The organism is Arthrobacter sp. D1-17 (assembly GCF_054130535.1).
Genome location: NZ_CP096382.1, coordinates 3,889,597 through 4,117,217, shown reverse-complemented (window position 1 = coordinate 4,117,217; position 227,621 = coordinate 3,889,597). Strand labels below are relative to the sequence as shown.

The 227,621-nt window shown below is 64.6% G+C and carries 205 protein-coding genes, 2 pseudogenes and 2 riboswitches (1 of these 209 running past the window's edge); of the genes and pseudogenes, 121 read left to right on the top strand and 86 right to left on the bottom strand.

The annotated features are described in order from the left end of the window. Both M1E01_RS19015 and M1E01_RS19010 read left to right on the top strand, forming a co-directional pair. On the top strand, positions 1-762 hold the 3' portion of the coding sequence (locus M1E01_RS19015) for an FAD-dependent oxidoreductase (RefSeq protein WP_457973068.1). It extends 534 nt beyond the left edge of the window; 762 of the gene's 1,296 nt are visible here — the last part of the coding sequence; its start codon lies beyond the left edge, outside the window; its stop codon occupies positions 760-762. 23 nt (positions 763-785) lie between these two features. After that, positions 786-1,247, top strand: coding sequence for a flavodoxin domain-containing protein (locus M1E01_RS19010; protein ID WP_457973067.1), 462 nt, complete (start codon positions 786-788; stop codon positions 1,245-1,247). Between the two features lie 682 nt (positions 1,248-1,929). Here M1E01_RS19010 and M1E01_RS19005 read toward each other — a convergent pair. Both M1E01_RS19005 and gabT read right to left on the bottom strand, forming a co-directional pair. Then, positions 1,930-3,453 (bottom strand): aldehyde dehydrogenase, encoded by a 1,524-nt coding sequence (locus M1E01_RS19005; RefSeq protein WP_457973066.1) that lies wholly within the window; start codon positions 3,451-3,453, stop codon positions 1,930-1,932. Between the two features lie 64 nt (positions 3,454-3,517). Beyond that, entirely contained in the window at positions 3,518-4,864 is a 1,347-nt protein-coding gene (gene gabT / locus M1E01_RS19000; protein WP_457973065.1) for a 4-aminobutyrate--2-oxoglutarate transaminase, read from the bottom strand. 171 nt (positions 4,865-5,035) lie between these two features. On the opposite strand from gabT, the gene M1E01_RS18995 reads away from it, so the two are divergent. Beyond that, positions 5,036-5,698 carry a GntR family transcriptional regulator gene (locus M1E01_RS18995; protein WP_457973064.1) on the top strand — a complete coding sequence of 221 codons (663 nt, stop codon included), beginning with the start codon at positions 5,036-5,038 and terminating at the stop codon, positions 5,696-5,698. A 29-nt stretch (positions 5,699-5,727) separates the two neighbouring features. Here M1E01_RS18995 and M1E01_RS18990 read toward each other — a convergent pair whose 3' ends face one another. The 5 genes from M1E01_RS18990 to M1E01_RS18970 form a co-directional block, all read right to left on the bottom strand. Continuing rightward, on the bottom strand, positions 5,728-7,233 hold the full coding sequence (locus M1E01_RS18990) for an aldehyde dehydrogenase family protein (RefSeq protein ID WP_457973063.1): 1,506 nt from the start codon (positions 7,231-7,233) through the stop codon (positions 5,728-5,730). 33 nt (positions 7,234-7,266) lie between these two features. Continuing rightward, positions 7,267-8,526 (bottom strand): cytochrome P450, encoded by a 1,260-nt coding sequence (locus tag M1E01_RS18985; protein WP_457973062.1) that lies wholly within the window; start codon positions 8,524-8,526, stop codon positions 7,267-7,269. 128 nt (positions 8,527-8,654) lie between these two features. Continuing rightward, the gene (locus M1E01_RS18980) at positions 8,655-9,380 is read right to left on the bottom strand and encodes a gamma-glutamyl-gamma-aminobutyrate hydrolase family protein (RefSeq protein WP_457973061.1); all 726 of its coding nucleotides are present in this window, start codon (positions 9,378-9,380) and stop codon (positions 8,655-8,657) included. 94 nt (positions 9,381-9,474) lie between these two features. Continuing rightward, complete coding sequence (locus M1E01_RS18975; protein WP_457973060.1) at positions 9,475-10,188, bottom strand: type 1 glutamine amidotransferase; 714 nt, start codon at positions 10,186-10,188, stop codon at positions 9,475-9,477. Beyond that, positions 10,188-11,531, bottom strand: a complete 1,344-nt coding sequence (locus M1E01_RS18970) for a glutamine synthetase family protein (protein WP_457973059.1) — start codon at positions 11,529-11,531, stop codon at positions 10,188-10,190. The genes M1E01_RS18975 and M1E01_RS18970 overlap by 1 nt, the downstream gene beginning before the upstream one ends. A 97-nt stretch (positions 11,532-11,628) precedes the next feature. Here M1E01_RS18970 and M1E01_RS18965 point away from each other — a divergent pair, with 97 nt between their 5' ends. From M1E01_RS18965 to M1E01_RS18955, 3 genes are all read left to right on the top strand, one after another. After that, complete coding sequence (locus M1E01_RS18965; RefSeq protein WP_457973058.1) at positions 11,629-12,594, top strand: alcohol dehydrogenase catalytic domain-containing protein; 966 nt, start codon at positions 11,629-11,631, stop codon at positions 12,592-12,594. Between the two features lie 64 nt (positions 12,595-12,658). Then, entirely contained in the window at positions 12,659-14,182 is a 1,524-nt protein-coding gene (locus M1E01_RS18960) for an APC family permease (RefSeq protein ID WP_457973057.1), read from the top strand. Positions 14,183-14,898: 716 nt separating this feature from the next. After that, on the top strand, positions 14,899-15,390 hold the full coding sequence (locus M1E01_RS18955) for a kinase/pyrophosphorylase (RefSeq protein ID WP_457973056.1): 492 nt from the start codon (positions 14,899-14,901) through the stop codon (positions 15,388-15,390). Positions 15,391-16,288: 898 nt separating this feature from the next. Here M1E01_RS18955 and M1E01_RS18950 read toward each other — a convergent pair. Then, entirely contained in the window at positions 16,289-17,254 is a 966-nt protein-coding gene (locus M1E01_RS18950) for a 3-hydroxyacyl-CoA dehydrogenase family protein (RefSeq protein ID WP_457973055.1), read from the bottom strand. On the opposite strand from M1E01_RS18950, the gene M1E01_RS18945 reads away from it, so the two are divergent. Next, positions 17,253-17,444 carry a hypothetical protein gene (locus M1E01_RS18945; RefSeq protein WP_457973054.1) on the top strand — a complete coding sequence of 64 codons (192 nt, stop codon included), beginning with the start codon at positions 17,253-17,255 and terminating at the stop codon, positions 17,442-17,444. The genes M1E01_RS18950 and M1E01_RS18945 overlap by 2 nt on opposite strands. Here M1E01_RS18945 and M1E01_RS18940 read toward each other — a convergent pair. Both M1E01_RS18940 and M1E01_RS18935 read right to left on the bottom strand, forming a co-directional pair. Further along, positions 17,441-18,418, bottom strand: coding sequence for an NAD(P)H-quinone oxidoreductase (locus M1E01_RS18940; RefSeq protein WP_457973053.1), 978 nt, complete (start codon positions 18,416-18,418; stop codon positions 17,441-17,443). The two genes, M1E01_RS18945 and M1E01_RS18940, sit on opposite strands and share 4 nt — an antisense overlap. 81 nt (positions 18,419-18,499) lie before the next feature. After that, a complete protein-coding gene (locus M1E01_RS18935) occupies positions 18,500-19,198 on the bottom strand; it encodes an SDR family NAD(P)-dependent oxidoreductase (protein WP_457973052.1) in 699 nt (232 codons plus the stop codon). Positions 19,199-19,509: 311 nt separating this feature from the next. Between M1E01_RS18935 and M1E01_RS18930 the strand changes: the two genes are divergently transcribed. From M1E01_RS18930 to M1E01_RS18915, 4 genes are all read left to right on the top strand, one after another. Beyond that, positions 19,510-20,496: a tripartite tricarboxylate transporter substrate binding protein gene (locus M1E01_RS18930; protein WP_457973051.1), complete on the top strand. Its 987-nt coding sequence runs from the start codon at positions 19,510-19,512 to the stop codon at positions 20,494-20,496. A gap of 26 nt (positions 20,497-20,522) precedes the next feature. Beyond that, entirely contained in the window at positions 20,523-21,041 is a 519-nt protein-coding gene (locus tag M1E01_RS18925) for a tripartite tricarboxylate transporter TctB family protein (protein ID WP_457973050.1), read from the top strand. A 1-nt stretch (position 21,042) separates the two neighbouring features. Beyond that, the gene (locus tag M1E01_RS18920) at positions 21,043-22,569 is read left to right on the top strand and encodes a tripartite tricarboxylate transporter permease (RefSeq protein WP_457973049.1); all 1,527 of its coding nucleotides are present in this window, start codon (positions 21,043-21,045) and stop codon (positions 22,567-22,569) included. Positions 22,570-22,634: 65 nt separating this feature from the next. Next, positions 22,635-24,065, top strand: coding sequence for an MmgE/PrpD family protein (locus M1E01_RS18915; protein ID WP_457973048.1), 1,431 nt, complete (start codon positions 22,635-22,637; stop codon positions 24,063-24,065). Between the two features lie 13 nt (positions 24,066-24,078). On the opposite strand, the gene M1E01_RS18910 is transcribed toward M1E01_RS18915, so the two are convergent. Beyond that, a complete protein-coding gene (locus tag M1E01_RS18910; RefSeq protein ID WP_457973047.1) occupies positions 24,079-25,035 on the bottom strand; it encodes an NADP-dependent oxidoreductase in 957 nt (318 codons plus the stop codon). Between the two features lie 138 nt (positions 25,036-25,173). Between M1E01_RS18910 and M1E01_RS18905 the strand changes: the two genes are divergently transcribed. The 5 genes from M1E01_RS18905 to M1E01_RS18885 all read left to right on the top strand — a co-directional run bounded on the left by M1E01_RS18905 (position 25,174) and on the right by M1E01_RS18885 (position 30,919). Then, positions 25,174-26,028, top strand: a complete 855-nt coding sequence (locus tag M1E01_RS18905) for an alpha/beta fold hydrolase (protein WP_457973046.1) — start codon at positions 25,174-25,176, stop codon at positions 26,026-26,028. A 28-nt stretch (positions 26,029-26,056) separates the two neighbouring features. Further along, positions 26,057-27,607, top strand: a complete 1,551-nt coding sequence (locus M1E01_RS18900; RefSeq protein WP_457973045.1) for a flavin-containing monooxygenase — start codon at positions 26,057-26,059, stop codon at positions 27,605-27,607. Positions 27,608-27,609: 2 nt separating this feature from the next. Continuing rightward, positions 27,610-28,683, top strand: a complete 1,074-nt coding sequence (locus tag M1E01_RS18895) for an Ldh family oxidoreductase (RefSeq protein WP_457973044.1) — start codon at positions 27,610-27,612, stop codon at positions 28,681-28,683. Positions 28,684-28,747: 64 nt separating this feature from the next. Next, a complete protein-coding gene (locus tag M1E01_RS18890) occupies positions 28,748-29,431 on the top strand; it encodes a TetR/AcrR family transcriptional regulator (RefSeq protein ID WP_457973043.1) in 684 nt (227 codons plus the stop codon). Between the two features lie 54 nt (positions 29,432-29,485). Continuing rightward, positions 29,486-30,919 (top strand): MFS transporter, encoded by a 1,434-nt coding sequence (locus tag M1E01_RS18885; RefSeq protein WP_457973042.1) that lies wholly within the window; start codon positions 29,486-29,488, stop codon positions 30,917-30,919. 417 nt (positions 30,920-31,336) lie between these two features. Here the strand turns inward: M1E01_RS18885 and M1E01_RS18880 are convergent, their stop codons facing one another. Further along, on the bottom strand, positions 31,337-32,242 hold the full coding sequence (locus tag M1E01_RS18880) for a LysR family transcriptional regulator (RefSeq protein ID WP_457973041.1): 906 nt from the start codon (positions 32,240-32,242) through the stop codon (positions 31,337-31,339). 137 nt (positions 32,243-32,379) lie between these two features. On the opposite strand from M1E01_RS18880, the gene M1E01_RS18875 reads away from it, so the two are divergent. The 3 genes from M1E01_RS18875 (at position 32,380) to M1E01_RS18865 (ending at position 36,599) form a co-directional block, all read left to right on the top strand. Then, positions 32,380-33,540 carry an iron-containing alcohol dehydrogenase gene (locus tag M1E01_RS18875; RefSeq protein WP_457973040.1) on the top strand — a complete coding sequence of 387 codons (1,161 nt, stop codon included), beginning with the start codon at positions 32,380-32,382 and terminating at the stop codon, positions 33,538-33,540. Between the two features lie 121 nt (positions 33,541-33,661). Further along, on the top strand, positions 33,662-35,173 hold the full coding sequence (locus M1E01_RS18870) for a CoA-acylating methylmalonate-semialdehyde dehydrogenase (protein ID WP_457973039.1): 1,512 nt from the start codon (positions 33,662-33,664) through the stop codon (positions 35,171-35,173). A 580-nt stretch (positions 35,174-35,753) separates the two neighbouring features. Next, a complete protein-coding gene (locus M1E01_RS18865) occupies positions 35,754-36,599 on the top strand; it encodes a fumarylacetoacetate hydrolase family protein (protein WP_457973038.1) in 846 nt (281 codons plus the stop codon). Positions 36,600-36,806: 207 nt separating this feature from the next. On the opposite strand, the gene M1E01_RS18860 is transcribed toward M1E01_RS18865, so the two are convergent. From M1E01_RS18860 to M1E01_RS18850, 3 genes are all read right to left on the bottom strand, one after another. Continuing rightward, entirely contained in the window at positions 36,807-37,856 is a 1,050-nt protein-coding gene (locus tag M1E01_RS18860) for a hypothetical protein (protein WP_457973037.1), read from the bottom strand. Positions 37,857-38,144: 288 nt separating this feature from the next. Then, positions 38,145-39,458 carry an Nramp family divalent metal transporter gene (locus M1E01_RS18855; RefSeq protein WP_457973036.1) on the bottom strand — a complete coding sequence of 438 codons (1,314 nt, stop codon included), beginning with the start codon at positions 39,456-39,458 and terminating at the stop codon, positions 38,145-38,147. 114 nt (positions 39,459-39,572) lie between these two features. Further along, on the bottom strand, positions 39,573-40,508 hold the full coding sequence (locus M1E01_RS18850; RefSeq protein ID WP_457973035.1) for a dihydrodipicolinate synthase family protein: 936 nt from the start codon (positions 40,506-40,508) through the stop codon (positions 39,573-39,575). A gap of 162 nt (positions 40,509-40,670) precedes the next feature. Between M1E01_RS18850 and M1E01_RS18845 the strand changes: the two genes are divergently transcribed. Continuing rightward, entirely contained in the window at positions 40,671-41,708 is a 1,038-nt protein-coding gene (locus M1E01_RS18845) for a LacI family DNA-binding transcriptional regulator (RefSeq protein WP_457973034.1), read from the top strand. A gap of 268 nt (positions 41,709-41,976) precedes the next feature. Here the strand turns inward: M1E01_RS18845 and M1E01_RS18840 are convergent, their stop codons facing one another. Continuing rightward, the gene (locus tag M1E01_RS18840; protein ID WP_457973033.1) at positions 41,977-42,120 is read right to left on the bottom strand and encodes a hypothetical protein; all 144 of its coding nucleotides are present in this window, start codon (positions 42,118-42,120) and stop codon (positions 41,977-41,979) included. Positions 42,121-42,742: 622 nt separating this feature from the next. Between M1E01_RS18840 and M1E01_RS18835 the strand changes: the two genes are divergently transcribed. After that, entirely contained in the window at positions 42,743-44,053 is a 1,311-nt protein-coding gene (locus tag M1E01_RS18835; RefSeq protein ID WP_457975020.1) for an Nramp family divalent metal transporter, read from the top strand. A 700-nt stretch (positions 44,054-44,753) separates the two neighbouring features. On the opposite strand, the gene M1E01_RS18830 is transcribed toward M1E01_RS18835, so the two are convergent. Then, entirely contained in the window at positions 44,754-46,091 is a 1,338-nt protein-coding gene (locus tag M1E01_RS18830) for an MFS transporter (protein ID WP_457973032.1), read from the bottom strand. A 235-nt stretch (positions 46,092-46,326) separates the two neighbouring features. On the opposite strand from M1E01_RS18830, the gene M1E01_RS18825 reads away from it, so the two are divergent. The 3 genes from M1E01_RS18825 to M1E01_RS18815 are packed head-to-tail and all read left to right on the top strand — an operon-like array spanning position 46,327 to position 48,030. After that, positions 46,327-46,767, top strand: a complete 441-nt coding sequence (locus M1E01_RS18825) for a hypothetical protein (RefSeq protein WP_457973031.1) — start codon at positions 46,327-46,329, stop codon at positions 46,765-46,767. A 7-nt stretch (positions 46,768-46,774) separates the two neighbouring features. Further along, positions 46,775-47,260, top strand: a complete 486-nt coding sequence (locus M1E01_RS18820) for a hypothetical protein (RefSeq protein WP_457973030.1) — start codon at positions 46,775-46,777, stop codon at positions 47,258-47,260. Beyond that, the gene (locus M1E01_RS18815; protein ID WP_457973029.1) at positions 47,233-48,030 is read left to right on the top strand and encodes an IclR family transcriptional regulator domain-containing protein; all 798 of its coding nucleotides are present in this window, start codon (positions 47,233-47,235) and stop codon (positions 48,028-48,030) included. Before M1E01_RS18820 ends, M1E01_RS18815 begins: the two co-directional genes overlap by 28 nt. 318 nt (positions 48,031-48,348) lie before the next feature. Here M1E01_RS18815 and M1E01_RS18810 read toward each other — a convergent pair whose 3' ends face one another. Both M1E01_RS18810 and M1E01_RS18805 read right to left on the bottom strand, forming a co-directional pair. Beyond that, the gene (locus tag M1E01_RS18810; protein ID WP_457973028.1) at positions 48,349-49,755 is read right to left on the bottom strand and encodes a M20/M25/M40 family metallo-hydrolase; all 1,407 of its coding nucleotides are present in this window, start codon (positions 49,753-49,755) and stop codon (positions 48,349-48,351) included. A gap of 26 nt (positions 49,756-49,781) precedes the next feature. Beyond that, positions 49,782-49,988 (bottom strand): annotated as a pseudogene (locus tag M1E01_RS18805) (cytochrome ubiquinol oxidase subunit I); the annotation flags it as partial. A gap of 558 nt (positions 49,989-50,546) precedes the next feature. Between M1E01_RS18805 and M1E01_RS18800 the strand changes: the two are divergent. From M1E01_RS18800 to M1E01_RS18780, 5 genes are all read left to right on the top strand, one after another. Further along, positions 50,547-51,281 carry a GAF and ANTAR domain-containing protein gene (locus M1E01_RS18800; protein WP_457973027.1) on the top strand — a complete coding sequence of 245 codons (735 nt, stop codon included), beginning with the start codon at positions 50,547-50,549 and terminating at the stop codon, positions 51,279-51,281. Positions 51,282-51,963: 682 nt separating this feature from the next. Then, positions 51,964-52,974 (top strand): extracellular solute-binding protein, encoded by a 1,011-nt coding sequence (locus M1E01_RS18795; RefSeq protein WP_457973026.1) that lies wholly within the window; start codon positions 51,964-51,966, stop codon positions 52,972-52,974. Next, complete coding sequence (locus M1E01_RS18790) at positions 52,971-54,662, top strand: ABC transporter permease (RefSeq protein WP_457973025.1); 1,692 nt, start codon at positions 52,971-52,973, stop codon at positions 54,660-54,662. The genes M1E01_RS18795 and M1E01_RS18790 overlap by 4 nt, the downstream gene beginning before the upstream one ends. Continuing rightward, positions 54,659-55,840, top strand: a complete 1,182-nt coding sequence (locus M1E01_RS18785; protein ID WP_457973024.1) for an ABC transporter ATP-binding protein — start codon at positions 54,659-54,661, stop codon at positions 55,838-55,840. Before M1E01_RS18790 ends, M1E01_RS18785 begins: the two co-directional genes overlap by 4 nt. A gap of 39 nt (positions 55,841-55,879) precedes the next feature. Next, positions 55,880-58,456: an AMP-binding protein gene (locus M1E01_RS18780; protein WP_457973023.1), complete on the top strand. Its 2,577-nt coding sequence runs from the start codon at positions 55,880-55,882 to the stop codon at positions 58,454-58,456. A gap of 97 nt (positions 58,457-58,553) precedes the next feature. Here the strand turns inward: M1E01_RS18780 and M1E01_RS18775 are convergent, their stop codons facing one another. From M1E01_RS18775 to M1E01_RS18765, 3 genes are all read right to left on the bottom strand, one after another. Continuing rightward, the gene (locus M1E01_RS18775) at positions 58,554-61,583 is read right to left on the bottom strand and encodes a glycoside hydrolase family 2 TIM barrel-domain containing protein (RefSeq protein WP_457973022.1); all 3,030 of its coding nucleotides are present in this window, start codon (positions 61,581-61,583) and stop codon (positions 58,554-58,556) included. 92 nt (positions 61,584-61,675) lie between these two features. Further along, a complete protein-coding gene (locus M1E01_RS18770; RefSeq protein WP_457973021.1) occupies positions 61,676-62,683 on the bottom strand; it encodes a LacI family DNA-binding transcriptional regulator in 1,008 nt (335 codons plus the stop codon). A 34-nt stretch (positions 62,684-62,717) separates the two neighbouring features. Continuing rightward, entirely contained in the window at positions 62,718-64,766 is a 2,049-nt protein-coding gene (locus M1E01_RS18765) for an FG-GAP repeat domain-containing protein (protein WP_457973020.1), read from the bottom strand. Positions 64,767-65,051: 285 nt separating this feature from the next. Here M1E01_RS18765 and M1E01_RS18760 point away from each other — a divergent pair, with 285 nt between their 5' ends. The 4 genes from M1E01_RS18760 (at position 65,052) to betT (ending at position 71,627) form a co-directional block, all read left to right on the top strand. Continuing rightward, on the top strand, positions 65,052-65,675 hold the full coding sequence (locus tag M1E01_RS18760) for a TetR/AcrR family transcriptional regulator (RefSeq protein ID WP_457973019.1): 624 nt from the start codon (positions 65,052-65,054) through the stop codon (positions 65,673-65,675). Positions 65,676-65,787: 112 nt separating this feature from the next. Next, positions 65,788-67,314, top strand: a complete 1,527-nt coding sequence (locus M1E01_RS18755; RefSeq protein WP_457973018.1) for an aldehyde dehydrogenase family protein — start codon at positions 65,788-65,790, stop codon at positions 67,312-67,314. Continuing rightward, positions 67,315-68,955, top strand: coding sequence for a GMC family oxidoreductase (locus M1E01_RS18750; RefSeq protein ID WP_457973017.1), 1,641 nt, complete (start codon positions 67,315-67,317; stop codon positions 68,953-68,955). Between the two features lie 539 nt (positions 68,956-69,494). Further along, positions 69,495-71,627: a choline BCCT transporter BetT gene (gene betT / locus M1E01_RS18745; protein WP_457973016.1), complete on the top strand. Its 2,133-nt coding sequence runs from the start codon at positions 69,495-69,497 to the stop codon at positions 71,625-71,627. 511 nt (positions 71,628-72,138) lie between these two features. On the opposite strand, the gene M1E01_RS18740 is transcribed toward betT, so the two are convergent. The 5 genes from M1E01_RS18740 to M1E01_RS18720 all read right to left on the bottom strand — a co-directional run bounded on the left by M1E01_RS18740 (position 72,139) and on the right by M1E01_RS18720 (position 78,187). After that, positions 72,139-73,065, bottom strand: coding sequence for an AEC family transporter (locus M1E01_RS18740; RefSeq protein ID WP_457973015.1), 927 nt, complete (start codon positions 73,063-73,065; stop codon positions 72,139-72,141). A gap of 176 nt (positions 73,066-73,241) precedes the next feature. After that, on the bottom strand, positions 73,242-74,570 hold the full coding sequence (locus tag M1E01_RS18735) for an enolase C-terminal domain-like protein (RefSeq protein WP_457973014.1): 1,329 nt from the start codon (positions 74,568-74,570) through the stop codon (positions 73,242-73,244). After that, positions 74,567-76,195 carry an aldehyde dehydrogenase (NADP(+)) gene (locus M1E01_RS18730; RefSeq protein WP_457973013.1) on the bottom strand — a complete coding sequence of 543 codons (1,629 nt, stop codon included), beginning with the start codon at positions 76,193-76,195 and terminating at the stop codon, positions 74,567-74,569. The genes M1E01_RS18735 and M1E01_RS18730 overlap by 4 nt, the downstream gene beginning before the upstream one ends. 45 nt (positions 76,196-76,240) lie before the next feature. Next, the gene (kdgD, locus tag M1E01_RS18725) at positions 76,241-77,155 is read right to left on the bottom strand and encodes a 5-dehydro-4-deoxyglucarate dehydratase (RefSeq protein ID WP_457975019.1); all 915 of its coding nucleotides are present in this window, start codon (positions 77,153-77,155) and stop codon (positions 76,241-76,243) included. Positions 77,156-77,302: 147 nt separating this feature from the next. After that, the gene (locus M1E01_RS18720) at positions 77,303-78,187 is read right to left on the bottom strand and encodes a LysR family transcriptional regulator (RefSeq protein WP_457973012.1); all 885 of its coding nucleotides are present in this window, start codon (positions 78,185-78,187) and stop codon (positions 77,303-77,305) included. A gap of 148 nt (positions 78,188-78,335) precedes the next feature. On the opposite strand from M1E01_RS18720, the gene M1E01_RS18715 reads away from it, so the two are divergent. Genes M1E01_RS18715 through M1E01_RS18700 form a run of 4 tightly spaced genes read left to right on the top strand, consistent with a single transcriptional unit; the run spans position 78,336 to position 81,900 of the window. Next, positions 78,336-79,337 carry a Bug family tripartite tricarboxylate transporter substrate binding protein gene (locus M1E01_RS18715; RefSeq protein ID WP_457973011.1) on the top strand — a complete coding sequence of 334 codons (1,002 nt, stop codon included), beginning with the start codon at positions 78,336-78,338 and terminating at the stop codon, positions 79,335-79,337. Between the two features lie 5 nt (positions 79,338-79,342). After that, positions 79,343-79,957, top strand: a complete 615-nt coding sequence (locus M1E01_RS18710) for a tripartite tricarboxylate transporter TctB family protein (RefSeq protein WP_457973010.1) — start codon at positions 79,343-79,345, stop codon at positions 79,955-79,957. Positions 79,958-79,966: 9 nt separating this feature from the next. Continuing rightward, a complete protein-coding gene (locus M1E01_RS18705) occupies positions 79,967-81,499 on the top strand; it encodes a tripartite tricarboxylate transporter permease (RefSeq protein ID WP_457973009.1) in 1,533 nt (510 codons plus the stop codon). Then, a complete protein-coding gene (locus M1E01_RS18700; protein ID WP_457973008.1) occupies positions 81,496-81,900 on the top strand; it encodes a universal stress protein in 405 nt (134 codons plus the stop codon). The genes M1E01_RS18705 and M1E01_RS18700 overlap by 4 nt, the downstream gene beginning before the upstream one ends. Before the next feature lie 819 nt (positions 81,901-82,719). On the opposite strand, the gene M1E01_RS18695 is transcribed toward M1E01_RS18700, so the two are convergent. Continuing rightward, positions 82,720-83,406 carry a GntR family transcriptional regulator gene (locus M1E01_RS18695; RefSeq protein ID WP_457973007.1) on the bottom strand — a complete coding sequence of 229 codons (687 nt, stop codon included), beginning with the start codon at positions 83,404-83,406 and terminating at the stop codon, positions 82,720-82,722. Between the two features lie 169 nt (positions 83,407-83,575). Between M1E01_RS18695 and M1E01_RS18690 the strand changes: the two genes are divergently transcribed. Further along, complete coding sequence (locus tag M1E01_RS18690) at positions 83,576-84,808, top strand: glycerate kinase (protein ID WP_457973006.1); 1,233 nt, start codon at positions 83,576-83,578, stop codon at positions 84,806-84,808. 42 nt (positions 84,809-84,850) lie between these two features. Here the strand turns inward: M1E01_RS18690 and M1E01_RS18685 are convergent, their stop codons facing one another. Then, positions 84,851-85,072, bottom strand: coding sequence for a hypothetical protein (locus M1E01_RS18685; RefSeq protein WP_457973005.1), 222 nt, complete (start codon positions 85,070-85,072; stop codon positions 84,851-84,853). Positions 85,073-85,375: 303 nt separating this feature from the next. Here M1E01_RS18685 and M1E01_RS18680 point away from each other — a divergent pair, with 303 nt between their 5' ends. Continuing rightward, positions 85,376-85,594 carry a DUF2188 domain-containing protein gene (locus tag M1E01_RS18680; RefSeq protein WP_457973004.1) on the top strand — a complete coding sequence of 73 codons (219 nt, stop codon included), beginning with the start codon at positions 85,376-85,378 and terminating at the stop codon, positions 85,592-85,594. Positions 85,595-85,780: 186 nt separating this feature from the next. Here M1E01_RS18680 and M1E01_RS18675 read toward each other — a convergent pair whose 3' ends face one another. The 7 genes from M1E01_RS18675 to M1E01_RS18645 all read right to left on the bottom strand — a co-directional run bounded on the left by M1E01_RS18675 (position 85,781) and on the right by M1E01_RS18645 (position 93,610). Then, entirely contained in the window at positions 85,781-87,232 is a 1,452-nt protein-coding gene (locus tag M1E01_RS18675) for an ABC transporter ATP-binding protein (RefSeq protein ID WP_457973003.1), read from the bottom strand. Then, positions 87,229-88,053 (bottom strand): ABC transporter permease, encoded by an 825-nt coding sequence (locus M1E01_RS18670; RefSeq protein WP_457973002.1) that lies wholly within the window; start codon positions 88,051-88,053, stop codon positions 87,229-87,231. Before M1E01_RS18670 ends, M1E01_RS18675 begins: the two co-directional genes overlap by 4 nt. Further along, entirely contained in the window at positions 88,050-89,042 is a 993-nt protein-coding gene (locus M1E01_RS18665; protein ID WP_457973001.1) for an ABC transporter permease, read from the bottom strand. Before M1E01_RS18665 ends, M1E01_RS18670 begins: the two co-directional genes overlap by 4 nt. A 6-nt stretch (positions 89,043-89,048) precedes the next feature. Next, positions 89,049-90,566 (bottom strand): ABC transporter substrate-binding protein, encoded by a 1,518-nt coding sequence (locus M1E01_RS18660; RefSeq protein WP_457973000.1) that lies wholly within the window; start codon positions 90,564-90,566, stop codon positions 89,049-89,051. A gap of 320 nt (positions 90,567-90,886) precedes the next feature. Then, positions 90,887-91,795 (bottom strand): metal ABC transporter permease, encoded by a 909-nt coding sequence (locus M1E01_RS18655; RefSeq protein WP_457972999.1) that lies wholly within the window; start codon positions 91,793-91,795, stop codon positions 90,887-90,889. A 5-nt stretch (positions 91,796-91,800) separates the two neighbouring features. After that, positions 91,801-92,547 carry a metal ABC transporter ATP-binding protein gene (locus tag M1E01_RS18650; protein WP_457972998.1) on the bottom strand — a complete coding sequence of 249 codons (747 nt, stop codon included), beginning with the start codon at positions 92,545-92,547 and terminating at the stop codon, positions 91,801-91,803. Positions 92,548-92,593: 46 nt separating this feature from the next. Beyond that, positions 92,594-93,610 carry a metal ABC transporter substrate-binding protein gene (locus M1E01_RS18645; RefSeq protein ID WP_457972997.1) on the bottom strand — a complete coding sequence of 339 codons (1,017 nt, stop codon included), beginning with the start codon at positions 93,608-93,610 and terminating at the stop codon, positions 92,594-92,596. A gap of 95 nt (positions 93,611-93,705) precedes the next feature. On the opposite strand from M1E01_RS18645, the gene M1E01_RS18640 reads away from it, so the two are divergent. The 3 genes from M1E01_RS18640 (at position 93,706) to M1E01_RS18630 (ending at position 95,555) form a co-directional block, all read left to right on the top strand. Continuing rightward, complete coding sequence (locus tag M1E01_RS18640) at positions 93,706-94,833, top strand: GTP-binding protein (RefSeq protein WP_457972996.1); 1,128 nt, start codon at positions 93,706-93,708, stop codon at positions 94,831-94,833. Continuing rightward, the gene (ykgO, locus tag M1E01_RS18635) at positions 94,830-94,952 is read left to right on the top strand and encodes a type B 50S ribosomal protein L36 (RefSeq protein ID WP_011693081.1); all 123 of its coding nucleotides are present in this window, start codon (positions 94,830-94,832) and stop codon (positions 94,950-94,952) included. Before M1E01_RS18640 ends, ykgO begins: the two co-directional genes overlap by 4 nt. Before the next feature lie 198 nt (positions 94,953-95,150). Continuing rightward, positions 95,151-95,555: an SHOCT domain-containing protein gene (locus M1E01_RS18630; RefSeq protein WP_457972995.1), complete on the top strand. Its 405-nt coding sequence runs from the start codon at positions 95,151-95,153 to the stop codon at positions 95,553-95,555. Between the two features lie 89 nt (positions 95,556-95,644). Here M1E01_RS18630 and M1E01_RS18625 read toward each other — a convergent pair whose 3' ends face one another. After that, positions 95,645-96,217 (bottom strand): MOSC domain-containing protein, encoded by a 573-nt coding sequence (locus M1E01_RS18625; protein WP_457972994.1) that lies wholly within the window; start codon positions 96,215-96,217, stop codon positions 95,645-95,647. A gap of 56 nt (positions 96,218-96,273) precedes the next feature. On the opposite strand from M1E01_RS18625, the gene M1E01_RS18620 reads away from it, so the two are divergent. After that, positions 96,274-96,612, top strand: a complete 339-nt coding sequence (locus M1E01_RS18620) for a hypothetical protein (RefSeq protein WP_457972993.1) — start codon at positions 96,274-96,276, stop codon at positions 96,610-96,612. A gap of 100 nt (positions 96,613-96,712) precedes the next feature. Here the strand turns inward: M1E01_RS18620 and M1E01_RS18615 are convergent, their stop codons facing one another. From M1E01_RS18615 to M1E01_RS18605, 3 genes are all read right to left on the bottom strand, one after another. Further along, the gene (locus M1E01_RS18615) at positions 96,713-97,984 is read right to left on the bottom strand and encodes an RNA polymerase sigma factor (protein ID WP_457972992.1); all 1,272 of its coding nucleotides are present in this window, start codon (positions 97,982-97,984) and stop codon (positions 96,713-96,715) included. Between the two features lie 45 nt (positions 97,985-98,029). After that, positions 98,030-98,458, bottom strand: a complete 429-nt coding sequence (locus M1E01_RS18610; protein ID WP_457972991.1) for a YciI family protein — start codon at positions 98,456-98,458, stop codon at positions 98,030-98,032. A 106-nt stretch (positions 98,459-98,564) separates the two neighbouring features. Beyond that, positions 98,565-99,665, bottom strand: coding sequence for a LacI family DNA-binding transcriptional regulator (locus M1E01_RS18605; protein ID WP_457972990.1), 1,101 nt, complete (start codon positions 99,663-99,665; stop codon positions 98,565-98,567). A gap of 186 nt (positions 99,666-99,851) precedes the next feature. Between M1E01_RS18605 and M1E01_RS18600 the strand changes: the two genes are divergently transcribed. The 5 genes from M1E01_RS18600 to M1E01_RS18580 all read left to right on the top strand — a co-directional run bounded on the left by M1E01_RS18600 (position 99,852) and on the right by M1E01_RS18580 (position 104,662). Further along, positions 99,852-100,712 (top strand): ABC transporter substrate-binding protein, encoded by an 861-nt coding sequence (locus tag M1E01_RS18600; RefSeq protein WP_457972989.1) that lies wholly within the window; start codon positions 99,852-99,854, stop codon positions 100,710-100,712. Positions 100,713-100,855: 143 nt separating this feature from the next. Then, positions 100,856-101,644, top strand: a complete 789-nt coding sequence (locus M1E01_RS18595; RefSeq protein ID WP_457972988.1) for an amino acid ABC transporter permease — start codon at positions 100,856-100,858, stop codon at positions 101,642-101,644. Then, positions 101,641-102,450, top strand: coding sequence for an amino acid ABC transporter ATP-binding protein (locus tag M1E01_RS18590; RefSeq protein ID WP_457972987.1), 810 nt, complete (start codon positions 101,641-101,643; stop codon positions 102,448-102,450). The genes M1E01_RS18595 and M1E01_RS18590 overlap by 4 nt, the downstream gene beginning before the upstream one ends. Further along, a complete protein-coding gene (locus tag M1E01_RS18585; protein ID WP_457972986.1) occupies positions 102,450-103,493 on the top strand; it encodes a Gfo/Idh/MocA family protein in 1,044 nt (347 codons plus the stop codon). The genes M1E01_RS18590 and M1E01_RS18585 overlap by 1 nt, the downstream gene beginning before the upstream one ends. 50 nt (positions 103,494-103,543) lie before the next feature. Then, on the top strand, positions 103,544-104,662 hold the full coding sequence (locus M1E01_RS18580; protein ID WP_457972985.1) for an NAD(P)/FAD-dependent oxidoreductase: 1,119 nt from the start codon (positions 103,544-103,546) through the stop codon (positions 104,660-104,662). 343 nt (positions 104,663-105,005) lie between these two features. Here M1E01_RS18580 and M1E01_RS18575 read toward each other — a convergent pair whose 3' ends face one another. From M1E01_RS18575 to M1E01_RS18560, 4 genes are all read right to left on the bottom strand, one after another. After that, the gene (locus M1E01_RS18575) at positions 105,006-107,198 is read right to left on the bottom strand and encodes an alpha-galactosidase (RefSeq protein WP_457972984.1); all 2,193 of its coding nucleotides are present in this window, start codon (positions 107,196-107,198) and stop codon (positions 105,006-105,008) included. Positions 107,199-107,366: 168 nt separating this feature from the next. Then, entirely contained in the window at positions 107,367-108,707 is a 1,341-nt protein-coding gene (locus M1E01_RS18570) for an ABC transporter substrate-binding protein (RefSeq protein ID WP_457972983.1), read from the bottom strand. Positions 108,708-108,753: 46 nt separating this feature from the next. Beyond that, positions 108,754-109,680 (bottom strand): carbohydrate ABC transporter permease, encoded by a 927-nt coding sequence (locus M1E01_RS18565; RefSeq protein WP_457972982.1) that lies wholly within the window; start codon positions 109,678-109,680, stop codon positions 108,754-108,756. Positions 109,681-109,690: 10 nt separating this feature from the next. Continuing rightward, entirely contained in the window at positions 109,691-110,632 is a 942-nt protein-coding gene (locus tag M1E01_RS18560; RefSeq protein ID WP_457975018.1) for a carbohydrate ABC transporter permease, read from the bottom strand. Between the two features lie 211 nt (positions 110,633-110,843). Here M1E01_RS18560 and M1E01_RS18555 point away from each other — a divergent pair, with 211 nt between their 5' ends. Together M1E01_RS18555 and M1E01_RS18550 are read left to right on the top strand one after the other, a co-directional pair. Then, on the top strand, positions 110,844-112,046 hold the full coding sequence (locus M1E01_RS18555; RefSeq protein WP_457972981.1) for a Gfo/Idh/MocA family protein: 1,203 nt from the start codon (positions 110,844-110,846) through the stop codon (positions 112,044-112,046). A 14-nt stretch (positions 112,047-112,060) separates the two neighbouring features. Beyond that, positions 112,061-113,095 (top strand): LacI family DNA-binding transcriptional regulator, encoded by a 1,035-nt coding sequence (locus tag M1E01_RS18550; RefSeq protein ID WP_457972980.1) that lies wholly within the window; start codon positions 112,061-112,063, stop codon positions 113,093-113,095. A gap of 57 nt (positions 113,096-113,152) precedes the next feature. Here M1E01_RS18550 and M1E01_RS18545 read toward each other — a convergent pair whose 3' ends face one another. Continuing rightward, the gene (locus tag M1E01_RS18545; protein WP_457972979.1) at positions 113,153-114,037 is read right to left on the bottom strand and encodes a helix-turn-helix transcriptional regulator; all 885 of its coding nucleotides are present in this window, start codon (positions 114,035-114,037) and stop codon (positions 113,153-113,155) included. A 130-nt stretch (positions 114,038-114,167) separates the two neighbouring features. On the opposite strand from M1E01_RS18545, the gene M1E01_RS18540 reads away from it, so the two are divergent. Both M1E01_RS18540 and M1E01_RS18535 read left to right on the top strand, forming a co-directional pair. Then, entirely contained in the window at positions 114,168-115,208 is a 1,041-nt protein-coding gene (locus M1E01_RS18540; protein WP_457972978.1) for an NAD(P)-dependent alcohol dehydrogenase, read from the top strand. Between the two features lie 119 nt (positions 115,209-115,327). Beyond that, a complete protein-coding gene (locus M1E01_RS18535; protein ID WP_457972977.1) occupies positions 115,328-116,260 on the top strand; it encodes a hypothetical protein in 933 nt (310 codons plus the stop codon). A gap of 423 nt (positions 116,261-116,683) precedes the next feature. On the opposite strand, the gene M1E01_RS18530 is transcribed toward M1E01_RS18535, so the two are convergent. Continuing rightward, positions 116,684-117,427 carry a TetR/AcrR family transcriptional regulator gene (locus tag M1E01_RS18530; protein ID WP_457972976.1) on the bottom strand — a complete coding sequence of 248 codons (744 nt, stop codon included), beginning with the start codon at positions 117,425-117,427 and terminating at the stop codon, positions 116,684-116,686. A gap of 142 nt (positions 117,428-117,569) precedes the next feature. Here M1E01_RS18530 and M1E01_RS18525 point away from each other — a divergent pair, with 142 nt between their 5' ends. Next, positions 117,570-119,006 (top strand): flavin monoamine oxidase family protein, encoded by a 1,437-nt coding sequence (locus tag M1E01_RS18525; protein WP_457972975.1) that lies wholly within the window; start codon positions 117,570-117,572, stop codon positions 119,004-119,006. 146 nt (positions 119,007-119,152) lie between these two features. Further along, on the top strand, positions 119,153-119,635 hold the full coding sequence (locus M1E01_RS18520; protein ID WP_457972974.1) for a pyridoxamine 5'-phosphate oxidase family protein: 483 nt from the start codon (positions 119,153-119,155) through the stop codon (positions 119,633-119,635). A gap of 110 nt (positions 119,636-119,745) precedes the next feature. Here M1E01_RS18520 and M1E01_RS18515 read toward each other — a convergent pair whose 3' ends face one another. The 11 genes from M1E01_RS18515 to M1E01_RS18465 all read right to left on the bottom strand — a co-directional run bounded on the left by M1E01_RS18515 (position 119,746) and on the right by M1E01_RS18465 (position 129,987). Then, entirely contained in the window at positions 119,746-119,925 is a 180-nt protein-coding gene (locus tag M1E01_RS18515; protein ID WP_457972973.1) for a hypothetical protein, read from the bottom strand. An 82-nt stretch (positions 119,926-120,007) separates the two neighbouring features. Continuing rightward, positions 120,008-120,253: a CDGSH iron-sulfur domain-containing protein gene (locus M1E01_RS18510; protein ID WP_457972972.1), complete on the bottom strand. Its 246-nt coding sequence runs from the start codon at positions 120,251-120,253 to the stop codon at positions 120,008-120,010. Between the two features lie 6 nt (positions 120,254-120,259). Further along, entirely contained in the window at positions 120,260-121,291 is a 1,032-nt protein-coding gene (locus M1E01_RS18505) for a glycosyltransferase (RefSeq protein ID WP_457972971.1), read from the bottom strand. Further along, the gene (locus tag M1E01_RS18500; protein WP_457972970.1) at positions 121,288-122,346 is read right to left on the bottom strand and encodes an iron-containing redox enzyme family protein; all 1,059 of its coding nucleotides are present in this window, start codon (positions 122,344-122,346) and stop codon (positions 121,288-121,290) included. The genes M1E01_RS18505 and M1E01_RS18500 overlap by 4 nt, the downstream gene beginning before the upstream one ends. Before the next feature lie 223 nt (positions 122,347-122,569). Then, the gene (locus M1E01_RS18495) at positions 122,570-123,496 is read right to left on the bottom strand and encodes a F510_1955 family glycosylhydrolase (RefSeq protein WP_457972969.1); all 927 of its coding nucleotides are present in this window, start codon (positions 123,494-123,496) and stop codon (positions 122,570-122,572) included. Between the two features lie 92 nt (positions 123,497-123,588). After that, a complete protein-coding gene (locus M1E01_RS18490) occupies positions 123,589-124,230 on the bottom strand; it encodes a DUF305 domain-containing protein (RefSeq protein WP_457972968.1) in 642 nt (213 codons plus the stop codon). Between the two features lie 188 nt (positions 124,231-124,418). Then, positions 124,419-124,913 (bottom strand): hypothetical protein, encoded by a 495-nt coding sequence (locus M1E01_RS18485; RefSeq protein ID WP_457972967.1) that lies wholly within the window; start codon positions 124,911-124,913, stop codon positions 124,419-124,421. A gap of 320 nt (positions 124,914-125,233) precedes the next feature. Beyond that, entirely contained in the window at positions 125,234-125,614 is a 381-nt protein-coding gene (locus M1E01_RS18480; RefSeq protein WP_457972966.1) for a universal stress protein, read from the bottom strand. A gap of 43 nt (positions 125,615-125,657) precedes the next feature. Beyond that, positions 125,658-127,628, bottom strand: coding sequence for a tripartite tricarboxylate transporter permease (locus M1E01_RS18475; RefSeq protein WP_309108962.1), 1,971 nt, complete (start codon positions 127,626-127,628; stop codon positions 125,658-125,660). 8 nt (positions 127,629-127,636) lie between these two features. Further along, positions 127,637-128,830 carry a Bug family tripartite tricarboxylate transporter substrate binding protein gene (locus tag M1E01_RS18470; protein WP_457972965.1) on the bottom strand — a complete coding sequence of 398 codons (1,194 nt, stop codon included), beginning with the start codon at positions 128,828-128,830 and terminating at the stop codon, positions 127,637-127,639. Positions 128,831-128,907: 77 nt separating this feature from the next. Next, on the bottom strand, positions 128,908-129,987 hold the full coding sequence (locus M1E01_RS18465; RefSeq protein ID WP_457972964.1) for a PrpF domain-containing protein: 1,080 nt from the start codon (positions 129,985-129,987) through the stop codon (positions 128,908-128,910). Positions 129,988-130,263: 276 nt separating this feature from the next. Here M1E01_RS18465 and M1E01_RS18460 point away from each other — a divergent pair, with 276 nt between their 5' ends. From M1E01_RS18460 to M1E01_RS18450, 3 genes are all read left to right on the top strand, one after another. Beyond that, complete coding sequence (locus M1E01_RS18460) at positions 130,264-131,178, top strand: LysR substrate-binding domain-containing protein (RefSeq protein ID WP_457972963.1); 915 nt, start codon at positions 130,264-130,266, stop codon at positions 131,176-131,178. 65 nt (positions 131,179-131,243) lie between these two features. After that, complete coding sequence (locus M1E01_RS18455) at positions 131,244-132,434, top strand: MFS transporter (protein WP_457972962.1); 1,191 nt, start codon at positions 131,244-131,246, stop codon at positions 132,432-132,434. Positions 132,435-132,547: 113 nt separating this feature from the next. Further along, positions 132,548-134,335 (top strand): DUF222 domain-containing protein, encoded by a 1,788-nt coding sequence (locus tag M1E01_RS18450; RefSeq protein ID WP_457972961.1) that lies wholly within the window; start codon positions 132,548-132,550, stop codon positions 134,333-134,335. A 45-nt stretch (positions 134,336-134,380) separates the two neighbouring features. On the opposite strand, the gene M1E01_RS18445 is transcribed toward M1E01_RS18450, so the two are convergent. Both M1E01_RS18445 and M1E01_RS18440 read right to left on the bottom strand, forming a co-directional pair. Then, positions 134,381-135,286, bottom strand: a complete 906-nt coding sequence (locus tag M1E01_RS18445) for a trypsin-like serine protease (protein WP_457972960.1) — start codon at positions 135,284-135,286, stop codon at positions 134,381-134,383. Positions 135,287-135,392: 106 nt separating this feature from the next. Further along, entirely contained in the window at positions 135,393-136,061 is a 669-nt protein-coding gene (locus tag M1E01_RS18440; protein WP_457972959.1) for a hypothetical protein, read from the bottom strand. Positions 136,062-136,254: 193 nt separating this feature from the next. Here M1E01_RS18440 and M1E01_RS18435 point away from each other — a divergent pair, with 193 nt between their 5' ends. The 4 genes from M1E01_RS18435 (at position 136,255) to M1E01_RS18420 (ending at position 140,179) form a co-directional block, all read left to right on the top strand. Continuing rightward, entirely contained in the window at positions 136,255-136,680 is a 426-nt protein-coding gene (locus M1E01_RS18435; RefSeq protein ID WP_457972958.1) for a VOC family protein, read from the top strand. Between the two features lie 118 nt (positions 136,681-136,798). Then, entirely contained in the window at positions 136,799-137,839 is a 1,041-nt protein-coding gene (locus M1E01_RS18430) for a PHP domain-containing protein (RefSeq protein ID WP_457972957.1), read from the top strand. A 132-nt stretch (positions 137,840-137,971) separates the two neighbouring features. Beyond that, the gene (locus M1E01_RS18425; protein ID WP_457972956.1) at positions 137,972-139,351 is read left to right on the top strand and encodes an MFS transporter; all 1,380 of its coding nucleotides are present in this window, start codon (positions 137,972-137,974) and stop codon (positions 139,349-139,351) included. A gap of 51 nt (positions 139,352-139,402) precedes the next feature. Next, a complete protein-coding gene (locus M1E01_RS18420; protein ID WP_457972955.1) occupies positions 139,403-140,179 on the top strand; it encodes an SDR family NAD(P)-dependent oxidoreductase in 777 nt (258 codons plus the stop codon). A gap of 45 nt (positions 140,180-140,224) precedes the next feature. Here the strand turns inward: M1E01_RS18420 and M1E01_RS18415 are convergent, their stop codons facing one another. After that, positions 140,225-140,629 carry a DUF5997 family protein gene (locus tag M1E01_RS18415; protein WP_457972954.1) on the bottom strand — a complete coding sequence of 135 codons (405 nt, stop codon included), beginning with the start codon at positions 140,627-140,629 and terminating at the stop codon, positions 140,225-140,227. A gap of 89 nt (positions 140,630-140,718) precedes the next feature. On the opposite strand from M1E01_RS18415, the gene M1E01_RS18410 reads away from it, so the two are divergent. Further along, positions 140,719-141,459 (top strand): substrate-binding domain-containing protein, encoded by a 741-nt coding sequence (locus M1E01_RS18410; RefSeq protein ID WP_457972953.1) that lies wholly within the window; start codon positions 140,719-140,721, stop codon positions 141,457-141,459. A gap of 150 nt (positions 141,460-141,609) precedes the next feature. Further along, the gene (locus tag M1E01_RS18405) at positions 141,610-142,311 is read left to right on the top strand and encodes a LacI family DNA-binding transcriptional regulator (RefSeq protein ID WP_457972952.1); all 702 of its coding nucleotides are present in this window, start codon (positions 141,610-141,612) and stop codon (positions 142,309-142,311) included. Positions 142,312-142,411: 100 nt separating this feature from the next. Here the strand turns inward: M1E01_RS18405 and M1E01_RS18400 are convergent, their stop codons facing one another. Continuing rightward, positions 142,412-142,774: a hypothetical protein gene (locus M1E01_RS18400; RefSeq protein WP_457972951.1), complete on the bottom strand. Its 363-nt coding sequence runs from the start codon at positions 142,772-142,774 to the stop codon at positions 142,412-142,414. Between the two features lie 149 nt (positions 142,775-142,923). Next, the gene (locus M1E01_RS18395; protein WP_457972950.1) at positions 142,924-143,511 is read right to left on the bottom strand and encodes a GNAT family N-acetyltransferase; all 588 of its coding nucleotides are present in this window, start codon (positions 143,509-143,511) and stop codon (positions 142,924-142,926) included. Between the two features lie 738 nt (positions 143,512-144,249). Between M1E01_RS18395 and M1E01_RS18390 the strand changes: the two genes are divergently transcribed. Further along, on the top strand, positions 144,250-144,552 hold the full coding sequence (locus M1E01_RS18390; protein ID WP_400478177.1) for a DUF4193 domain-containing protein: 303 nt from the start codon (positions 144,250-144,252) through the stop codon (positions 144,550-144,552). Between the two features lie 58 nt (positions 144,553-144,610). Continuing rightward, positions 144,611-145,345, top strand: a complete 735-nt coding sequence (locus M1E01_RS18385; protein WP_457972949.1) for a lytic transglycosylase domain-containing protein — start codon at positions 144,611-144,613, stop codon at positions 145,343-145,345. Between the two features lie 43 nt (positions 145,346-145,388). On the opposite strand, the gene M1E01_RS18380 is transcribed toward M1E01_RS18385, so the two are convergent. Next, complete coding sequence (locus M1E01_RS18380; protein WP_457972948.1) at positions 145,389-145,982, bottom strand: histidine phosphatase family protein; 594 nt, start codon at positions 145,980-145,982, stop codon at positions 145,389-145,391. Between the two features lie 59 nt (positions 145,983-146,041). Then, positions 146,042-147,079 (bottom strand): LacI family DNA-binding transcriptional regulator, encoded by a 1,038-nt coding sequence (locus M1E01_RS18375; protein ID WP_457972947.1) that lies wholly within the window; start codon positions 147,077-147,079, stop codon positions 146,042-146,044. Positions 147,080-147,341: 262 nt separating this feature from the next. Here M1E01_RS18375 and M1E01_RS18370 point away from each other — a divergent pair, with 262 nt between their 5' ends. The 11 genes from M1E01_RS18370 (at position 147,342) to M1E01_RS18320 (ending at position 159,676) form a co-directional block, all read left to right on the top strand. After that, positions 147,342-148,661 (top strand): extracellular solute-binding protein, encoded by a 1,320-nt coding sequence (locus tag M1E01_RS18370; RefSeq protein WP_457972946.1) that lies wholly within the window; start codon positions 147,342-147,344, stop codon positions 148,659-148,661. A gap of 11 nt (positions 148,662-148,672) precedes the next feature. Further along, positions 148,673-149,566, top strand: coding sequence for a carbohydrate ABC transporter permease (locus M1E01_RS18365; protein ID WP_457972945.1), 894 nt, complete (start codon positions 148,673-148,675; stop codon positions 149,564-149,566). Between the two features lies 1 nt (position 149,567). Next, positions 149,568-150,467, top strand: a complete 900-nt coding sequence (locus M1E01_RS18360; RefSeq protein ID WP_457972944.1) for a carbohydrate ABC transporter permease — start codon at positions 149,568-149,570, stop codon at positions 150,465-150,467. Positions 150,468-150,507: 40 nt separating this feature from the next. Next, complete coding sequence (locus M1E01_RS18355) at positions 150,508-151,731, top strand: Gfo/Idh/MocA family protein (protein ID WP_457972943.1); 1,224 nt, start codon at positions 150,508-150,510, stop codon at positions 151,729-151,731. Next, entirely contained in the window at positions 151,728-152,732 is a 1,005-nt protein-coding gene (locus M1E01_RS18350) for a sugar phosphate isomerase/epimerase family protein (RefSeq protein ID WP_457972942.1), read from the top strand. Before M1E01_RS18355 ends, M1E01_RS18350 begins: the two co-directional genes overlap by 4 nt. A gap of 29 nt (positions 152,733-152,761) precedes the next feature. After that, the gene (locus M1E01_RS18345) at positions 152,762-153,463 is read left to right on the top strand and encodes a ThuA domain-containing protein (protein ID WP_457972941.1); all 702 of its coding nucleotides are present in this window, start codon (positions 152,762-152,764) and stop codon (positions 153,461-153,463) included. Then, positions 153,448-154,587 (top strand): Gfo/Idh/MocA family protein, encoded by a 1,140-nt coding sequence (locus M1E01_RS18340; protein WP_457972940.1) that lies wholly within the window; start codon positions 153,448-153,450, stop codon positions 154,585-154,587. The genes M1E01_RS18345 and M1E01_RS18340 overlap by 16 nt, the downstream gene beginning before the upstream one ends. A gap of 76 nt (positions 154,588-154,663) precedes the next feature. Beyond that, entirely contained in the window at positions 154,664-155,851 is a 1,188-nt protein-coding gene (gene xylA, locus M1E01_RS18335) for a xylose isomerase (protein ID WP_457972939.1), read from the top strand. 87 nt (positions 155,852-155,938) lie between these two features. Then, positions 155,939-157,408 carry a xylulokinase gene (gene xylB, locus M1E01_RS18330; protein ID WP_457972938.1) on the top strand — a complete coding sequence of 490 codons (1,470 nt, stop codon included), beginning with the start codon at positions 155,939-155,941 and terminating at the stop codon, positions 157,406-157,408. Between the two features lie 21 nt (positions 157,409-157,429). Continuing rightward, complete coding sequence (locus M1E01_RS18325) at positions 157,430-158,395, top strand: aldose 1-epimerase family protein (protein ID WP_457972937.1); 966 nt, start codon at positions 157,430-157,432, stop codon at positions 158,393-158,395. Between the two features lie 72 nt (positions 158,396-158,467). Next, entirely contained in the window at positions 158,468-159,676 is a 1,209-nt protein-coding gene (locus M1E01_RS18320) for a multidrug effflux MFS transporter (protein ID WP_457972936.1), read from the top strand. A 95-nt stretch (positions 159,677-159,771) separates the two neighbouring features. On the opposite strand, the gene bsaP is transcribed toward M1E01_RS18320, so the two are convergent. From bsaP to M1E01_RS18300, 4 genes are all read right to left on the bottom strand, one after another. Continuing rightward, positions 159,772-160,017 carry a biotin synthase auxiliary protein BsaP gene (gene bsaP / locus M1E01_RS18315; protein WP_457972935.1) on the bottom strand — a complete coding sequence of 82 codons (246 nt, stop codon included), beginning with the start codon at positions 160,015-160,017 and terminating at the stop codon, positions 159,772-159,774. Further along, positions 160,014-161,039 carry a biotin synthase BioB gene (bioB, locus tag M1E01_RS18310; protein WP_457972934.1) on the bottom strand — a complete coding sequence of 342 codons (1,026 nt, stop codon included), beginning with the start codon at positions 161,037-161,039 and terminating at the stop codon, positions 160,014-160,016. The genes bsaP and bioB overlap by 4 nt, the downstream gene beginning before the upstream one ends. Positions 161,040-161,269: 230 nt before the next feature. After that, positions 161,270-162,100: an NlpC/P60 family protein gene (locus M1E01_RS18305; RefSeq protein ID WP_457972933.1), complete on the bottom strand. Its 831-nt coding sequence runs from the start codon at positions 162,098-162,100 to the stop codon at positions 161,270-161,272. A gap of 3 nt (positions 162,101-162,103) precedes the next feature. Beyond that, positions 162,104-162,270, bottom strand: a riboswitch (cyclic di-AMP (ydaO/yuaA leader). Positions 162,271-162,446: 176 nt separating this feature from the next. Continuing rightward, entirely contained in the window at positions 162,447-163,553 is a 1,107-nt protein-coding gene (locus M1E01_RS18300; RefSeq protein ID WP_457972932.1) for a GTP pyrophosphokinase, read from the bottom strand. A gap of 248 nt (positions 163,554-163,801) precedes the next feature. Here M1E01_RS18300 and M1E01_RS18295 point away from each other — a divergent pair, with 248 nt between their 5' ends. The 6 genes from M1E01_RS18295 to M1E01_RS18270 all read left to right on the top strand — a co-directional run bounded on the left by M1E01_RS18295 (position 163,802) and on the right by M1E01_RS18270 (position 169,183). Further along, entirely contained in the window at positions 163,802-164,632 is an 831-nt protein-coding gene (locus M1E01_RS18295) for an alpha/beta hydrolase (protein ID WP_457975017.1), read from the top strand. A 189-nt stretch (positions 164,633-164,821) separates the two neighbouring features. Next, on the top strand, positions 164,822-165,910 hold the full coding sequence (locus tag M1E01_RS18290) for a ferredoxin reductase (RefSeq protein ID WP_457972931.1): 1,089 nt from the start codon (positions 164,822-164,824) through the stop codon (positions 165,908-165,910). A gap of 14 nt (positions 165,911-165,924) precedes the next feature. Beyond that, complete coding sequence (locus tag M1E01_RS18285) at positions 165,925-167,106, top strand: fatty acid desaturase family protein (RefSeq protein ID WP_457972930.1); 1,182 nt, start codon at positions 165,925-165,927, stop codon at positions 167,104-167,106. A gap of 132 nt (positions 167,107-167,238) precedes the next feature. Further along, positions 167,239-168,204 (top strand): carbohydrate kinase family protein, encoded by a 966-nt coding sequence (locus M1E01_RS18280; protein WP_457972929.1) that lies wholly within the window; start codon positions 167,239-167,241, stop codon positions 168,202-168,204. Positions 168,205-168,213: 9 nt separating this feature from the next. Continuing rightward, positions 168,214-168,744 carry a YbhB/YbcL family Raf kinase inhibitor-like protein gene (locus M1E01_RS18275; RefSeq protein WP_457972928.1) on the top strand — a complete coding sequence of 177 codons (531 nt, stop codon included), beginning with the start codon at positions 168,214-168,216 and terminating at the stop codon, positions 168,742-168,744. Positions 168,745-168,859: 115 nt separating this feature from the next. Beyond that, positions 168,860-169,183 (top strand): PepSY domain-containing protein, encoded by a 324-nt coding sequence (locus tag M1E01_RS18270; RefSeq protein ID WP_457972927.1) that lies wholly within the window; start codon positions 168,860-168,862, stop codon positions 169,181-169,183. A gap of 193 nt (positions 169,184-169,376) precedes the next feature. Here the strand turns inward: M1E01_RS18270 and M1E01_RS18265 are convergent, their stop codons facing one another. The 4 genes from M1E01_RS18265 to M1E01_RS18250 all read right to left on the bottom strand — a co-directional run bounded on the left by M1E01_RS18265 (position 169,377) and on the right by M1E01_RS18250 (position 174,101). After that, on the bottom strand, positions 169,377-169,991 hold the full coding sequence (locus tag M1E01_RS18265; RefSeq protein ID WP_457972926.1) for a DUF6919 domain-containing protein: 615 nt from the start codon (positions 169,989-169,991) through the stop codon (positions 169,377-169,379). Positions 169,992-170,364: 373 nt separating this feature from the next. Next, on the bottom strand, positions 170,365-171,954 hold the full coding sequence (locus tag M1E01_RS18260) for an FG-GAP-like repeat-containing protein (protein ID WP_457972925.1): 1,590 nt from the start codon (positions 171,952-171,954) through the stop codon (positions 170,365-170,367). 288 nt (positions 171,955-172,242) lie between these two features. Beyond that, positions 172,243-173,241: a LacI family DNA-binding transcriptional regulator gene (locus tag M1E01_RS18255; protein ID WP_457972924.1), complete on the bottom strand. Its 999-nt coding sequence runs from the start codon at positions 173,239-173,241 to the stop codon at positions 172,243-172,245. Between the two features lie 83 nt (positions 173,242-173,324). Then, on the bottom strand, positions 173,325-174,101 hold the full coding sequence (locus M1E01_RS18250; protein ID WP_457972923.1) for an MFS transporter: 777 nt from the start codon (positions 174,099-174,101) through the stop codon (positions 173,325-173,327). Between the two features lie 66 nt (positions 174,102-174,167). On the opposite strand from M1E01_RS18250, the gene M1E01_RS18245 reads away from it, so the two are divergent. Next, positions 174,168-174,947 carry a 3-hydroxyacyl-CoA dehydrogenase family protein gene (locus M1E01_RS18245; RefSeq protein WP_457972922.1) on the top strand — a complete coding sequence of 260 codons (780 nt, stop codon included), beginning with the start codon at positions 174,168-174,170 and terminating at the stop codon, positions 174,945-174,947. A gap of 23 nt (positions 174,948-174,970) precedes the next feature. Here M1E01_RS18245 and M1E01_RS18240 read toward each other — a convergent pair whose 3' ends face one another. Beyond that, complete coding sequence (locus M1E01_RS18240) at positions 174,971-176,026, bottom strand: LCP family protein (RefSeq protein WP_457972921.1); 1,056 nt, start codon at positions 176,024-176,026, stop codon at positions 174,971-174,973. Positions 176,027-176,235: 209 nt separating this feature from the next. On the opposite strand from M1E01_RS18240, the gene M1E01_RS18235 reads away from it, so the two are divergent. The 3 genes from M1E01_RS18235 to M1E01_RS18225 all read left to right on the top strand — a co-directional run bounded on the left by M1E01_RS18235 (position 176,236) and on the right by M1E01_RS18225 (position 178,505). After that, positions 176,236-176,760, top strand: coding sequence for a COG4315 family predicted lipoprotein (locus tag M1E01_RS18235; RefSeq protein ID WP_457972920.1), 525 nt, complete (start codon positions 176,236-176,238; stop codon positions 176,758-176,760). A gap of 119 nt (positions 176,761-176,879) precedes the next feature. After that, positions 176,880-177,698: an HAD family hydrolase gene (locus M1E01_RS18230; RefSeq protein WP_457972919.1), complete on the top strand. Its 819-nt coding sequence runs from the start codon at positions 176,880-176,882 to the stop codon at positions 177,696-177,698. Between the two features lie 6 nt (positions 177,699-177,704). Next, positions 177,705-178,505: a glycerophosphodiester phosphodiesterase gene (locus tag M1E01_RS18225; protein WP_457972918.1), complete on the top strand. Its 801-nt coding sequence runs from the start codon at positions 177,705-177,707 to the stop codon at positions 178,503-178,505. Positions 178,506-178,554: 49 nt separating this feature from the next. Here the strand turns inward: M1E01_RS18225 and M1E01_RS18220 are convergent, their stop codons facing one another. Continuing rightward, on the bottom strand, positions 178,555-179,025 hold the full coding sequence (locus tag M1E01_RS18220; protein ID WP_457972917.1) for a hypothetical protein: 471 nt from the start codon (positions 179,023-179,025) through the stop codon (positions 178,555-178,557). Between the two features lie 175 nt (positions 179,026-179,200). On the opposite strand from M1E01_RS18220, the gene M1E01_RS18215 reads away from it, so the two are divergent. From M1E01_RS18215 to M1E01_RS18205, 3 genes are all read left to right on the top strand, one after another. Further along, positions 179,201-179,440 (top strand): DUF6480 family protein, encoded by a 240-nt coding sequence (locus M1E01_RS18215; protein WP_457975016.1) that lies wholly within the window; start codon positions 179,201-179,203, stop codon positions 179,438-179,440. A 128-nt stretch (positions 179,441-179,568) separates the two neighbouring features. Then, positions 179,569-181,395: a thiamine pyrophosphate-requiring protein gene (locus tag M1E01_RS18210; protein WP_457972916.1), complete on the top strand. Its 1,827-nt coding sequence runs from the start codon at positions 179,569-179,571 to the stop codon at positions 181,393-181,395. A gap of 116 nt (positions 181,396-181,511) precedes the next feature. Continuing rightward, positions 181,512-182,633, top strand: coding sequence for a glycerate kinase (locus tag M1E01_RS18205; protein WP_457972915.1), 1,122 nt, complete (start codon positions 181,512-181,514; stop codon positions 182,631-182,633). Between the two features lie 19 nt (positions 182,634-182,652). On the opposite strand, the gene M1E01_RS18200 is transcribed toward M1E01_RS18205, so the two are convergent. Beyond that, positions 182,653-183,174, bottom strand: coding sequence for a DUF6328 family protein (locus M1E01_RS18200; RefSeq protein ID WP_457972914.1), 522 nt, complete (start codon positions 183,172-183,174; stop codon positions 182,653-182,655). Positions 183,175-183,429: 255 nt separating this feature from the next. Between M1E01_RS18200 and M1E01_RS18195 the strand changes: the two genes are divergently transcribed. Both M1E01_RS18195 and M1E01_RS18190 read left to right on the top strand, forming a co-directional pair. After that, positions 183,430-184,329, top strand: coding sequence for an SDR family oxidoreductase (locus M1E01_RS18195; protein WP_457972913.1), 900 nt, complete (start codon positions 183,430-183,432; stop codon positions 184,327-184,329). Between the two features lie 62 nt (positions 184,330-184,391). Then, entirely contained in the window at positions 184,392-184,943 is a 552-nt protein-coding gene (locus M1E01_RS18190) for a hypothetical protein (protein WP_457972912.1), read from the top strand. A 187-nt stretch (positions 184,944-185,130) separates the two neighbouring features. On the opposite strand, the gene M1E01_RS18185 is transcribed toward M1E01_RS18190, so the two are convergent. Further along, positions 185,131-186,483: a uracil-xanthine permease family protein gene (locus M1E01_RS18185; RefSeq protein ID WP_457972911.1), complete on the bottom strand. Its 1,353-nt coding sequence runs from the start codon at positions 186,481-186,483 to the stop codon at positions 185,131-185,133. A gap of 219 nt (positions 186,484-186,702) precedes the next feature. On the opposite strand from M1E01_RS18185, the gene M1E01_RS18180 reads away from it, so the two are divergent. Beyond that, positions 186,703-187,308 (top strand): malonic semialdehyde reductase, encoded by a 606-nt coding sequence (locus M1E01_RS18180; RefSeq protein WP_457972910.1) that lies wholly within the window; start codon positions 186,703-186,705, stop codon positions 187,306-187,308. 232 nt (positions 187,309-187,540) lie between these two features. On the opposite strand, the gene pgm is transcribed toward M1E01_RS18180, so the two are convergent. Further along, entirely contained in the window at positions 187,541-189,202 is a 1,662-nt protein-coding gene (pgm, locus tag M1E01_RS18175) for a phosphoglucomutase (alpha-D-glucose-1,6-bisphosphate-dependent) (RefSeq protein WP_457972909.1), read from the bottom strand. A gap of 187 nt (positions 189,203-189,389) precedes the next feature. On the opposite strand from pgm, the gene M1E01_RS18170 reads away from it, so the two are divergent. Further along, positions 189,390-189,887 carry a DUF4190 domain-containing protein gene (locus tag M1E01_RS18170; protein WP_457972908.1) on the top strand — a complete coding sequence of 166 codons (498 nt, stop codon included), beginning with the start codon at positions 189,390-189,392 and terminating at the stop codon, positions 189,885-189,887. Positions 189,888-189,932: 45 nt separating this feature from the next. Here the strand turns inward: M1E01_RS18170 and M1E01_RS18165 are convergent, their stop codons facing one another. Further along, positions 189,933-191,363, bottom strand: a complete 1,431-nt coding sequence (locus tag M1E01_RS18165) for an amidase (RefSeq protein WP_457972907.1) — start codon at positions 191,361-191,363, stop codon at positions 189,933-189,935. Between the two features lie 114 nt (positions 191,364-191,477). Between M1E01_RS18165 and M1E01_RS18160 the strand changes: the two genes are divergently transcribed. From M1E01_RS18160 to M1E01_RS18150, 3 genes are all read left to right on the top strand, one after another. After that, positions 191,478-191,804 (top strand): rhodanese-like domain-containing protein, encoded by a 327-nt coding sequence (locus M1E01_RS18160; protein ID WP_457972906.1) that lies wholly within the window; start codon positions 191,478-191,480, stop codon positions 191,802-191,804. Beyond that, positions 191,801-192,778 carry a prephenate dehydratase gene (pheA, locus tag M1E01_RS18155; RefSeq protein ID WP_457972905.1) on the top strand — a complete coding sequence of 326 codons (978 nt, stop codon included), beginning with the start codon at positions 191,801-191,803 and terminating at the stop codon, positions 192,776-192,778. Before M1E01_RS18160 ends, pheA begins: the two co-directional genes overlap by 4 nt. A gap of 92 nt (positions 192,779-192,870) precedes the next feature. Beyond that, complete coding sequence (locus M1E01_RS18150; protein WP_457972904.1) at positions 192,871-193,089, top strand: hypothetical protein; 219 nt, start codon at positions 192,871-192,873, stop codon at positions 193,087-193,089. Here the strand turns inward: M1E01_RS18150 and M1E01_RS18145 are convergent. Beyond that, positions 193,086-194,168 carry a diacylglycerol/lipid kinase family protein gene (locus M1E01_RS18145; RefSeq protein ID WP_457972903.1) on the bottom strand — a complete coding sequence of 361 codons (1,083 nt, stop codon included), beginning with the start codon at positions 194,166-194,168 and terminating at the stop codon, positions 193,086-193,088. The two genes, M1E01_RS18150 and M1E01_RS18145, sit on opposite strands and share 4 nt — an antisense overlap. A gap of 67 nt (positions 194,169-194,235) precedes the next feature. On the opposite strand from M1E01_RS18145, the gene serS reads away from it, so the two are divergent. Next, entirely contained in the window at positions 194,236-195,516 is a 1,281-nt protein-coding gene (gene serS, locus M1E01_RS18140; RefSeq protein ID WP_457972902.1) for a serine--tRNA ligase, read from the top strand. 82 nt (positions 195,517-195,598) lie between these two features. Continuing rightward, on the top strand, positions 195,599-196,444 hold the full coding sequence (locus tag M1E01_RS18135) for an HAD family hydrolase (RefSeq protein WP_457972901.1): 846 nt from the start codon (positions 195,599-195,601) through the stop codon (positions 196,442-196,444). A 44-nt stretch (positions 196,445-196,488) separates the two neighbouring features. Here M1E01_RS18135 and M1E01_RS18130 read toward each other — a convergent pair whose 3' ends face one another. The 3 genes from M1E01_RS18130 to M1E01_RS18120 all read right to left on the bottom strand — a co-directional run bounded on the left by M1E01_RS18130 (position 196,489) and on the right by M1E01_RS18120 (position 199,120). Continuing rightward, positions 196,489-197,088, bottom strand: a complete 600-nt coding sequence (locus M1E01_RS18130) for a hypothetical protein (RefSeq protein ID WP_457972900.1) — start codon at positions 197,086-197,088, stop codon at positions 196,489-196,491. A 203-nt stretch (positions 197,089-197,291) separates the two neighbouring features. Then, complete coding sequence (locus M1E01_RS18125; protein ID WP_457972899.1) at positions 197,292-198,194, bottom strand: LysM peptidoglycan-binding domain-containing protein; 903 nt, start codon at positions 198,192-198,194, stop codon at positions 197,292-197,294. Positions 198,195-198,196: 2 nt separating this feature from the next. Continuing rightward, positions 198,197-198,370: riboswitch (cyclic di-AMP (ydaO/yuaA leader) on the bottom strand. Positions 198,371-198,631: 261 nt separating this feature from the next. Then, complete coding sequence (locus M1E01_RS18120) at positions 198,632-199,120, bottom strand: inorganic diphosphatase (RefSeq protein ID WP_076799190.1); 489 nt, start codon at positions 199,118-199,120, stop codon at positions 198,632-198,634. 185 nt (positions 199,121-199,305) lie between these two features. Between M1E01_RS18120 and dacB the strand changes: the two genes are divergently transcribed. The 15 genes from dacB to M1E01_RS18045 all read left to right on the top strand — a co-directional run bounded on the left by dacB (position 199,306) and on the right by M1E01_RS18045 (position 215,345). Next, entirely contained in the window at positions 199,306-200,856 is a 1,551-nt protein-coding gene (dacB, locus tag M1E01_RS18115) for a D-alanyl-D-alanine carboxypeptidase/D-alanyl-D-alanine endopeptidase (RefSeq protein ID WP_457972898.1), read from the top strand. Between the two features lie 154 nt (positions 200,857-201,010). Further along, positions 201,011-202,141 (top strand): zinc-dependent metalloprotease, encoded by a 1,131-nt coding sequence (locus M1E01_RS18110; RefSeq protein ID WP_457972897.1) that lies wholly within the window; start codon positions 201,011-201,013, stop codon positions 202,139-202,141. Positions 202,142-202,314: 173 nt separating this feature from the next. Then, the gene (tilS, locus tag M1E01_RS18105; RefSeq protein WP_457972896.1) at positions 202,315-203,403 is read left to right on the top strand and encodes a tRNA lysidine(34) synthetase TilS; all 1,089 of its coding nucleotides are present in this window, start codon (positions 202,315-202,317) and stop codon (positions 203,401-203,403) included. 43 nt (positions 203,404-203,446) lie between these two features. Then, positions 203,447-203,998 carry a hypoxanthine phosphoribosyltransferase gene (gene hpt / locus M1E01_RS18100; protein ID WP_457972895.1) on the top strand — a complete coding sequence of 184 codons (552 nt, stop codon included), beginning with the start codon at positions 203,447-203,449 and terminating at the stop codon, positions 203,996-203,998. A 607-nt stretch (positions 203,999-204,605) separates the two neighbouring features. Further along, positions 204,606-206,672: an ATP-dependent zinc metalloprotease FtsH gene (ftsH, locus tag M1E01_RS18095; RefSeq protein ID WP_457972894.1), complete on the top strand. Its 2,067-nt coding sequence runs from the start codon at positions 204,606-204,608 to the stop codon at positions 206,670-206,672. Between the two features lie 10 nt (positions 206,673-206,682). After that, on the top strand, positions 206,683-207,318 hold the full coding sequence (gene folE, locus M1E01_RS18090) for a GTP cyclohydrolase I FolE (protein ID WP_457972893.1): 636 nt from the start codon (positions 206,683-206,685) through the stop codon (positions 207,316-207,318). A gap of 10 nt (positions 207,319-207,328) precedes the next feature. Continuing rightward, complete coding sequence (folP, locus tag M1E01_RS18085; protein ID WP_457972892.1) at positions 207,329-208,249, top strand: dihydropteroate synthase; 921 nt, start codon at positions 207,329-207,331, stop codon at positions 208,247-208,249. A 25-nt stretch (positions 208,250-208,274) separates the two neighbouring features. Then, positions 208,275-208,634, top strand: coding sequence for a dihydroneopterin aldolase (gene folB / locus M1E01_RS18080; RefSeq protein ID WP_457972891.1), 360 nt, complete (start codon positions 208,275-208,277; stop codon positions 208,632-208,634). Further along, positions 208,631-209,185, top strand: a complete 555-nt coding sequence (gene folK, locus M1E01_RS18075; protein WP_457972890.1) for a 2-amino-4-hydroxy-6-hydroxymethyldihydropteridine diphosphokinase — start codon at positions 208,631-208,633, stop codon at positions 209,183-209,185. The genes folB and folK overlap by 4 nt, the downstream gene beginning before the upstream one ends. Beyond that, on the top strand, positions 209,182-209,709 hold the full coding sequence (locus tag M1E01_RS18070) for a DUF3180 domain-containing protein (protein WP_457972889.1): 528 nt from the start codon (positions 209,182-209,184) through the stop codon (positions 209,707-209,709). Before folK ends, M1E01_RS18070 begins: the two co-directional genes overlap by 4 nt. Then, the gene (locus tag M1E01_RS18065; protein WP_457972888.1) at positions 209,690-210,202 is read left to right on the top strand and encodes a PH domain-containing protein; all 513 of its coding nucleotides are present in this window, start codon (positions 209,690-209,692) and stop codon (positions 210,200-210,202) included. The genes M1E01_RS18070 and M1E01_RS18065 overlap by 20 nt, the downstream gene beginning before the upstream one ends. Positions 210,203-210,279: 77 nt before the next feature. After that, positions 210,280-211,815, top strand: a complete 1,536-nt coding sequence (locus M1E01_RS18060; RefSeq protein ID WP_457975015.1) for a PH domain-containing protein — start codon at positions 210,280-210,282, stop codon at positions 211,813-211,815. Next, a complete protein-coding gene (locus tag M1E01_RS18055; protein WP_457972887.1) occupies positions 211,808-212,764 on the top strand; it encodes a Rossmann-like and DUF2520 domain-containing protein in 957 nt (318 codons plus the stop codon). The genes M1E01_RS18060 and M1E01_RS18055 overlap by 8 nt, the downstream gene beginning before the upstream one ends. Further along, entirely contained in the window at positions 212,765-213,694 is a 930-nt protein-coding gene (locus M1E01_RS18050) for a 4-phosphopantoate--beta-alanine ligase (RefSeq protein ID WP_457972886.1), read from the top strand. 127 nt (positions 213,695-213,821) lie between these two features. Then, complete coding sequence (locus M1E01_RS18045) at positions 213,822-215,345, top strand: MDR family MFS transporter (protein ID WP_457972885.1); 1,524 nt, start codon at positions 213,822-213,824, stop codon at positions 215,343-215,345. Positions 215,346-215,457: 112 nt separating this feature from the next. On the opposite strand, the gene M1E01_RS18040 is transcribed toward M1E01_RS18045, so the two are convergent. Both M1E01_RS18040 and M1E01_RS18035 read right to left on the bottom strand, forming a co-directional pair. Then, positions 215,458-216,294 (bottom strand): alpha/beta fold hydrolase, encoded by an 837-nt coding sequence (locus M1E01_RS18040; protein ID WP_457972884.1) that lies wholly within the window; start codon positions 216,292-216,294, stop codon positions 215,458-215,460. A 75-nt stretch (positions 216,295-216,369) separates the two neighbouring features. Continuing rightward, the gene (locus M1E01_RS18035; protein ID WP_457972883.1) at positions 216,370-217,308 is read right to left on the bottom strand and encodes an alpha/beta fold hydrolase; all 939 of its coding nucleotides are present in this window, start codon (positions 217,306-217,308) and stop codon (positions 216,370-216,372) included. Between the two features lie 114 nt (positions 217,309-217,422). On the opposite strand from M1E01_RS18035, the gene lysS reads away from it, so the two are divergent. The 8 genes and pseudogenes from lysS (at position 217,423) to dhaM (ending at position 225,834) form a co-directional block, all read left to right on the top strand. Continuing rightward, positions 217,423-218,961, top strand: a complete 1,539-nt coding sequence (lysS, locus tag M1E01_RS18030) for a lysine--tRNA ligase (protein ID WP_457975014.1) — start codon at positions 217,423-217,425, stop codon at positions 218,959-218,961. Positions 218,962-218,963: 2 nt separating this feature from the next. Then, a pseudogene (locus tag M1E01_RS18025) lies at positions 218,964-219,146 on the top strand (hypothetical protein); the annotation flags it as partial. A gap of 288 nt (positions 219,147-219,434) precedes the next feature. Beyond that, positions 219,435-219,761, top strand: a complete 327-nt coding sequence (locus M1E01_RS18020) for a histone-like nucleoid-structuring protein Lsr2 (protein ID WP_457972882.1) — start codon at positions 219,435-219,437, stop codon at positions 219,759-219,761. 485 nt (positions 219,762-220,246) lie between these two features. After that, a complete protein-coding gene (locus M1E01_RS18015; protein WP_457972881.1) occupies positions 220,247-222,739 on the top strand; it encodes an ATP-dependent Clp protease ATP-binding subunit in 2,493 nt (830 codons plus the stop codon). A gap of 108 nt (positions 222,740-222,847) precedes the next feature. Then, positions 222,848-223,357, top strand: coding sequence for an amino-acid N-acetyltransferase (locus M1E01_RS18010; protein ID WP_457972880.1), 510 nt, complete (start codon positions 222,848-222,850; stop codon positions 223,355-223,357). Between the two features lie 163 nt (positions 223,358-223,520). Next, complete coding sequence (gene dhaK / locus M1E01_RS18005; protein ID WP_457972879.1) at positions 223,521-224,522, top strand: dihydroxyacetone kinase subunit DhaK; 1,002 nt, start codon at positions 223,521-223,523, stop codon at positions 224,520-224,522. After that, entirely contained in the window at positions 224,522-225,151 is a 630-nt protein-coding gene (gene dhaL / locus M1E01_RS18000; protein ID WP_457972878.1) for a dihydroxyacetone kinase subunit DhaL, read from the top strand. Before dhaK ends, dhaL begins: the two co-directional genes overlap by 1 nt. After that, complete coding sequence (dhaM, locus tag M1E01_RS17995; RefSeq protein WP_457972877.1) at positions 225,148-225,834, top strand: dihydroxyacetone kinase phosphoryl donor subunit DhaM; 687 nt, start codon at positions 225,148-225,150, stop codon at positions 225,832-225,834. Before dhaL ends, dhaM begins: the two co-directional genes overlap by 4 nt. A gap of 10 nt (positions 225,835-225,844) precedes the next feature. Here dhaM and M1E01_RS17990 read toward each other — a convergent pair whose 3' ends face one another. Both M1E01_RS17990 and M1E01_RS17985 read right to left on the bottom strand, forming a co-directional pair. Next, positions 225,845-226,354 (bottom strand): hypothetical protein, encoded by a 510-nt coding sequence (locus M1E01_RS17990; protein WP_457972876.1) that lies wholly within the window; start codon positions 226,352-226,354, stop codon positions 225,845-225,847. A 153-nt stretch (positions 226,355-226,507) separates the two neighbouring features. Beyond that, positions 226,508-227,326: an A/G-specific adenine glycosylase gene (locus tag M1E01_RS17985; protein ID WP_457975013.1), complete on the bottom strand. Its 819-nt coding sequence runs from the start codon at positions 227,324-227,326 to the stop codon at positions 226,508-226,510. Positions 227,327-227,621: the final 295 nt, after the last annotated feature.

The window sequence follows — 227,621 nt, the reverse complement described above, 5'->3', positions numbered from 1 at the left end:
GCAGCATACATTCAGGCTCCCGTGAGCCACATCGACCTCATCTGCCGGTCGACCGTCACACACGCTCCCTCTGATCCCGTCATGCTCGCTGAGCTCGGACGCGTAAAGGGCGTGAAATTCTCCTGCGCAGACCCGATTGAAGTAGCGGACGACGCTCCGCGTACCGCCGTCGCGAGGGCCAAAGCCATTGAGGAGCTCCTCCACGTCGATCCGGGAAACGAGGCCCGTGTCGAGGTGGCTTTGCACTTTGGGTGGGCCCCGGTGAGCATCAACGGGGACGGGCACGTCCAGAACCTGGAACTGCGGTCCCTCAATGATGACCGGCCGAACATACTTCTGGACACAGACTCTGTCGTTACAGCCATTGGTTTCGATTTCGACGCCGGCGACTGGCACGGTCTCGGTGCCCTCAAGGCCAACCTAGAAAGCGGGATGCTGGATTACGGACTGTACCGCACAGGCTGGATCAAGCGCGGTTCCCGTGGAACGATCGCCGAAAACAGGTCCTGTGCAAAGGCCGTAGCTGAAGAGATCGTCGCTGGCGTCGGTTCGCTCCAGCACCAGCCGAAGCCGGGATACGCCGGCCTGCCCGAAGAGGTCCGGGCCAAGGCTGTGGATTATTCGGCGTGGAAGCGCGTGGACGCCGCCGAGACCGATGCCGCCGCTGCCGATCGGTCCCGCCGAAAGATCCCCAGCCATGAACAGATGGTCGCCATCGCACACAACAAACTCGTTCAAACCGCCGCCCCCGGCACCAACTAACCTCAGGCATCAAACAGGAGACAATGATGAAGATCCAAGTTCTTTTCGGGACGGAATCCGGCAATGCAGAGATTGCGGCCGAAGACCTCGCTGAATCGATCAGGAACGACAGCCAGGAAGTCCACGTGCACGACCTGTCCGCGTTCTCAATCTCTGAACTGCAGCATGACACCATGTACGTATTTCTGTGCTCCACCTACGGTGAAGGGGACCTGCCCAACACGGCACTGCCGTTCTACGCAGACCTTTCCGTCGTCCGCCCCGACCTGACCGGCGTACGGTACGCCATGTTCGGCCTTGGCGATACGTTCTACACGGAAACCTACGGACAGGGCGCCACGAAGCTCGACGACAAGCTCTCGGAGCTGGGGGCTGAGCGGGTAGGAGAAATTGGCCGCTACGACGCCTCGTCCTGGGAGCCGGTGGGCGAAGCCGCTGTAGCCTGGTTCGCCGGCGTGCTCGATGGGGTAGCCGCTGCCCGCTAGATGAAACTTCCGTGATGACCCGGATCCGACGAAAGCTGTCGGATCCGGGTCATTTCCGTTTTCAACCCCGTCACCCATTGGCCGCAACCACGGATACAGTCTCTGGGCAGCAGGGAGCACACTACCTCTGCCCTCAGGGCACTAACACTTGTGGAACGGGTCTTATGAGCCCCGGCACGGGCTTGGCCGGGATTCATCGTGGCCCGTTGTCTGGTTCGTCGTAACCCTGGACCGGATTGATCGGGCCACAAGTAGCAGGCGTCGTTACCTTAACCCCTTGCCTCAGGACCTGTGGCCTCCCCTTACCAGGTGCACCCGACAGGGCGGATCTGCCGCGGGGCTGGTCACATCACCGCGGGCCTTGGGGACTGGGCAGCCCAGGGGCATTGCGGGACTGCAAGGGCTCCTTTGTGCCCCTGGCCTACCTGGGGTTTGCTTTCCTCGGCGCCCCTGTACTTTCGGCGCCCCAGTCTGTAGGGTCCCGTTGCCTGGTCTTTCGGCTCGCACCCGCAGGGAAACGAGCCCTGCCTTGAAACCGGACAGCCGCCTTGGGGACGGGCTTCGGGATCTGGGGGCTTCACGTGCTCTGGGTGCGTCTTGTCGTGTGCTGGTAACTTGCGGTTAAGCCTGGGCAGCAAAAAGGTCCCCGGGAGGACTCCCGGGGACCTTTCTGCTGTAAGACCTATTTGATGATGAAGGGGTTTGACGTGTCCGGTGCTGTGGAGATCCAGACGGACTTGACCTGAAGGTATTCCTTGATGGCGTCGATTCCGCTTTCCCGGCCGAGGCCGCTGCGCTTGTATCCGCCGAAGGGGGACGTGAAGCTGACGGCGCGGTAGGTGTTGACCCATACTGTGCCGGCCTGCAGGTTTTCCGACATACGCACCGCCCTGCCGATGTCGCGTGTCCAGACTCCGGCGGCCAGGCCGTAGTTGATGTCGTTAGCGATAGCCAGGGCGTCGTCTTCGTCCTCGAACGGGATGACGGCCAGGACGGGCCCGAAGACTTCTTCCTGGGCGATGCGCATCTCGTTGCGGACGTTGGTAAAGATCGTTGGCTGGACGAACTGCCCGCCGGATGCGCCTTCCCCGGTGTAGCCCGCGCCTCCGAGGACGCACTTTGCCCCCTCGCGCTGGGCGATATCGATGTAGTCGAGCACCTTCTCGAACTGCAGCCGGGTCGTTATCGGTCCGACGTGCGTGCCGGGCAGCATGGGGTCACCGATATTGGCTTGTTCGGCCAGCGCCACAACCCGCTGGACGAACTCGTCGTGAATGGAGCGCTGGACCAGCAGGCGTGATCCGGCGATGCAGGTCTGGCCGGTTGCGGCGAAGATCCCGGAAATTACACCGGTGGCGGCGGCGTCCAGGTCGGCGTCCTCGAAAACGATATTCGGGGACTTGCCGCCCAATTCGAGGGAGACGTGCTTGAACTGGCTCGCGGCGTTCTCGTAGATCTTCTGCCCGGCCATCTCGGAACCTGTGAAAGCCACCTTGGCGATGTCCGGATGGCTGACGAGCGGGGCGCCCACCTCCTGGCCGAAACCGGTGACGGTGTTGACGACGCCGGGCGGGAACCCTGCCTCCTCAAAAAGCTTCATGAATTCCAGGGTCGAGGTCGAGGTGAACTCCGAGGGCTTGATGACGACCGTGTTGCCTGCTGCCAGAGCCGCCGGCAGTTTCCATGCCAGCAGGAGCAAAGGAGAGTTCCAGGGCGTGATCATTGCGATCGGCCCGAGGGGCTCAAGCCGGGTGTAGTTGAGGATGTTCGGTTTGTCACTGGGGATGACTGCACCCTCGATCTTGTCTGCCAGGCCGCCGTAGTAGCGGTACCACCCGGCCATGTACCGGGTTTGGGCGGACATTTCGGCGTACAGCTTGCCGTTGTCGCTTACCTCAATCCGGGCAAGGTGGGCGCTGTTGGCCTCGATGAGATCGGCAAGATCCATGAGAAGCTTGCCGCGGTACTGGGGCTTGGTCCTGCCCCAGCTCTTGAACGCCTCTGTGGCCGCAGCTACTGCGCGGGCTACGTCTGCGGGGCCGCCGTGAGCAACTTTGGCCCAGACTTCTCCGGTGTACGGGTTAACGGTGTCGAAGTACTCGCCGTTTTCGGGGGGCGTAAAGGTGCCTCCGATGTAGTGGTCGTAGTGCGTCAGCCCGTCGCGGTCCTCGGGGCGTGTGACCAGATCACTGCTTTGTGCTGTCATCGCTGTTTCATCCTTTGCTGAGCGGAGTGACCAGCCTGTGGTGTCCGCTGATTCCTGGGGTGGTTCATAAACGGGCCAGTCCCTCCACGACGACTCCGATGCCTTCCTCAAGCAGCTGATTGTCAATCGACAGCGGGGGGAGGAACCGGATGACATTGCCGTAGGTGCCGCAGGCGAGGAGGATGACTCCGTTTTCGTGGGCGTGCTTCACGACAAGTGCAGTCAGTGCCGGATCCGGGTTCAGGGTCTCCGGGTCGACGAGCTCGATGGCGAACATCGCTCCGCGTCCGCGCACCTGGCCGATGCGGGGATCTGTTTCCTGCAGTTCGGTGAAGCGGCGGGTGAGGATGGTCCCGATCTGCTGTGCGCGGTCGAGGAGTCCGTCCTCCTCGTAGGCTTCCAGAGCCGCGAGGGCTGCGGCGCAGGCGATGGGGTTGCCGCTGTAGGTGCCTCCAAGGCCCCCAACCTGGGCGGCGTCCATCAGCTCCGCCCGTCCCGTCAGTGCCGACAGGGGTAATCCCCCGGCGATGCCCTTGGCCATGGTGATGAGGTCAGGGGCAACTCCTTCATGGTCAACGGCGAACCATTTGCCCGTACGGGCGAAGCCGGACTGAATCTCGTCGGCGATGAAGACAATGCCGTTGCGTTCTGTCCATTCCTTCAGGGTCGACAGGAAGCCCTCTGCGGGAACGATGAAGCCGCCCTCGCCCTGAATCGGCTCAATGATGATGCCTGCCACGGATTCGGCCCCGAGCTCGTTTTCGATTTGTTCGATCGTCTGGCGGGCAGCTTCGGGCCCGGTGAGGCCACCGTCACGGTAGGGGTAGGAGGCTGGAACCCGGTAGATTTCCGGGGCGAACGGGCCGAAACCCTGCTTGTAGGGCGCGCTCTTTGCGGTGAGGGCCATGGCAAGGTTTGTGCGGCCATGGAAGGAGTGCTCGAAGGCCACGATGGCCTGGCGGCCGGTCGCGCGCCGGGCGACCTTGACGGCGTTCTCCACGGCCTCCGAACCTGAGTTGAAGAGGGCGGTGCGCTTGGCGAAGCTTCCAGGCGTGATCTCGTTCAGCTTCTCCGCCACGGCAATGTAGCTCTCGTAGGGCACCACGGTGAAGGCCGTGTGCGTGAATCGATCCAGCTGATCACGAACTGCGCGGACCACACGGGGATTGGAGTTGCCGACGCTGGTAACGGCGATACCCGAGCCCAGGTCAATGAACGAGTTGCCGTCCACGTCCAGGAGCGTTCCGCCGCCTGCTGCATCGGCGATGATGGGCAGGGTGTGGCCAACGGACCGGGCGACTGCGGATGCCTTGCGCTCAAGAATTTCGCGCGAGCGGGGGCCCGGGATCTCAGTGATGATCCTGCGCTCCTGGGTGAGCTCAGGGCCGCCGACGGTGATCTGTGCGGTCATGGGGCCGCCTCCTTCGTGAGTTTGGTCTTCCTGGGTGGTTCGTGACGCTTCTTCGGTCCGACCCGGATAAGAGAAAGGATTTCAAATGAATGAATAAGGTATACGGTATACGCAAATCCGATGTAAGCCAATAGCCGGTAGGCTGGGAAAAACAGAAAGTGGCGGGACACCATGAAGAAGATTGAGTTCGCTCGGGAGACGCTTGCTGATGCCGCGTATGCGCAGATTGCCGAGGGCATCCTGACACATGATCTGGGTCCCGGCGCCAGGCTGCTGATGGATGATCTGGCAGCGCAAATGGGCATCAGCCGGACACCCGTGCGGGAAGCCTTGCATCGTCTTGAGATGGAGCGCGTGATCGAACCCGGCGGTCGCCGTGGCTACATTGTTCGTAAGCTCACTGATGTCGAGCTGGATAAGCAGTATGCTGCCCGGGGAGCCATTGAGCCGTTCGCTCTTGCGGAGGTTGCACGCCTGGGCGGCGCGGCCGCTCAGTACGTGAGGTCCACGTACGAGGAGCTGGTATCGGCCCCGCAGACCACGGCCATGGAGGTCTTCCTGGTCAACAAGGCCATTCACCGCTGCACTGTGGAGGCTCTGGACAACGAGTACCTCCTGAGCATGTTCGATGTCATCTGGCAGACGGCCATGGCCACCCACGTGTGGGCCGATATCCTGGAAAGCCGTACTGCTGTTGACTTCCCGGAGATGCACCGGCCCATCGTGGAGGCTGCCGAGTCCGGGGACCCCGAGCTGGCGCGCAAGGTCGCTTTCGAGCACATCCATGCCGGCCGCGGACTGCACGTGGACCACGGCGAACAGCCCGCCCCCTAGAAGGGGCGGGCTGCACCGCACCGCGTGGTTCAGGCGGACATGTCGATCATGACTGCCTTGGACCGGGTGTAGGACAGTACGCTCTCGCGGCCAAGTTCACGGCTGTTGCCGGACTTGCTGTAGCCCCCGAAGCTCTGGGCGGGATCGAGCCGGCCGTGCGTGTTCACCCATACCGTTCCGGCCTTAAGTGCCTTGCTCATGCGCAGTGCTCTGGCGACGTCACGGGTCCATACGGCGGCCGCCAGGTCGTATGCTGAATCGTTCGCGAGCCTGATGGCTTCCTCTTCTGTGCGGAAACGAAGCACGGAAAGTACCGGTCCGAAAACCTCTTCCTGGGCGATGCGCATGTCATTGCGGACGTCAGTGAAGATGGTCGGCTCAACGAAGTATCCTGCCTGGTCCAGGGCGCGCCCTCCAACGCTGAGGCGTGCCCCTTCGGAACGTGCGATGTCGATGTACTCCTGGACTGAGACGTATTGGTCCTTGGAGACCAGTGGGCCCACTTCTGTGTCCGGACGGAGCGGGTCACCGATTCGCAGGGCCTGGGTTTCGCGGGACAGCGCTTCGACGAGTTCGTCGTAGACGTCCTCGTGGACAAACATTCTGGTGGGGGCGACACATACCTGGCCGGCGTTTTCCCACATGGCTTCGGCGGAGCCTTTGGCGGCGGCCTGGATGTCGGCGTCAGGGAAGACGATGTTGGCGCTCTTTCCGCCCAGCTCCACGCTGACCTTCTTCATCTGCCGGCTGCCCGCCTCGAGTATGCGCCGGCCAACGGGAGTGGACCCGGTAAAGGAGATCTTTACGACGTCGGGGTGGTCAACGATCGCCTGTCCCACCGTGCGCCCGGGCCCGGTGACGACGTTGAGCACTCCCGGGGGCAGGCCCACCTGGCGGGCGAGATCGGCCAAAAGCAACGTTGAGTAGCTGCTGACCTCGGCGGGTTTGATGACCATCGTGTTGCCGCCTGCCAGAGCGGGGCCGATCTTGTGCGAGGCCATTACGAGCGGGAAGTTCCAGGGCGTGATGGCGCCGCAGACACCCAGAGGCTCTATTTGGGTCATGCCGAAATAGGGCTGCCGGACGGGGTTGATGGAGCCCTCGAGCTTCGTGGGCCAGCCGCCGTAGTACCGGAAGACGGCCGCCACGCCTCCGACGTCGTCAAGTGCCTGGGAGATCGGTTTGCCCATATCCAGTGTTTCCAGTTCGGCAAGCTGCTCACGGTTGGCATCGACCGCGTCAGCCAGATCGAACAGGTACTGGGCGCGGGTGGCAGGGCTCGCTGTGCCCCAGTCACTGGAGGACAGGGCGGCGCTGGCGGCGGCAACGGCGGAGTCGACGTCCTCTGCTGAGCCGGAAGCGATGGAACCAAGAACGTTCTCGGTGGCGGGGTTGATGGACTGGAACGTGGCCCCCGATTTGGCTTCCCGCTCCGTGTCGGTGCCGATCCGAAGCCCTTGGGTCCGTTGGATGAAGGCTTGGGTGGCAAGTGAAACCTCATGCGAGGTTTCCGAAATCACTGCGTCGTATGTCATGGCTTTCCCTTGTCTGGCATGTAAGTGGTGGAATCAGGCGGCGTACGTCAGACGGACCGGCAGTTCCTTGATGCCGTGCGTGAGGTTGGAGCGAAGCCGGTGCACGGGTCCGTCAATTTCGATGGTTTCTACCCGCTTGGCCAGTTCGCGGAAAACAATCTGCAGTTCCAGGCGCGCCAGGCTGTTGCCCAGGCAGATGTGGGGGCCGCCGCCACCGAAGGCCACGTGGGGATTGGGCTTGCGCGCAATATCAAAGGAGTAGGGTGCGTCGAAGACGGTTTCGTCCCGGTTCGCGGACGCGTACCAGATGAGGACCTTGTCTCCAGCCTTGATCGGTGTTTCGCCGATTTTGGTGTCAACCAGCGCGGTCCGGCGGAAGTGGTGGATGGGTGTAGCCCAGCGGAGCACTTCCTCCACGGCAGTGTTCAGCAGGGAAGGGTCTTCCTTGAGCCGGCGGAACTGGTCGGGGTTCTGGGCGAAGGCCAGGAGGCCATGGGACAGGGCCATGCGCGTTGTCTCGTTGCCGGCCACCACCAGGAGGGAGAAGAAGTTATCAAGCTCGCGGGTGGTGAGCTTGCGTCCGTTGATGTTTCCGGTCATGAGCAGTGAAAACACGTCATGACCCAGGTTCCCGTTCCTGCGGTCACGCAGGGCATCTGCATACTTCCAAATGTCCCTTCCTGCGGGGCTGGAGAACGGGTAGCCGCTGTTTTCCTTGACGCTTTCGGGGGAGTCAGCGGTGCGGGGAGCGTGGTCAGGGTCAGCTCCGGCAATCATTTCGTCGCCAAGTGCCTTGAGGTAGGCACGGTCCTCGGTCGGGACCCCCAGCAGCTCGCCAAGAACGATCATGGGGATGACGGCAGCGACGTCGGCTACCCAGTCGAAGCTGGGTCGGGTGAATGCCTGGTCCAGCGTCTTTTCCACCAGTTCCTCGACGAAGCCGACCCATTCCTTGTGGACGGTGCCGGGGGTGAAACGGGCGGAAAGGACGCGCCTCATTGCTGTGTGCAGCGGCGGATCCGTGTCGATGAGGGTCTGCCGTGCCAGCAGGTCATCATGTTCGATGTCTTCTCGCGTGGTTCCACCGGTCTCGGACGAGAACTGCTGGAAGTTCCGCGTAACAGCGACGACGTCCGAATAGCGGGTGACGGACCAGTAGCCAGGGCCGTCTTCTTCCTCAACCCAGCGGACCGGGTCTTCCCGCCTGGCCTGATCGAAGTACTCGTAGGGCACTCCGTCCTCGAAAGCGAGGTCTGATAGAGCGTCGTGGGTGTGCACGTGGGTTTGGCTCATAATCTGTCTCCTTGGTAGTGCTGGCTAGTCCGACCACGGCCGCCCATCTAGCGTATACCGTATACGAAATGCTGGTGGTGGTCGTTCCGCCTCGGCAACCTTTTGTGATGTTGGTTTGGGTCCCGGGACTAATCCACGGGGATGTTTGCGATGAATTCCTTGAGGAGCGCCTGTTGGGCAAGGTCGGAAGCGACCGTGTCCTCGGGGTGCCACTGCACCCCGTGGATCCAGAATTCCGCGTCCTGGAGTTCCAGTGCTTCAACTGTGCCGTCTTCAGCCCAGGCAGTGGCTACCAGCCCTTTGCCGAGATTCCTCACCGCCTGGTGGTGGTAGCAGGAAACCCGAGGGTTTCGGGCGATGGATGGAATCAGAGAACTGTTGGCGTCCAGGGTGATTGTGTGGATCTGATTCATGTGGGGAGTGGGAAGGTGTTGTTCCAGATCGCCGCCCAGGGACACGTTCAAAATCTGCATTCCTCGGCAGACGGCAAGAGTGGGAACCTTGTTTTCCACGACGTACCGGGCAACGGCGAGATCAAATGCGTCCTGCAGGTCATCCCCGGCGTCGGATTCGGCGTGGGTTTCCTGGCCGTAGCGCCAGGCGGACATATCGGCACCGCCGGGAAGCAGTACAGCATCGGCGAAAGCCAGCCGCTGCGCGACTTCTTCATAGAGTGTGTCCTCCGGCGTTCCCGGCTCCGCGACCGGAAGTATGGTGACCGGCTCGCCGCCGGCGTCATATACACCCTTGATGAGTGCATGGGCGTTGACCACTGCCTTGTATCTCAGTGCGGAGGCGCTGTCGGAGAATCTGCCGGGTAGGGCGATGAGGGGTCTGCGACGTGGTGTCTGCACTTTCCCGTCCATTCAAAATCTGGATGCTTAGCGCACCTGTTAATAGCTGTCTGTTCGGTCCGTCAGCCTGAAGGCGGGCATCCGGGACCAGGAGTCACGGCGAGTTCAGAAACCAGTCCAGCAGCTCCTTGGTGTTGCGTTCTGCGGCGGGCTCGTGCGCGGCCCATTGGCGTCGGAAGTCTTCGATGGAGAGGACGCCCTCCAACTCGTGGCCGCCGATTCTGATCCATTCCTCCATGAGTTCCCCATCGGCCTCCGGGTGGAACTGCACCCCGATGGACCTACCGGTGCGGAAGACCTGCGGGGCGACGTCGGTGGTGGCCAGCACCTCAACGTGTTCGGGGAGTTCGACTTTGTCGCTGTGCCAGGAGAACCACGGCCCGGACGGGATCGGACAGGTGTGGCCGGGTTCAAAGGTGATCAGTCCTGCTTCCATCCTGTCGGCGCGGACAGTACGGCCGCCTACGCTTTCGGCCAGCAGTTGGGCGCCGAAGCAAATGCCCAGGTACGGGGTGCCGTGCTGGTGCAGCATTGCGATGTACTGGATTTCTCGGGTGAGCCAGTCATCGGTGATCTCGTAGATGTGGCCGAAGGAGCCGAAGGCGATGACGGCATCAAATTCCGCGGGGTGCGGAAAGTTGGCGTTGATTGTCCGGGTGCCGTCGGGGCCGGTGGAGAACACTTCGTGGGTTTTGATGATGTGGCCGGCGTCCAGCAGGGCTTGGCCTACGATGCCGGTGTCGGTGGAGGACGTTTGTTCGTGCGTGATGAGCAGGACGGTCTTTGCCCTGGAGTCCGTTCCTTCCATCAGAGGACGTCGTGGTAGCGGTTGAACTCCCAGTCGGTGACGTGGGCAGCGAACGCAGCCAGCTCAACCCTCTGCATCGCCGTGTACGTGTCCACGAAGATCTCACCGAATGCGGCCTTGGCGAACGGACTGCCGGCGAAGGTGTTTACCGCATCAGACAAGGTGGGAGCTACCCTGCGGAGGCTGGGGTCCTTATGGGGATCACCCGTGGACATGGGCTGCAGCGGCAGGTCATTCTTCAGGCCATCCAGGCCGGCCTGAAGGTAGCCCTGGGCGACCAGGTATGGGTTTGCGTCCGCAGCTGCCCAGCGCACTTCAAGGCGCGTTCCCGGTCCGGCGTCTGTGACGCAGCGGACGCCCACCAGGCGGTTGTCCAGGCCCCAGCACACCTGGGTGGGGGAGAAGGAGTAATCCACAATGCGCTTGTAGTCATTCACGGTGGGAAGCGCGATCGCCTGCAGGTCCAGCTGGTGCGTGACAAGCCCACTGAGGTAGCGGCGCATGACGTCCGAGTGCACCGGGTCCGTGGTGTCCTTCGTTGAGAAGACGTTCACTCCGTCGCTGTTCCAGAGACTCTGGTGGACGTGGAGTCCGCTGCCGGCGCCGCCATTGATGGGCTTGGCCATGAACGTGGCGTTCATCCCGTGCTGCCGTGCCACCAGGCGCACGATGTGACGGAAGAGGATTGTGTTATCCAGCATGGTGAGGGCGTCGCCGTATTTCAGGTTGATCTCCACCTGGGACTGGCCGTATTCGACGTTGCTGGCCTCAACGGTGATCCCGGAGGCAGTGAGCGCGGCACGGATGGCGCCGATGACCGGTTCCAGTTCGTTTGCGCGGTCCAGGGAGTAGCAGTACGACTTGTCGGAAATGGGCTTCCAGTCGCTGGTGAAGAGATGGAATTCCAGCTCAGTGGCCATGTCCACGCGGTAACCGAGCGCCTCAAACTCCTTGAGCGTGTCTTTTACCATGCCCCGGCCGTCCATCGGGATGCGCTCGTGGGTCTTGGGGTCGCGCATGTCGCACATCACCGTCGCCATGCCGGTCGTCCAGCCTGCGATGCGGAATGTGGAAAGGTCAGGAACGGCGTGCATGTCCGGATATTCACTGTCCTCCGGCGACCACGGCGTGGGGTGGATGTCGCTGCGCATGTCCCAGGAGAAGGCCACGTTCGCGATGGAAAAGCCTGCCCCACTCAGGAACTGCTCCATCGGCAGCATCTTTCCGCGCGGCATCCCCCACGTATCCGTGAAGACGCATTCAACAGTGTGCACGCCGTGCTCCTGCGCGATCCTCGCGCAGTCCTCCAAGCTTGACGGCGGTGTCAAAACGGTGTGGCTCATGATTTCCTCGGTCTCCTACTAGCCAGTGGACTGAACTAACTGTAATCTAAATCACCAGTTAGCGTATCCCGTATACCAAATATGAACGGAAAAACTTGTGAAATCAATAGCCGTCAGCAAGCCGCACGCTCCGCTCGAACTCGTGGAGCGGGAGATCCCGGAGCCGCTCGCCCCGGGGGAGGAAGTGATACGGGTTTTGGCCTGCGGCGTCTGCCACTCTGACCTCCATGTAGCGGACGGTGATTTCGGCGGACCCTATCCGGTGGTTCTGGGACACGAAGTAGTGGGTGAACACCACGAACTGGGACGCGTTCTCCTCTACGCGCCCTGGGGGTGCGGCCAGGCGGAGTGCCGCCAGTGTTCTTCCGGCCTGGAGATGATCTGCCCTAACGGCCGCGAAGCAGGCATCGTCTCCGACGGCGGCTACAGCGAGTACATGCGTGTTCCCAAGCGGGACTACCTCGTTCCCATCGGGGACCTGGATCCGGTGTCCACAGCGCCGCTGGCCTGCGGTGGGCTGACAGCCTTCCGCGCGGTCAAGCGCGTACTGCCCCACCTGCAGGGCATGAACTCAAGGGCGATTGTCATAGGAGCAGGCGGTCTGGGACAGTTCGCCATCCAGTTCCTCAAAACCCTGACGAATGCTGAGCTCACCGTTGTCGACACCTCGGCCGAGAAACTGACCGCCGCCAGCAGCCTGGGCGCCGACGTCACCTGCGGCGCGGACGAGCTCACCGGCAAATATGACGCAGTTATCGACTTCGTCGGAGCTGACGCGACCATGGCCGCTGCTGCATCCAGCATCAACCGGCAGGGCATCATTGTCGTCGTCGGCCTCTGGGGTGGCCGCATCCAATTCGGGGTCGGAGCTGTGCCGAGCGAAGCCGTTCTCACCACGAGCATCTGGGGAAGCCTGGATGAACTCAAGGAACTTCTGGAATTCGCCCAAAACCATCCACTGCAACACTCCGTCGAGCCCATCCCGTTCGAAAAAGCCCAACACGCACACGACCTCCTTCGCGCCGGCAGCATCAAGGGCCGCGCCGTTCTGGTCATGGACTAGGCCCGCTGGCCTCATCCGATACATCCGAGATCACCGCTAAAAGACACAAGGAAGTGGACTAGCTATGTCTTCATCACAAGAAGCTCTGAAGGTTTCCCCGAGACCAGCAGAGGAGGGGTCGAAAAACCAGTTGCACCGGAACTCGATGGGAGTTCCCGGTATCGTTTTCTTCGTGGTGGCAGCCGCCGCTCCCATCGCCGGCATGACCGGCCTCGTCCCAAGCACCATCGTCCTGGGCAACGGAGCGGCCGCCCCCGGAGCGTTCCTTATCGCAGGCATCATGCTGCTGTTCTTCGCCGTCGGCTATGCGACCATGAGCCATCACGTAACCCATGCCGGGGCTTTCTTTGCCTACGTCGGCCGCGGCCTGGGCGCGCCCTGGGGCGTGGCCTCAGCCTTTGTCTCTGTTTTGTCCTACTGCCTGGTCCAAACAGCCATCTACGGATTCCTCGGTGCGACCGTCTCCCAAAAGATGGCATCCCTCGGGCTGGACGTGCCGTGGTGGGTCTGGTGCCTCCTGTGCATCGGGATCGTCCAGGTCTTCGGCATTCTCAACGTTAACCTCGGTGCCAAAGTCCTCGGCGTCCTGCTCACACTGGAGTTGGCGTCGATGATCCTCACCGGCGTTGCGGTCATCCTCCAGGGCGGTGGCCCGGACGGACTGGACTTCGCAGCATCATTCAACCCCGTCAACATCTTCCAAGGTGCACCCGGTATTGCCTTTGCCTTCGCTTTCGCGGCATTCATCGGCTTCGAAGCCACTGCCATCTACGGGGAGGAATCCCGCGACCCCAAACGGACCGTTCCCCGGGCAACGTACGCCGCCGTCATCATCATCACCATGGTCTTTGCCCTGACGTCTTTCGCGATCATCTCCGGCGCCGGCTCCTCGGATATCGTCAACAAGACACTTGAGGTAACAGCCCTAGAAGGGACCCCTCTGGCTGATCCCGCCCAACTGCTCTTCTCGGTGTCAGCCCAATACGTAGGACCTTGGCTGCCGGAAGTCATGAGCTGGTTGCTCATTACGAGCATGTTCGCCGGCGTTCTTGCCTTCCACAACTCCGCGGCGAGATACTTCTACTCCATGGGCCGCTCCGGGCTGCTGCCTTCCGGCCTCGCCGTTACCGGCCGCTATAAGACACCCGTCCGCGCATCCGTGCTTCAGACACTCATCGGCGTGGTGACTATCGTGGCCTTTGCCCTTGCAGGCCTCGACCCGGTTGTGACTCTTTTTTACTGGTTCTCAATCACCGCCATTCTTGGGCTGACCTTCATCCAGGGACTTGTCTGCGTCGCAGTCATCCGTTTCTTCAGGCAAACCCGGGCAGACACCCGCCTCTGGAACACACTGATTGCACCCCTGCTGGGGTTGGTGTCCATCATCGTCGCCGAGTACCTCTTGCTGGCACGTTTCGGCCTGATCAGCGGAACCGCGGGTGCGGACAGCCCGGCATGGGAAATGAACGCCACAGGGTGGGCCCTGGTCGCACTGCCCTTCGGCACATTCCTGATCGCACTGATCTACGGCTTCATCCTGGAGCGTAAGAAGAGCGACGACGAGGTCTTGAAGGAGTTCGTTTCCTGATAATCGGAAACTGCTGCAGCAGTCATCCCGACCCTGGGCGCTTCAGCGCCGTTCCCGTACGCCGAACTCGACGTGCTGGCAGGATGGTTCCCGCGCCAACACTACCCACCTGGCAAGGGGGAGTCAGAGACGTTGCAGGCAGCAGGGGTTGAATTCATTTCCTAAAGGCGTAGCCTCCCAGCGGGGAGGCTACGTCTTTACTCAGTGTTACCAAGCCTGGCCGCAACCGCACCTAAGCCCTTCCGGAGTCGAAAGGAAGATTTTGCACGAAAGAATCAACAGCAGCCGGCAGGTTGGCGACTGGACTTCTGTGGACGGTGCCACAGCGGAAATCGTCAAAGACGGACGAACGCTGGCGCGCGGCATCATTGATGGAGTAACGAACGATGGAGCCATAGTGTGGCTTCAGGAAGACACTGGACGTAGAAGGCTCTACGAACGGTGCGAATCATTTGAAGTCTGGGTGACCCACGACCACCTTGGCCTCAACTACAGGGTTAGCGCAGCGGATACTGCACAGGGGCCACGTCCACCGGCCCGCCCGGCAGGGGTGTTGCGGAGGTGACACATGGGCAGCCTTTGGGAGCCGGCCGTAAGTTGGCTGAGGCGGTCAGAACATTTGATAGAGAGTTCGATGATGACCCAAGACGATCGCCGACCCGTCTATTTCCTTTCGGACGGTACGGGCATCACGGCGGAAACGCCTCGGCAACACCTTGCTGACGCAGTTCTCTGCCAACCATTTTGACCGCATCACGGTTCCCTTCATCACCACAGCCGAACAAGCCACGTCCGTCGTGAAGTCCATCGATGACGCCGCTGCCAAGGGGCCGCAGCCAATCATCTTTTCCACCGCAGTCAGCAACGACATCCGGCAGATCCTCTCGACCTGCAAGGGAATCGTCGTTGATCTGATCGGTACCCATGTGGGGCAGTTGGAGCCGGCAATGGGTATCCCCGCCAGCGGGGAACCGGGGCGGGCGCACGGGCTGGGGAATGCAGCGCGTTACCGATCCAGGACAGGATGGCCGCCGTCGAATACGCCATGGAACACGATGACGGCCAGAGCCTGCGTGCAAAAAGCGCAGGTGATTCTGGTGGCTCCGTCCAGGTGCGGCAAAACGCCCACCACCATGTACTTGGCGCTGCAACACGGCATCTGCAGGGGCGGGAACCGGGGTGAGGTAGCCCGAGAATCATCGAAATAGTCCCAGGAATCCGGGCTTGATAGAAATTGCTTGCGGCAGGGGCCTGGCGAAGTCACCTCTTGCGGCTTTACAGCTGTCTCAGAACAAGACCGAAGCTCCGCTGACAGGCGACATCCACCCTTGCCAGGCGCCCGGACGTCAGGTTGGGGTGTGTTCTAACTATGCGCCCACCTCATCGAGCTGTACTGGTTCATCGGGCCGGACATCCTTGAATGGCAGGACGCTGAGGGCTGGGGGAGTGGGGTAACGGGGCAGCTGGTGGTGACCTGCGTGCTGAATTCCCCGGAAATGAAAGAGCTTCTCAGTGGAATATGCGCGCCTTCGCCGCCGCCCGGCCGGGCACATTGTGCAACAGCCCGTTGCACAATTGCTGTGGGGCCCGGATCAAGGTGCTCCTTGACAAGGCGGAAGCTTCAGAAGAGTGCCCTCGGAACGTCCTTATTCGCGTTCTCCAACAACGCCAGTTCAGACATGCTGGGTTATCAGCCTTGGGAGCTGGTCGGCCAAGACTGCCGCCTCGTCGTCGAGACCGATGCTCGCTCGCTGGCCAGGCAAGCGGTGCAGGCCAGGCGTCACTCTGATCGTCCTGCCCCGGCGGCTCAACTTTGCGCTATCGCAACCGTGACGGTCGACTGTCTGGGTGGAAGCTTCCGGAGTGGCGCGTCTTTCCGCTGACGGAGTGTGCGTAGGGCTACGGCGGAACGAGCGGCCCGGGCCAAAACGCAGGGTTCCGCGTAAGGCGGCAACTCCCAGACAGATGATGAGGGCAGTAACTGCCAGTTGCGTAGTCCTACGCGCCGCAGATTCGATGTCAGCGGGGGAGGACCGCTCTTCCGGTAGTTCCACCGGATGTGCCATAGGAATGGTGGTGGCGGTTTGGCGGTTGTGCCCGAACAGGTTAGAGCCCGGGGGCCTCGCCGAGGTCTGTACGGAGCTGTGACAAGCGTGCATAGGCGTTGTCTCGGTAGGCCAGGAGGGCTGCTTGGTCTGCGGTGTCGATGTTTAGGAAACCGTGCCCTCTTTTCAGCCCTAGGTTTCCGTTCTTAACCGTCGTGGAAAGCGCCTCCGGCGCGGAGAAGCGGTCGCCATATTCTTTTTCGAGGGTGCGGTACGCGGATTCGTAAACGTCGAGTCCGGCCATATCTCCGATGGCGAAGGGGCCGAAGAGGGCGAGGCGGAATCCGAATGTGTTGCTCACAACAGCGTCGATCTGTTCGGGTGTGGCGACGCCGTCGTCAACGATCCGGACTGCTTCCTTGTAGAGGGCGAACTGGAGCCGGTTGGCGACGAATCCTGGCGTGTCTGCCACCCGGGCCGGTGTCTTGCCCAGGCTACGAACGAGCTCCTCGGCGAGGTCAACGATATCGGGGGCGGTGTGCGGGCCGGGTATGAGTTCAACCCCCGGGATGAAGGGGGCAGGATTCATCCAGTGGACGCCGAGGAACCGCTCCGGACCGGCCACCGATAGGGCAAGTTCTCCGATGGGGATGGCGGAGGTGTTAGAGGCGATGACCGCTGTGGGCGGAGCGGCCGCCGAGATCCTGCGGAGGATACCGGCCTTCAATGCGGGTTCTTCGGGAACCGCTTCGGCGATGTAGTCCGCCGCGGCCACGGTTTCTTCTATGCTGTCCGCAGCGGCAAGGTTTCCTTCGATGACCTCGGAGGCCCCTTCCGGAAACAACCCGCGGGCCTCGAACCCCCGTGCCTGTTCAACGAGCCTGAAGCGTGCGCGTTCGGCCGTCTCGCCGTCGACGTCGCCCAGCGCGACTTTGTAGCCGTGCATCGCCAGAACTTGGGCGATTCCCCCGCCCATGTAGCCCGAGCCGACAACGGCCGCGCTTGTAACGGTGTGAATGCTCGTCATGAAGATCCTCCAAGAAAAATGGTTCGTGGCAGTTCGAATGGGCTGGACGGGTTTAGCGGATGATGGTGTAGTTTCCGTCGATGGCCAGGGTGTGGCCGGTGATCATGAAGGCGGGCCGATGGTCACCTCGCCGGCCGGGTCGCGGAGTTTGGACGTCAAACCTCTTCCCGTGACCGTCCAGTACCGCTAGACGGTAAGCAGGACTTTGCCGATATGCGTGCCCGAGTCGAAGTAGCTGTGGGCGTCGGTCACCGCCGAAAGGGGAAAGGTCTTGTTTACGGGCACTTTCACCGTACCTGCAGCCACCAGCGGCCAGACGTGCTCGGCCAAAGCCGTCATGATGGCCGTCTTCTCTTCCACTGGCCTCGGTCGCAGCAGCGTGCCGATCACGCTGGCACGCTTGGTCATCAGTAAGCGGATGTCGAATTCGGTCTTGTTTCCGCCTTGCAGCCCGATGATGACAAGTCGGCCGGAGAAGTTTAGAGCGTCGATATTGCGGGACAGGTACTTTGCACCGACCACGTCGAGAATGACGTCGGCGCCCCGTCCGGCCGTAGCTTTTTTGACCTCGGCCACAAAATCCTGTTCTTTGTAGTTGATCAGGATGTCGGCGCCAAGGTCCGCGGCCGCGTCCAGCTTTTCCTGCGACCCGGCCGTGACGGCTACGTTGCCTCCGAATGCCTTGACCAGCTGAATGGCGGTGGTTCCTATGCCGCTTGCTCCGCCATGGATCAGTACTGTCTCGCCACGAACAAGCCGAGCAGACATAAAGAGGTTGGAATACACGGTGGCCATTGTCTCTGGCAGGGCCGCAGCGCTCACGAGGTCAATGCCGCTCGGCGTTTTCAGCACCTGGCCCGCAGGAACTGCGACGTGCTCCGCATAGCCGCCACCGATGAGCAGTGCTACAACTTCTTCGCCCGCTGAAAACTGTGTCACTCCGTCTCCGAGAGCTGAGATCGTGCCGGACACTTCCAGGCCGAGGATATTGCTGGCACCGGCAGGCAGCTTGTAGTTGCCTTGGCGCTGCAGTGCATCTGCCCGGTTGAGCCCGGCGGCAGCCACGTCGATGAGCACTTCGCCCGGTCCAGGAACAGGAATGGGGACCTCGTCAACTTGAAGTACTTCCGGACCTCCCGGTTTACTTGCGCGCACTGCCCTCATTAAGACCTCCAGTAGGAGCCTGCTGGCCGGATATCGACCTGCAAAGCGTTGTTGTTGTATTTTGAGCCTGGGGAAGGGGCGTCAGATTCCCGAACTGCCCACCGTCTTCCCTCCGCACACATATAGTGTTTGCCCAGTAACAAAACCGGATCGATCGTCGAGGAAATGAACCACACTGTTGGCGATGTCTTTGGGCTCTCCCATCCGCTGGACCGGGATGGAATCGATGATCGCGCGTGTGCCGGGCGCGCCTGGCGGGTTTGCCGCGTCGAACATCGCAGTCCGGATTGGTCCCGGGCCGATTGCATTGACGGTTACGCCGTGTTTGCCTAGTTCCAGGGCCCAGGTTCTGGTTAGCCCCAGCAGTGCAGCCTTCGACGAGGCATATGCTGTTCGGCCCTCCTTCCCCAAGGCCGCCCGGGAAGAAATGTTGACCACGCGTCCGAACCCGCGTTCCTTCATGGCCGGAAGAACAGCTTGCAGGCATTGAATCGCTGATCGCACGTTGACTGACCATGTCAGTTCCAGGTCCTCCGGGCTGACTGTTTCGATGGAAGCAACTCTTATCATCCCGACGTTGTTGACGAGGCGGTGGATCGGTCCGGCATCCAAAGCCTGTTGCAGCGCCGCGGCGGTGGCCTCACTGTTCGACAGGTCGGCTCTCAGGCCCGAGCCCACGCGGTCGATAACGACAGGTTCGTACCCCTCTTCGACACAACGGTCAGCGATTGCTGCCCCGATTCCCGACGCTCCACCTGTGACCAGTACGCGTTCTCTCATGTATTCCGTCCTGACTTCGCTCATGTTGCCCTACAGCACCTTTTCCCAAATGGGACATCGTGAGAGTGCGGTCCGTTTGCAGATTCAGTTAAGCAGAGGGTGGCGGGGATGGCAATGACGGGGTGGGTCCGCACGCCGCCTCCGCCACACTCGCATGGACAGGCCAGGTTTGGGAGCGGTTAGAAACGCAGCAACTGTGACTTGACTTACATCCGATCCGTCCCCTAATCTCAGGTGGACGGAAGTTTTGATAGCGCACTTCTATTAGCCGACGAGTAAGCAACGAAGCTCACACTGCGACTGGAGACCTCATGAATAAGAAAATCGCCCGCACGGCTGGTGTACTTGCCAGCGTTGGAATTATGTCGGTTGTAGTCGTGGGCTGCGGCAATACTGCCGGCGCGCAATCGGGCGGCGGGTATCCGAGCGAGAAGATCCGCTTCATCATTCCTTATGCCGCCGGGGGCCCGACCGATGTTACGGCCCGCGCTCTTGCTCCGTGTCTGGGCAAGGAGCTTGGGCAGTCAGTGGTCGCCGAGAACGTAGCGGGCGGTTCCGGGGCGCTGGGAATGCAGAAGCTGATCGGTTCGAAAGCTGACGGGCACACGGTGGCGATTGTGTCGACCGGAATGACTGTCCTGACGCCGCTGGTCAATGGTCTCGATTATTCGAAGGACGACATCACCCCGATCGGGGTCATTTCCCATGTACCGATGAATCTGGTGGTCGGGAAGGACTCGCCCTACAAGGACGCTGAGGCGTTCATCGCTGCAGCCAAGGCTAATCCTGGCAAGCTCAACGTCGGTGTATCCGGGGCGTCTACACCCCAGGCCGTAGAGCTGCAGCGGCTCGAGGAACAGTATGGAGTGGACATCACGGTCGTTCCCTTCGATGGCAGCGCGGGAGCGACGACAGCACTGTTGGGCGGCCACGCGGATGCGGCTTTCATCAACGATGCCCCCGAGGTCTCTGACCGGATCGAGGACGGTTCGTTTAAGGCGCTTGCTGTCTCCTCTGAAGAGCGGCAGAAGCACCTGCCGGACACTCCCACCCTCGTCGAGCTCGGCTACCCTGACCTGACCCTGGCTGTAACCACGTACGCACTGGCCGGCCCTGCCGGGCTGCCGGAGGAGGCGACATCCAAGCTTGCCGGGAGCTTGGAGACGTGCCTCAAGGACTCTAAAACGGTCGAGATTATCGGGGAACGCTTTGTCCCGGAGAAGTTCGATGACGCCGAAGCTCTCAAGGGGATCCTCGACGAGGGCGCGACCGTTTACAAGACCATGTTGAAGAAGTAAGTCGCGGAAAGGGGATGCAGAGCATCATGACTTCCACAGCAGGGAGCAAGGCGCCACAGGAGGTCACGGTGCTTGCGAAGCCCACCCGCTCGCAATGGCCACGTGTCATTCCGATCATCTTAGTATTGGTCGGTGTTGCCGCGATGGTTGGCGCATACCAGCTGTCATTGGGGGAGCTGAATAATCCGGGAGCCGGCTTGTGGCCCTTCATTGTCGGAGTGTTTCTGACGGTAACGGCGGCCGTTCTCTTCTTTGTCCAGGACCCGTCGGAATGCGAGCAGTGGAACCGCCGCGCCCTGGGAATTGCGGGGGGTTTGGCGAGCCTGGGACTGTTCATCCTACTTTTCCAGATGATCGGTTTCCTCATCCCGGCGTTTCTGATGCTCGCGCTGTGGCTGAAGACTTTTGGTGAGGAACCATGGCGGCTGGCGGTGCCGCTCGCCGTGGCCGGAGCGGTGGTCATGCATTTTCTTTTCGTAGTGGCGTTGGGCGTTCCTTTCCCTAGGGATGTCGTCGTTACACTCTTCTCGGCTTTGGGAGTCTGATATGGACGCGTTGAACAACCTGGCCCTGGGGTTCTCGGTGGCATTTGACCCCATGAACCTGTTGTATGTATTCATCGGCGTGGCATTGGGTACTGCCATCGGCGTCCTGCCCGGACTCGGGCCGACGGCCACAATCGCGCTCCTTCTGCCTGTGACGCTCACCCTTGACCCCACTGCTGCCGTCATCCTGCTGGCCGGCATCTATTACGGTTCCATGTACGGGGGAACAATAACTTCCGTGCTTCTAAGGCTGCCGGGTGAAGCCGCCTCCGTAGTGACGACCTTTGACGGTTATCAGATGGCCAGGCAAGGTCGTGCAGGCCCGGCTCTCGGAATCTCCGCGATTGGTTCGTTCGTCGGCGGTACAGTGTCCGTCATCGGCTTGGTTTTACTGGCTCCGGTGCTTGCCGATGCGGCGCTTGCTTTCGGCCCGCCGGCTTTCGTGGCGCTCATGGTATTGGGGCTCTTCCTCGTGACCTCCCTTGGCACAGGATCCACGATCAAGGCGCTGTGTATGGCTGCGGTGGGGCTCCTGCTTTCAGCCACCGGCCAGGATTTGGTGACGGGCAAGCCTCGTTTCACCTTCGGCCAGACGTCGCTGCTCGACGGACTGGACTTTGTGGCCGTTGCCATGGGTCTGTTCGGTGTTGGTGAGATTCTGTATAACTTGGAGCAGACGGAAAAAGTCCAGGCCTTCACCTCGAAGATCAAAAATATCTGGCCTTCCCGAAAGGATATTAAGGACTCGTCCGGCGCCATTGCACGTGGTTCTGTACTTGGCTTTTTCATCGGAATCCTCCCGGGCGGCGGCGGTGTCCTTTCCTCACTGGCGTCCTATGCCATGGAGAAACGTCGGGCCAAAGATCCCAGCAGGTTCGGGCATGGCGCTATCCAAGGAGTCGCCGGACCCGAAACCGCTAATAATGCCTCCTCGACCTCAGCCTTCATCCCGCTGCTCGTGCTTGGAATCCCATCGAACGTCGTTCTTGCCCTGCTGTTCGGGGCCTTGCTGGTCCACGGCATTACGCCCGGACCACAGATGATGACCAACAACCCCGAGGTTTTCTGGGGCGTTATTGCCTCCATGTTCATCGGCAACCTGATGTTGCTTGCGCTGAACATTCCCTTGGTCGGGGTCTTCGTCCAGATGCTCCGGATCCGTGCCGGCATCCTCGTCACCTTTGCCCTGCTGGTGGTCATGGTCGGCGTATTCTCCATCAGCAACGACCCGTTCGATATGTGGGTGGTGCTCGTGTTCGGCGTGATCGGTTGGCTCATGAAAAAGACCGGGTTTGACCCGGGCCCCCTGGTCCTTGCCTTCGTTCTTGGACCGATCCTGGAGAGCTCCGTGCGGCAGTCGCTCCTGCTCTCTGGGGGCAGTTTTACCATCTTCGTTACGGACCCGATATCACTGACTATCTTCATAGCACTTGGCGCTGGCGTGATTCTGGGATTTGTCGGCAAACGCCGCCGGCGCCTGGCGGCACGGCTTGGTGCCGACAAACAGGAGAAGGTGGCCGCTGAATAGCGGACCCGCCTTCGGGCCGACGGCGCTCAATGAGGATGCCATTCCACACGACAGGGAGTTGTGCCGTGATCGCTGAAGGCAAACCATCTATCATCGCCGGGCTGGCGGAGTATCTTGACGGCCTGTCCTATGAGCAGTTGCCACCGACAGTTGTCGAACAGGCCAAGACCGTTCTCTGCCATAATCTCGTTGTTGCCCTCGGGGCGCGTAACCTCAGCATCCCCGGGCAAGACCGGGTGGCTTGGCCAGATGGTGCGCCCTCCGCGGCGACAGCGACCCGTTTGACCGATGGCGTGCGCGGTCCGAATGAGGCGAGCGTTTACACGAACTCATTGCTTATGGGAGCGCGTGCCCAGCACGATGAGCACCCCGGTTCGGTAAGTCACTTTGGCAGTTGCGTGATACCGCCGCTGTTGGCCGCGGCGGAGAACCGATCCTTGGATGGCCAGGCATTCCTTGTCGCCATGATTGCAGGCTACCAAGTGGGCGCCGCCATCGGCCGGAGTTCGGTAGCGGCTACCACGCGGCGGGGGTTCCGACCCACGGGACTATACGGTCCTTTTGCCGGCGCGGGCGCCGTCGCAAAAGCGCGCGGGGGAGGAGCGGACCAGATCGCCAATGCACTTGCCGTAGCGGCCAGCTCCTCAGCAGGCATCACGCAAATGTGGAAACGCGGAACGGACGAATGGCGTTATCAAACGGCTGCAGCCGCCAGGAACGGATTCAACGCAGCAATGCTCGCAGAGGCCGGAGCGATAGGCGCCCCGGATGCATTGGAAGGAACCGCGGGTTTTTACAGGGCCTTTGCAGATAAAGAATGCGTGGACCGGGAGACGATCCTGGGAGGGTTAAGGAGCTGGGCGGTCAGCGAAGTGATCCTCAAGCCATTCCCCGTTTGCGCAATCAATCAGGCGGCCGTTCAAAGAGTTCTCGAGCTCAAAAGAACCCACGGTTTCTTGGCCGCGGATGTCGTTGAAGTCTTCGTCACCGTGGCCCAGAGCGACAGGAGCTACCCGGGCGTCGATGCCCCAGGCTGTCCGTCCACGCCTACGGCCGCAATGATGAGCATGCAGTTCTCCCTGGGGGTGGCGCTCGTCCACGGAAGCGTCGATGTCAGCCATCTGGCGGATCACGGAGATCCGGTCGTACTGAGGGCTGCCGCAAAAGTTAAATTTGAGACTGGGCCCGAACAAGCGCTGGATGCGAGGCCAGCCCAATGGGCGGATCATCGGGCAGCAGTGCGCATCCGCTTGCTTGACGGCCGCAGCCTCAGTTCGGGCCCTGCCCGTGCAGTCGAGTACGACCGGGGTGGTGTTCTCGACCTGGCCCGCGATGTCCTGCCGGCCTCCGGACTTTCGTGGGAGGCCATGGAGGCCTTGGCGGATTCTGTATTCACCTTGGAGAATCACGCCGACGCGGCACAGCTTTTGGCACTGTGCAGTCCTTCCCGGATGCCGGACGGGACGGGGACCCCATTGCAGGGTTCGTTGTCGTAAAGGCCGGCAAAGGCTACGGCGTCAGGACGATCTTGCCAATCGTGCGTCCGGTCTCGCCCATTTCGTGGGCGGCCCGGGCGTCCTTCAAAGGCAGGACGGCCGAGACGTGGGGGCGGAGCTCTCCCGATTCAACCAGTCGGGCCAGCGCTTTCAGCCCTTCGCGGTCGGGTTCGACGACCACCAAGGTGTATTGGACGCCGGCAGCGGAAGCCGCTGCAGCCGTGGGGCCGTGCCCGCGCGGAATTAAAGAGACGAGAATTCCGCCGGGGCGCAGAGCACCGATGGAGTGCTGTCCGGTTTCGGCGCCTATTGGATCAATGACAATGTCTACCTTGTCCAGGCTTTCTGCGACATCAATTTCGGTGTAGTCCAGCACTTCATCGGCGCCAAGACCGCGCACGAACTCGTGTTTGGATCGTCGGGCAGTGCCGATGACGTAGGCTCCCAACGCTTTCGCACTCTGTACCGCCAGATGCCCCACGCCGCCGGCCGCCGCATGGATGAGGACGCGCTGGCCGGCCTGCACTCCGGCGGCATCAACCAAGGACTGCCAGGCGGTAAGACCGGCCAGGGGAAGCGCAGCAGCGTGGACATGATCCAGGCCGGCGGGTTTGCGGGCGAATTGCCGGGCCGGCCCGGCAACATACTCAGCGTAGGCACCGGCCTGTTGAGGAAATAAGGGCATTCCGAAGACTTCATCGCCGGGACGGAAGAGAACCGAGCCTTCGGCCACGTCCTCAACAACACCGGAGACATCGAACCCCAGGATCGGCGGGTTCTTCCACAGCTTCCTGCCACCGGTAGCGCGGCTCTTCCAATCGGTGGGGTTCACCCCGATCGCTTTGACTCGAACCAGCACTTCGCCCGGCTGCGGCGAGGGCCGGTCCACCTCGACTTCGCGGAGCACTTCGGGCGGCCCCCAACTGGCGGGGCTTACCGCGCGCATTCGTGGCTGGTTTTCTACGCTCATGAAACAACACTCCTTAGGCAGGAACCCATTCTCCAGGTTGTGAGTGGCACCACAACCATGATCTAATGATAGTACACTTCATTGTGAGTACTCTATCAAAATTAGGTAGTTCCGCGACGCGTGGTGAAAGGAAGCAGCGTGAGTTTTTATCCGGGCATAATCGAGGGCACCGTCAGAGCCGACGGCGTCGAGGTCAGGTATTACGACTCTGGCGAGAAGCCCGGAGGTGGGGCGCCCATCGTCCTGCTGCACGGGACAGGAGGAAGTGCAGAAAACAACTTCGCCGCCCTGCTGCCCATGTTGTCGTTCCGGCACCGCGTGATCGCCCTCGATTTCGTCGATGAAATTCCGGAAGGAAACGGGCCGCTGGCCCTGGACCACTTTGTCGGTCAGGCGTCAGCAGTTATCAACAAGCTTTCGCCGGGCAGGCCGGTGACCCTGGTGGGCTATTCCCTTGGAGCTGTCGTCGCCGCTGTGGCGGCAGCTGAACAGCCCGAACTGGTCCGGAACCTTGTTCTGGTCGCGGGGTGGATGAAAACGGACGCGCAGCAGAAGCTGAGGAACACCGTCTGGCAGCAGCTTCACGATTCGGAATCCGAGGCATTGGCCGAGTTCATGCTTCTCACCGCTTTCAGCTCCCGGTTCCTGGCCACACGTCCGCCGGCCGAGCTCCAAAAGCTCATTGCGGGCATTAAGGCCGGGCCCAGCCGGGCACGCAAGATGCGCCTCAACAGAACCGTCGACATATCCGCCAAACTCTCAGCTGTCCGGGCACGGACCCTGGTCATCGGATGCTCCGATGACCAGATGGCACCTATTCGGCACAGCCACGCACTGTTCGGAGCGATTGACGACTCGCGCTTTGTTGAAATTTCCAGTGGGCACGCAGTGGTCCATGAGCGGCCTGCCGAACTTTTCACCCGGATCGACAATTTCGTCCAAGGACATGCTTCCGATGATGCCGGGGCCGTCCTGGCTCCCGTCCACGCTTGAGCCAGAATCACAGAAACGAGGACTACCGATGAAAACGCCTGATACTGCAGTAACCGCCGAAGCCGGCCACCGCCATGAAAATGATCCGTTGAACAGCGTCGATGTGATCATCGTCGGCACCGGTTTCTCCGGTCTTGGCATGGGCATCCAGCTGATTCGTGAAAAAAACCAATCATTCGTCATGCTTGAGCGCGCTGCCGATGTCGGCGGGACATGGCGTGACAACACCTATCCGGGCGCGGCGTGTGACATTCAGTCACATCTATATTCCTACTCCTTTCGCCCTAACCCGGACTGGTCAAGGGTCTACGCCACCCAGCCCGAGATTCTTCAGTATCTGCAGGCTGCCGCCCGCGAGGAAGGACTCATCCCGCATATCCGTTTTGGGGCTGAAGTGCTTGACGCCCGCTGGGACGAGACCCAGGAACGCTGGATCGTCTCCACACCCCGGGGAACCTTTGTCGGCAAGTCTCTGGTCACGGCGTCCGGCCACCTCTCGGATCCAAAGTTCCCTAACATCGACGGAATCGACAGCTTTAAAGGCGAGATCTTCCATTCGGCGCAGTGGGATCACAGTGTCGAGCTGGAGGGCAAACGCATCGGAGTGGTCGGTTCGGGCGCGTCCGCGATCCAGATTGTTCCGGAAATCGCGGAAACCGCCACTCATCTGACCGTCTTTCAGCGCTCCGCTCCCTACGTCATACCCCGCTTGGATTACTTCTATACCGACGCCGAACGCGGAATGTTCCGCAAGTTCCCCCACACAGCGCAGGCGATTCGAGATGAGCTTTTCTGGGGCAACGAGGCACGTTTCCCCCAGCGCAGGGGTGTCCCTGCTTTCATCGACCAGATCACCGAAGTTGCCGACAACCACCGCAAATCACAGGTTACCGACCCGGGCCTGTACAAAAAGCTCACCCCGGACTACGCGATCGGCTGCAAGCGGATCCTGATTTCGAACGATTACTACCCCGCGCTGGGCCGGTCCAACGTCACCTTGGAAACGGACGGAATCAGCCACATCGAAGGGAATGCGGTCATCACCCGCACCGGTGAACGCCACGAGTTGGACGTCCTCATCCTGAGCACCGGCTTCGAGGCAAGTGACCTTCCGATTTCCCACCGGATCTACGGCAAGGCCGGAGCCTTGCTCGCAGACCATTGGAGCAACGGCGGACAGGCCTACGCGTGCACCACGGTCAGCGGCTTTCCGAATCTTTTTGTGATGCTTGGACCGAACACCGGCCTGGGCGCAGGATCGATCATCTACATGGCCGAAACACAGATTTCCTACATAGCTGGGGCCCTAACGTACATGAGGGAGAACTCCGTCTCCTCCCTCGAGGTAACCGCCGAGGCTGAGGAGGAGTACGTGAAAACCATTGATGAACGCGCCCAAGGTACCGTCTGGCTCTCAGGAGGCTGCCAAAGCTGGTACGTTGACCCCCGGAACGGCCGGCTGACCACGCTTTGGCCGGATTTCATGAGCCAGTTCCGGAAGGAAAACGGGACCTTCAAGGATGCCGGCTACATTGTGAAGACCAACCAAGGCCAGCCGATGTTCGCCGGCGGACGATGACCATGTCAGCAGACTTGGTTTCAGTTGAGGAGGCCTGGCTTCGGTCGACAGTCGAGTGCATCTTCGGCTCGCTGGGCTACTCTCCGGCTTCGGCGACAAGCGTCACTGATTCGCTGGTTGAGGCGGACCTCCGCGGTGTCCGGTCCCACGGCACGATGCGTGTGCCTATGTACGTTGAGCGCATCCGGGCCGGCTCAGTCTCTCAGCACGAGCGGGCGGAGGTAGTGCGGGAGCAGGGCGCGGTTTGTGTTCTGGATGCCCGCCACGCCCTTGGTTCGCTGACCTCTGATCAGGCCATGGCGCTAGCCATGGAGAAAGCTGCAGCGTTCGGCGTGGGTGCCGTGTCAGTCAGGCACGGCTTTCACTTCGGTGCCGCATCCCGGTATGTACTGCAGGCAGCAAACGCCGGCTACGTGGGCATAGCCGCTGCAAACACGCGCCCGCTCATGGCCGCCATCGGCGGTGCAGAAGCGGTCGTCGGCAACAATCCGCTGGCAATCGGCGCGCCGAGCGCCGACGGACTCCACCTTGTTCTGGATATGGCCCTCTCAGAAGCAGCGTTCGGCAAGATTAAATCAGCCGAGCAGAATGGGACTCCCATCCCAGAGTCCTGGGCGACAGGGCCGGACGGGTCCGCAACGACGGACCCCTCCGAAGCGATCCGAGGACTCTTGCTTCCCATGGGCGGTCCCAAGGGCTTTGGCCTGGCCATGATGGTGGACGTCCTCACCGGAATGCTCAGCGGTGGCGCCTGGGGTGATACGGTTCAAGGCCTGTATACCGGGCCCGAAAAGCCAAACGACTGTTCCCACTTTTTCCTCGCCCTGAATATCGAGGCTTTCACGGACCCGGACGAGTTCCGCCAGCAGGTGGCCGCCATGGCCGATCGGGTGCGCAGCTCGCGTCGCGCCCCCGGTGTCAGCGCCCTGTTCACTCCAGGAGAGCCTGAATGGAACACCCGGAGCGCGGCAGGAGAAGGCGTGGTTTTCATTGACGCAGCCGTTGTCCACGAGCTCGCAAAGTTGGAGCGATCTCTCGATAAAGCCAGATCCAGTGCTAGGGAGACGATGGCCTGACCCGATGGATTCTGATTTACTTAGGTCAAATGTTTCGGATCAGACTCTCAAGGGGGCAGCGCTCGTGAGCCAAAAGCAAGGTACAGCAGTGATTGGCAAGACGCAGCAGCTGAGCCTTCGGGAACGGTCCAAACTGGGGAAGGCCGAGCGGATCAAGGCGGCTGCCGAGCAGCTCCTCAGTGAACGGAGCATCGAACAAATCACAACCCGGGAGGTCGCAGAGCTTGCGGGCATCGGTGAAGCCACGCTGTTCCGCTACATCGGAAGCAAACGCGAACTCCTGATGATGGTGTACGGGGATCAGATGGACGCCATTCTGACCAAGATCGAGAGGGAGGATGCCGTGCTGGCATCCTCCGGATCCCTGAAGCGTGATGACGGGGAGGCCTACTGCGGCCGTATTTACAGCATCTACCGTGCTCGCTGCGAGTTCTACCGGCGTAATCCTGATAACGCCGCACTCTATATGCGGGAAGGTTTCCAGGTCGGCAGTGTGACCGGAGCGCGGAATATCGCCCAGGGCGACCGGTCGATCCGTATGGTCGGAGCCATCCTTGCCGAAGGCCAAAGCCACGGGGCCCTTATCGCGACTGTCGATCCCTACCTCGTCGCCCAAAACTGCCACGGTATTTTTATCCACGAAATTGACCGCACACCGGTTCGAGGCTTTACGCCAGAGACTATCTGGGACAGGACAAGCGCCCGGTTGTCGGTGCAGTTGTCTCCTCTGATAATTCGTGCAGCCTAAGCCTTGACCGGGTCGCTGACAGCAAATGATGAGTCGTGACCTGCCCCCGAGCCAATGTGGGTCCTTGCAGCGGTCCGGGCCGCCCCGCCGGGTTGGGCCGTGAGCAGGCAAGAGGGCACATGGCGCATAACAAGACCTCTGCGGCTGCTGGCCGATAAACCCACAAAGCTTGCATATTGGGGGCTGCTGGGATGCTCTACGCTGGCCACGTTATCCAGCAACATACTCAACGCGCCTCTGGGAATTATAAGGGCGGAACTTTCCTCCACTGTCGCTGAGATAGTCCTGATGGTCAGCGCCTTCACGGTCGTCTTGACAGTCGCAGTCCCGGTGGCCGGATGGTGCTGCGACCGTTTCGGTAACCGGCGTATGCTGCTGTGGGCTTTCGGGCTGATGGTAGCCGCGGACATCATGGGTTTCATGGCAGACACGGTGGGCATGCTCGTTTCGGTGCGTGCCGTGCAGGGACTGGCCACCAGTTTCATCGCCCCCGGAGTGCAGAAATCACTAATCGTCATCTGGCCTTCGTTGCGCAGACGCTCGCTCGCCTTGTGGGCTTCGGCCTTGGGTGTCGGTCAGGTCTTGGGGCCTCTGGCCGGCGGGGCCATTAGCCAAACGCTAGGGTGGCGGGCCGTGTTCCTCGTCCATTCTGTACTTTGCGCCTTTATGCTGTGCCTGCTCCTTGCGACGTTGCCGGCAGTTATAGACCGGACGGTTCGGACAAATATTGCTGGCCTGTTTTTGCTGGCAGCGGGAGCCACGGGAGTCGTCGTCGGCTTCACGCTGTTTGCCCAGCGGACTCTGTCGACTCCCGCGATAATCAGCGGACTCTTAGGCAGCGTCCTGCTCGTGGGCTTCGTGTGGGTGGCCCGTCAGAAACCGGATGCGCTCATTGACCCTCGCCATCTGATCGATCGCCGTTTTGCCGGGAGTGCAGCCGGAGCAGCGGCGGCGATGTTTGCGATGGGATCTTTCCTTGTAGCCACGCCGTTGTTCCTGTCGGCGCATCTTGACACCCGCCCGGACGTCATCGGCGCCGTGCTGTGTTGCCTTGCGATCGCCATGAGCCTGGGTGGTCCACTGGCGGGCGTTCTGTGCCGCTGGTTGACGATTAATGGAGTAATATTGCTCGGTTTGCTGGCCAACGTGGTCGCTGCAATCGGCATGGGAGCGGTGTATCTGCTGCCAGCACCGGAGACGATCGTCGTGGCTACGACTCTTCTGCTCACCCTTGCAGGCTTTGGGATTTCAGTTGTTCAGAGCATGTCTGCGGAGACGCTTGCGGCCTCGCCTTCGGGAGCCTCCGGCTTAGGGATCGGGATTCACAACATGCTCAAGTTTTCCGGCATGGCCGTTGCCTATGCATGGATCGCAGCTTTTCCGCCCGGGGACAACCCGCTGCTTTCTTTCGCAGGCGTCGCATTCGGGGTCACCAGCGCGTTCGTTTTGGTTTGGTGGACGGGGCGACGGGCCGTTGGCATCCGTTGATCTCCTCCTGCCAGTAAGGCCACCCCGGATAACCTACGTTTGAGTGTCAGTGAGTTAGCTGGGCAATTTTGGCCCCCAACTTTGAACTTTTCTGCTGGAGCCGTAGGGGAATTCAGGGGCGCCCGGTAGGTGAAATGAAGCGGCCATGGTGACGGTCGGACAGGGTCAGCGGAGGCCAGCGGAGTCACGCAGCGGGTCCGTCTTTGGGGGGCTCAGCCCGGCCATCGGCATGGACAGTCGCCACGTGACTCTCTACTCCTGCTGGTTGATCCGCGCTCGGTGAGTCCGGTCTGGGTGTCGTGAACGAAGACATCCGCCGCAAAGATCGGTATCGGCAGGCAGGCGATTCCGGTGCGGCGTTTGCTGCCAGCGCAGCTCCGAAGAGGGCGGAGCTTCGGGCTGGCGGTTCCATAGGTCTTAGCGCCCGGTGGAAGACGTTGCCTCAAGATATGGATGGGCGAGGACCAGCTCCCTGAGTTCCTGATGGGCGGCTCGGATCCTGGCCAGCCGCTGCAGCTCACGCGGCACAGCCAGCCAGTATTTCCTCCGAATAGCTACCGATTCATCTAGGATATGAACGAGCCGGCGATCAGGCTCAGCAATAAAAAAGGGAAGGACTGCAACACCCAGCCCCGCAACTGCAGCCATCCATTGCCCCGTGATGTTGTTCGTTTGGATGGCCGGGCCGACTCCAGGGAGTGCTGCGTCCAGAAATCGCAGCGCAGGAATGTCCAGAAGCGAATCGACGTAGCCAATCACGGAGTGCTCGAGGAGCTCATCCACGGTAGATATGGGTCCGTGACGTTGAAGGTACTGTGTGCTGGCATATAAGCCGAGCGGATACTCTGCCAGTTCGAAAGACTCAACCCCCCGGGTCGTCGGCTGGGTCAGCGAAATCCCGACATCGAATTCCTTTGAGGCCAGCAGATTAAGGCGCGTCGCCGTAACTACTTCCACTTTGAGGTCGGGATACCGTGCTCGTAATCTACCCAGTCCCGGGGTGAGTACAAAAGCCCCGAATCCATCAGGGGCGGCAATCCGCAAGGTGCCAGATAGCCGCCCTGGCGAGGACCCGAGTTCCTCGGCGGCGGCCAGCAGCGATGATTCCACAGCCTCAGCATGGATGGCCAGGCGTTCTCCGGCTTCCGTGAGCTCCCACGCTCCCGGGGAGCGCACGAACAACCTCGCGCCGCTTGCCTTTTCAAGTTGGGTGATGCGGCGACCCACCGTCGTGTGGTCAACGCCCAGTCCACGCGCCGCTGCCACCAGCTTGCCCGTACGTGATACCTCCAAGAAGAAACGCAGGTCATCGGCAGAGATCATCTGGTTATTCTATCGTGCAAAAATGCACAGCGAAAAGCAGTTTTGGTCATTGTCTGGGCGTCCGCGCCATGAGAGGTTGGAAGCAATTCCAATACATACCGCCCTGTGCGAGGGGCGTGATCAAACAAAGGTGTTTCATGGTTGCCAGCATTGCACTTCCCCGCCTCATGCGAGTAGGCGGGGGGGCCATCCACGAGACGGGCTCCCTAGTCAGCGACCTCGGGGGGCACCGTCCGCTTGTAGTCACCGACGCCTATATGGTTGCTTGCGGCGTGGTTGGCATCTTGACCGACACTCTCCGGAAGTCCGGGCTGAGTGTCGCCGTATTCTCCGGAACGGTTCCCGATCCCACCACCGGTTCCCTGAGTGACGGCGTGAGAGCGGTTCAAGAACACCAGGCTGACATCATTATCGGTCTCGGCGGCGGCAGCGCAATCGATACAGCCAAAGCTCTTGGAATTCTGAGCCGGCAAGGTGGCGAAATGCGGGACTACAAGGCACCGAGGAACAACACTGGCCCTGCGCTTCCCGTTGTCGCAATTCCCACCACAGCAGGAAGTGGCTCCGAAGCCACGCAGTTTACGATCATCAGCGACTCGGAGACCAGCGAAAAGATGTTGTGCGCCGGCGCAGCATTCCTGCCTGTTGCTGCTGTTATCGACCACACGCTTACCTTGTCTATGCCCCCCCGGCTGACTGCTGATACAGGCATCGATGCACTGACCCACGCCATTGAAGCCTTTGTCAGCAAGAAGGCCAGTCCCTTCTCAGACGCATTTGCGTTGTCAGCTATCAGGACCATTGGGACGAACCTCAGAAAAGTTTACGAAGACGGCTCGAACCAGGCCGCCCGGGAGGCCATGATGTTGGCCGCCACCCAGGCAGGTATCGCATTTTCCAACTCCAGCGTCGCTTTGGTTCACGGCATGAGCAGGCCGATCGGCGCTCATTTCCATGTGGCACATGGGCTGGCGAACGCCATGCTGTTCCCGGCTGTAACCGAGTTTTCAGTAACTGCCGCGGAGTCACGATACGCCGAATGCGCACGTGCTCTGGGCGTCGCCTCCGCAGCAGCGACTGACAGGGAAGCTTCGGTAGCACTCGTGACCGAACTCCATGCGATCAATGCCGACCTAAACGTTCCCACCCCGGAGGCCTTCGGCATCGACCGGAATGCTTGGGAATCCAAGCTTCCGCTTATGGCCGAACAGGCGCTGTCCTCCGGTTCACCCGCCAACAACCCCGTCATTCCGGACGCACAGCAAATCCAGGACATTTACGCCGGCATCTACGCCTAGCCAATCCCCCATACATCCTCCTCTCGCTCCCGCTGCGGGCGGCAAGAGACAGCTCTACTAATCAGATACTGCATGTGCGGGCGCATGAACGTCCGGTGCTCAAGCCAGGAAGAACGAACCGATGAACACGACGACCGTCACCTCCACCATCAACCACTTCATCAACGGCGCCGAGGCCGCAGGTACAGGCACCGCCTCCAAGCCCGTCTACAACCCGGCCACCGGCCAGATCAGCGCAGAGCTGCGGCTGGCCAACCGCGAGGATCTCGACGCGACCGTCGCCGCGGCCAAGGCCGCGGCACTCACGTGGGGCGACATCTCGCTGGCCAAGCGCACCGCCGTGCTGTTCAAGTTCCGCGAACTCGTCGCTTCCCACGTGGACGAACTCGCCGAACTGATCACGGCCGAGCACGGCAAGGTCCTCTCTGACGCCAAGGGCGAGATCGGCCGCGGCCTGGAGGTCATAGAGTTTGCCTGCGGCATCCCGCAGCTGCTCAAGGGAGAGTACTCGGACCAGGTCTCCACCGGCATCGACGTGTTCTCGTTCCGCGAGCCAATCGGTGTGGTTGCCGGCATCACCCCGTTCAACTTCCCCGTCATGGTGCCGCTGTGGATGGCCCCGATGGCGATCGCCACCGGCAACGCCTTCATCCTCAAGCCTTCCCACCGGGTCCCTTCAGCAGCGATGCTGCTGGCCAGGCTCTGGAAGCAGGCAGGCCTGCCCGACGGCGTGTTCCAGGTCCTGCACGGGGACCGGGAGGTCGTCTCCGGTCTCCTGACCCACCCGGACGTGGACGGCATCTCCTTCGTCGGTTCCACCCCTGTCGCCAAGCACATCATGGAGATCGCCACCGCGCACGGCAAGCGCGTCCAGGCCCTGGGTGGCGCGAAGAACCACGCCATAGTGATGCCCGACGCGGACCTCGACAACGCCGCCGACCACCTCGCCGCCGCCGCCTTCGGTTCCGCCGGGCAGCGCTGCATGGCCATCTCCGTCGCCGTCGCCGTCGGGAACGCCGCCGACCTGCTGGTCAAGAAGGTCCGAGAGCGCGCTCTGGACGTCAAGGTCAAGAACGGCATGGAGCCCGACGCCGACATGGGCCCCGTCATCAGCACTGACTCCCGGCACTTCGTCGTCCGAACCATTACCGAAGCAGAAGCCGCCGGCGCCGCCATGGTGGTGGACGGTCGCGACCTGGTGGTCCCCGGCCATGAGGAAGGCTTCTGGGTTGGTCCCACCGTGCTGGATCACGTCAGGACCGAGATGTCCGCCTACACCGAGGAAATCTTCGGCCCCGTCCTCGTGGTGGTCCGCGTCGCGGACCTGGAGGAGGGCATCAAGCTGATCAACGCCAACCCGTACGGCAACGGCACCGCGATCTTTACCTCCTCCGGTGCCGCGGCGCGGAAGTTCCAGCGCTCCGTCGATGTGGGCATGATCGGCATCAACGTGCCGCTGCCCGTGCCGGTGGCCTACTACTCCTTCGGCGGGTGGAAGGCCTCGCTGTTCGGCGACAAGCACATCTACGGCCCGGAAGGGGTCTCGTTCTACACCCGAGGCAAGGTCATCACCTCACGCTGGCCCGAAGCTGAGCACGCGTCCGGCGCCTCCTACAACTTCCCCTCCAACTAGCTAGGCGCGTGCCCAAGTACAGGGCTCAGCCAGATGATGCAAACGATGAGTGATACTCCCTCTGCTGACCCAGTATGAGCCGCGGGGCGTCTACCGCATTAGAACTCCCTCAGGATAATGCAGTATTTAGATGTTCGGGCTTGAGACAGCCGGTGCCCAATGCACCTGCGTCACCGGCCCCTACACCGCCTGACCGGCAGATGTAGGGGACACGATTCTGCCCTGTCCGGCAGCCAACGTCCCCGATCACTGTCCGGTTCCGTGTTGCCTACGTCCTCCTGCCTGAGCGCTGGCGGCACGGGGGCCTTGCGTCGACGAGGCGGGTACGATGCCTTCGTACCCGCAGGTGCAGATGCTGGGTGCGCTGGTCTGCTGGTGGCAGTAGCCACTAACGTCGCCGTCGGTCCATAGAGCGACAGGGTCGCAGTGGCGGCCGCAGCGGGCGCAGGGGACCGGCCAGCGGTTGGGACTTCTACTTCGCCGGGTTTACTCTCCTTCCTGGGTGACGAGGTGACGTGGAGTTTCGACGACGGTCGCAAGAAAAAGACATATAGATTTCCCTTAACTCAGGAGGACAAACATGGAACTGGCAACGCTTCGAACATCCCGAGGGGTCACGGCGGCTGTACGCCGCGGCGGCCACTGGCTGGCGCTTCCCGCCGAGAACCTCAGCCAGTTCCTGCTTAGCTCCTCCTGGCGGACGGACGCCGAATCAGTGCTCGCGTCGGCGGCTCCTGGAGCCGGCGTCAGCGAAGCCGAAGCGGAACTTGAACTTCCCCTGCCGGCTCCGGGCAAGGTGATCTGTTGCGGCCTGAACTACTCCGACCACATCCTGGAAATGGGGCGCGATCTTCCCCGATACCCGACTCTTTTCGCGAAGTTCGCGGACACCTTGATCGGCCCAGGCCGGGACGTCACGATACCACCGACGGCGCAAGGCGCTCTCGACTGGGAAGCGGAACTCGCCGTGGTCATTGGGACCGAACTGCTGGGTGCCTCAGTGGAGGAGGCACGCGAGGGAATTGCCGGATATACATTGGCGAACGACCTGTCGATGCGCGACTGGCAGAAGCGGACTCTGCAGTGGTTCCAAGGCAAGGCCTGGGACTCCACGACCCCGTTGGGTCCGACACTCATCACAGCTGACGCGGTGGACCCCGAGGACGGTATCGAGATCTCGTGCGAGATCAACGGCGTCCGCCGCCAGCATGGGTCCACAAAAAACCTCGTGTTCAGCGCGGCCGCCCTCGTATCGTACGTTTCCACCTTTACCGTTCTCCGCCCGGGAGACATCATCCTCACGGGTACCCCGGGAGGTGTGGGCATGGGCATGGATCCGGCGCTCTACCTCACCGACGGCGATACAGCCACCGTAAGCGCGCCGGGCCTCGGCGAACTCACCAACGCCATCCGCTTCAGCAAGTAAACCCAAACCTCTCAAGGGAAAAGCGTAAAAATTGGCCGTAGACGTCCTCTGATTTAGGACTTCAGACCGCTAATAAGGTCACTCCCCCGACTTTTTCGCCGCGCCGATAACGGAGATTCCGTCAACCTAACCTTGTGTTGCTGTTATGGAAATAGCAGGTTTGCCGGCGAGGGAGGGCTTCAGGAAGGCTTGGCTTGGCGGTGACTTTCATTTTGGTGCGGGACGCGTACCTGCGTCCGTGCCCTTCCCTGTCGTTGGGATGAATTCCCAGTTGAACGACCCGTTGTCTCGGAGTGTCATCCGCAGGAAGCCGTGGGTGTTGCTGAATCGCTTCACGATGTACGGCGGACTGCTGGTGAAGGAGCGGAGCCCGATACCTCCTGTGGAAACCTGGAACGCTGTCATCCCGTCACTGACGCACCGGTCAGCGTTGTTCACCGGACATGAGCGTTCGTAGTTGTGTTGTGACCCTGACAGGGTCAGACGGACCCGGTGCTTCCACATCACGTCGATCCACGGCTTGTGGTCACGGGCCCGCTTATGTTCTTTCGTGTTCGAGGTGAAGTACGGTTCGTGGTGCACGACGGCCAGGTGTTTACCTGCCGCCTTGGCAGCAGCGAGGTCTTTGTCCAGCCACGTCGTCAGCGCCCGGGCCTCCTCAGGGTTGTACCGCCAGTGCGCGGAGGACAGGAACGCGAAGTGCCATTTCCCGAAGTCCTTCGAGTATGGTTTCCCGTTCCCGATGAACCCACGCTGCTGATTGATCGCAGCCTTCGCCCGAGACCCCGGGCATTGGCCGTTCATGAAGTTGTCGAGGTCTTCGTTCCGGCCGGGTTTCCAGTCGTGGTTGGGCGCGGACACCCAGTACAACTTGGGCTTCGTGCCACCCCACAGCCGCGTCCAGTACTTCACGTAGTCAGCACAGTACGCAACGTCGTACTGGAAGTCCCCGAGCCCCAGGAACGCATCAATTTCGTTCTTCTGCACCAGCCTGGTGATCGCCGCACCGTTCCGACCGGACGGGCCATTCCGTGCGTACGTCCTCGGGCCGTTCATGTCACCGACAGCAGCGATCCGCACCTCCCGCGCAGGTGAAGCGGCCTTCGGTGATGGCGGGGCCGGCGCAGCGAGAGTCTTAATTGGCTGCGGCACTCCCTCAGCGGTGTTCCCACCGCCGCTACCCAGGGACGCGGCCAAAAGCTCAGTGACGGCCAAGAGGAAAGCGGACGTTCCAGCGATAACACGATTGTGGCGCATTGGGGGTGCGCCTCCCTTCGCGGGGGCTGTTTGTACTACTTCAGGCAACTTCGGGGATAGGCCCGTTATGTCGAGTGTAGAACAGCACCGGGCTGACTGCAGGACTCCACATTCTGGTCACCACCCAGGTTACCGATGCCGGTACCGTGCGGTACTTCGTGGTGCGGAACGGGCGCTCTGCGCGCGGCGGCTGTTGGACATAAGAGAGCTTCGAATTACCCGCATCCAAGAAGCCCCCTGCGTGTGCAGGGGGCGCTCCTTGAATGCGGTTCGGTGCCGGGTGGCTGTTCAGCCGAGCAGGGTGGTGATGAGTCTGATGGAGGAGGCGATGATGGCGATGAGGCCGATGGCGCCGAAGAGGTTCTGCCACCATTTGTTGCGGAGCTCTCCCATGATGGAGCGCCTGTTGGCCATGATGACAATCAGGACGCCGAGCATGGGGGCGATGAGTACGGTGAGGGATTGGGCGATGACGATCAGCGCCACGGGTGAGGACTGGAAGGTAAGGGTGATGATCAGGCCGAAGGCTAGGATCGTGCCGGTGATGATGCGGGCGGTAGGTGATCCTGCTTTGGCGCCGCGGCCCAGGCCGTCGGAGAGCATGGTGCCGCCGGCGGTGGCGTTGGCGATCATCGATGAGAAGGCGGCTCCAGAGAGGCCGAGGGCGAAGAGCTTGGCTCCGACGGGGCCTGCCAGAGGTGCGAAGACGGAAGCGAGGGCGTTGATGGTCCCGGCTTCGGCGCCTGTCTTCCCGAGGACTGCGGCGGCGACCATGATGACGAGGGCGGTCATGATGCCGGGCGCGACGATGCCGGGGATGGTGTCGACGAGGGTGATGTCGCGGTAGTCGGCGCGGGTGCGGCGGTGTTCCTTGATGCCGTAGGAGGTGTAGAACGCGGCGTTGATGGAGAAGTTGGTTCCGACGAGGGCGACGATGAGGATTTCGCTTCCGGGCGGAAGTGTCGGGAGCATGCCTTCCATGGAGCGGTACCAGTCGGGTTGGGCGACGACGGTGCTGGCGATGAAGGCCAGGCCCATGAGGACAACGATGACCAGCAGGGCCCTTTCCACGATCCCGTAAACGTTTTTGAAGGCCAGGACGAAGCCGACGGCGGCGGTGCAGACCACTGTCCAGAGGACTGGGGAGCCGCCGAAGACCAGGGACAGGCCCAGGCCGGATCCGACGGCGTTGCCAACGGAGAACATCAGCGTGATGCCAAAGACGCCGAAGCCTGCCAGGACGCCCACCCATTTGCCGAGGTGGTCCTTGATGGAGGTGATCAGTGAGGTGGGTGTGGCGATGCCGAGCCGGACGCTCATGTCGGTGAAGAAGATCATCAGGATGGTGGAGACGGCGATGACCCAGACGAGGCTGTAGTCGAAGCGGCTGCCGGCCTGTACGGCGGTGGTGAGGTTTCCGGGGCCGAATTGCCAGGCTCCGACGACGAACGCCGGCCCCATGAGGGCGAGGTAGCCAAGGAAGGTCCGGCGCTTGGGAGCATCGGTTGTAAGTGAACCGGACGCAGGTGAAGTATGTTCGTTGCCGACCGCATGCCCTGCCTGGACCTTTACTGCGTGGGCGGTCTTGTTGTGCTCGCGCATTGGCGAGTCCTCCTTCTCCAGCTGCCTTGCTGGGGTCCTCTTTGACCGGTGGGAGAGTGAAGTTTTGGGAGGGGTGGCGGGTCGGTGTCGGTCCGCCACCCCTAAATGGGGATGTTACGCAGGTACGGTGACGTTGCCCAGGTTGGCGGACTGCAGGGCCTTCGCGATCTCGTTTCCTGCACCTTCGGCCAGGGGAAGCAGCGGCGGTCGGACGGTGGAGTGCTCGAGGATGCCGCGGGCGATGAGGCCTTCCTTGAGGGCGACGGTGCCTTCCATGTGTGAGCCGCGGTGGTAGACGTTCTTGGTCACGGGCAGGAGGCGGTCGTGGATGGCGCGGGCGGCGGCGTAGTCCTTGGCCTTGCCCGCTGCGATGAGTTCCACCAGCGGCTCGGGGGCGAGTCCGCCGTAGCCGACCAGGGCGCCGTCGACGTCGAACATGGTGTGCAGCAGGTACTCGTCGTGGCAGGTGAGGATCTGCAGGTCCGGGTAGGTTGCACGCAGGACGGGGATTTCGGTGTCCCAGCGCTTCATGTTCCGCACGCCGTTCTTGGTGGCAAACACGCCTTCCATGCCGGCGATCTCCAGCTGGGTGTCCAGGTCGTAGGTTGCCTTGGTGGCATCCGGGTACTGGAAGAGGATCAGCGGCAGGCCACTGGTTTCGTAGATTTCCTGGTACCGGGTCTGCGGGGCACCCTTCTGGTAACCGAAGCGGAGCCAGCCGTGGGAGGGGTAGACCAGACCGGCCTCGGCGCCGGCCTCAACGGCACGCTTGGCTTCCAGTGCGGCGACGGTGTTGCCCTCAGCGGTGATGCCGGCGATGATCGGGATCTCGCCGTTGACGGCGTTCTTGAACTCACGAATGACGAGGGCCTGCTCGTCCTGGGTGAGGAAGGTGCCTTCGCCGGCGTGTCCGAGAACCACGAGGCCCTTGACGCCCTCCACGCTGGCCAGCCAGCCGCCCAAGCGGTGGATCGCGTCGACGTCGACGCTGCCGTCACGGTTGAACGGCGTTACAGGTGCGGGGACAAGCCCGCGAAGATCCATGGTCATTAGAGCTACCTCTGTCTAGTCTTGTCGGTGGTCCCGCTAGGATGGAAACGTTTGCGGGAACGTTTTCATTCTGCGCTGTGTCGTGGCTCACTGTCAAGGGTCTTTTTCGGCAAGGGGGGAAATAGAGTGTCTAGCAAGAGCTTGATGAACAGGAGAACGCCCATGGAACCCGGCAGGTTAGGGACACCCGTCACCCTCAAGGAGGTTGCCGCGGCCAGTGGTGTCAGTGTTTCCACCGCCAGCCGTGCCCTGGATGAGCGGGGAACTGCATCAAAGTCTGCTGCGGCAGCACATGTGAGGAAGATTGCCGAAGAGCTCGGCTACCGCCGGAACTCCTTCGCCTCCAACCTGCGCAGAGGCGAGACCCGGACCCTCGGCGTGCTCGTGCCCCGGCTCAGCGACACCGTCATGGCCCTCATGTTCGAGGAACTGGAACGCGCCGCCTCAGGCCGCGGCTACTTCGCCATGGTCGCCACCAGCGGCGATGACCCCGACGACGAACGCCGGGCAGCCGAAACACTCCTCGACCGCAATGTTGACGGGCTGATCCTCGCCACTGCCCGACTTGACGATGAGCTGCCCCGGCATCTGCGCGAGCGGGGTGTGGCGCACGCGTTGGTGCTGCGTACCGACGGCGTCAGTCCCTCCGCACTTGGCGACGATGAGGTGGGCGGATATTTCGCGGTCAGGCACCTCATTGACCTTGGGCACCGTGATATCGCCGTTGTGACCGGGCCTTCATTCACGTCCACCGGGACAGCCCGCCTCGCTGGCGCCCGAAAAGCCCTGGAAGAAGCAGGCATCAAGCCCCGGGAAGACTGGCTGATAGCCGCCGGGTATGGCATCGAAAGCGGTTTCTCCGCCGCGCAAGATCTATTGGCCAGCAACACCGGAGCACGTCCCAGCGCGGTGTTTGCCGCCAACGACAACCTGGCCATGGGGGTCATCGCGGCCGCCCACCGCCTCGGTATCACCGTAGGAGAAGACCTAGCCCTGGTCGGCTACAACGACATACCCCTCTCGTCCCGCCTTTCAACCCCACTCTCTTCCGTGCGGGTGCCCCTGGACCAGATCGCAAGCAACGCGATCGACCTCATCGTGAACCCCGGCAGGGAACCCAAAATCCGAAAATCCATGCCCACCCTCATGCCCCGCCAATCGAGCGGTAGACCTTTGCACTCCGCACCACACAATTCGTAGGAGGACAGAGCGCATTCGCGACTCGAGGCCGCCGCAGGCGGCCCATGTCTGCCCGATAGGGCGCCGCGCAGCGGACCAAGAGCCGCGCGCTCTACGCCACGCTGGCAGCGGCGGGCTCGATCGCGAGCACGATTGCCACGACCCTGTTGAATGGCCTGGCCGATCGGACCCGTACTCGTTTCGGGCGGAGAAACCCTCGGATCGCGAGCGGTGGAGTCCTGCTCGGACTTGCGGCCACTACGATGCCCCTGAAAGCGACTTTGCCGTCCTAGTCGTCCGCATGGTGGTGTTCCAGATCGGACATGCCGTCGTCCGCCACCGATGACAGGGTCGGGTGTGCCCGAGCCGGACGACTGAAGAAAATCCGCGCCGATGAAGGGCCAGCAGCCGTCCGCCCTGACAATCTAGCCATATGCCGGGTGTCCTCACTCTCGTCCCTAGCAACAGCCCTGCCGGATCAGAAGGGCAGGCGAGTAGCGACCACCGAATGATTTCGGAAGAGCAATGCTGATCATCCAAGTTCGATGACAGTTACTCCCAGTGGCAATGAGGTTGTTGTCCGCGTTGCGGAGGGCTATGGGTTTGGCGTAGGAGCCCCAGTGAGTGAACCCCGGGTTGGGTTTGGTTGCGGCACACTTGGCCGTTTCCTGCCGTGCCCTCCGGACAATTGCCACGCGCAGACAAATGGTGTGGTTACCCGCTGGCCTCTGTGAAACGCTGGACGCTTGGACTACGGACGCGATAGTTCCTACCGGTTCATAGCCCGGCACCTGGGAAAGCGCAATCCCTCATCATGTGCTTCAGCCAGCCGTGCACATCACTGCGGCAACAGTCCAGTGGCTTTCATCCGAACCACCACCGCCCAGGCGCCGAGACCTAAGGAAGTGTTAGTAAATACCGGATTGCCTTGGATGTGGCGGCAGACACACATAGTTTGGCTGGAGTCCTCTTTTACCAGGGGGACCATCAACGTCGAGGAGGAAGCCATGAGCAATGATGCCCTGGGCAGCACACCCCCAAAGAACGAACCGGTGATGAAAGCGAATCAGCAGCTTCCGTCCAGAGTAAGTCACGCTGACCGGATTGACGACGACGGCGGCCGCCCCGCGAAATGGCGCATCATCGGACCCGGCCTGGTGGTCGCAGCAACCGGCGTGGGCGCCGCCGACATGGTGGCAACCCTGGTGGCCGGCTCCCGCTACGGCTACGGCCTGTTTTGGGCCGTCATCGTCGGTGTCGTCCTGAAGATCATTCTCGTTGAAGGGGCCGGGCGGTACACGCTGGCCACCGGAAAGACGATCTTCGAGGGATGGCGCTCCCTCGGCAAATGGACGACCTGGTATTTCGGGCCCTACATCATGATCTGGGGCTTCGTCTACGGAGCCACGGCCATGTCCTCGGCAGCGTTGCCGCTGGCGGCCGTGTTCCCCATTCTGCCGCTGTGGGGATGGGCCATCCTGATGGGCCTGGCCGGTTTCGCGATGGTCTGGTGGGGCAAATACGCCACGTTCGAGAAAATCACAGCGGCCCTGGTGGGCATGATGTTCGTGACCGTGGTGGGCCTTGCCGTCATAGCCGCCCCAAACATTCCGGAGATGCTGACCGGGCTGATCCCGATGATTCCCTCAACCGACGGGGGCATCTTCTACACACTCGCCCTGGCCGGCGGAGTGGGCGGCACCATAACCCTCGCCGCCTACGGATACTGGCTGCGCGAGAAGGGCTGGTACACGCCCAAGTGGATGAAGGTCATGCGGATCGACAACTCGATGGCCTACGTGATGACCGGGATCTTTGTCATAGCCATGCTCATTGTGGGCGCCGAGGTTGTCCGGTCCGCAGGTGTTTCCCTCAGCGCCAGCGACGAAGGGCTGCTGGATCTCTACGATGTGCTGAAGGCGGAGTACGGCGACGTCGTCGGAACCGGGTTCCTCATCGGTTTCTGGGCTGCTTCCTTCTCCTCCATCATCGGCGTCTGGAATGGTGTTTCCCTCATGTTCGCTGACTTCTGGGGCAACATGCGGGGCAAGGAATCAGGACATCCCGACACCCGTGTGGGTGGAAAGTACTTCAAGTTCTACATCCTTTGGCTCACCTTCCCGCCCATGGCCCTCTTTGCCCTGGGCCAGCCCATCGGCCTGATCCTGCTCTATGGTGCCCTGGGCTCGCTGTTCATGCCGTTCCTGGCACTGACCCTGCTCGGCCTGCTCAACGGCAGGCGGATCCCGAAGGCCTGGGCCAACAAACCGCACAGCAACATTGCGCTGGGACTGTGTGCATTGCTGTTCGTTGTCCTTGGCGTCCGGCAGTTCTGGACTTCCCTCTCGCCGCTCTTCGCCGGCTAGGAACGTGCGATTTAGTTCTAGCCCTTTAGATAGAACGCAGGAGTCCGACGGCGGGTCTCCCGCCGTCGGACTCCTGCGTTTTATCGCAGCCCTTCTAGACCGTTGCCTTAAGTCAGCTGACGCGGTGGAGGACAGGCTTGCCATAGTCCTCCGCCTTTCAATGAACTCCTCATGGGGCGTCAATGGTCAGCTATCGCGCTCTACTCAGTTCTAATCGGACTACGACAATTGGGAGCCACACCATAGGCACGTGCTCTAGCCGTGCAGGGTCCGGTATTCGGCTGCGGCTGAAGCGTGCAACGGCACGTCCGCGGTATCAATAAACGTCCCTTGGCTAAGGAACTGAGGGCCCAGGCAACCTTTCGTCAGCCATATATGCGCACTCACGCCCAAATCTTCCGACGACGACGCGGGGGACTAGGGCGAGTTTGAACGGCCCCGGCTGGGGTCAATTCAGGGTTATCCAAACCGGGTAACTGAGGAGAGACGTGCCACCAGTAGTCAGCTGCAATCGAACGGTCGACTAACCGCACCAGCGAGCAAGCAGCCAGGCGCCGTGACCTAGGATCCCGGGAACGTACCGAGTGAACAGGAATGAGATGCGGCTCGGGACTGTTAGGACTCCATCTGCTCCTTTTGGACCTCAGTGGGAGGGGCGGGATTCTCTTGTGCTGTCACCACCGCCCCTCCCCTGTCATGTTCAGCCGACGGGGTTTCCCAGTTCCCGGAGGGGGGTCTTGCTGGTCTCTTTGGCCCATAGCGCGCCGGCGACGGCAAGGACGGAGGAGGCGGCTACGATCCAGGCGGCAGGTCCCCAGTTGGCTTTGTCCGCGCCGACAAGGGCGGTGCCGAGCAGTGGGGTGAAGCCGGCGCAGAGGATGCCGATCTGCAGGCCGATGGCCATGCCGGAGTAGCGGACTTTGACGTTGAAGAGTTCGGAGAACCATGCAGGGTAGATCGCGTTGGACATTGCGTACGTGCCGGCGGTGATCAGAGTGCTGGTGAGGAAGATCATCGGGATGTTGCCGGTGGAAATGACTGAGAAGTACACGAAAATCATGATGCCGGAGCCCAGGACGCCGGCGATGAAGACCGGGCGTCGTCCAAAACGGTCCGACAAGTGCGCCATCAGGGGCTGGGTGGCGATGGCCAGGACGTTGCCGGCGATGCTGACCCAGAGCATGGTGGATGCCGGCACGCCGACGCTGACGGCGTAGGCGAGTCCGAAGGCCTGCATGAAGGTGTTGGTGACGGTCTCGAAGGACATCAGCGCCACCTGGAAGAACTGGGCCGGGTGGGTCTTGAACATCTTTGCGAAGGGGAGTTTCACGAGTTCGCCGTGATCGTGCTTTTCTTCGAAGACTTCCGGTTCGTCCAGTGAGCGGCGGACGAGGTAGGCGACGATCAGCACGAGGATTGAGCCCCAGAAGGGAATCCGCCAGCCCCAGGACAGGCGGTCTGCTTCGCTCATGGCTGCCACGGGCAGGAAGGCGAGGGAGGCCAGGACGATGCCGGCGGAGATGCCGCTCATGGCGAAGCTGGCGAAGAAGCCGCGGCGTCCCGTTGGGGCCTCTTCTGTGGAGAGGGCGGAGGCCCCTGCTGTTTCCGCGCCCGCGGAGAGTCCCTGCATCAGTCGCAGGACCACCAGCAGGGCAGGCGCCCAGTAGCCAGCGGTGTTGAAGTCGGGCAGGACGCCGATGAGGAACGTGGCGGCTCCCATCAGGACCAGGGTCAGCACCAGGGTGTTCTTCCGGCCGATCCTGTCACCGAGGTGCCCGAAGACGACAGCGCCGAAGGGTCGCGCGACGTAGGCGACGCCGAAAGTGGCGAAGGAAGCCAGCAGGGCAACGGTTGGGTCGCCGGCCGGAAAGAAGATCTTCGAGAACACCAGCGACGCAGCGGTGGCGTAAATGAAGAAGTCGTAGTACTCCAGCGCTCCGCCAAGGAATGCGGCCAGCGCCGCTTTCCTGGCGCGTTTGAGCTGCCTTTGCGAGTCTGCCGGCGATTCGGCCTCGGCCCCTGCTGCAATGTTTGTCATTTCTGGTGGTCCTTCCACGCTGAAGGCGGTAGTCGGGTTGAACAATTTGTACGAATAGCGAACAGCTGTGCGTAATGCGTTCAATGCGAGCATACTAGGTGGTGAAGCGGATCACAACGCCTTCCGTTAGGCCTGCTTCGAGATACAAGCCTCCCGTCATCAATGAAAGGCATCCCATGGAAGACCACATTCCGCCATCGCGTCTGTTCTGATTGGCTCCGAGGCCTCCCAAGCGATGTCGCCGGCTTTGTGGTCTCCGGTTCTGCGCCAGCTTGGCAGCAACTGGACTTATGAGGCCTGGGATGTTGCGGCAGGGGCAGTCATGGGCCGAGTGCGCAACCGACTCTTGGAACAGGACGTGGTCGCGGCCAACGTCACCATGCCCCACAAACAATGTGCCGCGGGAACAGCTAACTACGTCACGGAAGACGTCCAGCTCAGCGGTGCCTGCAACTTGTTGGTGCGTCGGGACACCGGCGGCGCTGGATGGGCACAATACCGATATCACTGCCGCTGCAGTCCTTCTGGGCTCCTAATACCAGAGGAATGTTCTGATGATGGGGGCAGGCGGGGCCGCCAGGGCTGCACTAGTAGCCCTCAAAGGAAAAACGGGCAGCGTCACCATCACCGACAGGGATACCCGAGCGTCAGAAGATTTGCTAGGTGTTGCCCGTAGCCTTGGCATGGACGCCCACGGCGTGACGTGGGAACAGGCCCAAACCGATGCTTCGGATGCTTCCCTCATTGTGAATGCCACTCCCATCGGAAAGAACCGTTCCGATCGACCCGTTTGGGGCGACGGCACACTTGCTGACGATGCCGTCGTTTATGACTTTGTCTATGCTGGCCACGTTACTGCGACCATTGCCCGCGCCAGGGAACTGGGAGCGGGCGGCATCGACGGATGGGATCGTCTGCGCGAGCAGGCTGCGGAAATGATTCCCGTACTGGGACTTGACCAGCGGACAGGTTCCCTGCTGAAGGACACCCTGAGCCTCCTGGAACGGGCAGCCCATTCTGGGAACGCGGCCGTGATGCGCTCTGCGACTTCGAGGTATAGGCCGGATATGATCGAGAAGGCTCTGAAACCCGGCACGCCCGCGCCGGCGGGCCACTGCATTCAGAGAGGAACGCAAGGTTCATGGAGGAGCAGCCGCCCTACTTTGTGAAGTCAGTGGAGAAGGCCTTTGATGTCCTGCTCGCCTTTACCCCCGAACAACCGCGACTCACGGTCTCGCAGATCGCATCACAAACGGACATGACTCGGGCATCCGCCCGGCGTTTCCTGATGACCCTCACGGACCTCGGTTACCTTCGAGCGGATGGTTCCACATACGAACTCACGGCGCGCTCCCTTGATGTTGGCAGATCCTTCCTGGCTGGCCTGACCCTGCCTAAGGTGGCCGAACCGCACCTAAGGGCCCTTGCCAAAACCTTGAACGAGACAACAACCCTGTGCATCCTCGACGGTTCGGACGTGGTGTACGTGGCATGCGTGCCGTCCCCGAGGTTGCTTAGCGTCTCGATAACCGTCGGCACCAGATTTCCGGCCTGGGCAACATCCATGGGCAGAGTACTCCTCGGCGGATTGCCGGATCCGGAACTGGAGAAGTATCTTCAGGAGGTGCAGCTGCAGCGGTTCACCGATCGCACGGTGGGCACTGCTGACCAACTCCGGGCCGAGGTGGAAACAGCACGCTCCAAGGGCTGGTCCATGGTTTCGGAGGAGTTGGAGGAGGGCCTGCGCGGAGTAGCAGTTCCCGTGTGGCGCGGCAACGGCATGGTCGCGGCGGCCAACGTCTCCCTACAGACACATCGGACCTCTGCCAAGGCCATCGAAAAGATTGTAGTTCCCAAATTGCAGGAAACGGCTCGAGCGATAGCTCTCGATTTCGGTGGACCCGGCGCTACAGTTCCGCTGTCCAGGCGTAACGCCTGACAGGAAGAAGTGGCGTCAGGAACCTCCAATCCAGGTAACTCAACCCGACAGCTTGGGCATTCGCACTTTGCTAGTCCTCGAGCCAAGATCTCCGAGGGCACAAGCTCTGTCTGAACGGTTTCGAGTAGCCCATGCCGTCAGGCTGGGGCGTAGTTCAACCGGATATTAGGATCCGTCAGCACTACGTGTTCCCGGTGTCGTGAAGTTTGGGATGTTCCGTAAGGCGAGGATTGGACGACGTGTTGGGGCGCCCGTGGCAGGGACTGACGCTCAGTTGCCGCGGGGGCGGGAAGGCGGCTTGGAGCGGCGGATGCGGCGTTACGGGCGGGGAAGATAGGCGAGGCGGCCGAGTTCCTCCCACAGGAACGCAAGAGTCGCTGCCCCGGACTTTAGGAGATCGGCTCGGACGCTTTCGTCGCTGTCGTGCCAGTTGTCTTCCACCAGCCCGGTCCCAAAGAAGACCACCGGGACATCCAATGCGGTGGACAGCAGATCTGCCGGGCCGCCGCCGGCGTTTCCCATCCTTCCAACTTCCGGCACCGCGAAGCCCTTGGCCATTGCTGTTGAGAGGGCATCCACGAGCGGGCTCTCTGGAGTGCGGTAGAACTCCTGGGCGGTCTCGGTGTCCAAGGACAGCTTGTACGCATAGTGGTCGCTGATGGCTTCGTCGACAAAACGACGCACTTGGTCGGCCACATCCTTGACTTTCTGGCCGGCCACGGTGCGGATGCTTAGCTCGGCCGATGCCATGGAGGGGACGGCCGCCCGGGGAACGCCGACCGGATCCCCGGCCTCCAGCGCAATGACCTCAAGCGCGGGACGCTCCCAGAGGCGTTCAAGGACGGTGTAGCTGTTCTCGCCGCCGATGCTGCGTGTATGGGAGCGTTCCAGCCAGTCCTCGGGGTCGTAGGGAAGGGCTGCCAGTTCATCCCGGCGGCGGGCGGAGATTTCCTCGACCTCGTCGTAGAAGCCTGGGAACGTGATGCAGCCCTTTTGATCGTGCAGTTGCGCGAGCAGTCTGCTGAGCTCAAGGGCAGGGTTAGGGGCGGTGCCGGACACGGCGCCGCTGTGAATGTCGGTTAACGGGCCGTAGACCTCGATGCTTACTCCGAGCATGCCCCGGACGCTGGTGCACAGCGCTGGGTGGTCTGCGCGCCACAGCAGGGTGTCGGAGAAGATCACTGCGTCGGCGTCCAGACGGGGCCGGTGGGCCTCCAGAAGGTCCCGCAGTCCCGGCGAGCCGGCCTCTTCCTCCCCCTCGACTAAAAATTTGAGGTTTACTGCCGGCGTGCTGCGCCCCGTGGCCTGGAGGTGAGCGCGGATTCCCCAGATGTGGGCCATCACCTGGCCCTTGGCGTCGGAGCTTCCCCGCCCGTACAGCCTCCCGTCGCGAAACACGGGGTCGAACGGGGCGGTCTCGTCCCAGTTCTCCTGTTTGACGGCGCGGACATCATGGTGGCTGTACACCAAAATGGTGGGCGCGCCGGGGGCAGCCGACCATTCAGCAAAGACCGCGGGCCCTTCTGCCCCCTGCCATATTTCGGTGGTGGGAAACCCGACGTCGCGCAGTTCACCGGCCAACCACTTGGCGGACCGGGTCAGGTGGTGTTTCCGTTCCGGAACCCCGGCAACGGAGGGTATCCGGACCCAATCGCCCAGCCGGTCCAGCAGCGTAGGCAGGTCGGCATCCAGAAAGCGCCGTACGTCGTCATCCTTGTTCATCATGCTCCCGTCGGGTTAGGTCAGATTGGTCACTTATGTGGGCTGAGGTCACGGACATCGTGCGGCCCAATGTCCGCTGCACCGAGCACGTCGGCGCGGCAGGAGTGCATGGGCTGGTGCTCCCGTACCCGGATCTCCGGGTGGTGGGGGTTAAGGGCCGGGCGTTCTGAGCGGATGCGCGGCAGGGAGGCAAAGTTGTGGCGGGGTGGCGGGCAGGAGGTGGCCCATTCGCGGGACGGGCGGACAAGCCCAGCACCACAAGGACGGCGCTCCCGGCGGACAGGAGCACCCCGGCCCCGCCGTGCGCAACCCTTGGCTTATTGTGCATCAGGTGATCCTCCGGACGGCACCGAAGGCCCTCCTGCACGAGCCGTGAAACTAAGGTTACTTAGTAAAGTAGCTTGTTGGAAGGGAACGCCTTCAATTTTTGCAATCACTCGGTAGCAGGACAGGTTTCCTGCTTTGGAACACCTGCCTGTCGGGCGGCTGACGCCGTTGGCGGAGGATGTCGGTTGTGCCCGTCTTCCGGGAGCTAACGATGATCCAGCAGCAAGCTGAAGAGAAGAAGAGGAACAGGCGCAATCGAGAGCATCGCCGGTGCAGGGGATCCGGGATCCGGTGGATACGACTTGGGCAGGCGGGGACATTACCGAAGGGACGACAGTCCGCCCAAAAGGGCCGGCTTTCACATGCTCACCCTGCTGAGCGATTGAACCAGCCCCGGATGCTCGATTCCGTCACACGCCCCGGCCATGGTCTTGGTTGCCGCGGCAGGCATCCCCTACATTAGGGCCATGGACAGCCCGGGGCATGCAAAGGATGTTGAACGGTTGCAGGATCTGGTCGCCGGCATGGACGACATCAAGGAGTTTCTTGATGGGATGACGGCCCTGGGAGCGGCAGCAGTCAGCCGGGCCTCGAGCGCCAGGATTGAATGCGCCGTCACCCTGCGCCGGCGCAAACGCTGCGCGACGATCGCCGGCAGCAGCGATGACGCTATCCTCCTGGACGGCATGGAACAGCGCCTGGGCGAGGGACCATGTGCTGAAGCGGTCAAAACCGGGGAGCCGGTGCTGCTGGCAGATGTGTCAGGTGACGTGCGGTGGCCGCAGTACCGGCAGGAACTGGCGGACCTGGGCTGCCGGAGTGTTCTGGGGGTGCCGCTGGATCTGGGCGAGGACGCCGCTGCCGTGTTGAGCTTTTTCGCCTCCGCCACCGGTGTCTTCACCCAGGAGACGATCGCAGAAGCTGCCGCCTTCGCCAGCGGCGCCGGGCGCGCCCTGCGGCTGGGCATCAGGATCACCGCCGCCGACCTGCGCGCTGGCGACCTTGCCGCGGCCATGGCACGCAGAACCCCTATAGACCTGGCCTGCGGCATCATCATGGCGCAGAGCCGCTGCCCGCAATCCGAGGCCTTCGAAATACTGCGAAAGCTCTCCAGCAACCGCCACCAGAAACTGCATGACGTCGCACAAGCCATCGTTTCCCGGTCCTCAGGAGCAATCGCTACAACACACTTCGAGGCCTAACAACCACTCGCGCTGCCCATGGACCGATTCTCCAGCCAATGGCGGCGAAGAGTCCCTAAGGGACTCATTGGCGCCGAACGGTCAGCGGGGGCCTGCGCATTCTCCTGCCCATGTTCTGTAACGACGGGCAGGACTTCGGCCCGGCAGCGTGCGGCACATCAGGCCAGTCGCCCGCCCGGGCTTGAGGGTCTTCTTCCGGCCTTTGTAGGCATTCGCGCTGCCTCGCCAGCGGAACAGCACCGTACCTGCAGCGCTGGGCAAACGCTGTCTTCGGTCCCGCCGCATTCACCATCTATGTCGTAGTACTCCTCGCCATCTCCACCCTGGTGGCTTGGAGGCTGCCGGAAACCAATGGGAAGAGCCTGACGGAGTAGGTAACCCTGGCCCTGAGCACCTCCAAGATCATCCTGTAGCTCGCCGGGAAAACGGCCTCGCGTCACGGACTTTAGGCCGGCAGAAAAGGCCTCCCTGGCACGTTATTGGGACGCGTGCGAAGGAGCTTCTGCTTGACTGACTCGCGGTGTTCTTGAAATCGTCCTGGGCGTCCTCGGGTTCATGTGCGGCTTCTTCCTTCGACGCGTATTTTCTGCCGGCTCGGGAATTAAGTTAGCCTTGCCTTGCCAAATAACGCGCGGTCGCCGTTCCGCCCCTTTGAGAAGAGCTCCCAGTGCCCCGTCTACGCATGATTACTGCCACCGCAGGCCTTGCAGTCATCGCCTCCGCCTTGGCTGGTTGCGGCGTGGTCGGCGGGCAGCAGCCTGCCGACCTTCAGATCTACTCCGCCCGTCACTATGACCTTGAGGGTGCCTTTGGGCAGTTCACGGAGGAAACCGGCATCTCCGTGGAGTTCATCAGCGGTGGCGACGCCGAGCTCCTCGAGCGACTCAAAGCGGAAGGGGAGGATAGCCCGGCGGATGTATTCATGACCGTGGACGCCGGCAACCTGTGGAACGCCGCGCGCCAGGATGAACTTGCAAGCATCGACTCCTCAGTTCTTAATGACGCGGTGCCCAAGGACCTCCGGGACCCTCAGGGCCGCTGGTACGGCCTTGCCATGAGGGCCCGCACCGTCACCTACAATCCCACCACCGTGGATCCTGAAGAGTTCGACCCCGCGGACACGTATGCGGGCCTGAGCGACGCCAAGTGGAAGGGGCGTCTGTGCATGCGGGACGCCACCTCTTCCTACACGCAGTCCCTGGTGGCCAGCCTGATAGACCTGCACGGCCGGGAGAAAGCCCTGGCAATCGCCAAGGGCTGGGTAGCCAACGGCGTGCAGATCATGAGCAACGACGTCCTGCTGCTTGAAGCCATCGACGCGGGAACCTGCGACGTGGGAATCAACAACCACTACTATCTGGCCCGTACCCTGAAGGAAAAGCCTGACTTCAAGGTGGACCTTTACTGGGCCAGCCAGAAGGGCGCGGGCACGCACGTCAACATCTCCGGCGCCGGTGTCGTGGCTGGCGCGGACAACGCCGGAGACGCGCAGCGGCTCATCGAATGGCTCGCCACCAAAGGGCAGAACCCCTTCGTGGACGCGAACCACGAGTTCCCGGTCAACCCGACCGTGAAACCCGAGCCTGTCATCGCGGACTTCGGCAAGTTCAAACGAATGCCGCTGAACGCCGAAGCCTACGGCGACCTCAACACCGAGGCCGTCGATCTGCTCGCCGAGGCCGGATACAAGTGACCGAAACGGCTGTCCTCGCAGAGGCGGGGAAGGCGAAGCGCCGTCCACTCCGGACGGCCGGTGCCGGCCGCCCGGCATGGTCGGCCCTGGTCCTTGTGGTGGCAGCGGTGGTTGCCACTCCCGTGCTCGCCGTCATCCTCGACGGGCTCGGGAGCCTGGGCGGCACGACCCCGCCGCGGGACCTTGCCGGGATGGTGCTCACGACCCTGCTCCTGATGTTCGGCGTGGCGGCGGGTTCGCTCGTGGTGGGCGGGGGATTGGCGTGGCTTGTCACCGCGTACCGTTTTCCTTTGCGGAATGTCTTCGTCTGGCTGCTGGTCCTGCCCTTGGCCGTGCCCGCCTACATTCTGGGGTTCGTCTTCCTGTCCGTTTTCGACGTCTCCGGGCCGGTGCAGACAGCCCTGCGCGCGACATTTGGTGCCGACGTGTGGGTGCCTGAGGTCCGTTCGCTGCCGGCTGCGATTCTGGTGATGTCGCTGTCCCTGTACCCCTATGTCTACCTCCTGGCGCGCACTGCGCTTCTTGAGCACACGGCCGGCACGTACGATGCGGCCCGAACTCTGGGCGCAGGGCGTGGCCGGGCGCTGCGGCGCGTCCTGCTCCCGCTGGCCCGACCGTCGCTGGCGGCGGGCATGTCCCTGGTGATGATGGAGACGCTGACCGACTTCGCCACGGTGCAGTACTTCAACGTCCAGACCGTTTCCGTGGGCGTGTATCTGGTCTGGAAGGGCACCTTCAATTTCCACGCCGCAACCCAACTGGCGGTTCTGGTGCTGCTGTTCGCCGTCGCAGTGCTGGCGGGCGAGCGGGCGCTGCGGGGCCGTGCCCGCTTCCACCGGCAAGGCGGGCGCGGCCAGGGCCTGCAGCCACAACGGCTTGACGGCGGCCGCGGCTGGGGAGCAGCTGCCCTCTGTACGGCGGCTGTCAGCACCGGCTTCCTGATCCCGGTGCTCCAACTGCTGGGGTGGGCCGTCGCCGGGGCGGTCAAGAGCCCCGGTTTCCTTCAGGACCCGAGGTTCGGCGGGTACATCGTCAACACGCTGCTCGTCGCCGCTGTCACGGCCGCTGCCTGCGTGATCCTCTCCGTAACGGTGGGGCACGGCGTGCGCATCAGTGGAGGCAGGTTTGTCTCCTCTGCAGCGCAGGTGACGACCTTCGGGTATGCAGTCCCGGGCGCGGTGGTGGGGATCGGGGTGCTCATCTCCTTTGCAGCGCTGGATAACGCCCTGGAGGCAGCCGGCGTTCCGGGCGGCACCGGGCTGCTCATCACCGGTTCTGTCCTGGGCATCCTGTACGCCTACGTAATCCGCTTCCTCGCACCGGCCTACCAGGCGGTGGACGCCAGCTTCGCGAAAATCCCGTCAACCCTCACCTTCTCCGCCCTCAGCCTGGGCGCCGCCCCCCGGCGCATCCTGACGCGTGTGCATGTTCCCCTGGCACGGTCCGGGATAGCCGTTGCTCTGATGCTGGTGGCGATTGACGCCGTCAAGGAGCTGCCCATCGTGCTGCTGCTGCGGCCTTTTGGATTTACGACGGCGGCCGTCTGGGTTTACGAGCTTGCCCGCGAGAACTTCTGGGAAAAGGCATCACTGCCGGCGTTGGTGATCGTCGCCGCAGCCGTCCTCCCCGTCCTGGTCCTGGTGCGGCAGGCCCGCGGCAGTGAAACCCGAGGAGAGGCCCCAGCATGACCATACGGGTGGCAAGCGGGCGGCGTCCCGCCGGCAGGGAGAGCGCCCCGGAAGCTTTGGTCTTCGAGGGTGTCAGCAAGTACTACGGCCCCGCCGTGGGCGTGGGCACGCTGGACCTGGCGATTCAGGCCGGCGAGCTGGTGACTCTGATTGGCCCTTCGGGCTGCGGCAAGTCGACAACCCTGCGCCTGGCGGCAGGCCTGGAACGCCCGGACCGGGGCACCATCAGGGTTGCCGGGGACGTGGTGGCGGATAAGCGCCGGTTTGTGCAACCTGAACGGCGCCGCGTGGGCCTGGTGTTCCAGGACTACGCACTGTTCCCGCACATGACCGTGGCCCAGAACGTCGAGTTCGGCCTGGACCGGCTGAACCGCAAGGAACGCCGGGCACGCACCGGGGAGGTACTCGACCTCGTGCGGCTCGCCCACCTCGCCGGGCGGTACCCGCACGAATTGTCCGGCGGCGAACAACAGCGCGTGGCGCTTGCCCGCGCGCTGGCGCCGCGCCCCGCCGTCGTGCTCCTTGATGAACCGTTCTCGAGCCTGGACGAATCCCTGCGCGCCCAGGTGCGCCGGGATACGGTGGCAACGCTGCGTGAGGCCGGCACCACCGGGGTGCTCGTCACCCATGACCAGACCGAGGCCCTCTCCGTGGGCACACGTGTGGTGGTCATGCACGGCGGGGTCATTGAACAGGCGGACACACCGGAGAAGGTCTTCGAGCAGCCGGCCACCCGCTTCGTCGCCTCCTTCATGGGTGACGCCGACTTCCTCCCGGCCCGTGTGCACCGCGCCCTGCTGACCTGCGAGATCGGCGTCGTATCAACCGTCCCCGGCTGGGCCAACAGCGAAGCGGACGTCGACGTGGTGCTGCGGCCCCATGAAGTGGCGCTGCAGCCGGACCCGCGCTCTCCGGCACGCGTGTCCGCCATTGAGTACCACGGCGCCTTCGTGCTGCACTATGTGACGCTGGCCTCCGGACGCACTGTCCGCTCCTGGCAGCCCCACACGGTGCGCCACCCGGTGGGAACGGCGGTCGCTGTGACGGTGGCGGCGGGCACCACGCCCACGCTGCTGCTGGGCGACCGTGCGGTTACGTCTCCACCCCCGGGCAGCGCGCTGCAGCAACCCCTGCCCGCGCCGATCAAGCCGGGCGCCCAGCCCGCCAGTAAAAGTTAGGCCAGTCCCCATGTCCACCAATAAAGCCCGGGTGACGCATTGACCGCGCAGCCAGATCTCGCCCGGGTCGCCTTCGCCGACCTCGCCCGCCACGGCGACCGCCCCGCCGTCCTCACATCAGACGGAGTCCTGACGTACCGGGAGCTTGCATGCCGTGTTGACGACCTTGCCGCCCGGCTGGGGACCGGCCGCCGGCTGGTGGTGCTGGCGGCACGCAATGACCTGGACTCGCTCGTCAGCTATCTCGCGGCCCTGTCAGCGGGGCATGTGCTTTTGCTGGCCCCGGCGGACAAGCCCGAGGCCCTGGCCTCCCTGCTGGGCGCCTACGATCCGGACGTGCTGCTGCGCCCGGGCGACGGCGGCGGGACACCTCTGCTTGAGGAGCGGCGTACCGGGTCCCGGCATGAGCTGCATCCCGAATTGGCGCTGCTCCTGAGCACCTCGGGTTCGACAGGCTCCCCGAAACTGGTGCGGCTCTCGCACACCAACCTCACCGCCAACGCCGAGGCCATTGCCGAGTACCTGCACATCGGACCCGAGGACCGCGCCGCCACCACGTTACCCCTGCACTATTGCTACGGCCTGTCGGTGATCAACAGCCACCTCATCCGCGGGGCAGGGCTGGTACTCACCGACCTTTCGGTGGTGGACCCCTGCTTCTGGGACCTGTTCCGGAACCGGCAGGCCACCTCCTTCGCTGCCGTTCCCTACACCTTCGAGCTTCTCGAACGGGTGGGTTTCGCGGAGGCGGATCTGCCGCACCTGCGTTACGTCACCCAGGCGGGCGGGAGGCTGGCGCCGAAGAACGTCCGTTCCTGGGCGGAGACCGGGCAGCGCCGCGGCTGGGACCTCTTCGTCATGTACGGGGCAACAGAGGCAACGGCACGCATGGCTTACCTGCCACCGGATCTGGCCGCCGACCACCCAGAGACCATCGGCGTCCCGGTGCCGGGCGGAGCCTTCCGCATTGACCCGGTGGAGGACCTGGCGGACGGGGAGCTGGTCTACACCGGCCCCAACGTCATGCTCGGCTACGCCGAGAGCCCGGAGGACCTCGCGCTGGGCCGGAACGTGCACGAACTGCGCACCGGTGACCTCGCGCGCCGGCACCCGAACGGACTGTACGAGGTCGTCGGCCGCCGCAGCCGGTTTGTAAAAATCGTAGGCTTGCGCGTGGACCTCGGCCAGGTGGAGCGCATCTTCGCCGACATGGGGATCAGCGCGGCCGCCGCCGGTTCCGATGACCTCCTTGTGGTTGCCGTCGAGGGCGACCACGACGCCGGAATGCTCACCAAGGTCCTGTCCGGCACCGTCGGGTTGCCCCGCACCGCCGTCGCGGTGCACCCGGTAGAGTCCCTGCCGCGCCTGGCCACCGGCAAGCTGGACTACCCTGCGGTCCGCCGGCTTGCCGTATCTGATTCGGCCGCTGCTCCGACCGTCTCCAGCGCGCCGGCAACGGAGGGGCCGGCCGACATCCGGCGCATCTTCGCAGAGGTCCTGGAATGTTCCCAGGTCGCTGACAATGACACGTTCGTGTCCCTGGACGGCGATTCCCTGTCCTATGTCGCGATTTCCGTGCGGCTGGAACAGGCACTGGGACAGCTGCCACCCGATTGGCACCTCGTACCCGTGAAGGAGCTGGAACGGCGCCGGAAGCCCAAGCGGCTCCGCATCGTGTCCTTCCTGGAGACGTCCATTGTGCTCAGGGCGGCCGCCATCGTGTGCATAGTGGCCACGCACGTTGGACTCTTCACGTTCCAAATCGCCCACCTGCTCTTCGTGGTGGCGGGCTACAACTTCGCGCGGTTCCAGCTGGCCGGCGAGAGAGCACCACGGTTGCGCCGCCAGCTCCGCGGCCTGGCACGGATAGCAGTGCCCTCCATGGCGTTCATCGCTGTCGCCTATCTGCTCACAGACCACTACACCATCGCCAACATCTTCCTGCTCAACGCCATGCTGGGGCCCGAGGAGCTGACGACCCAGTGGCACTTCTGGTTTGTGGAAATGCTCGTCTACGTCCTCCTGGCCGTGACAGCGCTCCTGGCCATTCCCTGGGCCGAGCGCTGTGAGCGACGTGCGCCCTTCTGCTTTGCGCTGGGCCTGGTGGCCCTTGCCTTGCTGAGCCGCTACGACATTGTGGATCCCGGCCTGCCCAAGCCTGCGCCGGTGTTTTGGCTCTTCGCGTTGGGCTGGGCACTGGCACGCGCCCGCACGGGCCTCCAACGCTGGACGGTCTCGATCATCACGCTGCTGACCCTGCCGGGTTTCTTCCACAACACGGTGCGGGAGGCGGCCGTGGCCGCTGGCGTCCTGCTTCTGGTGTGGGTGCCGGCGCTGCCGGTTCCTGCCGTGCTGCGCCGGGCAATCGGCTGGCTGGCCGCAGCTTCGCTGTTCATCTACCTCACCCACTGGTTGGTCTACCCCGTACTGCTTTCGATCAATCCGTTCCTGGCTGTGTTAGCTTCACTCGTACTCGGGGTCGGTTACTGGAGCCTGTGCCGGTGGCTGCCCGGCACAGCAGCAAGCAAAAGGGCCGGATGGCACATCAAGTCGTTGCTTCGCTCACCGGCCGGCCGCCCGCAACAGCCAGAACCAGCCTCCAGGCTCCAAGCGTGACATAGCTGCAGGTCACGTTCAGTTGTCAAGGGGCTTCCTGCCGAACCAGCGCAGACGGGGGCGGCAGCTGCCACAGTGGACACCACCATCCTGTAGCTCAGCCCTTCACGCGCAAGGCCAGGGTAAAGTCAGCCTCCCTGGGCCTCAACCGATACGGTTCGAGGACACCGGGTCCGCAGGCGGCAGTTCCGACCCCTCGCAGGACGTGGTCCACGTACACATAGCTCCTCCCGTCAGCGAGCAGGTCAGGGCGGTGCGGGGCCGCGTCGAGGGTTTCCAGGCTGTAGGGGCGCACAGTAAGGGCAAACGGCTGCCCGGATATATTCAGGGTGCTGCCTTCAAGGTCGAGAGCCGCTGACCTTACCCCGGACCGCGCTCCGCATTCCTGCGGCCGCACGTAGTCCACGTCCATCTCGGCGAGCGGCAGCGCAAACCATCCTCTACGGTTCCCGTGGCCGGTGTCCGGGTAGCTCTGGTGCGGGCCCTGCCCATACCAGCTCACCGACCTGGTTTGGCTGGCCAGCACAAGCTCCAGGCCTATCCGCGCCCACTCCACCTCGAAACCGGCGTTCACCCATGTGCCCTCGGGCCGGACCCGGGTCCTGAGGGCCAGGGATTCGCCGTCGCTGGTCCATGAGTAGTCCACGAGCACCCCGAACTGCTTGCCCGCAGCTCCCATCCGGGTTCGGACGGACAGAATTTCTCCTCCCTCAGGAGCGGTTTCTGCACTGATGCCCAGCAGCCGGGTGTGGAGCCGGTGAAGTCCGGCGTCCTTCCAGTGCATGGCAAGCGGACGCGCGTCTCCCCACTCACTGCCCAGGTCGTTGTCCGTGGGCGGCCACCACAGCGCCAGCCCCATCTTCTCGACCGGGATGCCGCCGATTCGGGTGGGCATGCCGGTGGTCCGGCTGAACACCGCGGGGCCCAGCCGTAGTTCATGATCTAAGGCCGTGACGCGTTCAAACGCGCCCGGAAGGAGAGTCTGGGCCGGTTCATGGACGGCCTGGCCCCAGGCGACCTCATGACCCCGGGCAGCCCAGGGTGAATCAGCGGCAAGAACAGCGCTGACGGTGAGCACTGCGGGCCCCCTGCCGGGCAGCCGTTCGGCAGCCAGCCGGCCGACTTCGGCAGGCAACGGGACAAACGTCTCGGCTTGAGGTGTCAACGGTGCAACGTCCACTGTCCCGGCCTTGAGCGTGACACCGTCGGCCTCCACGCTGTAACGGAAGCTGAACATCGAGGTGTCCGCAAAGTCGTGGCCGTTGCGGAGTCGGAATCCGGACCAGTCCTCCATGACGTGAATGCGGAGCGGCTCGATGACCTTCTTGAAATCGAGGAGCCCGGGGCGGGGTTTGCGGTTTGCGTCGACAAGGCCATCGGTCACGAAGTTCCCGTCGTGGACCTCCTCACCGAAATCCCCACCGTAGGCGAAGTATTCGCTGCCGTCCGCGGAGGAAGCTGTGATACCGTGCTCCAGCCATTCCCAGACGAACCCGCCCATCAGTCGTGGATACCGGTCAAACAGGTCTTGGTATTCGCTCATGCCGCCGGGGCCGTTCCCCATGGCGTGCACGTATTCGCAGAGCACAAACGGCATGGCCCGCCGTCGCGCATCCAGCTCCGCATCCTCCACTGCCGGCTCAATGCCCTGGCCAATCAGCTCGGTTTCCGCCTGGCTTGCGTACATCCGCGAGTACACGTCCACGTAGGCGCAGGACCAGTCGCCTTCATAGTGGATGGGGCGTGACGGGTCGCGGTCCTTTGTCCAGCGCGACATGGCTGCAAGATTCCTCCCGGTGCCTGCCTCGTTACCCAGTGACCACATGATCACGGACGGGTGGTTTTTGTCCCTCTCAACCGTCCGGCGCATCCGGTCCAGCAGTGCTGTCTGCCATTGCGGATCATCACTCGGATTCTGGGCCCAGCCGGCGCTCTCAAAGCCGTGAGTCTCCAGGTCACACTCGAGAACCACGTAGAAACCTAGCCGGTCTGCCAAGGCGAGGAATTCCGGGTGCGGCGGATAGTGCGAGGTACGGATGGCGTTGATGTTGTGCTGCTTCATGAGCCGCAGCTCCGCCTCCACCATGTCCCGCGGCACGACGCGGCCCAGACGGGGATGGTGTTCGTGGCGGTTGACGCCGCGCAAAAGGATGCGCCTGCCGTTGACCTTGAATTGCGCGTCGTCAATGGTGATGCTGCGGAAGCCCAGCCGCAGCGCCACGGACTCGCCAGGCGTGCTGGCGGTCGCGTCGTAAAGCCGCGGGACTTCGGCTGACCATGGTTCCACTCCCGGCATACGCAGCTCCGTGCCGGCGGCCAGTTCCAGGTCCAGCTCCGGAACGCGGACGACGGCGTCAATCGCCTGGCCGTTCCGGCTCACCTCTACCTTGAGGATGCCTTCGCCACTGACATGGTCATACCCGGCGTGGACGAACACGTCATCAATGCCGCCAGCGGGCCGGGCCTGCAACGTGACGTCACGAAAGATGCCGGGCAGCCACCACATGTCCTGGTCCTCCACGTAGCTGGCAGCTGAGAATTGGGCCACCCGGACGGCGAGGGTATTGGTTCCCTCAACCAGAATGCCCGAGACGTCGAATTCATGAGGAAGCCTGCTTCCGCGGGTGGTTCCGAGCTCCACCTCGTTCAGCCACACCGTTCCCGCAGACTCGACGCCGTCAAACCGCAGCAGGGCCTTTGGCAAAAATTCCGGCCCGGCTGTGAAGCTCACCACGTGATCGCCGATGGGGTTTGCCTCGGGAACGTGCGGAGGTTCCACGGCAAAGGGGAACTGGATGTTCGTGTACGCGGGGGAGCCGTGGCCGTGCATGGGCCAGCTGGAGGGGACGGGCAGGGTTTCGAATCCGGCCAAATCCTTCCCCAGCTGCCATCCGTCGGCCGGTGCCGAGCGTACCCCGGCACTCAGGCGGAACCGCCAGTCCCCGTTGAGCGAGAGCCTTGGGGCGTCGCTGGAGAGGTAGGCCCGGGCAGGGAGGGAGCCCCTGCCCGGAGCCACGGAGGACAGCTCCCGCCCGTCCTCAGCGCCGAGCTCGAGACTGCGGGATGTGCCGACGGGGACCGCAGCCGGGGCAAGGCCGGCCGCTGCGGAGCGTGACTGAACTGACATGGATATTCCTTGCTAACGGGGGCTGACGGGGATTCGTGAACGTTCACGTCTGCGGAACAGCTTAGCCCGTCCCGTTTATTTTGAGTAGAGCGTCAGGCCGACTGGCGGACAATCAGTTCGTGCCGGAGGGTCAAAGACGCCTCCGCACTTCCCGCCGGGACAGAGCCGGACAGCAGTCCTTCGAGGAGGTCGACGGCGGTCCTGCCAACCGCGCGAAGGTCCAGGGAGAGCGTGGTCAGCTCGGGAGTTAGCAGCTCTCCCAGGGGTATCCCGTCCATGCCAACCACGGCACAGTCCGCAGGTACGGACTTGCCGGAGTCCTGCAGGGCCTTGAGGGCCCCTGCTGCCATCAGATCGTTGAACGCCAGGAGCCCGTCAATCTGCTCCTGGCGCGATAACAGACCGGCGATGACGTCCCGTGCCGCACGGGCAGTGGGGGCAGCACTGCAGCACTTCAGGTCAACACCGGCTTCGGCCGCCACTGCAGCTACTGCAGCGCCACGGCCGGCAGCGGTGCCGCCCTGGTTCGAGTCCAGATAGGCGATGCTACGGCAGCCACGGGCTGTCAGGTGGTTTAGAGCAAGCCGGGCTGCGTGGGGATAGTCGAACGAAATGGCGCCCGCGGCCTGGCCTGCCGGATGGTCCAGAATTACTACCGGGCGCCGGCCCATGAGGGTTTGCGCACCGTCGGACTGCTCATCCAGATAGCCGATCAAGGCGTCCACCTGGGGCGCCAGCCGCGCGACGGCGTCCAAAGAACTTCCGGTGCCATGACCGTAGTCGTCCACCACCACATTCCAGCTTCGCTGAGTGGCAGCCTCCACCACACTTGAGGCGAATGCGGGGAAGTACGGGTTTGTCAGGTCAGGAACGGCCAGGCCGACGGAGACGTGGGCACCCTGAACCAGGCCTTTCGCGAAACGGCTTGGGGTGTATCCGAGTTCGGCCGCCAACGTCCGGACACGCTCCCGTGTTGCCGGGCTGATACCGGCCATGTCATTCATGGCGCGGGTGACAGTTTGGCGGGAGACGCCGGCGGCGGCTGCAACATCCAGGATGGTGGCACGCTGGCCGAGCGGCTCACGGGATCGGGACGTCATAATCCGCAATTCTAGGCGCGCCCGTCCGAATTGATTACCGGAAGATGCTGTAGGGCCCCCAACCGCCGCTGAGGAGAACGCGGGTTCCCCAGGTTCCATTCCGCATGGGGTAGTAGGCGAGCCTGCCGTCGGTGAGCCGGGCAATCAGCCCATGCGTGCCGGAACCCCGGAATCCTTCGACTTTGGTGACGCTGTTGATGCCGCTCCAGTTCCCGCCGGTTGACGGTCGAGGCCCGGGGTGGAACGTGCCTGTTCCGTTGGAACGGTACAGCAGCATGGCCCCGTCATTGCGCTTAACCAGAAGGTCCTGCGAGCCGTCCCGGTCATAATCGGCCATGGTGATGTACAGGCCGTTCCAGCCGTTACCGATCCTGGTGCGGCTTCCGAGGGTCTTTCCTGTGCGGTTGGGATAGTGCCAGAGAGCACCGGCTGCGTCGTAGGCCACGACGCCTGGATATCTATCAGCTTTGCGCCAGCGGCCCACGGTGACGTGGTAGCCGCCCCATCCGGAGCCGATGACCTGACCCGGGGCGAATCCTCCCGCTGGGTTTCCCTGGTGGTAGCTCAGGCGGCCGTCTTTCCACTGGGCAACCAGGTCGAAAACACCGTCCTGATTCCAGTCAGTGGTGAAGCCGTTTTTCAGCCCGGTCCAGCCCGAACCGATCTTAATCCGGGGCTGCAGGCCGCCCCTGCCGTTGGACCGATAGCTCCACAACACTCCGTCAGCGCCGGCGGCCACGGTGTCAGCAGCCCCGATGGAATTCACGGGAGCCGGGCCGGCGGGTGCGCTGGTGGTGCCGAGCCGGCGGTCGGAGAACCAGTAGCGCTTGGTGACATGGTTGCTGGCCATGACGACGATCCCGGTCGTAGCGTTCACGCTCTGCTTGGAGCTGGTCACATTATTCATATGGGGTGACGCTGCATCTTCAATAACAGCTTTCCCCCGGCCAGAGCCAAAGACCGGGTTATCCATTGACGCTGTTTTTTCGTAGATACTTCCCGCTACTCCCGGGAAGGCGCAGCCCCTGACAGAGGTCGAGGGCGCGGTGTAGAACGCACGGACCAGGTTGTTCGCGGTATCAAGCATGATTTGCGGGCGGCTGACACAATCCCCAGTCCTGGCGATGGTGGTCTGGCTGAAGGAGCCTGTGGCCGGTTTGAACACCACCAGCAGCAACTGGGCCAGCGCCGGATCGGAAGAGCCATCATCGAGGCTCGTCTTCACAGCGGCGAATACCCGGCCGCTGGCATCGGCCTGCAAAGTCTTAATGTTCAGGTGGTCATCCACACGTTTGTTGCCCTTGATGGCCTGTTTCACCTTCCACGATGAGGCGCTTCTCGGACTTTCGTCGTCCTCATGCGTGGCCCACCACGCCGTCCCGGTGGCCTGATCGGTCCACATGATCCCGATTTCGTCGCCGTCATAAGCGACAATTGCGGAAAGGTCATCAGGTGTCGGGCTCGGGTCCTGGGCTGCGGGAACCACAAACGGCCTCCCCCAGCCCGCCCCGCCGGGCAGTGAATGGTTCACATAGACCCTGCTGGTGCTGCCGGAGACCTGGGTCCAAGTGGCCCAGATGGCCCCCTTGGAGTCCTTCGCGATGCTCAGTGACTCGCTGCTGTTGTTCGAGATCGCGACTGGGAAACCACTGCTTAGCGTGTATTTCCCGCCAAAATAGCTGTAGCGGAACAACCTGGCCGGTTGTCCGGACGCAGAATTCCCCGTCGTCACGACATTGTGGGCGATGTACAAGTGCGTTCCGTCCCACAAGGTATCCGATGACGTGCTGGCCCTCGGGTCGGTCCGCACCCCGGTGTCCACCCAGGTGGCCGTGCCCCGGTTTAGGCGGTAAATGCTCCATCCGCTGCCGGTCTTCCACATGCTCGCCCACCACGAACCGTCATTCCACCACAACTTGCTCTGCGGCTTATCCGCCGTCGGAGGGTTCTGCACGCCGGAATATGTGAGGCTCGGAGTTCCGACAGTGGCCGCCTGCGCGGCGCTGTTGACACCCAACAAACCGCCGGCGACGACAAGGGAGAGGACAACAATGTGGCTAAGCCAGCGGACGGTCTTCTTCATCGATAACACCATTCCTAGGCGGCAGTAAAAGCCTCAGCCGGTGTCATCCGGTGCCTCGTTCGGTGCCAATAAGCGCCGGTTCCCGCCGGAAGCCTGCTGGGCGAATGCTGCTCGGAACTCCGTCCGGAGCTACATTATGCCGCCGCTCCCTCGTGGATACCTTGTAAAAACCTTGGGGAAGCAGTTGATGCAGCCCCAACCAAAGTGAGTCCGGGGATTGCACCCCGGCCTTCCCCTGGCTGGCAGCGAGATGCACTCATCGGGGTTTCGCAATAGTCTGACCGGGTGGATACAGGCACCGTGAACTCCGGCGAACAGGTTGACAGGCAGTCGCGCATTCTCGAAGCGGCGCTGGATCTGCTGTCGCGCCATGGGATCTCAGGCGTGAATATGCGTGCCGTGGCGCGCGAAGCCGGCGTTGCACTGGGGCTAGTGAACTACTACTACGAAGACAAGTCCAGCCTGATCCGCGCGGCCCTGCGCCGCATCGACGAGCACGACCTCATGCTGGTCGCGCCGGACCCGACGTCGCCCCCGGACGAACAGCTCCGCGCGGCCCTCCGGCGCGTTGCGGGCCCGGAACTCCTGACCACGCGCTATCTGTCCCTGCGTCTCCACCTTTGGGCTCTCGCTCAGGCCCATGAAGACTTTGCGGTGATTAATGCCGCGGCGTTCGAGCGGTACCTCGATGGGCTTGCAGCGCTGATCGCCAACGCCAAGCCCGAACTTTCCCGCGATGAGTGCAGGGAACGGGCAGCCGACATTGTCGTTGTCCAAAACGGCATGTGGTTGACGGCACTCCTTGGCGTAGACAAGGCATCTATCCAGCGAAACCTCGCCCGGACGGAGCAGATCGCCTTCGCCGGTCCGCGGGAAAGCCAGCAAGGCCCGGGCGCCGCGTCCCTGTAGTCCCTGACTCCCGCCATCCATCCCTCCGTGCGTAGCCTGGACACGCGCGTCATTGAACACATGTTCAACAAAAGCATTGAACACCTGTTCAACATCGGCTAACCTGCATCGTATGACCCACGACACACCAGCTCACCTGTTACTGACCGATGCCGCTTCCACCCTGTTCATCAGCGGCCGGTGGGAGCCGGCCGCGTCCGGTGCGGTACGCAAAATCCACAATCCGGCCGACGGCGAACTGGTCGCCACCGTGTCCGAGGCCGGCCGGGACGACGCGGAGCGCGCCATCGCTGCTGCCCGGGCCGCCTTCGACTCCGGCGTCTGGGCCTCGGTCCCGGCACCAGAGCGAGGCGCCTTCCTTCTCAAGGTCGCCGCTGAACTGCGGGAACGCCGCGAGAAATTCGCCCGCGCCGAATCGCTGGACACCGGAAAGCGGATCGTCGAAAGCCGGATCGACATCGACGACATTGCCGCCTGCTTCGAATATTTCGGCCGGCTCGCCGGGCAGCAGGCGGGCCGCGTTGTCGATGCCGGGGATCCCGCCGTCGTCAGCAAGATCGTCTACGAGCCGGTGGGTGTCTGCGGCCTGATCACGCCGTGGAACTACCCGCTGCTCCAGGCCGCGTGGAAGATCGCGCCCGCCCTGGCCGCCGGCTGCACTTTCGTGCTCAAGCCCTCCGAGCTGACGCCGTCGACCGCCATCCTGGCCATGCAGCTCCTGCAGGACCTGGGCCTGCCGGACGGCGTCGCCAATCTCGTGACGGGCCCCGGCGCGGAGGCGGGTGCACCGCTCTCGGAACATCCCGCCGTCGACCTTGTCTCTTTTACCGGCGGACTGGAGACCGGAAAGCGCATCGCCGCGGCCGCTGCCGGCACCGTGAAGAAGGTGGCGCTGGAACTCGGCGGCAAGAACCCCAACGTGGTGTTCGCCGACGCGGACTTCGACGCCGCCGTCGACAATGCCCTGAACGGGGCATTCGTGCACTCCGGGCAGGTCTGCTCCGCCGGGGCGCGGCTGGTGGTCGAGGAATCGATCGCCGACCGTTTCGTGGACGAGCTGGTCCGCCGCGCGCAGGGCATCTGCCTCGGGGGCCCCTTCGATGAGGCTGCCGAAACCGGGCCGCTGATTTCCGCTGCCCACCGCGAGAAGGTGCACGCCTATGTCCAGCGCGGAGTGGGGGAGGGTGCGCGGCTGCGGTGCGGTGGAGCGCCCCCTGAAGGGGAGAAGTACGACGCCGGTTTCTACTACCAGCCAACCGTCCTGGACCGCGTCTGCAAAGGGATGTCCGTCGTCGAGGACGAAGCCTTCGGCCCGGTGGTGACCGTCGAGACGTTCCGCACCGAGGACGAGGCCGTGGAGATCGCCAACGACACGATTTACGGGCTGGCCGGTGCGGTCTGGACCCAGGACGCCGGCAAGGCACAGCGTGTGGCCGCCCGGCTGCGGCACGGCACCGTCTGGATCAACGACTACCACCCCTACCTTCCGCAGGCCGAGTGGGGCGGCTTCGGCCAGTCAGGAGTCGGACGCGAGCTCGGCCCGACAGGTCTGGCCGAATACCAGGAAGCCAAGCACATCTACCAGAACACCGACCCGCAGGTAACGGGCTGGTTCGCTGACCACGGCAAGGAGAACTAGATGCATACCGACAACGTCGAGAACCTCAACGACCGGGAATTCGACTACATCGTCATCGGCGGCGGATCCGCTGGAGCTGCAGTCGCCGCGCGGCTGAGCGAAGACCCGGCCCTGTCCGTGGCGCTGGTGGAGGCCGGACCCGACGACCGCGGCCTGCCCGAGATCCTGCAGCTGGACCGCTGGATGGAGCTGCTGGAATCCGGCTACGACTGGGACTACCCGGTCGAACCGCAGGAGAACGGCAACTCCTTCATGCGGCACGCCCGTGCCAAGGTCATGGGCGGCTGCTCCAGCCACAACTCGTGCATCGCCTTCTGGGCCCCCCGCGAAGACCTGGACGAGTGGGAGTCCAAGTACGGCGCCACCGGCTGGAACGCAGACGCCGCCTGGCCACTGTACCAGCGGCTGGAAACCAACGAGGACGCCGGCCCGGACGCGCCGCACCACGGCGACTCAGGCCCCGTGCACCTGATGAACGTGCCCCCGGCGGATCCCGCGGGGGTCGCACTCCTGGACGCCTGCGAACAGGCCGGCATACCGCGGGCGAAGTTCAACACCGGCACCACCGTGATCAACGGCGCGAACTTTTTTCAGATCAACCGCCGCGCGGACGGCACGCGTTCCTCCAGCTCGGTCTCCTACATCCACCCGATCATTGAGCGCGCGAACTTCACCCTGCTGACCGGCCTGCGCGCCCGCCAACTGGTGTTTGACGCGGACAAGCGCTGCACGGGCGTCGACGTCGTGGACTCGGCATTCGGCCGGACCCACCGGCTCTCCGCCCGTTGCGAGGTCGTGCTGTCCACCGGCGCCATCGACTCGCCCAAGCTGCTCATGCTTTCCGGCATCGGCCCCGCCGCGCACCTCGCCGGACACGGAATCGACGTCCTCGTCGATTCCCCCGGCGTGGGCGAGCACCTGCAGGACCACCCCGAAGGCGTCGTGCAGTTCGAGGCCAAGCAGCCGATGGTGCAGACGTCGACGCAGTGGTGGGAGATCGGCATCTTCACCCCCACCGAGGAAGGCCTGGACCGCCCGGACCTGATGATGCACTACGGCTCCGTCCCCTTCGACATGAACACGCTGCGCTACGGGTACCCAACCACGGAGAACGGCTTCAGCCTCACCCCGAACGTCACGCACGCGCGCTCCCGCGGCACGGTCCGGCTGCGCAGCCGGGACTTCCGCGACAAGCCCGCGGTCGATCCGCGGTACTTCACCGATCCGGAGGGCCACGACATGCGCGTGATGGTCGCCGGTATCCGCAAGGCCCGCGAAATCGCCGCGCAGCCTGCCATGGCCGAATGGGCCGGGCGCGAGCTCTCGCCTGGTATCGAGGCGCAGACGGATGAGGAACTGCAGGACTACATCCGCAAGACGCACAACACCGTTTACCACCCCGTCGGCACCGTCCGCATGGGGCCGGCGGACGACGACACGTCGCCGCTCGACTCCGAGTTGCGGGTCAAGGGAGTCACCGGCCTGCGCGTCGCCGATGCCTCCGTCATGCCAGAACACGTCACGGTCAATCCCAACATCACCGTCATGATGATCGGGGAGCGCTGCGCGGACCTCATCCGCGCCAGCCGGAGGGGCGAAACAACGACGGCGGAGGCGCAGCTCAGCGTGTCCCTCGCCTGAGCCCCGGCGCGATCCGGCGCTGGTCCGGCGACCCCGGTGGAGGGTGCAGCATGCTCCCTCCACCGGCGCTTTCCGTATCAGCCCGGGTCTACCGCGCGAAGGGAACTATTTTTGAACCATCGTTATCAGAACATCTTGAACACATGTTCAATGTGAACTACTCTCCTCATATGACCTACGCCACACCCAGCGGAGTCGCTTGGCCTCCTCTCAGGGAGGAACCGGCGTAGGCACAGCCAGACTAGGCAAAACACTTGGGGGAAACGGCCGGGGGCCCACAATCGCTGCCCTGCCGTTGATTTCACCCGCGTCCAATGGCGGTCACGGGTAATCACCATCGTGCTTTCTGACTTAGGAGTCCAGATATTGGAACGCAATAAGAGTATTGATTCAAGCGGCATGGACGAGTTCGGCTACATTGATGGCCCACGACGAATGTCCGCGATTGCCACCATCTGCCCGGATCGGGCCTTGCCCCGCGCCATTTCCGCCCGCACGAAACACCGCCATGATGTGCGGTGCACAATGAGAGGGACGACATGAGTCAGGTAGCCGACGCTCCGCCCGTAACACTTACTGGAGGCGGTAACACGACCCCCGCGGCTCGAACCCGCGTCAATTGGACCGTCTTTATCGGATCGGCCACCGGGATCCTCGCGATCGCCATCTGGGCCATCAGCGACGCCGTAGGCGCCGAGGCCCTGATCGGGTCCATGGTTACCTGGGTATCCACCAACATGGGCTGGTACTACTTCCTGATCGTTACCGTCGTGGTGGTGTTCGTCCTGGTCCTCGCCCTGACCCGGGTGGGCAAGACGAAGCTTGGCCCGGACCATTCGAAGCCGCAGTTCAGCATGTTCACCTGGGCGTCAATGCTCTTCGCAGCCGGCATCGGCATCGACCTGATGTTCTTCTCGGTGTCCGAGCCCGTGACCCAGTACCTGGCTCCCCCGCAGGGTGATGGCAGCACCGTCGAGGCCGCCCGTCAGGCCATGGTCCTCACCCTGTTCCACTACGGAATCACGGGCTGGGCCCTGTATGCGCTCATGGGACTGGCCCTGGGCTATTTCGCCTACCGGCACAATCTGCCCCTGAGTATCCGCAGCGCGCTGTACCCCATCTTCGGCAAAAAAATCAACGGTCCGCTCGGCGACGGCGTGGACATCGCAGCCCTCCTCGGGACCATCTTCGGCATCGCCACCTCCCTGGGCATCGGCGTCGTGCAGCTTAACTACGGGCTCAGCCTCATGTTCGGCTTGCCCGAGAACGTCGCCGTGCAGATCGGCCTGATCGTCGTGGCCGTTGTCATGGCCACCGCGTCCGTGCTCTCCGGCGTCGAAAAAGGAATCCGCCGGCTCGCCGAGCTGAACGTGATCCTCGCCCTCGCCCTCATGGTGTTCATCCTCCTGACCGGCAAGACCAACTTCCTGCTGGACGCGATCATCCAGAACACCGGCGACGTGCTCAGCCGGTTCCCGGCCATGACGCTGGATGCCTTCGCCTATGACCGGCCCGGTGACTGGCTGCAGGGCTGGACACTCTTCTTCTGGGCATGGTGGATTGCCTGGGCTCCCTTCGTAGGGCTCTTCCTCGCGCGCATCTCCCGCGGCCGCACCATCCGACAGTTCGTGCTGGGCACCCTCATGGTCCCCTTCGCGTTCATCCTGGTGTTCATCTCGATCTTCGGCAACAGCGCCCTCGACATCGTGATGAACGGTAATGCTGCCTTCGGGGAGACGGCGATGGCCCAGCCGGAGCGGGCGTTCTACGGCCTCCTCGAGCAGTACCCCGCCGCGCCGCTGATCATCGGTGTGGCCACCTTCACCGGACTGCTCTTCTACGTCACCTCCGCCGATTCAGGTGCCCTCGTCATGGCCAACTTCACGAGCCACCTGAAGGACGCCAACGCCGACGGACCCAAGTGGCTGCGCGTCTTCTGGGCCCTGGTGACCGGTCTCCTGACGCTCGCCATGCTGACCGTCGGCGGCGTGACGACGCTGCAGAACGCGACGATCATCATGGGTCTACCGCTCTCGATCCTGCTGCTGTTCATCATGCTAGGCCTCTTCAAGGCGCTGCGCGTGGAAAACTCGCTGGCCGACAGCTACCGCGCGAGCCTGCCGGGAATCATCTCCGGCCACAGCGCAGACGGATCGTCGTCCCGCACGTGGCGGCAGCGCCTCAACCGGGCCATGACCTACCCGGGGCCGAAGCAGGCGGACCGCTTCGTGGACACCGTGGCGCTGCCCGCGTTGCAGGAGGTGTACGACGAGCTCAAGGCGCAGGACGCCAACGTGAGCCTGACGACGGGCATCGTTGAGACCTGCGGCATCCGCCACGTCGACCTGCTGGTGAGGCTCTGCGATGAGCGCCCGTTCAAGTACCAGATCTACCCGGTCCAGTACGACACCCCGTCTTATGCCCCGGGCAATGCCGCGCTCGAACCGAAGTACTACCGGATGGAGGTTTTCTCCCTCGAGGGGAGCCACAGCTATGACCTCGCCGGTTACAGCAAGGAACAGGTCATCACCGATGTACTGGACCACTATGAGACACATCTCGAATTCCTGCACCTGAACCGGGCGGTGCCAGGTACCACGGCCGTCACCGAGGACCAGGCGGCCAAGGACAACTGGGAATCCGACTTCGTGCACCAGGAGGAGACAAAGTGACACGACGTCTCCTCTGCGCAGAAGGGGGACGGCGAGAATGGAGTCACTCACCATCACTCCACTGAGTCCTGCTATATGGACGCCATAGGCGCATAACTCGAGGGAGGCTGCCGTCGCTGAGATGGCAGCCTCCCTCTGCGTTTGCGGCAGAAGTGCGCATACCCTAGGGTCACCCCTGATCCGACGGCCTGTGCCGGACGGGTCGAGGATAGGCTGTCCGGCGTACCCTGGAGCGGCACCGTCAACGATGCGTGACAGTGGCTCCCGGGAGTACGCGGCGAATTTCAGGAGGTTCCCATCAGGGTCCCGGATGTAGGCACTTATCATCCACCCGAGTGCACCCAACTGCTCGCAAGGACCTTCCTCATTTGTGACTCCCGCGTATTGCAGGAAGGTCAGTATCTCTTGAGGTGGCGCGTCAGCCAAGAAGCAGCGGTCACCGCTTCCAAGTGTCGGTGCGCTCAGATGCGCACAAATCCTGGAAAGCCAGATTACTTCGGGATGCACGCGGTTACGGAAGGGAACTCGCCCATGCCACGACAAGCAGCGCGCCGGCGCTGAGCAGGGTGGTACAGAGAATCACGTCCCGGGCCACGCTCATGCCCCGCCCGTATGGGGAGGCGAACAGGAAGACGTTCTGCGCAGTGGGTAGGGCGGCCATGATGACGCTCGCGAGGAGGTGCTGGCCTTCAAGCCCGAAGACGAACCGGCCCAGTGCCCACACGATGAGCGGCATGCCGGCGATTTTGAGGAAAGTGGCAACGAGCGTCTCGGTGCGGCCGTCATCCTTTTGCAGCGGCGCCCGGCCAGCCAGCGACAGCCCGAAGGCCAGCAACACCATGGGCACGGCACCCCCGGCCAGCATATCGATGGGCTTCTGCAGCAGGTCCGGGGCGTGCCAGCCGGTCAGCGCTACGGCGGCGCCAAGGCCGGAGGCGATAATCATGGGATTTGCGAACGGCTGGATCAGTATCCTTTTCCACGAAATTCTGGCGCCGCCGGAAATGCCCAGCACCGTCAGGTAGAAGGGGGCAAGAACCAGGATCTGCACCAGCAGCACTGGTGCCACGTGCTGTGCCGTCCCCACGGCATAGAGGGAGACCGGGATGCCGATGTTGTTGGCGTTGGCATAGCTGCTAGCCATGGCACCAACCGCCGTCTCCGCTACTGGCCTGCGGAAGAACAGGAAACTCAGCAGGCAATATAGAAGCCCCACTATCGCTGCGGACAGCAGCGCCAGCGGGGCATCTGTTCCGAGGGCGGCCCTGATATCGGAGCCCGCCACCACGGTGTAAAGCAGGGCCGGATTGGTGATGTAGAAGGCGGTGCGGGTGAGTGCGTTCTGGACCTCCGGCCCCAGAACGCGGAGCCTGGCAGCGAGGTATCCGACGGCGATGACTGCAGAAACGATAAGTATTCCGGAGACGACGCCGAGCACTGTGCGCCCTTCTTTATCTGTACGTTGTTGCTGTGTGCTGGCTTGATTAGCTGCTCGTTGGGGTTCCGCACGGCCGACTCCTCTTGCAGGGGAGATCCGGCCGTGCGGAAGAGTTAGGGTGCCAGCGAGCACCTTCTACAAAAGAGCGCTACCGAACGGGTATCAGCGAACGCGCATCAACGAACGAGGCACGGCCGCTTCGGATCGAAGGACCAACCCTCGATGTAGTACTGCATGCCGATGCTGTCATCCCGGGCATCCAGCCCGTGCTCCAGGTACAGCTGGTGTGCCTTGTCCAAGGCCTGGCGGTCCAGTTCGATGCCCAGCCCGGCGGCGGCGGGAACTTCGATGGCGCCGCCCTTGATCTGCAGCGGGTTCTTAGTGAGGCCCTGCCCGTCCTGCCAGATCCAGTGCGTGTCCAGCGCGGTGATCTCGCCCGGGGCGGCCGCACCTGTGTGCGTGAACATGGCCAGCGAGATGTCGAAGTGGTTGTTCGAGTGCGAGCCCCAGGTGAGACCGAATTCGTTGCACAGTTGCGCCACCCGTACTGAGCCGTGCATCGTCCAGAAGTGCGGGTCGGCCAGGGGGATGTCCACGGCGTTGCTGCGGACAGCGTGGGCCATCTCCCGCCAGTCCGTGGCGATCATGTTGGTGGCCGTCCGCAGCCCCGTCGCGCGGCGGAACTCGGCCATGACCTCGCGTCCGGAGAAACGGCCTTCGGCCCCGCAGGGATCCTCGGCATAGGCCACCACGCCCTGCATCCGCTTGCCCAGCCGGATGGCCTCCTCGAGCAGCCATCCGCCGTTCGGATCCAGGGTGACCCGCGCGTCGGGGAAGCGTTTGGCCAGCGCCGTGACCACGTCCACTTCGTCGTGGCCGGACAGCACGCCGCCCTTGAGCTTGAAGTCGCTGAAGCCGTAGCGCTGCTGCGCGGCTTCGGCCAGTGCCACGACAGCCTCGGGCGTCATGGCTTCCTGGCGGCGCAGTTCTTCCCAGCGGTCCGACGGCGCGTCCTCCACGAGGTACGGCAGATCAGTGCGCTTGTGGTCGCCCACAAAGAACAGGTAACCGAGCATGGGCACTGACGTGCGCTGCTGCCCGTCGCCCAGCAGTTCGGCCACCGGGACGCCGAGGAACTGGCCGTGGAGGTCCAGCAGTGCGGATTCGACGGCAGTCACTGCGTGGACCGTGGTACGCAGGTCGAAGGTCTGCAGCCCCCGCCCGCCGGCGTCACGGTCGGCGAACTCTGCCGCGATCTCCCTCAGCAGGGAACGGTAGCGGGCCACCGGCTTGCCGGCGATCAGGGCGCCGGCTTCCTCGATCGTGGTGCGGATCTTCTCGCCGCCCGGGACCTCGCCGAGGCCGGTCCTTCCATCGGAGTCGGTCACGATGACCACGTTCCGGGTGAAGAACGGACCGTGGGCACCGCTGAGGTTCATCAGCATGCTGTCGTGGCCTGCGACCGGGACCACTTCCACGCGGGCAACTGTGGGCTGGGCGGTCATGCGTTGACCTCCTCTTTCTGTACTGCAGGGACTACGCCGGCAGGAACGACTTCTCCGTCGATGCGGCGGTTCAGCTGCCACGGATTGGCGTCCTTAAGCGGTGCGGGCAACAGCTCCTGGGGCAGGTTCTGGTACGCGACCGGGCGCAGGAAACGGTTGATGGCCAGCGTACCCACCGATGTCGTGCGGGTATCGGATGTTGCCGGGAACGGGCCACCATGGACCATGGCGTGGCCGACTTCGACGCCGGTGGGCCAGCCGTTCACGATGATGCGACCCACCTTCTGCTCCAGCACCGGAATCAGGCGTGCCGCCGTCGGGTAATCCTCTTCCGTCAGCTGCAGGGACGCGGTGAGCTGCCCCTCAATCCGGTTGGCCGCCTCGACGAGTTCCTCTATGGAGGAGTAGCGGATCACCAGGCTGGCCGCGCCGAAGATCTCCGCATGCAGCACCTCGTTGCTGATGAAGTTGCTGATGTTCGTGCCGAAAATGGCCGGCGCCGGAGCGTTCTCGGTGGGGCCGGGGGTTCCGGTCCCGACGACGGTCACGTTCCCCGCGGCGCTGAGCGCCTCGGTCCCGGAGTTCCAGGAGCCGGCGATGCCCTCGGTCAGCATGGTCTGTCCGGCGCAGGCGGACACAGCGCGTCCGACGGCGGCAGCTAGTTTGTCGCCCGCCTCACCGGCGGGGGCGAAGAGGAGGCCGGGGGACGTGCAGAGCTGGCCGGAGCTGCCGGTGACGGCGGTGATGTACTGCTGTGCCAGCGCATCGATCTGTTCGGGGGAAGCGCTCAGCGCGCCCGGGAAAATGAAGACGGGGTTGAGCGAGGACATCTCGGCGTAGACCGGGATTGGTTCCGGCCGTGCGGCGGCGGTGCGCATCAGGGCAATGCCGGCGCTCTGCGAGCCGGTGAAACCGACGGCCTTGATGGCCGGGTCCGCGACCAGTGCCTGCCCGATGCTGCTGCCCGGACCGTAGATCAGGGAGAAGACACCGGGGTGCAGGCCGGCATCCCTGACGGCCTTGGCAATGGCCTGGCCGACAAGCTCGCTGGTGCCGGGGTGGGCGTTGTGTGCCTTGAAAACCACCGGGCAGCCCGCGGCGAGGGCGGAGGCGGTGTCTCCTCCCGCCGTCGAGAAGGCCAGCGGGAAGTTGCTGGCGCCGAAGACGGCGACAGGGCCCAGCGGAATCTGGCGCTGGCGGATGTCGGCGCGCGGCAGGGGAGAGCGCTCGGGGATGGCCGGGTCAATGCGCACACCGCGGAAGTCGCCCTGGCGCACGACGTTCGCGAACAGGCGCAACTGCCCGGTGGTGCGGGCACGTTCGCCCTGCAGCCGGGCGGCGGGCAGTCCTGTTTCCTGCCTGGCGCGGACAATGAGTTCCTCGCCGATGGCCTCGATGTTGTCCGCGACGCCGTCCAGGAATGCGGCATGGGTTTCGGGGTCAAGCCTGCTGAATGACTCGAAAGCCTCGGCGGCCGCCGACGTGGCGGCCTTGAGCTGGTCCTCGGTGATCAGGGTGTAGGCCGGTTCGAGCTGTTCGTTCGTGGCGGGGTTGTAGGCGAAGGCGTTCTTGCCTTCGCCGGCGACGGGGCGTCCGGCAATCAGTGAGTGCCCTGTGAGGGTCATGATGGTTCCTCCTGGGTAAAGGTGGTTGTGGCGAAACGGCCGCAATTAGGAGACGGTCGCGATGAGCGCCCTGAGGTCGGCCAGGTCCTGCGCCGCCATGTTCTGCAGCGGCGGACGGACACCGCCGGCGGAACGGCCGATGGCGTCGAGGCCGCCCTTGACGATGGAGACGGCGTAGCCCTTCACGCGGTCGCGGATGTCCAGGTAGGGGATGACGAAGTCGTTGAGCTTCTGGTTGACCGCAATGCGGTCGTTGTTGCGGACGTCCTGGTAGAAGTCGAGCGCGAACTGCGGAACGAAGTTGTACATGGCGCTGGAGTAGGTGCTCATGCCCAGCTGCAGCAGCGGCAGCGCGAACGTCTCTGCCGTGGGGAGCCCGCCGAGGTAGAACAGCCGGTCGCCGAGCTTGGCGTACACGCGGGCGTCATGCTCGAGGTCGCCCACTCCGTCCTTGAAGCCGATCAGGTTCTCGTGCTTGTCCGCCAGGGCGGCCACCGTGGTGTCCTTGTAGATGGCGTTGGCGCGATTGTAGATGATGACGCCGAGTGACGTGGCGCTGCACACGGCGCTGACGTGGTCGATCAGGCCTCCCTGGTCGGCTTCCGTCAGGTACGGCGGCAGGAGCAGGATGCCCTCGGCGCCTGCGGCTTCGGCTGCCTGCGCGTTTTCAATGGCCTGGGCGGTGGAGCCGCCCGCAGAGGCAAGGACCGGAACAATGCCGCCCACCTCGTCGACGGCGGCCCGCACCACACGCTCCGACTCGGCCGGAGTCAGGGAGAAACCCTCGCCGGTGCCGCCTGCGGCGAAGAGCCCGGCGACCGGGAAGCTGGCCTGCCACGCCAGGTGCTTGCGATAGTTCTCCTCGTCAAACTGCAGCTGGGCATCGAAGGACGTCACGGGGAATGAGAGCAGCCCGTTCTTGAGTGTGTCGGCAAGTTCCTGGGGCGAGTATCTGGCCACGGTGTGGTCCTCCATGTCGGCGCCGCGTCGGCGCGGCGGGTGGGTTCGTCCCTCTCCACACTAGGCAGACCCGTGATGCCTGTCTAAGTTCATTTTTGTATGCACTGATACCCGGCGAGCATCACTACGCGGCCTTCGTGGCGTTGTTCAGTTCTCCGGGAACTCGAGCGAGTGCAGCAGACGGGACAGCGCGGGGTTGCGGTTGCTGCGGTTCCAGATCGCGTGGAGTTCCACCGGATCCCCGGCGCTGCTTTTGAGGGGCAGGAACTCCACGTCGCGGATGCCCAGCAGGGTCGCCGAGTGCGGGACGAACGCCACGCCGCGCTTGGCGGCAACCAGGGAGACCATGGTGAGGATCTGGCTGACCGTGTGAACCACGTTTGCGTGCTGGATGGGGATCATCCGGATCACGAGGTCGTAGAAGTACTGGGCCTGGGTGGGTGAATGCATGATCAGGGGTTCGTTCCCGAGGTCTTCGTCGGTAATGTCCCGGTCCAGTTCGGCCAGCGGGTGCCCGGACGGGACGGCCAGCACCATGGCCTCGCGGTACAGGAGGTGGGAATCGAAGGTCTCCTTGTCGAACGGCGGCCGTGCAAGGCCGAGGTCCAGTTCGCCGGTCTGCAGGCCCATGATTTGTTCGCCCGTCACGAGTTCCTGGAGGTCGATGTCCACGTCCGGGAGGATCTCAGCGATCTCCTCGAGCAGAGGCCCGAGGATGCTGAAGCCGCTGGCGGCGGTGAAGCCGATCCGCAGGTGGCCGGAGCGCCCTGAGGCAATCCGCCGGGCCGTAGCAGGCGCCCGTTCGGCGAGGGCGATCAGCCGCCGGGCCTCGTCCAGGAAGGCGCGGCCGGCCGGCGTCAGTTCGACCTTCCGGTTGTCCCGCTCCAGCAGTTCCGCGCCCACTGCCTTTTCCAGCTTCTGGATTTGACGGCTAAGCGGGGGCTGCGTCATGTTGAGCCGCTCTGCTGCCCGGCCGAAGTGAAGTTCCTCAGCCACGGCGATGAAGCCTGCCAGTTGGTCGAAAGTGAACATGATGCCTTCCGGGTATTACCTGATGCATATTTGGGCTTAGACATGCATCATAACGGCTACCTACACTCGACAAAGCGGACCGGGCAGTGACCCGGTTCACAACTACTTACAGGGCCCCCCCGCCCCGCAGTGCAAACGAGGAGTTTCAATGACGCGCTTCCCTTCCCGCCGTTCCATTCTCGGAACCGCTTCCGCCGTGGCCCTTCTGGCCCTGACCGCTTGCGGCAACGTTGCCGGCGGCAGCACCGATTCATCGAAGTACCCCAACGGACCCGTAAACCTCACCGTGGGGCAGGCCCCGGGCGGCAGCACGGACCTGATTGCGCGTGCTGTCTCCGAAGGTGCCGCCAAGACCCTCGGTGCCCCAATGCCCGTGGTGAACAAGCCGGGTGCCAATGGTGCCCTGGCCTCCAAGGAAGTTGCAGGCAAGCCCGCCGACGGGCAGAACCTGGTCCTGCTCAACGCCTCCCTGATCACCATCACTCCGCTTGCGGTGACTCCGGACGAGGCCGTGAACATCGACGATTTCGATGTGATCGGCGGCCTGTCCCAGGATGATTACGTCCTGGTGGCCAGCGGGAAGTCGGGTTTCAAGACCATCAAGGATGTCACCGGCGCCGGCCGCAACGTCACGTTCGGCACCACCGGCGTGGGCACCGGAAGCCAGCTCGCCCAGACCGTGCTGTTCAAGCAGGCCAACGTCAAGGGCACCGATGTTCCCTTCGACAGCGGCAAGCCCGCACTGACCGCCGTCCTCGGCAACCAGGTTGAACTGGCCACCATCCAGCTCGGCGAGGCAATGCCGCAGATCAAGGCAGGCAAGGTCGCCCCGCTGCTGGTGTTCTCCGAGGAGCGCAACACCTTCCTGCCTGATACGCCCACCGCCAAGGAGTCGGGCTACGACGTTCCGGTCGCCCAGTACCGGGCGGTCGCAGCACCGAAGGGCACCCCCCAAGAGGTCAAGGACAAGCTCGCCGCAGCTCTCCAGGAGACCTTTAAGTCGGATGCCTACAAGCAGTTCAACGAGCAGAACCTGCTGACGCCGAAGGAAATCTCCGGCGAGGAAGTCGTGGCCCAGTGGAAGGACTACGCCGCAAAGTACAAGTCCCTGGTGGAGAAGTACGACATCAGCCTCAGCGGAACGAAGTGATCCAAGTGCAGGCAACACCCCCAGTGCCCGCCGGAGGGGGCAGCCACGTCGCTGCCCCCTCCGGCGGGGACGCCGCCCTTCCCGGCACCCCCGTTATCGACGGCGGCGCGCTCCCTTCGGGTGATTTGGACGGCTTCACGCCCGAACAGCTGGCCGCGCAGTGGGAAGAGGAAAAACCGCCCGCAGCAGGCCCTTTGGCGAACGCTGCCTCCTCCCTGGTGGTCCTCTGCCTGGGCGTCAGTGCCCTTGTCCTGTCCGTGGTGATGGGACTGGGAACCCCTGCAGCGCCCCAGCCCGGACTCTGGCCATTCCTGATCAGCTGCGTGATGGTGGCGCTGGGGCTTTACCAGCTGATCATCGGGCACCGTAACCGCGATGCCGAGAAGTTCACCCGCATGTCGATGGCGCCCCTGACCGGCCTGGTGACCCTGGCCCTCATGGTGGCGCTGATGCCCGCAGTCGGCTTCGAACTGCCAGCACTGGCACTCTGCATCGTCTGGATGCGGTTCCTGGGCAGCGAAACCTGGCGCTCCACGCTCGTGGTGAGCGCCGCCGTCGTCGGAGCGTTTTACGGGCTGTTTGTCCTGGCGCTCAACACCTCCATCCCCCATCTCTTCTAGGAGACCCCCGTGGATTTTCTGAATCCCGTGCTCAACGGATTTGCGGTTGTCCTGGAGCCCACCAATCTTCTGTACTGCCTGATCGGCGTCGTCATAGGCATGCTGATCGGTGTGCTGCCTGGGCTGGGCCCGGCCGCCACCATTGCCATCCTTCTTCCGCTGACATACAACGTGGAGCCCGTCACCGCCATCATCATGCTGGCCGGCATCTTCTATGGCGCCCAGTACGGCGGCACCATCACCTCTGTGCTGCTCCGCCTGCCCGGTGAGGCTTCCTCCGTGGTCACCGTCTTTGACGGCTACCAGCTGGCAAGGCAAGGCAAGGCCGGCACGGCGCTCGGCCTTGCCTCGATCGGTTCCTTCGTAGGCGGCACCGCGGCCATCATCGGCCTGACCTTCCTGGCCCCGGTGGTAGCCAGCTTCGCGCTCGACTTCGGACCCGCGGAATACTCCGCGCTCGCACTGCTCGGCATCCTTTTGGTGGCGACCATTAGCAGCGGCTCGAAGACCAAGGCCCTTATCGCCGCCGCGCTGGGACTGTTGCTCGCCACGGTAGGGCGCGATGCGTTCACCGGCGAGACCCGTTACACCTTCGGCAGCCTGCAGCTGGCAGACGGCATCGACTTCGTGCCCATCGCCATGGGCATCTTCGGCCTCGGCGAGATCCTCTACAACCTCGAGGAACGCCACCGCGCCGCGAAGGCGCCGTCCAAGGTCGCCAACGTGTGGCCCTCCCGCAGCGACCTGAAGCAGGCGTCCGGCTCTATCGGCCGCGGCTCCATTCTGGGTTTCTTCCTCGGCATCCTGCCGGGCGGCGGCGCCACCATCGCATCCATGGCCTCCTACGCCATGGAGAAGAAGCGGGCCAAGCAGCCCGAACGCTTCGGCAAGGGAGCCCCGGAGGGCGTGGCCGGACCGGAAACGGCAAACAACGCCGCAGCCACCTCTTCATTTATTCCGCTGCTTACCCTCGGCATTCCCGCCAACGCCACCATGGCACTGATGTTCGGCGCACTGCTGATCCAGGGCGTCACCCCCGGCCCCCAGCTGGTGGAGGAAAACCCGGACCTCTTCTGGGGTGTGGTGAACTCGATGTACATCGGGAACATCCTGCTGCTGATCATGAGCCTGCCGCTCGTGGGGCTGTTCGTGAAGATCCTCCGCGTCAGGGCAGCAATCCTCGCCCCGATCACGGCCCTGATCACTCTGCTGGGTGCCTACACGATCAACAACAGCATGTTCGACGTCACCCTCGTTGTGGTCTTCGGCGTGATCGGCTACCTGATGAAGAAGTTCGGCTTCGAGCCCGGTCCGCTCGTCCTGGCCTTCGTGCTCGGTGAACTACTCGAAAGCTCGCTGCGGCGCTCACTGCTCGTATTCGGCGGCGACCCCACGGGCTTCTTCGGGCGTCCGATCTCCGCCACACTGCTCCTCGTGTTCGTCCTGGTGGCCCTGTTGCCGGCGATCAAGACCACGGTGGCCAAGCGCAGGGCGGCTGCCATTCAGGTGCCCGAGACAGAACAGTTGAAGGAGAAGGTATGAGCATCATTGTCGGATTCGTTCCCACGCCGGCCGGTGAGGCGGCCCTGACCGCCGGCATCGCCGAAGCGCAGCTGCGGAAGCAGAACCTGGTGATCGTCAATTCGGCCCGGGAGGGGGCGCTCGTGGACAAGGCTGTTGCGCCGGAGGACGTGCTGGAACGTGCGGCGCGCCGTGCCGCCGACGCCGGCGTCACCGCGTCGGTCATCCAGCCGCCCTACCAGCACGACCTCGCGGACGAATTCCTTGATGTGGCCCGCGAAGCCAACGCCTCCCTCATCGTGATCGGGCTGCGGCACAGGTCGCAGGTGGGCAAGTTCATTCTCGGCAGCCACGCCCAACGGATTCTCATGCAGGCGGACCGCCCCGTGCTCGCCGTCAAGGCCGATGGAGCGCACTTTTGACCGGTCGGCTGGCTAAGTCCTTCCGCTGGCCAGTGCACCTTTCAGCTTGTGGACCTCAGGGCCGGTGCACCTCAGGGCCGGTGCACCTCAGTGCCGGTCGCGGCGGTCTCGGCCCCGGGTCTGCGTGGTGCGCGCCTGCTTTTCCCTGCGTGCGCGAAGAATGCGGCTGAGGATTGCCGGGGCCAGTGCCAAGAGCAGCTTTTTCACGGCGGTACTTCCTATCTTCCGGAGTGATGGTTCTCGAGTGATGACATAGCGGCCGACTCGCCAATTCGGTGGGCTCTGCAGCTTGTGGCCATTGGTTCTCTGTCATCGTTGCTTTCTTTCGAAGGTCAGCTGGTGATTAAGAGCCGGCAATGCCGCGTGAGCAGTAAGCGTGGTACCCACTCCGATAGTAAGCACACTTGCTATTTGCAGCGCAAGAGAAACGCGGAGCCTAAAGGATTACTAAGCGTGCTCGCCTATGGGCCACACAGGCATGACTGTGGAGCGCATCGAAACCCGACGGCATTGACGGCGGCAGGCGCGGATAATCCCCTGCTTACGCGGCACAACAGGGCGAGGGCATGTGCCCTGGCCTGATCTTCGCCCTTCGGTCGAATTTCTACTCTATGACCGTTCGTGAAGTTGCAGGCCACATACTTGTTGGGCAGCGTAGTGGGTCAGAGAAAGTTGAACCTTTGGCTCTGGTGACCCGGCACGGAGCCGACAAGTTCAGTGTGGTGCTCAGTGATACTGTCCCCTTCGGCATTACCCGCGAGCTCCGCGCCTGGTAATCCGTCCCAGAGCCACGCCGCCGCCAAGGGTCTGCGGGTGAGGCTACCCCTCCGTGACTGAATCAAGATCGGCTTCGGACCCTGCTTCCCCGCCGATAGCCGCGACCAGCAGTTCCCGGGGTCTCGCGAGGTGCTCCTCCAGAAACTCCGCCGCAGCACCTCCGTGGCCGGCCTCGATCAGGTCGAGGAGATGCCGGTGTTCCTTGATGATGCGCCCCGGCTGGACAAGGTGCAGGCCCTGAACCTGGGCCATGCAGAGTTTGACCTGCGAGATCAGGGAGTCGTACATCCGGCTGGTTCTCGGGCTCTCCAGGCTGTCTACCAGTGCCATGTGAAACCGCATGTCAGGGTCGATGATGTCCAGGCCCGATCTGCCGCCGAGGCGCTCAAGTTCCTCCTGCGCTGAAAGGGCGCTGGCCGGGACGGACCGGGCTCCGGCGAGCTGCAGGAGCGCCGCCTTTTCGAGCAGAGCCCTTGTCTTGTAGATGTCCCGGACGTCATCCGGGGTGAGTGTGACTATGCGTGCGGTCTTGTTGGATCGCCGTACCAGAAGTGACTCGGATACGAGTTTTTCAATGGCGGCCTTCGCGGTGGGGCGGGCCACCTCATACTCGGCGGCTACTTCCACTTCCTTGAAGGAGGCGTCGGCCGGGTAGTCGCCCCGGAGGATCCGCGATCTGATGTCTGCCGCGATGGCCTCGACAAGGGAAACCGTCATCAGTCTGGTCACCGCATACTCCTCTGTTTTCTCGATTCTAAGGCTGATAGGGAAGCCGGGAGCGCTTGCCAGACATGTACTTTTGCTAGACAAAATTCGATCTGGAGGCTCTAATTGGTTCAAACCACCATTGGTCCCCTGAGCGTCCTCCACGGGACCTCTCGCTCGATGAGGAGACGGCATGCTTGAACAGAGTCTGCGCGAGGTTATTGGCCCGCCGGCCGGCACGTCCGGTAGTGCTGCAGCAGCAGGGGCTCTGAAGACTGCCGGGTCGCCCCTCCGCATCCTGATAGCGCCTGACAAATTCAAGGGATGCCTCACAGCTGCGGATGTTGCCGGCGCCCTCCGGGCGGGAATCGCGTCTGGTGCGGTTGGTCCCAAGCCGCAGGTAACTCTGTTGCCGCTCGCAGACGGCGGGGACGGCAGCGTGGAGGCCGCGCTCTCCGCAGGTTTCCGCTTGGTGGCCATCCTCGTGCAGGGTGCTGACGGGCTCGTCCGCTCTGCCGGGATAGCATTCGACGGGACAACGGCCGTGGTGGAGGTTGCCGGGACCTGCGGGCTGGCAACCCTGCGCGGGCAACTGCGGCCGCTGGATGCCTCCAGCCGTGGCATCGGGGAGGCCATGCTCACCGCGGCGCTTTTGAAGCCCAAGCGTCTGGTGGTGGCCCTCGGCGGCAGCGCCAGTACCGACGGCGGCGCCGGCATGCTTGCCGCACTCGGCGCGCAGTTCAAGGATGCCGACGGCGATCTAGTGGAGCCCAATGGTGGTGAACTGGAACGCATTGCCGACGTCGATCTCAGCAACGTCTTCGACTTCACGGGCATCGAACTTGTCGGCGCCAGTGACGTAACGAATCCGCTCCGTGGGCATGAGGGCGCAGCCCACGTCTTCGGCCCCCAGAAGGGAGCCGATGCAGCAACAGTGGCTCGCCTCGACGCGGGGCTCTCAGCTTTGATCAGGGCCTGCAGGGGCGTTCCCAGCCTCGATCCGGAAAGGCTGGCAGACCGTCCGGGTGCCGGCAGCGCCGGTGGAATCGGCTTCGGACTCCTCCTCCTGGGCGGATCGCTCGTCTCGGGAGCGGACTACTTCCTGGACCTTCTCGGATTCGACGGGCATGTGCAAAAATCCGATCTGCTCATTACAGGCGAAGGGCGCCTTGACGCCCAAACGGCGGACGGGAAGCTTATTTCGGCGGTCTGCGCGCGGGCGGCAGGAACTCCCGTACGGGCGGTCGTGGGAAGCTCTGCCCTAGACGAAGCAGCGGCACAGGAACTGGGCCTGGAAGACGTCATTGCACTCCAGGACCTCAGCGCGCTCGATACGTCAAAGGACCCGGTCGCCGCCACAACCCTGCTTCAGCAGGCCGGCCGGAACGTGATCGATGCGTTCTCTGCACGGCAGCCAGCGGGTTAGCCGTCACCAGGTTTCCAGAACGGCAGACCATTCTTCCGTCTGTTACTGGCGGGGCTCGTCCTTCTGTAACTCGCTGGGCTCGTCGGTCCGGGGAAACTGGTCCCGCTGGAAGGTGATGTAAAGCCACCACAGTGATGGAAGCACCAAAATCCCGGCTACCGCCACTGCGATCGCGTTGGCAGCCAGAACGCTCTGCGTGGCCGCGGCCTCGGCCAGGGCGAGCCAGCGCGAACACGTGGATACTGTCCGATCCCCCAGCTCCACAAGAGGCCGGTAACAGCGAGGGCAGCCGAGACACGCACGGTCAGGAAGCGGCGGCGTCACATCAGCGGCAGGAGGCCAGCCCGGCAACAACCGACAGGACACCGCCCATGAGCCCCGGACAAAGCAGGCTTTCAGTGTGTCCCGCAGGACCTCAGGCGCATGATCGTCGTCCGGCGCCCCCATCCGTTTCTTGAGCAGATCTTGAGCTTGCCCTGCTTCTGTCTTGAGACTCCAGGGTGAGACTGATCACAGGCGGCCGTGCAGCAGAGTCGCGGCCGGCTGATTCTTGGGGAGGGATCTGTTGTGGCTGGCAGCAATGTTGAGACCTACTACGAAGACCTGCTGTGGAAGACCCGGCGGGAGGGGGCCGGGCCGTCGCTCGTGGTGAGCACGAGCCAGTCTGAGGCCCTGGATGCCGGCAGGCGGGCTGCGGTGCGGGACCGTGTGGACCACATTATTCGCGACATTGACGGCAGGCTCCTATGCCGGAACAGCTACAGGGACCTCCCCAACATCCGCTAGCCGGACCTCCTTAGACTGCAGGTGTGTAGAGACAGGCGGGTCTGTCTCTACACACCTGTCCGAAGCGATCCGGTCGCGATGCCGGGGTCCGGGAAGGACTCCGGTAATCCAGTTGAGTTATTTACCGGCGGGTAAGTAGCTTTAGAGGCGGCAGCCTCCGCATATCCCCCATGTGCGGAGGCTGCTTTATTCCGCGGAAACGGGCCGAAGTTCCCGTCCCCGCAAGTTGTTGGCGACACTATCGAGCTGGATACTGCGGTGAGTAACGGCGTCTGCGAGGCTCTGGTCATGGGTCACCAGCATCAGGGCACAGCCGTGGCTGCCCACCTGGTCCATCAGGCAGCTCATTGTTTCCTGCTGCGTGATGAGGTCCAAGCGTGAGGTCGGCTCGTCGGCAAAGACGAGGGCCGGCCGGAGCAGCATGGCCCGAATGATGGCCAGGCGCTGCAGCTCCCCGCCGGACACCTGCCCCGGCATCCGCTCCAGCAGCCCGGGGGCAAGGCGGAGCAAAGCCATCAGTTCGTCGAGGCGGTCGCGGTCCAGCCGATGGCGTCTCATCACGTCGCCGAAGGAGTCTTTCAGGGTGGCGCGGGGAGCGAATGCCAACGTGGGGTCCTGGTAGAGCTTCTGCAGCCGCCCGCCGTCGAGCACGTCCGCATGGGACACCTTCCCGCTGTCCGGCGGCAGCAGGCGCAGCAGAATATTGCCGAGCGTTGTCTTGCCGCTGCCGCTGGGGCCGCTGAGCGCGATCCGTTCCCCCTGCCTTACGGTGACGGAGAGATCGGCAAAGAGTTCTTGCCCGTTGTAGGACTTGCTAAGTCCTTCTCCCGTGATGACCGGCTGTCCTGCCGGCTGGCCAGCTGTCACGCTGGCTGCCCAGGAATAGCCCCAGTTGACCGGTTCGGCGCTAAGCAGCCGTCGGGTGTACGGGTGGCCTGGTTCTGTGAGGACACGTCCGGCTAAGCCCTGTTCAACGACGTGGGCGTCCTTCATCACCAGGACGGTGCCGCCGATGTCGCGGGCAAGGCTTAGGTCATGGGTGATGGTCAGGAGGATGCCGCCGGCCTCGAGGTGGCGTTTGAGTAGCGAGGCCAGCTCCCCGCGGGCGGCCTCGTCCAGGCCCTTCGACGGCTCGTCGGCGATGAGTACCCGGGCATTGCCGATGGTGGCAGCGGCGAACGCGACGCGCTGCGCCATACCGCCAGACAAGGTATGCGGGTAGGCGCGGGACGCGTGGCCCAAGCCAAGCGAGCCGAGCAGCGTCAGGGCAGTCCTGCGCGCGCCCCCCTTATCGGAGGGAAAGGAGCGGGCCCCCTCGGCGACCTGTTCCTGCACCCGCATCGTGGGATCGAGGGACAGCACCGGTTCCTGGGGCAGCAGGGACATGACACTGCCCCACAGCGCCTGCCGGTTGGTCCGGTCAGCCAGGTCGTACGCCTTGTCGTTCACGGTCAGGGATCCCCGCACGGTTAGGTTGGCCGGCAGCGTTCCCATGATCGCGTGGGCCAGCAGCGACTTCCCTGAGCCGCTTTCACCCACGATCGTGACGGCCTGTCCGGGCGCGAAGTGCAGATTTTCGACGTCGACAAGGGTGGTGCCGCCGGAGGTGACGGCGAGGTGGTTGAGGCGCATGGTCATGAGCTGGATTCCTTGCTTCGCAGGGCCAGAAGCCCCATCAGTACAGTGGTGAGGATCAGGACGGGCGCCAGGGACATCCAGGGGGCCTCGTGGTAGTACGGGAAGGCCTCGGTGATCATCAGTCCCAGTTCCGGAGTAGGAGGCTGGATTCCTACTCCCACGAAGCCCAGGGTCGACAGGGCGATAATGGAAGTTCCGACACCGAAGGTGGCCATCGTGGTCAGCAGCGGCCGCAGTTCAGGCCAGAGGTGCCGGCGCAGCATGTGGACCCGGCCCAGTTTGAGCAGTCCCGCGGCCTCGACGGCAGGTCCGGCAAGCACAAGGCCGCTGCGGGCGCGCACCACGCGGAAGTACTCCACCCACTGTGCCAGGGCCAGCCCGACGTAGAGGGTCCACAGGTCGCCATTCGCGACAGCCGAGAACATGAGGACCACCAGTAGGGCCGGCACGGCAATAAATGCCTCTGACAGGCCGTGCAGCAGGGCATCGGCCCATCCTCCGCGCCAGGCCGCAATAATCCCGGCCAAGGTTCCCACCACCAGGGCAGTCGCCACGCACAGCACGGCCATCACCGTCGACAGTTGCGTCGCGTGAGCCAGGCGGGCGATGACGCTCCGGCCCAGATGGTCCCGCCCGAGCGGTTCAGCCAGGCTGGGTGCCTCAAGGAAGCGCGACAGGTCCTGGGCCGAGTGGTCCGGCCAGGCAAGCGGGCCAAGGAGAGCGAACAGCAGGAGAAGGGTGAGGGCAGCAGCGGCAGCGTGTCGGATGCCTTGCCCGGTTGCCGTCTCTACAGGGCGGCGAAGGATGGTTGGCGTCGTCATCGCACTGCCTCCCGGCGGCGGGGGCGGGGATCAAGCGCGAGCGACCCCAGGTCGACCACAGTATTCAGTACGACGACGAGGAGGGCGAGGGCCAGCGCCGCCGCTTGGATCACGGGGATGTCCCGCCAAAAGATGGCATGCACCAGGGCGTGGCCCAGGCCTGGCCAGGCGAAGAGGCTCTCGACGACGACCACGCCTTCGATGAGGATCAGCAGCTGCACGCCGACATACGCAATCAGCGTCACGCCGGTGTTCCTTAGGACGTGCCGAAAGAACACGAGCCGTTCGCCCAGTCCCTTGGTGGCGGCGAAGCGGACATAGTCGGACTGCCGGACCTGCACCACGGCGTCCCTGGTAACCCGGGCAAAAAGCCCGGAAAGTCCGACGGCGAGCGTCGCGGCCGGCAGCACGATGTTGCCGGTTTCCCCGTGTCCTGCAGCGGGCAGGGCGCCGAGTTGGACGGAGAAAACCAGGATGAGCACCAGGCCCAGCAGGAACGGCGGCAGCGCCCTCGCTGCGGAAACCCACAGTGTGGTGAGCCGGTCCAGCAGGCCGCCCGGCCTCGCTGCGGCGAAGGTTCCGACAGTGGCGCCGACAGCCAGCCCGGCAACCAGCGCCGCCACCGCGAGCTGGATGCTGCTTGAGAGATAAAGCCCTACTTCTGTGCGGACGCTGGCCCCGGTGACCAGAGAGGTTCCCAGGTTGAGGGAGAGCAGTTCGCCGAGCCAGTCGAGGAGCTGCTGCCATGCGGGGCGGTCCAGTCCGAGCTCATGGCGGACGGCGTCGGCCGACGCTGCTGTGACCTGGTCGTAGCCGTAACGTCCTGCAGCGATGCGGAAGCCGATGTCGCCCGGCAGGCTTTGAACGATGGCGAAGCAGGCGGTAGAGACGAGCAGCACCACTGTGATGGCCTGGACGGCCCGCTCGCGGAGTACCCGGACGACCGGTCCGGCAGTCCGCTGCGTGGCCGGTGATGTCGAAATCTGCACGCCCGCCTACTTCGCCCAGGTGAGTTCGGTGAGCCGCCAGGAACGTTCCAGCGGATCAAGTTCAAGTCCCCCGACGCGCTTACTCACCACCGCGCTCTGCCGGTACCAGGCGACAGGTATGACAGGCAGGTCGCGCTGCAGGATCTCGCTCACCTGCCGCCGGCCTTCCTTCAGGCCGTCGGGATCACTGCCGCTGGCCATGGTGTTGAGGGTCGATGTGAGCGCCGGGCTGTTCCAGCCCATCGCGCCGTAGTCCCCGCCGCCCGCTCCGAAGTCACCCGCGAGCGTGACCAGTGCATCGGGCACGAGGGCATAGTTGCGGGCGTACAAGCCAAGCTCGAGTGAACCGTCCTGGTGCCCGGCCGGGATTTCGCTGGAGTTGCCCACCTTGACGTTCACGGTAATCCCCAGCTCCTTCAGCTTCGCCTGGATGGCTGTGGCCAGGACCGGCAGTTCGGGACGGTCGGGGAAGGTGCGCAGGGTGACGAAGAACTTTTGGCCGCCGCGCTCGAGCATGCCATCCCTGCCTTCCCGCCAGCCGGCCCTCGCCAGCAGTTCCTTGGCTGCGTCGGGGTCATGGCTTAGGGGCGCCACCGAATCCTGGTGCCATTCCGGGAGCGATGGCGGGAACAGTTGCGTGGCTGCCATCTCTGGATCCCTCAGCAGTGCAGTGGCCATCGACTGCCGGTCCAGCGCCATGCTCAGCGCCTGCCTGACGCGGGTGTCACCGAGAATGTGGTGTTTGGCGTTGACCTTGAGCAGGATGGTGCGGGGCAGGGTGACGTCCTTGATGGTCAGCTTTCCGCCCTGCTTGAGGCGCTGCAGGCTGGTCGGATCCATGCCGAAGACCACGTCGGCCTGGCCGCTTTCGGCCATCAGGGCCCGGCTTTCGGCTCGGCCCACCGCCTGGTAGCTCACTTCCGTAATCGCGGGTTTTTTGCCTTGCCACTGGTCAAAGGCCACGAGATCGACGTCGGCCGGCTGTTCCAGCCGCTTGACCCGGTAGGGGCCGGATCCCACCACTGACGTCACCCTGCGGTCGGAGCTGTAGGAACTCGGTGCCAGGATTTGGGTGCTGGTGTGGGCAAGAACCGCCGGCAGGGGAGCGTAGGGCTGCACCAGATCGACGCGCACAGCTCCGCCGTCTGCTGCGATGGCCTTCACCGGCACTGTGGACAAGGGGGTTCCGGCCTTGGCCTTGGCGGTCTGCAGGGCAGCGGCTACAGCAGCAGCGGTGACGGGCGTGCCGTCATGGAACGAAGCGCCGGCGCGGAGATTGAAGCGCCAGGTGAGTCCTCCGGGGTCTACGTCCCAGCGGGTGGCCAGGCCGGGCTGCAGCGCACCATGGATGTCCGCATCAACGAGGGTTTCCGCCACCTGCAGACGGGTAAAAAAGCCCCCGCCGTTGGACGGGTCCAAGCTGTGAAGCTCGAACTGCCCCACCACCTTCAGCGGCCGCTCCGGGTTGGAGGTGCTGTTTGCACCCTCTCCGGCGCACGCCGCCACCAGCAACAGTGCGGCCACCGACGCTCCCGCTGCACTTATTTTCCGCCACATCATTCTCCGAGCCCTTCTTTGGTCCATTGTTCCCACCGAAGCGTAAATGCAAATGATTATCAATAACAAGTTAGCCAGGACCGCGTGTGCCGGCGCGGCTGAAGGGTGGAGGAGCCTGTGAAGGGCCGCAACCCTGCCGAATCATCGGAAGGCGAGGCTGAGGGCCAGGTTTTCCGGGCAACGAAAAGCCTCCCCGGCTGCGAGCCCGGGGAGGCTTTGGGTGCCGCTGGATTGCGGCGGGATCTAGAAGACGGCGGCGATAAAACGGCCGCGTTCATGAGCCCAGGTCAGGTTCTCGCGGCCACCTGGACATCGTCCTCCGCATCGAGGTGCGGATCCTTGGCCCGTGCCGGACGCCTGAGCAGCGGCCGGAGGACGGCGACTACGGCGTACAGGCCGATGGCAAGGATGACGATAGTCGCACCCGGCGAGAGCTCCTGGAAGTAGGTGATGGACAGGCCGGTGACGCACACAGCGGCACCTATGCCCATCGCCGTCGTCATGGTTGCACGGAACGAACGGGCGCCGAGTTGTGCGATGGCTACCGGCACGATCATCAGGGCAGAGACGAGGAGGACCCCGACGACGCGCATCGACACCGAGACGGTCAGGGCAGCCAGCACGGCCACCATGATGTTCAGCGCGCGGGTGGGGAGGCCGGTGGAACGGGCGAAGTCCTCATCGTGGCACAGGGCGAACAGTGCCGGGCGGAGGCCCAGGCCGATGCCGAGGATAACGAGGGCCAGGCCTGCCGTTAGCCAGACGTCCAGGGTGGTGACGGTGGAAATGGATCCGAACAGATAACCCGTGAGGTTTGCCGCAGTGCCCCCGGCCAGGCCGATCAGCAGGACGCCGCCGGCAATGCCGCCATAGAAGAGCAGCGCGAGGGCGACATCACCGCTGGTCCGGCCCTTCTCCCTGACAATTTCAATGAGTACGGCACCGATGATCGCTGCAATGACGGCGCCCGGTATGGCCAGCAGGTCGTGCGGGGTGAGGCCCGCGGCGCTGCCGGCGAGCCAGCCCATCGCCACGCCGGTCAGCGCCACGTGCCCGATGCCGTCGCCGAGGAGAGCGAGCCGGCGTTGCACGAGGTACGTCCCCATGACAGGCGCCGAGATGCCCACGAGGACGGCAACCACCAGGCCCCGCTGCATGAGCGGGCTGGACAGCATCAACAACAAAGCGTCGAGCATGGACTTCACCATTCCGAACGAAGGTCGGGGACTTTGTGTCCGGGTGGCGGTGTGTCCCCGTGCGCGTGAACGTGGTCATGGTCCGGGTGGTCATGACCGGGGGCCGCTGAGGGCGGTGGACCGTCAAAGACAATCCGGCCGTGGCGCAGCACCACGGCACGGCCGATGAGACCGTGGAGTTCTCCAAGCTCGTGCAGGACGACGAGTATGGTGGTGCCTTTCGTCTGCATCTGCCCGAGGGTGAGGGCCAGCGCTTCCTTGGAGGCCCGGTCGATCCCTGCGAGGGGCTCGTCCAGGATGATCAGGTCGGGGTCCCGGACAAGCGCGCGGGCAATCAGGACGCGCTGCTGCTGGCCTCCGGAGAACACCTGGACGCTGTCGTGGGCCCGGTCCAGCAGGCCCACTTGATCGAGGGCCTCCAGCGATTTCCGGCGGGCACCGCGGCCGGGGCGCAGGCGCCTGCCGTCAAGCAGCCCGGAGGCCACGACTTCGACGGCGGTGGCCGGCACTCCGGAGCTCGGCCCCATCCGCTGGGGTACGTAGCCGACCCGGGACCAGGGTACGGACCGGCGGGCTGCTGTAACGTCCGCACCATAGACTTCTGCATGACCGGAAGTGATCGGCACGATCCCTGTCAGGGCTTTAACCAGCGTTGATTTGCCGGACCCATTGGCCCCAAGCAGGGCAACGACCTCACCGTCCGTGACGGTGAGGTCGATTCCATGCAGTATGGTGCCGGTTTCAACCGACACGGACAGTCCTTGGGTCCGGATCGGCGGCTGGGAACCGGGCACGGGCTTAGGCGCAGCTCAGGGCCGAGCGCAGCGCCCCAAGATTCTTGCGCATGATCTTCTCGTAGTCCGAGCTCTCGTCAGTCAGGCCCTCAAGCGGGTCAAGGACGGCCGTCTTGGCGCCAAGGTCTGCAGCCAGGGTTTGGGCGACCTTGGGGTTGACGAGGGTTTCGGTGAAGATGGTGCTCACTCCTTCATCCTTGACCACCTTGCCGATTTCCGCCAGCCTTGCCGGTGACGGCTCCGTATCCGGCGACAGGCCCGAGATGCCGACTTGCTTCAGCTTGTACTTCTCCGCGAGGTAGCCGTAGGCCTCGTGGGAGACGACCATGGTGCGGGTCTTGCATGTGGCGAGGCCCTGGCTGAAGTCCTTGTCCAGGGTGGTCAGCTTCGTGGCAAGGGCTTCCGCGTTGGCCTTGTAGGTGGCTGCGTTGCCAGGATCGGCCTCACCCAACTGCCCTGCAACGGCACTGGCCGTGTGGGCAAGCCGCTCGGGGTCGAGCCAGAAGTGCAGGTCCTCGCCTGCGTGCGCTTCGCCGGTGTGCCCGGCTTCCTCGCTGTGCGCTGCTTCCGAAGACTCTGCTTCAGAGTGGGCTGCCTCGGTCCCGGACGTGGCACCCTCACTGGCGTGCTCTTCTTCAGAGTGGCCGGCGGGCAGGGCGGCCTCCGCTGACACATCAAGGGCATGGGCGGGGGCTGCCTGCTTGATGGCTTCGTCCACGGCGGGCTGGAAACCCGAAAGGTAAACGACGACCGCAGACTTCTCCACGGCTGCCACGGAGGCGGGGGACAGCTCAAGGTCATGAGGCTCGGTGCCGGGCGGAGTGAGCGATTCGACCTGGACAAGGTCGCCGCCCACCTGCTCCGTGACGTACTGCAGGGGATAGAACGAAGCCATGACCTTCAGGGATTCCCCATCACCGGCAGTGCCCTCAGAGCCGGAAGGGCTGCCGGTTGAGCAGGCCGTCAGGGCAAAAGCGGACAAAAAAGGCACAACAAGCGCGGCGCGTAGATGGGGATTCATGATATCGATTCTCAACTAAATGAGAATCAGTGTCAATTGAGACGGTCGCCGGCTTGGTTTGTATCTGAGAATGATTCTCAACTAGGCTCGGGGATATGAACGTGACTGTTGTTAGTTCCCTGGATGTGTTCAGTCGTCAAAGAGCTTGCGCCGCTCTGGCTGCGGAGGAGGCAGGTTCAAGTGTTGTCTTCCACGACCTGCTGGAAGACGGCGTGGTTATCGGAAGGATTTTCCAGGAAGGGCGGCTCCTTGAGCGGGAAGAGTCCACATTGGAACATGGCTGCCTGAGCTACACGGTCCGCCTCGACGTCGTTCCCGCGGTCGCGAAGATGCTGAGGAAAAATTCCAGGATTGTGCTGGGGCTGCCGGCGGCGGTCTCCGCAACAACAGCGGTCCAGGCCCTTCTGAAAGGCCTCGGGGACGCCCTCACCATTGACTCCGTCGTGCTGGCGTGCGCACCGGACGCCGTTGAGGACCAGGTGTGGGACCACCACACGCTTTTTGAGTCGGGCTTCACTCCTGTACCGGAGGATGAGCGGACGCCGGGGGAGTTCCTGATGGGCGAGTTCGCGTTCAGTGACACGGTCGTGCTGGCCGATCCGGCGCTGGTGCCGGTGGATCCTGTGGCGCGTAACCGCGGCGTCCGGCTCATCCGGGAACTGGCTCCGCACGCTGTGGTGACGGAAAGCGGCGGTGAGGTCCGGACGGGCCGCCACCACCTGGCTGAGGCCACGGCACGTACCGTGCCCGGTTCAGTCCGGCTTCCCGAACAGTCCTCCTTGCCCTTCCGGACGGTTGTCCAGCGACTCGGGCGACCCTTGCACCCGGAACGCTTCCGGCATGCCTTGGCAGCCCTCGCCGAGGGGAGTTGCTGGGTGCGGGGCCGCCTATGGGTCGCCTCAGCACCCGACTGCAGGATTGCCATCCAGGGCATTGGGCCGCGGATCTGGCTGGAAGACACGGGGTCTTGGCGGCTCCGTCAGGATCCGCCTCCCGCCGACGTGCTCAGCGGCCAGAACGCCGGTCCCGAAACGGTTCCAGCTTCCTGTGACCGCGAAACGGTTCTTGCTGTCACAGGCGACGACGTCGACCCGGCCGAGATCGCCGCCCTCCTCAGCGCCTGCGAACTCACCGAAGCCGAGATGGCGGCCGGGCCGGGCGCAATCAACGATCCATTCGGCCTGAAACAGAACGCCGAACCAACTAAAAGGAGCACATCATGAAAGTACGGAACTCCCTGCGCGCGCTGAAAAAAATTCCCGGCGCCCAGATTGTCCGGCGGCGGGGCAGGACCTTTGTCATCAACAAGAAAAATCCGCGCATGAAGGCGCGCCAAGGCTGAGTTCTGGGGGCGGTGCAATTTTCTCGCGGCGGGGCATCACACTCTGCCCCAGTGTGATGCCCAGCGCTCGCCGTCGACCTCTATGAAACGCAGTCCTGTTGCCTTGTTGCGGTTCTTCTTCAGCAAGGCAATAGGATTTTCTGCAACACCTGCGTTTTCCAAGGGGGAGACATCGAAAGTAACGGGAGCCCGGATCCCATGGCGCGGCGCGGCTGGATCTGGCTGATCGTCGCCGGATTCGCTGTTTCCATTGCGGGTATTATCGTTGGCCTGCAGAAGGTTGGCCCCCTTTGCGGCAGCCCGCTGCTTCCGCAAAGCCGTGAAGCCGAGATCTTCGATGCCCTGCGGACAGGGTCGCGGGCGGCGGGTGAGTGCTACCGGAACATCGATGCCGCCTCGGTTCCGACGTGGGTCCTGATCGCGCTGGGCATCGTGGTGGTTTTGATCGGCGTCGTCATCCGCGTTGTCGCCATCAACCGCTTCTCCACACCGGTCCCGTCCGTTGCTGCGCAGTTGGATGAGCTGGCGCGCCGGCACACGCAGGGCCTGATCAGCACGGAGGAGTTCAAAGCCAGGCGGGCTGAGTTGCTCAACGGCCTGTAGTGGCTTACGGCTGTCATTCTCAGCGGTGTGCAGTTGCCAGCGGTGTGCAGTTGCCCGGCGGTTTGCAGCGGAGGTGCCCGCTGCAGCTGCTACGGAAGGCGCGTGGGCCGCAGCACCGCGGGCGTGCCGGCGGCACCCGGTTCCAGGGGCACGGGACTGACCAGCACAGCCGGGCCTCGATGCAGGGCTCCGCTCGAGAGTGACTGGCAACGTATGCCTCCGCATCCGCGCATTGCTTTATGGGCGCCCGGGGCGAGCATCTGGTCCATCCACGCACAGGGATGGGCAGGCCGACCGGCCTTGAGCTGCAGAAGTTCCCCGCGTGATTCCAAGGCGAATTCTTTGCCCAGCAGCGGGGGAAGGTGGGCTCCTCTGAGCACGATGTTCCGCCGCGTGAGCAGCGGGTTGAACGGGCCCGCTCCCAGTTCGGCAGCCATGGCTTCGAGCGCCTCCACAGCGATCAGGGTGACTGCGGCATCCATGTGGGCGGCCTTGCCGAAGAACCTGTCACCCACAATTCCTTTGCCGGCCACCAACTCGACTGAGCCGGCCTCTGCACCCGGGACGTCAGCGGCGCCTTCACGGGCCCGGCCGAAGTAGGCGTGTGTCGGTGACACCAGCAGATGCAGGACCTCGACCTCATACCTGAAGCTTGACGTCATGCCACAAATTATCCTTGTCTGCTTACAATCGACCCTAGTCAACAATTGAGGGAATCATGAAGAAACTCACTACTGCCGTGCTGGCCGCCGGGCTCCTGCTGTCCGCCTCCGCCTGCTCCTCCCCGCAGCTTTCAACTGCGGAAACCTGCGACCGGGTCAGGACTGTCGTGTCCAGCCCCACCGGAAACATGGGCAAGACGGGAATGATCAAGCTTGCCAACCAGATCCGGCCCATCGAGGCCGTGTCCTCGGACGATCTCAAGCCTGCCCTGCGGGCCATCCTGGACTACGCGGACGAATCCGTGAAGGAGCACCCGGACTCCGCAAAGCTCCAGCAGCTGTCGACCGCCTACCAGGATGCCGGCAGCACCTACAGCAAGTTCTGCGCCCAGTAGCTCCGGGCAATAACAAACCAGCGCAGTAAACACAGGGGGACCGGAAGTAAACACAGGGGGACCGGAAAGATTTTGATCCCTCTGTGTTTACCTGTGATCGTCACAACCCCGCCGCCCTGGCTTCCAGGACGGCCCGGGTGCGGCTGTTCCTGGCGAGGCCGGCCGCCGTCGTAAATTCTGCGCGCGCCTCCTTGGCCCGTCCCAGCTGCGCCAGCAGTTCGGCGCGGACGCTGGGCAGCAGGTGACCTCCCCGGAGGGCGCCGTCTGAGACGAGACGGTCCACGATGGCGAGTGCTGCGGCTGGACCCGTGGCCATGGACACGGCCACGGCGCGGTTGAGCTCGACCACGGGGCTTGGTCCCACGCGGCCCAGCACCTCATAGAGCAGGACAATGCGCTGCCAGTCCGTCTCCTCAACGCTGGGGGCAAGCGCGTGGCATTCGGCGATGGCCGCCTGCAGGGCGTAGCTCCGCCTGCCACGCCCCAGGGCCTCCGCAAGCGAATCGGCGCGGGCCAGTGCGATCCGGCCGCGGTGGATCTGGGCCCAGTCCCAGCGGGTACGGTCCTGGTCAGCCAGCAGAACGGGCGTGCCGTCGGCCTTTGTGCGGGCAGCGAAGCGCGACGCCTGGAATTCCATGAGGGCCACGAGTGCGTGAGCCTCGGGTTCGCGGGGGACGAGCCCCGCCAGCACGCGTCCGATCCGCAGTGCCTCGTTGGCGAGGTCCGGGCGGATCCAGCGGTCCCCAGAGGTGGCGGAGTAGCCTTCCGAGAACATGAGATACACGACGCCGAGAACGGCGCCGAGCCGTTCACCCCACTCCTGTGGTTCGGGCACCTCGAACGGGACCCGTGCGGCCGCGAGGGATTTCTTGGCCCGCATGATCCGCTGCTGCACGGTGGCCACCGGGACGAGGAACAGGCGCGCGATCTCCTCCGCCGTAAGGCCGCCCACTACCCTCAGCGTCAAGGCCATCTGGGCCTCGCGTGAGAGGACGGGGTGGCAGGCCGTGAACACCAGCCGGAGCACGTCGTCCTCCAGAGGCTCCCACGCCACGCCGTCCTCATCAGCGAGTGCGTGCGCGATGGTGCGGTACTTCTCCTCGAGCAGCTCCGCCCGCCGCCACGAGTCGATCGCCTTGCGTTTTGCGACGGTGGTAAGCCAGGCGGCCGGGTTCCGGGGGACGCCGGCATCCGGCCACTGGGTCAGGGCATCCGCCACAGCCTCCTGGGCCAGGTCCTCCGCGAGGCCCAAATCCCGAGTCACCCTCGCCAGCGCTGCGACGATGTGCGGTCCATCGATGCGCCAGAGCGCTTCGATGCGCCGCCGCACGGCTGCATCCGGTGCGGCGGCCGCCGCTGCTTCCCCGGTCATCGCTGACCCTCTCCTACTTCTGCCGAACAGCTTCGGGGCAGTGGATCAGGGCTGTCCCAGCTCCTGGCGCCACCCTTCCTCTTTCTGGATGTATTCGTTGTCGGCGAAGTCGGCGAAGTCCTCGGCCTCGGTCACCCGCCGGACCTCCAGCTTCGAACAGGGGCCGAGAGGGCAGCGGCTGGCCCATTCCTTCGCTTCTTCCTTGGACGACACCTGGACGAGCCAGAACCCGTTGAACAGCTCATGCGTCTCGCCGTACGGACCGTCGGTCACCACAGGCGGCTCCTCGGAGAAGTCGACCACGAAGGCGTTGCCCTCCGTCACGTCAGCGAGGCCTTCGCCGCCCAGCATCACACCGGCCTTCATCATGGACTCGTTGTAGGCCCCCATCTTGTTGATGATCTCCTCGAACGGCATCTTCTTCGATGCTTCAAGGGCTTCATCGGTGGAACGCATGATGAACATGTACTTCATTGGATTCTCCTTGCCTGGACGAGGACGCAGTGTGCGTCCTTCTACTATTGCGTCGAACGGAACCGCCCGAAATCGACAACACGGCGAAAAAAGATTCTTCAAGCTCCTAAAGCGCCGGCACCGCGGCGGACTCTTGGGAGTCGACAGGCACAATGCCCACCGACCCGCGCCGCACCAGCGTTGCGGTGAACTCGGGGGCGGTGGCCAGCGGCGGCCGGCCCTCGATCTGCCGGATGAGGGCGCTCGCAGCAGCTGCGCCCATGTCGTACACGGGCTGTGCAATCACCGTGAGGGGCGGAGTGGTGAGTCGCGTCCAGGCCAGGTCGTCATACATCAGGAATGAGACGCCGGCAGGGATCTCAAGGCCCAGTTCCTGGATGGCTTCCACCACGCTGAGGGCTATGAGTCCGTCAGAAGCGACGACGGCGGTCGCCCGGTCCTGCGACTGAAGAACCTCGCGGGTGATGTGCCGGATGGAACCCGCGTCGCCGGCGTTGAGCCTTACGAGGTCGGCGGGGAACGGCACCTCAGCCTCCAGGAAGGCGCGCCGCATGCCCTCCAGCCGGTCCTCGATCTGGGAGGAATCCAGGCGCATTCCCTCGCTGTAGGCAGCATCGGTCTTCAAAGTGGAGATGAAGGCGATCCGCCGGTGCCCTGCGCCGAGGAGATAGAGCGTGGACTCGTAGGAGATCCGTTCCATGTCCACGGCCACGGTGGCGACGTCGAGTCCTCCCGCCGTCCGGTCCAGCAGGACCAGCGGGCGGCCGGAATCCCGGACCCGCTGCAGGTGCCCGGTATCAACGGAGGAGGCCGGCGCGACGATCAGCCCGTCCGCGCGTTTGTCCAGCAACACGCGTACCGCATCCACTTCGGCCGCGGTGTTCTCGTCCGTGTTGATCAGGATGACGTTGTAGCCGCTTTTCTTCGCGACATCCGTGATGCCCCTCGTCGCGAGGCCGAAGTGGGGGTTCTCGATGTCCCCCACCACCACGCCGATGGTGTAGGACTTTCCCGTGTTCATGCTGCGGGCGAGTTCGTTGGGCCGGTAGGCAAGGTCCTCCGCCGCCGCCAGTACCCGTTCACGCACATCCTCGCTGACCGCGCCGTAGTTTCCCAAGGCCCGGGCGGCTTGGGCTTTTGACACCTGGGCAGCTTTTGCGACGTCGGCAACGGTTACGTCGCGCCGCCTGTTTCCTTCACTGCTCATGTTCACCTTTCAAGGGCGCGGTTGACGCCGGTTGTGAGTTCCGCTACATTTCTAGCAATCGATGTGAGTCCGGTCTCAATCGTAGGGACTGAGACCGGACTCAGCAAGAGCATCATCGACTAATTCCTCTGGCGGCCCTGACAGCACCGCCTCCCCTCCCAACGATTGGACAATGCTGTGATCAAAATGAACTTTCGCCCTGCAGCAGTGGCCGCGGCAGCCCTGGCGGCAGTCCTCGCGCTCTCCGGCTGCGGCGGCTCCTCCTCGGCCAACTCCACCAGCACGCAGGAAAACCCTTACGGCCTGATTCAGCCGGGTACCATCCGGGTGGCCAGCCTGGGTGACTCCAAGCCGTACGCCTTCACTGACGCCCAGGGTAACTTCACGGGCTTCGATGTCGAACTCTTCAAGGACGTGGCCCACCGCGCCGGCGTAGACAACGTGGTCTTCACCGGACAGGATTTCTCGGGCCTGCTCTCGGCCGTAGCCAACGGCCAGTTCGACGTCGGCGTAGCCGCCATCGGCATCACGGACAAGCGCAAGGAAACCGTCGACTTCTCCAACGGCTACCTCGCCGGGTACCTGACGGTCATCACCACCAAGACCTCGGGCATCAAGGACGCCGACGGCCTGTCAGGCAAACGCCTGGGTGTGGTCCAGGGAACGCTTCAGGAGGCCTATGCCGTGAAGAACTTCACCTCGGCCAACCTGGTCCGCTTCCCGGACAACAACACCGCCATCGCCGCAGTCAACAGCGGCTCGGCGGACGCACACTTCCTGGATTACGAGGCAGCTAAGGCTTACCAGGAGCAGCACGGCCTGGTCAGCGCCGCGGACATCCCGTCCTTCGACGCCCCGGCAGGGTTCGCCATCGCCAAGGACAAGCCCGCCTTCAAGGAGGCGCTGAACAAGGGCCTCGCGGAAGCGATGGAGGACGGCACCTGGAAGAAGCTGTACCAGAAGTGGTTCCCGGGCTCCCCGATGCCGGAGCAGTACCTGCCCAAGGCAGAGCAGAAGGCAACCCCCGCCCCGACGGCAAGCAAGTAATGCGACGGCAAGTAAGTAATGCGACACCAAACAAGTAAGGCGACGGCAGGCAAGTAAGCGTGACCGATCCGTCAACGGCCCGGGCGGGCCACGCACAGCGGCCCGCCCGGGATCACCGAACAACTAACGTCTGAGAGCAATTTATGGACTGGCTCAACATCATCAGCCGCACCTTCTTCGACATTGACGCGATGATCGAAGTGCTGCCCCAGCTCCTCGGGGTCGGCCTCATGAACACCCTGATCATCTCCATCGCAGCGACCGTCCTGGGCGTGGTGCTGGGCATGGTGGTGGCGGTCATGGGCATTTCCCGGTCGCGGTGGCTGCGGATTCCCGCCCGCATCTACACCGACCTTTTCCGCGGCTTGCCCGCCATCCTCACCATCCTGCTGATCGGCCAGGGCTTCGCCCGGTTCAGCCAGTCCGTCTTCGGACCATCCCCCTACCCTCTGGGCATCATCGCGCTGAGCCTGATCGCCAGCGCCTACATCGGTGAGATCTTCCGCGCCGGCATCCTCAGCGTGGACAAGGGCCAGGGCGAGGCCTGCCGGGCACTGGGCATGAGCTACGCCAAGTCCATGGCCCTGGTCGTGATCCCGCAGGGCATCCGCCGGGTCCTGCCGGCCCTGGTGAACCAGTTCATCGCCATCGTCAAGGACTCCTCACTGGTCTACTTCCTGGGCCTGCTGGTGACCGAACGTGAACTCTTCCGCGTCGGCCAGGACGCCGCCGTCCTCTCCGGCAACCTCTCCCCGTTGGTCATGGCCGGCATCTTCTACCTGATCATCACCGTGCCCCTGACCCATCTGGTCAACTACTTCGACAACAGGTTCCGCACCGGCCGTCGCCGCCCCACCGCGCCCACGTCCGGCCTGAACGAAGTCAAAGAACTCGATGCGGCATCGCCGCTCACCACCGGGAGCAACACATGAGCCTCGCCAGCAGCAGCACCAGCAATCCCACTGCAGACAAGAAACCCTCGGGCAAGAGGGCCGCAGACATTGAGACCTTCCACGGTTCCAGCCTCGAACTGCGGAACCTGACCATGGCCTACGGCGACATGGAGGTCCTCCGCAACGTCAGCCTCACCGTCGCGCCCGGAACCACCACCTGCATCATCGGCCCCTCCGGCTCGGGCAAGTCCACGCTGCTGCGCGGGGTCAACCGGCTGCATGAACCCAAAAGCGGTGACGTGCTGCTGGCCGGCGAAAGCGCCCTGAAAGTCAAGCCAGACACCCTGCGCCGCCGCATCGGCATGGTGTTCCAGCACTTCAACCTCTTCCCGGACCACACCGCACTGGAAAACGTCGCCCTGGCGCTGTGGAGCGTGAAGGGCATGCCCAAGGCCGAGGCCATGGAACGCGCACGCCGCCGGCTCGCCGAAGTGGGACTGGCCGAACGCGCCGACCACCGCCCCCGGGACCTCTCCGGCGGCCAGCAGCAGCGCGTGGCCATCGCCCGGGCCCTCGCGATGGAACCGGAAGTGATGCTCTTCGACGAAGCCACCAGCGCCCTGGACCCCGAACTGGTCAAGGGCGTCCTGAACCTCATGGCCGGACTCGGCCGCCGCGGCATGACCATGCTCGTGGTCACCCACGAAATGGGCTTCGCCCGCAAAGTCGCAGACCAGGTGGTCTTCATGGACGAAGGCGAAGTCGTCGAGTCCGGCACCCCCGCCGACCTCTTCGATAACCCTCAAAGCGAACGCCTCCAGCGCTTCCTCTCCGAGGTGCTGTGATGCGGAAGGTTACAGCGGCTCCCATCCGAACCGCCGTCGTCGGCTTTGGGATCTCGGGCCGGGTTTTCCACGCGCCGCTGATTGCCGCGGATCCCGCCTACTCCTTGGACGTAATCGTCACGGCGGACCCGACACGGGCCGCCGACGCTGCCCGGCTGTACCCGCAGGCGCACATCGTTCCGACGCCGGAGGCGGTGTTCGCACTCGCCGGGGAGCTCGACCTCGTCATCCTCGGCACCCCGCCGCACACGCACTTCGACCTCGCAGCCGCCGCCATTAAGCACGGCCTCCACCTCGTGGTGGACAAGCCCTTCGTGCCGACATCCGTGCAGGGGGAAGAACTGATCGGCCTCGCAGCCGACGGCGGTGTGCAGCTCACGGTGTTCCAAAACCGCCGGTGGGATGCCGACTTCCTGACACTGCAGAAGCTGCTTTCGGAGCAGGCCGTTGGCGAGGTTCGCACCTTTGAATCACGGTTTGAATGGTGGCGGCCCGAGGGCTTCGGGAACTGGCGCGACAGCGTTTCCCTCGCGGAGGGCGGCGGGATCCTGCACGACCTTGGCGCGCACCTGATCGACCAGGCCGTCCAGCTGTTCGGCCCGGTGGCACAGAGCTACGGCGAGACGGCCAACCGCGGATCCCACTCGGGGGCCGCCGACACCGAAGCCTTCGTGTCCTTAGTCCACGAATCCGGCGTCTGCAGCAGGCTCTGGATGAACGGCATGGCGGCCCAGGTGGGCCCGCGCTTCCACGTCCTCGGCTCGGAGGCCGGCTACACCAAGTGGGGCCTGGACGGCCAGGAGCCCGCGCTGGCGGCCGGCGTGACGCCGTCGGATCCCGGCTACGGCGTCGACCCCCAGGAGTCTTGGGGGATTCTGGGAGTGGACGGTTCCGCAACGCCCGTGCCCGCCGAACGTGGCGCCTACCCCGAGTTCTACGTTCGGCTTGCCGCCGCGCTGCGGGGAGAAGGACCCCTTCCCGTTGACGCTGCCGGTCCGCTCGAGGTTCTGAAGGTCATCGAAGGCATCCACGCCCTGGCTTAGTAGCCGCGTCCCCCATCACCCGTCTCCACACTCCATAGAAAGGGAGAACCATGTCCTCCACCGCTACCAAGAACGTCGCCGTCCTCGGCGGCGGCATCCTGGGCGTCTCCACCGCTGTCCACCTGCTGCGCGAAGGCGCGTCGGTCACGCTGCTGACCGAGAGCGGCCTGGCCAGCGAAGCCACCGGACGCTCGCTCTCCTGGCTCAACTCCGCCGGTGAACGGTCCACGCCGTACCACCAGCTCCGCCTTGCTGGCGTGGACCGGTACCGCACGCTTTTCGCCGCGGACCCCAGCCGGGAGTGGCTGCAGTTCGGCGGCGGCCTGATGTGGAACGCCGGCGGGGAGCGGGCCGTCACCGAGGCACGCCACGCCTACGAGAAGTCGGTGGGCTACGACTCCAAGCTCCTGGCCCCCGGGGACATCGCCGCTGTGACGCCGGGCATCGACTCCGCCGCCGTCCCTGAGAACGCCATCTTCAACCCGGGCGAGGGCTGGGTCAGCCTGCCGGACCTCGTGGAATTCCTCATGAAGGAGTTCCATGAGCGCGGCGGCCGCCTCGTTCTGAACGCCGGCAAGGCGTCCGTGGTGGTCGACGGCGGCCGGGCCGTCGGCGTCGAGACAACGGCGGGGGAGACGTACGATGCCGATGCGGTACTGGTGGCATGCGGGGCAGCGACACCCGCCGTCGTTGCTCCTTTGGGAGTGGAGATCCCCAACGGTTCCCCGGTGTCCATGCTGGTGGTGACCAAGCCGGTGGAGCACGACGTCAAGGCCGTGATGAACACGCCCCGCGCAGCCGTGCGCCCCAACCCCGGCAACACCTTTGCCCTGGACCACGACTGGTACGAGGAGCAGATCACCGAGCACGCGGACGGATCCTTCAGCATCCCGGATGAGGTGGTCCAGGAGCTCGCGGATGAAGCGTCAAGGCTCATAGCAGGCAACCCCGAGCTCAAGCCTGCGAGCTGGAAGATGGGCTACAAGCCGATCCCGGGCGACGGCGAACCGGTGCTCGGCGAACTGGGGCAAGTTCCTGGGTGCTTCGTGGCCTTCACCCACTCCGGGGCGACGCTGGGCCTGATCGCCGGCGAGCTGCTCGCGGGGGAGATCCTGACCGGCGACAAGCACCCCATGCTGGCCACGTTCCGTCCGGCCCGATTCTCCTGACCCAACCTGACAGGGTTCCGGCAGGTTTGCCGGTTCCTCCCGTTCCGGGCTCCCCGGAGGGCTGTTGCCTGACAGTCCTCCGGGGATTCGTCGCGCTGGGGTGGTACATCCGATTGCCCTATGATTCAGGCGCCCTGCTTGACCGGCTTCCGTGACACAACATGTGCCAGCGGGCACGTACGGAATGGCGTTGTGTTCGCCGTAGGCGGTGGCCGAGGAGCTGAAGACGATCGAGCGGACGTTGTGTGCCTTCCGTTTGCGTGGGCGAAGACTGCCCCGCCCTGAGGCGCTACGGAGCGCGGGATATTGGGCAGGGCAGTCTTCGTTTTCGGAGTATTGCCTTTTAGAGGGCTGTAAAGCCCAGCAGTAGCGCCTGTTCGGGGTTGAGGATCGGCATGGGCAGGCCTACCTCGGCCAGGAAGCGCCCATTGGCCACCGCCCCGTCCGCCAGCCAGGCCGGCGGCTGGACCTGGGTGAAGGCATGGCCGTAGTCCCCGTTGCGCGGGGCCGGGGAGATGACCTCTACCCGGTAGTTACGGTCCTGCTCAAGCCCCGGGATGGTGATTTTGCCGGGCTGCTCAGCGAAGGCGGTGCGGGTGCTGACCAGGGAGAACAGTGCCGCCGTCGTGCCTGGCTCAGGTGGCGCAGCCGCCACCGTGCCGTGCAGCATCAGCGCCTCGTCTGGAACGTCTGCGCGGACCATCCGACCGCTGTGGATGAGGTTCCGGTGTTCCTTGAACAGTGCGATGAAGCGCTTGAGTTCCTCACGCTCGGCGTCCCTGACTTGCCGGACGTCCCACTCCATGCCGAAGTGTCCGAAGAGGGCTGTAATGGCCCGGAAAGACAGGTCGTGGGTGCGTGCCGTGGTGTGTGAGGTGGTGGGTCCGATGTGCCCGCCAACGAGTTCCGGGGGAACCACAATCCCGGTCCAGCGCTGGATGGTCTGGCGTTCCAAAGCGTCATTGCAGTCCGAGGCCCAGATCCGGTCCGTCCGCTCAAGGATGCCCAGATCCACCCTCGCCCCGCCGGAGGAGCAACTTTCTATTTCGACGCCTGGGTGGGCTTTCCTTAGCTCGTCGAACAGCCGGTAGGCGGCGAGGGTCTGCTCGTGCACGGAGGAGCGGCCGGCGTGGCCGTGCTCCAGCAGGTCCCGGTTCTGGTCCCACTTGAGATAGCTGATGTTGTTTCCGCGCAGGAGGGCGTCAATGCGGTCGTAGATGTACTGCCACGCTTCGGGGTTGACCAGGTCGAGGATGTGTTGGTTGCGCCACTCCAGGGGCAGGCGGCCGCCGTCCTTGTGGGACAGGGCGGATGGACCGGCGATCCAGTCGGGGTGGGCCCGGGCGACGTCGGAGTCGAGGTTTACCATTTCCGGCTCCACCCACAGACCGAACTCCATGCCCCGGGAAGTGACGGCGTCGATCAGCGGTGTGAGCCCGTCTGGCCAGAGGGACTCGTCGACGTACCAGTCACCGAGGCCGGCGTGGTCGTCGCGGCGTCCGCGGAACCAGCCGTCGTCCAGTACGAAGCGTTCGACGCCGAGCTCCGCTGCGGAGTCCGCGAGTTCGATCAGTGTGGACAGGTTGTGGTCGAAGTAGACCGCTTCCCAGGTATTGAGCACCACCGGGCGCGGTTTTCCTGCAGGCAGGCCGGTGGAAGCTGCGGGCAGCACATGGTGGGGGCGGGACCGGAACCAGCTGTAAAAGGCCTCGCTGATGCCGTCCAGGCCGCGGTCGGAGTAGGCGGCAAACAGGGAGGGTGTGGTGTACGTGCCCTGTGGTTCGAGGATGACCTCGGCCGGTCCCAGGAGTTCTGATCCACCGATCATGGTACGGCCGTCGCCAAGGGTGTCGGTGAACTGTTCGTGGTTACCGCTCCAGGCAAGGTGCGTGGCCCAGACCTTTCCGTGGCGGTTGCCGAACCCGGCGGTGCCGGCGGCCAGCAGGAGGGAGGAATCGTGGCCTGTGCGTCCATGGCGGCCCGATCGCACCCACGTACCCTGCTGGATGGCGCGGCGCTGCGGGTGGTTCTCACGGCACCAGCGGCCGGTCAGGTCAAGAAGTTCAACGGCGTCCGGGGCCACCGGGAGGACCGTTGCCAGTTCATCCAGCTGGTAAGGAGTGGTGCCGTCATTGGTGACTGTGTGCCGCAGTTCCAGCAGCCCGCCGTCGTGCAGGGTGAGGGTGGATTCGACGGAAATACTGGCGTCCGGATCGGACTGGCCGATCAGCGCGGTGTTGCCCACGGCGCGAGCTGCAACTGTGCGTAGGCGGGCGGAGAAATCCAGCCCGGAAATCCCGTCGGCGATGCGGTGCCCACGCAAGCCCGGCCGGCCCCGCCAGCTGGAGGACGCCTGGGGCAACAGGCCTGCGGGAACAGTGGCGTCAATAGCGGAGTGGGGGACAGGTTCACCGAGGATGGCGAGGTCCGGCAGGGTGTTGCCGAGGTCCGCGCCCCAATGGATGATCTCGGCCTCCCCGCTGTTGAAGCTGATCACCAGGCTGGTGCCGGCGGAACGGAGGTGGAGGGGATCCATAAGGGAATCTCTTTCGTCGTTGTGCTGCGCGTCGTTGGGACGCGGAATCAAGCTCTGGGGATGAAGGGGGGTGCAGGATGCCGCCGTCGCGAGGAGGAAACGGCGGCACCCGGCGGGTGGCTGCGACCACAAACGCAGCCACGGTTGAGGAGCTATGTGAAGCAGGGCCTACTTGAAGAGGGCATTGACCTGTTCGTTGGCCTGGGTCAGCGAGCTGGCGGGCGCCTTGCCGGAGACAACTGCGTCCATGGCCGGTTCCATGATGCCCTTGACCTTGGCGGTGTTATCCGTGATGGGGTACAGGAACGTCGTTCCGTTCTTGACGTGCTCAGTGAAGGCGGTGACGTCCACGCCCTTGGCCTTGAACGCCTCGGCAGCCTTGTCCGAGGACGTCTTCAGCGCCGGGAAGACCACGGCCTTGGCTGCGACCACGTCCTGGCACTCCGCAGAGGCGAGGTACTCAACCCACTTGATCGACGCGTCCTTTTTCTTCGTTCCGGCCCAGATGGAATCGGCCAGGCCGTTGAACATTGAGGCACGCTTTCCTTCAGGCCCTGCGGGGGTGGGAGCGATGCCCACGTCGATGCCCTTGTACCCGGTGTATTGACCGATCATCCAGGAACCGTGTGCGTTGATGGCGGACTTGCCTGCCGCGAAGGTGTCGGCCATTGCCGCGCCAACGGTGGCCTCGAGTTTGGGCATGTAGCCCTTGTCCGCCAGACCGGCGAACCATTCCATCGAGGCCTGGAACCTGGGGTCGTCGTAGTTGTACTTGGTGCCCCACGGGTTCTTGTCCGTGTGTGACCAGCCGGTGGTGTTGGTGAGGTAGCTCCATTCTGTCTGGCCGGAGGAGTCGCCGCCGCCGTTCAGGCCCAGCCCGTAGACCTTGACGTTGTTCTTGTCGAAGCCGGGCTCGTCGCCGCGCTTGCCGTTCTTGTCAACGGTGAGGTGTGCGATGACTTTTTCGTAGCTGCCTCCGTCTTCCGGGTTCCAGGTGAGATTTTTCATCTGGTCCTCTGTGATGCCGGCGCTGGCCAGCATTGCCTTGTTGTAGAACAGTCCGATGGTGTCCCAGTCCTTGGGCAGGCCGTATCGTTTGCCGTCCTGGCCGACCCAGAGGTCCGTCAGGCCCTCGTTGTAGGCGGACAGGTCAACGCTGTCCTTTTCGACGGCGTCATCGATGGCCAGCAACTGGTTGTTTTCCGCGAGTTCGCCGTAGCGTCCCAAGTGGTTGGTGAAGACGTCGGGGGCGGTGCCGCCGACGAAGCCGTTGGTCAGGGTGGACCAGTAGTCATCCCAGCCGCGCTGGGTGATCTTGACGGTGATGTCCGGGTTGGCCTTGGTAAAGTCGTCGGCGCACTGCTGGTAGGCGGGGAGCTGGTTGGCGTCCCAGAGCCAGTAGCTGATCTCGCCCTTGGCGGCTTCTTCGGAGGAGGAGGATCCGCTGCAGGCGGAGAGGGAGAGGGCCACAGCTGCGGCGACGGCAACGGCGCCGAGGGATTTCTTCATGGTTCTGCTTTCCGTTAGGGGTGGAATGAGAGGGGGTGAACGGGGGTTATTTGATGCCGGAGAAGCCGATGGAGTTGACGATTTTCTTGCCGAAGGCGGCGAAGAGGATCAGCACCGGCAAGGCCGAGATGAGGGTCGCTGCCATGAGCCCGGACCAGTCGGGTGCGCCCTGCGGGGACTGGGACTTGAAGACACCAAGTCCGACCTGCAGAACACGGACGTCCTCCTGGGAGCCGACGAGCAGTGGCCAGAAGTATTCGTTCCACTGCCCGATGAAGGTCAGCAGGGCCAGCGTGGCCAGCGGTGCCGCGGCGTTGGGCAGCACGATCTGGAAGAAGATCCGCAGGTGCTTGGCGCCGTCGAGCATGGCTGCCTCTTCAACTTCACGGGACATGTTCAGGAAGAACTGCCGAAGGAAGAAAATGGCGAACGGGGTCATGAACACGTACGGCAGGACCATGCCGAGCATCGTGTTGAGCAGGTCAAGGTTCTTGATGAGCAGGAAGTTGGGCAGTGCGGTGAAGATCGGCGGGACCAGCATGGTGCCCAGGAACAGGCTGAAGACTGCGTTGCGGCCCTTCCAGCGGAGCCGGGCGAAGGCGTAGGCGGCCATCGCGCTGAAGAAGACAGCGCCTGCGGTGGTGATGGAGGAAAAGATGATCGAGTTGCGCAGGTAGAGCCAGAAGTCAATGGCTGCACCGGAACCGCCTTCGGCGATGGCTTCAGCCGGGCTTTGCAGCCCGAAGACCCGTTTGAAAGCACCGAAAGTGAACTCCGCCGGCAACAGGTTGGTTGCGTTGGCGGCCAGGGCGTTGTTGGTGGACAGTGCCGTGCGCAGGACCCAGAGAAAGGGCAATACTGAGACGGCGATGGCGAGGACCAAAAGGGCCCACGCGCCTGCGCGGCGGGCGTTGAAAGGACGGCGGCGGCGGGTAGCCGACGGCAGCGGCGCGCGGCTGGCAGTTGTGGTCATGCGGGACTCCTTAGTCCAGGTCCGACTCGTTGCCCTTGAGGAACTTCATCTGGATGAAGGCCACCAGGGCGAGGATGAGGAAGAGAATGACGGCGATGGCGGATCCGTAGCCGAAATCCGACTCGGTGAAGGCCCGCTGGTAGATGTAGTACTGGATAACCCGGGTGGCGTTAACCGGCCCACCGCCTGTGGTCACGGCCACGGTGTCGAAGACCTGGAAAGAACCGATCACCGTCACCACCAGAACCAGGACCAGCACCGGACGCAGCAGCGGGATGGTGATCTTGCCGAAGGTCTGCCACGGTGACGCGCCGTCCAGCTTGGCCACCTCATAGACATGGCCGGGTATGGCCTGCAGGCCGGCGAAGATCAGCAGTGCGGTATAGCCCATGTGGCGCCAGGTGTTGATCAGCGCCTGAGTGGGAATGGCCCACTCCTCGCTGCCGAAGAACGCAACCCGGGACATTCCGGTCCACTCAATGAACTGGTTCACCACTCCGATCTGGTAGTCCAGCATCCAGAACCACAGCAACGCGGCGATGACGTTGGACATCAGGTAGGGCAAAAGCAGGGCGCCGCGGACAATCGTTGACTTGGCAACCTGGTGCATCAGGAGAGCAATACCGAGGGCCAGCGCCGTCTGGAGGACGATGTTGAGGAAGACGTACTGCCCGGTGACGGCCAGGGAATTCCAGAACAGCGGATCCTTGGTAATCGCCGTGTAGTTATCCAGGCCGATCCACTCCGGCTCCCCGAGGATGCTGTACTCCGTGAAGCTCAAGTACACGCCGCGGATGGTGGGCACCACGTAGAAGAAGATGAAGCCGATCATGGCCGGAGCGATAAAGAGGAGGGCGATCCTGAGGTCGCCGAGCTGGCGGTAACTGCCGCTGGGCTTCGGAGCGTCGGGTTGGAGCGGGGCGGATCTGACGTGTTTGGCAAGGGTGGTCATCATCGACCCTTTCCTGACTGTGATGGGGGTAACAACTTCGCCTAATCTATACGAGTAGAAAACAAGGTGCAAGCATTTTTCCCGAAACTTCGTGAAGATATAGGTCATCTGCGGTGGTGCGTTGACGCGAGTAGAAACGCATGCAAAACTGCAGGGACAGCATGGCCTTCGGCGCAACAGGCCGGCGGATCCCAGGAAAGGCAATGAAACAATGACGTTTTCCATCGGCGTGGTGGGGGTCGGCCAGTTCGGCAGCCAGTTCGCCCATTTGTTCAATCTCCATCCCGGCGTAGAGGACGTCTTTGCGGTGGACGAACGGCCGGAGCGGGCCACTGAAGCTGTTGAGCGGTTTGGGCTGGCAGGATCGAAGGCGAGCTTTGAAGACCTCCTGGTGTCGGACGTCGAAGCCGTCGCCATCTTTACTCAGCGCTGGACGCACGGGCCGCTGGTCGAGCAGGCGCTCCGGGCTGGTAAGCACGTGTACTCGGCTGTTCCCATGGCAATTTCCGAGGAAGAAATCGCCCGCATCATCGAAGCTGTCCGCGAAACCGGTCTGACCTACATGATGGGGGAGACCAGCTACTACAACCCCGCCACCGTGTATGCCCGCCAGCAGCACGCTGCCGGCAAGTTCGGCCGGATCTTCTACTCCGAGGGCGACTATGTCCACGATATGGATCTGGGCTTCTACGAGGCGTACCAGTACAGCGGCGGAGAAAGCTGGAAGGAAACCGCCAGCTACCCGCCCATGCTCTATCCCACGCATGCTGTTGGCGGGGTCCTTGGTGCCGTCCCTGTCCATGCCGTCAGCGTCAGCTGCATTGGAGTCAAGGATGACCGCAAGGACGGAGTCTTTAACAAGGAGGTCAGTAAGTTCGGCAACGACTTCTCCAATGCGACAGCCCTTTTCGAACTCAACGACGGTGGTGTCATGCGCACCAACGAGATGCGCCGGGTGGGCTACCCTTCCCATATCAGGGAGTCCCGGTTCCGGTTCTTTGGGACGGAAGCCAGCCTTGAACAGCTAGCACATGTCACTGTCTGGCAGGACAAGGTGAACTTCCACGACATTTCCGAGCAGCTGGAAACGCAGCCGAGCATGCCCCTGGATGACCCGTCGCTCACCAACGTTGCGCCGGAACTGAAGAACGCCTTTGTCTCCGGACTCTCGCCGGTCCATGACCCCGAGCGGCTCCCGGAGGAGTTCCGTGGCGCACCGAACGGCCACGAGGGAAGCCATCACTTCCTGGTTGATGACTTCGTAACTGCCGTCAACGCGGGCACCCTGCCTCCGGTCAACGCCTGGGTTGCCGCCAGGTTCACGCTGCCCGGCATCGTGGCTCATGAGTCCGCGCTGCGCGGTGGTGAGCGGCTCCCGATCCGCGACTTTGGCGATGCGCCCCGGTCCCGTTAACTAGCATGTACAACATGACGGCATCAACCACGCAAGCTCCCCGCAGCCCGGTAACCCGTAAGGATGTTGCCAGGTACGCCGGCGTGAGCACCGCCGTCGTCAGCTACGTAGTAAACAAAGGACCGAAGAAAGTCGCCCCGGCCACCGAAGCTAAGGTTCAGGACGCCATCCGCGTCCTGGGCTACCGGCCCAACGCTGCAGCCAGGGCGCTCAAGCTTGGATCCACTGAAACCATCGGACTTGTCATTCCCGACAACGGCAACCCGTTTTTTTCGCTGCTCGCCCATGCTGTGGAGGACGCCGCTGCAGAACTCGGCTATGCGCTGCTCCTGACCAACTCAGACGGAAACCTCGGCAAGGAGCGAAGGAACATCCGCAACCTTGCCGCCCGTCAGGTGGACGGCGTAATCCTATCGAGCGTGCTGATGGAACCTGACCTCGCAGACCTTGAGTCGGCAGACATCCCCGCAGTCCTCCTCAATCACAGTGCCGATGCTCCCGGCTTCAACAGCGTCGGAGTGGACCTGGCAGCAGGCGCACAATCCGCAGTTGAACACCTCATCGGCCACGGACACACCAACATTGCCCTTGCAATGGGAACGAATACAGGGAATTTCCTCGACGGTCGCGAACAGGGCTGGCTGCAGGCCCTCACCAAAGCAGATCTCCCCGAGGGGCCGATCGTCCGCAGCGCCTTCACCCGTGAGGGCGGATACGCCGCCGGTCGACGCCTGCTCGCCTCAGCAAGCCGACCAACTGCAATTTTTGCCAGCTCCGACTTGCAAGCGGTCGGCATCCTCCGGGCACTCCATGAAGCTGGTCGATCGATCCCCGACGACATTGCCCTGGCCTCATTCGATGGGTCGGCAGAGGCGGAGTACAGCTGGCCGCCACTGACCACAGTTAAGCAACCCGCAAAGGCCATGGCAGAAGCCGCTGTCAGCGCCCTTATTGGAGCACGCCGGACCCGTGAGGCCGAACACCTCATCTTTCCAACCGAGTTGCAGGTACGGAGTTCCTGCGGGTGCCAGGAACCCAACCCCAACTAAGCCGTGGCGCTGCCTTGCCGTGGCGGAATCAACCCCGACGGGAGGCCGCCAACATACCTAGCCTCGAAGGGAAGCCTTCGCGGACTCAACGATGTTCTCGGTTGCCGCCCAGGAGGCGAGGAGCTTGAGCGCTTCGTCCGAGGGGCTGCCGGGTACGGCCGGGTAAACAGTTAGGCTGTGCCCGGGGTCCTCCTCCAGTTCGAGGACCTGATAGTTGAGTTCGAGCAGCCCGACCACGGGGTGCCGAAAAACCTTTGTGCCGGCATAGTGGCGCCGGACGTTGTGCGCTGCCCAGCGGGTTCTGAATTCGTCGCTGCGCATGGAGAGCTCGCCCACGAGCTCGGCGATGCCCTTGTCATGCGGGTTGCGGCCGGCTTCACGGCGCAGGATCGCGACGTTGACGTTTGCTGCCCGGTCCCAGTCTGTATAGAAATCGTGCGACCGCGGATCCAGGAAGATAAACCGCGAATGGTTCGCGGGGCGGGCGGTGCTGCGGTACATGTCGGAGTAGAGGGCGTAGCCCAGGGTGTTGGCAGCGAGGATGTCCATCCGGTTGTTCCCGATGAATGCCGGCGCTCCGGTGATTGCGCCTAGAAGGTGCTGCAGCTCGGGGCGCACCCCCGAGGGCACGGCGCCCACGGCACGCTTCCGGCCGGAGGTGTTGGCCGTGCGTGCGAGATCGTAGAGGTGGTCATGTTCCGCACGGTCGAGTTCCAGTGCGCGCGCTATGGCGTCGAGCACACAGTCCGATACGCCGCTGAGGTTGCCGCGTTCCAGGCGGGTGTAATAGTCCACGCTTACCCCGGCAAGACGGGCCACTTCTTCCCTTCGAAGTCCCGGCACACGGCGCCGGCCGCCGTACGGCTCGAGGCCCGCCTGTTCGGGTGTGATGCGGCCACGGCGGGTGGAGAGGAACTGCCGCACCTCGGCTCTGTTATCCATGAGGCCACGTTACGGCGTATCCGGAAAGCGGAGGGAGGGTCTGCCATAACCCGTTTCAGCAGAGCCCTCGCTAACCCTGCCCACTGCCGGTTTGATGGAATCAACCCCTTTCGAAGAGCACAGGAGAACCATGACTACTGTCAAGGCTTACGCATCCCCGTCCGCCACTGAGGACTTGATCCCCACCACCATCGAACGCCGGACCGTGGGCCCGTACGATGTCCTGATCGAGATCAGGTTCGCCGGCATTTGCCACTCCGACATCCACACGGTCCGCGGCGACTGGGGCCCCCAACAGTATCCGCTGGTCCCCGGCCATGAGATCGCCGGCATCGTCGCCGGGATTGGCTCGCAGGTCACCAGGCACAAGATCGGCGACCGGGTCGGCGTCGGCTGCATGGTCAACTCCTGCAAAGAGTGCGCCAACTGCCAGGCCGGCGAAGAGCAGTACTGCCTCAAAGGGATGATCGGCACGTACGGCGCCGTCGACCGGGACGGGACTATCACCCAAGGCGGCTACTCCACTCACGTTGTGGTGACCGAGGACTTCGTGGTCAGCATCCCCGAAGGCATCGAGCTGGACGTCGCCGCGCCGCTGCTGTGTGCCGGCATCACCACCTTTTCGCCGCTGCGCCGTTGGGGCGCCGGCCCCGGTAAGAAGGTCGCCGTCGTCGGCCTCGGCGGGCTGGGACACATGGCCGTCAAGCTCGCATCCGCCATGGGCGCCGAGGTCACCGTGCTGTCCCAGTCGCTAAAGAAGCAGGAGGACGGGCTGCGTTTAGGCGCGGACCACTACTACGCCACGTCCGACGCCGGTACTTTCGAGACGCTCGCCGGGACCTTTGATCTGATCATCAACACGGTCAGCGCCTCGATCGATATCAGCTCCTACCTGCAGCTGCTGACCCTCGACGGAGCCCTGGTCAATGTGGGTGCCCCGGCCGAACCGCTTCCCGTGAACGCGTTCGCGCTCATCACGGGACGCAGGTCCTTTGCCGGCTCCATGATTGGCGGCGTACGCGAAACCCAGGAAATGCTCGATTTTTGCGGCGAGCAGGGCATCGGCGCGGAGATCGAGGTCATCCCGGCGGAGAAGATCAACGAGGCGTACGAGCGTGTCCTGGCGTCGGATGTGCGGTACCGCTTCGTCATTGACACCGCAACGCTTTAAGAAACGTATCCTGTAGGAACAGAATGGCAGGGCGGCGGGCCGGCTCCGGAGGGAGAGGGCCCGCCGTCGTTCTTTCCGTCTGGGGCGCGGTACCGGGACATGCAGTGTACTTTGAGGGGATGGAGGTCCTTGGCTGGCTGCTCGACTCTGACCCCTCGATCCGCTGGCAGGTGATGCGGGACCTGGCGGACGCACCGCCGGAGGATGTGCGTGCTGAACGCGGCCGTGTGGCCAGCCACGGCTGGGGCGCCCGGCTGCTCTCGCTGCAGGGCCCCGACGGGCAGTGGGACGGCGGCACGTACTACCCGGCCTCGTGGGACGAAACAGCGCCAGGACAACCCTGGACGGCCACGACCTACAGCTTGCTGCTGCTGCGTGAGTTCGGCCTCGAACCGGGCAGTGCGGAAGCCCGGCGGGCCGTTTCCCTGGTGCGGGAGAACAGCCGGTGGGAGGAAGGCGGCCAGCCGTTCTTCGAGGGTGAAGTGGAACCCTGCATCAACGGCATGACCGTCGCCCTCGGAGCCTGTTTCGGCGAAAACGTTGAAGGCGTGGTGGAGCGGTTACTCGGTGACCAGCTCGACGACGGCGGTTGGAACTGCGAGGCTGAAAACGGCTCAACCCGGTCCTCCTTCCACAGTACGATCAGCGTGCTGGAAGGCCTGCTGGCATATGAGCGGGCCACAGGCGGGTCGCCGGCACTTGCCGGGGGAAGGAAGCGCGGCGAGGAGTACCTGCTCGAGCGCATGCTCTTCAGGCGGAAATCCACCGGTGCCGTGGTTGACGAGGACTGGCTCAAGTTCTCCTACCCCACGCGCTGGTTCTATGACGTGCTCCGCGGCTTGGAGTACTTCCGGGCTGTCGGCGGCAGGCCGGATGGGCGCCTGAACGAAGCGGTTGAACTCGTCCGCTCCAAGCAGCAGCCGGACGGCACGTGGCTGCTGGAGAACACGCACCCCGGACGGATCCACTTCGCCATGGAGGACGGCGACGGAACCCCGAGCCGGTGGAACACCCTCAGGGCGCTGCGCGTGCTCAGGTGGTACGGGGACTGAGACCGCAACATCGGTGGTTGGTCCGGACAACCAGCCCGGAACCAGTACCTTGGGGAAAACCTGGGACGCGGCCGGAAAGGGCCCCAATACCCCCAGCATGAGGGGGAGAACGGCCTGTTAGTTCCGAGGTTGGCCCCGGAATCTCCAACAACCATGCGCCATCCTGTAGGGGTTCCACAGCTGAAGCGCTGCACCCGTCTTCGGCATCGGGATCGCTGGGTCCGGTTGCATTCCCCCTGAACGCCGGACCCGGCAAACCCGGGACTTTCAGCCTTCGCCGGCCGCGCTCCGGCCGCCGGCCCAGCTTTCGCCCGCCCCTCCCGCCCCGCCGCCGCCTGTAGCAGGGGCACGGTTCTGGCAGGCATAACCTCCACCAGCGACATCGCCGTGCTGGTGCGCACGACGCCGTCGAATGTATAAAACCTACTCCCGCAGCGCCCCAAGCCCTGCAATCAGCGCTTCAAGCCCCAGGGTGAAGGCGACATCGGCGGGCTTCTCGTGGCCCTGCCCGGCCAGGCTGCGGACGGCACCGGTAAAGCTGGGGGTCGCATCAGCCATGGATCCGGGATCGAAGATGTCTGCCGGCGCGGTCACGTCGTAGGCGGAGCCGAAGATGAATGACTCCAGTGCCACGATGGAAGAAACGATCCGCTCCTCAGGAAAGCCGGCGTCGCGGAACGCCGCGCTTACCGTCTCGTACATGGCCAGCGTCTGGGGGGCATCGGTCACGGGCAGCACGGCGATGACCGGGATCAGGGGGGTATGCCGGGAAAAAACATCCCGGTAGCTCCATGCCCATTGACGTACCGAGTCTTCCCATGATTCGGTGCCAAACGCCGACACATCCACGAGCGCGGCGAGGTGGTCCTCCACCAGAAGCAGCACATCGTGCTTGGACTTCACATGGTTGTACAGCGCGGACGGCGCAACATTCAGCGCCCTGGCAAGCGCGGCCATGGTGAGGCCTTCGTAGCCCATTTTTTCAACAAGCCCCAGTGCAGCGCCGGTAATGCGTGCCTTGTCCAGCACTCCGCCTATGGGTCGGCCAGCCCGGCGCCGCTCGGCAGCGCGGGCCGCCGGCCGATCCGAAGGGCGGGGCTCCGGCTGCACGCCGGCGGCCACCACGTCTTCGGTTTTGGTGGTTCCCTGGGCGGGTGATGCCGGCATTCCTGACCTTTCGATGCGCGGTGTTTCCCTCAGTATTCCATCCGCCCTTCCCGTGCTGGAGCGGAACGGCTATAGTTCTCATAAATGAATAACATTCATTTAGTGGTTCGCATCGCTCGCGCCGCCACAGAGAAAGGACATCATGCTGAATCTTGACCGCGACGTTGTGATCGTCGGGGCCGGCCCCTCCGGCCTCACGGCTGCCCGCGAACTGAAGAAAGCCGGCCTCACCGTGGCCGTGCTGGAAGCCCGCGACCGCGTGGGCGGCCGCACCTGGACCGACACTGTCGACGGCGCCATGCTCGAAATCGGCGGCCAGTGGGTTTCGCCGGACCAGACAGCCCTGCTCGCTCTCCTTGACGAACTCGGCCTGAAAACCTACTCCCGCTACCGCGAGGGCGATTCCGTTTACATCGGCAGCGACGGCAGGAGAGTCCGCTACTCGGGCGACTCCTTCCCCGTCAGCGCAGCCACGGCCGCCGAGATGGACAGGCTCACCGCGCTGCTTGACGCCCTGGCCGCAGAAATCGGTCCCACCGAACCGTGGTCCCACCCAAAGGCCCGGGAGCTGGATATCATTTCCTTCCACCACTGGCTCCGTCTGCACTCCAGCGACGAGGAAGCCTGCAATAACATCGGCCTTTTCATCGCGGGCGGAATGCTGACCAAGCCCGCCCATGCCTTCTCCGCCCTGCAGGCAGTGCTCATGGCCGCGTCCGCCGGCTCCTTCACCCACCTGACGGACGAGGACTTCATCCTCGACAAGCGGGTTGTCGGCGGCCTGCAGCAGGTCTCGCTGCTGCAGGCAGCGGAACTGGGAGACGACGTCGTCCTTAACAGCCCGGTGCGCACCATTCACTGGGAGGCCGACGGCGGCAACGGTCACCGCGCGACCGTAGTGGCCGACAGCGCCACGGTCAACGCACGCTTTGTCATCATGGCTGTACCGCCAAACCTGTACTCGCGCGTTTCCTTCAACCCGCCGCTGCCGCGCCGCCAGCATCAGATGCACCAGCACCAGTCACTCGGCCTGGTCATCAAGGTCCACGCGGTCTACAGCACGCCGTTCTGGCGCCAGGAGGGCCTCTCCGGAACCGGATTCAGTGCCGGCTCCCTCGTCCAGGAGGTCTACGACAACACCAATTACGGGGACGCGCGGGGCGCCCTCGTCGGCTTCGTCTCGGACGAGAAGGCCGACGCCGTCTTCGGCCTGGACCCGGCGGCGCGCAGGCAGGCGATCCTGGAATCCATCGCCGGGTTCCTGGGGGACAAGGCCCTCATGCCCGAGGTCTACTACGAATCCGACTGGGGCTCCGAGGAATGGACCCGCGGCGCCTACGCCTCCAGCTACGACCTCGGCGGACTGCACCGCTACGGCAAAGACCAGCACACCCCCGTGGGCCCCGTCTACTGGTGCTCCTCCGACCTCGCCGCCGAGGGATACCAGCACGTCGACGGTGCAGTGCGAATGGGCCAGGCAACTGCGGCCCGCATTGCGGCAGCGGCTGCCGCCGCGCCCGAAGCAGCCGGAAGGCCCGGTGGCCGGGCGCTGGTAGCGGCCGAGGCCGCCGCCGGCTAACCCGCCCTAGGCTGGTTATATACGCGCCGGAACTGCCCCGCGGAATCCGCCGGAGGGTGGAAAGTAAGTACGCTTACTAATAGGGTGGGTGCAGGGAAAGTCCCGCAGCGAACGCCGAAAAGGCTCTGAACAGAAGAGGTGGCAGCATGACGGAAACCGCAGGCATCAGCAAGGTCACGGACATCATCAATGATTCCCACATCGGAATGTTCACCACCATCAATGAAAAAGGCGCGCTGGTGAGCCGGCCGCTGGCCGTCCAGGACGTGAAGGACGACGGCGACATGTGGTTCTTCACGGGGGAGGGCACCTCCCAGGTGGCCCACGTCGGCGCCGACCCGCGCGTCAATGTCTCCTTCGGCAAGGGCACCGAATGGGTTTCGGTCGCCGGAACTGCTGAAGTGGTCCGGGACCGGGCGAAGATCCGTGAACTGTGGAACCAGGCCGTCGAGGCATGGTTCCCGGACGGGCCGGACACCCCCGAGGTGGTCCTGCTGCATGTGGACTCCGACTCCGCCGAATACTGGACGAGCCCCGGCGGCACCGCGGCCACCGTGCTGCAGTGGGTGAAGTCCAAGGTCAGCCACAGCCGCATGAGGGTCGGCGAAAGCGGCACCGTGGAGCTGTAACTCCAACGGTTGCATTAAGCAGAAATGAGGGCCGCACCAGCCAGGGAAGCTGGGGGTGTGGCCCTCGTTGCTGGTTATTTAGGCTGCGGTTTCTTCAGGCTCTTTGACCTTCAGCGTTCGATCTTGCCCATGATGAACAGGTAGATGGAGCCGACATGGCGCGAGCTTGGTGCCACATCCGCAGGCAGCGACCAGATACCTGGGGCAGCCATGGCCTGATGATACGAGGTAGGAGGAAGCCCGGGCACGGGCTCATGTGCGGAGTCGACGAAGTCGTTGATTGCAGCCATGCGTTTCAGCCACCGGCGAGATCCGAACGTCGTTCGACTTCAATCCGGGGTCAGTTCATGGTTTCGCCCGGCGATCACCCGGTCATTGATCTGAATCCTCCTGAGCGGCTGGGTACTCGGTGCGAAACTTGATGAGCTTGTGTGTGCCGTCACAATAGGGCTTTATCGCGGAGGCCCCGCAGCGGCACAGGGCTACCGTTCGCCTTTGCCGCGGGACTGGTGCTCCTGATGGGGTGACAATATCGAAGTCACCGCGGACCAGGATCGGGCCGTCGGGACAAATCACGATTGAGCCGTTGCCGGGGTTCTGCTGCTGGTCCTGATTCATGGAGAACTACCGATCTGGTTGGGCAGGGAATGAAGGGTGGGGAGTGGGTGCGGTGCCGATCTTGCCGCCGTGCCTGTTTCGCAATTCGGCGGGGGAATGCGCGGCTGTCTTGAGCCGGGCCCCGGCGTAGGGAACGCCTCCTCCCACCCGCAGCACCAATGCGGCCCAGCTGCAGAGAGCGCGTTCGGCTAGCCACAGAGGGGCAAAGAGTATGGTCCGCGCGGGAAAGACGCGCCGACCGTGGTTGCGTCTGCGCCCGACTTCCGCCAGAGCCACGGCAGCGACGGCGGATCCCAGGACGGCGGGGATGGTCAGCCGCGGTGCCCGGACAAGCACGCCGGTCAGCAGGGGCGCCAGGGCCAGCTCCGCACAGAGGCGGCCGGGCTGGGCGAAACTGTCGTAGGCCTGCCGGATCCGCTGCCTGAGGAAGTGCCGGGACGTTGGAGGCCGGCGCGCAATGAAAAGTGCAGGCAGCCGCTTTTCCGATCCGCCGGCCGCTGTGACGGTCCGGATGAGCTCAAGGTTCTCGAAGAGTACTCCGTCGTATCCGCCGGTAGCGACCAGTGCGTCACGCCGGACGGCCAGCGTCCCAGGAAAGTCATCGGCGAGGGCCCGGTTGATCAACGTACGGGCGGTGTCCCAGCACGCGTGCCACGGCAGCGGGCTGAAAAAATTCTGCGGCCGCACCACATGGGCATGATTCAAGGCCGCGATGACGGAATCGAGCCCCTCGCGAGTGAAGCGAACGTCGTCGTCGGCGATCACAAGCCTATCCGCGCAGCTGAGGCGCACCGCAGTCATCACGGCGGATACTTTGCCGTTGCCTCCTGCGCCCGGCTCCGGCCGGATGTGGTTGACGGAGCCCGGAAAGCGCGCCCGGTGGCAGTCAAAGAGATCCGGCGCTGATCCGTCAACAACGGTCACCCGGATCCACGAGCACAATTGCTCCAAATAGGGCACCAGCTCGTCCAGTCCCGAATCCTCCGTCCAGCGCAGCGGGAGGATGTACTCCGCCTGCAGAGGTTCTGGAACGGTCACAGGCCGGCCGGGACAGTTGCCCGCAAGGAGGACCTGCCGTTGTCCCAGGCCTCCATGATCAGTGAGGCCAGCCGCCCGTCGATGGCGAGGACAGCCGTGGCACCGAAAATGACGTCCCCGAGGAGACCCGGTTCCGCCTCCACAAGGCCGCCGGCGAGATCACGTCCCGCGATCTGCTCGTGGACCGCGTCCGCTTCCACGTGCTCGTCGAAGTAGCCGGTCACCTCTGCCCCAAATCCGTGGCGCCGAAATCCCTGGCCGTAGAGCTGGTTGGGCCTTGAGGATGTCATTTCATAGATCGCCAGATGTCCGGCGATGGCGCCACGGAGCTGGCGGTTCAGTCCGAACAGGGACATCATGTTCACAGCGGCCAGGGAGATTGCCGGGACGGAATCCACATACGCGCCGAAGTGGTCCATGAGCCCCAGCCCCCTCATTGACCGGGCAAACAGTGTGCTGTGCATCCGGTCCGGGCGGCCGCCGCCGTATTCGTCCGCCTGAATCTCCACCAGCGCTGCCTTGGCCCGCCCAGTCAGCCGGGGTATCGCCCACGTGTGCGGGTCGGCCTCCTTGAGCTGATAGATGGACTTGTGGATGAGGAACTCACGGAGTTGTTCAAGGGTCGCCCTCTTGGCGACGTGGCGGGACATGCTGGGCCCGTTATCCTGGGCGGCGAGCTCGAACAGGATGGCCGCCACGTCGTCGCTGCTCAGCGTTACCGCCGGGGGCAAGCTGGTCTGCGGGGCGCACCTCTGTGCTGCCGCCCGGAGGGACTCTTCAAACGGGGCCTCGAGCAGTTGGCGGATCCCGAGCAGTCCGGGGTTCCATTCCCAGCGGTCATCCACATGGTCCAGGCCCCCGTAGTGAAGCTCATACAGGCAGAACAGGGTCAGCTGGAGGTCTTCGTCCTCGATGATGTCCCCGTCGGCGGCGCGCAGTTGCGCTGTTACCAGCTCGTGCAGGTCCGCCAGTGCCGCACGGCCAACGTCGGGTTTTCCGGAGAGGACGTCGAGTAGCCTGGCGCTGACGCATCCGCGCGGTTCAGGGATCTTCATTGTTCTCCTATGCTGCCCTCAGCCGTGGGCGGACTGTGAATGATAGTAAGCCCGATTACTATCAGAGACTGAGTCTCTTTGCCAACTGCCTGACATGTGACGCGGTCCTGCCTCGCTGGGCGTAATGACCGCGTTGGTATTCGTTCACGTCCCGTGCTCTTGCCCCAGTAGGGACTCCCTGGGTGAAGTTCACAGGCCGATGAACTTCCTTGACCAGCATGCCCTAGTCCGCCGCCGCAGGGTGGAACGTCGCGCCGCCGTCGCTGGACACGATCAGCTCATCGGCCGTTGCAGCCCAGACCTGCAGCTTCCCGGCTGAGTCTTTTGCTGCTGCCACTGCCTGGACGTCCGCAGTGATTTTGCCCTTCGATGTCCAGGTGATTCCGCTATCGGAGGAGTAGTGGACCGTGCCGTTGGGTTCGACGCCGACTGCTTCCTTATCGCTGGCAAAGGTTGCGAACTGAATTACCGGGGAAGACGGAACCGCTTTCCAGGTGCGTCCGCCGTCAGTGGAACGTTGGAGACCTTCCGGCAGGGTCGCAAGGACAGTGTTGGTGCCCGGGTTGCCGGCCAGTACCGCCGGCGCAAATCCGGCAGCCGCCGTCGTCCATGTTTTTTCGTCCGGACTTACCCACAGTTGCCCGTCGAAGGCGACAATGCCGGACTTGGTGACGGTCAGGGCATGGAAATCAGACTCGCCCTGGCGGGAGATCTCCGCCCAGGTTTTGCCGCCGTCGCTGCTTCTGATCAGGCCCATCGGGTTAGACATTGTCGAGTCTTTGCCCGGGTGGCCGGAGGCGTAGAACACGCCGGTGCCGGGGGCGGCCGTGAAGCCCATCAGGTCATTGGTCGGGCCGATTTTCGTGGCGGGCCTGGTGGACATGTCGAACAGTCCCTCGTGTGTGGCCAGGAGCACGCGGCCCGTTGTGGCGTCAACGGCCAGGCCGTGGACGTGTGCGCTGGGCAGGCTGCCCGCGCTGGCTCCGGAGCCGTGCGTCCCTGCTGCTCCGGACCCGGTTGCTGCCGACGTGGCTGTTCCCGACTCGGTTGTTCCGGAGGGGGCAGGCGAGGATGCACAGGCCGAGAGGGCAAGGAGAAGAGCGGCGGCTGCCGCGGCAGCGCTGAGGCGATGTAGGGCGGGAAAACGCAAGGGGAACTCCTGGAGTGAGCGACGGGCAGCGGGGCCCGGCGGTCTTAGCGGTGGATGGATTAGAAGAGGTGGGACGGCGCTGAATGGCCGGGTCAGAGCTTGGCCAGCAGGTCCTTCATCTCCTGAATTTCCTTCTCCTGCGCCCTGATGATGGTCTTGCTCAGCTCGATGGCTTCGGGATTCTTCCCGCCGCTTTCCTCGGTCTTGGCCATCATGATGGCACCCTCGTGATGGGCGATCATCTGGGTCAGGAACAGCCTGGCTGCATCGGTGCCCCGGGCAGCATCGAGCTTGGACATGTCCTCGGCGCTCATCATGCCGCTCATGCCGACCGACCCATGACCAGAGTGGGCGCCCGCGGACGGTGTTGCTGATTCGTTCCAGCTCTTGAGCCAGCCGGCCATTTTTTCGATTTCCGGCGCCTGCGCGGCCTTGATCTGCGTCGCCAGCGCGGTCACCTCGGCGGGGATGTCCTGTTTTTTGAGGATCATGTCGCTCATCTCCACGGCCTGGGCATGATGGGGGATCATCATCTGCGCGAACATCGTGTCTGCCGCGTTGTGCTCTGCGGCTGCACCTGTTGTGGCAGCGGCCGACGCGGCCGCAGCCGACGTCTCGGCGGGGCTTGCGCCTGACCCCGACGTGCTGCCGCCCCCGTTGGCGCAGCCGGCAAGGACGATGGCTGCGGCGACGGCGGTAACGGAAAGGATGGAAAAGTTCTTGTTCTTGTTCATGGGATTACTGGTCCTTTGAAATCAGCTGGTGCCTCTTGACTGGCCACTCGCGACCTGTGGGTCTTGACCAGTGGATTACCGAGGGGAGGACGGGCGCGGGGCCCGTCAGGATAGGAACGTGTGCGCTGTGGCCTGTGCGCGGCGCCGGCTGCAGTCTGTGGCCTGTGGCAGGCGGCGCAGGGTTCGCTTTACGTCCTGCTGATGCAAAGGTCGGCCGGTGACCGGCTTTCCGGAAGGTAGGCGTAGCCGGAGACGGCCGCCTCGGGTGCCTGGCTGTCAGCGGCGAATGCGACGGTTGCCGGCGGCGGCGCGGCAAGGGAACCGGTGCTGCCGGACGGGATGCAGGACCCGCCCATGGCCGACATGCCGGCACAGGGATCCCCGCCTATGCAGCTGAAAGTGTCCGACGTCGGCGCAGGGAAATTGGCAGTGCTCGCACCGGCGGCGATCGTGCGTGGATTGTGGTGGCTGTCGTGGCCCCCATGGCCGGCGCTCTCCGTCGCCATCTGGTTCGTGACCACGTGGTGGGTCTGCACCGCAGCGGTGGAACCTGCCATGTGGATGGTGTGGGGCCCGGTCAGGACATGCATTCCGACGATCCCGGCGATGATCGCCAGCAGCCCGGCGAGCAAGCCCGCGCGGCGCAGGAACTGAGGTCCGCGGTCCGACTGGGTCGCGGTCATGTGTTCCTCCTTCCGGGCGGGATGGGCTACTTCAAGAGTACCGGCCATGGAATGGGCGCAGAATCAGCGAGGAAGGGGAACTGCAGGTGCGGTGTGAGGAACGGTAAACCGGTGTCCCTCTTTCGCTGGCACCTCTCAGGCAGCAGCACCTGATGAGTAAGGGACATGGTGAAGGAGGCAGGTGACCCATCAGGTCAGCCTGCCTCCTTCTGCGGCGCACCTTCCGCCGCGCCCGTCCTTCGGGCTACCTGTTGCGATGGAGTGCGGGGAGTGGCCGCCGCCTGCCGGAAGGACCGGCAGCTTTGATAACCCGGCGGCCGCTAGAGCCTGTCGGCGCGGACCGCCAGGACGGGGCAGGTGGCGTCGAGCAGAATGCGCTGGACGGTGCTGCCCAGAATGAGCTTGCCAACCATGGACCGGTGTCGGAGTCCGACGACGATCATGTCCACGTTCCGGTCCTGCGCTATCTGAATCACGGCGTCACCGGGATCGGAAAGGACGGAGGACTCAATCATCAGGGTCAGGCCGGCCGCGTGGAGCTGCGCCTCAAGCTCTTGCATTTCCGCAGGGTCCAGGTCGTGGTGGCCGCGCCCCACGTTCACGATCAGCAGGTCTGTTTTTCTGAGCAGTGCTTCCGTGATCCCTGTGGTCAGGGCCTCCCTGCCTTCGGCGGCGGGGGAATAGGCAACGAGAACCGTCATGTTCTTGCTTCTCTCCAGTAGTGACGGGGATGGGACAGTGTTTTTAGACGAGCGTGTTGAGCCAGCCCTGCGGCAGATCTATCGGCAGCAGGGACGGCAGGGCCAGCAGCACAACGTACAGGACCAGCGTGTAGACCACGGTTGTCTTCAGGCGTGCCCTGGCCACCACCAGCAGGAACGCGGGGATGAAGATCGTTACCGCGACCAGGTATCCGAAGGCAGCCGTGAGAGCCAGGAAGCCTGTCATCCATACAAAGGTTTTAAGCGCGAACCCCGCATCGAGCGTCCAGCCCACCCGTGCCGTTCTGGTCCTGAGCCAGGTCCTAATTTCGGTGAAGAGCAGGATGCCGGAGAAGATCAGGCCGCCGATGCTCACCAGCTGTGGCACAAGCCGCGCCTCCGGCGAGAATGACGCAGAGGAGATCAGGGCTGCGGAGAAGGCTGCGGCGAAAATGCCCGCTGCGGTCAGGGACCAGGTCGAGTTCTTGAGCTGGCTCTCGTCGTCCTCGGGCCGTTCGTCACGGTGACCGTCGTCGACGTTAGAGTGGCGGCGGGCGCGGAGGAACTTGATGAAGGCCCAGACGATGGGCAGGATCAGGATGGCGAGGAACACGAGCACGCCCGGGCGTGCCATCCAGTCCAGGCCGTTGTAGAGGCTGTCCGTGAGGAAGTAGTAGCGCTCGAGCGGGATCGCCAGGACGAACCCGATGAGGAACGGGGCCCGCGGGAACCCGGTTGACTTCAGCAGCCAGCCGAACACGCCGAGGATAATCATCACCCAGAGGTCGCCGAGCTGGCCGCCCTCTTGGAAGGACCCGAGGAGCATGATCGCCACCAGACCGGCGGCCAGGACGGCGAAGGGGACCTTGGTGAGTTTCGCGAGCTGCTTGACGCTGAGGAAGCAGAACAGGGCGCCGAGGATGGAAGCAATCGCGAAGGACCACACGATGAGGTACATCAGGTCCAGGTGCTCGGTGATGATGGACGGGCCGGGCTGGATGCCGTACGTCAGCAGCATGCCGAGGAGCATGGCCGAGGGGACGCCGCCGGGGATGCCGAACAGGAGCGTGGGGATAAGGTCGCCGGCTTCGACGGAGTTATTGGCGCTTTCCGGGCCAACAATGCCGCGGGGGTCTCCCTTGCCGAACTGGCGCTTGTCCTTCGCCGTGGCCACCGCCTGGCCGTACGCCAGCCAGGTTCCGGCTGTGGCGCCGACGCCGGGCAGGACGCCTGCCCAGATGCCAATGAGTGCACCGCGGATCACCTGGGTCCAGTGGGACAGCCATTCGCGGATACCCCTGCCCCAGCCGCCGCCAAGGCTTATGTTTTCCTTCTGGCCGCGCCGCTGGCTGGCTCGCGAGGCGATTTCGGCGAGGCCGAAGATGCCCAAGGCAACGGCAACGAGCGAGAGCCCGTCACCGAGAAAGAGGCTGCCGAAGGTGAAGCGTTCCTCGGCCGTTGTCGGCGAGGTGCCCACCATGCCCAGAACAAGACCCAGCAGCCCGGCGGAGACACCTTTGATGATGTTGCCGCGGGACAGGACTGCGGCCAGGGCAACACCGAGGACGGTCAGCATGAAGAGTTCCGGGCTGGCAAAGGACAGCACCAGGGGCCGTGCCAGTGGAATGGCCAGGGTCAGGCCGATGGCGCCGATAATGCCGCCGGCCATGGAAGAAAGGAACGCGAGCGTCAGGGCTCTCGCCGCCTGGCCCTTCTTCGCCATTGAGTAGCCGTCGAGCATCGTCACGCTGGCCGATGCGGAACCGGGGGCGCCAAGAAGTACTGCGGAGACAGTGTCGGAGGTGTGGACGACTGCCAGTGCGCCGATGAGGAGCGCTAGGGCCTGTGGCGGTTCCATGCCGAAGGTGATCGGCAAGAGAATGGCAACGGCGCCCGTGCCGCCCAAGCCGGGTATGAGGCCCATGACCAGACCGGCAACGGTGCCGATAAGGAGCATGAGGAGCAGGGAAGGGTCAGCGAGTGACGCCAGCGCTGCCATAGCGGAATCAAGCATGATGGTCCTTATTCAACGTGGATGTCGTATTTGCTCTCGAGCAGTTCCTTGACGTAGGACCTGACGGAGCTGCTGACGGTGTACGCTTCCCTGACGCGGTCGGCCATGCCGGCATCCGCTACGAGGGGGTAGCCGCCGAGGACTTTGGCGGCCTTGTTCTGGAAATCTTGGTCGGTGCCGAGCTTTTCGCTGGATTCACGCAGCAGGGTGACCGCCTTGTCCGGCGTTTCCTTCGGTACCCAGAGGCCTTTCTGGTAGGTATAGGTCAAGCCGAGGAGGGTCTTGTAGGCCTCGAACTTCTGGCCGGTGGGTTTTTTGCCGTGCAGCTGTTCGTAGGCCTCGGGAACGGTGGGGACGTCGGGGAAGTTGGGGTCCCGGACGACCTCGCCGGATTCATTCAGCTGGCCGAAGGACATCAGCACTGTTGCCTTGCCTTCCTTGGCGATGCCTTCGACGGCGGAGCCGTAGGCGGAGGTGGTTTGGTAGTCCAGGTCGATCTCGCCGCGTTGCAGGGCCAGATTGACAGGGCCCCGGCCTTCAAAGCCGAAGGTCGACGTCACGTCTGCCTCGAGCAGGTCGAAGGCCACCAACGTCGTGATATCCAGGCCGGTGGCGCTGATGCCACCGAACTCGAGGGGCCTGTCCCTGTTGCGGAGGTCGTTGACGTTCTTGACGCCTGCTCCGGTGCGGGCATAAATCACGCCGCCCGTGCCGTTGACCACCAGGGGCTTAAGGTCCTCGAATGAGTACTTCACGGCCGAGCGTCCGAGGACCCAGGGCACCACCGTGGAGGCTGTCCCTACCAGGATTTCAGTACCGTCGATCTTGGCGGAGCGGGCAAACTTGTTGGTGCCGGAGATGCCTTCGCCGCCAGGTTCGTTTACGGGGGCAAAGCCCGGACGGCCGGGAACGTAGTTAGTCAGTTCAGTGCCGATGAAGCGGGCCCAGGTGTCGGTGCCGCCTCCGGACGCCAGCGGAATGAGGAATTCCAGAGTTTCACCGCCGAAGTTACCGTCTTCGGTGCTGGAGGGCGGGTTGAGGAGGCCCCCGCCCAGGACAGTGGTGGCGACGCCGAGTGCGGCGAAAGATGCAACAACGGCCAAGACCGTGCGCCGTGAGTGCTGCGGCGGATCAGGCTGCTCGGTGGGTGCGGAATCTTGGATGATGCCGGGGGGTTCCAAGGCTGACTTCTGACTCGTCATTGAGAATATCCTTTAATTTTGTGCCTCTTGGGGCGAGCACCGCAGTGTCACCGAGGGGCATGCTTTTATTGTGGCGGTTACCAGGTGTCGGGAAGCAGGAGTTCGGCGTCGGCAATCCGGCGCGCACTGCGGAGGGCGCCCACCACGGTGACGCCGTCGTTGATTTCCGACCACGTCTGCACGAGCCCTGCCGGCGTCCGCATGGTCACCCCTGCAGAAACGTCGCTCGATATCAGGTTGGCCAGTACGGTCCCCTTGTGTTGGGCAGCCATCGTCAAGGCCACGCTGCCCGTGATGGCGAGGGCGGGATGCAGCCGGCCCATGGAGAGCATCCTGACGACGATGTCGGCCTTGTCGCCGGGCTCTGGCCTGGCCACCAGTGCCAACTTGGGGATGGCGCGCTCGGCGCCGGCTCGGCTGGTGGCAATCCCCATCTGCACGGCCGCGTCACGCCGCAGGTCATCCAGGTGCACCAGCAGTTCCTTCCGCGTGTCGATTTCGGCGGCGGTCTCGTGTCCGGTCAGGCCCACTGCATCGGCTTCCACGATGACGACGGGAGCGCCGGCATCGATGAGCGTCACAGTCACCTGCCGGCCGTCGAAGCCCAGCTTTTCGGCTGGTTCCCCCGAAGGGAAGAGCGCGCCGGTGGTCCTTCCGGCCGGGTCAAAGAAGCCCATACCCACCGGCATGCCGGGGAACGGAACGCCCGGGATCATCTGGGTTCCGGCGTCTCCCAGTGCACCGTGGGGTGTATCCACCCTCTGCAGAATGAGCTGATTGGTGTTCGTGTTGAGGGTCCTGACCGCCGTGCTTTCCTGCCCGGCATCCACCCAACCGCGCTCGATGGCGTACGGTGCGACGACGGCGGAACAGTTGCCGCAGTTGCTGCCCCAGTCAACCCGCTGTTCGTCGATGCCCACTTGGGCGAAGGTGTAATCGACGTCGGCGTCCTCGCTGAGGGAGCGGGCGAGGATAACGGCCTTGCTCGTCGTGGACGTGCCGCCGCCAACGCCGTCTATCTGTCGGTGGTCGGGACTGCCGAACAGCCGCAGCAGGACTTCATCCACCGTCTTCCCGGGGACCTGCAGATGGTCCCATTCGAAGACCCAGCACTTGCTGGTTCCCCCGCGCATCCACGTGGCCGGAATTCTGAACATGATCGCTTTACACCTTTCTCAAAGCCCCGAATACGGGCCTTCAGCGCTATGGCCTACCTCAGTGTGATGCCAGCCCAGTATGAATTACAATCACGAAAAAATGCACGAGTATGCACTTTTGCTTCATTTGCAAGACGCTCAGTGGAGGTTGTCCCCAAGTAATTTCGGTTAGGGGGCCCGGTAATGCCCGCCAAATCCGGGCAATTTAGCGTCTGACTGAAGGAGGTGGATAGGATACTTTTGGGGGCTGAACTATTACTTCAAGTCAGGAGTGCTGTGCTGAACGTCAGAAGACTCGAACTGCTGCTGGACGTCGTGGAGCTCGGTTCAATAACCGCAGCCGCGGAAAAACACGTGTATTCCCCGTCAGGGGTCTCCCAGCAACTCCGGCGCCTGGAAGCGGAAGTTGGCCAGCCGCTGCTGCAGCGGCAGGCGCGCGGAATGGTGCCGACCGATGCCGGGCACGTCCTCACGGCGCACACCCGGAGAATCCTGCGCCAGATGGCCGCCGCGGAGGCTGATCTAGCTGAAATCGCAGGGCTCAACCGCGGCAGCCTCACCATGGGAACCTTCCCTACCCTCGGGGGTTCCTTTCTGCCGCTCGTCATCAGCAGGTTCAAAGGGCAATACCCGGCGATCGAGTTGCATGTCCGCAGCAGCCGGTTTGATGACCTGATCGAAATGCTCGAAAACGGCCAGGTGGGTATGTCTCTGCTCTGGGATTACGAATGGAACAGAATCAACCCGGAAGACTTCGCACTCACCACCGTCTTTGAAGACGCCACTGCCCTCATCGTGGGCAAGAATCACAAGCTCGCCCGCCGGAAACAGGTGGATATGGCGGATCTTGCCAACGAGGAATGGATTGTTCGGGAAGAGGAACACCCTGTTGTTGAAGTGCTTCACAGGAGTGCGAAGGCGGCAGGATTCGTGCCCCGGATTGCGTTCCATGCCAATGACTACCAAGAGGCCCAGGCCATGGTCAGCGTGGGACTCGGCATTGCACTTGCGCCGCGAACGGCTGTGGTGAACAAGCATCCCGGCGTCAGCATTGTGTCGCTGGGTGCCAGCGCACCTTCCCGCCGGGTACTCCTGGCGCATCGGCATGACCGGGTGCGGGCAGCGGCAGAAATAGCCTTCCAGGCAACGCTGCTGGAGGTAGCGAAAGATAACAGCGCGGACTTCAAATGATGGTCGCGTGAAACGACGGGGGACCCTTGAGTAAGTACCGGCCACAGGCACGTAAATGGCTATGGATGCTGATCGCGTCCGCTGTCCTCTGCCAGATAGCGCTGAACCTTGCCCGGCCGTTGATTTCCTACAAAGTCCTGGCCTTGGGCGGGGACTCGCTCATCGTCGGCCTGACGTCGGCGTCCTATGCGCTCGTCCCGGTAGCGGCCGCGCTATGGCTGGGCAGGGTATCGGACAGGCGGAGTTCCCTCCGGGGGATCGTCGTCGTGGGGACGTTACTCCTGGCGGCCGGGCCCGTCCTGCTTTCTGCTTCTCCATCACTGCCTGTTGTTGCAGCAGCCAGTGCGGTGCTGGGTCTGGGGCATCTCTGTTTCACGATCGCGGGTCAATCCGCGATCGCCAGGTTCGTCCCCCTCGCCCGTATGGACGCCGCCTTTGGATGGTTTACGGCTTCCTTCTCCGTGGGACAGATGGCCGGGCCGCTGCTGGCGGGCCTCGCTATGGGTGCCGCCGAAGGAGTTGCTTCCGGAGTGAGGCTGGCTGACTCGAATACCGGTCTTCTCATTGCCGGCGCCATCGCCGCCCTCGCCGTTCCCTTCGGATTCGGAACTGGCGTAAAACGGAGACCTCCACACAAGGAGGATGGGAAGCTGCCACCGAGGCCCGGTCGGGACTCGGTGACCTCGCTGCTGCGCTATCCCACCGTGAAGACCAACATGGTGGCAAGCCTGGCACTTTTGGCGACGACGGACATCCTGGTTGCATTCCTCCCTCTGTTGGGCGAGGAGAAAGGGGTTTCCCCTGTTGTCGTCGGCATTTTGCTGGCCACGCGGGCAGCAGCGTCCATCACATCCCGCCTGCTCCTGCCCGTTCTCCTCGTCCGTTGGAGCCGGTCAGGGCTCGTCATCGCAAGCCTTGCCGGCGCAGGAACTACTCTCGCCCTCCTGCCATGGCTGTTCGAACTTCCTTGGACCGCCGGTGGTCTGCTGGTTCTCTGCGGATTCTTCCTGGGCCTCGGGCAGCCGATTACGATGACCCTCATTACCCAGGCTGTTCCACCTGCATCTAGAGGAGCGGCGCTCGCCCTCCGACTGCTGGGCAACCGCGCAGGCCAAGTCACCTTGCCGGCCGCAGCAGGCCTGCTGGCCGCACCCGTCGGGCCCAGCGGAGCACTATGGATGTCCTGCGCCGTGCTAGGCATAGCGTGCCTTCGCCGACCACCCGGCAGGCGTAGAGGGACAAAGGCCGGAGACTAAAAACTGCAGCCGTAAGATCGCCTGGATGTCTTTCCTGATTGCCATCTTAGGAAATGGCCGTATGGATGCTTCCACAACGCTAAATTGTCAGGGGTGGCTGACATCCTGTGGGTATGGATAAGGCGGCAGTTGCGGGGACGTTGGAGGGCATCGCGGCATCCTTGGCTGCGTTGGCTGATGTTGTCCGCCGCGGCGGTTTTGGCGCCAGCGCCAGCGCCAGCGCCAGCGCCAGCGCCAGCGCCAGCACCAGCACCAGCGTCGGCGTCGGTGATGCCGCCGCGAACGGTTCGGCCAGGGAGGCTGCTTCGGCTGATCCTGACCCTCTTACGTCTCGGGATCCTTTGCGGAGCCTGGCGGATGCGTGCTTGGACGGGTTGGCGGGGCTGGCCGGGGTGGAAGCACGGATGGCCGCATTGAAGGTTCATTTGACGGACGGGTACGCAGCCGCTGCCGAGGCGCTGGCCGTAGGGGCCGGTTCGGCGCAGGAGCGCAGGGCCCGGGAGATGGCGGTGAGGGCCGAGGTTGCCTGTGCTTTGACGGTGAGTGAACGCAGCGCCGATGCGCTGCTGGGCGAGGCCCGGACCTTGGCGAGGGGGTTGCCGTTGACGCTGGCCGCGCTGGGCGCCGGGAGCATTTCGTGGCAGCACGCGCGGATCCTGTGTGATGAAACAGCCAACCTGGACCCGGTGGCCGCGGCGGCCCTGGAAGCCCATTTCCTGGAGCCCTATTTCCCGGGCCCCTCCGCGCCGGACGCGCCGGGGGCTGGGCGGGGTTGCCTGGCGGGGGATGTGGTGCCGGGCAGGTTCCGGGCCAGGGCGCGTGCCTGGCGGGAGCGGCACCATCCGGTGAGCATCGAAACCCGCCACCGTCGAAGCGCCAGGGACCGCCGGGTGGAGTACCTCCCGGACCGGGACGGGATGGCGTGGCTGTCGGCGTACCTGCCCGCGGACACCGCGGCCGGGATCTGGAACCGGACCAGCGCAGCAGCACGCGGCCTGCAGGGCCCGAAGGAGCCGCGGACGCTGGCACAGCTGCGCGCGGACCTCGCCGCCGGCTGGCTCCTGGCAGGCACCGCCGACGGAATCCCCGCACCCAAAGCCCAGGTCCTGGTCACGGTTCCGGTGCTCTCACTGCTGGGCGCCGGTGAGGAACCGGCCGTGCTGGACGGCTACGGGCCGGTCCCGGCGTCGATGGCCCGGAAGCTGACCGCCGAAGGGGCCACGTCGTTCCTGCGGGTGCTGACCGATCCCCGGGACGGGGCGCCGCTGGAAATCGGGCGCACCGGCTACCGGCTCACGACCCCGATGCGTCAATGGCTGCGGCTCCGGGATGCGCGGTGTTCCTTTCCCGGGTGCAACAACCACTCCCTGGATAACGAAGCGGACCATGTCCTGGCCTGGTCCAACGGCGGCGGCACGGATGTCAGCAACCTCGGCCAGGCATGCCCACGCCACCACCGCCTCAAACACAGCTCGGCGTGGAGGCCGGTCAACGCGGCCCGGGACAGCCCGCCCGGCTGGATCTCACCGGCAGGGCGCTACTACCCCGGCGAACAACAGGACCGGGAACCACCCCACTGGCCCGGTACAGGGCCCGAGGACCTTGGGCGCCTCGAGTGGCCCGACAGCCTCCGACCCGACAACCCGGACTGCCTAAACAGCCTTGAGGAGCCGGACAGGCTTGGCTGGGCGGACAACCCAGACTGGCCAAACGGGCTCGAGGAACCGGACGACCCCGGCTGGCCCCAGGCCCTCGAACCGGACAGAAGTGCCTGGCCGGACAACGGCGGTTGCCCCCAGGTCCCCGAGCCGGACAACATCGAGGGCCTTGACCCACCACCACCGGTGGATCTCCTGCCTGGGGATCCCTTCCCAGAGTGGGCACAATTCACAGCAGCGTAGTGTGCTGCTTGGTGCCTGCCGTCGGGGCCGCCTAGCTGACTGCACCTAGCCGGCTATGCGCTCGATCTTGATCTCGCTGAACTCATTTTCCGTCATGGACGAGGCGATCCAGTCGATCACTTCCTGCCGGTCAGTGCGGTAGGAGAACCCGGTGCCCTTGCAGTAACGGTTGTGTCCGAACGAGGTGATACCGGTGATGATGTTTGACTCAGATGGGCCGTAGAACAGGGGCCCGCCGGAGTCAGCTGTGCAGGTGCCGCCGCGGTCCTTGCCGTTGCCGTTGGTTTGGACGTTGTAGCCGTCGTTACTTGCACTGGTCAGATTTGTCAGCTTGGACTCGGCCATGAGCCGTTCCCGAAATGAGGTCGTGGATACCGGGTTGACCTCGGTAACCCCGTAGCCGCTGGCCGTGAACGTCGTTTCCTGCTGTCCTCGTCGGGCGGCCAGCATGTCCAGAGTTCCCGGTGCCGCCAGGCGCCCGTACTCTTTGAGCGCGATGGGCTGCTTCAGGATCACAAGCCCGGCATCCTTGGTCTCGGGAACCGCGTCCAGCCCGGTAAAGCCGTAGTTGTACATCTTGTCGGATGTCGCGCACAAAGTTCCTTCTGTTCCCGGTGCGCAGGCGCTCGGGTATCCGGTATCCGGGTCCATCCCTGCCGTAGGACTCCAGCCCGCACCGGCGTCTTGCTGGAAGTACACGCGCGCTGAGGAGGCGCCGGCAGTACAGTGGCCGGCGGTCAGGAACACGGTGGGCGTCAGCAGCGCGCCCGAACACCGGTGGTGGAACGCGCCCTTGTTGTCGTAGAAAACGACGAGCCCAACGAACGGATGTTCGGTGTCCTCGACGTAATCACCGGTGATCGCGCCGGCCGGAACCGCCGTCGTGATGACCAGCACCGCCGCTGCGGCCATCGCACCGAGTCCGGCACGCAGTTTTCCAAGGGTGCGCATACAAGCCTCCAGCTTCTTGTTGCACGGGAGCCGGCTGCGTCAGGTGTGAGACCGTGCAGCAGGCGCCAAGCAGTTATAAGAACCATCCAGCGGACGGTGATCTAAACTACCATTTCTGCTGGCCGGAAGGGATCGCGGCTGAGGTGCCCGCGGCTGTTTCGCGGCAGACAGCAGGTGCCACGCCCGCCGCTGCCTCGGCGCACTCGAGCGCCCGCTCAAGTTGTGCGACAGCGGAGGGATACCCGGATGCCCCAGACGTCCGCAGCAGCTCCGCCACCCGCATCGCCTTCACGAACTCTGCGGTTTGGGGCCGGGCAACGTCCGACATGTCCGGGTAATCGATGGCGAGTGCCGGGTCCAGTTCGTAGCGCTGCCAGCGTTTCAGCACTGCATCGTGAAGCAGGACTGCGTCGTGAAACACCATGGCGGCGGCCTGCCGGGCAGGCAGTTCGTCCCGCAGCTCCTGACGCCTCTGACGCCGGGACGAGTACCAGCTGAGCACCCTGGGGCTGGACCTGTAAGCGGCGACGCCGCTTGCGCAGGTGAGCGCGGCCAAGGCAAAGCCTGCCGGGGGAGAAGCCACCGCCGGGATGAGGAGCGCCGGGACAATAACGGCCGCCCCTCCGAAAAGGTCCCAGAACAGCGGGTCAGAAGGGTCGCCGTCGGACGTGGCGGCATGATGCCGCACCGCCAAGACGGTGCAGGCGGCGGCGGCGGCCAGCATGGCACCCCAGAGGATCAGCGTCAGCACCCCGAACGGGGCGGCTTCAGTCACGGCGGGCACTCCACCACCTCCAAGCCAGCAGGCCAGTTTAAACGGGCTCCACCTCAATTCCAGCCCCTCTCGGGCCGCCGGTCAATGGGCCGCCGGCCGTGGTTGGGCCCATGCCCCAACCAGGCAAACATGCATGGGACTCGGCCTGCTGAAACGGTTTGCAGCAGGCGGCCCGCGGCGTAGCGTTGGCGGCATGCGACTCAAAATGTGCAGCATCCACGTCAAGGATCCCGCGGCCGCCCACTCGTTTTACACCGGGACTCTCGGCTTCGAGACACTTATGGCGATGCCGGAATATAACCTCTACATCATCAAGGACCCCGGCTCGCGGGGCTCCGGCCAATCGAACCCCGGCCCACAAAACAATGGCGCCGCCGACAGCAGCGTGGGGTTGCTGCTGGAGCCGAGCGACAACCCCATCGCGGCTGCCTACATGAACGGGCTGTACGGGTCCGGTCTCCCGGCCATCGTTTTCGGCGTCCCCGACGTCCGGGCCGAGCATGAACGCCTCACCGCCGCAGGAGTCCGCTTCCAGGGCGAACCCTCGGAGGACCCCTCCGGTATCTCCGCCGTGTTTGATGACGGCTGCGGCAACTACATTCAGCTGCACCAGGACTGACCGGCGCGTTCACAGGACTGAGCGGCCGCGCGGGCCGCCTGAAGAGACGGGACAGGGAGGACGTCACGGGGATGACGCCTCGGGGAAGACGGACCGGGAAGATGGGGGAAGGGGCTGAATGGACGCCGTTGACGCACTGAATGAGATTGCGTTCTGGTTGGAACGCAGCGGCGCGCCCACGTTCAAGGTGCAGGCGTTCCGGAAGGCGGCCGGCGTTATAGCGGACATAGAGCCCGATGAACTGGCGGAGCGTGCACGCGACGGCAGGCTGAAGCGGACCAAGGGCATCGGGGACACCACTTTCCAGGTCATCCGGCAGGCAGTCGACGGCGCCGTTCCGGACTATCTCGAGAAGCTCCGGCAGGGCGGCGCCAAACCGTTGGCCACGGGCGGAGACGGACTCCGGGGCCAGCTCCGGGGAGACCTGCACAGCCACAGCAACTGGTCCGACGGTGGATCTACCATCGACCTCATGGCAGACGCAGCACGGCACCTGGGCCGCGAATACCTCGCCCTGACCGACCATTCCCCGAACCTCAAGATCGCCAACGGGCTGAGTGCCGAACGCCTGAACAGCCAGCTTGAGGCGGTGGCGGCAGTCAATGAGGCCTACGCGGGCTCTGGGTATGACGGCCGAGACTTTAGGCTGCTGCGCGGCATCGAGGTGGACATCCTCGAGAACGGCGAGCTGGACCAGACGCCGGAGATGCTGGAGAAGCTCGATGTCGTGGTGGCCAGTGTCCACTCGAAGCTCCGCTCGGACCGCCGCACCATGACGGAACGGATGCTTGCCGGCGTCAGGAATCCTCACACCAACGTACTCGGGCACTGCACCGGCCGTTTGCTGCAGGGCTCCCGCGGAACCCGGCCGGAATCCGAGTTCGACGCCAAGCGGGTGTTCGCCGCGTGCGCGGAGGCGGGGGTCGCCGTCGAGATCAATTCCCGACCGGAACGCCAGGACCCGCCGGACAACCTCATGAAACTCGCCCTTGACGCGGGGTGCCTGTTCAGCATTGACAGTGACGCGCATGCTCCGGGCCAGCTGGACTTCCTGCAGTACGGTGCCGAACGGGCGGAACGCGTCGGGGTGCCGGCGGAACGGATCATCACCACCTGGCCGCTGGAAAGGCTTCTGGAGTGGCTTCGGTCCCGCAATTAGGGCGCCCCCGTCAACTGCGGGAGCCGCCCCGAAACATTAGTAAGTATGGTGACTAGTTCGTTGCCGAGTGGTAAACCTTAACCATTCCGCTGAGGCATTCCGGCGGGCCTGTCTCTCGTAGCGAGGTGCACCATGTCTTCCATGAACCCTGCTAACCAGCTGGATGAGCTTGGCCAGAGGACGTTGCGGCGGGTCCGCGGACGCCTCATGCCGCTGATCGTCCTGCTCTACTTCATCGCGTACCTGGACCGGAACAACGTCGGTTTCGCCAAGCTGACCATGAGCGAGGACATCGGCCTCAGCGCCGCCGCGTACGGCCTGGGCGCCGGCATCTTCTTCCTCGGCTACGCACTCCTCGAGGTGCCCAGCAACGCCGGCATGTATAAGTTCGGAGCGCGGAAGTGGATCGCCCGCATCCTGATCTCCTGGGGCATCTTTGCCACGGCCATGGCGCTGGTCAACGGAGAAGTCACGTTCTACATCATCCGGTTCCTGCTCGGTGCCGCCGAAGCCGGCTTCTTCCCGGCCATGCTGTTCTACCTCACGCTGTGGTTCCCGGCCGCGCAGCGCGTCACCGTCCTGGGTATTTTTATCCTGGCCCAGCCCGTCTCCAATGCCTTGGGCGCACCGGTCTCCGGCCTGCTGCTGCAGATGGACGGCATCTGGGGCCTCCACGGCTGGCAGTGGCTGTACATCATCGAGGGTCTCCCCGCCATCGTCCTCGGCCTGCTCACGCCGGTCCTGATGACCGACCGCCCAAGCCATGCCCACTGGCTGAAGGACGATGAGCGCGAATGGCTGACCAGGACCATGGACGAGGAGCTGGCGCACAAGCAGAAGGGCCAGCCGCACCACTTCCTCGCTGGCCTCAAGGACTCCCGGACCATCGCGTACTCGGCTCTCTACTTCGGTTTGGTCTGCGGAATCTACGGTCTGGGCCTCTGGATGCCGACCATCGTGGCGGCCCTTGGCGAGTTCAGCACTACGGAGGTCGGCTTCATCGTTGCCATCCCGTACACCATCGCAGCGGTCTTCGTGTACTTCTGGGGCAGGCGTTCGGACCGCACGGGCAACCGTGTCATGCATGCCAGCATCAGTATGGTGATGGCGGCCGTTGGCCTGCTGGCCGCCGGTTATCTGGTGCAGGTCAGTGCGGTCCTTTCGATGGTCGCCCTGACCCTTGCGGCCATGGGCATCTACTCCGCCATTGCGCCGTTCCTCGCGATGCCAGCAACCGCCCTGGTGGGTGCTGCGGCGGCAGCGGGCCTGGCCATGGTGAACTCACTGGGTAACCTCGGCGGCTTCGTGGCTCCCTATGCAGTGGGATTGCTCAATGACGCCACGGGCGATAACCGGTCCGGCCTGGTGTTCTTGGCCGCCTGCCTTGGCATTACGGCCATCGCCACGTTCCTTTACGCCCGCAAGCGCCCGGAGGGGCACGTCAAACCCGGTACCCCCGCCACCGTGGGCGAGGAAGCCGTGGCCGCTGACGAGTTCGACATCAGGAGCTGACCGTAATTCAGGCAGGAACCTGGCCATCCAGGCGACGAAAGGCTGACAGTCATGACCCACTACGAAACCTTCCCTGCCCAGCGGACCGCCGTGCTCACCGGTGCCGCCTCCCCACGCGGTATTGGGCGGGCGACGGCGGAAATGCTCGCCAGCGCCGGTTGGTCCGTTGCGATCCTGGACATTGACGGCGACGCGGCGGCGAAGGCGGCGGAGGAAATTGCCGACGTTTACGGCGTCAAGGCTATGGGGGCCGGCGCGGACGTCTCTGACCAAGCGACCGTCAACGCGGCCGTTGACGAAGTCGAAAGGACAATGCCGCCGATCGTCGCGTTGGCCAATCTGGCAGGCATCAGCTCGCCGACAGAGTTCATGGATGAAACGGTGGAGGGCTGGGATCGGGTCTTCAAGATCAATATGACTGGGACGTTCCTGGTGACGCAGCGCGTGCTCAGGGGCATGATTGAGCGAAAACTCGGCCGGGTGGTCAGTGTCTCGTCCATCTCCGCCCAGCGCGGCGGCGGGACCTACTCAAAGGTGGCGTACAGCGCGTCCAAGGCTGCCATTATCGGGTTCACCCGCGCCCTCGCCCGGGAAATGGGCCAGCACGGGATCACGGTTAACTGTGTGGCGCCCGGACCGGTAGACACCGACATCATGGGAGGCACCCTCACGGAGGAGCGCAAGACAGCGATGGCCGCGGACATCCTGGTGGGCAGGGTGGGAACAGTGCGCGACATCGCCGCGCTGATGGTCTTCCTGATGGGCGAGGACGCCGGTTACATCACCGCTGCAACCTACGACATCAATGGAGGCCTGCAAATTTCCTGACCCGCAGAAGCCCTGAGAGTCCGACTGCTTCTGCGCAGGTCCTGGTCACTCCGCCTTGGCGCGGGATTTTTTGGCTTCCTTCTTGGCCGCATCTTCCTTCACGCGCTTCGCCTCGGCCCGGACAGCCGCGTGCGTGGCGCGCTCGGTGACCAGCCACTGCGGGGGAGCCTGCAGCAGCGCGGTGATTTCCGCCGTCGTCAGCGCTTCTTCGACGCCGCCGCGGGCCAGGCCGCTGATGGAGACGTTCAGTTTCTGGGCTACTACCGGGCGGGGGTGCGGGCCGTTGCGGCGCAGTTCGGCGAGCCACTCCGGCGGATTGGCCTGCAGCTCCGCGAACTCAGCGCGCGTGATGGTTGAATCCTGGAACTCCTGGGGCGTTGCGGGCAGGTAGATGCCAAGCTTCTTGGCAACGGTGGCCGGCTTCATGGACTGGGAGTTAGCAGAGGTCATGGCTCAAGGGTATCCGGCCGCCGGCACGGGACGCACCAATTGCAGGACCGCTCGGGGCAGCCGTCCGCGGCTGGCGGTACTGTGAACGTGTGCCCGCTGAAGAAGATCCCACGTTAGCCCCCGCCCCGCCGGAACCTGAGCAGCGGTCGCTGACCTTTGCGTACGTTGCCGGCGTTACGCCGGGCAAATGGATCCGGCGCTGGGAAGAGCGGATGCCCCACGTCCCGTTGCGCTCCTTCATGTCCGACGTCGGCACGCAGCTTTCCGTCCTCCGCGACGGTTCCGCCGACCTGAGTTTCGTCCGGCTGCCCGTGGACCGGGCCGGCCTAAACGTCATCCCTCTGTACGAGGAACAGCCCGTGGTGGTGGCCCCCAAGGGCCATGAGATCTCGGTTTTCGAGGAAGTGGCCCTTGAGGATCTCGCGGCGGAGACCTTCCTGGACGCCGATGAACTGGGCGGCCCGGAAACCGCCCTGCAGGTGGTGGCTTCGGGGGCGGGCCTGCTGATTCTTCCCATGTCCGTGGCCCGGCACTTCAATGCCAAGGACACTGTGGCCCGGCGGCTCACCGGAGCGCCCGGCACCCGGATCGCGCTCGCCTGGCCCACCGACGCCACGGACGAGGTGATCGAGGAGTTCATCGGCATCGTCCGCGGCAGGACGGCGCAGAGTTCCCGCCAGCCGTCCGCCAAGGTGGAAAAGCCCAGAAAGGAGCCGAAACCGGACCGTCGGGGGAGTGGTGGCGCCAAGAAGCCCAAGGTTGCCCAGCGCTACGCACCGAACCCGGACAAGGGCCGCGGCAAGGGCTCACGAAAAAAGGGAAAGCGCTAAGACCAGCGCCGCGCCACCACCAATTCGGGTGGGTTTGGGGCGGGATGCAACGGCATCTACAAGGTTTTCAAAAGCCCGTCGACGGAGGATGGCTGTGTTCTAACGGACACAGAACCATCAGAGACACCGACTACCGCGGGGCGGTTCCGTATGAAACATGGATCGAACCCTACTATTCGCGACGTTGCCACCAGGGCACGCGTGTCACTGACCACGGTCTCCTACGTGCTGTCCGGCCGGCATGGCGGCACCACCAGGATCAGCCAGGCTACCCAGGACCGGGTGTTGGCCGCGGCCGCCGAGCTCGGCTATGTGGCCAACCAGGCAGCCCGCGGCATGCGCCTCGGCCGTACAGACAGGATCGCCATCGCCATCAGCGATCTTGATTGGCCGCCCGACCGCGCCATGGCCGCAGCTGCCGCGTCTATTCTGCCGAGGCACGGTTATCAGGCTGTCATCATCCTGGGCCAAGCCTGGCGCCAGTTCATGCTGTCCGGAGGAGCGGACGGGATCATCGTAGGAGTTATTCCGCCGGACATCACCGAGGACGGCACCATCACGGAGCTGGCTAAGCGCGGTGTTGCCCAACTGGTCATCTCGGCGGGCATGCAGCCCGCCGGCTTCGACGTGCTGGTTCCTGGCGTGGCCGATCCGGCCTCATCTGCAGCCGGGGCCGAATCCATCTCGGAACTCGCGGTGGGGATGCTCGTGGACCGGCTGGCCGGAAATGCTCCCTCCGAGGGCGTACGCGTGCCTGCGCCGAGGAGGCTGACGCTGCGGGGATCCTCGCTTAACGTGTACCGCGAGACGCAGCCGGGTGTGGGCGCCTTCACCCGGATCGAACGCACCTAGATGTCCTGCACGCGGCCCTGCCTACTAAACCGGCCCTGCCCGGTTAACCGCCGCGTAAAAACGGTTTAGCCAGCGCTGTCTGGCCAGTGGCGTTCGAAGCCTAGCTGGCTACGGCGTAGTTGCTCACGACGGCGGCCTCGTCCATGGTGAAGCCGCACTGGCAGCGGTAAGTGACCGGACGCTCGGCAGGAGCGGGCTCGGTAAGCTCGGCAAAATCGGAAAGCCCGCCCACCTGCAGGGGCTCGCGTGGCGACACTTCGTTAGGATCGACCATCTGCATGGGCCGGCGGCAGTGCAGGCGGCTGCTGAAAGTGGCCATCAGTCCGATATCCACTGCCGAAAAGGTCTCGTCCGCGGGGCCGGTGACTGCGCCGGTCCGGAGTGCACGGACTGTGTTTGATGTGACGGCCTTAGAGGTAGCGGCGCTCGGTGTAGCGGTCTGGCGTCCTTCGAGGGTAATCATGTTCATTCCTTTGGGCTTTTCACGGGGCCGCCGGCTCTGGCGTCCCCGCCGCGAAACTGCTTGCGGGAGTAATGCTTACCGATAAGCAAAGCATGCTTACTATTGTTCACGCAAAACCGAAGAGGGAGAGAGGGCGCGGGTGAGGCGGCTTAGCCAGCCTGGAAGTCGATGCGCATCACCGCGCGCCGCGGCGTGGGCCTGCTGACCTCGGAGAAGCCGGCATCCGCAAAGGTGCTGCGGCTGCCCACGTACAACTCGCCCCACTGGAATTGCTGTCCCGGCCGGTTCACGAGCGGGTAGCCTTCAACCGCACGGGCACCGCGGTCACGGGCAAATCCGACGGCGGCACGCACCAGGGCGCGGCTGATGCCGCGCCGCCGGAAGCCGGTGCGGGTGACGAAGCAGGTCACTGCCCAGACGGTGTCATCGGTTATGTCCTCGTCCCGCCCGGCCCAGGGGACGCGGGCGTGCAGCAGCCGCACGTAGGCAGTGCGGGGTTCCACGGCACACCAGCCCGCGGGCTCGCCGTCAGCATAGGCGACTAGGCCGCTGGTAGTGCGGGCGGCTGGGTTTCCACAGCCTGCCTGAGTGCGGAGCCGCGCCGCCCGTTCCTGGACGGGAACGGAAGCCCAATCCTTGTCCCGGATCTTGAACCACTGGCACTGGCAGCGGGACGCCTCCCCCCGCGTTCCCATGACAGCCTGCAGGTCATCCCAGAGCGCTTCGTTTGCCGGCACTATCCGTATGCTGTCAGCCCGCCCATTGCTGCCGGCCGTTCCTTGCTTCACCGCGGTACCGCCTCTTTCGAATCCTGCGCCTGTCGAATCCTGAATCCTCTTCGACCAGTGCCGCAACGGCGCGCCTGGTTCGAGGGTGCCAGCAGGCCCCGTGGAGGTCAAGGGTTCGGATGATCCTCGGAAAGAATGCTGCACTGGTCCCGTGGCACGCCCCGCGAGTCCGATACTGGGTCAGCATCGGATGGGATCCGGGGGATGGGGAATGGTCCTGGATACGGCAACACTCCGGGTGCCTTCGCAGTGATGGCGCTCGCGTTGGGCCTCCCTTTCTACTTCTCGGCGTATCGCCACACACGCTCCCCCTACAGCGGCTGGTGGTGCAGGGCCCTGTTGCTGTTTGTCTCGGGTTCAGCCTGCTTCCTGCTGAACGGTTCAGCACCAGCGGCCGGCCAATACGCTAAGCAATGTCCTGCTGGTCGCCGGCGCGGGAAGCGCCTGGGCTGTCGGTTGCGGCATCGCCCTCGGACAGCTGCCGGGCGCCCAGCCTGGAAGAGCCGGTCGCCGTTACAGATGCAGCTCTTTATGAAGCAAAATCCAGGGCAGGGACCGCACTGTCCTGGGCCAGGGCGAAAAATGGGGGCGTGTGACTCAACCCTCAGCTCCTATGGTGCGGGAATTTACGGCCGATGGTGTACGTTGGCTTCCCGTCAGCACAAAACATAGGAATGGAATCTCTCCGTGGCAACCGATTACGACGAAGTACGCTCCGACGTCAAAGAATCACAGGAAAACTCCCTTGAGGCCCTGCAATCAGCGAACGCTCCGGATGCCCGCAGCGTAGTCCGCGAACTGGATGAAGCGGATGCCTTGGATGATGCAGTCATCCCCGGCGGCGAGTTCGTCGCCGAGGAACTCGTTGTTCAGGTAATCCCGCAGGGGCAGGACGAATTCACCTGCTACTCCTGTTTCCTGGTCAGGCACCGCTCGCAGATTGCACGTGAAAAGAACGGCCACGCTTACTGCGTGGAGTGCGAGGGCTAAGTCCCGTGCCGACGGGCTGCTGCCCGATGAAGCTTCATGATGGAGTGCCGGCCCAGCCATGCTGCGTCTGAAGCGCCTTGCAGTTCTGATCATTTTCGCCTTCTGCGTCATCACCGGGTTCTCCTTCTGGATTCTGGCCAAGCACCGCGTTCAGTCCGCGCCCCCACAGGCGACAGCCGTGTTTGCGGCGCTTGCGGCCGACAGCGCCCATGCCGTGAATATCAGTAAGAGCACCATCAACCGCCGGTGGCTTACGAGGACTGCGGAGCAGACCGGCATACCGCCGCGGGCGCTTCAGGCCTACGCCGCCGGAGCCGCCTTGGCCAACGCCACCGCCCCGGCCTGCAGGATTGGCTGGAACACGGTCGCCGCCGTCGGATTTATCGAAACTGCCCACGGCACTCATGGCGGCGGACAGCTCACTGCCTCCGGGCACCCGAGCCGGTCCATCATCGGCCCCAGCCTGAACGGTGATGGGTTCGCCGCCATCGCGGACTCGGACGCCGGCGCCCTGGACGGCGACGCAGTCTGGGACCGCGCCGTCGGGCCCATGCAGTTCATCCCCGGCACCTGGCGGCAGGCAGGGCGGGACGCGAACGGGGACGGGACGGCCGATCCCCACAACATCGACGACGCCGCCCTCAGTGCTGCCTCGTACCTGTGCGCCGGCGGCCGTGATCTCACCACGGACCAAGGGTGGGCGGACGCCATTTACTCCTACAACCAGTCCGAGTCTTATCTTGGAAAGGTGCGCGAGCAGGCCCGGGAGTACGCCGAGGCTGCCGCGGGCTGAGTCGCACGGCAGTCGGACGTTGCTACTGTGCGGCATCGCGCCTTCAGTCGTGGGCGGCTGCCAGGACAGGTTCCCCGTTGAAGTACTCGAGCTGCCAGCCCTCAATGGCGTGATGATGGGCAAGGTTGAGCACGGCATTATCGACGCTTTGGAGGGTCCGGCCCACGGCGCGGCTGAGGCTCACCCGGAGGAGCGTGCCGTGGGCTACGACCAGGAGGCGGCGCCCGTGGAACTCTTCGGCCAGTGCCTCCAGTGCGGCGAGCCCGCGGGTGGCGGCCTCGTCCTCACTCTCAGCACCGCGGAAACCGCCAGGAATACGCAGGGCATCCAGCTCGGGACCGTCCTGCATCCCCTCCGCCGGTCCGAAGCTGCGCTCGGTGAGCTCCGGAATCCGGCGGGTAACGCTAAGTCCCAGCCCCTCGGCAATCAGGTCTGCAGTTTCCGCGGCGCGGCTCAGGGGTGAGGAGACGATCGCGTCCCACTCGTACCCGGACAGGACGGCGACGGCGTCGCGCGCCTGCTGGCGGCCGACGGCGTTCAGCGGAATATCGGTGGAGCCTTGCAGGCGGCGCTGCGCATTCCAGTCGGTCTGGCCATGGCGGATGAGGGCAAACGTCGTAAGGGTCACGCCTTCCATTCTGCCCTGACAGGGAGGATGCTCCGAAAATCGGTAAGCCGCCGAATGGCTGATGGTGATCAGGCCGGCGGGGCGGCAGTGGATTCGCGAACCACGAGTTGGGTAGCAAGTTCAACGCGGTGGGAGTCAAGCACTTCCCCCCGGGCCTGGCTCAGGACGGCGCGCAAGGCTGCCCGTCCCATTTCGTGCAGGGGTTGGGAAACGGAGGTCAGGGACGGCACTGCGTCCTCAGCCAACGCCGTCCCGTCGAAACCTACCAGGCTGAGGTCTTCCGGTACGCGAATGCCGTGTTGGCGGGCTTCCCGGAGCACACCAACAGCAACGCTGTCGCTGCCGGCAAAGATCGCCGTCGGGCGTTTCGGCAGCGCAAGCAGCCGCCGGAGCCCTTCTATGCCGTGATGGGTCCTGAATTTTCCATGAATGATGTAGTCAGCGTTTACTTGCACGCCCCCGGACGCCAGAGCGGACATGTAGCCGTGGAGGCGGGCCTGGTTGCACTCGGCCGTCTCGTGCCCGCCCAGATAGGCAATGTCCCTGTGTCCCAGCCTGACCAGATGCTCCGCGGCGGCCTTGCCTCCTGCCCAGTTGGTGGCGCCAACACTGACAACATCCGGTGGCGGAGGATTGAGGGGGTCAACTACGGCCACCGGGATGTTCCGCCGCCGGAGGGCTGTCAGCTGCGCCTCACTGAAGTCGGAAGTTACGAGGATGAGCCCTATCCTGCCGTGGGCAATCATTCGCTCCGCCCGCCGTTCCGGGGTCAATCCGGGTACTGGCCCGCTGCTGGTGGTGCTCATGAGGATCTCCACGCCCACGGATGCCGCGTATTCCAGGATCCCGTTGAGGACGGCTGTCGAGTAGGCCGGCGTGAAGGCATCGAAAGTGACTTCGACGATTGAGGGCTCGGGAGAGACGACCCGCCGCTGCATAGGGGACTGGTAGCCGGCATCCACGAGTGCGGCCAGGACTTTTGCGCGGGTTTCCTCCGCCACATCCTCACGGCCGTTCACGACTTTCGAGACGGTAGGCGTGGAGACTCCCGTGAGCCTGGCAATAGCCGCCAGGGTCATCTTCTTGGGAGGTGTCGAGAGGGACACGGCCTACCGCCTTTCGAAATATTTCGTTAGGGAAAGTCTCGTCGATCACGGATCGAACGTCAACTGTGACTCGTGCCGCCCGCGAACATCAGCCCCAAGTCGCCCTTGACCGTGATGACGATCACTAGTACCTTTGCAACGTATCGCTCGCTTATCGAAAAGTTTCGAGAAGGCACACTTCAGTTTCGTTCCCATCTCGCAGTGGAGATGCGGTTTCAAGCCTGGGAGCCAACGACGCCCCCGAAGGATGGATGGAAGACTCATGAAATTTCGGAGACTGCACACCGCAGCTACGGCCCTCACAGCCGGTGCCCTTGTTCTTTCCCTCGCCGCCTGCGGTTCGAGCGGGCCGTCCGGCGGTTCCGTCAGCGCCGACTCTGCCACCATGTGGGGACTCACGGGAGGCAACCAGGCGTCCCTGCAGAATTCTGTTGACGCATGGAACAGTGCCCACAGTGATCAGAGCATCAAGTTGGAGTTCTTTGCCAACGATGCCTACAAGACCAAGGTCCGCACCGCAGTCGGTGCCGGACAAGGCCCGACCTTCATCTACGGATGGGGCGGCGGCGTGCTCAAGTCCTACGTCGACGCCGGGCAGGTTGAGGACCTCAGCGCCTTCCTTGAGCAGAATCCGCAGGTGAGGGACCGTTACCTGCCGTCGGTGCTGAAGAATGGCGAGATCGACGGCAAGACGTACGCCCTCCCCAACAACAACGCCCAGCCAGTGGTGCTCTACTACAACAAGGAAGTGTTCGACAAGGTCGGAGCCCAGCCGCCAAAGACCTGGGACGAGCTGATGGCACTGGTGCCGAAGTTCAAGGCGGCAGGCATTGCCCCGTTTTCGCTGGCCGGCCAGTCTAAATGGCCGAACCTGATGTGGCTTGAGTACCTGGTTGAGCGCATCGGCGGGCCCGAAGTCTTCGCAAACATTGCTGCGAACAAGCCCGGCGCATGGTCTGATCCGGCCGTCGTGGAGGCGTTGACCAAGATTCAGGAACTGGTCGATGCGGGCGGGTTCGTCAACGGTTTCTCCTCCATCGCCGCCGACAGCAGTGCCGACCAGGCTCTTATGTACACGGGCAAAGCCGCCATGATCCTGCAGGGCGGCTGGATCTACCAGGGCATGAAGAAGGACGCTCCGGACTTCGTGAGCAGCGGCAAGCTCGGTTTCACCGCGTTTCCCACCGTATCCGGTGGCAAGGGTCATCCGGCGAATGTCGTTGGCAATCCGTCGAACTTCTGGTCCGTTTCCTCCAAGGCCACGGAGTCCCAGAAAGAAGCGGCATTGAACTACATCAAGGACGGCATGTTCACTGAAAAGAACACCCAGGACCTGATCGACTCCGGTGCTGTGCCGGTGATCAAGGGCATCGAGTCCAAACTCGAAGCATCCCCGGACAAGGACTTCCTGACCTTCGCCTATGGCCTGGCGAAGAACGCGCCCGACTTCACCATGTCCTGGGACCAGGCACTTAGCCCCGCCCAGGGAGACGCCATGCTGTCGAACCTGGACCAGATCTTCCTGAAGAAGATCACCCCCCAGCAGTTCGTCGACACGATGAACGCGACCGTGGAGAAGTAACCGTGGCTTCAATGACAAGCACCCGCCGGCGGGCCCTGAGCAAGGGCCCGTCGGGGTGGCTGGCCGCCCCGGCGCTCGTGTTCTTCCTGGTCTTCGCCGTGATCCCGCTCGCCGGGGTTCTCTTCCTCAGCTTCACCAGCTGGGACGGCTTGGGTGAAATCAGGCTGGACGGCATGAGCAGCTGGGCCGCAGTCCTGACCGATCCCGTGACGGGGAACGCGTTAGTGGTAACTGCCAAAATCATCGTTTTCTCTTTCATTGTCCAGGCGCCCATCAGTTTGCTGCTCGGAGTCTTCACCTCGGGGGCGCAGAAGTACCGCGCTGCCCTTGCCGTGCTGTACTTCGTTCCGCTGCTGCTCTCGTCTGCAGCTGTGGCGATCGCCTTCAAGGCCCTCCTGGATCCCAACTTCGGGATGGGGCCCGGGCTCGGTGTCCCCGCCCTTACCCAAGACTGGCTTGGCAATTCGGATTTGGTGCTGTTCGTGGTGGTGTTCGTGATCGCCTGGCAGTTCGTGCCCTTCCACACGCTCATCTACCAAGGCGGCGTCCGGCAGATCCCCACCTCCTTGTATGAGGCTGCGCAAATTGACGGGGCGGGCCGCATCAAGCAGTTCTTCCACGTCACGCTGCCGCAGCTGAAGTACACGATGATCACCTCCTCCACACTCATGGTGGTTGGCTCCCTTGCCTACTTCGACCTGGTCTTCGTCCTGACAGCCGGTGGCCCCGGTTATTCCACCCGCCTGCTTCCGCTGCATATGTACCTCACGGGTTTCAAGGCCAACGACATGGGCGCGGCCAGCGCCCTGGGCGTCATCCTGGTCGTGATCGGCCTCGTCCTGGCCCTCCTTCTGCAGCGGATCGGCGGACGCAACCGTAGTGCAAGCCAACTCGAAGGAGCCTGACATGGCCGCAACCACACAGCTCGCCGCTCCTCCCGCCGAGCCGGTCACCAGCAGCGAGCGCGTCACGCGCCGCGGCAAGGGTCCCGGAATGCGGCCCAACATTATCGGTTCGTTGGGCGGTTGGTTCTGGCTCGCCGTCATCATCCTGCCCGTCTACTACGTCGTCATTACGAGCCTGAAAGACCAGGCTGGGTTTTTCACAACCAACCCGATGATGCCGCCCACCGAACCCACGCTGGGCAATTACAAACTGGTTCTTGAGCAGGACTTCGTCAAGTATTTCGCCAACAGCCTGATCGTCACCGTTGGCAGCGTGATCCCCGCCCTGCTGGTGTCCTTCATGGCTGCGTACGCGATCGTTCGCGGCAGCGGCTGGTTCATCAACTCCACGAACAAGCTTTTTCTGCTGGGGCTGGCGATCCCGCTGCACGCCACGATCATCCCGATTTACTGGATGATTACACGCGCCCAGATGTACGACACCCTCCTGGCCCTAATTTTGCCCTCGATTGCTTTCGCCATTCCGATCTCAGTGCTGATCCTGTCCAACTTCATGCGGGATGTCCCCAACGAACTGTTCGAATCAATGCGGCTGGACGGATGCAGCGACTGGACCATGATGTGGCGGCTCGCGCTGCCGCTGATGCGCCCGGCGGTGGTGACTGTGGGAATCTACAACGCCCTGCACGTCTGGAACGGCTTCCTCTTCCCGCTCATCCTCACCCAAAGCCCCGCCACCCGCGTGCTGCCGCTTTCGCTGTGGACGTTCCAAGACGAATTCACCGCCAACATCCCGGCCGTGCTGGCCTCGGTGGTCCTGGCCACCCTGCCGCTGCTGGTGCTCTACGTCGTTGCCCGCCGCCAGCTGCTTAGCGGCCTGACCGCGGGGTTCAGCAAGTGAGTCAGCCAGTGAGCCGGAACCGACTGAAAGGAACACATTCATGAGTGACCGTAAGCCCCTGCGCGTGGGCATGGTGGGCTACGCCTTCATGGGCGCCGCCCACTCCCACGCCTGGCGGACGGCCCCGCGCTTCTTCGACCTGCCGCTGCAGCCGCAGCTGGCTGCCCTCGCCGGCAGGAACGCCGAGGGAGTAAGCGCCGCCGCCGACACATTCGGCTGGGACAGTGCCGAAACCGATTGGCGCCGCTTAATCGAACGGGACGACATCGACCTGATCGACATCTGCACCCCAGGAAATACCCACGCCGAGATCGCCATCGCCGCACTGGAGGCAGGCAAGCACGTTCTGTGCGAAAAGCCACTGGCCAACTCGGTGGAGGAGGCTGAATGGATGACGGCGGCCGCCGATGCCGCAGCGGCCCGCGGTGTTTATTCCATGTGCGGCTTCAGCTACCGCCGTACGCCGGCGCTGGCCCTCGCCAAACGCATGGTCAATGCCGGTCGGCTGGGACAGATCCGCCACGTCCGGGCCCAGTACCTTCAGGACTGGCTCTCCGACCCCCTGGCTCCGCTCACATGGCGGCTGGACAAGGAAAAGTCAGGCTCGGGCTCGCTCGGGGACATCGGTGCACACAGCATCGACGCCGCGCAGTGGATCACTGGCCGTCGTATCACTGGCGTCTCGGCCATGCTCGAAACCTTCGTCAAGGAACGCCCTGTCGGCGGAGAGTTCGTGGGCCTCGGCGGACAGGGCGCGACGGGCGAGCAGCTGGGCCCCGTCACCGTGGACGACGCCGCCATTTTCAGCGCCCGCTTCGAAGGCGGCACCTCAGACGGCGGAACACCCGATGCCGGAGCTTGTGACAGCGGGCCGATTGGTGTCTTCGAAGCCACCCGTTTCGCCCTGGGCAGGAAGAACGCCATGCGGCTCGAGCTCAACGGCACCAAGGGCTCCCTCGCCTTCGACTTCGAGGACATGAATACCCTGTCCTTCTACGACGCAGCCGAAGAACCCGACGCCGGCTTCCGCCGGATCCAGGTCACCGAACCGCAGCATCCCTATACCGGGAACTGGTGGCCGGCCGGCCACGGCCTGGGCTACGAGCACGCCTTTACCCATCAGGTGGTGGACCTCGTGACCGCGATCAACGAGGGCCGCCAGCCATCGCCATCGTTCGCCGACGCGCTGCAGGTGCAAAAGGTCCTCGCCGCTGTCGAAGCCAGTGCCTCAGACGACAGCCGTTGGCAGAAAGTTCCGTCATGACCCGTCCCATCACCCTGTTCACCGGCCAGTGGGCCGACCTGCCCTTCGAAGAAGTGGCCCGCCTCGCCGGCGAGTGGGGCTTCGACGGCCTGGAAATTGCCTGCTGGGGCGACCATCTTGACCCGGAGCGCGCCGTCCAGGATGACGCCTACCTCCAGGGCAGGCTCGACATCCTGGACAAGCACAACCTTAAGGTCCACGCCATTGCCAACCACCTCACCGGGCAGGCGGTCTGCGATGATCCGATCGACGATCGGCACCGTGGCATCCTCTCCCCGGCCATCTGGGGCGACGGCGATCCCGAAGGGGTGCGCGCACGTGCCGCCGAATCCATGAAAGCCACCGCGAGGGCAGCGGCCCGGCTGGGCGTCAAGACCGTCACGGGCTTCACCGGGTCATCGATCTGGAAATGCGTTGCCATGTTCCCGCCGGCTTCCGACGCCATGATCGAGCGGGGCTATACCGACTTCGCGGACCGCTGGAATCCCATTCTGGACGTTTTCGAGGAGACCGGGGTTCGGTTCGCCCTTGAAGTGCACCCTTCCGAGATCGCCTACGACTACTGGACCGCGAAGCGCACCTTGGAGGCAATCGGACACCGGGAAAGCTTTGGCCTGAACTTCGACCCCTCCCACTTCATCTGGCAGGACCTGGACCCGGTGATGTTCCTGCAGGACTTCGCGGACAAGATTTTCCACGTCCACGTCAAAGAATCCGTGCGGCAGCTCAACGGACGCAACGGCCGGCTTGGCTCCCACCTGCCGTGGGCGGACCCGCGCCGGGGCTGGGACTTCGTCACCGCAGGCCACGGCGACGTGAACTGGGAGCCAATCTTCCGCACACTGAACGCCATCGGCTACCAGGGCCCCACCAGCATCGAATGGGAAGACGCCGGCATGGACCGCCTGGTAGGCGCACCGCAGGCGCTGCGCATGGTGAAAGAGCTGGCTGCCATCAGCCCGCCCGCCGCTGCCTTCGACGCCGCCTTCAACACCCGTTGAGCATCACCTACACAACCAACAAGGAAACCATGACACGCGAGAACAAGACTGCTTTGGTGGTGCGCGGCGGCTGGGACGGACACCAGCCCATCGAAGCCACCGAGCTGTTCATCCCCTACCTGAAAGAGCAAGGCTACAGCGTCAGGGTGGAGGAATCACCCAAAATCTATGCCGACGCCGGATACATGGCGGGCGTGGACCTGATCGTCCAGTGCATGACCATGTCCACCATCGAGAAGGACGAATTCGAGGGACTGCGGACCGCTGTTGAGAACGGCACGGGACTGGCCGGCTGGCACGGCGGGATTGCCGACTCCTACCGCAACACCTCCGATTACCTGCACCTTATCGGCGGACAGTTCGCCTGCCATCCAGGCAAGCACCCGGACGAATGCAAGGGCGAGCAGGCGGACAACTACGTCCCCTACACCGTCACCATGCTCCCGGCCGCCGCCGCGCATCCCATCACCGCAGGCATCGACGACTTCGACCTCGTCAGCGAACAGTACTGGGTGCTGGCGGACGACTACATCGACGTCCTGGCCACCACCACACAAAAGGTCCGCGAATGGGACCCGTGGAACCGCGAAGTGACCTCGCCCGCCATCTGGACCCGCCAATGGGGCAGCGGCCGCATCTTCGTGGCCACCCCCGGACACCGCGTGGAAATCCTCCAGAACACCAACGTCCGCACCATCATCGAAAGGGGCATGCTGTGGGCAAGCCGCTAAACGTAGGAATCATCGGCTGCGGGGCGATCATTGCCCAGTACCTCGCCAGCCTCCGCCGGCTCCAGGACAACAACCTCATCAACCTCGTGGCGGTCGCAGACCTCGACCACACCCGCGCCCAGGCGGTCGCGGAGGGCTATGAGGGCGTCTGTGCCCTCAGCGTCGACGGGCTCCTGGCCGCGAACGACGTCGAGCTCGTGCTGAACCTGACCATTCCGGCCGCGCACGCCGAGGTCGCGCTCAAGGCGATCGCCGCCGGAAAACATGTCTACGGCGAAAAGCCGCTGGCGGCGACCACCGCCGAAGCACGGGAGGTGCTGGACGCCGCCACGGCAGCCGGCGTCCTCGTCGGCTGCGCCCCGGACACGGTGCTGGGCACCGGCATCCAGACGGCCCGCAAGGCCATCGACGACGGTTTGATCGGGCGGCCGATCTCCGCCACCGCCACCATGGTCACGCCAGGGCATGAACGCTGGCACCCGAACCCCGACTTCTACTACCGGCCCGGCGGCGGCCCCCTGCTGGACATGGGCCCCTACTACGTTTCGGCCCTGGTCACACTGCTCGGCCCCGTCATTTCGGTGATGGGCGCCGCCAGCCACACCCGGACGGAACGGACCATCGGTTCGGGACCCCGCGAGGGCGAGACCATTCCGGTGACCACTGACACCCACGTCACCGGCGTGCTGGTACACGCCTCCGGCGCCCTGTCCACGCTGGTGATGAGCTTCGACGCCGTGAAGACCAAGAGCTCCAACATCGAGATCCACGGGGATCGTGGCTCCCTGGCCGTGCCCGACCCCAACCATTTCGACGGCGACGTGCAGCTGTTTCCGCTCGGCGGCACCGAGTGGCAGACCTTGCCTGTATCTGCCGGATATGTTGACTCCGGAAGGGGCTTCGGCATCGCCGACCTCGCCGGTACTCCCAAGGGACAGGAACCCCGGGCCGGTGGCATGCTGGCCTTCCACGCCCTCGACATCATGGAAGGCGTCCTTAAATCGGCGCACAGCGGGCACACGGTGCCCATTACCAGCAGCGCAGACCGGCCAGCCGCCGTCGAACTCGCCACCATCGCCCGGGAAGTCCAGACAACGGCCACAAACTACGCGGCAAGGCAGTAAGCCGCCACTTCCAATACCGGCAGACCGCAAACTCCTTCCGTTCTGCCCGAACCACACTAGACAGCAAAGGTGCATCATGAACCTCACCCCCACTCCCGAAGACCGCTTTACTTTTGGCCTGTGGACCGTCGGCTGGACCGGCGCGGACCCCTTCGGCGTCGCTACCCGTGCCGCGCTTGACCCGGTTGAAGCCGTCCACAGGCTTAGTGAAATCGGCGCATACGGCATCACGTTCCACGACAACGACCTGATTCCGTTCGACGCCACGGCCTCAGAGCGCGAGCTGATCCTGAAGAACTTCACCGCGGCGCTGGCCGAGACCGGCCTGAAGGTCCCGATGGTCACCACGAACCTCTTCAGCCACCCGGTGTTCAAGGACGGCGGCTTCACCTCCAACGACCGTTCCATCCGCCGCTACGCATTGAGCAAGGTGCTGCGCAATATCGACCTCGCCGCCGAGCTCGGCGCCGAGACGTTCGTGATGTGGGGCGGACGCGAAGGCAGCGAATACGACGGGTCCAAGGACCTCTCCGCCGCCCTGGACCGGATGAAGGAAGGCGTCGACACCGCAGCGGCATACATCAAGGACAAGGGCTACGGCCTGCGCATCGCCCTGGAGCCCAAGCCGAACGAGCCCCGCGGTGACATCTTCCTCCCCACCGTCGGACACGGGCTGGCCTTCATCGCCCAGCTCGAACACGGCGACATCGTGGGCCTGAACCCCGAGACAGGCCATGAACAGATGGCCGGGCTCAACTTCACGCATGGCATCGCGCAGGCGCTGTGGGCCGGCAAGCTCTTCCACATCGACCTCAACGGCCAGCGCGGCATCAAGTACGACCAGGACCTCGTTTTCGGCCACGGCGACCTCACCAGCGCCTTCTTCACGGTGGACCTGCTGGAGAACGGCTTCCCCAACGGCGGACCCAGGTACGACGGCCCGCGCCACTTCGACTACAAGCCCTCCCGCACCGACGGCTACGACGGGGTCTGGGAATCGGCGAAGGCCAACATGGCCATGTACCTGCTGCTGAAGGAGCGCGCCCTCGCCTTCCGCGCCGACGCGGAGGTGCAGGAGGCCCTCAAGACCTCGGGCGTGATCGAACTCGGCGAGCCGACCCTCGCTGCAGGCGAATCGGCCGCGGACCTGCTGGCGGACGCCAGCGCCTTCGAAAACTTCGACGCCGACAAGGCCGCCGAGCGCTCGTTCGCCTTCGTCCGCCTCAACCAGCTCGCCGTCGAGCACGTGCTCGGCGCGCGCTGACGCGCCCGGCCCGGAAAGTCAGTCCCCGCCGTCGTCACCGGCATGCTCTGCCGGTGACGACGGCGGCCCCTATAGAAAGAATGAAGCATGCCACTCGTCGCGGGAATCGACAGCTCCACCCAGTCATGCAAGGTGGTCATCAGGGACGCAGTGACCGGAACGCTCGTCCGCCAAGGCAAGGCGTCCCACCCCTCGGGCACCGAGGTGCATCCCGAGCACTGGTGGAGGGCACTTCAGGAAGCAGTGACTGCGGCGGGCGGCCTCGATGACGTCGCTGCCCTCTCCATCGGCGGGCAGCAGCACGGCATGGTCTGCCTTGATTCCACCGGCGACGTTGTCCGGCCCGCGTTGCTCTGGAACGACACGAGGTCCGCAGACGACGCCCGGGAGCTGATCCTTGAAGCAGGTGCAGGGGATGGGGACCGCGGGGCAGGGTACTGGGCCGAAACCACCGGGACCGTGCCCGTCGCGTCGCTGACCGCCACGAAACTGCGCTGGCTCGCCCGCACGGAACCGCACAACGCCAAGCGTGTCGCCGCCGTTTGCCTCCCGCACGACTGGCTGTCCTGGCGCCTTGCCGGCCACGGGCCCGGATCCGGACCGGATTCCCTCGACGAACTTCGCACCGACCGCTCCGACGCCTCCGGCACCGGCTACTACTCCGCCGCCCGCGGCACCTATCTGCCCCATGTCCTGGAGCAGACGCTCGGGCACGTCCCTGTCCTGCCTGTAGTCGCGGCTCCGCTGGAAGCTGCAGGAAAGACCAGGGGAGGGTCGCTGATCGGCCCGGGCGCCGGGGATAACGCGGCCGCGGCCCTCGGCGTCGGCGCCGGACCGGGCGACGTCGTGATCTCCCTGGGCACCTCGGGCGTAGTGCTGGCCGTGTCGTCGGCCCCGTCCGCCGATGCTTCGGGACTCGTTGCCGGTTTCGCGGATGCCACCGGCAACTTCCTGCCCCTCGCCTGCACGCTGAACGCGACACGCGTTTTCGACGTGACCGCACAGCTCCTGGGCACTGATCTGCCCGGCCTGGGGCAACTCGCCCTTTCTGCCCCGGCAGGTGCGGGAGGGCTGACGCTCATCCCGTACCTCGAGGGCGAACGGACCCCGAACCTGCCCGACGCCAGCGGCTCCCTGCACGGAATGACCTTGACCAACTACACACCGGCAAACCTCGCACGCGCCGCCTTCGAGGGCGTCCTCTGTTCCCTGGCAGACGGCCTTGCAGCACTCCAGGCGCAGGGAGTGGAAGCGGAAAGGATCATCCTCGTCGGCGGCGGAGCGCAGTCTCCAGCGGTGCAGCAGATAGCGGCCGAAGTCTTAGCCCGGCCGATCATCATTCCCACTCCCGGCGAGTACGTGGCGAACGGCGCCGCGCGTCAGGCCGCTGCTGTCCTCACCGGCGAATTCCCGGACTGGATCTTGGACGCAACAAAGATTTCCCTGCCCGCCGCGCACCGGCCAGCAGGCAAGCACGGGCAAGGGGACAAGCAGACAGGGGAGGTGCTCGCCCGCTACCGCCGGTGGACGAAAGCGGCCCACCCTTCCCTCCGTTAGCGGAAGTTGCAGGTGTTTCGGATGACCACCTCCACAGTAAAAGGCACGCCCGCCACCAAGACCGCGGCGCAGGGCAGAACGGAGTTTGAACTGCGGCACGGCGGCTACGTTGCCGCGGTCACCCTCCGAGGCGCCGCGCTGCGCAGCCTTCGCCACGGGGGACGGAACCTGGTGGTGCCCTTCGAGCCCGGGATCGCAATCCCTGACTACCGGGGAGTCATTTGCGCGCCCTGGCCCAACCGCCTGGCTGGCGGGCGTTACTCCTGGAAGGGCGCTGACATCCAGGTTCCCATCAATGAACCCGGGCGCAACACTGCTTTGCATGGACTCGTGTTCGACAAGGTGTGGTCTGTGGCTGAACGGGACGAATCCTCAGTGACCCTGGCAATGTCGCTCACCCCGGGGGAGGGCTATCCGTTCCCGCTGGAACTGAGGGTGCGCTACTGCCTCAGCGCCGCGGGACTTCAGGGAACTGTCACCGCTGCCAACCCTGGTTCGGCAACAGTCCCCTACGGGGTATGCCCTCATCCCTACCTCATCGCGGGAAGCGCTCCTCTCGACGACTGGTCCCTTGTGGTCCCAGCTGACAGGTTCCTGCGGGTCACCCCTGACAGGTTGCTGCCCGTCGAGGAAGTATCGGTGGAAGGGCACAACTTCGACTTCCGAAAGGAGAAAGTGCTTGGCGGCGTGAAGATCGACCACGCCTTCACCGGCATCAGCAGGGATACTCACGGGACCGCCAGAGTGTGCGTTTACGATCCGTCCGGAACCGGTGTTGAACTGGCGTGGGGAAGAGAGTGGCCTTGGGTCCAGGTCCATACCGGCGACAAGCCATCCGGCCCTGACCGCCTCGGCGTGGCAGTCGAACCTATGACCTGTCCACCCGACGCTTTCAACAGCGGAAGGGACGTGGTGCAGCTGGCGCCGGGCCAGGAGCACGCGGCGAGCTGGTCGATCCGTACGCTGCAGCGCCTCCAGACGAGTTAGGTTTGCCGCGTGACGGACACCCCACGATTCCCAACCCCTGGTACGCGGTCCCGAAGCGTCAAGTATGTCCTGATGCTTGGCGCGCTGGCCGCGCTTCCGGCCGTGACAACCGACATGTACCTGCCGTCTTTGCCTGCTGTGGTGGATAATCTCGAAACTACCCAGGCAGCCGCGCAGCTCACGCTGTCCGGAATGCTCGTCGGCGGCGGGATAGGCCAGCTGGTCATCGGCCCGTTCTCCGACCGGTTCGGACGGCGGCTGCCGCTGATCCTCGGCATCTCGCTGCATGTCGTGGCCTCGCTGCTATGCTCCATCACCCCAAACATCGAAACGCTTATTGGGCTCCGCGTCCTGCAGGGCTTCTTCAACGCAGCGGCATCGGTGGTGGCAATCGCCGTCATCCGTGACCGTTTTGTGGGCTCGGCAGCCGCCCGGCTGCTGTCCCGCCTGATGCTGGTGATCGGGGTTGCGCCCCTGTTTGCCCCAACCGTGGGTCAGGCCATCGCCGGTTTTTGGCACTGGCGGGCCGTCTTCTACGCGCTGGCGCTCATCGGCGTGGTCCTGGTGGCCATCGTGGGGAAGTTCATGCCCGAAACGTTGCCGGAGGACAGGCGCAGCACTGGCCGGCCCCGGCACGTTGTCGGCGCATACTGGTCGCTCCTGAGGGACAAACACTTCATGGCCCTGGCCATGATCCCGGGGCTGGGGCTGGGGTTGATCATGAGCTACGTAGTGGGCTCGCCCTTCGTCTTACAGAACCAGTACGGCTTCACTGAGCAGCAGTTCGCCCTCGCTTTCGCACTCAACGGTGCCGCGCTGGTGCTCTCCGCGCAGCTGAACGCGGCGCTGGTCCGCACAATTCCGCCGGTCCGCCTCCTGCGCGCCGCCGTCCTTGTCCAGCTGGTTCTTGCCCTACTGCTGCTGGCGGCGGTGGCCACGGGTGTCGGGGGTGTTTTCGGCCTGGCGGCCGGCCTCTGGCTTGTTCTGGGAGCCCAGGGAATGATTCCCGCCAACGCCTCCGTGCTGGCCCTGCGCAACTACGGACACATGGCGGGAACCGCGGCAGCGGTCATCGGAGCCCTACAGTCGGGGGTGGCTGGACTCGTAAGTCCTTTGGTGGGGCTGCTGGGCGGAAACGCGCTGTCGATGGTCACCGTCATGGTCGGCTGCTGTGTCCTGACGGCGACAGTGCTTGTCGTCGGGACTCCCGCCTACCGAAAGGGTGGCTGGCCCGAGCACGCAGAACGCAGCGGCGACGAGCGGGTCGCTGCAGACGACTAGGGGCGCTCCCTGCCAGCGCTGCCGGCCCGGACTCTAAACCCCCGATCCGGGCAACATCCGTGCGCTGATTCAGGTCTGGCACGTAGACGTCGGCCTCACGGGATCAGCGCCCCGTGCCGCGAGCACTCCGCCTGCCAGCCCAGCGGCATCACCTGGACCTTCATCCGCCTGCGGCAGTCGGGGCAGTACCGCGGCGGCTCCAGCATCAGCAGCTCACCGCAGCGGCGGTGACCGTCCGACGGCGGGAGGCTGCCGCCGTCGGACGGCTCCCCGCAGTGCCCACAAAACTTCCCGCTGGTTGAGCCTGCCCCGCTGGCCGAGGCAGCCGCAATCTCGTTCACAGCGACTTCTGGAGTTCCTTGATGGGCATGTTTAGCTCCACGAGCAGGTTGAGGTCTGCCGTGGCGGGGCGGCCAAGGGTGGTGAGGTAGTTGCCCACGATGACGGCGTTGATCCCGCCGAGGAGTCCGTCCCTGGTGCCAAGGTCGCCGAGGGTCAGTTCGCGTCCGCCGGCGTAACGGAGCACGGTGCGGGGCATGGCGAGCCGGAATGCGGCGATGGCGCGCAGGGCGTCCTTGCCGTCCATGATCTCCTGGCTTTCCAGCGGGGTTCCGGGCCGCGGGTTCAGGAAGTTCAGCGGCACTTCGTGGGGTTCCAGGGCGGCGAGCTGGGCGGCGAGTTCGGCCCGCTGTTCAAGGGTTTCACCCATGCCGATGAGGGCGCCGCAGCACAGTTCCATGCCGGCGTCCTTGACCATGTTGCAGGTTTCAAGGCGCTCTTCGTATGTGTGGGTTGTGACAACTTCCGGGAAGTAGCTGCGGGCGGTTTCCAGGTTGTGGTTGTACCGGTGTACGCCCCATTCGGCGAGCTGGTCGACCTGCCGCTGGGTGAGCATGCCGAGGGAACAGGCGATGTTGATGTCCACAGCTTCGTTGATGCGGTCGATGGCGAACTTGATTTGGTTCATGAGTTTGATGTCGGGACCGCGGACCGCGGCGACGATGCAGAACTCGGTGGCGCCGGTGGCTGCCGTTTCCTTGGCTGCTTTGACGAGTTCGGGGATGTCGAGCCAGACGCCGCGGACAGGGGAGTCGAAGAGGCCGGACTGGCTGCAGAAATGGCAGTCCTCGGGACAGCCGCCGGTCTTGATCGAGATGATACCTTCCACCTCGACGTCCTCGCCGCAGTGCTTCAGGCGCACTTCGTGTGCCAGTTGGAGGGCGGCGGGAAGCGCCTCATCGGGAAGCCGAAGAACATCCACGAGCTGGCTTTCGCTGAGCCCCACGCCCTCCTCGAGAACCTGTTGCCTCGCTGCCTCGAGAATTGCGTACCGGGTTACCGGCGGGCCTGCCTGAATCGTCATTGATCTTTTCCTTGCGTGGTCAGTGCTTGATGCATCGTGAAACTGACGCTAGTTTCCAAAAGGCGGCACCATTTTGGAGGGTTTCTACAAGGAGGCTGGGCAGACTTTTGGCGGGAAGTGAACTACAGGAATGACAGCAGCAAAAAGCCGGCGCTCCGTTGCCCCCAAGGCAGCGCAACGCCGGCTTCATGATGTGCACCTTCCCGGTGCAGTGTCCTGCTCGCGTGTTGCTAGGCTGCGGGCCTAACAAAGGTGACCGGACCGGTAGCGTTCAGCCAAGACAGCGGGTGAACGATGGTCTCGTTCACGCCGTTCATGCCGCCGCTGAGCGCCTGGCCGTTGCCGACGAAGATGGCAACGTGGCCGGACTGGACAATCATGTCGCCGGGCTGGGGCGTGGAGACGACCTTGCCGTAGTTCATGAACTGCATGGGGGCGAGGTCACCAACCTTGATGCCTGAGGCGCCCAGTGCCTTCTCCACCATGGCGGTGCAGTCCTGGGTGATGCCGATCTGGGCGTAGGCAGCGGAGACCATCGAGGCGTTGACGCTGCCGGCCGCTGCCGGAGCGGGAGCCGGTGCCGACTTGACCGTGATTTTGGGGGCCGGCGCGGCGGCAGGTGCCTGGGCGGCAGGTGCGTGGGCAGCAACCGGTGCCGGGGGAGCAACGGGGGCTGCAGCCGGAGCCTTGGCTGCGGCGACCTTGGGAGCGGCAGGCACAGCCGGCTTCTCCACAATGACGGGTTCCTCCACCACGGGAGCCGGGGCGGACTTCACAGCGGGACGCTCGTAGGCGATGGAGACGCTGGAGCTGGCGTTCAGCGGGGCCTGGGCCGGGCTGGCAGCTTCGGGAGCTAAGGCGGGGGCGGCGGCCTTCTGGGCCGGGGCATTGGCAGCGTTAGCGGCCATGGTCCCGGTGAAAGCGAGGCCCGATGCGGCGAGGACCACGGCTGCCTTGCGTCCCAGTCCTCCGGCATTGGCCGTAACTGCGCGCGATGCGGAAGCGAACGGGTTAGAACGGCCGGCCGCTGCGCGGCGGGCAGGGGTAGTGCGTGACGACATGAAGGGGCCTCTCCCGATGCCTGCGAGGTGAGCTGTCGGATTCGGATGGGAGACACCCGGCCGCACGCTCTGACGAGATCAGGAACTGCGCGGCTTCACCCCAAGGCCCGCTTCAAGCGGGCCAAAAATTGGTTTCCCCGTCTCTGCCGGAAAGTCTGCGATCGGATCCCGGGGCTGCGGCAGAGTTAGGCAATCAGCACGGGAATGCCTTCCTCGGTGAGGAAGGCACGCTTTCTACCGTACGGGAGCCGGCACTAAAAGTCACATTCAGGTAACGGAGGCGTGTCGTGCCCGCATCTTCCCGACCCCGTCTGCTGGCGATGGGTCCGGCTGAAGGGCGGGCTTCCTATTTCTTGGTCTGGCGGTAGCGCTCGATCTGTTTGAGCCGCCGCAGGAGGCTGTCGCGCCGCGGGTGCGGAACGGCGTCGGGCGCTTCGGCAGTGAGGTCGATGTGCTTGGTGCCGTACTGCCACAGCAGCAGGTCATCCAGCAGCCGGTCCGGACCGGGGGAGTAGCGGTGGTCCAGGGCCTTGCGGACCTCGGTGATCCGGTTGGCGCTGAGCAGGCCGGCCAGCTGCACGGTCTGGTTAAGTCCATGGGCCGCCATGAGCTCGGCCGCCCAGCCCCAGTCATCATCCACTTTGCGGTCAACGTGCGGCAGCAGGGCCCGCCACACGTCCCGGATGCGGTTGGGCGTGAGAGGCGCGGCGCCTTCGCCGTCCATGTCCCAGTAGCTGCGGACCTCCTCATAACGCTCATGCAGGTCAGCGAAGGCGGTCTCTACCGTCTCCAGCATGGCGGCCGTGGCGGTGAACTGCCGGTCGAAATGAGGCGTCCACGCACGCGGGTCCTCCGCCTTGAAGCGGATGTCGTGTTCGATCTCGCTCCATGCGTGTGCAAACACGGTGCGGATCTGGCACTCGAAGAAATAGCTGCCGTTCGGCTGGACCTCGGGGTTGAAGACCTGCTGGTAGTCCTTGACCACGTCGTTCTGGATAGTCCGCAGGATCAGGTGACGGCTGGAGTAGCCATAGGTCCCGGATTCGATCGAGCCGATGTCCTTCTCACGGTCCCCCCGGCAGTCGAAGAGCTGGCGCTGTCGCTTGATCAGGTTGGCTACTGCAGCGTTCTCAGCCGGGAGTTTGGTGATGACACGGACCCCCACCATGTCATTGAGGGTGCGGAAGGGGTCAGGGAATTTCAGCACCCGGGGTCCCTCCGGTTCCAGCGGCTCCTCGGTCCTGGAGATCTTCTCCCGGAACGATTCCACTGTTTTGGTCCGGCCGGTGACGAACAGGGGGGTGACCTCAGTGTCCTTGAGCATAGTCCGCAGCATCAGCAGGACTTCCCGGGTGACAAGCTTCAGGGCAGGGCGGACGCGCTCATAGAGCTCCACGTTCTCCTGGACGGACTCGCGCTGGCTGACGTCCAGCCGGTCCCAGTTGCTTGCCATGGTTCCAAACTACCAAGGGCGGGAACACCGGAAGATGTGACACCGGGCGGCGTCATGCCGCCACAGCCCGAAAGCGATGCGCAGGCGCCGCAGCGTGTCCAGCTTTCCGGCGATGGGAGGCGCCTCACTGTTAGGCTCGGCACATGGCTGATGTGCGCCGTCGGACTTTGCTGTCCCTGGACAGCGGGGGACGGCGGCAGTGGTGGGCAGGGGTAGCCTCCTGCCTGCCGGGACCCAAGGAGGATGCAGTGAAGCGGCAGAAGTACCAGTACGGCGACCACCCCAGCCAGTGGGGCGAGCTCTTTCTGCCGGAGGCGCCGCCCGCATCCTCGTCCCGCAACGGCAAGCGCCCGCCCGCCCGCGGCGTCGTGGTGGTCATACACGGCGGCTACTGGCGCTCGCAGTATGGAGCTGAATTGGGCGAACCGCTGGCGAAGGACCTGGCAGCGCACGGTATGCCGGCCTGGAACCTGGAGTACCGCCGGGCGGGTAACGGCGGCGGGTGGCCGCATACCTTCGAGGACGTGCTGGCTGGGATCGACCGGCTGCGCGGGGTGGCTGAAGAACATGGGCTGAACCTCACCAATGTCGTCGCGCTGGGGCACTCCGCCGGCGGCCATCTCGCCGTCTGGGCAGCCGGCCGCGACCGCCTGGCGGAGCTGGGCACACCGGACGCGGACAGGCAGGTCGAGCGGAACCTCAACGGACAGGCCGTGCGCCTGACGGGAGTGGTCAGCCAGTCCGGGCTGCTCAATCTCGCCCAGGCTGACTGGCTCGATCTCAGCAACGGGGCGGTGAGCAACCTGATGGGCGGCTCCGCGGGAAAGTACCCCAAGCGGCACAAGTATGCAGACCCCATGAGCGCGGTCCCGCTGAACATTCCCGTCTATGCCGTCCACGGGCTGGAGGACACCACCGTACCGATCAGCCAGTCCGAGGCTTACGCCGCGGCGGCCCGCGCCGCCGGCGCCCCCGTCCAGGTGGTCAAGGTTCCCGGCGATCACTTTGCCCTGATCGACCCAAAGGCCTCGTCCTACCGGAAGTGCCGAGAGCTTGTGCAGGAGTTGCTGACTACGTAGCGGGAACTCAAACGGCATCCGTTCGTTGCAGTAGTGGGCGGACCTGCTTACGGAGTGCCCCGACCCCTGGTTGCCCGCTGCACCTGCATGGTGGACTCTACTAGCCGGGGGTTACGGTAGCTTTGTATATGACGATCACCGGTTTCACTAGGAGACATACATGGGTGAATCCAACAGGTGGCGGACAATATGATTCGGCTCCGCAAGTTGGCGCGCGCCACGACGGTCTTGACAACCCCGTTGGCGCCGGAGGATATCCTCGCGCTTTTCAACCCCGTCTTTTCGGCCCGCCAGCTTCGCGGCGTGGTCACCAAGGTAGTCCCCGAAACTGCGGACTCCGCCACCATCTACTTCCGTCCGGGCCGCGGCTGGAAGGCGCACAAGGCCGGCCAGTGGGCCCGGATCGGCGTCGAGCTCGACGGCGTGCGCCACTGGCGTTCCTACTCGCTAAGTGCTCCTGCCGGCCAGGACCCTGCCATCACGGTCAGCGACGTCGGAGCGGTCTCGAGTGTCCTCGTCCGGGAGACCAAGCCCGGTGACGTGCTCTTCCTGGCTCCGCCGCAGGGTGACTTCGTCCTGCCGGAACATCCGCGGCCTCTGCTCATGCTCACCGCAGGGAGTGGCATCACGCCGGTCATGTCGATGATCCGCACCTTGGTGCCGCACCGACCAGATGCGGACGTGGTCCTTATCCACTCGGCGCGTGCGCCCGAGGACAGCATCTTTCATGGCGAGCTGTCCGAGCTCGCGGACCAGTTCCCCAACTTCCGGGTCACTCACTGGTATACGGGCGAACGTGGACGGCTGGACTTCAGCTCCACAGCGCGGCTGGACGAGCTCTGCCCGGACTGGCGCCAGCGTGCTGCCTACGCCTGTGGCCCTGAAGGATTCCTGGACGATGCGGAGGCCCTTTGGTCCGCGGAGGCCGCTGCCCACAAGAAGGCGGGACCGTTTGCGGCCGATGAAATCAACCTCATCATCGAACGTTTCAATACCAGCCTCGTCGGCGGAGCAGGGCACGACGGCGGACTGGTCACCTTTGAAGCCTCCGACCGGGAGGTCGAGGCGGACGGGAACACCCCGTTGCTTGATGTCGGCGAGGACGCCGGGGTCCTGATGCCCAGCGGCTGCCGCATGGGCATCTGCCACAGCTGCCTGACGCCGCTGCGGGCCGGGCAGGTCCGCGACCTTCGCACCGGCGAGGTCCACGGCGAGCCAGGCCAACTAATCCAGACGTGTGTTTCGGCAGCCGCCGGGCCCGTTAACCTCGAGATCTGAGGAGCATCAACCGCATGACAGCAATATCCGACCGCACAGCAGTGAAATCGACGTCGATCAGCACGCCGGCGGCGAAACCCCGCCCGGGTGCGCTGGCCACGTCCGGCAGCCCGTTGGTGCGCCCGCCGGCGGCCGCGCACCTCACCGACGAGCAGGTGGCCGAGCTCGGCCGTGAACTGGATGCCATCAAGGACGACATCCTCGCAAAGCGCGGCGCATCCGACGCCGCCTATATCCGCCGTGTCATCAAGGTCCAGCGCGGCTTGGAAATCTCCGGCCGTGCAGCGCTCCTGATGGGCCGCAACAAGGCAGCCTGGGTTACCGGCACCACCCTGCTGAGCCTGGCCAAGATCCTGGAAAACATGGAGATCGGCCACAACATCCTGCACGGACAGTGGGACTGGATGCGCGACCCGGACATCCACTCCACCACCTGGGAATGGGACTTCGTCACGCCGGCCCGCTCGTGGCAGCACACCCACAACGACCTGCACCACCGCTGGACTAACGTCGTCGGCAAGGACAACGACGTCGGATACAACCTGCTGCGCATGGACGGCGACCAGCCGTGGAAGCCGTTCAACCTCGGCAACCCGCTGTACAACGCCATCCTCGCTCCCATCTTCGAGTGGGGCATCGCCGTCTACGACCTGGAGCTTGCGGAATTCCAGGAGGGCAAGAAGAGCAAAGAGGCCCTGATGAAGGACCTCAAGGCATTGGGCAAGAAGGCGGTCAAGCAGTTCACCAAGGACTACGCCGCCACCCCTGCTGTGGCCATGCTGACCGGTTCCGGCAAGCAGGCCCTCTACGGCACGCTCACCGCCAATGCCGTGCGCAACGTGTGGGCCCACGCCGTCATTTTCTGCGGCCACTTCCCGGAGGGCGCTGACACCTTCACGGAGGAAATGGTGGAAGGCGAAACGCGCGGTGACTGGTATGTCCGCCAGATGATCGGTTCGGCCAACATCTCAGGCTCCAAGTTCATGCACCTGATGACCGGGAACCTGTCCCACCAGATCGAGCACCACCTCTTCCCGGACCTTCCGTCCAACCGGTATGGCGAGGTGGCGCCGAAGGTGCAGGAAATCTGCAAGCGCTACGGCTTGCCGTACACCACGGGTCCGCTGCTCAAGCAGGTGGGCTCCTCGTGGGGCAAGGTCTTCAAGCTCGCACTGCCGGGTAAGAAGAAGGCGTAGCCGGCTCAGGACCCAGTCCCTTAGAACAGGGCTGCTCAACAGGGCGGCGCAGCGGGCCGGAAGGTCCCGCAGCGCCGCCTTTTTTGTCGACCACCGGAGCGTCGCGCGGCGTTCTCTGGCAGAGTATGTGCCATGCTCACAGTTATTGGCGAGGGCCTCGTCGACGTGGTCCAGCGGACATCCGGAATCGAAGCGCATGTGGGCGGCAGCCCGCTCAACGTCGCCGTGGGCCTCGCCCGCCTGGGCCATCCCGTCCAGTTCATCGGGCGCTACGGCCGTGACGCCTACGGCGACTCGATCGCGGCGCACTTGAGGGCAAGTTCGGTGATGCTCCCGCTGGCCCCGGACGGCCTGCCAACCAGCGTGGCCACGGCGCTGATTGACGACGGCGGCGCCGCCACCTACACGTTCGATCTCACCTGGGAACTCCCCGGCCTCGCCGAACGCCTGCCGTTCATGCTGCAGGGCACCACCCTGCTGCACACGGGCTCCATAGCCACTATGCTGGCGCCGGGTGCGGGGGAGGTGCTGGCCGCCGTCGAGCATTCTCATCCGGCAGCGATCATCAGCTTCGACCCCAACTGCAGGCCGAGCATCATCAGCGACGCCGGCTACGCCCGCCGCCAGGCGGAAAAGTTCGTGACCCTCTCCGACATCGTTAAAGCCTCAGATGAGGACCTCGAGTGGCTGTACCCGGGCGCTGACCCGCTCGAATCGGCCCGCCGCTGGTTCTCCCTGGGCGGTTCCGAAGGGCCGGCCCTTGTGGTGGTCACGCGCGGCGCCCGGGGCCCCTGGGGCATCACCGCTGCCGGGGAGGCCGAGTTCCCCGCGCCCGAGGTCGAGGTGGCGGACACTGTCGGCGCGGGTGACTCATTCATGGCAGCGCTGCTCTCCGGCGTCGTTGACCGCGGCCTGGATGGAGCCCAGAACCGGGCGGACCTACGAGCCCTGCCCGCCGAAGGCCTCACCGCGCTCCTGGCGCACGCCGGCCGGGCTGCCGCTGTCACCGTCTCCCGGGCCGGTGCCAACCCGCCCACCAGGGCCGAACTCAACCACACGGAAGAAGCGGCAGAGGAAGCAGAAGTACCCACTACCTGAAAGGCAGCTATGACATCCGACGGTCCCTTTTCAAACCTTCCCGACGTTCCCTCCTTCGAGCTCTCCAGCAGGTCCTTCGAGGACGGCGCCACCCTGGCGCCGCCGCAGCGCAGCGGCAGGCTGCACGCGGGCGGATCGGACAGCTCACCGCAGCTGAGCTGGAGCGGGGCACCAGCGGAAACCAGGAGCTTTGCGATCACCGTTTTCGATCCCGATGCACCCGGAGCCCGCGGCTACTGGCACTGGGCGGTAACCAACATTCCCGCTGATGTCACGTCCCTGCCGGAGGGGGCAGGTGCTGAGTCCGGCTCGCAGCTCCCGCAGGGAGCCGTGCAGCTGCCGAACGACGCCGGCTTCCGCGGCTATGTGGGCGCCGCGCCGCCGCCCGGCCACGGCCGGCACCGGTACTTCATGACGGTCTACGCGCTGGATGTTGAGGATCTTGGAACCCGGCCGGACACGGACCCGGCGAGCCTGGGACAACAGCTTTCCCAGCACCTGCTCGGAACCGCCACAATAACCGGGATCTACGAACGCTGAGGCGCGGAGTCAGCGGGCCCGGCAGGGGCCGCCTCCCTGGCGTCAACTAATTAGGTGTTGCGGGTGCCAAGTTTGCAGCGCAGACTGGAAAAACCTTGGAGAGGAGTGATGTGTCATGCGCAAGAGAACGTGGATCATCGGGGCCGCAGCAGCCGGGCTGGTGCTGGGAGGCGCAACGGTTGCCGCAGCTGCCGTGAACCCCTTTGACGACGACGGGAGCGTGGGTGAAAGCACGCAGAGCCCTCTAAGCCCGGCCGACCGTGACAAGGCGGTCCAGGCCGCGCTGGCTAAAGTGGGTCAGGGTACGGTGACCGAAGTGGAGCGGGACGAGAACCCGAACTCCGCCTATGAAGTCGAGGTGCGCCTCGCCAACGGTTCGGAAGTGGAAGTGGCCGTCGGCAAGGACTTCCAAGTTCTCAGCCAGAGCCCGGACGACTGACCGGATCGACGACTGACCGGAAATAGTCCTGTTAGGGCATCTCTTGGAGCCGTGTAGCGGCAGGAGTAGACGCAGGCAGGATGAGATAAGAAAGGGGACCCGGCGGGACTGCTCCCGCCGGGTCGCCTTTGCTGCGGCTGTTTTTGATGCCGCTGTGGGGGTTGCTGCGACGTCGTCGGTCTTTGCCGGGCCTTCAAAAACCCTCCTGTCCTGAATCGAGGGCATCGAGGACCGCGGTAAGGAGGTGCTGGTTGCGTCCCCATACCGGGTCGAGCACCTCGACGTACCAGGAGTCGGCGAGGAGGAGGGACAATGCCTCGTTGCTTTCCTCCGCCCAGTCCCGGATCTGGCCGGACTCGACCGGAGTCTCGCTGGTCCCCAGCACTGTGATCACCTCGCCGCCGTCGAACGTTACGGGAATCGAGGCACTGCTCGTCTCCCCCGGGGCGTGGGCCACAGTGATGAACTCCGTCAGCGTCGAGAGCTGCAGCAGCTGCCGCGCCGACTCCGCCGAGCAGAACCCCGTCACGTACTCCCGCTGCTGGAGGTGGTCCTCGGCGGCGAGACCGGGCTGGGACTCCCTGGTGAAGAGCCCGCTGCGGTTGATGTTGGTGAGCAGGCCTGCGATCGGACCAGTCTCGTCGTCGAACCGGGGCGCCAGCGTTCCCGCCTGGTACTCGCTCTTGCCCTCCAGCCAGCGCGCTGTCAGCTCGCCTGCAGCGGCAAGGGTGGTTGCTTGGCGCCATACCTCCCGGTCCACCAGCAGCCGGCCATAACTGTCCCGTTCGTCCGTGAAGCGATCATTCATACGTCGAGCCTAGACGGGGCCGCTGTCGGCATGCAGCCGATGTGACGCCTGTGGACGCAGAATGAACCGCCCATTACCGCCTCCCCTGCCATCGGTTGCTGGGCAACTGCTGTCATACCGGCTCAGAATGGCAGTCAAGGGCAGCCGATGCGAGGCTGGGTTCCAGGACCGTTGCCTGTACCCCCTGCATACGAATAGCCTGAAACCGGCAGTGCTCTTCAAACCTTGTTGGGGGGAGGCTTGAATGGCCTTCATCTCTGGGAGCACTTGCCGGAACAAGGCTGGCTCCACGGTCTCAGCACGCCTGGAGCCAGCTTTCGGCACCCGCGTCACATCGCCGCAGCAGGGCATCTGCATCAAGCCGGGCGGGTTGTTAGAAGAGCGGCGCGAGCGCGTTCCAGCCGGGACCCACCTGGACCCGCGGGAGGAAGCCGCCGGCGCCGTTGCCGGGGTAGAGCCACAGCACGCCGGCACGGTCGCGAGCCAGCAGGTCTGGACGGCGGTCGCCATTGAAGTCTCCAGGGCTAACGACGGCGGTCATGACGTTCCAGCCGCCGCCTACCCTCGTGCGGGGCAGGAAGCCGCCGGCGCCGTTCCCCCGGTAGAGCCACAGGATGCCCGTAGCGCCTTCCCTGGCCAAGACGTCCGCGGCGCCATCACCGGTGAAATCACCTGGGCAGGCGAAGGCATTGAACACCTGCCACCCGGTGCCCACACGGACACGCGGCAGGAATCCGCCGGCGCCGTTGCCCGGGTACAGCCACAGGTGGCTGGTGGCAGCTTCCCTCGCGAGGACGTCGACCCGTTGGTCGCCATTGAAGTCACCCGGGCCCAAAATGGCGCTCATGATGTTCCAGCCGCCGCCGAGCCGCAGGCGTGCGAGGAACCCGTTGGCGCCGTTGCCGCGGTAAAGCCATAGAGTGCCTGTCGCAGCTTCCCGCGCCAGCACGTCCTGGGGGCCGTCTCCGTTGAAGTCGCCGGGCGTTTCGAGAGCGTTGAAGCCGTTCCAGCTGTTTCCGATCCTCACGCCGGGCTGCCTGCCGCCCTTCCCTGTGCCGGCATACATCCATAGCTCTGCCCGGGCCGGGTAGCGGGCCAGGACGTCGTTGTTCCAGTCCCCGCTGAAGTCGCCGGTTGAACCGGAGAGTGTGGGCGCCGGGAAGGGCAGCGGCGTGAATGCGTACGGATCGCAGGTCAGGTCGTAGTCCCGGGTGTCGTCATACCACTGGGAAATGTAAACGCGGCCTCCGGAAAAGCTCGGCGGGCGGCAGCGGTCCAGCGCCTCACCGGGATAGTCCAGCCGCCCGGCGGTGGCCCAGACGGGCACGGCCGGGAGTCGCCAGGAGCCGGTGATGCTTTGCCATCCGGACGCAAAGGAGTAGAGGCCGTACGAGTACCGCGCTTCGCGCAGGCCGCGCATCAGGCCCTCGATGAGGAACCGGTTCTCGCGCTGCTGCGCGGCGGTTGCGGTGGGCCAGGGCTGAGCAGGCCGCGGCTCGACGTCAATCCAGACCACGCGCGGTGCGAAGCCGGTCTTGACGAGGCTTGCAACGGCGAAGCGGGCCTGAGCGTAGCCCACATTGGACAGCTGCCCGGCACGGGTTGCTGACGACCAGGGCCCCCGCGCCCGGTATGTCGTGAGCTGGGCGGCCGTGGGGAAGGCGGCCATGGTGTACGCCTGGGCGGGCTTCTTGTTGGTCTTGGCCCAGTTGACTTGGCTGGCCAGGCACGGGTTCTCGGTGAAGGGGAGCCCCTTCGTCAGGCCGATGATGACGAACTGGGACGACGCGGGCGGCATGGGCAGGCCAAAGCCGCCGGCCGCCGTCGGGCATTGCGGCCAAGAGATGTCGTGGCCGCGCAGGGATACAGCCTGGGCTGCAGGTGCGCCGGGAACGAAGCCGAGCAGGAGTGTAAGGAAGGCGAGTATGGCCGTCAGGACCCGCCGCGCCGGCGCCCTGGTCATGCTGACCGCCTGCCCCCGCGTGCGCTCATTGGGCAACTGCTGGTGTTCCGCGTAGTGAGCACCACCCTTGGGAATTCCGGCCCTGTGGAATCAAGCCCTGCGGAGCCAAGCTCTGTTAAATCAAGCTCTGAATCATGAACTTCAGCGTCCATCGCCGCCGCTCCTTCGCCTCAATCAAGTTTACGGGCGGAGGCGGCGGATAGCTCCGGCCTATGCGGGAGTGTGGCCCAAATGCAATAGTGTGCGGCGAAACCCGTTTCGGGCCCGCCGGGGCAGTTTTTAGTCTCTTTAGGCGGCGCCGTTGGCCCGGGTGCTGCCGCGGACAATAAGGTCGCACGGAAAGTTGACCCTGCGGGCGGGACTGCCGGGGGCGTGGATCCGGTCGAGCAGCATTTTTGCGCCCACGCGCGCCATTTCGCGGCTGGGTTGCCGGACGGTGGTGAGGCTGAAGGAGTCCCAGGCGGCCATGTCGACGTCGTCATAGCCGATGATCCAGCAGTCCTCGGGCTGGATGCGGTGGGCACGCAGTGCGTCCAGGGCGCCGAAGGCCATGAGGTCGTTGGCGCAGAAGACGGCCTCGGGACGGTCAGCGCGGGACAGCAGCCTGCCCATGACCTGGGCGCTGATGTCGTGGGAAAACCCGCCTTGGAAGCGGAAGTGTTCGGGGACTGCATGGCCCTTTTCCGACATCCTGCCGAGAAACCCCTGCGCGCGCTCGCGGGAGGTGCTGGCGTTTTCCGCGCCGCCAATGAAGGCCACCCGGGTCTTGCCGTGCTGCAGCAGGTAGTCGGCGACGGCGGCGCCGCCTTCGGTGTTGCTGCTGGTCACTTGGTCGCAGTCCAGCCCTTCGACGACTCGGTTTATCAGGACGATCGGGCTGTCCTTTTCGATGGCGGCCTGGAGTTCCAGGGAGTCTTCGGTGGCGGTGGTGAAGATGACGCCGTCGACGGCGTGTTCCCGGATGGCCTTCAGGGCGTCATGGTGGCTTCCGCCACCGGCGTTCCAGATCACGACCCGGAATCCGGCGGCGTCCAGCTCCCGGCTCAGCTCGTCGAGGACTTCCGGGTAGAACGGATTGGTCAGGTCTGCCACCACAACGCCGATGGTATTGGTCCGCCTGGTTTTCATGGCTTGGGCGCCAGCGTGCGGCACGTATCCGAGGGTTTCCATGGCCGCCTGCACGCGGGCCCTGGTGGCAGGGGACAGCTTCGTGGATGAGGACATGACCCGCGAGACCGTGGCCTGTGAGACCCCGGCGAGTTCCGCCACGTCACGGCTCGTTACCATCGGGACGTCCTCCTGTTGTTGATCGTGCTTCTGGTGAGGGCCGCCCCTGTGCTCGGCGGCCCTGCTGAATCAGTCGTCATGTTTCAGAGTAGCCAAACTTCCGGTAGCGCACCTGCCGGCGTCCGCTCCGGAGAGGCGGATGCCGGCAGGAGACCGTTGCCGGTGTGACACCGTCGACCGGCCGGTCCTGCCGCAGCGGCCGGGGCGTCGCTCAACGGCCCGTCGTCGGATCGTTCTGCGCTGAGGCCGCGGCGCAGGCGGACCTGCGGAGCGGTCTCGGGTGACCACAGTGCCCCAACGATCGTGATGGCAGAGGTGAACACCATGTACAGGGCCACGAGCCAGTACCGGTCGAAGTCGGGGCCGATCAGTGCTGTGGCGATCAGCGGAGCGAAGCCTCCGGCGAAGACAGCGGCAACCTGCGGGCCCACGGAGGCGCCTGAGTAACGGAGCTTGGGCTCGAAGAGTTCGGTGAAGTAGGCAGGTTCCACCGAGTAGCACAGGTCGCGTCCCACGTTGCAGGTCAGGACCAGGACCAGCAGGACCATGAGGAAGTCGCCGGTCTGGACGCCCCAGAAGAACGCGAAGGCCATTACGAGCATGGTTCCGGCGCCCGCGATCACGGTGTAGCGGCGGCCCCAGCGGTCAGATACCCAGCCCCAGAACGGGATGGAGAAGATGCCGAGTCCGGCCATGATCATCGTTGCCAGCAGGATGCTGTAGTAGTTCGCGTTCTCCGCAAACCGCATCATGATGACCTTGAGAATGGTCAGCGGCCGTGTCTTGATGACCTTGACCACCGGCAGCTTCTCGATGTCACCCCGGCGCTTGACCTCCTCGAAGGCGGGGGACTCGTCCACGTTGCGGCGGATGTAGAAGGAAAGCGGCTTACGGAACAGGCAGGGCAGTTTGAAGCCCAGGGACTGATGCCCGCGGGTGCCGCTGGCACCATTGAAAAGAACGTCGCCGCTGCCGGCAGCATCGAGGAGGCTGTGGCGGACGCGGATTACATTGCCGAGGCGGTTCCGGAGGACCCCGGCCTCAAGGCCGCCATCCTCGGCCGTGTTTCCGGCGCGGCGCCGGCCGGCGCTGTCATCAACACGAACACCTCGGCGATCCCCATCGGGCAGTTGGCCGGCGCGGTGAGCCGTCCCGAGAGGTTCCTCGGCGTCCACTGGATGAATCCGGCCCCCTTTATCCCCGGCGTCGAACTGATCCCCGGTCCGGATACCGCGCCCGCAGTACTGGATCTCGCTGAGACACTTATCCGCGGACTGGGCAAGACGCCGGCACAGGTTGCGGACACCCCTGGATTCGTAGCCAACCGGCTGCAGTTCGCGCTATACAAGGAAGCCGTGCGGATCGTTGAGGAGGGGGTTGCCACTCCCTCACAGATCTTCGCGGTAGTGAGCAACACCTTCGGGTTCCGGCTGGCGCTTTTCGGGCCGTTTGCGATCGGCGACATGGCGGGACTGGATGTCTACGAATCATCGTTCCGCACTTTGGCGAAGGCCTATGGTGACCGGTTTGCTGCTCCGGACGCACTGTCCGCTGCTGTCGCGCAAGGCAACCTTGGGCTCAAGAGCGGGCGGGGTTTCCTGGACATTGATCCGAAAGACAAAACCGCACTGCTGGCCTACCGCGACGCTGCTTATGGGCGGCTCTCACAGCTGCGTGCTGAACCTGGTGAGGCGCCCGGGCTTTAAACGGGCATGGGCCGCCCTACCTCTCAGCGGATATCCCTGATTCCTGCTTCCCTGATGTACTGGCCCACGCGGTCGCGGGCCAGGGCCGTCCGGATCCCGGCCAGCGCCGCGGGATTCTGCAGGACAATCGACCGGCCGTCGAAGGAGGTGCCCACACCTGCTGTGGGCAGGGCGAAGAACGCAGTGTTCTTTAGCTGCAGGTTCCGCAGGCTGTACGCCAGCCCTGCCAGGGTTTCCTGGTTGAGCCCTGTACTGACGGCGACGGTCCGTGAGAGGGAGGCTACGGTCTTGCGGAGGGTCTCGGGGTTGGTCAGGATCCTGGGCTGGAGGAGTTCGGCGACCAGTGCCTTGAGGAAGGTCTGCTGGTTCCGCACCCGCTGGTAGTCGCCGTCGCTGAAGGCGTAGCGTTCCCGGACGAACTCCAGAGCATGGGCGCCGTTGAGATTCTGCACGCCCTGCGGGAACGTGTGCCGGCTGTCGTGGGTCGACGTGAAAGGCGTCCGTACGTCAACCCGCACTCCGCCAAGGGCATCCACCAGTTCCACAAACCTGCCGAAATCGATCACGATCGCGTGGTCAATGCGCTGGCTGAATAGCGCACCCACGGCGTCCCGCATGGCTGGTACGCCGCCCCAGGCAAGGCCGTCGTTGATCTTTGAGTAGCCGTAGCCGGGGATGTCAGCCCAGAGGTCGCGCATGACGGAGATGCCGTGGACACTCTTGCGGTCGGCCGAGACATGCACCAGGAAAAGGGCGTCCGCCCGTTGGTCGGTATCAACCCTCCGCACCGTGTCCTTCGCGTTGGTCCCCCTCGTGTCGCTGCCGATGAGCAGGATGTTGACAGCCCGCCCCCGGAGCGCGTCAACAGGGGGTACCGGTTTCGGCTTCGGCGCAGGAATGCTTTTCTTTGGCGTGGCAGCTGCGGAAGTCGCAGGGGGCGGCGCGGCAGACGTAGCACCGGGGGTGTTGCTGCTGCCCGCCGACCAGAAGTTGCACGCTGCAAACAGCGGGACGAGAAGCCCCAGCGCTACCAGGAACGCCAACAGTCTGGGTTGCACGCGTCGTTGCGCATCACTCATGGGATAACTATCGTCCTGGCAACATCCAATGGGAATGGGCGCCACTGCAGTACGCCAAATTGTTAGCGTTTCACGCTTCGCTGTCGGTATTCGTTCACGGCCTGCACGGTCTGTTGATTATGCAACCGCTAAAGCAAAATTAGATGAAGGATCAGCGGCAGTACCTCCTGAAGGCAGTACACCTCCTAAGGGCAGGACAAGGAGCAGACATGAATAAGGAACTGCGCGTCAGCGCCTCTGTGGTGGCCCTGGCAGCGGCGCTTGCCGGCTGCGGCGGCGACCCGGGGTCCACCAGTCCCACGACAGGAACACCACCGGCCTCGGCCACCGCTCCGGCGCCGGGAGTATCCACGTCAGCTGCGGCTGGTGTTGAGCTCAAGACTGCCACTTCCGCGGCAGGCCCCATCGTGGTGGACAAGGACGGAAAGAGCGTCTACTTCTTCACGAAGGACGTAAAGGATTCATCAAGCAGTGCCTGCAAGGATGCCTGCGCGGCTGCTTGGCCCGCTGTCACGACGACCTCCGAGACGCCCGCCGCGGAAGGCGTCAGCGGCGCCATCGGCACCATCAGCACCGCTGACGGTTCAAAGCAGATCACCATCAACGGCATGCCAATTTACTACTACGCCAAGGACGCGAAGGCCGGGGACATCCTGGGCCAGGGGGTGAACAACGCCTGGTACCTCATCAGCCCGTCGGGTCAGATGCTGAAATCAGCAGGCAGCGGATACTAGGAGACGCAAGACCTTCAACTCATCCGTATGCGGGTTGATGTGGGCACCTCCCCGGCAGCCTTGTGCGGCCGGGACGCTTTGCCGACCACGTAAATTTGCCGCCCACGTAGACTTGCACCATGCGGTTGGTAGCGAGTGACATAGACGGAACAATCCTGGGGCATGACGGCAGAATCAGCGACCGCACTGTCCGCGCCTTCCACGCATGCCGTGAAGCCGGCGTCGAACTCGTCTTTGTGACAGGCCGTCCTCCGCGCTGGCTGCACCCCCTCGAAGAGCAGCTGGGCCACACAGGAACGGTCATTTGCTCCAATGGAGCAGTGGTGTGGGACCTCGAGGCGGACAGGTTGGTTTCCGCCCGGACCATGGCACTAGCTGACATGTTCGAAGCCCGCCGGATCATCAAGAGACTGCGCCCCACCGCCCTCTTTGCCGCCGAGACCCTCACCGGCTTCCACCTGGAGCCCGGCTTTATCGAAAACGACACGAGCGAGATCCTCTCCGAATTCACCCCGGCTCCCCTGGCCGACACGCTTACAGCGGATGACGCAGTCGTGAAGTTCCTGGCAATCGTGCGCGAAGGGACTGCGGACGACTTCCTTGCGGAGGTTGCTCCTGCTGTCGGCAGCCTCGCCAACGTCACGCACTCGGCGCCCACGGTGGCCATGCTGGAGCTCTCGGTGCCGGGCATCAACAAGGCTGTGACGCTCGCGGAATATGCGCGCTCGCTGGGCGTCGGCGCCGCGGACGTCGTGGCATTCGGCGACATGCCCAACGACATCGAAATGCTCCGCTGGGCCGGACATGGTTATGCAATGGCCAGCGGCCATCCGGAAGCGATCCGCGCTGCCGGCCAACAGGCACCGCATTTTGATGACGACGGCGTGGCCCAGATTCTCGAGGAAAAGCTCGCAGAGCTCGGCGTCAGCCTGCAGTAAACGGCCGTGACGCTGCCTTTTTTCGCCCCACAGAATGGCGGCAAGCCGGCCGCCATGGCGCACCGCGGCTTTTCCCTGGACGGCCTGGAGAACTCCATGACGGCCTTCCGGGCTGCTGTCGGCCTGGGCTTCCGCTACCTTGAAACAGACGTGCACACCACTGCGGACGGCGTGGTGCTCCTCTTCCACGACGCCGTCCTGGACCGGGTCACAGACCATACCGGTAGGATCGCGGAGCTGACGGCCGGCGAGGTGGCCAAGGCCCTGATCCGGGGGCAGGAAACGGTTCCCACCTTCGAGCAGCTCGTGGCGGAGTTCCCCAACACCCGCTTCAACCTTGATGTCAAAGACTGGAACTCCGTCCGCAGCCTGGCAAAAGCGATAGAGAAACACGCAGTCCATGACCGTGTGCTGATCGCCAGTTTTTCGGACCGCCGACGGCGGGCGGTACTGCGGCTGCTCAGCCGGCGCACCGCCGCCTCCGCCGGAACCCTGGCCAACGCCGCCTTTGCGGCGGTGTCGCCGCTGCTGTCCGTCCCCGGCCTGCATTTTTTCGCCCGCGCGTTCCTCAGGCGCGCGCTGCGGGACGTTGACGCGCTGCAGGTGCCGATCGAGTACCGGGGTCTCCCCGTGGTGACGCCCGGCTTCGTCCGCCGGGCGCACTCACTGGGGCTTTACGTCCACGTGTGGACAATCAATGATCCGGGCGAGATGCACCTGCTCCTGGACATGGGCGTGGACGGCATCGTCTCCGACCGGGCCGACCTGCTCAAGGAAGTCCTCGAGAGCCGCGGCCTTTGGTCGTGAGGCTGTATAGGGACTCAGCGCCATAAGAACCCAGCGCCAGCAAGCCGAATTACGAGCGGCCCCTGCCGGTGGTGGGGTCCTGGTCGGCTTCGGAGGGGTCGGCCCTGAGCTCGTCCGGATCGGGGTCGGGAAGTCCGGCGGATCCCGCGACGTGTCCGGGGGCGCCGGAGCCTTCTGCTGCGCCGCTGCCTCCGGCGTCCTGAGTGTCCGTTCCGGTTCCCGTGCCGCCTTCGGCGCCCACTTCTGCTATGCTTCCCGCTGCTTCGCTGGCTCCTGCTCCGCCGCTTGCCCCCGTGCCGGTTTCCTGCGGGGTGTGAGCTGTCCGGCGGGTTCCAGTGCCAGGCGAGGTATCGTCATCGTCCATTGCGTTGGAACCTTCGCTGATGGAGGAGTGGACTTGGATGTCCTCGTCCTTTGCGCCGGGTTCCGGCGCGTGCGCGTCGTCCGTTGGCTCGGACGTCCCCGCCAAATCCTCCATGGCGTTTTCCGCTGCTTTCCCAATGCTGTCGCCGATTCCCATCAGCTTGCTCCTTCGGTCATCTCCGGTTGGATCCGGAGGTCGCGGCATCTGACTGTTCCAGAATTATCAGCATGCTTACAATTAGTCCAGTGCCAGCGGGTTCCGCGACCAGGCTTCACGCCTGCCCGCAGACCGGTGTCACGCGGATATGACCAGCGACGGAGGAAGACAGATGATGAGCAGCTACCATCCGGAGAATGACCCCGCGAACCCCGACCGCCCCGGCGCCGCTGGCGGCCAGCAGAACCGCGGGAGCGAACGAAGCGAAACGGAACGGGAAGACAGGGGGGCCTCGCCCAACCCCGATCCCCTGAACGGCAACATCACCGGCCTCGAGCCCGGCGGTGGAGTGCCGCCGGGAGAAACCCCGCCGGCCGAGGACCAGATGAGCGGGGACCAGGGGCACGACGAGTAACGCTCCGCCAAAGGCCCAGCGCCCATCACACAGGCACGAATCACGCACGCAGGAACCCGGACGGGGGCATTTCCCTGTCCGCCGGCCTCAAGCAGGACTCAAACAGGACTTAAGCAGGGGAGAGTGCAATGGCAGAACGGCTCGTTGCGGACGTCATGGTGGAACGCCTTAGAGCTTGGGGGGTCAACAGGGTTTTCGGCTACAGCGGCGACGGGATCAACGGCTTCATGGGAGCCCTCCGCCGCGCCGGGGACAGCATGCAGTTTGTCCAGGCGCGGCACGAGGAGACAGCCGCATTCATGGCTGTAGGCCACGCCAAATACACGGGCGGGGTTGGCGTCGTGACCTCCACGCAGGGGCCGGGTGCTGTGCACTTGCTGAACGGTCTCTACGACGCCAAGCTGGACAGCGTTCCCGTGGTGGCCATCATCGGGCAGCAGAGCCGCAGCGTGCTGGGATCGGCCTACATGCAGGAGATTGACCTCCTGACGCTTTTCAAGGATGTGGCCGCGCAGTTTGCCCAGATGGTCAGCACGCCGGAGCAGCTTCCCATGGTGCTGGACCGCGCTTTCAGAACGGCACTGGAGACCCGGACACCCTGCGTGGTGATCGTGCCGCATGACATCCAGAAAGCTCCGGCGCCGGAACTTGAGCAGCAGCACGGCATCATCGTGACCGCGCCGGAATGGCAGCCGGCACGTGTGCTGCCCCACGGGGACAACCTGGCAAAAGCGGCGGAGGTCCTAAATGCCGGCAGCAAGGTGGCGCTCCTGGTGGGACAGGGGGCGAAGCATGCACGGGAAGAAGTGGTCGCCATTGCGGAAAGGCTTGGCGCGGGAATCACCACCAGCCTGCTGGGCAAGCCCTACATGGATGAAACGCTGCCTTTTGCCGCCGGTACCATGGGCCACCTCGGTTCAACGGCCAGCGCCCACCTGCTTGGTAACTGTGACACCCTGCTGATTGTCGGCTCGAACGATCCCTGGACCGAGTTCTACCCCAAGCCGGGAGCTGCCCGCGCCGTCCAAATCGACATTGACGGCCGGAAAGTGGGAAACCGTTACCCCGTGGAGGTGGGCCTCGTGGGCGACGCCGCGGAGACGCTCCGGGAGCTCGCCGGCAGGCTCGACGGCGGAACTGAGGGTGCTGATGCCAGCGCGGACGGCCGTGCTGATGCCCGCAGGCAGTGGCGTGCCGAGGTGCAGGAGCAGGTCAGGAGCTGGCGCGCGCTTTCGGAGGAGCGTTCCCGCATCCCCGCCAAGCCCGTGAACCCTGAACTCGTGGTCCGTGAACTCAGCGGGAGGCTGCCAGGTAACGCCCAGGTGAGTGTTGACGTCGGAAGCTGCGTTTACTGGTACGCCCGCCAGCTCACCCTCCCGCCGGGAGTGCCGGCTCACCTGTCCGGCACCCTAGCCAGCATGGGCTGCTCCATCCCCTACGGGATAGCGGCCAAGCTGGCGCGGCCGGACCGGCCGCTGGTGGCGCTCGCCGGAGACGGCGCGATGCAGATGGCGGGTGTTGCGGAGCTCGTGACCGTGGCCCACCGCTGGCAGGGATGGGCCGATCCGCGGTTTGTGGTCTGTGTCTTCAATAACCGCGAGCTTGCCGAAGTCACCTGGGAGCAGCGGGAAACCGAGACCGAACCCCGCTTCGAAGCCAGCCAGGAGATTCCGGACTTTCCCTACGCGGGATACGCGGAACTCCTCGGCCTCACGGGGATCCGGGTGGATGCGCCGGAGCAACTGCCTGGGGCCTGGGATCGGGCCTTCGCCGCCGACCGGCCCGTGGTCATCGAAGTCCTGACCGATCCGGACATCCCGCTCCTGCCGCCGTTTCCCGCCGGCGCCGAAAAGCTGGACGGCATGCGGAGCGCAATCGCCGCCGAAGGGGAGGATGGCCAGGGTGCCGGTGAGCTCCTGGACACCTACGCCGCCCAGGAGGAGGCCCGAGGCTGACACCCGCGCTGGCGCCAGCGAACCCCGGCAGGTGGCAAGCTTCCCTTTAAGCGGCGGCGCTGACCGCATTGCGGAATCGGCAAGTGGGTTCCGCATGATGCTGGCAGGATAGTGCCATGCGCATCCTCATCGCCCCGGACAAGTTCAAGGGCTCCCTGACCGCCATCGAAGCCGCGGCCGCCATCGCCGAAGGCGCCCTCCGGGTATACCCGGATGCCGTAGCGACGCAGTTCCCGATCGCCGACGGGGGTGAGGGGACTCTGGAAGCGGCGGTCGCCGCGGGCTACGAAGAGAGACTCAACGCCGTCGTCGGTCCCATCCTGGCGCCGATCGCTGCCGCCTGGGGGCTGCGAAAGGATGGCGCCAGCACCACGGCCGTCATCGAAACCGCCCAGGCTTCCGGGCTCGCCCACATGGAACCGACGCCGGAGAACGCGCTGAGGGCCCACAGCTACGGCTGTGGACAGCTCATCGCGGCGGCGCTGGAAGCCGGTGCCACCGAGATTGTGCTGGGCGTCGGCGGCTCGGCCATGACCGACGGCGGCAGCGGCGCCCTGCGCGCCCTGGGTTTGAAGCCGCTGGACTCGGCCGGCAACGTGGTGCCTCTCGGCGGCGGATCCCTCACCGACGTCGTGGCCCTTGATACCTCCAGCCTCGACCCCCGGCTCTCCACCGTGAAGTTCCGGATCGCCGTCGACGTCCAGAACCCTCTGTTCGGCAGCTCCGGCGCGGCCGCCGTCTTCGGCCCGCAGAAGGGGGCGGACGAGGATTCCGTGGAGAAGCTGGACGCAGGCCTGCGCAACTGGGCTTCCATCCTCCGGGAGGCCACCGGCCGGGACGTCAACGTTCCGGGAGCCGGCGCGGCGGGCGGGTTCCCGGCATCATTCCTTGCCTTCACCCAGGCCACGCTGGAAGGCGGCTTCTCGCTCGTCGCAGGGCTGACCGGACTCGCCGAACAGCTCCAGGGCGCCGACCTGGTGATCACCGGCGAGGGTTCCATGGATTCGCAGTCGCTGACGGGAAAAGCGCCGATCGCCCTGGCGCAGGCTGCCCGTGAGCGCGGAATCCCCGTGGTGGTGGTGGCCGGGCGCATCCTCGTCACTCCCGAGGAACTGGCGGAACACGGCGTGGTGGCCGCGGCCCAACTGCTCGATGTCGCGCCCAGCCCAGCGGAGGCAATCGCGAACGCGGGGCCCTACCTGACGCGGGCCACCAGTCAGGTACTCGAGGGCGCCTGAGCCGGCAGCCCCTGCCCGACTACTCGCCTGCCTCTTCGCCTGCTTCCGCGCCCTGCTTCCGGGCGCTCCGGTGCAGGTGCATGGGAACGTAGGCCAGGAGGAGCACGAGCACTGACAGCAGGACAGCGCCGGCGATAAGGCCTGCGCTGCGGCCGGCTGTCACGTCGAAAACGAGAGCAGCCGTTCCCACACTGAGAGCCGCTACGCCGCTCAAGGCGATCTTGGTGATGTTGTCTGCGCTGCTGACGAGAGTTTCCTTGAGCCGCTTGCGGAAGAGGCGGCGGTGCACGCTGACCGGAAGGAGAATGAAGGCGGTGGTCAAAGCCGCCAGGGCCACATTCACCAGGTAAAGGTTGGTCTGGAAATCGTCCAGCTCTTCGAAGCGGGACTGGAACGGCAGCGTCAGCAGAAAGCCTGCGAGGATCTGCACACCCGTCTGCAGGACGCGAAGTTCCTGGATCAGCTCCATCCAGTTCCGGTCGAGCTGCTCTTCCCGGGTCTCGTTTCGGCCGCTCCGCGCTGGGGCATCCGGATCAGTCATGCATCCTCCTCCATCCGGCCCGGCAGCTGGTAGTGCTCCAAACCTAGGCTCAACCGCCGCCGAATTCAACAACTGATAAGTTTGCTGACTAATTGTAGTCTGGTGGTGGACTTGGTCCTCAGCGCTGGGTTAGGTTCGAGGAACCGGCCGCTTGCAGCCTCGGAAGGGGTGCGGGAGGCGCGTAACCTGGAACCGCCCTGATTCCGGGGGCTGAACGATCTGCACCGTAAGTGACCGACAGTGAAAAGGTGGATAATGACTGAATCAGTAAAACAGCCTGACCAGCCCAGGGATCCCCGCGGAACGTACCATTCAGGCCCTTTCCCGGAGCAGGAACAGAAACAGCCCGGCCTGACCGCGCCGATGGACCCGCAGCCGGACCACGGCGAGCTGAGCTACGAGGGCAGCGACAAGCTCGAGGGCAAGGCCGCGCTCATCACGGGAGGCGATTCGGGCATCGGGAAAGCCGTCGCCATTGCCTTCGCCCGTGAAGGCGCAGACGTTGCCATCTCCTACCTCCCTGAGGAGGAGCAGGACGCACAGGACACGGCGGAATGGATCCGCAAGACGGGACGGCGTGCCCTTCTTCTTCCCGGTGACGGCCGCAGCGAGGACTTCAGTACGAAGATCGTCGAAGACACTGTCGCGGAGTTTGGGCGGCTCGACGTCGTGGTGCTTAACGCGGCCTACCAGAAAAACCGGGACAGCTTCGATGCGCTGCCCACTGAGGAATTCGACCGGGTTTTCCAGACCAACCTTTACTCGCTGATGTGGACCGCACGTGCCGCGGTGCCGCACCTCAATGCCGGGGCGTCCATCATCACCACGTCCTCCATCCAGGCCTTTAACCCCTCACCTGGCTTGATCGACTACGCCATGACCAAGGCGGCCCAGGTGGCCTTCACCAAGGCGCTGGCCCAGGAACTCGGACCCAAGGGGATCCGTGTCAACGCCGTGGCTCCCGGTCCCATCTGGACGCCGCTCATTCCCGCGACGGAGTGGCCGGACAAGCTGCCCAAATTCGGGCAGGACACCCCGTTGCAGCGCGCCGGCCAGCCCGCCGAGCTCGCCGCCGCATACGTCCTGCTGGCGTCCGACGCCGGCTCGTACATCTCCGGCGCCGTGCTGCCCGTCACCGGGGGCAAAGGACTGTAAGCGGCATTGTTCAGGAAGTCCCAGCTATTCGTAGCGAGTGAGTATTCAACGTGGAGGATCACATGAGCCAGGAAAACCAGCAGCCGGCCCCGGAAGAGGAAGCCGGAGGCTACGGCACCCCGACAGTGGAGCAAGAGATGGGCGGCAAGCAGTTCGGCCAGCCCCGTGAGGAGGAGGACTTCGAGGAGGCCGGCCTGAACCAGGACAGCGCCGAGGGGGAGTTCCCCACCGGCACTCCGAACCTCAGCCACTTCGCTGAAGAGGACCAGGATTCCGCCGGTGAACCTGGTGCAGGCCGCTTCGGCGGAACCGACGAACAGCTCCACGCCGAGGGGGACATCTCCCGAGCCGGCTTCGACCCCGCCCCCGGCGAGGTTCCGGTCCCGCGGGACGCCGACGGCCTGAGCGGCGATGCGGCTGTGGAGGTCGCCGGTGATTCGGCAGTGCCGTCGTCGGAGGCCGAGATCGATGAGGGTAACGCCGACGAGCAGGGCGGGGGCCAGTTCTCCTCCGAGCCAGGACAAGAGGCTGCGGGAATACCGGACGGCAGCGGCAATGACCTCCCGCAGGGAAAATCACCTAATGACGAGGACGAAACTTTCGACGCCGGATAGGCCCGCCGCTGCGGCCCTGCACGAGCATTTCTGCACCGCTTTGAACCGCTTTTGAAACCGCCAAAGCCCTGGCGCCTCCGGAATTCGGGGGCACCAGGGCTTTATCGGCGCTGAATGCGGTGCACATTTGCGAGGCCTCCGGTGCAGGGCGGCGCACGGAAGGCGCACGGAAGAAGCGCTGCGGAGCCTACCGCTTCTTCGGGGACCGCTTGGCCGCGGCATTAATGGCTGCCTTGGCTGCGGGAGGAAGACCGGCCTGCTCGGTCTCAGGCTCGGCCGCGGTGCCCCGGGCCTTCGCAATGGCCTTCATGCCGTGGTAGATCACCAAGGCCGCCGCAGATCCCAGCGCAATGCCGGTGAACTTCAGGTCCCCGATCGTCCATGTGTAGTCTGCGATGCCGATAATGAGCGCCACTGCGGCAGTGGTCAGGTTTACGGGGTTGGAGAAGTTGACCTTGTTCTGGACCCAGATCTTGACGCCGAGGATGCCGATCATGCCGTACAGCATGGTCGCAGCCCCGCCCAGCACTCCTGGTGGGACGGTGGCGATCAGCTCGCCGAATTTAGGAGAGAAGCTCAGCAGGATGGCGAAGGTGCCGGCCACCCAGTACGCGGCGGTGGAGTAGACCTTCGTGGCTGCCATGACGCCGATGTTCTCGGCATAGGTGGTGGTGCCCGATCCGCCGCCGGCCCCTGCCAGCACGGTTGCGGCACCGTCGGCCATGAGCGCGCGTCCGGAGACGCCGTCGAGGTTCTGCCCGGTCATGGCTGAAACGGACTTCACGTGCCCGATGTTCTCCGCCGCCAGCACCAGCACCACCGGAACGAAGAGGCCTACTACGCCGAGGTGGAATTCGGGTGTCTGGAAGTGCGGCAGGCCCACCCAGGCTGCTGCCTCCATCTTTGAAAAGTCGACTTCGCCGCGGATCATGGCGGCGAGGTAACCCACAACAACGCCCACGAGGATGCTCAGGCGGCCGATGATCCCGCGGAAGAGGACGCTGACCAGGATGATGGTGGCCAGGGTGATGAGCGCCGTCATGGGTGCGGCGTCGAAGTTGTTCTTGGCCGCAGGCGCGAGGTTCAGGCCGATCAGCGCCACGATGGCGCCGGTGACAATCGGGGGCATGAGCCGGTTGATCCAGCCGGCTCCGAACTTCTGCACGATGGCGCCGATGACGGCCAGCCCGACGCCGGCCATGACCACGCCGCCGAGGGCACCGGGAACGCCGTATTGCTGCTGGGACGCCATGATCGGCGCTATGAACGCAAAGCTGGAACCGAGGTAGCTCGGCACACGGCCCTGCGTGATCACCAGGAAGAGCAGTGTTCCGATGCCGGAGAAAAACAGGGTGGTCGCAGGCGGCATTCCCGTGATGATGGGCACCAGGAACGTGGCGCCGAACATGGCCACCACATGCTGCATGCCCACACCTATCGTGATGGGCCAGGTGAGCCGCTCTCCCGGGGCCACCACTTCTCCTGGGCGGACCGACTTGCCGTTGCCGTGCAGCTTCCATTTGGTTCCGAGCAAGCTCATGGCCGGGGCCTTTCAAGGGGGTGCCCGCTGATGGGCGGTGGGATCTGTCGGAGCAACAATACCGGAGTCAGCGCCGCAGGGGCGGGGGTGATGTGCCGGAACTCACGTTTTAGAACGGGCTATTCCGGGAAGAGGATGCAGCCGCCTGCGGTTGAACCCATGGAAAGCAGGAGCGTCGCCGGCCCTTGGGGAACGGCGGCTCAGCGAAAGGTAAGCCAAATGACAATTGCCCACGAAGAAGCCGTCATCGATTCCGCCGCCGTAGACGCGATTTTCGCTGAAGCCCGCACGGCCAACGCCTTCACCGGCGAGGTTACGGAGCAGCAGGCCCGCGCCATCTACGAACTGACCAAGTTCGGCCCCACCGCCTTCAACTCCCAGCCGCTGCGCGTGACCTACGTCCGCTCGGACGAGGCCCGAGCCAAACTGGTGGAGAAGCTCTCAAGCGGCAACCGTGCCAAGACTGCTTCCGCGCCGTTGGTTGCCATCCTCAGCTACGACACCTCGTGGCAGGAACAGTGGGACAGCTTCCTCCCGGGCTACATCGCCCCGAAGGCAATGTACGACGCCTCCGAGGACCTGGCCGCCTCGACGGGCAACAACAACGCCCACCTGCAGGCGGGCTACTTCATTCTTGCCGTGCGTTCACTCGGCTTCGCCGCCGGACCCATGACGGGGGCTGACTTCGCAGCTATCGACGCCGAATTCTTCCCGGCCGGGGACCAGAAGAGCTTCCTCGTGGTCAACATTGGCCAGCCCGGCCCTGATGCCTGGGGTGAAGCAAAGCCCAAGTTCGCGTACGAGGACGTCGTCCGCACAGTGTGATCTGCGCACCGTCCAAGCACAGGAAAGGCCGGGTTGCATCAGCAGCCCGGCCTTTGCGCACCCGGTTCTGCTTAGAGCTGTCATGTGCCCGGACGCGCGATTGCCTCCGGCAACATGGGGGACATTCCGGAGGCAATCGGGGCAGTATTTCTGCAGTCGAAACTGCAAGGCATGCGTCCGGGCCTGACTAAATTCTAGTCCTGTTCCGCCCTTTTGGCGCCGGTCAGCGCGGTTAGGAGATAACCCCGTCCACCAGGGCCTTGGCCTCCGCCTGGACCTGCTTCAGGTGGTCGGCGCCCTTGAAGGATTCAGCGTAGATCTTGTAAACGTCCTCGGTGCCGGAAGGGCGCGCGGCGAACCAGGCGTTTTCCGTGACCACCTTCAGCCCGCCGATGGACGCCCCGTTTCCAGGGGCCTCGGTCAGCTTCGCGGTGATTGTCTCGCCGGCCAGTTCGGTAGCGGTGACGTCCGACGGCGACAGCTTGCCGAGTGCCGCCTTCTGCTCCCGCGTGGCTGCCGCATCGATCCGGGCGTACACCGGGTCCCCGAACTGGTCCGTGAGGCCCTTGTACAGCTCCGACGGCGACTTGCCGGTGACGGCGGTGATCTCCGAGGCGAGCAGCGCCAGCAGGATGCCGTCCTTGTCGGTGGTCCAGACACTGCCGTCCATCTTGTTGAAGGAGGCCCCGGCGGATTCCTCACCGCCGAAGGCGCCTTCGCCGGACAGCAGACCGGGAACGAACCACTTGAAGCCCACCGGCACCTCGACGAGCTTGCGGCCCAGGCTGTCGGCGACGCGGTCGATGATGGAGGAGGACACCAGGGTCTTGCCGATCACTGAGCTGGGGTTCCAGCCGGTGCGGTGGCGGTACAGGTAGTCGATGGCGACCGCGAGGTAGTGGTTCGGGTTCATCAGCCCGCCGTCCGGCGTGACGATGCCGTGCCGGTCGGCGTCCGCGTCGTTCCCGGTGGCGACGTCGAACGCTGTGTTGCCGGAACCGGAGTCCGACATGCGGTTGATGAGCGATGCCATCGCGGACGGCGAGGAGCAGTCCATGCGGATCTTTTCGTCCCAGTCCAGCGTCATGAACGCCCACTGCGGGTCGACAGTGGGATTGACCACGGTGAGGTTCAGGTGGTGGCGTTCGCCGATCTCGCCCCAGTAGTCCACAGAGGCCCCGCCCATCGGATCGGCGCCGATGCGGACGCCCGCCTCGCGGATGGCGTTCAGGTCCAGTACCGAGGGCAGGTCGTCCACGTAGCTGCTGAGGAAGTCGAACTTGCCCGTAGTCTCGGCCCCCAGGGCTTCGGCCACGGGAATCCGCTTCACCCCGCGGAGGCCGTTCTCCAACAGTTCGTTGGCGCGGTTGGCGATCCACCCGGTGGCGTCCGTATCGGCGGGTCCGCCGTGCGGCGGGTTGTACTTGAAGCCGCCGTCAGCCGGCGGATTGTGGCTTGGGGTGACGACGATGCCGTCTGCCTGCGGGGCACCGGCGGGGGCGTTGCGGTTGTGGGTAAGGATTGCGTGGCTGAGGGCAGGAGTGGGGGTGTAGCCGTGACGGGCGTCAATCAGGACCTTCACGCCGTTCGCGGCCAGGACTTCCAGTGCCGAATTCTGCGCCGGCTCGCTCAGCCCATGCGTGTCCTTGGCGAGGAACAGCGGCCCGGTGATGCCCTGGCCTGCCCGGTATTCCACGATCGCCTGCGTGATGGCCACGATGTGCGCCTCATTGAAGGACGCCTTCAGGCTGGATCCCCGATGTCCGGAGGTGCCGAAGGCGACGCGCTGGCCGGGATCGGCAAGGTCGGGTTTGACGTCGTAGTACGCGTCCAGAAGAGCGGTCAGGTCAACAAGGTCGTGGGGTTGGGCAACTGTGCCCGCGCGGCTAGCCATGGCACCAGCATGCCAGACGAGGGCGGGAGGCAACATGAAATGTCCGGAATCCGGTCCCTGTGACGGAAAATGCCGGAATACCATGCCCCTGCTTCTAAAAATGCCTTGCCTTCCGGCACAAAACCCTCCGCCGGGCGGGTGCGGACCGCTGTAATGTTTTTCTCAGAACATTTCAAAGGGGATTGCGATGACAGAGCAACGCCACAATGGGCCCGACGGCGACCCGGCAGCAAGCGGCGACCAGCCGCCGTCGTACATTCCCCCGCGTGATATTCCGGCACCGCCGCCTTATCCCTCCCATGGCCAGCAGTACAGCCAGCAGTACTCCGGGCCCTACGGCCAGCAACCTTATTACGGCCGGCAGTACGGGCAGCAGTACAACCCGCAGTATTCCGGGCCCTACGGCCAGCCCTACGCCGGAATGCCAGTCCAGCGAAAGAGCCTGAGTATCGCCAGCCTGTGTTGCGGCATTGCTGTGTATGTAGGCTTTGGCTTCATCCTGCTGCCGCAGATCGCGGCCGTCATCCTGGGCCATATGGCCTTGCGGCGTGAGCCGTCGGGCCGTGCACTCGCCATTGCCGGGCTGGTGATGGGGTACGTCGGGATCGCCCTCACTGTGCTGGCGCTCGTGGCCCTGGCGATGCTCTTCAGCGTTGCAGCCACGAGCTCCTACACCAGTGCATGAGGTCCTAAAGCCGATAACGTCCTGACCAGGCAGCCGCTGTTGACCCTAGAGGCCCAGCTGTGCCGCGACCTGCAGGAGCAGTTTCTCCGAGCCCGTCCTGCCGATGAGCTGGATCCCCATGGGTAGCCCGTGTGCACCGGCGCCTTCTCCCGAACCGGTGTTTCCGCCCGTCCAGTGCACCGGGATGCTCACTGCCGGAAGGCCGCAGACGTTGACCATGGAGGACCACGGCGCGAACTCGCACTGCTTCCGGTAGTCGTCGTCCGCGTCCCGGGACCACTCGGACACCGGCCAATGCCCGTCCCCGTGCGCGGAACCCGTAAACCACCCCACCGGCCGCGGAGTCTGGGCCAGCGACGGCGTCAGAATCAGGTCCCAAACGGCGTACTGCGCCACCGTGTCCCGCTGGAACTGCCGCAGGAAGGCCAGCGACTCGTCCAGCTTGGCGGCGCTGCGCTGCTGGGCGCGGCGCCGGAACGTTCGGGTGAGCGGCGCCAGCAGCGCTTCGCGCTGAGGCGCAATCCGGGCAGCTCCCACGCCGGCCGTCCAAGCTGTGGTGAAGGCGGCCGGATAGCGGTTGTCATAGCGGATGGCCGCTTCGACGACGTCATGCCCCGCGGCCGTCAGCATGCGGACGCCGGTCCCCAGTGCTTCCATCGCTTCGGTTTCCGCCGTGAAGGGAAAAATGCCGGACCATGGGCTGTCCATGCTGACGCCGATCCGCAGCGGCGGAGGCTCTTCGCCCAATGCCCGCAGGTACCCGGGGCCGTCCGGAACGAGTGCATCCAGCAGGAGCGCTGCGTCCGCAGCAGAGCGGGCGAGTGGCCCGGCAACCACCAGGCGGCCCGGATCCCCGGTGTTTTCGCCGGCGGGGATCAGCCCGCGCCCGGGCTTGAGGCCCACCAGGCCGCAGGCGGCGGCCGGGATCCGGACTGAACCGCCGCCGTCGGATCCCGGTGCGAACGGGAGCAGCTTCGCGGCCACGGCTGCGGCACTGCCGCCCGAGGAGCCGCCTGAGCTGCGGCTCAGCGCATGCGGATTGCGCGACGGCGGCGCGATCCTGTTCTCGCTGTAGGCCGTGAGCCCGAATTCCGACACCTGGGTTTTGCCCAGGCAGATGGTTCCGGCAGTCCTAAGGACTGAGGCGAGGGGGCCGTCGACCGGAGCAGGACGACGCTCGAGGGCAGCGCTGCCGTGGGTAGTGACCACGCCGGCCACATCGGTCAGGTCCTTGAAGGCCACTGGCATACCGTGCAGCGGGGCAAGCTCTTCGCGAGCCCGGCATGCCCGCAGCGCATCAGCGGCGGCGGCTTCCGCCAGTGCCATCTCCTCAGTGACCGTTATGAAGGCACCCAATCTGGGGTTGTTGGCCGCGATTCTTCCAAGGAAGTGAACGGCGGCTTCCCGCGCCGAGAGCTCCCCGGACCGCAGGGCGTCCCTGAGCTGGACGGCAGAAAGATCATGGATCTCAGTCAAGGCGGCCCTCATTGTGCATGGTGCTCACAGCCTAGCGTGCCGCGGGCGGAGCGCATCCCCGCCCGCTGGCGATACGCTGGTCTTGAGAACCTGCGGCCAAGGAGAGGACTCCCCATGAGCGACTTCGACACTGTTACTGTCAACGACGTTCCGGCAGACGCTGCCATTCTGGATGTGCGCGAAGACTATGAGTGGGTGGCGGGGCACGCCGAAGGCGCCGTCCATATTCCGCTCGACCAGCTCCCCGGGCGCCTCGATGATTTGGATCCGGACCAGGACCTGTACGTCATCTGCCGCACCGGCGGACGGTCCTTCCGCGCCGCCCAATGGCTGGTCGGGCAGGGGTACTCGGCCATCAATGTGGCCGGGGGCATGGATCAGTGGCTTGAGTCAGGGAAGCCGCTGGTCTCGGACAACGGCCTGAAACCCGTCGTTCTGTGATCTACACCTTCCTCGGCCCGGAGGGTACATTTACCGAGGCTGCCCTGCTGCAGGTTCCGGACGCCGCTGAGGCTGTGCGCGTTCCATCCTCGAACGTGAACAGCGCACTGGACAAGGTCCGCGAGGGTTCCGCAGATGCGGCCATGGTGCCCATCGAGAACTCGGTTGAGGGCGGTGTGACTGCCACCCTTGATGCCATCGCCACCGGCCAGGAATTGCGGATCATCCGGGAGGCGCTCGTTCCCATCAGCTTCGTGCTGGTGGCCCGCCCGGGCTTGGACGTCACGCAGATTCGGCGCATCTCCACCCACGGCCACGCCTGGGCGCAGTGCCGCCTGTGGGCCGGCGCCCATATTCCGGGAGCTGAATACATTCCCGCGTCCTCCACTGCGGCTGCGGCACTGGGTCTGCTTGAGGACGGCGCCCACTACGATGCCGCGATCTGCGCGCCGATCGTGGCGGCCGAACAGCCCGGGCTCCGCGTCCTGGCCGAGAACATCGGGGACAACCCCGGTGCCGTGACACGGTTTATTCTGGTCAGCCGGCCCTCTGTCCTGCCTGCCCGTACCGGTGCGGACAAGACCACCGTCGTGGTGCCGCTGCCGGAAGACCGTCCGGGCGCCCTCATGGAGATCCTGGACCAGTTCGCCACCAGGGGTGTAAACCTGAGCCGGATCGAATCACGGCCCACCGGGCAGTACCTCGGGCACTATTTCTTCAGCATCGATGCGGACGGCCACGTGGCAGATGCCCGGGTGGCCGACGCCCTCGCCGGTCTGCACCGTATCAGCCCCGCCACCCGCTTTCTGGGCTCCTATGGACGGGCCGATGGGCAGAGCCCGGTAGTGGCTCCCCACACCTCCGATGAAGCATTCCGAGCCGCGCATGCTTGGGTGGGACAAATTCTGACTGCGGAAACTGTGAATGCCGGCATGGCCCAAAACATGACCCAAAACGCTTCGCCAACAGCGTAGACAAATGCCGCTTGGAGTACTTCCATGCCTTGGGGACTCTGCGTATGCTTGCCTGATCAAACAGGAGGTGGCCCCAACGAAAGGAGCGGGTCATGTCAGATAACACCAGGACCGACAACGACGGCCAAGGGATGATCGTCAACCCCAAGCCGACCTCGGAAAACCAGGACTGGGACGGGGACGACGCGGACCGCGCTGACCGCCTGCGCTTCGAAGAAGAGCAGGCAATGATCCGCGAACAGTCGGAGGCCCGCGCAGCCGCCCGGGCCGCAGAAGCCGCCAAGAAAGCAGGCACCGCCAAGTCCGCCTAGGCTGGACCGCCGCCTTGGACGATGCCGGGTGCTGCTCTGACCCTGATGAGCAGGGATCTCGGATCCACCTGCACTGTTACCTTGGTGGCCTCACCGGTGATGTCGCCGTCCAGTTGTGTCGGCATCGGTTCCGGGCACTTGATCACAACCTTCCCGGAGCGGTACACGCTCATCACGGGCAGGTGGCGCTTGTGCTTGAACACGATTTTGGCGTACATCGCCAGCCACCCCACCGCACTGCGCGGGCTCATGACCACCACGTCCAGCATCCCGTCGTCAATCATGGCTTGGGGAATGAGGTCGATGCCGCCGGGAACCAGTCCGCAGTTGGCGAACAGGACACTGCGAATCTTGCGGGTCTGTTCGGGCTGGTCATCGAGCGAAATCGATACTTTCTTCCGGCGTCCCGTCAGGTGCCGCACTCCTGCTTCAGTGTAGGCGAGCCATCCGACGGCCCGCTTCAGCCCGTCATTGGTGTCGCCCACCACCTCAGCATCCATGCCGATGCCCGCAATCACCAGGAAAGCATGGTTCGATGACCGGCCCGTCTGGGAGTTTTCGATCCCCATGCGGGCAGTATCAATGAACCGCTGATGACCGAAGAGGGCCGTCTGGACGTTGCCGTGGAGGTCGTACAGGTCCAGATGCACGTTGCGCGCCAGCAGGTTGCCGGTACCGAGCGGAATGATGCCCATCGCCACGCCGGTATGCGCCATTGACTCAGCCACCACGCGCACCGTGCCGTCACCGCCGCCCACGAGGACGACGTCGGCACCGTACGCAAGTGCGGCCCGCACCTGTGAGTGACCCGGGTCCTCCACCGTCGTCTCATAAAACAGCGGCGCCTCCCAGCCTGCCGTGAGGCAGGCGCGCTGGATGGTCGCGCGGGCCTCGGCCGCCTTCGCCTTGACCGGGTTCAGCACCACCGCTACGCGCTGGCGCTCCAGACCATGGGCGTGGGGATCCTCGCGCACCGGGCTCCGCGCATGCAGAGTCTTGAGGCTGCGCACACCCCACCAGCTGGAGATGGCAAAGGCCAGTGCCCCGGCAATCAGGATGTAAAGAAACAGGTCGCTCATTGTGCTTCAACACTATCCCGCCGCGCTCCGCCTCCGGGATGCCCGGCACATTCGATACTCTTGTCTGGTGATCGACGTAAAAGACCTCAGCGAAAACCCGGACAAGTACCGTGCCAGCCAGCGTGCCCGCGGTGCGGACGAAACCGTGGTGGACGCGATCATCGATGCCGACACCGCCCGCCGATCCGCGCTGATCCGCTACGAGAGCCTCCGGGCGGAGCAGAATGTCTTCGGCAAGAAGGTGGCCCAGGCCAAGGGCGAGGAAAAGCAGGCGTTGCTCGCCGAGGTCCGTGAGCTGGCGGGGGCGGTCAAGGCCGCGTCGGCCGAAGCTGATGCCGCGCAGGCCAAGCAGGAAGAACTGTTGCGCACCATCCCCAACCTCATTGAGGACGGTGTACCCGAGGGCGGCGAGGATGACTACATCGTGGTCAAGACTGTCGGTGCCCCGCGCGAGTTCCCCGACTTCGAACCGCGGGACCATCTGGAGATCGGTGAGCTCATTGGCGCCATCGACATGGAACGCGGCGCCAAGGTCTCCGGCTCACGCTTCTACTTCCTGCGCGGCGTCGGCGCCCGTCTGGAAATGGCTTTGCTGCAGATGGCCATGGACCAGGCCATCGAGGCGGGCTTCATTCCCATGATCACGCCGACCCTGGTGCGGCCCGAGACGATGCAGGGCACCGGTTTCGACGTGAAGCACGACGCCGAGATCTACCGTCTTGCCGAAGATGACCTCTACCTTGTGGGCACCTCGGAAGTGCCGCTGGCCGGCTACCACGCCGACGAAATCCTGGACCTGAGCGCCGGACCGATCCGGTTCGCGGGCCAAAGCTCCTGCTATCGGCGCGAAGCGGGATCGCATGGCAAGGACACCCGCGGCATTATCCGCGTCCACCAGTTCAACAAGGTGGAGATGTTCATTTACACGACTGTCGAGGAAGCAGCAGCCGAGCATGAGCGCCTGCTGGCCTGGGAAGAGCAGATGCTGGGCAAGTGCGAGCTGCCGTACCGCGTGATCGATACGGCGGCCGGGGACCTCGGAATGTCGGCCGCCCGCAAGTTCGACTGCGAAGCCTGGGTCCCCACCCAGGCCGCCTATCGCGAGCTCACCTCCACGTCCAACTGCACCACGTTCCAGGCCCGCCGCCTCAACGTCCGCGAACGCGTGTTCAGCGAGGACGGCACGCCGAAGGGAACGCGAGCGGTGGCCACGCTCAACGGCACCCTCGCCACAACCCGCTGGATCGTGGCGATCCTTGAGCACCACCAGAACCCGGACGGCTCAGTCAACGTTCCCGAGGCGCTGCAGAGATACCTCGGCGGACTGCAGGTCCTGCCTGTCCTGTAGCCGCCGAATCTTCACGCTGTGTTCATGCTTCCTGTGGGCTGCGTCCTAGCGGGCGCCAGCCAGGTTTGGTCTACTATTGGGCATGACTATTCTGACTGAATCCTCAGCCGCTGGCAGCGAAGACCAGCGAGAAGCATCCCAAAAGCTCATGATTGCCCTGGACGTAGACGGCACGCTCGTGGACCACGACGGCCACATGTCCCAGCAAGTCCGGCAGGCAGCCCAGGCCGTGGTCGAGGCAGGCCACGAGGTGCTGATCGCAACGGGACGATCCCTCAACGCCGCCCTGCCCGTCATCGAGCAGATCGGCATTGACCGCGGCTATGCCGTCTGCTGCAACGGCGGCGTCACCCTTCGCCTGCACCCGGAGCTGACCGACGGCTACGAGATCATCCACAAGGCCACGTTCGATCCCGGGCCGGCCCTTCGCGCGCTGCGTCAGCGGCTCCCCACTGCCAAGTACGCCCTCGAGGACGAGGACGGCAACTTCCTGTCGACGGAGCGTTTCCAGGACGCGAGTTTCGGGGTCGAAGCCATCGGTGTCGACTTCCAGACCATGCTGGAGGCTACCGCGGTGCGCGTCGTGGTGTTCAGTGCCGAGAACACCCCCGAAGAATTCAACGAGGCCATCGAGCATATCGGCCTCGCCGGCGTCACGTACTCCGTGGGCTGGACGGCCTGGCTGGACATCGCCGCGGCCGGCGTCACCAAGGCCAGCGCCCTGGAAAACCTCCGCACGCGGATTGGCGTCGATGCGTCCCGGACGGTGGCGATCGGCGACGGCCGCAACGATATCGAGATGCTCGCCTGGGCGAACCGCGGAGTCGCGATGGGGCAGGCTCCGGAAGAGGTGGTCGCCGCCGCGGATGAGGTGACAAAGTCCGTGTACGACGACGGCGCTGCCCACGTTCTGCGCAGCCTCCTGTAACGCTCCGCTGCTGTTTCAGCACTATTCGTCCGCAAGGGGCGCTGCTACCGCACCTCCAGGATGAGCGCGAGCAGCCGTGCTGCTGCGGGCCGGGCGGCGTGCTCCTCGTTCCACTGGGACCGGGCCACCGCCTTGCTGACCGCCTGTGAAGTGATGCCAAGCGCGGCGGCCACGGCCTTCTGTTGGCCGCGCACCCCCGGGGTCATGAGATCCAAGACCCGCCACTCGGCTTGGCTGCGGTCGCGCACAATATAGCCCAGCAGCCGAAGAACCGCTTCGCACTCGGTGGCCAGGTCGGCGTACGGCCCCTCGACGGCCACAGGAATCCGGTCCTTGCTGTTCCGCAGCCGGTCCACCGCCCTGCGGGCATAGATGAGGCCGTGACCGTCGGCATCCTTGATCTGGTTCGGCAGCGGTTCGTTCACCGGACCCACGCCCAGTCCCACATACCAGCTGCCGCACCGAAGCGCGATCAGGGCCGCGTCCACAGCCTGGTGGGGACAGTCCACTATCCCCTGAACCTCGTCTTCGACCGACCGGTCGAAGTCGAGACGCGCGGGAATATGCCGGAGGTCCTTGAGTAGCTGCGGAACCCGGTCGCCGTCGCGTCGGCTGTCTGTTTGGTTGATAGTCAGCGTGAACATCTTGAAAAACACACTACCTGTTGGCCGATCCGAGACAAGTTTGTCTCACCGGCGCCGGGAGAGTTGTTCGCCGCCCGGGAAGCCTTGTCCTCGCACGGGCTGCTGGCTGTCAGCCGCGAAGCGCGGAGCTCCCTCTGCCCGGAGGCAGAAACAGCAGCGGCAGGTGCCGGTGGCACCTGCCGCTGCTGAGTTCGAAATGACGTTTAGGCCACGCGCACGTAGCTCGAACCGCCCAGCCAGGAGGCCGGGTGGACGATGGTTTCGTTGACGCCGTTCATGCCGCTGCTGATGGCCTGCCCGTCGCCGATGTAGATGGCAACATGGCCGGAGCTGATCATCAGGTCACCGGGCTGGGGGTTGGAAACCGGAGTCCCGTACTGGTGGAACTGCGTGGGGGCAAGATCGCCGACCTGCTTGCCGACGGACCGCAGCGCCTGCTCCACCAGGATGGTGCAGTCCTGGGTGGCTCCCAGCTGTGCACGGGCGGAAGCCACAAGGGCGCCGCCAACTCCGCTGGCGGGGGTGCTGGAAGCCGCCGTGGTGGCGGACGCCGGCTTGATCGAGGCGGAAGCGTGGTAGATGCCCATGCCGGCCTGCTGCTGGGGGGCGGCAGGGGCAGCGTGGGGTGCTGCCGGGGCGGCAGGGGCAGCGTGGGGTGCTGCCGGGGCGGCCGCCTGCGGAGCCGGTGCAGCGTGAGCGGCACCCGGAATCACGATCTGGTCACCCGGGTAGATCACCGAGGACAGGGAAAGACCGTTCGCTGACAGGACCGCGTTCAAGGCAACGCCGTGCTTTGCAGCGATCGCACCGAGGGTGTCGCCAGGCACAACCGTGTGGGTTGCGCCTGAGGCGGCAGGCGCAGCAGGTGCCGGAGCGTGAGTTGCTGCCTGAGCCTGAACGCCGGCGCTGCCCGAGGTCTCCGGGGCGTTGGCGCCGGCCATGGCAGGTGCTCCCACGCCGAAGACAAGGCCCGAGGCGGCGGCAACGGCGGCAGCCGGCCGGGCCAGGGATGCTGCGTTGGACTTTAGGGAATGGGACAGTCCCTCCAAAGCGATGGACTGTGTCGGGGTGGCGCGATGGCGCGCGGACATGGACTTACGTGACATGGATTTTGCCTCTCCCATGCCTGCGGGGTGAGCTGTCGGGTTCGGGTGGGAGGTCACCCGGTCCTGCCTCCCTTGCAAAAAGGAGCGCCTGGACTTAACCCCAAGTCCTTCGAAAACCAAGGACGGTAAAGAGGTGGTTCCCCCGTCCCTGCCAGTTGAAATTGCGAACGGATCCCGGTCAGCGGCAGGGCTCGGCATTCCTCCCGGGAGTGCCCCGATGGAAACCAAGGCACCGGTAGAGGCTATCCCACCCAGCACCCCAATGTCACATTTGCGTAACGGCACGGTCCGCGCCGGCGCGGCGTCACCGTTCAGGATTGGCTGCTGAAGTAGACGCGCCGGCGATTAGATGACGACTTGCATGACGACGGCGGCTTAAATGACGACGGCGGCGGGTGCGGTCCACTGGGAACCGCAGCCGCCGCCGTCGCAGTGGGTCAGTGGGCTGCAGGTACGTAACGCTTGATGGAGGCCTCGAGCTCTGCCTCGGCAGCGGCACGGTCCGCCCAGCCTTCAGCCTTGACCCACTTGCCGGGCTCCAGGTCCTTGTAGCGGGTGAAGAAGTGCTCAATTTCCTTGATCAGGAATTCGTTGACGTCGCTGACTTCCTGGATGTGGTCGAACCGGGGGTCGGCGGGCACGCAGAGGACCTTGGCGTCCCCGCCGCCGTCGTCCGTCATGTTGAAGACGCCGATGGGGCGGGCTTCGACGATGACGCCCGGGAGGAGGTCGAAGTCCTGCAGGAGCACAAGGGCGTCCAGCGGGTCGCCGTCTTCGCCGAGGGTGTTCTCGAAGAAACCGTAGTGCGTGGGGTACTGCATGGAAGTGAAGAGGACGCGGTCCAGGCGGACGCGGCCGGTCTCGTGGTCGACTTCGTACTTGACGCGCGATCCCTTGGGAATCTCGATGGTCACGTCATGCTTCATGGAATGCTCCTCGACGATTGCTTGGGTGTTTGCGGCACGCTGACATCCACGCGCTGACATCCTAAACTTCAGGGGAATTTCAGCAAAGAGAACTGTCGCTGCCGCCGACTACTATTGAGGATATAGCGAGAGGCCCAGGTTTCAGGAACTAACGGGGTAATTTCAGGACTTTGAGGACCAGCGGCATGAGGGGCACCACAGGCAAGGCAACCGGCCGCGCCCCGTTCAGCAGAAGCAGTGAACGGCCCCGTGCCAGCATCGGAGCGCTGCTCCGGGCCTGGCCCACCCTGCTCCTTACGGTCCTGCTCGCCGTTCTGGCCTTTCCCGCCGGAATGCTGATTGCCCCCGCGCTCACCGGCCAAGGCCCTTCAGCGGCAGCTCCGGTCCACACTCCGGCCTGGCAGCTTGTGCCCAGGCAACTGTCGGTTCCGCAAGGGATTGATCCCCTCAGCACCTCAGCGCCCGTCCCGTCGCCTGCACAGCTCGCGGCCAAGCTGGACCCGGTTCTTAGGACCGACGGCGGCGGCACCTTTACGGGAGTGGTCCAGGACGCCGTCACGGGCGAGGTGCTGTTCGACAGGAACAGTGCGGCCAGCAGGATCCCGGCCTCCAACATGAAGCTGCTCACCGCAGCGGCGGCGCTCAGGGCCATCGGGCCGGAGTCGCGGTTCAGCACCAAGGCAGTCGCAGGCCCGCCCGGCACAGGCCCGACCGGCACAGGGCCGGGCGCGGCGGATACCGCGCGGACGGTGGTGCTCGTGGGCGGCGGGGATGTCCTCCTCGCGGCAGGCGAGTCCGACAAGGACAAGGTGCTGGGCCATGCCGGGCTGGCAACTCTCGCCAAGCTGACCGTGGAGTCCCTGCGCAAGGACCGGTTCCGCGGCCGGGTGGACGTCCTGGTCGACGATTCCCTGTTTACCGGCCCGTCCCTCAATCCTTTCTGGAGCCCGGACGACGTCGCCGCCGGCGAGGTGGCCCCGCTCTTTCCGCTCGCCCTGAACTCAGCACGCTTCGGTCCGTCCATCACCACCGGGCCCCGCCCGCAGGACCCGGCTCTGGCCGCAGGTGAGGCGTTCGCCGCCCAGCTCAAGGCGGCAGGTGCCGCCGCGGGACTCCAGGTGGCGCCCGCCGTCGGACGTCTGGAGGGGCAAGCTGCGCCGGACGCCGCCGTATTGGGTGAAGTGGAATCTGCGACCGTCAGTCGGCAGGTGGATCTCATGCTTCAGACTTCAGACAACTACCTGGCTGAGACCCTGGGCAGGATGGCTGCTGCCGCCGCAGGCCAACCGGCCAGCAACGAAGGTGCCGCGGCGGCCGTGCTGCAGCAGCTCGCGGGCCTCGGCGTCCCCACCGGCGGCATGACTGTGGCTGATGTTTCAGGGCTGGCGTTGGCAAACCAGGTATCGGCCCGCCAGTTCTCAGAAGTCGTGCGGGCCATCGCGGCCGGCAAGGATGCCCGGCTGCGGGCGGCCTTGACGGGATTCCCTGTCGCAGGCCTCACGGGAACGCTGGGGGACCGGTACGTGGACGAGTCCAGTGCCGAGGGCGCCGGGCTGGTCCGCGCCAAAACCGGAACGCTGAACACCGTGATCGCGCTCAGCGGGTACGTTGTGGACGCCGACGGCCGGCTCCTGGTGTTCTCCTTCATCGGCAACGGCCTGACGCCGGGAGCTGCAGGCAACAAGCTGGCGCTGGACGCGTCAGCAACGGTGCTGGCCGCCTGCGGCTGCCGCTAAGACCGGGCGGTGCCCTGCAGCAGGCCGCGGTGCCCGCCGCGGATGGTTAGCCGGTTCCCCCCGATCCCCTTCCCGGCGCCAATGTGCCGGCGGGCTAACTGGCGCCGGGTGAACTTAAGGCGCAATGTCAGGGGCGTGTGATCTGATGGATCGTATGGAGTCAACAGCAGGCCAGACATCGGCCGCGGGCCAGACCTCTGCCCCAGCCCTGATCAATTGGGAACTCGCCGCGTCCGCCGCCGCCCGGCTGGCTCCGCCTGGTCCCTCCCTGAACGCACGGGAAATCGGCGACGCCGTCGACCAGCTCCGTGCGGCAGCCGATGCTTCCGTCCCGCACGTGCATCACATCACCGGACTGGAAGCCGCCCGCGATCTTCGCGACTCCTCCGTCCTCGTGGTGGACCGGGCGTCCTGGTCGAGGGCAAACACCCAAAGCTTCGCGGTCATGCTCAAGCCCGCCATCGACCGGATGGTGGAGAACCGCAAGGGAACCATCAGCCCCGGCGCGGCGAGCGTCAGCGGCGCCATCACCGGCAGCCAGCTCGGCGCCGTGCTGGCGTTCCTTTCCAGCAAGGTGCTGGGACAGTACGATCCCTTCGCGGCGCTCGCGGAAGGTTCCGCCGCCCCATCCGGCGGCCGGCTGCTTCTGGTGGCTCCCAACATCATTGCCGTGGAGCGCGAGCTCAACGTGACGCCGGAGGACTTCCGGCTCTGGGTCTGCCTGCACGAACAGACCCACAGGGTGCAGTTCGCCGCGGCGCCCTGGCTGCGGCACCACATGCTGAATGAGATTGACAATCTCAGCAGCCACCTCCTCGGCAACGTCGACTCCCTGATGGAGCGTGCCTCAGCGGCAGCCCGTTCCCTGAAGGATCGGTCCATCTCCGGTGACACTCCGGGCAGGGGGGCCATTCTGGACCTTCTGCAGAAGCCCGAGGAGAAAGCAGCGCTGTCCCGTCTCACAGCCGTGATGAGCCTGCTCGAGGGACATGCCAACGTGGTGATGGACGCGGTCGACGCGAGCATCGTGCCGTCGGTGAAGACCATCCGGCAGCGCTTCAACGAGCGCGGCAAGGACCGGGGCGTCATCGAGAAGTTCATCCGCAACCTGCTGGGCCTGGACGCCAAGATGCGCCAGTACACCGACGGTGCCAAGTTCGTACGCGCCGTGGTGGACGTCGTCGGGATGGAGGGCTTCAACCGGGTCTGGGGTTCCGCCGCGAATCTGCCCAGTGAGCCCGAAATCCACGACGCCAAGATCTGGCTGGACAGGATGGGGTTCTAATTCCCGTGCAGGACCCTTCTGCCGGAGCGCCCGCAGGGTTTGGCGGTACAGCAGACTCCGTAACCCCCGGGACTCCTGAAGATTCAGCAGGTCCCGGAACCCCCGGACGTGGCCTGCGGAGCGGACGACGCAGGCCGGGCCGCCTGGTGCCGGTCGTCGGCACAGCGCGGAAAATGCTGCAGAATTCCCTCGCCCAGGCAGGCTACCCTGAGCGGATTCTGGTCGCATGCAGCGGCGGACCTGATTCGCTGGCCCTTGCCGCCGTAGCTGCCTACTTCGCCCGCCGGGGGCATGTGGACGGGCATCCGGTGGCCGTAGGTGCAGTGGTGGTGGACCACCAACTGCAGGAGGGGTCTGCGGAGGTGGCCTCCCGAACGGCCGAAACACTCATCGAGCTCGGCCTCCACCCGGTACTGGTGCTTGCTGTGGACGTTGCCGCCGGCGGATTCGGCCCGGAGGCTGCGGCCCGGGACGCCCGCCATGCAGCGCTGGAAGCCGCGGCGGAGGAATGGGATGCAGGTGCCGTTTTGCTGGGCCACACCCTCGATGATCAGGCGGAACAGGTGCTGCTGGGACTGGCCCGCGGTTCCGGCACCCGTTCCCTGGCCGGCATGCGGCCTGTCCGCGGCAAGTTGCTGCGGCCCTTCCTTGGGCTGCGCAGAACGGAGACCCTCGAGATCTGCCGGGCCGAGGAACTGGATCCCTGGCATGACCCCAGCAACGCGGACTCTTCCTTCGCCCGCTCGCGGACCCGGGTGGAGGTCATGCCCGTGCTGGAGGAAAAGCTCGGACCCGGAGTCGCCGAATCGTTGGCCCGGACAGCGGCCATACTGCAGCAGGATGCGGACTATCTGGACGAGGTGGCGGACAGCACGTTCGCCGCACTCGCCGAGCGTTCCGGCCAGGACATCAGCCTGCCGGAAGAGGCCCTGAACGATCTCGCCCCGGCCATCAGGTCCCGGGTGATTGCCAGGGCAGCGGCCGACGTCGGGGGTCAACAGCCCAGCTACCGGCGGCTCCAGGCAGCAGAGGCGTTGCTGCTGCGGAAGGGATCGGCTGGTCCGGTCGAGTTGCCGGGCGGCGTGAGCGTCTACCGGCTTTCACTGGCGCAGCTGGAGGCGGAGGCCCGGGAGGGGGCGGAAAGCGGGAAGCAGGCCGGCGGGGGAGCGCAGGAGGCGGCCGCCCGAGCCGCAGGTGTTCCCCGAGGAGGCGCGCGCTGTGGGAAGCTAGTATTCCGGCTTTCCAAACCGACCCGGTTATAGTCGCACCAGCATCTCGACACCCGCATCTACACAGGAGCATTTGGTGGATTCATCCGACGTCCAGGCAGACCTCAAGCATGTTCTCTACTCCAAGGAACAGATCCAGCAGCGCATCACTGAGCTCGCGGCGCAGATTGACAAGGACTACGAGGGCCGCGAAATCCTGATCGTCGGCGTGCTCAAGGGCGCCGTCATGGTTATGGCGGACCTGGCCCGGGCCCTGCACTCGCACATTTCCATGGACTGGATGGCCGTATCCTCGTACGGCTCGGGTACGCAGTCCTCCGGCGTGGTGCGCATCCTCAAGGACCTGGACACCGACCTGATGGGCAAGGACGTACTCATCGTCGAGGACATCATCGATTCCGGTCTCACCCTGTCCTGGCTCAAAACCAACCTCGAATCCCGCGGCACGGCGTCAGTGGAAATCTGCACGGCTTTCCGCAAGCCGACGGCGGCCAAGGTGGAAATCGACGTCAAGTACGTGGGCTTCGACATCCCTAATGAGTTTGTGGTGGGCTACGGCCTCGATTATGCGGAAAAGTACCGCAACCTGGACTTCGTGGGCACCCTGGCGCCCCACGTTTACGAATAAGTCACCCCGCTGGGACCGCGGCCTGGCAGCAGCCGCCGAAGGAAATCAGGAGCCGTCTCGCCGGTTGTAGGCGCATCGACCATGACCAGTGCCTGAGACTCCGGCAGGTACTGAAGTGCATGGACCAGCACGTCCTTAAGGCAGCACGTCCTTAAACCAGCACCTCCTTAATGGGGAGTGCTGGCGGAAGGAGCCTGGAGATATTTCCGCCGAACCTGTGGGCCGAACTTCCTGATGCCAGGCGATGATGCTGGCTGCCCGGTGCGGCTTGTCCGGATCCTTCAGCGTCCAAAGCCCGTAATCCGGTGCCGCGGATAGGCAGGTAAGTGCTGCCCGCATCAATTCGGGAGAGCAGGAGCCGGAGAGGCTCCAAAGCGGTGCAAAAATGCCCGCCCGACGTCGGCCAGGCGGGAGCCCGTCGCACTGCAGTTACAGGCTCACGCAGGCGGTGCCACCTGCGGAGACTACGCCGACAGGGAACTTTTGCCGTACACGGTGCGTGAACTACTCCGGCGGTGTAATGCTAGAACTGACGCAGCACCACACGTGCGCGCAGACCACGCGCCGTGCAGCACTACCAGGAGGGACGGGGCCAGCCCCCGAACAGATGAAAGCTAAGAGTTTCTTCAAGGGCCCGGGCATCTGGATCATCGTTGTGGTCGGCATGCTCCTGCTGGCCTTTGCAACATTGGCTCCGGGCGGTGCGACGCGAATCGACACGCAGCCCGGCCTCGAGCTGCTTGCCGAAAGCGGCAAGGTTGAACAGGCAAAGATCTTTGACGGCGAGAACCGTGTGGACCTGGTCCTGAAGGACAACCTCGTCATCGACGGAGAGGACAAGGGCAAGAACGTCCAGTTCTTCTTCGTCAATGACCGTGGACCGGACGTGGTCAAGGCTGTCACTGACGCCAACCCCTCCAAGGGCTACACAGACCAGCCGGTTGAGAGCAACTGGCTGTCCGGGCTGTTCTCCCTGCTGATTCCGGTGCTGCTGCTCGGTCTCCTGTTCTGGTTCCTCCTCTCGCGCATGCAGGGCGGCGGATCCAAGGTCATGCAGTTCGGCAAGTCCAAGGCCAAGATGGTCAACAAGGACATGCCGCAGGTGACGTTCGCGGACGTCGCTGGTGCCGATGAAGCCGTCGAAGAGCTCCAGGAGATCAAGGAATTCCTCGCAGAGCCGGCCAAATTCCAGGCCGTGGGCGCCAAGATCCCCAAGGGCGTGCTGCTGTACGGCCCGCCGGGCACCGGCAAGACCCTCCTGGCCCGCGCCGTCGCGGGCGAAGCCGGCGTGCCGTTCTTCTCCATCTCGGGCTCGGACTTCGTCGAAATGTTCGTCGGTGTGGGTGCTTCCCGCGTCCGTGACCTCTTTGAGCAGGCCAAGGCCAACTCGCCCGCCATCATCTTCGTCGACGAGATCGACGCCGTCGGCCGCCACCGCGGTGCCGGCATCGGCGGCGGCAACGACGAGCGCGAGCAGACCCTCAACCAGCTGCTCGTCGAAATGGACGGCTTCGACGTCAAGACCAACGTCATCCTGATCGCCGCCACCAACCGTCCTGATGTCCTGGACCCGGCACTGCTCCGTCCGGGGCGGTTCGACCGGCAGGTTTCCGTGGAGGCCCCCGACCTGATCGGGCGCGACCAGATCCTCCAGGTGCACGCCAAGGGCAAGCCGATCGCGCAGGGCGTGGACCTCAAAGCCGTCGCCAAGAAGACCCCCGGCTACACGGGCGCAGACCTGGCAAACGTGCTCAACGAGGCCGCGCTGCTCACCGCCCGTTCCAACGCCAACCTGATCGATGATCGTGCCCTGGACGAGGCGATCGACCGCGTCATGGCGGGCCCGCAGAAGCGCAGCCGCGTCATGAAGGAACACGAGCGCAAGATCACCGCCTACCACGAAGGCGGCCACGCCCTCGTCGCGGCGGCGCTGCGCAACTCGGCACCGGTCACCAAGATCACCATCCTGCCCCGCGGCCGTGCGCTCGGCTACACCATGGTGGTCCCGGAGAACGACAAGTACTCCATCACCCGCAACGAGCTCCTGGACCAGATGGCCTACGCCATGGGCGGCCGCGTTGCTGAAGAGATTGTCTTCCACGATCCTTCCACCGGCGCCTCGAACGACATCGAGAAAGCCACAGCCACGGCGCGCCAGATGGTCACCCAGTACGGCATGAGCGAGCGTGTCGGTGCTGTGCGCCTCGGCCAGGGCGGCGGCGAGCCGTTCCTCGGCCGCGACGCCAGCCACGAGCGCAACTACTCGGACCAGATTGCCTACATCGTGGATGAGGAAGTCCGCCGCCTGATCGACCAGGCCCACGACGAGGCCTACGCCATCCTCACGGAGAACCGCGACGTCCTGGACCGGCTGGCCCTGGAACTGCTGGAACGCGAAACCCTGAACCAGGCCGAGATTGCCGACGTCTTCCGCGACATCCGCAAGCGCGACTTCCGCGAAGTGTGGCTATCCAAGGAGACGCGTCCGGTCCAGAAGTCCGGTCCCGTGGAGTCCCGCCAGGAGCGCGCTGAGCGCGAGGCCCAGGAGGAAGCCAAGGAGGCCCGCCTGGAGGAACCGCTGGACGCTCTGCCGCCGCATCCGCAGGGAGTTCCTGAGGACGCCACCTTCCAGGGCGAAGTCACCGAAGCGGGTCCTGACGGCCACCACGGCTAAGCTCTTTGCTGTGACTCACTTCGACGACAACGATTCTGCCGCCTCCTCCGACCACTCGGCGGCGGGCGGATCCGGCAAGCACAAGGTGGACAGGCCGCGCATTGAAGCGGCCGTGCGGGAGATCCTGCTGGCCATCGGAGAGGACCCGGACCGAGGGGGCCTGCAGGATACGCCCAAGCGCGTCGCCAAGGCATACGCGGAGATGTTCGCGGGCCTGCACCAGGACCCCGCCGCAATTCTTGCAACGACCTTCGACCTGGACCACGAAGAGCTGGTCCTGGTTAAGGACATTCCGTTCTATTCAACGTGCGAGCACCACCTGGTGCCGTTCCACGGCGTGGCCCATGTTGGGTACATCCCCTCGCACGACGGCAAGGTGACAGGTTTGAGCAAGCTGGCACGCCTGGTGGACATTTACGCCCGCCGTCCACAGGTCCAGGAGCGGCTCACTACGGAGATCGTCGAAGCTCTGGTCACATTCCTTAAGCCGCGCGGAGCCATCGTGGTGGTGGAATGCGAACACATGTGCATGTCCATGCGCGGCATCCGCAAGCCCGGGGCCAAAACCGTCACAAGCGCGGTCCGCGGGCAACTTCATGACCCGGCCACCCGTGCCGAAGCCATGAGCCTCATCATCGGAAGGTAAACAACAGACTATGGATTCCCTAGCTGCAGCACCTGGAACCGGACCCGCAACTTCCCCGCTGCCCGTTCTGCGCAAACCGCGGCCGGCGGCCAAATTCGAAGACCTGCCCACCGGCCGCACCCTGGTGATGGGCGTTCTGAACGTCACGCCGGACTCATTTAGCGACGGCGGCAAACACCCGACCGCGGATACCGCCATCGCAGCGGGCCTGCGGATGTTTTACGCCGGGGCAGACATCGTCGACGTCGGAGGCGAATCCACCCGCCCGGGCGCAGAGGAAGTCAGCCCTGAAGAGGAGCAGCGACGGGTCCTGCCAGTCATTGGGGCGCTGGTCAAGGCCGGTGCCTTGGTCAGCATCGACACCACCCACGCGTCCACCGCGGAAGCCGCCCTCGAAGCCGGGGCATCCATCATCAACGACGTCTCGGGCCTCAGCATCGAGCCGGGGATGGCTGAGCTGGTCGCCAGGAGCAAGGCGCCCTACGTGCTGACCCACCGCCGCGGCGACGCAAAGACCATGACGTCCCTAACCGAATACCAGGACGTTGCCGACGACGTCGTCGCCGAGCTCAGCGGCGTCCGGGACAAGCTGTACGCCGCCGGTGTCCTCCCCGAACAGATCATCATCGACCCGGGCATCGGCTTCTCCAAGACGGACGAGCAGAACTGGGAGCTTCTGCGGAACCTTGACCGGCTCGAGGCCATGGGCCACAAGGTGCTCGTCGGGGTGTCGCGCAAGCGCTTCCTGGGCACGCTTCTCACCGTCTCGGGCAAGGCAGCCCTCCCCGAGGAACGTGACGCGGCCACCGCAGCCGTCACGGCGATCACCGCTGCCCGCGGCGTCTGGGCTGTCCGCGTGCACGACGTCGGCCCCAGCCTGGACGCCGTAAAGGTCGCGGCCCGCTTGGCCGCTCCGCACTCCGGCAAATAACCGGGAAGGTCTAAGCAGGAAGACGATGGACAGGATCTCACTGAGCGGTGTCACAGCCACCGGCTACCACGGGGTGTTCGATTTCGAGCGCCGCGAGGGCCAGCCGTTCGTGGTGGACGCCGTGCTGCACCTGGATTTCAGCCAGGCCGCAGCGTCCGACGATGTCAGGGATACCGCCCACTATGGCGAGGTGGCCGGGCGCATCAAGGACTGGATCACCGGTGAGCCGCTGAACCTCATCGAAGCCCTGGCCGTCAGAATGGCCGAGGGGCTGCTCAAGGAATTCAGGATCAATGCTGTGGAGGTCACCGTGCACAAGCCGAAAGCGCCCATAGAGGTGCCGTTCGGCGATGTTGCCGTGAGCGTGTTCCGGGAGCGCACATGAGCCCGTCGCAGCTGAGGTATACCCGGGCTGTCCTGGCCCTCGGCAGCAACCTGGGGGCGCGTAACGACACGCTCACCGAAGCGGTCGCCGACCTCGTGGACCGCCCGGAGGTCCGGCTGCTCGCCGTCTCCCCGGTGGTGCAGACCAAAGCAGTCGGCGGACCGGAAGGCCAGCCCGATTTCCTCAACATGGTCATCACCGTGGAGACCTCCCTCGAGCCGCTCGAACTCCTCAGGCATTGCCAGTCAGTGGAGAACAAGCACCACCGGGTCCGGGAAGTCCGGTGGGGGCCGCGCACCCTTGACGTGGACATCATTGTTTACGGTGACGTCGAGAGCCAGGACCCGGAACTGACCCTCCCGCACCCGCGCGCGGCCGAGCGGGCCTTCGTGCTCTACCCCTGGTCACTGATCGAACCGGCAGCGACCCTGAACGGCCAGCGGATCGGCGAGCTGGCAGCCAGGGCCGCCGACTTCCCGGATCTCAGTCCATTTGACGGCTTTGGCGACTTCAACGGAGCCTCCACAGCGGGAGCGGTGGAGCAACGGTGAAGCCCCTGAACCCGCTGCTGCTCGCGGCGGTCGGACTGGCCTTGGCCGTTGCGGGCTGGTCCGCGGCCGTGCTTGGGAGCCGATACGGCATGGCCACACCGGTACTGCCTCCCACCGGGCTCGTCACCATGGGCGTGATTGTTGTCCTGACCCTCGTCATGGGCATCCGCGTCCTGCGCTGGCGCAACGGCAAAAAGAAGAAAATGCTCAACCCGTTCCTGGCTGCCTGGACCCTGGTCCTGGCGCAGGCTTGTGCCTACACCGGGGCGATGCTGCTTGGCTGGCACGCGGGCATCTTCGTGCAGCTGCTGCAGATCTGGAGCCTGCGGAACAGCCAGGAGCTGACCTGGCTGGCCCTTGGCATGGCCGGCGGCGGGCTGGTCATGATCATTGTGGGGTTCGTCGTCGAACGCTTCTGCAGGATTCCACCGGAAGACGGCGACGCTGACTCCACGAAGGGGCTCCCGGGGCCGCGTCCCGGTAAAGCCAAAGGGGAAGGCGAATATGCCTACCGCGGCGATTGATCCGCCGGGCATCACCTGGCTCCGCGTTTCCCCGAAATACGTCACCGTCCGGCTGGTGGAGTGGGCGGTCGGGAACCTGATCACCGTCGGGGTGCTCAGCCTGCCCCTGGTCTTTGTGCTGCTCGGCTGGTGGCGCTGGCCGCCGCTCTGGCTGGCCGTCGCCGTACCCGCGTTCATGCTGGTCCTCGCACTGTGGCGCCTGCTGCTGATTCCGCGCCAGGTCCGCGCGATCGGCTACGCCGAGCGTGACGACGACCTGTTGATCCGCGGCGGGATCTTCTTCCAGCGCGTCTTGGTGGTGCCTTACGGCCGGATGCAGTACGTGGACATCAGTGTGGGGCCGGTGGAGCGCAGCCTTGGACTGTGCACACTGAAGCTGCACACCGCCTCACCCGGAACGAATGCGTCCATTCCCGGGTTGCCCGCCGAGGAAGGGGCCCGCCTGCGGGAACAGCTTTCGGCTCGCGGCGAAGCCAGGCTGGCCGGGCTGTGACCGCCGGGCCCCCTCCCGTGCAGCCCGAGGGGGCCCCGTTCCCTCCCGTGCAGCCCGCCGACGCACCGCCTCTTCCCGTGCAGCCAGCCGGCCCCCAGCCCGCTGGCCCCCAGCCCGACAGCCCATGGCTCCGCGTGCATCCAGCGACACCATTCGTGCGGGGCTGGGTGGCGCTGCTGGCCATCGCTTACTTCTTCGGGCGCGATTCCTTCGAACGGATGCTGCGGGGCGAGCCACTCGTCGACGACCTCATAGCAGGCCGCGCCCCGTGGCTCCTCGCCGGCGGGGCCTTCATGTTGCTGCTCGCGGTCTCCGGGTTCATCATGTCGTGGTACTTCACCCGCTACCAGGTGGCGGAAGGGTACGTCCGCGTCAACACCGGCTTCCTGTTCAGGCAGCAGCGCCAGGCCCGCCTTGACCGGGTCCAGGCGATCGATATCGTGCAGCCCCTGCTTGCGAGGATCTTCGGGCTGGCGGAGTTGAAGTTTGAAGTGGCCGATGCAGGGGAGTCGGCCGTCCGGCTCGCCTACCTCCGCATGGAGGACGCCCGGCAGTTGCGGGCCACGATCCTCGCCCGTGCGGCGGGAGTCCGGCTGGAACCCGGGCAGGCCGAAGTAGCCGTGCCGGAAGCCCCCGAGCAGCAGGTGCTGCGCGTCCCGCCGTCGCGCCTGATCGGGTCCCTGCTGCTCAGCGAGCAGAGCCTCGTCATCGTGCTGGGCGGGGTGGTGTCCGTGGTCCTGTCCGCGGTCACTGAAAACCGGGGCTTTTTCCTTTACCTGATTCCTGCGGTGCTGGGCCTGTTCGCCTCATACTGGGGATCCTTCCACAAGGGCTACAACTTCACCGCTGCTATTTCCCCGGACGGCATCAGGCTCCGCTACGGCCTGCTCGACACCCAGGCGCAGACCCTTCCGCCTGGACGGGTGCAGGCTCTGCGGGTGGTCCAGCCGCCGCTGTGGCGCCTGTTCGGCTGGTATCGGATCCAGGTCAACGTGGCAGGATACGGGGTTGCGGGAGCCAATGGCGAAGCGGGGCCGCGGACCACGCTGCTGCCGGTCGGCGGTGTCGATGACGTGCTGAACGTGCTGGCGATGGTCCTTCCGGACCCAGGAACACCTGATCCCCTTGGTGTTTTTCGCGCCGGCCTGGAGGGCCTGGATTCCGACGGCGGCTTTGTCACGTCGCCGCAGCGGGCCCGCGTCCTGGCGCCGCTCGCGTGGCGGCGGAACGGCTTCACCGCCACGGACACAGCCCTGCTGATCCGTTCAGGGCGCTGGTGGCGGGAGCTCGTTGTGGTCCCGCACCAGCGAACGCAGTCGATGGCTCTCCACCAAGGGCCGCTGGCGCGCAGGTTCGAGGTCGCGGATCTGGTGCTGCACACCACCGCCGGCCCGGTAACGCCGAGGGTGGTCCAGGCCGGAGTGGACGAGGCACAGACACTGTTCGATGCGCAGGCTGCCCGGGCCAGGGCTGCCCGCCGTCGGCAGACCAGCGAACAGTGGCTGGCCCAGGTCGCGCCGCAGTTGCTGGAGCAAAGTCCGCCCGATCAGCAGGGTTTCAGTCCCCAGCAAAGTCCCCATTCCCAGCAGCAGGAAGGCCCGCAACGTGGTTAAGCCCGGACGCCTCGGTGTCGGAATCATCGGTGCCGGCAAGGTGGGTGCCGTGCTGGGTGCTGCGCTGCGCGCGGCCGAGCACGCCGTCGTCGGGGTTTCCGCGGTGTCCGACGCGAGCCGGGAACGGGCCGAAACGCTCTTGCCCGGGGTTCCCATCCTCGGCGTGCAGGACATCGTGGAGCGTTCGGAGCTGGTGCTGCTGGCCGTACCGGACGACGCGCTTGGCGGTCTCGTGGAGGGGCTGGCGAAGCTCGGGGCCTGGCAGCCGGGGCAGCTTGTGGCCCACACCTCCGGGCGTTTCGGTGCCGGTATCCTGCATCCAGTCCGAACAGCCGGCGCCGTGCCGCTGGCCCTGCATCCGGCCATGACCTTCACGGGTATGAGCCTGGACCTGACGCGGCTGCTGGACTGCACGTTCGGTGTCACGGCCGACGCCGCCATGCTGCCGATCGCGCAGGCGCTGGTGGTCGAGATGGGGGCGGAACCGGTGGTGATCGCCGAAGCCGACAGGGTCATCTATCACGCCGCCCTCGCACACGGCTCCAACCACATGGCCACCCTCGTGGCGCAGGCTGCGCAGTTGCTCGGCGAAGTCGGCGTTGAAGCTCCTGAGCGCATGCTTGGGCCGCTGCTGCGGGCTACCCTTGAAAATGCCCTCGCTTCCGGGGAATCAGCCCTGACCGGGCCGGTGGCGCGGGGCGACGCAGGGACAGTAGGCGCCCATGTACGGGCGCTGCGGGAGCACGACGGCGGTGCTGCCGGCGACATCCTCGAGGCGTACCTGGCTATGGCTTGGGCGACGGCACACAGGGCCGAAAGCAGGGGGCTGCTGAAGGCGGACCAGGTCGGAGGGATCACCGATGCCCTGGCCCACGGCGATCCAGACTCAGACGGTACAAATGAAGGCGGCCCGGACGACGATGGTCCGGCGGCAAAGGGAGGACACTGAATGGCAATCCGAATCGTTACCACCGCAGCCTCCCTTCGTGCCCAAAGCCGCCTGCTGCTGACCCAAAAGCAGGGTTCTTCCCTGGGGCTGGTGCCCACGATGGGGGCCCTGCACGAGGGCCACGCGCGGCTGGCAGGGACCGCCGTCGAGCAGAACGACGTGGTTGTGGCCTCCATCTTCGTGAATCCGCTGCAGTTCGGCGAGGCGGCAGACCTCGACCGGTATCCGCGGACCCTCGAGGCAGACGCGGAACTGCTCGAGGCCCAGGGTGTCGACCTGGTTTTCGCGCCTTCCGTCGAGGAGATGTACCCGGGCGGGCAGCCGACGGTGCGGATCGCGTCCGGCAGGCTCGGGGAAAAGTGGGAGGGCGCCTCACGTCCCGGCCACTTCGACGGCGCCCTTACGGTGGTCGCCAAATTGCTGCATCTCGGAACCCCGGCCACCGGGCTGCCGGGAGCGCGCGCCTTCGCCGCCGGCTCCGGAGGTGGACTGCCGGACTACCGCGCCTACTTCGGGCAGAAAGACGCCCAGCAACTCGCGCTCGTTCGGCAGATGGTCGCCGACCTGAACTTCCCGGTGGAGATCGTCGCCGTCCCCACAGTCCGGGAGGCCGACGGGCTGGCCCTGTCCAGCCGCAACCGGTTCCTGTCCGCCGAGCAGCGCGACGCCGCGCTGGTCCTGTCCCGGGCGCTGCGGTTCCTCGAGGAGCGGGCCGTCGCCCGCAAGCCGCTCGAGGTTGAATCGGCCCAGGCACTCATCGAGTCGCAGCCCCTCGTGGAGCTGGACTACCTTGACGTGGTGGATCCCCGGACCCTGGAGCCGCTGGCGGAGAACTGCCGCGAGACTCCGTTCCGCGGCGAGGCGCTCGCGCTCGTGGCGGCCAAGGTGGGCCCGGTGCGGCTGATCGACAACCTTCCGCTGGTTTCGTAGCCCCCGGCGCGGGGACAAGTGCGAGACTGATCACGTCCGGTGACGGGAATGCCGGGTGCCCCTAGACTGTTGGAGTCTGCGGCGGCGCTGACCGCCAGCCACCACTTCAACTTCCGGGGGCCCCGCCATGTCTAGCAAAGTCACGTTAAATTCCCATGGCGAGCCGGGGCAGGAGCCTGCCGCAGCCCAGCCCGCGCCGGCGGCGGTTCAGCCAGCCGGGGAGCCGGCCGAAGCCTCCGATGACAAGATGTCCCGCGAATCAGTGACCGTCATCGTCACGCTGCTGGTGGCGACCTTCGTGGTCATCCTCAACGAGACCATCATGAATGTGGCCCTTCAGCGGCTCATGGTGGACCTCAGTGTGGATGCGCCCACGGTGCAGTGGCTGTCCACAGGCTTCATGCTCACCATGGCGGTTGTGATTCCGACCACCGGCTTCATCCTGCAACGCCTGTCCACACGGGCCGTTTTCCTGCTGGCCATGGGACTCTTCTCCGGCGGCACCGCGCTGGCGGCAGTGGCCCCCGGCTTCGGGATCCTCCTGCTGGCCCGCGTCATCCAGGCCGGAGGCACAGCGATCATGCTGCCTCTGCTGATGACAACGATCCTTACCCTTGTCCCGCTGGCCCGCCGCGGCGCCGTCATGGGCAACGTCAGCATCGCCATCTCCGTGGCACCCGCCATGGGCCCGACCGTTTCCGGCCTGATTCTCCAGCATTTCTCATGGCGCTTCATGTTCGTCTTCGTCCTGCCAATTGCGCTGGCAGCGCTGGCGATCGGTGCCCGCTACCTGACGAACGTCGGCGAGACCGAAAAATCCAGGCTCGACTTCCTGTCCGTTGCCCTGACCGTTCCCGCATTCGGCGGCCTGGTGTACGGTCTCAGCCAGATCGGCGGAGGCCACGGTGCCGGCGGTGGCCCGGGTGCTGCCGCACTGACTGCGCTGGCGGTGGGAGTTGCCGGGCTCGTCGTGTTCGTGCTGCGCCAACTCCGGCTGCAGAAGTCAGAGGCGCCGCTGCTGGACCTGCGGGCGTTCAACTTCAGGATGTTCACGGTGTCTGTGCTGCTGCTTGTGGTGGCCATGATCGCCCTGTTCGGCGCCGTGATCCTGCTGCCCCTGTACCTGCAGGAAATCCGCGGCCTGAAGTCCCTCGAGACCGGCCTCGCGCTGCTGCCGGGAGGCCTCGCCATGGGTCTGCTCGGCCCGTTTATCGGCCGGCTGTTCGACAAACTTGGGCCCCTGCCGCTCACTGTGACCGGATCTTCCCTCCTGGTCCTGTCGCTGTGGCAGTTTTCGATGCTCGACGCCGACACCGCGGTCTGGTGGATCGTCACCCTGCACGTGGTGCTGAGTTTGGGGCTCGCGCTGCTGTTCACCCCGGCGTTCACCACAGGGTTGAACCCGCTGCCGCCGCACCTCTACTCCCATGGTTCGGCCATCATGAGCACCTTGCAGCAGGTGGCAGGCGCGGCAGGCACGGCACTGCTCGTGTCGATTTTCGCTGTGGTCTCCGCAGGCTCCGGCCTCGTCGCCGGGATGAGCGCCGCGTTCCTGGCCGCGACAGCGATAGCCGTTGCCGCCGTCGTCCTGGCCGCGATGATGCGCAAGACGGCTGGCGCCGAAGCACCCCAAGGCGCCCCCGCCCATTAAGGCGCGAACGGACACTTAAGCCCCTCCGCTCAGCGCGAACGGACACTTAAGGCCCCATTTTTCCGGCGGGAAGGGGCCTCAACTGTACGTTCGCGCTGTGGTTTCGGCGGGCTCAGCCGGCGAAGAACTCGGCCAGGTCGGTGATAAGCCTGTCCGGCGCGCGGATGACGCCGTCGTGCCCGAAGCCCGGCAGAATGGTGTAGCTGGATCCGGAGAGGACGTCGTGGATCTGTCCGCAGGCCACGCCAAAGTAGGCCGGGCTCTTCTCGCCGACGATGATCAGGGTCTCCAGCGGCAGTTGGAGGAACGGCTCGGCGGGCATGTCTGCCGCAATGATCGCCTTGATTTCCCGAACGCCGGTGCGCATCATCTCGCGCTGCTGCTTGCCCATCGAGGTGGCTGCCGTGAGCTTGTTGGCCAGCGTCAACATGGACAGCGGCATACGCGACGAAAACGGACCCGCGGCTTCGAGGCCGCGCTGCAGGACGGCGAGGGCACGGTCGTCGTCCCCGGCGGCCGTCGCCCGCTCGTACTCGAGAGTCCAGTCGGCCTTGACGCTGTGGTTTACGGACACTGCGGGGTCATAAACGGCAAGCCGTTCTACAGGGAGGGTCCGGGCGGCGTGAAGGGCTACGGCCCCGCCGAAGCTGTGCCCGAAAACGTCCGTGCTGGACGTGTGCTTCATGACGGTGTCGAGGTCGCGGATGTCGACGTCCAGGGTGTAGTCGCCCTGCTGCTCGGAGGATGCTCCGCGGCCGCGGCGGTTGAACGTATGGACCGGCCGGCCGAGTTCGGCGCTGAGTTTCTGGGCGAACCGGGTGTAGTCGGAGGCCGTGACCATGGAGGAGATGACGACTACGACGCCGGAACCTGCCGATGCGAGTTCCGTGCCCGTGCTGAACAGCTCAAGTTTGCCGCCGTCCGGTGTGCTGATGATCTCGCGCGTCATGCTCCGAGCCTATCTGAGGTGAGGCGCCGCTGACAGCCGGGGCAGGCCCGGAGCAACGGTTAAAGACAAGCTTGTCTACCCGCGCCGTCCGCGCCTGCTCAGGGATGGCAGGCTCCCGTCCGTGCCGTTGAGGAAGCGTGCCATCCGGACGGCGAGGCGTTTCCCTGGACGGATGGGGCCTTCGTGCAGCTGACCCGGCACCACGGCGAACTCGATGGCCGGAACGGCAGCTGCCAGCTGGCGGCCCGTTTCGGCGAAGTACCCGGGGCTCCAGCCGCCGCTGAGCATGAGCGTGGGGGTGGACAGGTCCACGAAGTCCGCGATCTCCGCATCGGCTTCCAGCACGGCCCGCATTTCCTTGACCGCGGTGGGCAGCAATTCGCGCATCTCCGCACCCAGGTTTGTCCGGGCGGACATAATGCTCAGCATCCGCAGCGCCCCCAAGGGCAGGTACGAGACCGGCCCCGCGGTAGCCAGCCCTTGGACCAGGTGCGCCCAGGCATGGTTGAGCTGCCCGTCGCTGACGGCCTGTTCCAGCTCGGGACGCCAACGGTCGTGGAGATTGCCAGAGAGGGACACTGCTGCATCGTAGGTAACCAGCCGCCGGATGGGCATGCTCCGGGCCGCCTGCAGCGCTACGAACCCGCCGTAACTGTGGGCCACCACATCCTCCGAGCCGGTTGCCCGCATGACGGCAGCCAGATCGCGCACCTCAGTGGCGGCCGTATAGCCCTCGGGTTGAGCAGCGGACCCAGCCCTGCCCCGGCGGTTGTAGCAATGCACGGGGCGGCTCAACAGGAGGCTGAGTTTGCGCGCGAACGGCCGGTACAGCGCGTCGGTCACCAGGGTGCCGTGGATAACGACGACGCCGGGAACCGCCGACGGGGGAGGTCCCCCTTGCGCCGTGCTCCCGTCGGCAGTGCCGCCATCCGCTGTGGTGAGGGCCGCGGGCCGGAAGGAATGCACCTCGAGCCGGCCGCCGTCGTCGTCCGCCTCAACAGTCCAGGTCTCCACATCCAGAGTCTATGCCTCCGGCCGCGGGGACTTTGGGGCGCAGAATGCCCTGAAAGGCAGTGGATTTGAAAATTGGACCGGGAAACTTCCATCGGGGAAGTCCCGGTAAACTTGATGCTTGTGACTTCCCAAAACACCCCCGCCCCCAAAAACGCCCCAGAGCCGCTCGATGCGAGCGAGCAGATGCGTATCCGCATGGAAAAGCGCGCCAAGCTGCTCGAGCGCGGCACCGAGGCGTACCCCGTGGGTGTTGAGCGCACGCATTCCCTGAGCGAGATCCGCGAGAAGTACGCGCACCTGCAGGCCGACGACACCACGGGTGACATCGTGGGCGTTACCGGACGGGTCGTGTTTATCCGGAACACCGGCAAGCTCTGCTTCGCCACCCTGCAGGAAGGCGGCGCCGACGGCAAGGGAACCCGCCTGCAGGCCATGCTCAGCCTGGCCAACGTGGGCGAGGAAGCCCTCGCCGACTGGAAGGCTCTGGTGGACCTGGGTGACCACGTCTTCATTAAGGGCGAGGTCATCTCCTCCCGTCGCGGCGAGCTCTCGGTCATGGCGGAATCCTGGTCCATGGCGTCCAAGGCGCTGCGCCCGCTGCCCGTGCTGCACGCGGAGCTGAACGAAGAAACCCGCGTCCGCCAGCGCTACGTCGATCTGATGGTGCGTGACGAGGCCCGCGAGATGGTCTACACGCGCGCCGCCATCACCCGTTCCATCCGCGAAACCCTCTTCCGGCACAACTACGTTGAGGTGGAAACCCCCATCCTGCAGCTCGTGCACGGCGGCGCCCTGGCCCGGCCGTTCGAGACGCACATGAACGCGTTCGACCAAAAGATGACCCTCCGCATCGCCACAGAGCTGTACCTCAAGCGCGCCGTGGTGGGTGGCATCGACCGCGTCTACGACATGGGGCGCGTGTTCCGCAACGAGGGCGTGGACTCCACCCACAGCCCGGAGTTCACCACCCTCGAGTGCTATGAAGCCTGGGCGGACCAGTTCATCATGGCTGAGCGCATCAAGGAGATCATCCTGGACGCCGCTGACGCCGTGGGCGCCGGACGCACCCTGCAGACTGAAGCCGGTGAGATCAACCTCGACGGCGACTGGGCCTGGGTATCCGTGTACCCCGGCCTTTCCGGGGCCATTGGCCAGGAGATCACCCCGGACACCCCGTTGGAGGAACTGCAGGCCGTGGCGGAGAAGCACGAGGTGAAGGTTGACCCCAAGTGGGACGCCGAGAAGCTCGCGGTGGAGCTGTTCGGTGAAATCGTGGAGCCAACACTGCTAAACCCGACGTTTGTTTACGACTACCCGCCCTCGGCCCAGCCCCTGGCCCGGCCGCACCGCGAGGACGGCCGGCTGATCGAGGCCTGGGACCTGATTATCGGCGGCATGGAACGCGGCACTGCCTTCTCCGAGCTCATTGACCCCGTCATCCAGCGCGAGCGCCTCACCGAGCAGTCCAGGCACGCTGCCGCCGGCGATGTCGAAGCCATGCAGCTGGATGAGGACTTCCTCCGCGCCCTTGAGTACGGCGCGCCTCCCATGGGCGGCATCGGACTCGGCATCGACCGTCTGGTCATGCTGTTCACCGGCGCCGGTATCCGCGAAACCATCCTGTTCCCGCTCCTGAAGCCCGAGGGCCACTGACCATGGAGTACGTCGCGGTCCTGCTGCCCTCCCTGGTGGTGGGCCTGCTCTTTTGGTTCGCCATGCGGGCAATCTTCAACGCCGACAAGTCCGAACGCCAGGCCGAGGCGAAAGCACAGGCGGAGGCGGATGCCAAGGCTGCGCGTGCCGCGGACCAGGCTCAGCAGCCAGGTCAGCCGTCATCCCGGTCTTCCGTGGCGTCCGCCGATAAGCGGCCTGAAAAGCCGGATGTTTCCCCGAAGGGGAACCCGGCAGCTATTCCGCCGGCGGACCCATCACGTTCTTCCAACGAATCGGACAAATAGCCGGAGCCATTTTTCTCCGGCTCTTCTTTGCTTCTTCACAGTTCTACTCTCAGGGGCACCCCGGGAACCAATGCGTGTTTTGACGCGTTGCCTTAATCGGGGAGATACTTTAGGTGGAAAGATCCTGCTTATCTGATCACACGTCCCTTTCCAAAAGAGAGAATTTTGATGGCACAGAAAGTAAATATCGTCCTCGTGGACGATCTGGATGGGGGATCGGCGGACGAAACCGTCCGTTTTGGGCTCGATGGCGTCGGTTACGAAATTGACCTGTCATCTGCCAACGCTGCAGAACTAAGGTCTGCTTTGGAGCGCTTTGTTTCAGCAGCCCGCAAGACGTCCGGTGGACGCCCTGCCCGCGGCAAGGCTGCAGGCGGACGCAACCAGGACTCTGCCCAGATACGCCAGTGGGCCAGGGAGCACGGTTACACGGTTAATAGCCGGGGCCGTATCCAGGCGGAAATACAGGAAGCGTACCAAAAGGCAAATGCCTAGATTGCTGTAGCTCCAAGCTATATAGGCGGCGCCCCCGGTAAGACCGGGGGCGCCGCCTTTTAATCGCATGTCTTGTGGCCATAGATTTTATCAGGACCCTTCGCCGCGGCCGAAAATTGAGGCACCCTAAAACACCAGAAATCCCACGTATCTCTTTGCCACCATGGGTCTCGGCATACCGGGGTTTTCGCCGGGTCGGCGGGCTATTTTGGCGGCAGCGAGAGGTATAAGGGGCTCTCTTGGTTCTCAAGCTGCCTTTGCTGCAATTGGCGGGGAGCAAAATCGGCAATTGCAGGGCCGGGCGAATGCGGCGCTGCTCCGGGCCCGGTCCGCCGCCCGCCCTGCAGCCCCGTCCCGGAGCTGCCCTCGTGGCCGGGGAGGGAAGGCGGTGGCGCTGCTGCGGTTTCCCCTGTGGCGAACAAGCTCCCCAAGTCGCGTCACGTCCACGTAGCATCAAAGTACGTCGTAGCTAGGAGTGTGGCGAAATGTTTGAGCGATTTACGGACCGTGCCCGTCGCGTAGTTGTGCTTGCCCAAGAAGAGGCACGCATGCTGAACCACAATTACATTGGTACCGAACACATCCTCTTGGGTCTGATCCACGAGGGTGAGGGCGTTGCCGCCAAAGCTCTTGAGTCCTTGAGCATTTCGCTCGACGGCGTCCGCGAGCAGGTGCAGGAGATCATCGGCCAGGGCCAGCAGGCCCCTTCCGGCCACATCCCCTTTACCCCCCGGGCCAAGAAGGTGCTGGAGCTCTCGCTGCGCGAGGCTCTGCAGCTCGGCCACAACTACATCGGCACGGAGCACATCCTGCTGGGACTCATCCGGGAGGGTGAGGGCGTTGCGGCGCAGGTACTGGTGAAGCTCGGGGCTGACCTCAACCGCGTCCGCCAGCAGGTCATCCAGCTGCTGTCCGGCTACCAGGGCAAGGAGAGCACCGGTGCCGGCGTCGGCCAGAGCCAGGCGGAGGGCACTCCTGCAGGGTCGGTTGTCCTGGACCAGTTCGGGCGCAACCTGACGCAGGCTGCCCGCGAAAACAAGCTGGACCCTGTGATTGGCCGCGAGCAGGAAATGGAACGCGTCATGCAGGTCCTTTCCCGCCGCACCAAGAACAACCCTGTTCTTATCGGTGAGCCCGGCGTCGGCAAGACCGCTGTCGTCGAAGGCCTTGCCCAGTCGATCGTCCGTGGTGACGTCCCCGAGACCATCAAGGACAAGCAGCTGTACACGCTGGACCTCGGTTCCCTCGTGGCCGGGTCCCGCTACCGTGGCGACTTCGAAGAGCGGCTGAAAAAGGTCCTTAAGGAGATCCGCACCCGCGGCGACATCATCCTCTTCATTGACGAGATCCACACTCTGGTGGGTGCCGGCGCAGCTGAAGGTGCCATCGATGCGGCTTCCATCCTGAAGCCGATGCTGGCCCGCGGTGAGCTGCAGACGATCGGTGCCACCACGCTGGATGAGTACCGCAAACACATCGAGAAGGACGCCGCGCTTGAGCGCCGCTTCCAGCCGATCCAGGTCAAGGAGCCTTCGGTTGCCCACGCGATCGAGATCCTCAAGGGCCTGCGTGACCGCTACGAGGCGCACCACCGCGTGACGATCACCGACGGCGCCCTCGCCTCGGCAGCGAATCTCTCCGAGCGCTACATTTCGGACCGCTTCCTGCCGGACAAGGCCATCGACCTCATCGATGAAGCCGGTGCCCGGCTGCGTATCCGCCGCATGACCGCTCCGCCGGAGCTGAAGGAGATGGACGAGCGCATCTCCCAGCTGAAGATGGAGAAGGAGTCTGCGATCGATGCGCAGGACTTCGAGGGCGCCGCGGCGCTGCGTGACAAGGAGCAGAAGCTCATCGCCGAGCGCTCGGAGAAGGAGCGCCACTGGAAGACCGGCGGGATGGATGACATCTCTGAGGTTGACGAGGATCTGATTGCTGAGGTCCTGGCGAACTCCACGGGTATCCCGGTGTTCAAGCTGACGGAGGAAGAGTCCTCGCGCCTGCTGAAGATGGAAGACGAACTGCACAAGCGCGTCGTCGGCCAGAACGAGGCCATCAAGGCGCTGTCCCAGGCCATCCGCCGCACCCGGGCAGGCCTGAAGGACCCGAAGCGTCCGGGCGGCTCGTTCATCTTCGCCGGCCCCACCGGCGTCGGCAAGACCGAGCTGGCCAAGGCTCTCGCCGAGTTCCTGTTCGGTGAAGAGGACGCCCTGATCACCTTGGACATGTCGGAATACTCCGAAAAGCACACGGTTTCGCGCCTCTTCGGTGCCCCTCCGGGCTATGTCGGCTACGAAGAGGGCGGGCAGCTGACCGAGAAGGTCCGCCGCCGTCCGTTCTCCGTGGTTCTCTTCGACGAAGTGGAAAAGGCCCACGCGGACCTCTTCAACTCGCTGCTGCAGATTCTGGAAGACGGCCGCCTCACCGACTCCCAGGGCCGCGTGGTGGACTTCAAGAACACCGTGATTATCATGACGACCAACCTCGGCACCCGGGACATCTCCAAGAGCGTCGCCACGGGCTTCCAGTCCGGCACGGACACCCAGACAGGCTACAACCGGATGCGTGCCCGGGTCACGGAGGAGCTCAAGCAGCACTTCCGCCCCGAGTTCCTGAACCGTGTTGACGACGTGGTGGTGTTCCCGCAGCTGACGCAGGACGAGATCATCGAGATCGTGGACATGTTCGTGACGCGCCTCGAGAAGCGCCTCAAGGACAAGGACATGGGCATCGAGCTGACCAAGGCGGCCAAGGTTCTCCTGGCCACCCGCGGTTACGATCCCGCCATGGGTGCCCGGCCGCTGCGCCGCACCATCCAGCGCGAGATCGAGGATCAGCTGTCGGAGAAGATCCTCTTCGGCGAGCTGCATGCCGGCGACATCGTGGTGGTGGACGTGGACGGCGAAGGCGACGACGCCAAGTTCACCTTCGCAGGCAACGCCAAGCCGCGGATCCCCGAGATCGCTCCGAGCGCCTAGGTTCCAGACCGCTCAGGTTCAGCCGCAACACTCCCAGGAGACCCCGTCCGCACCCGCAAGGGTGCAGGCGGGGTCTCTTGTTGTGCCAAGCCTCCGTAAGATGGGCCTGTGACTGACTCCTTCACCATCCGCCCCGCCCGCACCAGCGACGTCGCCTCCATCAAGAGACTCGTGGCGCCCCTCGCAGAACAGCGGATCCTGATGGCCAAGGAAACGGTGGCCTACTACGAAAGCCTCCAGGAGTTCCGCATCGCCGAGTCCGCCGACGGCGAGGTCATCGGCTGCGGCGCCCTGCACGTCATGTGGGAGGACCTCGCAGAAGTACGCACGCTGGCTGCCTCTGAGGCGTGGCGCGGCAAGGGCGTGGGCCACGTTCTGGTGGAAAGCCTCCTCGAGGAAGCGGAGGCACTCGGTGTTTCACGCGTCTTCTGCCTGACGTTTGAGGTGGACTTCTTCAAACGGCACGGTTTCGAGGTGATGGCCGATCAGTCCGCCCTGGACCCCGAGGTCTACTCGGAACTGCTGCGCTCCCATGACGAAGGTGTCGCAGAGTTTCTGGACCTGGCCCGGGTGAAGCCGAACACGCTGGGTAACACACGGATGATCAAAACGCTCTAAGCGCCATCCCCGGACGATTTCAAATCGCTGGGCACGGCTGCAGTCGAGTGCCTGGCTGCACCCGTCGCCTCCGGGAACTACCGCCGGGGAGGGGCCGGTAGTAGGGTCAAAGCACATCCAAACCGATGTCAATGAGAAGCACCGAGAGCCCAGGAGCCCGGCCGTGAAAAAGCTCATCAATGACCCGCGAGCGGTGGTGGACGAATCAGTGGAAGGATTTGGGCTTGCCCATGCCGACCTCGTCACCATCAGCTCAGACCCCAAGTACGTGGTGCGCCGGGATGCGCCGGTGGCGGGCAAGGTAGGCCTGGTTTCGGGCGGTGGCAGCGGGCACGAACCGCTGCACGCCGGCTTTGTAGGCCGGGGGATGCTCGACGCCGCTGTGCCCGGCGCCGTTTTCACCTCACCGACGCCGGACCAGATCATCCCCGCCACGCTCGCCGTCAACTCAGGAGCCGGCGTGCTCCACATCGTCAAGAACTACACCGGTGACGTCCTGAACTTCGAAACTGCGGCCGAGATGGCGCAGGCGGAAGGGGCCGAGGTCCGCACAGTGCTCGTCAATGATGACGTCGCCGTGGAGGACTCGCTGTACACCGCCGGCCGGCGAGGGGTGGGCGGCACCGTGCTGGTCGAGAAGATAGCCGGAGCAGCGGCGGAACGCGGTGACGACCTTGACTCGGTGGCGGCAATCGGCGACCGCGTGAACCGGAACGTCCGGAGCATGGGGGTGGCCCTGACGGCATGCACAGTTCCGCATGCCGGCTCGCCCAGCTTCGACCTTGACGACACGGAAATCGAGATCGGCATCGGCATCCACGGTGAACCGGGGCGGCACCGGATTGCCATGGAACCCGCCGATGCAATCACCGACCGCCTGCTGGAACCGATACTGGAGGACCTTGGCCTCGTCTCCGGCGACAGGACCCTCCTGTTCGTCAACGGCATGGGCGGCACCCCCCTGAGCGAGCTCTACATCGTGTACCGGCGCGCTGCCCGGGTGCTGGCCGACCGCGGCGCCGTTGTGGAACGGTCACTCGTGGGCAACTACATCACCTCCCTGGAGATGCAGGGCTGCTCGATCTCGGTGCTCCGTCTGGATGACGAACTGACGGAGCTCTGGGACGCGCCCGTGCACACGCCTGCACTGCGCTGGGGGGTGTGATGGCGGCACTGGACGTCACCTGGGCCGTGAAGTGGCTGACGCTGTCCGCGCAGGCGATGGCTGAACACCGCGTTGAGCTCATCGAATTGGACAGGGCCATCGGCGACTCTGATCACGGAGAGAACATGGACCGCGGTTTCCAGGCTGTCCTGGACAAACTCGCGGAGAACCCGCCGGAAACCCCGGGCGCAGCGCTCAAGCTGACAGCCATGGCGCTGATGTCCAAGGTGGGCGGAGCTGCCGGCCCTCTCTACGGTACGGCGTTTCTTCGTGCCGCCACTGTCCTTGGTGACAGCGCCTACATCGACGCGCAGGCGCTTGCTGCGGCGCTTGCAGCGGCACGGGACGGCATCGTTGCGCGCGGCAAAGCTGAACCCGGCGACAAGACGATGGTGGACGCGTGGACACCGGCAGTTGAAGCGGCGACGGCGGCAGTATCCGCAGGGGATGCGCTGTCCGTGCTCATAGCGGCTGCTGAGGCGGCAGAAGCCGGTGCCGTGGCCACCGAGCCGCTCGTGGCCCGGAAGGGCCGTGCCAGCTACCTTGGCGAGAGGAGCGCCGGCCACCGTGATCCCGGCGCGGCCTCCAGTGCCCTGATTCTCCGGGCAGCTGCCGGAGCCGCCGCGTGAACGTGGGGATCGTCGTGGTGTCCCACAGCGGGAAGATCGCTGAGGGAGCCGTGGAACTGGCCGCCCAGATGGCCCCCGATGTGAGGATTATTCCGGCCGGCGGCACCTCGGACGGCAGGATCGGCACAAGCCTCGAGAAGGTGATGGCTGCCCTTGAACAGGCCGGCGGCAGCGACGGCGTCGTCATGCTGGCCGATCTGGGATCTGCCGTTATGACCGCTGAATCCGCTTTGGAATTCGCCGGCAATCCGTCCAGCATCCTCCTGGCTGACGCGCCACTCGTCGAGGGCCTGGTGGCCGCGGCTGTGGCTGCCCAAAGCGGAGCCGGCGTCCACGACGTTCGAAGCGCAGCCGAGGCGACACAGGGGGCCGCGGGCAGCAAGGGAGCCGCGGCCCGCGCTGACGAAGATGCGGGCATGCGGGCACCCGATGCCACCGGTGATTTTGAGCTTGTCAACGAGGCCGGCATGCACGCCCGTCCCGCTGCCAAGATCGCCGGAGGAGTAGCCAGCATGGACGTCGAGATGACCGTGAACGGGGTGGATGGTGCCTCGATGACAGGGCTCATGACCCTTGGAGCAGGAAAAGGCTCTGTCCTTCACGTTGAGGCATCGGGTCCCGACGCTGAACGCGCCGTCGAGTATGTGGGGAGCCTAGTGCGGGCAGGGTTCGGGGAGCCGTGACAGCCGTTGGCTAGCTCGCCGCGGCGTCCTCCCGCAGGCCGCTCCCGTCCAGGACCACCGACGCGGTGATGAACCGGCCGCACTGCTCACCGAACGGATAGTTACCGTCGGGAGTGAAGCGCAATGTGCGGGCAGGGAGGGATCTGCCGTTGCTAAGAGTGCCGCTGACCGTGATGTTCATCGGGGACTCGCTCAGCGCCGGAAGGTGCAGGACTCCCCTCTTGGTACCGTCGGGCTTGGAGGTGGCGGAGCAGACACTGTCAGGGCCGTAACCGTAGCCGCCGGGTGCCTCAGCTGCGGGGGAGCAGCCTTGGTCGACACTTGTGGTGCCCGGAACCAACTCGAGCTTCCCGGCCTTGCAGGCGCCGTCCTGGCAAGCCGTCATGCTGAGCCTCTGCACGGCACTGGCATAGCCGGCGGCGACCGTCAGGGACACCCCTGGCGCCTGCGCAATCGAGGGGCAGGCCGCCTCGAACGCCCCGCAGCCGGAAAGAAGGGCTGATGCTGAGAATGCGGCCAAGAGTACCCCTGCTTTGCGCATACTTCAGGGTAGATCCGCCGCCACGCGGTAGAGCGTGTCCTGCGGAAAGTGGTGCAGACATCGTTATGGCCGGCGGGGCGGCGGACACCGATCTGTGACCGGCTGGCCCGGGAGCTGGGCGGGTTCCGCCTGTTATGCCGGCAGCCTGTACCCGCCCTGGTGGAGCTCGGCGAGACCGTCCTCCAGAAGCCCGGACAGTGCCCGTTCGAGCTGTTCGGGGGCCGTACTCAACCGGTGCAGTGCTGCCAGCGGAACCGCGATCCCGGAGGGTTCGAAGCCGAGGTCGGCGGCGGGCCGCTGGAACATTTCCGGCGGCACAGGCGCATCGGCAAGCCTGAGCACGGCCACCACAGCTCCCCGGACCTGCCGGTCGGTCCCGTGCCACGCCTGTCCTTTCGGCCTGTACGACGGCGGCGGCTCGCCGGCCGCCCGCCAGGCGCACCTGCCGCGCACCGGACACACGGAACACTTCGGCGCGCGGGCGGTGCAAACCAGGGCTCCCAGCTCCATGACAGAAGCGTTCCACCGCACGGAAGCGCCGTCGTCGTCCGGCAGCAGCCCGGCGGCAAGGCGCATTTCCGCGGCTGTCAAGGCGGGAGCGGGGAGAGCCGCGCCAGTGAAGAGACGGGCATGAACGCGCCGGATGTTGGTGTCCACCACCGTTTCGCGCCGGCCAAAGGCAAAGGCGGCGACGGCCGCTGCCGTGTAGCTGCCAACGCCTGGAAGGCCAAGGAGTTCCTTGTAGTCCGCCGGGACCTTCCCGCCGTGGAGCTCGCCGATGGCAACTGCCGCAGCATGGAGCCGGAGGGCGCGCCGGGGGTACCCGAGGCGGCCCCAGGCGCGGACGGCTTCCCCCGCAGGCTCGCGTGCCAGGTCAGCCGGTTCCGGCCAGCGGCGGAGCCACTCTTCCCAAATGGGCAGAACGCGCACTACGGGAGTCTGCTGGAGCATGATTTCACTGACCAGAACGCCCCAAGGCGAGCAGTCCGGCGACCGCCATGGCAGGTCACGGGCGACGGCTGCGAACCACTTCGCCAGGGACTTGTGGACGTCGGCCAGCGCAGAGCTTTCAGTCAGCACAGAGCCTTCAGTCAGCACAGCGCTTTCAGTCAGCACAGAGCCTTCAGTCAGCACAGCGCTTTCAGTCAGTGCGGAGCGGGCATCCGTGGGTGCGGCGGGGTGATCGGTTGGAGTTTTGATGCCAACACTCTAGTTGAATCCCGCGTCGGTTAGCGGAACGGGACCC

Excerpts from the sequence above, each read along its gene's own strand:
- M1E01_RS18615 (WP_457972992.1), bottom strand. The coding sequence starts at position 97,984 with ATGACCGGGGAAGCAGCGGCGGCCGCCGCACCGGATGCAGCCGTGCGG.
- M1E01_RS18690 (WP_457973006.1), top strand. The coding sequence starts at position 83,576 with ATGCTTGAACAGAGTCTGCGCGAGGTTATTGGCCCGCCGGCCGGCACG.
- M1E01_RS18960 (WP_457973057.1), top strand. The coding sequence starts at position 12,659 with ATGTCTTCATCACAAGAAGCTCTGAAGGTTTCCCCGAGACCAGCAGAG.
- M1E01_RS18500 (WP_457972970.1), bottom strand. The coding sequence starts at position 122,346 with ATGAAGATCCCTGAACCGCGCGGATGCGTCAGCGCCAGGCTACTCGAC.
- M1E01_RS18145 (WP_457972903.1), bottom strand. The coding sequence starts at position 194,168 with ATGAGCGACCTGTTTCTTTACATCCTGATTGCCGGGGCACTGGCCTTT.
- betT (WP_457973016.1), top strand. The coding sequence starts at position 69,495 with ATGAGTCAGGTAGCCGACGCTCCGCCCGTAACACTTACTGGAGGCGGT.
- M1E01_RS18975 (WP_457973060.1), bottom strand. The coding sequence starts at position 10,188 with ATGGAAGGAACGGACTCCAGGGCAAAGACCGTCCTGCTCATCACGCAC.
- M1E01_RS18065 (WP_457972888.1), top strand. The coding sequence starts at position 209,690 with ATGCCTACCGCGGCGATTGATCCGCCGGGCATCACCTGGCTCCGCGTT.
- M1E01_RS18270 (WP_457972927.1), top strand. The coding sequence starts at position 168,860 with ATGCGCAAGAGAACGTGGATCATCGGGGCCGCAGCAGCCGGGCTGGTG.
- M1E01_RS18645 (WP_457972997.1), bottom strand. The coding sequence starts at position 93,610 with ATGAATCCCCATCTACGCGCCGCGCTTGTTGTGCCTTTTTTGTCCGCT.
- M1E01_RS18900 (WP_457973045.1), top strand. The coding sequence starts at position 26,057 with ATGAAAACGCCTGATACTGCAGTAACCGCCGAAGCCGGCCACCGCCAT.
- M1E01_RS18120 (WP_076799190.1), bottom strand. The coding sequence starts at position 199,120 with ATGAAGCATGACGTGACCATCGAGATTCCCAAGGGATCGCGCGTCAAG.
- M1E01_RS18820 (WP_457973030.1), top strand. The coding sequence starts at position 46,775 with ATGGACGCCCACGGCGTGACGTGGGAACAGGCCCAAACCGATGCTTCG.
- M1E01_RS18800 (WP_457973027.1), top strand. The coding sequence starts at position 50,547 with ATGGACAGCCCGGGGCATGCAAAGGATGTTGAACGGTTGCAGGATCTG.
- M1E01_RS18565 (WP_457972982.1), bottom strand. The coding sequence starts at position 109,680 with ATGACCACAACTGCCAGCCGCGCGCCGCTGCCGTCGGCTACCCGCCGC.
- M1E01_RS18605 (WP_457972990.1), bottom strand. The coding sequence starts at position 99,665 with ATGAGCAGTGAAGGAAACAGGCGGCGCGACGTAACCGTTGCCGACGTC.
- M1E01_RS18260 (WP_457972925.1), bottom strand. The coding sequence starts at position 171,954 with ATGACCAGGGCGCCGGCGCGGCGGGTCCTGACGGCCATACTCGCCTTC.
- M1E01_RS18015 (WP_457972881.1), top strand. The coding sequence starts at position 220,247 with ATGTTTGAGCGATTTACGGACCGTGCCCGTCGCGTAGTTGTGCTTGCC.
- M1E01_RS18995 (WP_457973064.1), top strand. The coding sequence starts at position 5,036 with ATGAAGAAGATTGAGTTCGCTCGGGAGACGCTTGCTGATGCCGCGTAT.
- M1E01_RS18050 (WP_457972886.1), top strand. The coding sequence starts at position 212,765 with ATGGCAATCCGAATCGTTACCACCGCAGCCTCCCTTCGTGCCCAAAGC.
- M1E01_RS18545 (WP_457972979.1), bottom strand. The coding sequence starts at position 114,037 with ATGGATAACAGAGCCGAGGTGCGGCAGTTCCTCTCCACCCGCCGTGGC.
- M1E01_RS18855 (WP_457973036.1), bottom strand. The coding sequence starts at position 39,458 with ATGCGCGAGCACAACAAGACCGCCCACGCAGTAAAGGTCCAGGCAGGG.
- M1E01_RS18345 (WP_457972941.1), top strand. The coding sequence starts at position 152,762 with ATGACACGCGAGAACAAGACTGCTTTGGTGGTGCGCGGCGGCTGGGAC.
- M1E01_RS18765 (WP_457973020.1), bottom strand. The coding sequence starts at position 64,766 with ATGAAGAAGACCGTCCGCTGGCTTAGCCACATTGTTGTCCTCTCCCTT.
- M1E01_RS17985 (WP_457975013.1), bottom strand. The coding sequence starts at position 227,326 with ATGCTCCAGCAGACTCCCGTAGTGCGCGTTCTGCCCATTTGGGAAGAG.
- bioB (WP_457972934.1), bottom strand. The coding sequence starts at position 161,039 with ATGACGATTCAGGCAGGCCCGCCGGTAACCCGGTACGCAATTCTCGAG.
- M1E01_RS18670 (WP_457973002.1), bottom strand. The coding sequence starts at position 88,053 with ATGACGACGCCAACCATCCTTCGCCGCCCTGTAGAGACGGCAACCGGG.
- M1E01_RS18590 (WP_457972987.1), top strand. The coding sequence starts at position 101,641 with ATGAGCCTCGCCAGCAGCAGCACCAGCAATCCCACTGCAGACAAGAAA.
- M1E01_RS18430 (WP_457972957.1), top strand. The coding sequence starts at position 136,799 with ATGGACGCCGTTGACGCACTGAATGAGATTGCGTTCTGGTTGGAACGC.
- M1E01_RS18625 (WP_457972994.1), bottom strand. The coding sequence starts at position 96,217 with ATGACGTCAAGCTTCAGGTATGAGGTCGAGGTCCTGCATCTGCTGGTG.
- M1E01_RS18795 (WP_457973026.1), top strand. The coding sequence starts at position 51,964 with ATGATTACTGCCACCGCAGGCCTTGCAGTCATCGCCTCCGCCTTGGCT.
- M1E01_RS18925 (WP_457973050.1), top strand. The coding sequence starts at position 20,523 with ATGACTTCCACAGCAGGGAGCAAGGCGCCACAGGAGGTCACGGTGCTT.
- M1E01_RS18815 (WP_457973029.1), top strand. The coding sequence starts at position 47,233 with ATGGAGGAGCAGCCGCCCTACTTTGTGAAGTCAGTGGAGAAGGCCTTT.
- M1E01_RS18520 (WP_457972974.1), top strand. The coding sequence starts at position 119,153 with ATGACGGAAACCGCAGGCATCAGCAAGGTCACGGACATCATCAATGAT.
- xylB (WP_457972938.1), top strand. The coding sequence starts at position 155,939 with ATGCCACTCGTCGCGGGAATCGACAGCTCCACCCAGTCATGCAAGGTG.
- M1E01_RS18220 (WP_457972917.1), bottom strand. The coding sequence starts at position 179,025 with ATGGGAATCGGCGACAGCATTGGGAAAGCAGCGGAAAACGCCATGGAG.
- M1E01_RS18575 (WP_457972984.1), bottom strand. The coding sequence starts at position 107,198 with ATGGATCCCCTCCACCTCCGTTCCGCCGGCACCAGCCTGGTGATCAGC.
- M1E01_RS18840 (WP_457973033.1), bottom strand. The coding sequence starts at position 42,120 with ATGGCTAGATTGTCAGGGCGGACGGCTGCTGGCCCTTCATCGGCGCGG.
- gabT (WP_457973065.1), bottom strand. The coding sequence starts at position 4,864 with ATGACCGCACAGATCACCGTCGGCGGCCCTGAGCTCACCCAGGAGCGC.
- M1E01_RS18885 (WP_457973042.1), top strand. The coding sequence starts at position 29,486 with ATGTGGGTCCTTGCAGCGGTCCGGGCCGCCCCGCCGGGTTGGGCCGTG.
- M1E01_RS18920 (WP_457973049.1), top strand. The coding sequence starts at position 21,043 with ATGGACGCGTTGAACAACCTGGCCCTGGGGTTCTCGGTGGCATTTGAC.
- dacB (WP_457972898.1), top strand. The coding sequence starts at position 199,306 with ATGAGGGGCACCACAGGCAAGGCAACCGGCCGCGCCCCGTTCAGCAGA.
- M1E01_RS18205 (WP_457972915.1), top strand. The coding sequence starts at position 181,512 with ATGCGCATCCTCATCGCCCCGGACAAGTTCAAGGGCTCCCTGACCGCC.
- M1E01_RS18190 (WP_457972912.1), top strand. The coding sequence starts at position 184,392 with ATGAGCCAGGAAAACCAGCAGCCGGCCCCGGAAGAGGAAGCCGGAGGC.
- M1E01_RS18405 (WP_457972952.1), top strand. The coding sequence starts at position 141,610 with ATGAAACATGGATCGAACCCTACTATTCGCGACGTTGCCACCAGGGCA.
- M1E01_RS18320 (WP_457972936.1), top strand. The coding sequence starts at position 158,468 with ATGCTTGGCGCGCTGGCCGCGCTTCCGGCCGTGACAACCGACATGTAC.
- M1E01_RS18930 (WP_457973051.1), top strand. The coding sequence starts at position 19,510 with ATGAATAAGAAAATCGCCCGCACGGCTGGTGTACTTGCCAGCGTTGGA.
- M1E01_RS18825 (WP_457973031.1), top strand. The coding sequence starts at position 46,327 with ATGTCGCCGGCTTTGTGGTCTCCGGTTCTGCGCCAGCTTGGCAGCAAC.
- M1E01_RS18380 (WP_457972948.1), bottom strand. The coding sequence starts at position 145,982 with ATGGAAGGCGTGACCCTTACGACGTTTGCCCTCATCCGCCATGGCCAG.
- M1E01_RS18135 (WP_457972901.1), top strand. The coding sequence starts at position 195,599 with ATGACTATTCTGACTGAATCCTCAGCCGCTGGCAGCGAAGACCAGCGA.
- M1E01_RS18045 (WP_457972885.1), top strand. The coding sequence starts at position 213,822 with ATGTCTAGCAAAGTCACGTTAAATTCCCATGGCGAGCCGGGGCAGGAG.
- M1E01_RS18595 (WP_457972988.1), top strand. The coding sequence starts at position 100,856 with ATGGACTGGCTCAACATCATCAGCCGCACCTTCTTCGACATTGACGCG.
- folP (WP_457972892.1), top strand. The coding sequence starts at position 207,329 with ATGGATTCCCTAGCTGCAGCACCTGGAACCGGACCCGCAACTTCCCCG.
- M1E01_RS18290 (WP_457972931.1), top strand. The coding sequence starts at position 164,822 with ATGATTCGGCTCCGCAAGTTGGCGCGCGCCACGACGGTCTTGACAACC.
- M1E01_RS18415 (WP_457972954.1), bottom strand. The coding sequence starts at position 140,629 with ATGACCTCTGCTAACTCCCAGTCCATGAAGCCGGCCACCGTTGCCAAG.
- M1E01_RS18510 (WP_457972972.1), bottom strand. The coding sequence starts at position 120,253 with ATGAATCAGGACCAGCAGCAGAACCCCGGCAACGGCTCAATCGTGATT.
- M1E01_RS18305 (WP_457972933.1), bottom strand. The coding sequence starts at position 162,100 with ATGTCGTCACGCACTACCCCTGCCCGCCGCGCAGCGGCCGGCCGTTCT.
- M1E01_RS18600 (WP_457972989.1), top strand. The coding sequence starts at position 99,852 with ATGAACTTTCGCCCTGCAGCAGTGGCCGCGGCAGCCCTGGCGGCAGTC.
- M1E01_RS18470 (WP_457972965.1), bottom strand. The coding sequence starts at position 128,830 with ATGACGAGTCAGAAGTCAGCCTTGGAACCCCCCGGCATCATCCAAGAT.
- M1E01_RS18425 (WP_457972956.1), top strand. The coding sequence starts at position 137,972 with ATGTCTTCCATGAACCCTGCTAACCAGCTGGATGAGCTTGGCCAGAGG.
- M1E01_RS18365 (WP_457972945.1), top strand. The coding sequence starts at position 148,673 with ATGACAAGCACCCGCCGGCGGGCCCTGAGCAAGGGCCCGTCGGGGTGG.
- M1E01_RS18485 (WP_457972967.1), bottom strand. The coding sequence starts at position 124,913 with ATGACCGCGACCCAGTCGGACCGCGGACCTCAGTTCCTGCGCCGCGCG.
- M1E01_RS18040 (WP_457972884.1), bottom strand. The coding sequence starts at position 216,294 with ATGACGCGCGAGATCATCAGCACACCGGACGGCGGCAAACTTGAGCTG.
- M1E01_RS18560 (WP_457975018.1), bottom strand. The coding sequence starts at position 110,632 with ATGACCACCCTTGCCAAACACGTCAGATCCGCCCCGCTCCAACCCGAC.
- M1E01_RS18385 (WP_457972949.1), top strand. The coding sequence starts at position 144,611 with ATGCTGCGTCTGAAGCGCCTTGCAGTTCTGATCATTTTCGCCTTCTGC.
- M1E01_RS18950 (WP_457973055.1), bottom strand. The coding sequence starts at position 17,254 with ATGACGAGCATTCACACCGTTACAAGCGCGGCCGTTGTCGGCTCGGGC.
- M1E01_RS18360 (WP_457972944.1), top strand. The coding sequence starts at position 149,568 with ATGGCCGCAACCACACAGCTCGCCGCTCCTCCCGCCGAGCCGGTCACC.
- M1E01_RS18150 (WP_457972904.1), top strand. The coding sequence starts at position 192,871 with ATGTCAGATAACACCAGGACCGACAACGACGGCCAAGGGATGATCGTC.
- M1E01_RS18370 (WP_457972946.1), top strand. The coding sequence starts at position 147,342 with ATGAAATTTCGGAGACTGCACACCGCAGCTACGGCCCTCACAGCCGGT.
- M1E01_RS18280 (WP_457972929.1), top strand. The coding sequence starts at position 167,239 with ATGCTCACAGTTATTGGCGAGGGCCTCGTCGACGTGGTCCAGCGGACA.
- M1E01_RS18830 (WP_457973032.1), bottom strand. The coding sequence starts at position 46,091 with ATGACAAACATTGCAGCAGGGGCCGAGGCCGAATCGCCGGCAGACTCG.
- M1E01_RS18750 (WP_457973017.1), top strand. The coding sequence starts at position 67,315 with ATGCATACCGACAACGTCGAGAACCTCAACGACCGGGAATTCGACTAC.
- M1E01_RS18990 (WP_457973063.1), bottom strand. The coding sequence starts at position 7,233 with ATGACATACGACGCAGTGATTTCGGAAACCTCGCATGAGGTTTCACTT.
- M1E01_RS18215 (WP_457975016.1), top strand. The coding sequence starts at position 179,201 with ATGAGCAGCTACCATCCGGAGAATGACCCCGCGAACCCCGACCGCCCC.
- M1E01_RS18630 (WP_457972995.1), top strand. The coding sequence starts at position 95,151 with ATGGCGCGGCGCGGCTGGATCTGGCTGATCGTCGCCGGATTCGCTGTT.
- M1E01_RS18540 (WP_457972978.1), top strand. The coding sequence starts at position 114,168 with ATGACTACTGTCAAGGCTTACGCATCCCCGTCCGCCACTGAGGACTTG.
- M1E01_RS18130 (WP_457972900.1), bottom strand. The coding sequence starts at position 197,088 with ATGTTCACGCTGACTATCAACCAAACAGACAGCCGACGCGACGGCGAC.
- tilS (WP_457972896.1), top strand. The coding sequence starts at position 202,315 with ATGCTGCAGAATTCCCTCGCCCAGGCAGGCTACCCTGAGCGGATTCTG.
- M1E01_RS18985 (WP_457973062.1), bottom strand. The coding sequence starts at position 8,526 with ATGAGCCAAACCCACGTGCACACCCACGACGCTCTATCAGACCTCGCT.
- M1E01_RS18910 (WP_457973047.1), bottom strand. The coding sequence starts at position 25,035 with ATGAGCGTAGAAAACCAGCCACGAATGCGCGCGGTAAGCCCCGCCAGT.
- M1E01_RS18735 (WP_457973014.1), bottom strand. The coding sequence starts at position 74,570 with ATGACCGCCCAGCCCACAGTTGCCCGCGTGGAAGTGGTCCCGGTCGCA.
- M1E01_RS18400 (WP_457972951.1), bottom strand. The coding sequence starts at position 142,774 with ATGATTACCCTCGAAGGACGCCAGACCGCTACACCGAGCGCCGCTACC.
- M1E01_RS18845 (WP_457973034.1), top strand. The coding sequence starts at position 40,671 with ATGGAACCCGGCAGGTTAGGGACACCCGTCACCCTCAAGGAGGTTGCC.
- xylA (WP_457972939.1), top strand. The coding sequence starts at position 154,664 with ATGAACCTCACCCCCACTCCCGAAGACCGCTTTACTTTTGGCCTGTGG.
- M1E01_RS18170 (WP_457972908.1), top strand. The coding sequence starts at position 189,390 with ATGACAGAGCAACGCCACAATGGGCCCGACGGCGACCCGGCAGCAAGC.
- M1E01_RS18325 (WP_457972937.1), top strand. The coding sequence starts at position 157,430 with ATGACCACCTCCACAGTAAAAGGCACGCCCGCCACCAAGACCGCGGCG.
- M1E01_RS18455 (WP_457972962.1), top strand. The coding sequence starts at position 131,244 with ATGCTGATCGCGTCCGCTGTCCTCTGCCAGATAGCGCTGAACCTTGCC.
- ftsH (WP_457972894.1), top strand. The coding sequence starts at position 204,606 with ATGAAAGCTAAGAGTTTCTTCAAGGGCCCGGGCATCTGGATCATCGTT.
- M1E01_RS18870 (WP_457973039.1), top strand. The coding sequence starts at position 33,662 with ATGAACACGACGACCGTCACCTCCACCATCAACCACTTCATCAACGGC.
- folK (WP_457972890.1), top strand. The coding sequence starts at position 208,631 with ATGAGCCCGTCGCAGCTGAGGTATACCCGGGCTGTCCTGGCCCTCGGC.
- M1E01_RS18195 (WP_457972913.1), top strand. The coding sequence starts at position 183,430 with ATGACTGAATCAGTAAAACAGCCTGACCAGCCCAGGGATCCCCGCGGA.
- dhaL (WP_457972878.1), top strand. The coding sequence starts at position 224,522 with ATGGCGGCACTGGACGTCACCTGGGCCGTGAAGTGGCTGACGCTGTCC.
- M1E01_RS18770 (WP_457973021.1), bottom strand. The coding sequence starts at position 62,683 with ATGACGTCCCGATCCCGTGAGCCGCTCGGCCAGCGTGCCACCATCCTG.
- M1E01_RS18435 (WP_457972958.1), top strand. The coding sequence starts at position 136,255 with ATGCGACTCAAAATGTGCAGCATCCACGTCAAGGATCCCGCGGCCGCC.
- M1E01_RS18775 (WP_457973022.1), bottom strand. The coding sequence starts at position 61,583 with ATGTCAGTTCAGTCACGCTCCGCAGCGGCCGGCCTTGCCCCGGCTGCG.
- M1E01_RS18555 (WP_457972981.1), top strand. The coding sequence starts at position 110,844 with ATGACGTTTTCCATCGGCGTGGTGGGGGTCGGCCAGTTCGGCAGCCAG.
- M1E01_RS18655 (WP_457972999.1), bottom strand. The coding sequence starts at position 91,795 with ATGCTCGACGCTTTGTTGTTGATGCTGTCCAGCCCGCTCATGCAGCGG.
- M1E01_RS18235 (WP_457972920.1), top strand. The coding sequence starts at position 176,236 with ATGAATAAGGAACTGCGCGTCAGCGCCTCTGTGGTGGCCCTGGCAGCG.
- M1E01_RS18640 (WP_457972996.1), top strand. The coding sequence starts at position 93,706 with ATGAACGTGACTGTTGTTAGTTCCCTGGATGTGTTCAGTCGTCAAAGA.
- M1E01_RS18525 (WP_457972975.1), top strand. The coding sequence starts at position 117,570 with ATGCTGAATCTTGACCGCGACGTTGTGATCGTCGGGGCCGGCCCCTCC.
- folB (WP_457972891.1), top strand. The coding sequence starts at position 208,275 with ATGGACAGGATCTCACTGAGCGGTGTCACAGCCACCGGCTACCACGGG.
- M1E01_RS18210 (WP_457972916.1), top strand. The coding sequence starts at position 179,569 with ATGGCAGAACGGCTCGTTGCGGACGTCATGGTGGAACGCCTTAGAGCT.
- M1E01_RS18580 (WP_457972985.1), top strand. The coding sequence starts at position 103,544 with ATGTCCTCCACCGCTACCAAGAACGTCGCCGTCCTCGGCGGCGGCATC.
- M1E01_RS18230 (WP_457972919.1), top strand. The coding sequence starts at position 176,880 with ATGCGGTTGGTAGCGAGTGACATAGACGGAACAATCCTGGGGCATGAC.
- M1E01_RS18160 (WP_457972906.1), top strand. The coding sequence starts at position 191,478 with ATGAGCGACTTCGACACTGTTACTGTCAACGACGTTCCGGCAGACGCT.
- M1E01_RS18185 (WP_457972911.1), bottom strand. The coding sequence starts at position 186,483 with ATGAGCTTGCTCGGAACCAAATGGAAGCTGCACGGCAACGGCAAGTCG.
- M1E01_RS18850 (WP_457973035.1), bottom strand. The coding sequence starts at position 40,508 with ATGACCATGGATCTTCGCGGGCTTGTCCCCGCACCTGTAACGCCGTTC.
- M1E01_RS18810 (WP_457973028.1), bottom strand. The coding sequence starts at position 49,755 with ATGATGAACAAGGATGACGACGTACGGCGCTTTCTGGATGCCGACCTG.
- M1E01_RS18730 (WP_457973013.1), bottom strand. The coding sequence starts at position 76,195 with ATGACCCTCACAGGGCACTCACTGATTGCCGGACGCCCCGTCGCCGGC.
- M1E01_RS18895 (WP_457973044.1), top strand. The coding sequence starts at position 27,610 with ATGTCAGCAGACTTGGTTTCAGTTGAGGAGGCCTGGCTTCGGTCGACA.
- M1E01_RS18420 (WP_457972955.1), top strand. The coding sequence starts at position 139,403 with ATGACCCACTACGAAACCTTCCCTGCCCAGCGGACCGCCGTGCTCACC.
- M1E01_RS19005 (WP_457973066.1), bottom strand. The coding sequence starts at position 3,453 with ATGACAGCACAAAGCAGTGATCTGGTCACACGCCCCGAGGACCGCGAC.
- M1E01_RS18700 (WP_457973008.1), top strand. The coding sequence starts at position 81,496 with ATGAGCATCATTGTCGGATTCGTTCCCACGCCGGCCGGTGAGGCGGCC.
- M1E01_RS18480 (WP_457972966.1), bottom strand. The coding sequence starts at position 125,614 with ATGACGGTTCTCGTTGCCTATTCCCCCGCCGCCGAAGGCAGGGAGGCC.
- M1E01_RS18285 (WP_457972930.1), top strand. The coding sequence starts at position 165,925 with ATGACAGCAATATCCGACCGCACAGCAGTGAAATCGACGTCGATCAGC.
- M1E01_RS18530 (WP_457972976.1), bottom strand. The coding sequence starts at position 117,427 with ATGCCGGCATCACCCGCCCAGGGAACCACCAAAACCGAAGACGTGGTG.
- M1E01_RS18785 (WP_457973024.1), top strand. The coding sequence starts at position 54,659 with ATGACCATACGGGTGGCAAGCGGGCGGCGTCCCGCCGGCAGGGAGAGC.
- M1E01_RS18465 (WP_457972964.1), bottom strand. The coding sequence starts at position 129,987 with ATGTTCAGAATTCCGGCCACGTGGATGCGCGGGGGAACCAGCAAGTGC.
- M1E01_RS18935 (WP_457973052.1), bottom strand. The coding sequence starts at position 19,198 with ATGAGAGAACGCGTACTGGTCACAGGTGGAGCGTCGGGAATCGGGGCA.
- M1E01_RS18535 (WP_457972977.1), top strand. The coding sequence starts at position 115,328 with ATGGAGGTCCTTGGCTGGCTGCTCGACTCTGACCCCTCGATCCGCTGG.
- M1E01_RS18570 (WP_457972983.1), bottom strand. The coding sequence starts at position 108,707 with ATGAAGAAATCCCTCGGCGCCGTTGCCGTCGCCGCAGCTGTGGCCCTC.
- M1E01_RS18515 (WP_457972973.1), bottom strand. The coding sequence starts at position 119,925 with ATGGCTGCAATCAACGACTTCGTCGACTCCGCACATGAGCCCGTGCCC.
- M1E01_RS18180 (WP_457972910.1), top strand. The coding sequence starts at position 186,703 with ATGACAATTGCCCACGAAGAAGCCGTCATCGATTCCGCCGCCGTAGAC.
- M1E01_RS18610 (WP_457972991.1), bottom strand. The coding sequence starts at position 98,458 with ATGAAGTACATGTTCATCATGCGTTCCACCGATGAAGCCCTTGAAGCA.
- M1E01_RS18475 (WP_309108962.1), bottom strand. The coding sequence starts at position 127,628 with ATGCTTGATTCCGCTATGGCAGCGCTGGCGTCACTCGCTGACCCTTCC.
- M1E01_RS18240 (WP_457972921.1), bottom strand. The coding sequence starts at position 176,026 with ATGAGTGATGCGCAACGACGCGTGCAACCCAGACTGTTGGCGTTCCTG.
- M1E01_RS18875 (WP_457973040.1), top strand. The coding sequence starts at position 32,380 with ATGGTTGCCAGCATTGCACTTCCCCGCCTCATGCGAGTAGGCGGGGGG.
- M1E01_RS18300 (WP_457972932.1), bottom strand. The coding sequence starts at position 163,553 with ATGGCAAGCAACTGGGACCGGCTGGACGTCAGCCAGCGCGAGTCCGTC.
- M1E01_RS18675 (WP_457973003.1), bottom strand. The coding sequence starts at position 87,232 with ATGACCATGCGCCTCAACCACCTCGCCGTCACCTCCGGCGGCACCACC.
- M1E01_RS18490 (WP_457972968.1), bottom strand. The coding sequence starts at position 124,230 with ATGAACAAGAACAAGAACTTTTCCATCCTTTCCGTTACCGCCGTCGCC.
- M1E01_RS18945 (WP_457973054.1), top strand. The coding sequence starts at position 17,253 with ATGAAGATCCTCCAAGAAAAATGGTTCGTGGCAGTTCGAATGGGCTGG.
- M1E01_RS18245 (WP_457972922.1), top strand. The coding sequence starts at position 174,168 with ATGCCCGCGGGTGCCGCTGGCACCATTGAAAAGAACGTCGCCGCTGCC.
- M1E01_RS18550 (WP_457972980.1), top strand. The coding sequence starts at position 112,061 with ATGACGGCATCAACCACGCAAGCTCCCCGCAGCCCGGTAACCCGTAAG.
- M1E01_RS18720 (WP_457973012.1), bottom strand. The coding sequence starts at position 78,187 with ATGTTCACTTTCGACCAACTGGCAGGCTTCATCGCCGTGGCTGAGGAA.
- M1E01_RS18255 (WP_457972924.1), bottom strand. The coding sequence starts at position 173,241 with ATGGTAACGAGCCGTGACGTGGCGGAACTCGCCGGGGTCTCACAGGCC.
- M1E01_RS18585 (WP_457972986.1), top strand. The coding sequence starts at position 102,450 with ATGCGGAAGGTTACAGCGGCTCCCATCCGAACCGCCGTCGTCGGCTTT.
- M1E01_RS18445 (WP_457972960.1), bottom strand. The coding sequence starts at position 135,286 with ATGCGCACCCTTGGAAAACTGCGTGCCGGACTCGGTGCGATGGCCGCA.
- M1E01_RS18275 (WP_457972928.1), top strand. The coding sequence starts at position 168,214 with ATGACATCCGACGGTCCCTTTTCAAACCTTCCCGACGTTCCCTCCTTC.
- M1E01_RS18350 (WP_457972942.1), top strand. The coding sequence starts at position 151,728 with ATGACCCGTCCCATCACCCTGTTCACCGGCCAGTGGGCCGACCTGCCC.
- lysS (WP_457975014.1), top strand. The coding sequence starts at position 217,423 with ATGCTTGTGACTTCCCAAAACACCCCCGCCCCCAAAAACGCCCCAGAG.
- ykgO (WP_011693081.1), top strand. The coding sequence starts at position 94,830 with ATGAAAGTACGGAACTCCCTGCGCGCGCTGAAAAAAATTCCCGGCGCC.
- M1E01_RS18125 (WP_457972899.1), bottom strand. The coding sequence starts at position 198,194 with ATGTCACGTAAGTCCATGTCCGCGCGCCATCGCGCCACCCCGACACAG.
- M1E01_RS18860 (WP_457973037.1), bottom strand. The coding sequence starts at position 37,856 with ATGCGCCACAATCGTGTTATCGCTGGAACGTCCGCTTTCCTCTTGGCC.
- M1E01_RS18970 (WP_457973059.1), bottom strand. The coding sequence starts at position 11,531 with ATGAGCCACACCGTTTTGACACCGCCGTCAAGCTTGGAGGACTGCGCG.
- M1E01_RS18200 (WP_457972914.1), bottom strand. The coding sequence starts at position 183,174 with ATGACTGATCCGGATGCCCCAGCGCGGAGCGGCCGAAACGAGACCCGG.
- M1E01_RS19010 (WP_457973067.1), top strand. The coding sequence starts at position 786 with ATGATGAAGATCCAAGTTCTTTTCGGGACGGAATCCGGCAATGCAGAG.
- M1E01_RS18755 (WP_457973018.1), top strand. The coding sequence starts at position 65,788 with ATGACCCACGACACACCAGCTCACCTGTTACTGACCGATGCCGCTTCC.
- M1E01_RS18880 (WP_457973041.1), bottom strand. The coding sequence starts at position 32,242 with ATGATCTCTGCCGATGACCTGCGTTTCTTCTTGGAGGTATCACGTACG.
- M1E01_RS18110 (WP_457972897.1), top strand. The coding sequence starts at position 201,011 with ATGGAGTCAACAGCAGGCCAGACATCGGCCGCGGGCCAGACCTCTGCC.
- M1E01_RS18620 (WP_457972993.1), top strand. The coding sequence starts at position 96,274 with ATGAAGAAACTCACTACTGCCGTGCTGGCCGCCGGGCTCCTGCTGTCC.
- M1E01_RS18715 (WP_457973011.1), top strand. The coding sequence starts at position 78,336 with ATGACGCGCTTCCCTTCCCGCCGTTCCATTCTCGGAACCGCTTCCGCC.
- M1E01_RS18355 (WP_457972943.1), top strand. The coding sequence starts at position 150,508 with ATGAGTGACCGTAAGCCCCTGCGCGTGGGCATGGTGGGCTACGCCTTC.
- M1E01_RS18020 (WP_457972882.1), top strand. The coding sequence starts at position 219,435 with ATGGCACAGAAAGTAAATATCGTCCTCGTGGACGATCTGGATGGGGGA.
- M1E01_RS18265 (WP_457972926.1), bottom strand. The coding sequence starts at position 169,991 with ATGAATGATCGCTTCACGGACGAACGGGACAGTTATGGCCGGCTGCTG.
- pgm (WP_457972909.1), bottom strand. The coding sequence starts at position 189,202 with ATGGCTAGCCGCGCGGGCACAGTTGCCCAACCCCACGACCTTGTTGAC.
- M1E01_RS18450 (WP_457972961.1), top strand. The coding sequence starts at position 132,548 with ATGGATAAGGCGGCAGTTGCGGGGACGTTGGAGGGCATCGCGGCATCC.
- M1E01_RS18865 (WP_457973038.1), top strand. The coding sequence starts at position 35,754 with ATGGAACTGGCAACGCTTCGAACATCCCGAGGGGTCACGGCGGCTGTA.
- M1E01_RS18940 (WP_457973053.1), bottom strand. The coding sequence starts at position 18,418 with ATGAGGGCAGTGCGCGCAAGTAAACCGGGAGGTCCGGAAGTACTTCAA.
- M1E01_RS18835 (WP_457975020.1), top strand. The coding sequence starts at position 42,743 with ATGAAAGCGAATCAGCAGCTTCCGTCCAGAGTAAGTCACGCTGACCGG.